Raw genomic sequence first — 182,081 nt, forward strand, 5'->3', positions numbered from 1 at the left:
CCGACCGTGAGGCCGATCTCCAGAACGTCCACCGGTTCGGCCAGAACCCGGTGCTGCAGGGTCACACGCCCCAGATCCTGGCTCTCGTCGTACTGGTTGCCGGGCTGCCCGGTCTGCCGGTTCAGCACGAGCTGCGAGCGAGCCTGGTCCGGAATGGTGAACAGCGTGTAGCGCCCCTTCGGCACGTCGAGATCACCGATGCGCAGGTCGCGGTCGGTCTCCAGGTGCGTGGCCAGGTTCGCACCGGTACGCCACACCTCGCCGTAGGGAACCAGCCCACCCCAGATCACCCGGCCGCGACGGGCGGGAGTGCCGTAGTCGATGCGAACGGCCGCGCGCCCCGTGCGCACCACCGTCTCGGCCCTACCCGCCAGCGGCCCCAGGCCCCGGCCGGCCTCCTCCAGCGTCGCGAAATGATCCGCGAGCGAATCCAGCGCCACCCAGGGCTGCCGTTGGACCGTCAACCCCGTCGAGGCGGGCAGCGAGCTCAGTCCCCGAAGGCGACCGCGCGCGTCGATGCGGGCTGCTTGTCGCCCTCCGTCCGGCTGCAACACCTGGACGCTGTCGTCCGGCGTGCGCACGAAGGTCCACTCGGAGATTCCGTCCTCGGTGAGCACCCGGGTCACGACGGAATCCCCCTCGCCCCGCATCGCGGTCCGCAGCGCCAGGTCGAGCGGCCAGTACAGGTAGTCTTCCAGGCGAACGGCGCCCGCCGCTCCCGGCAGGGTCTCCCGTCCCACGGTCCCGTCCGAGTTGGACTCGATTCGGATGGAGTCGCCTTCGAAGGTCACGGTCTCGGTTCGCAGCGGAGGTCCGCCACGGGCCCCGGCGGGCCAGACCTGGACCTCCAGACGAGCAGGTTCGCCTCCCGCGCCTCGCTCCAGCACGTAGCGGCGGTACGTCGCCCGGGGGGTACGGATCACGGCCTCGGCCTCCACGCGTTCGGGGGTCGTCACGAAGCGCTCGACGGCGACCGTATCGACCCCCAGCGTGGTGACCAGCGCCGCGCTGTCCGGCCTTGCCTCCAAGGCGCCCCGGTCGCCCCCACAGGCCACACTTCCGACCACCGCGGCCGCCGCTGCTGCGGCCGCGGACACCCTGAACCGGTCCATTCTGCCCCCTGCCTGACGACAATCCCCGCCGTGCACGGGTAGCACCCGCCGCCACGGACGTCCAGCGGAAAGAGACCTCCGGAGGGCTGGATCGGTCACTCAGCAGCCCAACCGGCCCATCTCGGCGCGGATCGTGCTGGCATCTGGCCCGGGCGAAGCCGCGGCCGAGCCGGAGGGCGCCCGTGGGGCGGATCTGGCCTGGAACCGCGCCTCCCCCCATTATCCAAGGATACTGCGCTCCCCGGGGGACGCCCCGAGGCTGCGGGTTGTTGGACGACCGTCAGGAGCCATCCGACCATGCACTTCCTCACCGGCAAGCGACTCGAGCGCCGCACGTTCCTCAAAGGTGTAGGCGCCACCATCTCGCTTCCCTTCCTCGACGCCATGGTGCCGGCGGGCCGACTGCGGGCGGCCACGCCCGCCGAGGTGGACAAGCTCCGCTTCGTGGGCATCGAGATGGTGCACGGCGCCGCAGGCTCGAACGAGTGGGGTGCGTCGCAGAACCTGTGGGCTCCGGCCGACGTCGGGCGTACTTTCGACCTGAGCCCGAGCGTGCTCAAGCCGCTCGAGCCGTTCCGCGACAAGCTGACCATCATCAGCAACACGGACGTCGAAGGCGCTGAGGCGCGTCGTCCCGAGGAGATCGGCGGCGACCACTTCCGCTCCAGCGCGGTCTTCCTCACACAAGCCCATCCCAAGCAGACCCAGGGATCGGATGTGTACGTGGGGACGTCGCTCGATCAGTTCTACGCGCAGCGCTACGGGCAGGACACGCCCATCCCCTCCATGCAGCTCTGCATCGAGAACGTGGATCAGGCGGGTGGGTGCGCGTACGGCTACGCCTGCGTCTACACGGACACGGTGAGTTGGGCATCGGAGACCGAGCCCCTCCCCATGATTCGCGATCCTCGGGTGGTGTTCGACCAGCTCTTCGGGGCGGGCGGCACGCCGGAGCAGCGGGCGCGTCGGCGCCGTGAGCAGCGGAGCATCCTGGACTGGGTGGCCCGCGAGGTCGCGTCCATGAAGCGGCAGCTGGGAACCGCCGATCAGGTCCGCATGGACCGCTATCTCGACAACATCCGCGAGATCGAACGGCGCATCCAGCGCATCGAAGAGCGGAACTCCAGTGGTGAGGAGCGTGAGCTGATGGGCGCGCCCGCCGGCGTGCCGGACAACTTCGGCGAGCACGTACGCCTGATGTTCGACCTGCAGGCCGTGGCCTTCGCGTCCGACATCACCCGCGTCTTCACGTTCAAGCTGGGCCGGGACGGCTCCGGCCGTGTCTATCCCGACAGCGGCATCGACGCCGGCTTCCATCCGTCGTCGCACCACGGCGGGCAGGAGAAGCGGGTGCTCGACTTCGCCAAGATCAACGAGTACCACGTCAGCATGGTGCCCTACTTCCTGGAGAAGCTGCAGGCCCTCGAGGAAGGGGACGGCACGCTGCTGGACAAGACACTGGTGGTCTACGGATCGCCCATGGGCGACTCCAACCTGCACAACCACAAGCGCTGCCCGCTCTTCCTGGCGGGCGGAGCCAACGGCCGCCTGCCGATGGGCCAGCACATCAAGGCCCCCGACGGAACGCCCATGGCCAACGCCCTGCTTACCGTGGCCCACGCGATGGGCCTCGACGACATGGAGAGCTTCGGCGACAGCACGGGCGCGCTGTCCTTCGGCACGCAGGACGCCGTGGGGATGCCGTAAGGGCGATCGGCACTTCGGCGAGAAACTCTACGGGGGCGGCAGGGTCATCCTGCCGCCCCCGCTTTCGTTTCAGGGAGTGTGCGCGCTTCCGGCAGAAGGGCTCTCCCCCCTGCCGCCGCTGACTCCTCGCTCCCTACCGCAATCCGCCCGCAACCGTCGTGTTGAACTGGTAGAGTCTGGATCCGCACGGATACGCGGGTACACCTATGGACGAAGACGGCGCCGCCATGGCCGGTCCGGCCACGGGCGCCCACACCAGGGAGATGAGGATTGGGTAGGTTAGCCGCATACCCCCCCCCCTTTGGCAATGTCTGGATGGGACAGGTTTCGGGACCCCGCAGCTTGGGCGCCCTACAATCAGTATCGGTGCAAGGGCTGGACCGTTCCCTCAAGGGGTCTCGGCGGGACGCTCCCACAGTTCGGATGCGACCGATCGGATCCCGGGACGCTCCCACGGTTCGGAGGCGACCGACCGGATCCCAAGCCTCTCCACCACCAGCGCCACCTCCTTCCGTGTGCGTCGCTTCAGTGGCGGCACGTTGGGAAGCACCCGTCCGGTAGGGCCGTAGAACGTCGCTCGACCGTCCGAGGTTAGCTCGACACGGTACCCGACCTCGTGCAGCATGCGGTGATGCTGCCGGCAGGTCAGGATCAGGTTGTGGAGCGCCGTGTGACCCCCATCGGCCCAGTGTTGGATGTGATGTGCGTCCGTGAACCGCCTCCCGCAGCCGGGGAACCGACAGCCTCGGTCGCGGGCCTCGAGCGCACGCCGGATCGCCGGCGGGATCGTGCGGGTCTTGCGGCCCACGTCGAGCACGCGGCCGTTTGCGTTCCTCGCGATCCGTACCAAGCTGGCGTCGCAGGACAGACGCCGTGACGTTGCCGCGGCAACGCGAGTGCCGTCCTCCAGCTCCGACATCCCGGGCTCCGCGTCTGCCGCGAGCGTGTCCGCCTCCACATGCAGGACCACCTGGTAGCGCTCCGCCCGTGCGGCGCTCACCGGAGCGTCCGGACCGCCCCCCTCCTGATCCAGCCCCGCGGCCAGCGCCCGCTCGGCAAGCAGCCCGATCGCGTCCGCACGCCTCTGTTCCGGCTTGAGTTCGTCGGAGCCCTCGACCTCCGGGCCCTTCCAGAACAACGCCTGGCTCGCGGCCTCCAGCGCGCGCTGCAGCAGTGCGCCCACCTCGGGATCCAAGCGGCCCTTCACCACGTACATGCCGTCCTCATCCGGGAAGACCGAGAGCGACCGGCTCTGGTGGCGCAGCCGCTCTCGTTCCTGCTCGTCCACCCGGTTGTGGCGCTTCCAGCCGCGGACCACCCGTTCAAGCTGGTGGGCCGTGGACGTGAGCGCGATCTCCAGCAGGTCGATCTCGTTGTCGGCGTCTGCCACGCGGGTGAGGGCCCGCACCTTGGAGAACGACAGATCGCCCTGCTGCAGAGCGGAGCTGATCTGAGGCAAGGCGGTGAGCGCGCGGGCGGCGCGCACTTTCTCACGGGCCGAGCCCAGATCGATGCCCGTGCGCCAGGCCAGCCAGTGCGCGCAGGTGATGTGGCCGGACAGCTCCCGGCCGCGGCGTCGGTCGAACTCGGCGATCAGCGTGAGCTGACGATGGGTGGCCGAGCTGATCTCTGCGGCGAGCGATGCGATCTCGTCGCTGAGGTCTTCGAGTGCATCCAGTTCGGAGGTGGAGAGCTCGAAGGGCGAGGAAGGCGATTCTCCTCGGTGGGGGGAGGACGGGGGAGCGGGGACGGAGGCTGAGTGCGGAGCGACGGACGGAGCCGACGCAGGCGAAGACCTCAACGCGGCGGCGGAGGTGGCGCCAGAACCAGACGGGGAGACAGACGCAGGAGCGAAACCCATGATGAAACACCTGTGAAGCCGGGGGAGACGACACGCCGCGCGACCGGCGATCGTCAAAGATACGAGGGGGTTGCGCGGCCTCTCAGGCGGCCGCAGGAGGCAGAAACGCGAGGCAGGAGGAACTGGAAGAGTGCGACAGGCGGTGGGACTCCGCAGGGCGGTCGGGACCACTGCTCAACAACGCGAATGAAGCGCCCCCCGGTCACCCCAATCGCGCACGCCCCAAAGTCGTCCATAGCAGAATGGGACCGGAGTCCGGGCTGGTCAGGCGAGCGCGGGTCGTCCGTGCGAGGGAGGCTCGGCATGGCGGCGCAGGTCAGCCACGCCAGTGCGCTATGGCCGGGAAATGCCGATCTGCCACGCCAGTGCGCTATGGCCGGGAAATGCCGATCAGCCACGCCAGTGCGCGATAGCCGGGAAATGCCGATCAGCCTCGCCAGCACGCGGTAGCCACGCGAGCGCCGCTCACCGTGCGAGTGCGGACCCAGCTGCGTAGGCAAGGTTCACCCGCTGCAACCCGGGCCCCGTACGAGCGCGCGGTCAACGGTCGGCACCGCCCCTCAACCCTGTGGAGCGCCCACGAACTCCACGATCTCCTCCACCAATCGCATGGTGGTCCCGGGCGACAGAGCGTCCCCCGCCAGCACGTGATGCGCCGGATCCCCACTGTCGTCCACGACCACCTCACGCCGCATCGGTGACCCCAAGCGCGCGAACATATCCTGCATGGCCGGAACCGACACCACCTGATCGTCTGAGCTGTGCACCACGAGAACCGGCACGCGGACGCGCTCCAGAGGCAACGCGCGGACGAAGTCCACCAGCGCCATCATCGGCAACAACACACGGCTCGGATACCGCGTGGTCCAGTAGCGCGCCTGCGCCTCGTTCACGGGCTCCCACTCCCGCTCCCCACCCACCACCGCCCGCAGGATCACATTCCCCCAGGGCCAGAGCAGCAGCTCCGCCGCGGGATCGGCAGGCGCCAGATTGGGAGAGATCAGCACCAGCGCGTCGATCCGCTCCGACCATTCCGGTCGGGACGCCGCCCAGAGCGCCAGCGTTGCGCCGGTGGACGTGCCGATCAACACCACCCGCCGGCCCAGCCGCTCCGCCACCGCCATGGCCTCCCCCACGTCGTCCAGCCAGTCACCAGCCTCGACCTGCGCCATCGCTTCGCCCGGCCGGCCATGCCCGGCCAACCGCGCATAGAACAGGTTGGCGTCCAGCCGGGCAGCCACCGAGTCGGCGAGCGGGCGCGTCTCCTGCCGCGTCGCCGAGAACCCGTGCAGGTAGAGCACCACGCGCTCCGTGGGCGCCGGGGCTTCCGGATGCGCCCACACCACCGTCTTGGTGGCGTGTGGGTAGACGTCTCCCAGCGCGGACTCCCTGGCCGCCAACCAGTCGTTCAACTCGACGAGCTCCGCCGGCACGCCGTGCGAGGCAGCCGTCGGCACCGATTCCGGCTCGCGCACGCGGGCCCGTGGACCCAGCCCTACCAGCGCCGCCACCCCAGCGGCGCCCGCGATCAGCGGACGGCGCATGGCATGATCGCTTGGCTAGCCTCCGATGGCGGCGCGGATGGCCTTCACCGTCTCATCCACCCTGAACTGCATCAGCCGCTGACCGATCTCGATGGTCTTTTCCTGGGGCTCGATGCTCAGGCCGTTGATCGTGGCCTTTCCTGCCCGTACGCGTTCGTCGTAGCGGACGGTGGTGGGGTCGGTGATCATCATCAACGATGTGATGACGTAGTCGTCATGGATGCCGTCGCTGGTCGGCTCCTTGATGCCCAACTCCTTCTCCATCCACGTGAAGACGTCGGCATAGCGGTAGAACTCGGGAATAAAGTGGGAGACCGGCTTGCCCCAACGCGCGTTCTGGGCCTCCGCCACCGCCTTCATGCCCGTCTGATTCCCGCCGCTGTCGCCGATGTAGATGATGTGCTCGAAGCCGTGGGCCTTCAGACTGCTGCCGATGTCGTCCAACATGCGCTCGAACGTCTCTTCGCGGAGGCTGATCGTGCCGGGATAGCGCATGTGTCCGCTGGGCTGGTCGATGTCTCCCTCGGGCACGTACTTCACGATGGGCGCGCACAGCGCGTTGCCCAGGGACTCGGCGATTCCCTCACAGGCGCCCTGCAGCACGTAATTGTGCTTGCCCAGCGCCAGGTAGGGGCCGTTCTGCTCGATCCCACCCGTGGCGATGATCACGGTGTTCACGCCGGCCGCCATGGCGTCACGCACCTCCATCCAGGTCAGCTCCTCCAGCCAGACCGAGCGGTGGGCCTCGATGGGCCGGGGGGCGCGCATCTCCTCCTGGAGCTGGCGGGCGAGATCGGCGGCGGGCTGTTGCGCTGACGCAACAGTCGGGGCAGCGACCGTGACGGCGAAAGCGGCGGCAAGCAGGGATCGAACGGACATGATCGGCGCTCCTGGACCAGGGCGATGGACCCCCCGGGCGAGCCCGTTCGCCCCCCGGTGGAACGGGCCTACCTTAGCCGTCGCCAGTGTCAGCCACCAGCACCGGCAGCCCCTTCCCGGCCCACCCGGCCGAGAGGAGGTCTCGGGTGAACGGGGGTCGAGCGAGGCACTCGGCCTCCGGGACCGCCCCCGTGGCCGAACCCCGAGGTCCGCCCGAGGGGCCCCGGCCGCGCTCCGGCGAAGCCTCCGGCACCGGTCCTGCTGGAAGCCCCCCAACTGGCTTGACCCGCCCAAAACCCATATTCTCAAAGGGTCTTAGCCCGTCATACCGACCCCTTCCGGCCACCCATCCGGGGCCCGGACGAGGTCGCCGTGCGCCAGCTCGATCTGGCACTCCGTGAGGAGCGAATGCGCAGACTCGCTTCCGCCGCCGCCGTCACCCTGCTCCTGCTCGTGACCCTGGCGTTCGGCGTGTATCCCACGATCTCCGGCCCGTCCCCCGCGCGCGCGTCGATCTCGGCGGTCGACACACTGGCGGTGGAGGACGCGAACGAGACGGTCCAGACCTACTGCCAGCGCTGTCACAACGATCGTGCGCTACGGGGCAACCTCTCGCTGGCGAGCTTCGACGCGGCGGCCATCGCGTCGGATCCCGACGTGGGCGAGAAGATGATCCGGAAGCTGCGCGCCGGCATGATGCCCCCGGCATCGGCGCGCCGCCCCGAGGAAGCCACCATCGCCGCCCTGGCCGCCACGCTGGAGACGCAGCTGGACCGCGCGGCCCTGGCGGCGCCCGATCCCGGCTACCGTCCCTTCCAGCGGCTGAACCGGGCCGAGTACGAGCACTCGGTGCACGATCTCCTGGGCCTCGAGATCGACGCGAACGCGTATCTGCCGCCCGAGACCATGAGCTCGGGCTTCGACAACATCGCGGACGCCCAGATCCTGTCGCCCACCCTGATCGAGGCCTACCTGACCGCTGCCGGCGAGATCGCACGCATGGCGGTCGGGGACCCCCTGGCAACGCCGAGTGAAGCCACCTACGACGTGCCTCGCTACGCCGAGCAGCGCGAGCACGTGCCGGGCACGCCCTTTGGCACGCGAGGCGGCGTCTCCGTGATGCACACCTTCCCCGCGGACGGCGAATACACCTTCCGCATGTCGTTCATCACCGAGTCCACGGGGAACTTCTTCGGACAGACCTCGCCGTTCGAGGAGCAGATCGAGATCTCGATCGACGGCGAGCGCAAGGCGCTGCTCGACATCGATCGCTTCATGCACGTACAGGACCCCAACGGCGCCAATCTCCAGTCCGAGCCCATCCAGGTGAGCGCCGGTCCGCACAATGTCTCGGCCGCCTTCCTGCGCAGGGCGGAGGGCCCGGTAGACGACGTGCTGCGCCCGCACGAGTGGAGTGTGGCCGATCACAAGATCGGGTACTCCTACGGGATCACCAGCCTGCCCCATCTGCAGGATCTGGCGATCACCGGTCCGTTCGACGTGACGGGCGTCTCTGAGAATCCGGTCCGCGAGCGGATCTTCACCTGTCGTCCCTCCGGCGCGAGCCAGGAAGAGCCCTGCGCGCGTGAGATCCTCACCCGCCTGGCCACGCAGGCCTACCGGCGTCCGGTCACCGCGTCCGACGTCGACCCCATCATGGACATCTACCGGGACGGCGCCGCGCAGCGCGGCTTCGAGTTCGGCGTGCGCACCGGTCTGCAGGCGGTGCTGGCGAGCCCCGACTTCGTCTTCCGCTTCGAGGAGCCCACGCGGGCGGTGGAAGCAGGGGACGTCTACGAGCTGAGTGGCGTCGACCTGGCCGCCCGCCTGTCGTTCTTCCTCTGGGGAACGGCCCCGGACGACGAGCTCATGGAGCTCGGCCACTCGGGACGGTTGAACGATGCCGAGGTCCTGCGCCAGCAGACGCAGCGCATGCTGGACGACCCGCGCGCGGACGCGCTCGGCGAGCGCTTCGCCTATCAGTGGCTGCGGTTGTTCGACCTGGACAAGGTACACCCCGATCCGCTGACCTTCCCCGACTATCACGAGCAGCTCGCGCAGGCCATGGCCACCGAGACCGTGATGTTCTTCAACTACGCGCGTCGCCAGGGACTGTCGCTGTTCGACCTGCTGACCGCGGACTTCACCTTCGTCAACGAGCGGTTGGCCCGGCACTACGGGATCCCCGGCGTCTCGGGAGATCACTTCCGCAAGGTCTCCTACCCGAACGACGAACGCCGCGGTCTGTTGGGACACGGCAGCGTGCTCACGCTGACCTCGCACGCGGATCGCACGTCACCGGTGCTCCGGGGCAAATGGGTCATGGAGGTGTTGCTGGGCAGCCCGCCACCGCCACCGCCCCCGAACGTGCCTCCGCTGGAGGCTACCGAGGGTGCGGAGGAAGGTCGAATCCTGACGGTGCGGGAGCGCATGGAGCAGCATCGAGCGAATCCGACCTGCAACTCCTGCCACATCATGATGGATCCGATCGGGCTGGCGCTCGAGAACTACGACGTCACGGGTCGTTGGCGGATCAAGGACGCCGGCGCACCTGTCGACGCCGCGGGTACGCTTTACGATGGCGCGACGGTGGAGGGTGTGGCGGGGCTGCGCACTGCGCTGCTGCGCCGGCCCGAGTCGCTGTCTCGCACCTTTACCGAGAATCTCATGGCCTATGCCCTGGGCCGGCGGATCGAGGCGAGAGACATGCCGATGATCCGCGCCATCGTGGCCGAAGCCGCCCACGATGATTACCGACTGAGCACGTTGATCGAGGGCGTGGTGCAGACCGATGCCTTCCGCTTCAAGCGGGCCGCCGCCGTGAACGCGGTGGACCCTGCCGGAAACTGACCCTCTACGCGACCTGGAGAACCCAGCGATGAACATCCTCACCGGCAAGCACATCCCCCGCCGCACCTTCCTGCAGGGAATGGGGGTTTCGGTGTCGCTGCCCTTCCTGGACGCGATGCTTCCCTCGGGCCGCCTCTTCGGCCGCACGGCGGCCGAATTCGACAAGACGCGACTGGTCGCCATCGAGATGGTGCACGGGGCCGCGGGAGCCAGCGAGTACGGCGCCGCCCAGAACTTCTGGTCGCCGGCCGCCACGGGAAGCGGCTTCGATCTCACGCCCACGGCCCTCAGCTCACTCGAGCCGTGGCGGAACTACCTGACCATTGTGTCAGACACCGACGTACGGAACGCCGAGGCGTTCGAGACGCCGGAGATCGGAGGGGACCACTTTCGCTCCAGCGCGGTGTTCCTGACCCAGTCCCACCCGCATCAAACGGTGGGCTCGGACATCTACGCGGGCACGTCGATGGACCAGCTGTTCGCCCAGAAGTTCGGGCAGGACACACCCATCCCCTCGCTCCAACTCTGCATCGAGAACATCGATCAGTCGGGCGGATGCGCCTACGGCTATGCCTGCGTGTACACGGACACCATCAGCTGGGCCTCGCCCACCGAGCCCTTGCCGATGATCCGCGACCCGCGCGTGGCCTTCGACATGCTGTTCGGTGCCGGGGGCACGCCCGCCGAGCGTGCCAGCCGCAGGCGTACCAACAAGTCGATCCTGGACTTCATCGCCACGCGCGTGAGCCAACTGAACCGCGAGTTGGGTGCTGGTGACCGGGCCCGCATGGAGCGCTACATCGAGAACATCCGGGAATTGGAGCGCCGCATCCAGATGGTCGAGGCCTACAACACGAGTGGTGAGCTGCGGGATCTACCCGAAGCCCCGGCCGGTGTACCCGATTCGTTCGAAGAGCACGTCAAGCTGATGTTCGACCTGCAGGCCTTGGCCTTCGCGTCGGACATGACGCGCACGTTCTCGTTCAAGATGGGCCGTGACTCCTCGGCCCGCGTCTTCCCCGAGAGCGGCATCGACAAGCCCTTCCATCCGGCGTCGCACCACGGCAACAATCCCAAGGCCATCGAGGACTTCGCCGAGATCAACCGCTACCACGTCAGCATGCTTCCCTATTTCATGCAGAAGCTGGCGGACCTCGAGGAGGGCGACTCTTCGCTCCTCGACAAGACCATGATCGTGTACGGGTCCCCCATGGGCGATCCGAACGTCCACAACCACAAGCGGTGCCCACTCCTGATCGCCGGCGGTGCCAACGGTCAGATGCAGGGCAACCTGCACGTCAAGGCGGCGCCCGGCACGCCGATGGCCAACGTGATGCTGAGCCTGCTGCACAAGTTGGGCGTCGACGAGGAGTCCTTCGGAGACAGCACGGGCGAGTTCCAGTTCCGGGACGTGATCGTCGATGACGGCTCCAGCAGCAAGGGGTCGGATCGATGAACGCCCGTTCGGGTGTGCGGAGGCGGAGCGGAGCGCTGAGCGCGTTGTTGGCGTCCACGCTGCTCCTGGCCGCGACGGGTCCTGAGTCCCCGGTCGCCGATGCCGCGATGCGGGGAGAGCGCGAGGCCGTGCGGGCACTCCTGTCCCGAGGCGCCGACGTCAATGCCGCACAGGGTGACGGAATGACGGCGCTGCACTGGGCGGCGGAGCGTGGCGACGCGGAGCTCGCCCGCCTGCTGTTGGAGGCCGGCGCGGAGGTGGGCACCGCCACACGCAATGGCGCCTACACCCCTCTGCACCTGGCGGCCCGCGTCGGAGATGCGGCCACGGTGCGCGCGCTCCTGGACGCCGGAGCCGACGTACGGGCGGCCACCACGACCGGCGGCGCACTGCCCCTGCACCTCGCAGCGGCCTCGGCCAGCGCAGAAGCGGTGGAGGCCCTGCTGGCGGCCGGAGCGGACGCGGACGCGCCGGACGAGGTGTACGGACAGACGGCGCTGATGTACGCCGCCGCCGCAGGCCGCCTCGGCTCCGTCCAGAGTCTCCTGGCCGCCGGCGCCGATGTGTCGCTCACCTCCAAGGTGGTCGACGTGGCCGAGCGTGCCCAGCGCGATCGCGGGGCCCAGGTGGAGCGCAACCGCCGCGTGCGTGCTGCCCGCTCCGCCGCCATGGGCAATTCGAACGCGGGGACTGCCCAGGGCCGTGGCGGACAGGGCGCCGCCGCGGGTCAGCGGCCCGGCCAAGGCCGGCGGGACGACGCCGAGTACCTCCCGCAGCGCATGCAGGAAGACGTAGAGCCGCTGTCCTACGGACAACTGGTCGGCGGTCAGGGCGGCCTGGCGGCGCTTCACTACGCGGTTCGCCAAGGGCATGGGGACGTGGCCCACGCGCTCCTGGCTGCCGGGGCCGACATCGATCAAGTCACGGGCGGTGATCACACCTCACCGCTGCTCATGGCCTGCATCAACGGCTACTTCGACCTGGCCCTCGAGCTCCTGGACGGCGGTGCGGACGTGAACCTGGCCAGCGACGCGGGCGCCACGCCCTTGTTCGCGGTCATCAACACGCACTGGGCACCCAAGTCGCGCTATCCCCAGCAGATGGCCTACCAGAACCAGCGCGCCGGGTACATGGAGATGATGGAGACGTTCCTGAAGGCGGGGGCTGATCCCAATGCTCGCTTGACCAAGCATCTCTGGTATCTCGGGTACAACTTCGACCTGCTTCAGGTCGACGTCGCGGGCGCCACCCCGTTCTGGCGAGCCGCCTACGCCACCGACGTGCCGGCCATGCGTCTGCTGGTGGCCAATGGCGCCGATCCCAACATCCCGACCAAGAAGGTCCCCGCCCGCCGTGGCGGTGAGTCGGACCAGGGAGACATCAGCGACGATCCGTCGGGACTGCCCCCGGTTCCCATCGGAGGCCCGGCCGTGTACCCGATCCACGCGGCGTCCGGTGTCGGATACGGCGAAGGTTTCGCCGGCAACGCCCACCGACACGTTCCGGACGGCTGGGTCCCGGCGGTCCGCTATCTGGTCGAGGAGCAGCATGCGGACGTGAATGCTCGTGATGCCAACGGCTACAGCGCTCTGCATCACGCTGCCGCCCGCGGAGACGTGGAGCTGATCCAGTACCTGGTGGATCACGGGGCCGATGTGACCGTGGTGAGCCGCCGGGGTCAGACGGCGGCGGACATGGCCAACGGGCCGGTCCAGCGCGTCCAGCCGTGGCCGGAAGCGCTGGCGCTGCTCGAACGGCTGGGCTCCAAGAACAACAACCGCTGCGTGTCGTGCGAGTAGCCCGGAGTCGGCGGAGCCGTGCGACCCGCACGCTCCGCCGACCGCGCCTCCCGCGCACGGCCTTCCTCAGCGCCCTCGCCAGCATCCTGCTCCCCGTCTCGCTGTCGGCGACCTGGTCGGTCATCGCGGTAGACTCCCGCACCGGGCAGGTCATCATCGCCTCGGCCACCTGCGTGCCGCAGGAGCGCCTGTACGGGTTCCCCTCGGAAGGCCTGATGGACGTGCAGGCCATCGTGGTGCCGGGCGTCGGAGTGGCCGCCGCCCAGGCGGGTGTGGACCGGACGCGCCGCAATCAGTCGCTGATCTACCGCGAGCTCAAGCGCGGCACCGCGCCCGAACAGATCATCGAGATGCTGAGCGCCGATTCCGCGTTCCAGTCGCGGCAGTTCGGCATCGTGGACATGCAGGGGCGCTGCGCGGGTCACTCCGGAAGCCGCAACGGACAGGCGTCGCTCTGGCAGGCGGACAGCATCCCGGAGTTGGGGATCTATTTCTCGGTGCAAGGCAACATCCTGACGTCCGACGACGTGGTGCATGAAGCCGTGACGGCCTTCAAGGCCGAGGGCGGCACGATGGCCGATCGCGTGATGGCTGCAATGGAAGCGGCCGACGCCGCCGGTGGAGATTCCCGCTGCAGCTGCAGCACCGACCCCGTGCTGGAGGCACCCTGCACGCACAAGACGGCACACGTGGCCTACATCCGGGGGGCCGAGCCCACCGGAGTGGACGGTGCCTCGCGCGAATTCTTCATCAACGTCACGGACCAGGACATTCGTCCGGGAGAGAACGCCAATCCGGTGACCACGCTCCGGATGCGCTACGAGCGCTGGAAGGCGGAGGGCGGTGGCCGGGAGTAGCTGCTGTCCGTGATCGATCGGTTCCTCCGCCTTGTTCTCCCGCCCGTCACGCTTGGGGTCCTGCTCGGCCTTCCCGCATCCGCCCTCGCCCAGGAGGCGCCGCTGCGGGCTCGGGAGCGCTCCGGCTCGGTGGTCATGCACGGAGGCTCGGAGGCCAGCGGCGTCATCGACCTCCCACGACTGCGTGGCGTCGTCACGTTGGACGGAGTCAGCGACGAGGACGCCTGGGCCGACGTCCCCACGCTCGACCTCACCATGTACGAGCCCACCTACCGGGGCTCGAGCGACCGCCAGATCGAGCTGCTGGTCGCCTACGACGACGAGGCCGTCTACGTCGCGGGCCGCTTCTATCACGCGGATCCCTCCGCCATTCGCGCCTTCTCGCTGACCCGGGATCGCTGGAGCGGAGACGACAGCTTCGGGATCCTGCTGGACACCTTCAACGACAACGAGAACGCGCTCCGCTTCGTGGGGATGCCCTTGGGCGCCCGCATGGACATGTCGATCACCGGCGATGGGCAGAACGCCGATGGGGGTGGCGGAGGGGGCGGCGGCGGATTGGGGCCCCGCAACAACGCCTGGAACACGTTCTGGGATCTGGAGACGCGGATCACCGAAGACGGCTGGTTCGGGGAGATGCGCATTCCCTTCTCCAGCCTGCGCTTCGAGAGCCTGCCCGACGGCTCGGTCGTGATGGGGATGATGGTCTACGCCTACGAGCCGGGGCAGGGCAACCGCTGGACGTTTCCCGCCATTCCGCGGCAGTTCCCCTACACGCAGGTCTCCGTGTGGCAGGACGTGCGGCTCCGGGACGTAGCCCCGCGCAATCCCGTCTACATCAGTCCCTACGCGCTCACCAGCACGGCCTATGCGGCGTCGCTCGCTCCGGACGAGAGCGGTTACGTGGGTGCGTCGGATCGCAGCGTGGAGGTAGGCGCCGACCTGAAGCTCAACCCCACCCCGAATCTGACGCTGGACCTGACGGCCAACACGGACTTCGCTGCCGTGGAGGCCGATCAGCAACAGGTCAATCTCACGCGCTTCTCACTGTTCTTCGAGGAAAAGCGGCCGTTCTTCCAGGAGCGCGCCGGTATCTTCCAGTTCGAGACCGGCGCCGATCAAGGCACGCTGTTCTACTCGCGTCGGATCGGCTTGGCGGAGGGCCAGCCCGTCCGCATCCTGGGCGGCGCTCGGCTCGTGGGCCGGGTGGGCAGTTGGGACCTCGGGTTCATCGAGATGCAGACGGCCGGTCAGGACAGCGTGTCCGCGGAGAACTTCGGGGTGCTCCGCCTGCGGCGACGGGTCCTCAACGCCAATTCGTTCGTGGGGGCGATGGCCACCAGCCGCATCGATGCCGAGGGCGCCTACAACGCGACCTACGGCGTGGACGGGCTCGTGCGCGTGGCCGGAAACGAGTACCTCACGGTGAAGTGGCTGCAGACGCTGCAGGGGGGCGACCCGGAGCACGAGCTCCTGCCCGGGGGCGTCGACGCGGGACGCATGGTGGTGGACTGGACGCGGAGGCAGGTGCAGGGGCTCAGCTATCAGCATGCCTTCACCTGGTCCGGTCCGGGCTACGATCCCGGAGTAGGTTTCGAACCCCGCTCGGACTTCATGCGCGCCCAGAGCGACTGGAACTACCAGTGGTTTCCCTCGCAGTCGTCACGGTTCCGGCGTGTCTGGGTGGGCTCCAAGAGCAACCTGTGGATCCGCAACGCGGACGATGAGGTCGACAGCGGCCTGTTCAACCCCTTCCTCCAGATCGAGACCAAGCCCGGCGCCTCGGTACAAGTCTCCACGACCACGACCTACGAGGATGTCCTCGAGCCCTTCTCGCTCTCCGACGAGGCCGAGATCCTGGCGGGGTCGTACTGGGCCACCGAAGCCGCCTTGGAACTGCGGGCGGCGCGGGGGTGGACCGTTCGCCCCAACCTCACGGCCCGCTTCGGTCGCTTCTACGACGGGTCGCGGCTCGGGTTCGAATCCAACTTCAACTGGGCCGTGAACCAGTACCTGGAGTTGGGCGGAGGGTGGGACTGGAACCGGATCCGCTTCGACGAGCGCGCGCAAGCATTCGACTCGAACCTGATTCGCCTCCGAGCCCAGGGCGCGCTCAACACCGAGATCTCGCTCAACGCGTTCGTGCAGTACAACTCGCTGTCCGGACAGGTGAGCACCAACGCGCGGCTTCGCTACAACTTCCGCGAAGGTCAGGACCTCTGGCTGGTGTGGAACGAGGGTCTGAACCTTGAACGTGACGTGTTGGGGCTCCCGAGACGGCCCTTCGAGGACGCCCGGACCCTGACGCTGAAATACACGCACACCTTGATCCACTAGGCGGCGCGCCGCGCCGCCCATCGCTTTTCCGCTGGAGACCCGATGCAGACACAAACGCGCCTTCCGCTCTTGGCTCTGATGCTTCTCGCGTGGACTCCAGTCCCGAGCCTGGCCCAGAGCGGGCCTGAGGTCGCACGCTCCTTCCGCGAAGCCAACGAGGCAGCCATCCTACGCGACTTCGCGGAATTGCTCTCGCACCCCAATCGCGCGTCGGACGCCGAAGACATTCGCGCGGCGGGGGAGGCCGTGCGGAACGCCTTGCAGGACGTCGGCGTGGATTCCCGTCTCCTCGAGATCGAGGGCGCCGCGCCGTTGGTCTACGGCACGCTTCGCGTTCCGGGAGCGACACGCACGCTGGGGATGTACATCCATTACGATGGGCAACCCGTCAATCCCGCCGAGTGGACCCATCCTCCCTTCGAGCCCACGCTCTACACCGCCTCCCTGGAGGCGGGCGGGGCGCCGCGGCCTCTCCCTGAGGTGGGTCAGCGCGTGGACCCCGAGTGGCGCCTCTACGCGCGCTCGGCCGGCGACGACAAGGCGCCGATCGCGGCAATCCTTCCCGTGCTGCGCGCGTTCCGCGAAGGCGGGGTGACGCCGACCTCCAACCTCGTCTTCTTCCTGGACGGTGAAGAGGAGGCGGGCTCCGTCCACCTCGGAGACTACATGGAGATGATGAAGGACGAGCTGGACGACATCGACGTATGGCTGTTCTTCGACGGTCCGGCTCACCAGAGCGGTCGACCTCAGCTCACGTTCGGTGTGCGCGGCGCCATGGGGATGGAGGTGACGGTCTACGGCGCCACCCGCAACCTGCACTCCGGCCACTACGGCAATTGGGCCCCCGACACCGGGAACATCCTCGCGCACCTCCTGGCATCCATGAAGGACACCGAGGGCCGCGTGCTCGTCGAGGGCTGGTACGACAGTGCCGCGCCCCTGGGAGCCGAAGAGCGTGCGGCTCTGGAGAGCATGCCCGACTACGACAGCGAGCTCAAGCGCGAGCTGGGGCTGGTCTGGACGGAGGGACAGCCGGAGAGCCTCCCGGAGCGTCTGCTGGTGCCCGCCCTCAACGTGCGGGGCATCACCAGCGCCAACACGGGGGCTCTGGCCAGCAACGTGATCCCCAACACGGCCGTGGCCTCGCTGGGCATTCGGCTCGTCAAGGGCAACGACCCCGCGCATATGCGGGACCTCATCGTCCGCCACATCGAGAAGCAGGGGTTCCACGTCGTGACCGAGGATCCAGACATGGAGACGCGGCTGCGCTACCCACGGATCGCCAAGGTAACCGGAGGCGGAGGAGCCGCCCCCGCGGCGCGGACCGAAATGGCCGATCCCTACGTGCAACAGGTGATCGGCGCGGCCACCCAGGCCGCCGACCGCGCCTTCGGGGAGGGCTCGCTGATCCTCTCCCCGGGCATGGGAGGAACGCTCCCCCTCTACCTCTTCACCGATGTCGCGGGCAAGCCGGCCATCAACGTGCCGATCGCCAACCACGACAACAATCAGCACGCACCCGACGAGAACCTGCGTATCGCCAATCTGTGGTACGCGATCGACCTGTACGCCGCGCTGCTCACCATGCCGCGACCGGTGTCCTGAACGGAGTGCCGTTCGCGGCGCTACGGCCGCTGCACATCCGCTACCACGTAGGCGGTGGACCGTCCGATCACCGTGGGCCGGTACCAGACGCCGGCATACACGTAGTAGTCCACTCCGTCGATGCGCTCACGCGCGGCGCCCTCGGGGAGTCGGTCCACCTGGGCACCGACCGGCGGCCGTACCACTTCCCACCCCCGGCGAGGATCCTCTTTGTAGAAGATGCCCCGATAGTAGGCGTAGGGCACCTCGCGTACATGGACGATCCGGTACCCCCTGGGCAACAGCGGCACGAACACGCCGAGCGGGGGACGAACCACCACGTACCGGGGCCCTCGGGTCCGGTAGAAGAAGCCGTCGTAGAAGTACAGGTGTCCCGTGCCCACGGAGATGGTCAGGAATCCGTGCGGCAGCGCCGTCACGACCGTACCGATCACGAGGCCGCCGTGCGCACAACTGGACGCCCCCGCGGAAAGAAGGGGCAGCGCTAGAAGCAGTCCCGCGGTCCGCAGGAGCCGTCGGGCCCTCGCCGTTCTCGTCTTGCTCATGGTCTCACCCTCGGGAAGCGACACGTGTCGACCCATCCGACACGCCCGCCCCCACACCTTCTGAGACCCCGGAGCCCCGCTCGTTGTTAAGGATGGATCGTAGGGGATCCTCCTCGACCGAGCGCCCGGAGTGTCGCCGGACCGGCTGTGAGCCTGCCGGGGCGGCGCCGGCTCTTGGCCGTGGGGCCGCCCACCCCCCATGTTGGGACCCGCCCTCCGGGTCGGTGACCTCGTGCGGGCCGACCCACATTCCCTGGAGTCGTCGAATGCGCTTCCGTCACGCGTGCACCGCGATGCTCACGCTGCTCACCGCCTGCGCGGCGGAGTCCGGCCCCCCGCAGGTCGTCGCCGCAGACGTGCTGCGCACCGGAGATCCGTACGCCCGGGGCCTGAGCGACGCGGACTTCCCGCGCATCAAGGAGCTGGCCCCCGGCGTCTACTCCTACGAACAGCTCCGTTCAGCAGGAGACGAGCGCTTCACCACCGTGAGCCTCTTCGTGGTGACCGATGAGGGCGTACTGGTTGCGGACGGTCAGGGCAACCTGGAGGAGACCCAGCGGCTCGTCGACACGATCGCCGGGCTCACCGACGAGCCCATCCGTCATGTCGTGATCTGTTCCGATCACGGAGATCACACCGCCGGCAACGCCGCCTTCCCGGCCGGAGCCGAGTTCATCGCGCATCCCACCTCCGACGCGGCGTTGCGCGCCAGCGCGGCCCAGACCGCCCAGCGCCCCGAGTCGGCGCCCGTCGTGCTGCCCACCTCGCTGGTCTCGGACGCCCGCACGCTCATGCTCGGGGACCGGGAGATCCAGATCCTGCACCTGGGCCGCGCCCATACCGGTGGGGACCTGGTGGTCTACCTCCCGCGCGAGAAGATCCTCTTCATGAGCGAGACCTACTTGAATCGCATCTTCCCCGCCATGCGCTCGGCCTACCCGTCCGAATGGGTCGCGATGCTCGAGCGGGCGCGAGCGCTGGACGTCGACGTCTTCGTGCCCGGTCACGGGTTCGTCGACCCTCCCGCCGTGCTGAGCGAAGAGCTGGACCGCTACACCGAGGCCGTCCGGCAGGTCATCGCTGAAGCGACACGCCTGCACGAGGCTGGCCTCCCGGTGGACGAGGCGGTCAATCAAGCGCAATTCGGAGACCTCGAGAGCTGGACGTTGCGCTCCAGCCAGGGCGCCACGGCAGTACGGCGCGTGTACATGGAGCTCGCCGGTGAGCTCCCTGGAGGTCCTGGGCGGTGAGTGCGAGCGGCATTTCCACGGTCGGCGCCCTCGCGGCGCACGCGGCCCAGCGCCCCGCCAATGATCCCATCTTCGCGCTGAACGCCGAGGCCACCCGCCGGGCCGCCGCGGGTGAGTCCATCCTGAACTCCACGTTGGGCGCCCTGATGCTCGACGACGGGCGGCTCGCCACCATGCGCACGGTCACCGAGGCGCTGGGCCGCGTGCCGCCCGAGCGCGCCGCCGGCTACGCTCCGATCGGAGGGGACCCACCTTTCCTGAAGGCCGTCATCGAGGACCTGCTGGGCAGCGGGGCCCTCTCGGAGCAGGCCGTAGCGGTGGCAACCCCGGGTGGCACGGGAGCGCTGCATCACGCCGTGATGAACTTCCTCGACCCCGGTCAGGCGCTGCTCACCACCAGCTATTTCTGGGGCCCCTACCGCGTCATCGCCGAACACGCCGGGCGCCGGGTCGAGACCTTCGAGATGCTTGGCGCGGACCTGCGCTTGAACGTGGAGGCCTTCGCGCGCGCGTTGGACGAACAGATCGCGCGTCAGGGCCGCGCCTTGGTGGTGTTCAACTTCCCCTGCCACAACCCCACGGGCTACTCGCTCGATGCCGAGGAATGGGCGGCCGTCGCTTCCGTGGTGGCGGAGTCGGGGCGCAGGGCGCCGGTGGCGTTCCTGCTGGACCACGCCTATGCGCGCTTCGGGCCGGAGCACGCCGGAGGCTGGGCAGCGCAGGTCCCGCGTCTGCTGGAGGCCGCCACCGTCCTCTTCGCCTGGACGGCGTCGAAGTCGTTCTGCCAGTACGGCGCCCGCGTGGGTGCTTTGGTGGCCGTGCACACGGATCCGGAAATGCGGGCCCGCATCTCCAACGCGCTCAACTATTCATGTCGGGCCACCTTCTCCAACTGCAACCACCTCGGGATCCTGGCCGTCACCGAGCTGCTGACCGACCCCGTCCTGGCGCGGCGCTCGACCGAGGAACGAAGCGGCCTCGTGGAACTCCTCGATGAGCGTGTGCGCGCCTTCAACGACGCGGCGGCTGCGACGACCTTGCGCTACCCGCGCTACGAGGGAGGCTTCTTCGTGTCGGTCTTCACGGACGATGGCGAAGGCGCGGCCGCGCGCATGCGGGAGGAGGGCGTGTACGTCGTGCCGGGACCCAAGGCCCTACGGGTCGCGCTCTGCGCCACACCGGCTGGAGCCATCCCGCGCCTGGTCGGCGCGCTGCACCGTGCTGTGCCGCTGAGCGGAGGCTGAGCTCCCCCGCGTTCCGGCGGGAGGGGCACGCGGGCGGCCTGCATCAGCGACCGCGCCCCGGCGGGCCGTGTCAGCGACCCGCGGCCGAGCGGCCCTGGCGGATGATGTCCTCCGCGGTGGGACCTTGCAGCAACAGCGCCAGGAAGCCCTCGCGAATGCGCCCTTCGATGCTCTCGGCGTTCGCGGTGATCATGTCCGCGAGCCCGGCGCGGCGCGCTTCGGCCAGCACACGCTGGTTGCCGGCCTCGGCCGCCTCACGGTCTCCTCCCAAGGCGCGGGTCAAGCTACCGATCCCGCAGGCCAGTACCGAGTAGCCCCCCAGATCGGCGATGGCCGGCGCGTCCGCGACCGCATCCGCGTCCTCCAGCATCAGCATCGCGATGACCTGTCCCTCCGGATGGGTGGGGCTCCAGACGTCGGCCTCGGCAAAGAAACCGATCGCGGTGCGCGCTTCGTCCACGCCGCGGATGTGCGGCAGGACCACTCCGTCGGCGCCAGCATCCAGGATCTCGCGCACACGGGCCCGGGCGATCTCCTCTCCTTCCGCCGAGATCGGAGGAATGCGCACGAGCAGCGTCGGCCGCGGGCCGATGGGTGCGTCGGCGACTCCGGCGGAGATCTCCCTCACGGCCTCGGGGTCGTAGGCGCCCTCGAGATTCAGGAACAGGAAGTCATAGAGGGGATTGGCAGCCAGCGCCGCGCCACCCGCACGGGTGTAGACGGGCGCGGGACGCGGCCCCTCGCCTCTGGCCCCATCGCCCGCCGCTCGCTCGTCCGGCACGTAGATCCCGAAGGCGGGAAGCCCCCGGTTCCACAGGGCGACGACTCCCGCCCCTGCCGGCTCCTCGGTCGCTGTCGAGGCACCCCGGGCGCTGCCCTCGCCGCCGCAACCCGCGAGGGTCAGTACAGCGAGCAGCGCAAGAACGCGACCGCTCACGACGCGGGTCGGGCACCACCAGAGGTGCGCTCCAGGAAGGACACCAGTGTGTCTCGCCACTGGGGGAGGAGGCTCTCCTCGACGTACATCATGTGCCCCGCAGTGAAGTCGGCCCGTTGGATGTTGTCCCGCAAATGAGCGGGCAACCCCATGTGATCCATGGTCCACACGGCCGCAAAGTACGGTGTGGCCAGGTCGTAGATTCCGTTGACCAGCAGCACCTCCAGCCGGGGATTGCGTTCGATGGCGCCTGCCAGATCGGGAGCCACGTTGGGGATCCCGCCGAGGCCGAACCCGATGTTGTTGCCGCGGTTCCAGTTCCAAGGGCCGATCCCACCCGAGGGTGTGTATTCGCGATCGCCGCCGTAGCCCAACTCGCCGCGGAGGTAGCTGTTGAACGCGGAGGTGTAGGCGGAGCTGATGGCGGTCGATTGCGGATCGTGGCTGGGACGCGTGCCCAGCCGGTCGCCGGTGGGACCGGTGAAGCGTGCGTCCAGACGACCGACCACCAGTCCTTTGTCGCGCAGCAACTCCTGCTCGAAGGCCGGCGCGCTCACCCGGAGGTCCGCCTTGTCCAGGTAGTCGGTACTCAGACCGGTGTACCGGTGCATCTGCTCCAGCACGCGCGCACGCTGGGCCGGGTCCACCGTGCCGCCCGCCAACAACGTTGTCGCATAGTCAGTCAGCGCCCATTGCTCGACCTCGCGCTTGAACGCCTCCAGGTCCGCCGGCTCGCCTCCCGGGAGGGCGCCGAGATAGGCAGCGATGACGGCGTACGAAGGCAGGTTGACGATGTAGGGGAGGTCCGCGCCGTCGGGGAACAGGATGGTGTTGAAGTCGAGCACGGCCGATACCAGCACGATCCCGTTGAGATCGATGTTGGCGTTCTGCAGGTGGCGTGACAGCACCGCCGAGCGGGTGGTCCCGTAGCTCTCCCCCAGAAGGTAGCGGGGCGAGTTCCAGCGCTCGTACTGGGAAAGGAAACGGCGGACGAACTGCGTGATGGAGCGAGCGTCCTCGTCGAGTCCCCAGAACTCCTCGCCTTTGGTGTCTCCGAGCGTACGCGAAAACCCGGTCCCGATCGGGTCGATCATCACGATGTCGGCCCGATCGAGCAACGTGTACTCGTTGTCGACCAGTTCATAGGGCGGCGGCGCCTGCTGGCCCACCTCGGGCGTGCGGACGCGGCGCGGACCCATGATGCCCATATGCAACCAGAAGGACGCCGAGCCGGGCCCGCCATTGTAGGAGAAGACAACGGGACGTGGCTGACCGGCGGGGACGTTCGTGCGGAAGTAGGCTGTGTAGAACATCTCCCCGGTCGGCGTTTCCGTCCGGTCCCGCAGGATGATGCTCCCCACCACGGCGTCGTACTCCACCACCTGGCCCGCCACCGTGATCCGGTGGTGACTCTCCCAGCGAGCCGGCTCCGGCGCCGCCTCCTGGGCCGGGAGGGGGGCCACGGCCCACAGGGCCAGCAGCAGGGGCGTCGCGCAGTTCCGCAGGGTCATGCGAGTCTCCTCGTGGTCCGTGCTTGTCCAGGGGAGGGTAATGTGCCACCCTCGCCTCTCCCGGCAAGCGCTCCCCGGCGCCTCCGCCCATCCTGCAGCCACCCTGCCCGGCTCGCTCATGGACGTCTACCTCATCGATGGCACCTACGAGCTTTTCCGGCACTACTTCGGCGCCCCTTCCGTCCTCGACCGTGAGGGCCACGAGCGTGGCGCGGTCGTGGGCGTCCTGGCCTCCGTGCTCGGCCTGATCGAGTCAGGCGCGACCCATCTGGGTGTCGCCACCGACCATGTGGTGGAGTCGTTCCGCAACGACCTCTGGAGCGGCTACAAGACGGGCGAAGGCCTCGAGCCGGTGCTGTGGGAGCAGTTCCATCCGTTGGAAGAGGCCCTGAGCGACATGGGGGTGGTGGTCTGGCCCATGGTCGAATTGGAGGCCGACGACGCGCTTGCCTCCGCCGCCGCGCGGGCGGCGGCCGACCCCGACGCCCAACGGATCTTCATCTGCACCCCGGACAAGGACCTGGCCCAGTGCGTGTTCGGAACGCGGGTCGTGCAACTCGATCGCCGCAAGCGCGAGGTGCGGGACGAGGCAGGGGTCGTTGCCAAGTTCGGCGTCATGCCCGCCTCCATCCCCGACTGGCTGGCCCTGGTGGGCGACGCAGCGGACGGCTTTCCCGGGGTCCCCGGCTGGGGTTCCAAGTCCGCCTCCACCGTGCTGGCCCGCTACCACCACCTGGAGGGGATTCCCCCCGACCCCGAGACCTGGGAGGTGCAGGTGCGAGGGGCGCGCCGGCTCGCGGACAGTCTCCGCGAACATTGGGAACACGCGCTGCTCTTCCGCCACCTGGCGACGTTGCGGACGGACGAGGCGCTCTTCGAACACGTCTCGGAGCTGCGCTGGAGGGGTCCCAGCGAGCGATTCGCCGAACACGCGCGCCGGCTCGGGGCTCCTCAACTGGCCGAGCGGGCGGGCCGCGCCGCCGAACGCGCTGTTTAGCGCTTGGCGGGGGTGATCGGCGTCAGGATCCGACGGCGCCGGACGCAGGCGCGGGCACCGGTGCCGTCGCAGCCGGCTCTTGCCGCGGTCCGGCGACCAATCCCAACTCGGCGGGCCGCGCGAACAGATACCCCTGCCCGGAGCCGCAACGCATGGCGCGCAGCATGCGCGCCTGTTCGTCGGTCTCGATGCCTTCCGCGACCACGCCCAGACCCAGGCTGTCCGCCATGCGCACGATGGTGCGCACCAACTCCTCGCCCTCGCGCTGCGCCGTCATGGTCGAGATGAAGGAGCGGTCGATCTTGAGCGTGTCGATGGGGAGCTTCTGCAGGTAGGCCAGGGAGGATTGCCCGGTCCCGAAGTCGTCCATCAGCACACGCACGCCCAGGAGCTTGAGCTGCCCCAAAGCCGCAGCCGCGCGGCGAGGGCTTTCGATGATGGCGCTTTCGGTGATCTCGATTCTCAGGCGATGCGGGGGGAACCCGGTCTCGGCCAGGACCTCCTCCACCACCGCCGCGGGATTGTCCTGCGCCAGATGCTTTCCCGACAGGTTGACGCTCAGGTAGGGCATGTCGTCGGGTCGCATGTGGGCGAACCACTCGACCATCTGGCGGCAGGCCTGTCGCAAGACGACCGCCCCGAGCGGGATCACCAGCCCGGTATCTTCCATGACGCCGATGAACTCGCCCGGAAGGAGCAGGCCCCGCCGTGGGTGCTGCCAGCGGACCAGCGCTTCCAGGCCTTCGACCTCCCCCGACGCCAACGACACGATGGTCTGGTAGTGGACCACGAACTCCTCACGGGCCAGCGCACCCCGCAATTCGGTTTCCAGGCGCAGCCGCTCGGTCAGACGCTCGCGCATGGTTGCGTCGAAGATGGCGAACTCGGGATGCGAGTCCTTGGCGCGATACATGGCGGTGTCGGCGTCGCGCAGGATCTCATCCGGATTCGTGTAGGCGTGCGTGTCCATCACCACGCCGATCGAGGGGCGGATGTAGAGCTCGCGCCCGTCGAGGAAGAACGGCTGGCCCAGTTTGGCCACGATGCGGTCGATGGTGATCTGCACGCCTTCGGGGACCTGGACCTTCTCCAGCAGCACCACGAACTCGTCGCCGCCCAGGCGCGCCACCATGTCGCTCCCCCGCACGCAGCTCTGCAGCCGTTTGGCCACTTCGCATAGCAGGTCGTCGCCCGTCTTATGTCCGAGAGAGTCGTTGACGACCTTGAAGTCGTCCAGGTCCAGGAACAGGACCACAAACGACTCGTCGGACTCCGGCAGGCGAGGACGGCTCGCCAGCCTGGCCAGCCGGTCGAGGAGCAGGCGGCGATTGGGCAGGCCGGTCAATGCGTCGAACACCCCTCGGCGGCTCATGTCCGTCAGCGAACCTGCCAACCGCTCCACCCGACCCTGGGGAGTCCGCGTGCAGGCCCCCCGCACCAGCAGCCAGCGAAACGTGCCATCGGCATAGCGGACGCGGAATTCGTCCTCGAACTGCAGCCCCTCGGAGTGCAGGAAGACGCGGAACTGCTCCCGGACGCGCTCGACGTCCTCGGGGTGGATGCGCCGGACCAACTCGCCGACCCGCCCGCCGAACTCACCGTCTCCGTCGGCGAGAAGGGCCCGGACGCGGTCGGACCAGAGGACCTCTCCGGTGTCCAGGTCCCAGTCGTAGAGGCCGTCGTTGGAGCCGGCCATGGCCAGGCGCATCCGCTGCTCACTGGTGAGCAGCTCCCGCGAGCGGGCGTCCGACTCCTCGCGCAACTGCGTGAGCCGTCCGTACAGGCGGCGGCGCAGCCAGGTCGAAACCAGCGCAGCGCTGATGGCCCCGCCGATCATCAGGCCGTAGCGCATGATCGGGAAGCCGGGGATGGCCAGAGCCGTCGCCCACCACGCCCCCACCAACAGAGCCAGGCCGATCAGCAGCCACTGCAGGGAGACCCCGAACAGTCCGAGCGCCACGGCCAGAATGGCGAAATTGACCGACGCCTGGGGATCGGCGGTCAGGTACATGTGCGCGGCGCAATTCAGGATCATCGCCGCCATGAGAACGATGCCCACGGCGTTGCCGCTGAGGGGCAGGCGGCGGCGCCGACCGGCGATGCCTACGGCGAGAAACAGGATGGAGGTGGCGAAGGCCACCGTGGCCATCAGGGAGGCCGCGTTCTCCGGCAGCAGCTTGAGGTGACCGACCCCGAACGCCAGGTACAACAAGGACAACCCCAGTGCGCCTACCGGGAGCGAGTCCCTGAGCACGTCGTCCTGGGCTTCCTTGGCATTGAAGCTGGCTGATTGGCGGCTCGCGCCAGGGCCTTGCACCACGCTGTCCTACCGGGTCCTGACCTGGATTCCAATTGGATCAGGGGCAGTGGTGCAAGAGATGTGCTCGCCCTGCTACAGGGCAAAACCCGCCTATTCGCGGGCTTCCCGGGCTCCGATCGATACTCCGGTTCCCACACCCAGGCCCACGGCTCCCCCGACCACCAGGCCCACACCGGCGCCGATGAACGGCAGCATGGTCACGAGGGGTGCCGCCACCACGGCGGTGGCTACGCCAGCGAACAGCCCCGCACCGGGAGTATCCACGAGCTTGGTGTAGCGTAAGCGATTGCGCACGAACGACTTCGACTTGATATGACTGGCCAGGCCGGCCGCCCCTGCGAGGCCGAGGCCGATGAGCTCGAACATAGGGCCCTCCAACGTTGCCGGGCTTCGGATCTGCACCGCTCTACGGGCGGTCGGGTCTGCCGGTTTCCGGGGCACTGCCCTCGACCAGGGTCGCGTCCAGGATCCGATCCCCTTCCAGGATGGCGTCGACCACGTCCAACCCGAGCTCGACCTCCGCGAACACTGTGTAGGCATGATCGAGCCGGACGTTGTCGACCAGATTGAAGAAGATCTGGCCATCTCCGGTGTCCCGCCCGCGAGTGGAGATCCCCACGGTACCCCGCCAGTGCGACACCCTTCCCACCTCGTCCCGGGTGTAGGCCCCGTGGCCCGCGTACTCGTTGGCGCCGGGACTGGCACCCTGGACCACAAAGTTGGGCTCGACACGGTGGAACGTCAGGCCGCGCAGTCGACCACTCCGGACCAGGTCCACGAAGCGCGCGACGTTGGTAGGCGCCAGGGCTGGGAGCAGGCGCAGTCCGATCCGGCCGCCTCGCTCCATGTCCAGGAGGACGCGCGTGCGTGCCCAGCGATCCAACTCGGCGTCGATCGGTAGGGGCCCGGGGGCCCGCGGCCGAGGCGCCGCACTGGTTTCGACACCCGTGCGCCGGGTCAGCGCCGCCGCTGCCGCCGCGGCCACCACTGGGTCCCGGTCGGTGCTGTAGCGCTCGAGAGCGCGGATCAAGGACGAGTCGGCGAACTCCTCCACGCGCTGCAACAGCGCCATGCGCGGATCCCTCAACGTCTCCATGTCCTTCGCCGACAGCCGCTCCAGAGCGGCGAGCAGGGCACCGACCCTCTCTGCCCCATCCGGGCTGCCCTCGAGGGCCTGCGCCGCGGTCAGCACCAGCTGCGGGTCGTCGGCGCCCAGCGCTTCAGTGAGCGCGTCGTCGACCGCATGACCGGCCAGGGACACCCGACCACTCAGTGCGGCCGTGCGTACATTGGCGTCCGGGTCGGCGCTGAGCCGTTCGAGGACCTCCGTACGGGAGGCCAGCGTGGCCGCGCGCGCAGCATAAGCGCGTACAAACGGGTTCTGGTGTCGCTCGAACGGACCGATGAGGCCCGCGATCCTATCCGGTGACGTGCTGGCCAACGCCACGAGCGCTCGTGCCGGCGCGTGCCACGTGGGCGCGGTCGACAACTCGCCCGCGAGGGACATGAGGGTGGTCCGTTGCCGCGCCGCCTCCGGACAGGGGCGCCCCAGCAGCTCCAGCGCCACGTTGACCACCTGCGGATCTCCCTCGCGCACGGCGAAGAGCAGCGGCTCGCATCCGCGAGAGGCCTTGAGCGTACGTTCCCAGGTCCGCAGGGCCTCGATGCGGACGCGGGGTTCGGGGTCGGAGATCGCCAGAGGCAGGCGGTCCCGCAGCAACGCGGGTGCGCCGCTGGCCAGTCCGGCGATCGCCACCCGGCGGACATCGGCATCCGGGTCGCCCAAAGCGGCTTCCAGGAGCGGACCGGACTGCGCCTCCGGCAGACGGGGGAGCAGTGAGGTCGCCAGGCGTCGCACCCGCGCCGCCTCCAGGGAGGACTCGGCCCGTCCCCAGTCGGCCAGGCGGGCGATCGACCGTTGGGCCGCCCCCGAGGGACGGCGCTGCCCCACCCGGTAGAACGCGGACAGGCCCAGGGTCGCTTCGACCAGGGCCTGCGGCTGAGAGGCCTCCAGCAGTCCGTCGACGATCCCGACCACCAGCGTCTCGGCCGAGTCGGCGCGGGCAGTGGCGCCGTAGGGCAGGCGGCCCAACGCCGCCGCCAGGGCGCCCTGAACGCCAGGGTCAGACTCGTCGACGACGCGCCCGGCCAGGCGGCCGTAGATCGTCGGAACGACGTCCGGACCCACCGCCGCCTGGGCCAGCGCGTTGGCCGCCTCGGCGCGCACGGCAGCGGACGGGTCGTAGAGACCGGAGCGCAGGGTGTCGACCAGGTCGGCGCGCTCCAGTCGGCCGAGCGCCCGCGCGGCCAGCACCCGCCGGGCCGGATCGGCGTCCCGGAGGCCCGACAGGATCGGGGCCAGCCCTTCGGGTCCCGTTCCCCGGAGATCCTCAGCTACCCGCAGCGGGTCTGGGGTCGCCACGACGTCCGGTACCGCTTCCGCCACGGGCTCGCGGGCGCAGGCCGACAACAGGGTCAGGGCAGCGGCGGCCACCCGAATGAGCCCGGCCTTCTGCCTCCACAGGGTCATCGCGGTCCTCCCTCGCTCGGTTTCCCCCAACCTATCGCTCGCCCGCGCCCGCGCACCCCCAGCACCCCGGCGCGAACGGCCTTCAGGCGTCACCCGGGTCGGCGGTCGCGTCGATGGGAAGGTCCTCGGCACTGGCTCGTGCACGCATGCGGAAGGCCTCTCCGGTCAGCGGCCCCGCGTAGTGGTAGCCCTGCACATGATCGCACCCGAGGTGGCGCAGACGCTCGGCCTGTTCGCGCGTCTCCACTCCCTCGGCCGTGACCGACAGGCCGAGCGCATGCGCGAGCCGTACGACCGCCTCGACGATGGCAGTGTCCCCCTGTCGCTCGCCGAGTCCGGCCACGAACGTCCGATCGATCTTCAGGAACGAGACCGGCAAGTCGCGAAGATAGGTGAGCGACGAGTAGCCCGTCCCGAAATCGTCGATCCCCACCGCGGTGCCCCGCTCCAGGATGCGCTCCAGTCCGGCCCGTGTCTGGGCCGAGGCGCGGATGAAGGTCGTCTCCGTCATCTCCAACCACAGCCGCTCCGCGTCGAGGCCATGCCGGTTCAGGGCGCGCTCCACCATGCCGGTCAGGTCGTCGTGGTCGATCAGTCGCGCCGACACGTTGCACGAGACGAACAGGCGCGACTCAGGCCACTCGTCCGCCCAGAGACGGGCGTGTGCGCACGCTTGATCCAGCATCCACTCGTCGATGTGCGTCACCAAGCCCATACTCTCGGCCACCGGGATGAACTCGGAGGGAGCCACCAACCCCAGATCCGGATCGAGGCAGCGCACGAGCGCCTCGGCACCGACCAGCGAGCCCGTGTGTACGTCGATGATGGGCTGGAAGAGGATGCGCAGGGCATCGTTCTCCAGCGCCCGCACCAGCAGCGTCTCCGCTTCCATCCGTCGGACGGCCCGTTGCCGCAGCTGCTCGTCGAAGACGGCGTGGCGGTTCCGTCCCGCCTCCTTGGCCACATACATGGCGGTGTCCGCGTCGCGGAGCAGGGTCTCCGGGGTGTCGGCCGCCGAGGCCCAGGCGATCCCCACGCTGACGGTCGGATGCACCTCGTTCCCGTCGATCAGCACCGGGCTGGACAGCACGGCGCGCAGGCGGGACACGATGCCTTCGACCTCGTCGAGGTCCTGCACGCTCTCGCAGAGGACCACGAACTCGTCGCCTCCGAGCCGGGCCACGGTATCACCGACTCGTAGGAACTCTTCGAGCCGAGCGGCCAGGGTCACCAGCAGCCGGTCACCGACCGAATGTCCCAGCCCGTCGTTGACCACCTTGAAGTTGTCGAGATCCAGGAACAGCAGGGCGATGTTGTCCTGATTGCGACGGGCGCGCGCCAAGGCATTCCCCAGGCGGTCCAACAAGAGCGCCCGGTTGGGCAAGCCGGTCAGCGGGTCATGCAGCGCCTGCCTGCGTAGGGCTTCCTCCGCGCGGCGTTGATCGGTGATGTCGTGCAGCGCGACCACTGCCCCCAGGACCTGGCCGGTCCCGTCGCGCAGCTGGGTGCCGTTGGCACGGCGATAGCGCAGCTCCCCGCCCTTCCCCAGCACGGTGTACTCGTAGTTCCGCACCGAGTCGCCCCGGAAGGCGCGTGCAAGGGGGGCTTGCTCGGCGGGAAGTGGAGTGACGCCATCGACATCGTAAAAGGTGAACGAGTGGATCCACTCCTCGGCATGGCGGCCCAGAGGAATCTCGTGCTGCTCCTCGAAGGCACCGTTGTAGAACGCGATCGTTCCGTCCGCGTCGCAGGCGACGATGCCCACCTCGATCTGCTCGACCAGCGAGCGGAGGTAGTTGCGTTCGCGGCGCAATTCGGCGTGCACGTCCTCGCGGCCGCGCATGTCCCGAACCACGAACGCCAAGGAAGAGGACCCATCGGGCAGCGAGATGGGGCGTGCATGGATCTCCGCTCGGATCCAACCCTCGCGCGCGGTGGCGATGCGCACTTCGAACGGACGGAGCGCCGTGCCCTGTCGCGTGGCGTCCAGGCGCTTCTGCGCCTCCGCGCGGTCGTCGGGGTGCACCAGGCCGGGCGCGACCCGCCCCCGCAACTGCTCGGGATGCCAACCGGTCAGTCGCTCGATGGCGGGTGTGGCAAAGACGACCGCGTTGCCCGAATCGAGCACCACGACTGCGTCGCCCAGCGAACGGAGCAGATCCCGGGGGTCCGGCGCGCATACCGGGGGGGATACAGGCATGGGGGCGCGGAGCGGCAATAGCCACGCCAAACGGAAGGGGGGTGTCTCACCCGTGCAGCAGCCCAAACATGGCGTCCTACCAGGACCTTCGGCCCCGAGCCGCGCCCTGCGCTCGGAACGCGAGTCCCACCCCTGTTCATCCGTGCCCGCTACGCTGTTCCGTGTGTAGGAAACACGTCACACCTGCGACCGGGGCGAGTGGGCCCTCAGCTCACGCCCGGTTCACTCAGGCGACGGACGAGGCGGTACAAGAACTCGAGGCCCTCGTAGAAGGACTGCACGGGGATGGTCTCGTTCATCCCATGCGAGTTGGGATCTTCATAGAACAGCCCAGACACGCCATAGACCGGGATTCCGGCAGTGCGCAGATAGAGAGCGTCGGTGGCGCCGGTGCTCATGATCGGAACTACCGGTACACCGGGCCACATCTCCTCCGTCACCTGTTCGATGGTCCCCAGGAGCTCGGGTGTGAGCGGCGACGGTGGGCTGTTGCGTGCCCGTCCGTCCATCGTGATCGTCACCGTGGCATCGGCTGCGGCCGCCTGCAGGCGCGCGAGCACCGCTTCCGGTTCCTCGTCCGGCAGGATCCGGCAGTTGACATTGGCGGTCGCGCGCTGCGGCAGCGCGTTGGGCGCGTGCCCGCCCGACAGCAGCGTCGCCACGCAACTCGTGCGCATGCGCGAGTTGTATCCGGGGTCCCTGGCCAACAAGCGCACGGCCTCCGCATCGGCCGGGTCGGCCAGCAGCCGTCGCATCATGGCCCCGGTCTCGGCATCCACCAGATCGGCGGTACGACCGAAATACGCCCGCGTCACCTCGTTCAGTCGCACGGGGTGGGCGTAGGCTCCGATGCCCAACAACGCCTTGGACAATTCGTAGATGGCGTTGTCCGGCCTCGGTAGCGAGGAATGCCCTCCAGGATTCGTCGCTTCCACCGTGTAGTTCTGATACTTCTTCTCGCTCGCCTGCACGTTGTTGGAGACGCGCTCGTCCCCCTTCAGCGTGCCCCCTCCCCCTTCGTTGAAGGCGTATTCCGCATCGATCAGCTCAGGGCGATTCTGGATGAGCCACTCCACGCCGTTATGCTCCCCGCCCTCCTCGTCCGCGGTGAGCGCGACGATGATGTCGCGATCCGGCACGAATCCCTCTCGCTTCATCCGGATCAGATTCGTCACGTAGATGGCGGCTTCGTCCTTGTCGTCGGCGACGCCTCGCCCGAAGAAGTACCCGTCCTGCTCGATGAACTGGAAGGGAGGAAGAGTCCAGTCCTCCGGATTGGCCTCGACCACATCGATGTGGGCGAGCAACAGGATCGGCTTCTTGCCCGTGGCGCGGCCCCGGAGCCGCGCGACCACGTTGCCCTCGCCGGGCGCCACTTCGGTGACGACGACGTCGGACGCGGCAAAGCCCTCGGCGAGGAAGCGGCGGGCCATCGCCTCCGATGCCTCGAGCGTCCCGCCGACCGAGTGGGCGGTGTTGATCTCGATCAGCTCCTGGAACACCTCGCGGGCCAGTCTCTCCCAGGGACTGGAGGGTTCCTGGGAGGCGAGCGACCCGGAAGAGAGAGCGAGGGCAGCGACAGCGAGGAGGGCACTGCGGCGCATGGGCGAGCGGACTCCTGTGGAAAACCAAGAAACCAGCGGCTTGCTGACGAGGGGACGGCCCCCCTGAGCGGAGCGCCAACGACCCTCTGGGACGGCGCTATGGTAGCGCCTGGCCCTCCCCTGAGCCATCCGAGACCAGAATGACCGCGATCTGGCTCATCCCCGGCAACTGCAATGGTGTGGGTGCGCTGGACGGTCGCTGGCAGGACATGACCACCACGTCGGGAATCAGGTCCGCCAGGGCGGCGCTCAAGTGTCCGGCCACCGGCCCGGCATGCACCAGCGGGCGGGCCCCCAGCCGGTCCAAGCCCGCCCGCTCCAACGCGAGGTCGAGTGTTCGTTCGGCCGATTCCAGAGCCGGTGGGCTGCCGTCAGGGGAGTCGACCCCCAGGAGGACCCACACTTGCGAGCCCAGGGCTTCGGCGACCCTCTCGGTCCAGGCGAACAGCCTCGAACAGGACGCGGGATCGTCGACGACCACCAGGATCCTGCGAAAATCAACCGCCGCGGCTACTGCCACCGGGGCTCCTGACCCTCCTATCCTCCGTTGCCTCGAGCCGGCACCACCAACACGGGAATCTCCGACCCGCGGACTACCTTGTCCGCCACGCTTCCGAGCAACAGGCGCTCCAGCCCTCCCCGTCCATGGGACGCCATGGCGATCCAATCGGCCTGCGTGTCCTTGGCATGGTCGAGGACGGCATGCGCGATGAACTCAGCCATCACCACTGCGGCTTCGGTCTTGAGTCCGCGCTCGTTCAGCTTCCTGGCGTATGTCTCGATGTATGACTCGGCACGCTTCTTTTCCTCTTCCACGATCTGCCGGTTCTCGACGATCGTGTGCGGCAAGTAGGGGGAAGCCACCGAGTGTGGGAATCCGACCGCCCGCACCAACAGGAGCGTCGCTCCGTCGGTCAGCCCCCAGGACTCCAGGAGACCGACGGTGCGCTCGGCGAGCTCGGAACCGTCGAGGGGTACCACGATGCGCTTGGGTAGGGGTGCGGGGGCCAGGTCGGCCTTGTCGGTTTCGTGGGGTCGGATCAGGAGAACTGGAACCGCGGCGTGACGCAGCACACCGTCCGCCACGCTCCCCAGCCAGGCCCGGCTGAATGGCCCACGCCCATGCGTTGCCAGCACCACCATCTCGGAGCCCTTGTCCTGCACGTGTTCGAGAATGCGCTTGGCGGCAGCGCCGGACAGCACCGTTTCCTCCGCTTCCGCGCGGGCGTCCGCCAACCGGGAGCGGAGCGCCTCGTAGTACTCCTCCAGCATGCGGGCGGCCACTTCCTCATAGCCCGGGAACCCCACTGCGGAGGGGGCTTCGATCACGGAGACGAGATCGAGCTTCGCCCCCGCCCCTCCGAGGGCCCGTGCGTGGGAAAGGGCGAACTCGGCGAATCGCGAGCCGTCCAGCGGAACCGTCACACGCCTTGGCATGGGTCCTCCTTTTCGCGCCCACCGGGACACGGCAACCAGTCCTGTTGAACGAGGTTAGCGGGGCCATAAGTGACGGTCTGTACTGGCTGGATCATCGAGCCCCGTCCGGCTTCGGACGCGACATCTGTGGGGAATTGCCCGACCGTTGCCGATCCGCCATTGCCCCTCGGGGGCAGAACCCTGACTCTAGATGCATGCACTCAAGGTCCAATCACCTGGCCCCTCCGGCCGCCGAGCGCGAGGTCTCCTGGTACGAGCGGGTATTCACCGCGTCGCCGGATGGGATCGTGATCGTGCGCAGCGACGGGACCATCGCCGCCCTGAACTCCCGCGCCGCCGAGCAGTTCGGGTACGCGGTCGAGGAGTTGGTGGACACGTCGATCGAGCGACTGGTCCCGGACGACTACCGGTCTGCCCACCTGGGCCAACGCATGCACTTCGTCGAGCACCCGGGCTGGCGACCCATGGGCGTGGGCTTGGAGCTGCGCGGACGCAAGAAGGACGGGACCGTCTTCCCGGTCGAGATCGCGCTCTCGCCCGTCCATGCGGGAGGCTTGGGCTACGTCATCGCGATGGTCCGTGACCTCACCGAGTGGGCGCGTCAGCGCCACGTCCGTGCCGCGACCGTGCGGGCCATGGAGCGGGAGCGTCAGCGCATCGCCTATGAGCTGCACGACGACGCCTTGCAGCGCCTGGCTGCGACCATCATCCACCTGCGCCTCGCCTCCCGGAGCGCCGACCCGGAGCTGGCCGCGGAGTTGTTGTCCATCCGGGACTCGCTGGGGGAAGCCGCGGACGGGATCCGCCGCATCGCCAGCGGGCTTCGGCCTCCCGAGATCGAGCAGGTGGGTCTGGCCGCCGCGGTCAACGCCTGGATCGGCATGCACGACGAAGAGGACGGCACACCGGCGTTCGATCTCGTGGCGGAGCCCGTGGACGAATTCGTGGACGAGGAAGAGCGACTGGTGCTCTACCGGATCCTACAGGAAGCGATCACCAACGCGGTCCGGCACGCACGCGCGCGCAGCGTGCGGGTAGAGATCGGCATGGAAGAAGCACTGGTCTGGGGGCTGGTGCGCGACGACGGCGTGGGCTTCAACGTACAGGAAGTGACGCGTGAGACCGGAGGCCTCGGCCTGGCCGGGATGAGTGAGCGAGCTCATGTGGTGGGGGCACGCCTGACCATCGAATCGCACGCGGATGGTGGAACCGAGGTCAAGGTGGTCCTGCGCAAGCGGGATCCGTCCGCCTCGATCCAACACACGGAGGCTGAGGCATGATCAAGGTGCTGCTGGCGGACGACCATGCGCTGTTCCGTGCCGGCCTGAAAGCGCTGCTCGAAGCCGAGTCGGGCATCGAGGTGGTGGGGGAGGCCCCCGACGGGGACGCCGCCATCGAAGAGGTGCGGCGCCTGCGGCCAGACGTCGTGGTGATGGACCTGGCCATGCCCGGCACCAGCGGTCTGGACGCGACCCGCCGCATCGCGGCCCTGGGCTACGGGACCCGCATCCTGGTGCTCACTGCCCACGCGGAGGAGGAGTATCTGGTTCCCGTCATCGAGGCCGGAGCCAGTGGCTACCTCACCAAGACCAGCGCCGACCGCACCCTGGTCGACGCATTGCGGGTGGTGGCGCGGGGCGAAGTCTACCTGCCCCCACGAGCCACGACCCTGCTGCTCAAACGCTACCGAGCGGAGGACGAGGAGCAGGACGGGGGCCTCAACGTGTTGAGCGCCCGGGAGCGCGAGGTACTGGCCCTGACCGCCGAGGGCTTCAGCTCCCGGGAGATCGGTGAACGGCTGTTCATCTCACCCAAGACCGTCGACACCTACCGCTCGCGCATCATGGAGAAGCTGGGGCTGAACCACCGCTCCGAGCTCGTGCGCTTCGCGCTCCACGTGGGGCTGTTGCGCGACGTCTGAGGCCGCCGGGTGGCGGAGCGTTCCGTCGGGGGCCTTCCCTGACGACGGTCGCTCCCCCTTCCCGACGCGCCCTTGATCTCAGGCTCCGGCAGACGCCAGGAGCACCTCCGTCCACCGTTCTAGTGTCGGTGGCGGATGGGCAGACGGCTCGACCGCCGGCGATGAGCACCAGGCTTCTGCAGGAGGAGATCGATGACCATCCGGAAGATCCGACCCGGTGAGTGGTCCGCGTACTTCGACGGGATCTCCCACCAGATGGCGGAAGGGGACGAGGGTTGGTCCGCCGACATCGAGGTGTTCTTGAGCGAGAGTGGCGACCAGCAGGAGGCGACCCACATCCCGCTCCAGGGCATCACCTATGACCGGAGAGACAACCGGCTCGAGATCGCCAGCGACGACCTTCGTCACATGATCGTGCACCCCCGGGAGATCTGGGCAGATCCAGGGGACCGTTCGCCACCGGACCTCCTGCTCGTGGTGCGCGAGGACGGCACCCGGGAGAGCGTGGTCCTGAAGCGCCAATGAACGAGCCTCCCCGCCCCCGCTTCCTGGAACTGGCGCCGGAGCGTGCGCTGGAGATCCTGAGCCGGAATCACGTGGGCCGCGTGGCGGTGGCGCGTGATCAGCGGGTCGACATCGAGCCGCTGCACTACGTCTATGACGATGGCTGGCTCTACGGTCGGACCTCCGAGGGCACCAAGATCCACATGACTGGCAGGGAGTGGTGGCCGGTCGCCTTCGAGGTCGACGAGATCGACGGCGTCTTCGACTGGCGAAGCGTCGTCGTGCATGGGGGCTTCTACGTGCTGAAGGAAGACGACCCCCACAACGCCGAGGCGCGCGACCACGCGATCGCGCTCCTCCGCACCCTGATTCCGGACACCCTGACCGAGGACGATCCCACGCCGGCGCGGACCGTTCTGTTCCGGATCTCCGTCCAGGAGATGCGCGGGCGGGAGGCTCGCAGCTACTGAGGAGCCCCCGCTCTCGGAAGAGGCTGGCGAAGCAGGCCGCCAAGGCTTCCATTGATCCCGGAGGCCGGCACGAGACCTGTGCCGGGCCTCCAGCGACCGCCTTTCCGATCCGAGGACCATGAACGCTCCCGCCGCCACCTCCGCCTCCGCCGAGATCCTGCACGCGCACCGGACCCATCTGTTTCCGTGTGTCACGCCGCTGTACGAGGAGCCCATCGTCATGAGCGAGGGCCAGGGCGTCTGGGTGCGTGACGCGGACGGCACCGAGTATCTCGATCTGTTTTCGGGCATCCTCTCGACGTCGATCGGCCACTGTCACCCCCGCCTGGTGGGGGCGGTCCAGCAACAGGCCGCCCGCCTCGGTCACACCTCGACGCTGTACGTGAGCGAGCCCCAGGTCGAGGCGGCCCGGCGCCTGACGGCCATCACCCCCGGCCGTCTGAGCCGCACCTTCTTCACGAACTCGGGAACGGAAGCGATCGAGACCGCGCTGGCACTCGCCTGTATCCACACGGGCCGCTCGGAGATCGTGGCGCTGCGGATGAGCTACCACGGACGCAGCTCGCTGGCAGCCAACGTCACCGCGCACGCATCCTGGCGGCCGCTGGCCACGCAGGTCGCTGGGATCCATCACGCGATCGCGCCCGACCGCTATCGTTGCGCGCTACCGACCGACGACGAAGACGCGCTGGCCGAGTACTTCGCCCGCGATCTCGACGAGGTGATCCGCACGACGACGAATGGGCGTCCCGCCGCGTTCATCGCCGAGACCATCCAGGGCGTGGCCGGCTACACCGTCCCTCCGCAGCGCTATTTCAAGCTGGCTGCTGACATCATCCATGGCTACGGCGGACTGCTCATCGTCGATGAGGTGCAGGCGGGCTTCGGGCGTTGCGGGACGCACTGGTTCGGGATCGAGCATTGGGGCGTGGAGCCGGACATCATGGTGATGGCCAAGGGCATCGCCGGCGGATATCCGGCGGCCGCCACCATGACCCGCCCCGAGATCGCGGAATCCTGGAAGGGCAAGACCATCTCCACCTTCGGTGGCAATCCGATCTCCATGGCCGCCGCGGTGGCAACGCTGGACGTGATGCGGGAGGAGGACGTGCCTACGCGCGCGGCCGAGAGGGGCGCCCAGTTGCGCACGGCTCTGGAAGGCCTCTCCGCCGAATACGAGTGGATCGGCGACGTGCGCGGTCTGGGACTGATGCAGGCGATGGACCTCGTCCAGGACCGCGACACCAAGGCGGCAGACACCACCCGTGCCAAGGCCCTCCTCGAAGCGGCCAAGGCCGAGGGCCTGTTGATCGGGCTGGGTGGACATTGGGGTCAGGTCATCCGCATCGGTCCCTCCCTCCTGGTGAGCGAGGACGAGATGGCCGAGGGGATCCGCAGGCTGGAGCGGGCCTGCGCGCGCGTGGGCCGCTAGGCGGCCGGCCTGCGGCCCCGGAGCCGATGTCCCGAGCCTTCGTCAACGAGGACGCCGGAGGGGAGGCGGAACCGAGATACTCCCTGCCGGAACGGAGTTCGCCCTACTACGACGAGGCGGCGGCCTGGGCCCTCCTGGAGGGCGCCAACGTGGGGAATTCGTCGAGCGCCGAACGCGCCACGGGCTACCGATGGGGTGAGCCCGCCCTCATCGGCCCCATGGAGGCGATTCTGGCGGAGGCGGAGGAAGGCGGTCGGGACCGGGTCGCACAGCTGGCGCGCCGCTTTCTGAGAGCTGCCCGGGCCGGAGGCCGTTAACCCCCTCGCAGTGCACGAGATGGCACGTTTTCTGCCCTTTCCCCGGCGGTTTACGGCTCCGGACCAAGGAAGGACAGGACGTGCCCCCTCAGACCCAAGGCCCTCTTGTGGCGCTGCTCTTCGGCAGCGTCTTCTACAGCGTCATGGCCTGGGTGCTGCTCCGGCACCGACGAGCCCACGGGGCCGGTCCCACGGCCTTCGCCATGGGGACCTGCTTCACCTGGGTGGCGGGGGCGCTGGCCTCCGCGCTGGCCACGACGTTCCGGGGCCAGCTCCTGGCGATCAACGTCGCCTACCTGGGGGCCTGCTTCACGCCCCTGGCCATCCTGGTGTTCGTGGCCTTCTACACGCGGGCCCGACCCATCCCCGTCGGGACGGTCGCCCGCCTGGCCATCGTGCCGCTCATCTCCGCCCTCTTGATCTGGACCAACCCCTGGCACGAGCTGATGTGGGCTCATCCCCCGATGGGTCCCGACGGCAACCTCACCATCCGGGCCGACTGGGGACCTTGGTTCACGTGGATGCACGTGCCCTACCACTGGGGGCTGGTCACGGTAGCCGAGGTCTTTCTGCTGCGGGCGGCTCTGTTCGGAACCCAGGTACCCACCGACAGTGGGCCACGCTTGGGACGACTGCACGCCGCAGCGCTGCTCCTGGCACTCACCGGGACGTTCGTCATCAACATCGTGACGGTCGTGGGGGACGACACGTTCCGGGTCAGCCCCACGGCCATCGCCATCGCGCTCTCCAGCGTGCTCTTCCTCTGGGTGTTCGCACAGATGGAGTTGGTGCCGTTCCGCCACGTGGCCCAGCGTCGCATCCTGAACGCGATGTCGGACGGCGTGTTCGTTGCGGATGAGCGCGACGTCATCCTGGAGTTGAACCCGGCCGCATGCGCATTGGTGGCCGATCCGAAGCACGCGCGCATCGGGGCCCGACTCTCCTCGGTCTTCGGGGACGAGCCCGCCATCCAGGAGCTGTTCCAGCTCCCCGGCGAGATCGTGGAGGAGGTCTCCACCCGTGAGGGCCGGCGGTACGAGTTCCACCTCTCGCCCGTGCACGACGCCAGTGGCAATCATCGCGGGCGCACAGTGCTGGTCCGCGACGTAACCGACCGCAGACGTCAGGAGGCCACGCTCAAGAGCATCGTCGACGTCTCTCCGAACGGCATCCTGCGCATCCGCCCCGTGCGCGATGCGTCGGGCATCGTCGACTTCGAGTGCACCTTCGCCAATCCGGCCGCCGCCGCCTACCTCGGCATCGACCAGGATGCGCTGGCGGGGGCCCGGGCGCTGGAGGCGCTCCCCGCCGTTGGACCCCAGGTGCTGCCCATCCTTCGTCGCGCGGTGGAACTCGGCGCAGCGGAGCAGCTCGAGGTTCCGGTGCAGGGAGAGGCGGAGGATCCACTCTGGTTCCGGATCTTCGTGTCTCCGGTCGGGAACGAACTCACCGTGACCTTCGTGGAGATCACCGAGGAGCGGCGGCGGCAGCAGGAGATGGAAGAGGTGGCCTTCTACGACCCGTTGACGCGGCTCCTCAACCGGCGGGGTCTGGAGCGCGAGTTCGGGGGCATCCCGCTGCCTTCGCGACGTGCGGGCGGCGTGCACACGCTCCTCTACATGGACCTCGATCGCTTCAAGCCGGTCAACGACACCTACGGTCATTCCGCAGGCGACCGCCTCCTCAAGGAGTTCGCGGCCCGGCTCCGGTCGGCGACCCGGCAGGGAGATCTGCTGGCCCGCATCGGCGGAGACGAGTTCGTGGTGCTGCTTGTGGACGTCGACAGTGCCGCCGGCAGGGCTACGCTGGCGCGCGTCCAGGAGGTGACCGATGCGCCCTACTGGCTGGGAGGCGTCACCGTGTCCTGCCGACCCAGCATCGGCATCGCCCAGCTGAGCGAGCGCGGCTCCACCCTGGCCGACGCCTTGATCGCGGCGGACCACGCGATGTACCTGGCCAAAGCGGCCGGGGGTGGCGCGAAGACGGCGGCGGGAGCCCAGCTGGAACCCGTATGAGCGAGGAGGCTGCTCCGGTTCAATCCTCCAGCTCGGCCTCCGCCTCCATCTCGACCCGATAGCCGTCCCCGATCACGCCGGCCGCGATCAGCGTGTTGGCCGGCTGCACGTGGCCGAGGCGCTCCCCATGGGCACGCGAGATCGCCTCCCAGTCCGATTCGTGGCGGATGTAGACGCGGGTGCGCACGAGGTCGTCCAGGCTCGCGCCCAGGGACTGCAGAGCTCCCTCGATCTTGTCGATGACGAAGTGCATCTGTGCAGCGGGGTCGTCGCCGCCGATGCGTCGATTCCCATGGGTCGCCGTCGTGCCCGAAATCCAGATCCGCGGCCCCTTACGCACGGCCCGGCTGAATCCAGCCAGATCCTCCCAGACCGTGCCTGTCAACGCCCGCGTACGCGATCCCGGACCCTCACGCACCGGAAACGGCGCGGGGAGTGCTTCCAGGTGGTGGCTGAGATCGCCTGAGGCGGTCAGGAACGGCGGCCGGCGATACTCGTCGCCCGGCTCGCCCGGAATCGGTGCGAGCGTCGCCCGCGCCTCGCTCAGCAGGTCCAGATCGGCTGCGTCCAACTCGAATCCGAAGACGCGCAGGTTCTCTTCGATGTGTTCCGACTCCCCGAGACGGGCGCCCACGATGATCCCCGCGACCGCGGGCTGCTGCAACACCCACCGACACGCCACATTGGCGACGGAGACGCCGTGCCGGCGCGCAACCTCCTGCGCGGCCGCCAGCAACCGCTGCAGGCCCTGCCAGCCACCCGCGGCGCGCAGAAAGCGTCCGTACTTCATCTGCGACCAGGTCCCCGACCGCTCCCAGTCCGGTTCGGCCACACCCAACCAGCGCTCGCTGAGGAAACCACCGGCCACCGTCCCGTAGCAGAGCAACCCCACGCCGTTCTCTGCACACCAGGGCGCCAGTCGCCGTGACGGTCGGTTGTCCAGCAGCGACCAGCATACCTGGTCGGAGACGATCTCCACTCCGCTGGCGCGAACGACGCGCAGATGTGCCGCGTCGACATTGGTGAGCCCCAGATGGGCGATCAGGCCCTCGTCACGCAGCTCCTGCAGCCAGAAGAGGTCGTCCAGGTAGCGCGGGTCCGCGTAGTTCCAGGCGTGATACTGCAGCAGGTCCAATTGGTCGGTTCGCAGACGGCGGCATGCGCGCTCCACGGCCTCCCGAACGGTGTGCCGCGAGCCGCTCCCGGGCGCCGGTACCCATTTCGTGAGCAGTTGCAGGGTCGGGCCGCCCGCGAGAGCGAGCAGGTGGCCCGCCACCACCTCGGCGGAGCCGTAGTGGTCCGCCATGTCGAAGGTGGTCAGGCCTTTGGCGGCATAGGCGCGCATGGCCGCGGCAGCGCGAGCGGTGTCCACGGGCGCGCCCCCACGCTCCATATCGGCGATCTGCCACAGCCCGGTGATCAGGCGCGTGACGGAAAGCCCGGGCCCGAGCTCGGTGCGAGGAACGGATAGCATGCCTGCGGTCTCCATGCTGGGGCGAAGGCCGTCATATGGGGTGCCCGCCGACTCCCACACAAGGGAGGGCAGGACGCGTTGCGGCTGGCCTGGCGCCGCGCCCCCGCCGAAGATCATCCCTGGCAACGATCCGAATCCGAGGCTGCCCATGGTCCGCCCACGTCCACGTTCCCTTCTGGCGCTCGGCGCTTTCCTGCCCCTCGCGGCCAGCGCGCCCCTGGGTGCGCAGAGACCAGGACGCTTCGCGGGTCCAGAACGGTTGGTGGTCGGCCTCGAGTACGCAGTGCTCGACAACGCCCGCTTGGTGCGCTCGATGGCGGCGACCTTCGCCGAGACCGGCCTTCCCGGCATGAAGCACTACGTGGAAGCGGTCTCGTGGGGCGAGATGCAGAAGGGCCCCGATCGACCGATCGACTTCCGTACCATGGACCTGTTCGTACGCGAGTACCAGGCGCAGGGCTTCACTGAGCTGACGTTGTCGTTGAAGCCCCACAGTCCTTGGGGCTCGAGGGACGTCTCGCGACTGCGGAGCACCAATGCCAGCCCCAAGCCGGAGTACCGAGAGCATTTCCGGGCCTGGGTACACGACGTGGTCGAGCGCTACGATGGCGACGGCCAGAGAGACATGCCCGGGTTGCGCTGGCCGGTTCGCTTCGTCGAGATCGGAAACGAGTTCTCCAGTTACGAGCCGGAACCGGTCGAGGAGTATCTGGAGACGCTGGCCATCGCCTACCAGGCCGCGCACGCCGCCTTCGCCGACGTCCGCGTAGGCCATGCCGCGTTCCTGATCACACCGGTCGACTTGGCCCATCGTGATCCGGACGGCTACGCGCAGGTGTGGGAGGAGACCCGGCGAGTGGACACGCACCACGGCCTCGACGACCTGCGGGCGGTGCTCGATCGACCCGACCTCTTCGACTTCGTGAACCTGCACAACCTGGGCAGTCCCTACGAGATCGAGCACATGATGCGCTGGGTGCACTACGAGATGGACCTGCGGGGTTGGGTCAAACCGGTGGTCATCAGCGACACCACGCCCACGTCCTACATCGCCTGGGGACCGGCCACTACCTGCGAAGGCCCCAATCTGGGCCTGATCACATCCCCGGCCACCGAAGCCGATCGCTGCCGGATCGCGGCGTTCTTTCGCCGCCTCGTGGACCGCGACCCCGAGGCCCTGGCCTGGGCACGAGGGTTCGTGGCCGCCGATCACGTGCAGCGCGCCATCATCGCCGCCGAACAGGGCGTCCGTCTCATCAACCTGGCGTTCGTCGACGACCTGGGCTTCGCCACCTTCAAGGCGTTCCAGGCAGGCGCCGGGTTGGCGGCGTGGGGCGGCGCGCTGCGCATCAGCCACTTCACCGGCCGCGTGCAGGAGCGCTATCCCGCCTACTACGCCCTGGGTCAACTCATGGCGGTGTTGGGAGACTACCGCTCGGTGGAGCGGGTGGACGGCGCCGCGGCAGCGGCACGCGTCTACCGGGTCGACGGGGAAGCCGGCCCGGTCTGGGTGGCCTGGCTCGAACCGGGGCGGGCGCTCCTACCCGAGGACGACGCCCCGAGCGAGGTCGTTCGTCTCCAGATCGACGCTCCGGAGGTCCAGATCGAAGCCACGATCACACGGCTGGGTCAGAGCGAGCCCCAGATCTCCACGAAGGCCACCCAAGGGGGCTGGATCGAAATGGTGCTCACCCCCACGCCGGTCTTCCTGCGGCCCGTGAACCGGGAGTAGCCGCCCGCCGCCCCTACACGCGACCGTTTGGTCAGTGCGCGCCTTCCACCCGGATCGTGACCGCGTAGGACGCCGGGTCGATCGGCGTGCGCTCGTGCGGTGCCGGCTCCACCGAAACGATCGTGACGCGCACGCCGTTCCACTCGGCGATGCGGGGATCGACCGCGGTGTTGAGCTGGAAGGGCACCGTCGGACCACTGCCCGCAGCGATTCCGAAGCCGGCCCTCAGATTCCCCTGCCACACGCAGGTGACGTCCACCGGGCAGCGGGAATCCTCGAGGACCTCGTCCAGCACCACGCGCAACACGCTCTCGGGCACCCTTTGCTCCTGTCCCACGCGCAACTGCAGCTCGGCGGGCGCCCCCAGGCGAACGTCGCTGGCGTCGACCGGCGATGGCAGCGGTCCGCTGCAGGCCCACGCTCCCACGAGCAGCACGATTCCCACGATTCGTTCGCGCACGTCTCCGCCTCCTCCCCGTTCCCCACGGTGCCGGACCCGCTCATCCCGGGAGCGGCGTCCCAGCGTTAGAACGATCCGCACACTCCGGTCCGGACGCCCCTTCCCCCTTGCTACCCCGGGTAGGCGGCCAGAAGCTCCAGAACGTGGTCGATGTCCGCCTCGGTGTGGTCTGCGTTGACCTGAGCGCGAATCTCCTCATCTCCCTTGGGCACAACGGGATAGGCAAGACCGGTCACCAGCACCCCCTGCTCGAAGAGGTAGCGGACCAGGTCCCGCGTGCGGCCGGTGTCGCGGATCATGAGGGGCACCACAGGGTGCTCGCCCGGGATGGTTTCGATGCCGATGCGAGTCAGGCCCTCCTCGAAGCGCCGCGTGAGTGCCCGCAGCCGCTTCAGCAGCTCCAAGCCCTCGGCGCTGTCCACGATCTCCAGGGAACGGAGCGCCGCCCGTGCCTCCCCGGGCGTGATCGGGTTGGAGTAGATGTACATCTGGGAGCTCTCGCGCAGAAAGCGGACGAGCGCCTCGTTGGACGCGACGTATCCGCCGTTGACGCCGAACGCCTTGCCCAGCGTCCCGACCAGCACGTCGGCCGGGGGCGACCCGGTATACTCCTCGGTCCCCCGCCCCGTTCGGCCAAAGGCCCCGACGCCGTGCGAGTCGTCGACGACCACGACGACGTTCTCCTCGTACGCAGCATCGTGGCGGGCGCAGATCTCCATGATCCGGTCCAGAGGCGCGTGATCCCCGCGCATGCTGAAGATGCCGTCCGTGACCACCAGGGCTCGCCGGGCCGTTGCGGCGAACCGGGCCAGCGCGTGCTCGAGCGCTCCCACGTCGTTGTGACCGTAGACGGCCTTGTCGAGGGGCCGCGCCAGTCGCATGGCGTTGATGATGCAGTTGTGGTTGAGCGCGTCGCTGATCAGCACCGTCTGGTCGGTCACGAGCGGCGTGATGGTCGAGACGACGGTGGCGTACGCGGAGGAGAAGATCATGGCCGCGTCGCGCCCGTGGAACGAGGCCAGCCGCCTCTCCAGCTCGACGTGCGGGGTGTAGGTGCCGCTGATGAAACGCACGGCGCCCGGCCCCGCACCGAACTGGCGCGCGGCCTCCTCTTCCGCAGCGATCACGTCGGCCCGCAGTCCCAGCCCCAGATAGGAGTTGGAGTTCATGCGGATGAACTCCTTGTCCCCCTGGCCCTCCAGGAGAAAGCGTGGACCTCGCTCGCCCGCCGCGGGCAGCACTGCCCGGACCACCGCTTCGGCCCCCTTGGCCGTACCTGCGGATTCCAGACTTTGAACGTGAGCAGCGAGAACGGGAGACAGTCGGTCCGTTGGCATACCGGGGTCGTCCTGGTTGGAGCGGGTCAGAGACCGAGCTTGGCCCGGAGCTTCTCGATCATGTCCGCAGTCATGCGGGGAAGGTCGTACTCCGCCTTCCAACCCCATTCAGCGGCGGCGGCGGAGTCGTCGATGCGGCGGGGCCAGGAATCGGCGATCGCCTGGCGCACGGGGTCCACGGCGTAGTCGATGCGGAAGCCGGGGACGTGCTTGCGGATCTCCTCGGCCAGGCGTTCGGGCGTGAACTGCATGGCGGCCACGTTGAACGCATTGCGATGCGTCAGCCCTGCTGGATCCGCCTCCATCACCTCGATCGCAGCGCGGATGCCATCCGGCATGTACATCATGTCCAACTGCGTATCGGGGCCCAGGAAGCAGGTGTAGTGCCCCTTCTCCAGGGCGTGATAGAAGATGTCGACGGCGTAGTCGGTGGTCCCCCCGCCGGGAGGAGCCACGTAGGAGATCAGGCCAGGAAAGCGCACACCGCGAGTATCCAGCCCGAAGCGGCTGTGGTAGTAGTCGCACAGCAACTCACCGGCGACCTTGGTCACGCCGTACATGGTGACTGGACGCTGGATGGTGTCCTGGGGCGTCGGATCGCGCGGCGTCCCGGGGCCGAAGGCACCGATGGAGCTGGGGGTGAACACGGCGCACTCGTGCGTGCGCGCCACCTCCAGCACGCTCAGCAGCGTTCCCATGTTGACGCGGTAGGCCAGCTGCGGGTCCCGCTCCCCCACCGCCGAGAGGATCGCGGCCAGGTGGTAGATCGCATCGGCCCGGTGCCGCATCACGGCACCCGCCACTGCATCCGCGTCGGAGCAGTCCAACACCTGGAAGAGGCCATCACCGGAAGGCTCGGCGGGTGGCCGGATGTCGGTGGCGAGCACGGCGTTCTCGCCGTAACGGGCACGTAGGGCGGGGACCAGCTCCGAGCCGATCTGCCCGCCGGCCCCCGTGACCAGAATCCGCTTCATCTCATCCTCGCAGGTGGACTCCCGCCCCGGGCGGGGCGGCCCGCAAGGTAGGGAGGGCGCCGGGGGCCCGCATCCCCTTGATCGGTGGGCCCTTCAGCTCCTCCTCAGATCGCCACCTCCGGCTCTGCGTAGGTCTGGTTCTGGCCCTGCCAGCGCCGCCACAACGTGACCACCCAGGCGCCAGAGCCCAGCGCACCCGCGAGCGGGGCCACGAACTGGCCGAAGATCGGGATCAGAGCCGCCACCAGCAGGACGGCGATGCCGAGCGCTGCCCCCGCGAACGGCCGGGTCCCCGTACGCCGATCCACCGCGTGCAGGATGGCTTCTCCCAGGGCGGTGCCGGCCAGCAGGTAGCCCACGAAGCCCAGCGCCGGCAACACCACCAGGAAGACCCCGAGCCCCGCCGGGAGGCCCACGACCGTGGGCATCACCGCGACGCCCAGGATCGGGAGGACCAGCCACACCAAGGCGGTCGCCACCAGCGTGGCCTTCAGGTTTCCGACCAATGTGGTACCCACGGAGCGCACGCCTTCGGGCGCCAGCCCGGCCAGAAGCAGGCCGGCGACCAACGCCAGGGCAGCCATACCCAAGACAACGAAGAGACCGAAGAACCAGGCGCCGGTCATGGCCTGGCGCTCCACTCCGCTGCGGACCCGCCCCAGCACCTCGGTGCCCTCTTCCTGCGTCAGGGTCGAGCGCACGAGCTCGACATCCTCACGCACGGTGGCACCGTCCTCGAGCCGCACGTCCGACGCGCCCGCGAAGACGTGGCCGATGTCGGCACCGCGCAGCAGCGCGTGTCCGCGGACCACGACCACCAACTCGGCGCTCCCCTCGACGGTAGCCGTTCCGTCCACCACGACGAGCGCGCCCACGCGTGTGCCTTCCGCGACCGTGGCGTCCCCTCCGATGCGGATGAGCACCCCGCCGCTGTCGGGAGCTTGCGCGTGCAGGGCGGCCAGTGGCACCAGGAGAAGGGTCAGCGCGGCCAGCACAGACTTCACCCCTCGCGTTCCACCTCGATCGAGCAGTCGGCGACCAGCGCTGCGATGGCCCCGATGGCTGCCCAGACCGGTGCCACCAGCGCACCCACCACACCAACGGTGAGCGGCACCTCGATCAGAACCTTGTCCTGTTCGTTGCGGATGATGAGGCGACGCACATTTCCCTGGTGCAGCAACTCCTTCACCTTGGCCACGACGCGGTCACCGCTGACCCGGTGCTTCTCCCTCGTTTCCTCCTCCATCTCCACGGTCGGAATCTCTACGGTTTCCATAACGCCTCCTTGGCACCGGAGCAGGACGCGCCGATGCTTTCCTTTGCGCAATCGGGACACACGGATTGTAGGAACGTCAGGAAGAGCCGTCCGTCGGGGGGGGTGCGGCGCTCCGTGCCAGGAGAACCCCCCACCGCGTCAAGCGCGTCGCCCGGGGAACCTCCCCGGCCCCTTCCACAGGGGCGCGTAGCCCCCGCTCTGGGGCGTTTTCCCGACAGACTGCACCACCGATTTGCGTGATGGTCAAGCAGCCCAACAGGAGGAGCGACATGTCCCGCACGGCCGTAGGCATCTATCACGACCCGGCGGCGGCCTCGGAGGCGATCCACGCCCTGGTCGACGCGGGGGTGCCCGTCGATGAGATCAGCGTCGTGATGCAGGAAGCAGCCGGGACCCACGACGTCCCGGTGGAGGATCACACCAAGGGGACACGCGGGGCGGTTCTGGGCGGAGCCATCGGTGCAGCCCTCGGAGCCGTGGGGGGTGTATTGGTGTCGACCGGCGTCATCGCGGCGCCCGGTCTGGCGCTGTTGGCCGCTGGTCCGCTAACGGCCGCGTTCAAAGGCGCGTGGGTCGGCGGCGCGTTCGGAGAGGTTTCCGGCCTCCTCGAAGGTCTCGGTCGGCTGGAAAGCGACGTGGACCTGAGCCAGGAAGACCTGGTGAACGGCGCGGCCTTGATCGCCATCCACAGCGACGACCTGCACGACGTGGCCATGAACGTGCTTACGCGCACCGGGGCGGAACGTCTGGACGAGAACGACACGGTGTAGGCGCCGCCGTCCTCGCCGCCCGCGTTCAGAGGCCGAGACGGCTCAAGAGCCACAGCGCCCCGAGCCCGATCACGAACGCGGCCAGCGTTTCCAGGGAACGAGGTGTCTCCCCGGCTTCCTTGATCTCCGGGACGAGATCTGCCGCCCCGATGTAGAGAAAGTTCCCCGCCGCGAAGGGGACCAGCGCGGAGACGTCCGTGTGTCGGGCGGCGAAGTAGGCCACCAAGCCGCCGACCAGGAAGGTCAGGCCCGAGGCGAGATTCCACAGCAGCGCCGAGCGCCGGGGCCACCCTCCGTGGATCAGGACGCCGAAGTCACCCAGCTCCTGAGGCACCTCATGCGCGGCCGCCGCCAGCCACGTCATCACTCCCAGGCGAACGTCGAGGATGAAGGTTCCCGCCACGGCCAAGCCGCCGATGAAGTTGTGGAGCGCGTCGCCCAGCAGGATCAGGTAGGTGAGCGGCCGTCGTCGGGACGGACGGCGGCAGTGGTGGAAGTGGAGCGCCTGCTCCAGCACCAGGAACGAGACGAATCCCAGGGCGAGCCAGGTCATGGCCCCCGCCAGGTCGCCTGTCGCAACCAGCGCGGCCGGAACGAGATGGAAGAGCGCACCTCCGATCAGCGATCCGGCCGCCAGCGCCACCAGCGGCAGGATCAGCCGATCGAGGGTACGTTCCTCCAAGCGCGCGGTGAGTCCACCGACGAGCGCGATCGCGCTCATCAGCAGACCTCCGCCCACAATCCAGAGGAGGACCACGTCCCCCGCTCCGCGACTCAGTGCGTCCCCGAGGCCGGTTTCACCGTGAGATCCGGTGGTGGCGTCTCCGCGGTCGAAGGCGGCAGCACCGGGTAGCGGATCTCCGGCTGGATGCCCGTCAGCGTCCTCAGGAAGGCGGTGATTCGGAAGATCTCAGGTTCAGCCAGCTCCGCACCGAGTTGAGCACTGCTCATGACGCGAACCGCGTCCTCCAGGTGGGAGACACTCCCCGAGTGGAAGTACGGGGGCGTCAGCTCCACGTTCCGCAGGGACGGCGCGCGGAAGACGTAGTTGTCCGCCTCCGTGTTGGTGACCTGTGCACGCCCTCGATCGGCGGGCGGGCGGATCTCGTCTCCGGGGCTCCGCATCACCCCGAACGGGAAGTAGGCCTGGCCGCCCACGTTCACACCGTTGTGGCAGGAGACACACCCCTTGGACAGGAAGAGTTGGAGCCCTTCCTTCTCCTCGGCACTCAACGCCTCGGCGTCACCGCCCAGATAGCGATCGAACGGCGAATCCGGGGTGCGGAGCGTCGCCTCGAAGGACTCGATGGCCCGCGCCATGTTGTCGAAGGTCACCGGGTCGGAATCGGCGGGAAACGCCTGCGCGAAGCGCTCCCCGTACTCGGGAATGCTCCGCAGCGTCCGCACGACGCGGTCCGGATCGCTGCTCATCTCGACGGCGGCCTGCACCGGACCCTTCGCCTGTTCTTCGAGGTCTCGCGCGCGACCATCCCAGAACTGGGCCACGTTGTAGACAGCATTGAACACGGTGGGCGCGTTACGGGGGCCCTTCTGCCATCCGTGCCCGACCGAGGTCGGGAGCAGGTCGACACCGGCCAGGCCCACGTTGTGGCAGGTGTTGCAGCTGATCAACCAGCTGGCCGAGAGGCGGGGTTCGAAGTACAGCATCTTGCCCAGCTCGACCTTGGCGGGCGTGGCCGGGTTGTCCGCGAGCACGGGATCCGCCTCGCCGATGCGCGCAAACATGCCGGCAGGAACCCCGGGGGGAGCAGCGATCTCCGCAGCCGGGGCCGCCGCTTCCGCCGATTCCTCTTCGAGGGGCGCCGCGCGAGGCTCACACGCTGACAGAGCGAGGACGAGGGGGGCAAGACCGAGTCCGATCATTCGGCGACACATGGGACCCTCCAGAATGCACGAACCGCGGGGGGATTCCCCGCGGGAGGCACGTTCGACTCGAGCTTCTGGACGATAATCCCTGCGCACCCGGATCTCTGTCGGGCGCCGGACCACGCCGCCTGTGGGGAGTCCTTGGCGGGCGGCGCCCGGAAGCTCCGGGTGGGGCGGACTACTCCGGCGGAAGCACGCGGAAGCGCGCCCTGAGGTCGACGCCCTCGGCGCGCCTGGCCGCGCGCTCGCGCAGATAGATCGCCGTCCCTACCGCCATCACGGCCAGCCACAGCGGCGTGGAGTGGAAGTACCAGACATCCAGGTCGGCGTTGAGGTCCTTCCAGACGTGCACGAGCAGGAACGTCCCCAACAACAGAATGCCGAGCACTGCGAGCGGCACCTGCACGCTCCGTGCGGAGAACACGGTGACCTGGCTCGCCAGCTCCGGGTTGCGTTTGGGCAGCGTGAGCACCGAGACGCACATGAGCAGGAAGTTCACCAGCATCGACGTGACCAGAATGTCCACACCGAGGAAGAAGTCGCCCGCGAGGTGACTGCCCACCACCCCGCCCGTCGCCATGATCCCACTGGCCACGAGCGCGACGTGCGGTGTATGCCAGCGGGCATGGACGGCAGAGACGGACTTGGGGAATACCCCGTCTTCCGCCCACGCGAACATGAGTCGCGACACGGCGAGCAACATCGCCGGCAGGTCGTTGATCAGGGCCACCGCTGCACCCGCGACGATCAACACGGTCCACCCGGCAGGGAGGAGATAGCCCAACAGGCCGGGAGCCGTGAGGTCGCGCACCTGGGCCTCGGTCACCACGAACGTCCAGGGGACAGCGTGATAGACCGCCGCGGTGAACAGGAAGTAGAACGAGCCCACGGTGACGACTGCGATGCCGATGGCCAGCGGGAGGTTCCGTCCTGGGTTCTTCGCCTCACCCCCCGCCTGCGCGATGGAGTCGAACCCGATGAAGCTGGAGAACAGCAGCGCCGACGCGGCCATGAACGGGCCGAGCCGGAAGGGCACCGCGGGAGTGTCCGGCAGGCCGCGCCCTTCCCGGGCCTGCAGGGCCGCGACGAAGTCGTTTCCGTCGAAGAGGAATCCCGCCACGATGACCACGGCTCCCAAAGCGAACATCAAGAACATCAGCGGAACCAGCGTACGTTCGTAGAGTCGAACGCCGCGCAGGTTCACCGCCACGAACGTCCACAGGAAGGCCAGCGCGACGCCGACGCGTACCGGGCCGCTGTCGAGCGCGTCAGCCACACCGGACCACGACAGCGCGGTCGCCACGTCGCGCAGGAACGGCACCAGCACGTAGGACACCACGCCGATGGCGATGCAGAGCCCGAACCACTGGGAAAAGCTGGCCACGAATCCCAGGTAGGGGGTGGTGGCGCGACTCGCGTACACGTAGCTGCCGCCGGCGCGCGGCATGGCAGAGGCCAGAATCGCGTAGGCCAGCGCCGCCAGCACGGCCGGCAGCGCCGCGAACAGGTAGGCGGGCAACACCCACGGTCCGATCCCGGGCACGCTGCGCTGGATCATGAAGGGGATGACGTTGATCGCCGCGCCCAGCATCGAACAGATGCCGGTGGCCGCGAGGCCCACCAGTCCGAGCTGTCGTGTGAGCCCGGTGCCCGGGCCAGGCCCGGGCGCGCTTGTGTGCGATGTCATGGCGGTGCCTCGCGCTCGCGGTCCAAGAAGGCCGTTACCTTGGGCCTCTGGCGTCCGGGCCACAAGACGGATCGGCGCTCGCTGGTCGGGAGGCGGCGGTGTCCCTAGCTTCCGCCGCGTTCCCTTCCTCGGTCGCCTCGCTCCCATCCGCTGCGAATGATCTGGTCCGTCCTCGCGCTCTCGCTCGCCACTTCCCCGGGGGGCGCTTCGGCCGCCGACACGGTGTTCTACAGCGGTCGGGACGGCCGCCTGGCCGTGGACCCGCCACGGATCGAGGCTCCTTCCATCTCAGTGGACGGACGGTTGGATGAACCCGAGTGGGCCGAGGCCGCCGTCCTGGGTGGCTTCACGCAGTACACCCCCGTCGAGGGGATCCCGGCCACGCAGGACACCGAGGTGCGGGTGTTCTATTCGGCGGACGCCATCTACTTCGGGTTCCATGTCTTCGACGACGACCCCGACGGGATCCTGGCCTTCCTCACCGAGCGTGACCGTTCCTCGTTCGGCAACGACTGGGTCCGCGTCATGCTCGACACCTTCGACGACCAGCGCCAAGCCTACTCCTTCTTCGTCAACCCCTACGGCATCCAGACGGACGGACTCTGGTTGGAGAGCCTCCCGCCTGCGGGAGGTGTGCCCACCAATCCGAAGGTGGACTTCAACGTCGACTTCATCTGGGACTCGCAGGGCCGGATCGTGGAGGACGGGTGGATCGTGGAGCTGCGCATCCCCTACGTGTCCATCCGCTTTCCGGACCGACCGGTGCAGGATTGGGGGCTGCAGATCGCTCGTGGCGTCACGCGGACGGATTTCAAGTCGTCCTGGGCCCCGCTCACCCTGGACATCTCCAGCGTGCTGGCTCAAAGCGGGAAGCTGGTGGGCCTGCACGACATCCATCCCAAGCGCCTGGTTCAGCTCAACCCCGAGATGACCGGCAGCGTCCGCGGCGACCGCGCCTCCGGCACGTTCCAGCGTGGTGACTTCGACCCCGAGGTCGGCCTGAACGCGCGCTACGGTCTGACGCCCAATCTGGTCCTGGACGCCACGCTCTACCCGGATTTCTCCCAGGTGGAGGCGGACGCGGACCAGATCCAGGTCAACGAGCGTTTCGCGCTCTTCTTCCCCGAGAAGCGCCCGTTCTTCCTGGACGGCACGGAGATCTTCCTGACCCCGCAGCGGCTCGTGCACACGCGGCGCGTCGCGGATCCCATCGGAGGAGCCAAGCTGACAGGCAAGTTGGGTGACTTCAGCGTCGCCTACATGGGCGCCGTGGACGAAAGCCCTACCTCGGTGTTCGGCGGCTCCGATAACGCCATCTTCAACATGCTGCGTCTGCGGCGGGACGTGGGTAGTGGCTCGACCCTGGGGCTCCTGTACACGGATCGCACGCTGACCTCTGACGTCTACAATCGCGTGCTGTCGACCGACGTGCGCCTGTTGTTCGGCGGCCGCTACGCACTGCAGACCCAGTTGACCGGAAGCTGGACCGCCACGGGTACCACCGGGACCGCGCCTGCGCTGAAGCCGATGGTAACGCTGGACCTCAGTCGCAGCTCACGCTTCAGTACATTCCAGTTCAAGCTGGAGGATACGCACCCCGAGTTCCGTGCCCTCTCGGGGTTCATCCCCCGGGTCGGCGACACCGAGCTCACGGCGGTGGGAGGTTTCACACGCTACGGGGCACCGGGCGCCGTGTTGGAGCGCTGGGGCAGCCAGATCCGCTGGAACAGCTTCTACCGGCACGACGATTTCTGGGATGGCGTGCGGCCGTTCGAGTGGGAGGTCGAGTTCTGGCCCTCCCTCGCGTTGCGCGGTGCGCGCTCCGTGACGGCGGTCCTGCGGGTCGGAGGGTTCGACTTTCCACCCGAAGCCTTCGAGGGCTATCAGGTGCTGGATTCGAACGGCCAGGCTCAGCCGTTCGCCCCGCCTCCTGCCGTCTCGCCCATCTTCGGCGTCGCGATCATCCCCAACGTCCGCGTCACAGACCGCATCCGACTGACCGGGCGCTCCTTCTTCCGGGAGGTACCGCTCTACGACGAGGGGTCGCAGGGGTGGGAGATCCAACTCGCGCCCTCCCTGCAGCTCACGCCCAACGACGCGTGGCGCTTCGACCTCAGCCATACCTGGTCCCATTTGACCCGCAGCGCCGACGGCAGCGACTTCAGCACGGTGCACATCTCGCGGGTGGGCGTGCAGTACCAGTTCGGGCGCGCGGTCTTTCTGCGCTTGATCGCACAGTACGACCTGGAACGACGCACCGCTCTCCGTCACCCCGTCACCGGACAGCCGCTCCTCATCGACGGAGACGTGCAGGACGCGGAGGAACGGGGGGACTTCCAGGGCCAGGCCTTGTTGTCGTACGAGCCGTCTCCGGGCACCATCTTCTTCGTCGGCTACAGCCGACTGATGGACGGTCCCTACGGCTACCGGCTCGCGCGCAAGAACCCGGTCACGGACGGGTTCTTCATCAAGCTCTCCTACCTTCTGCGTTTGTAGGCTCGGCGAGCGCACGGCACCCCCACGCCCCAGCCGCGGCGCGCTCACGACGGGGTCACGAGCCCCCCACGGGTCGGAGCACGCCTCTGACCAATGGCAGGAGGGATCACCGCCGGCAGCCAGCGGCGCCGTACCGGCAGGGAATGCACCTTCCGTCCAACGGGTGCCGATCGAGCGTTCGAGCCCATTCCGGCTCAACGGACGGCGATCGCCCCCGGATCCGAACGACCTGAGGATACTCGTCACCTGCGAATCGGGAGGTCCCTCGATGCAGGAGTTGCTGCTTCTCGCACTGCTCTCCGGAGTAGTCCCCGCGTCTGCCGCGCCTTCGCCCGGCGCGGCGTCCGCGGACACCGTTCCCCTCTTCGAGGGGTTGGGCGACCATCACCACAGCATCAGCACCACGAACACGGAGGCGCAGGCGTACTTCGATCAGGGCCTCCGACTCGTGTACGGCTTCAACCACGCGGAGGCGATCCGTTCGTTCGAAGAGGCGCTGCGCATGGAGGGCGGCTGTGCCATGTGCTGGTGGGGCATCGCCTTGGCGGCGGGGCCCAACATCAATGCCGCCATGGACTCGGCCGGAGGCGCTCTCGCCTGGAAGGCGATCCAGGCCGCTCGCAAACGGGGCACCGGCGCCTCCGCAAAGGAAGAGGCCTACATCGAGGCCCTCTCCCGCCGCTACGGCCCCGATCCGCTGGCGGATCGTGCGCAACGCGACTCCGCCTACGCGATCGCGATGGCAGAGGTGGCACGCCGCTTCCCGGCGGATGACGACGCCCAGGTCCTCTATGCGGACGCGCTCATGAACCTGGCACCCTGGGACTACTGGGAGGCCGACCTGACGCCGCGCCCCGGTACGTCCGAGCTGCTCTCCACGCTGGCCCGGGTGGTCGAGCGCGCCCCCGCTCACGCCGGCGCTTGCCACCTCTTCATCCACGCCGTGGAGAAGGGCGATCCCCAGCGCGCCGTGCCCTGCGCCGAGCGGCTCCCCGATCTCATGCCGTCGGCAGGGCACATCGTGCACATGCCCGCGCACATCTTCATCCGCGTGGGTCGCTACATCGACGCGATCGAGCGCAACCACCACGCCACGCACGCGGACGAGCGCTATATCCACGCCGAGCGGCCGCGCGGGATCTACCCGATGGCATACTACCCGCACAACTACGACTTCCTGGCCTTCGCCGCGGCGATGGCTGGGCGTCGTGGGGAAGCGTTGGAGGCTGCGCGGGCGGCAGTCGCAGCCGTCGATCGGGAGATGGCGACGGTCCCGGAGCTGGGCGGCTTGCAGAACTACCAGGTCCTCCCCCTCCGCATGATGGTTCGATTCGGGCTCTGGGCCGAGGTGCTCGCCGAGCCGGCCCCCCCGCCCGACCAGCGCTTCGCGGTGGGCTTCCATCACTTCGCGCGCGGCCTGTCGCTGCTCCGTACCGGCCGCGTAGCGGACGCGGTCGCCGAACTGCAGCGCCTGCGCACGTTGAGCGGCGAACCGGAGGTCCAGCCCGTGGTCATCTGGTGGAATCCAGCGGCCAAGGTGCTACGCCTGGCGGAGCTGGTGCTCGAGGCAGAGATCGCCCAGGAGGGGGGCCGTTCCGACCAGGCCGTGGCGCTCCTGGAAGATGCGGTGGCCCTGGAAGACGGACTGGTCTACGACGAGCCGCCCGCGTGGTCCGTGCCCCCCCGCCAGGTGCTGGGCCGCGTGCTGCTGGAGTGTGGGCGCCCGGCCGCTGCGGAACAGGTCTTCCGGGCGGATCTGGAGCGGCACCCCGAGAACGGCTGGAGCCTTCTGGGGCTGACGCAGGCCCTGGCCGCCCAGGGCCGGGATGCCGAGGCCAAGGCCGCACGGGCGAGGCTGGAACGCGCCTGGCGGACCGCCGACGGGGAGGTGAAGACCTCGGCCTATTGAGGGCGAGGCGGATCTCTTCGTCGCCGGCGTCACTCCGCCACGCCCGCCCGCTGGGCGAGCGCGACCTCCGCCCCTGCGGTAGATTGGCCCCATCGGTCGGTCCACCGCCGGGGCGTCGCCGTGTCCGGCCCCTCCACCCCGTTGCGCCTCTCCCGGCAGGTCGGACCGACGCGGGGTGCCCACCTTCTTCAGCGACCTGCTAGGCCCCAGGAGAGTCGAAGCATGGCCAACGGCGAGCTCACGCACTGGTTGTCGCGCCTCAAGAGTGGGGAGACGGACGCGCTGGATCAGCTCCTTCCCCGCGTCTATGACGAGTTGCGCTCCCTGGCCAAGGCCCAGCTGCGCAAAGAGGATACCGGCCACACCCTGGGAGCCACCGCGCTCGTGCACGAAGCGTATCTGCGCCTGGCCGATCGCCACCAGCTCGACCCGCAGGATCGCCACCACTTCTTCGCCATCGCCGCGCAGGCCATGCGACGGGTGCTGATCGACCACGCGCGCACACGCAAGCGCAAGAAGCGGGGCTCGGGCAAAGTGGCCCTTTCCCTGGAGCACGCCGGCGCCCTGCTGGCCGACGACGGCGCCGAGGAGCTTCTCGCCCTGGACCGAGCGCTGGATCGCCTCGCCGCTGCCAATCCGCGGGCGGCTCAGGTGGTGGAGCGGCGCTTCTTCGCCGGGCTGACGCTGGAAGAGACGGCCACATCGCTCGGCGTCTCCCTGAAGACGGTGCAGCGGGACTGGCTGCTGGCCCGCGCCTGGCTCCAGAACGAGATCGGAGTCGAACGCGCGGACGACACGACCGTCGACTAGGACGGTCGGATGACTCGCTCTTCTGTCACCACGGCCGCCAGCTGAACGTCGTGCGGCTCCACGGGGAGCTCAGGGAGGATCTGAGCCTCGTAGGCGAGCCCCACTGCCGGAAAGGGCCGACCTTCCAGGAAGCGATCGAAGTAGCCCGCCCCGTATCCGAGACGGTAGGCGCGCTCATCGAAGCTCACTCCCACCAGGATGGCCACGTCGATGCGGCCATCGATCTCCCCCTCGGTGATCGCGGCGGCTGCCCCAGCGGGCTGCTCCAACCCGAACGACAGCGTCTCGGTGACGCAGGGCCAGCGATGGACGGTGAGTCGCGTGGTGCCCGGAACGGCACGGGGCACAAAGACGGTGCGTCCCTCCGCCGCCAGGCGTCCGATGAGCGCGCGCGTGTCGATCTCGTGACCGAACGAAAGGCACACGAGGAGTGAGCGGGCGTGGGCGACCTCTGGCAGATGCAGCAGACGAGCGCAGGCGCGCACCGACAGGGACTCGGCCTTGGCGCCGGACAGGGCAGCCACCCGGCGACGCAGCTCATGACGCAGCTGCGCCTTGGTGCCCCCAGCCGCACCGGTCATCACAGCCCCCAGGTCATGGTCAGGCGAAGCTGACGTGGCTCGGCCGGATGGAAATGAAGGTCCTCCACACCGCCCGGCGGCTCACCACTCAAGCGGGAGCCGTACCAATACTGGATGTCGGAGTCTTCGGCGTCGAGCACGTTCAAGACCGTCAACCCCAAGCGCGCGGCTCCGCGCTGCCACCCCATGCTGAGGTTCAGCAGCGATGTGGCCCGGGCGAGCTGCTCGCCGCCTTCGGTCAAGGGATAGGCTCCGAAGCGACGCATCCGTACGCTGGCGAACGGGCCTCGCTCGGAGGATTCCCAGGCCACTCCCGCCGCCACCACATTCTCGAGCGCCCCTGGAATCCGGTCGAAGCCCTCGCGGACGCCCGAGAATCGCGCCCGAGTGAACGACAGATCGAGATCAGCGCTCAGACGGGGGGTGACGCGGTAGAAGGTCGTGAGCGTAGCACCCACCCGACGGCTGGCATCACTCGGTTCCGTAGTGCCTGCGTCTCCCACGAACAGCAGCTCGCTGTCCAAGGCGATGGCCCATAGTGCCACGGTCGTGCGCACGCCACCGACGGGCGTCGCTCGGAGCCCGATCTCGGCACCGTAGGAGCGGATCAGAGGATCGACCGGGTCGGCCCTCTCGTCGGTCAGCGGATCGATGGTGGTGACCGTGCCCCGGGCATCGTTGCTGTGGAAGCCAAGCCCGGCGCTGGCATAGACCTCGGTGCCGGCGAAAGGACCGAAGGCGAGAGACGCCTTGGGACTCAGGATGCGATCGTCGACGCGCCCGCTGTTGGCCGCGCGGTCGCTGCGCACATCGAACCGGTAGTGGTCGCCCCGAAGTCCCAGTGTCGTGCGGAAGATCGGCGACCAGTCACTTTCCACCTGCGCGAACAACCCCGTTCCCCACTGCCTGGCCTGATCGGCGCGAATCGCTCTGACCTCCGTGCGCCGCGCGGTCCGTGAGAGCGTGACGTCCGCGTCGTCGTAACGCATCTGGGCGCCCACCGTCAACTCATGTGCTCGCCCTCCGAGGTAGAGGCGCTGGACGTGCGCCAGGTTGAGCCCGAGCGTCCGACGCTCGCGGTCGCGCTGGCGGATCTGGTCCCCGCTGGTCGGGTCGTCCAGCGCGTACGTGAAGTTGCTGAACAGATCCAGGTCGTAGCGGATGGCGTAGAGATCGAGCCTTTGACTGCCTCGCCCACCGCTGCGCATCCAGGTCCCGGACACGCTGTAGCGCGCGCTCGCGCCTCCCAGCGTCGGATCGACCTGCCCGAAGCGCCCGATCAATCCGGAATCCACCGCCCGGCGAGGGACCTGATCGGAAGATTGCCAGCGGTTGTCGTAGGCGAGGGCGAGAAGCGACAGCACGCTTCCTGGGCGCTCGCGGGTCCAACGCGCCAGCGCGCTCACTTTCCGCAGATCCTCCGGCTTCTCCCAGGGGCCGTCGTACACCTTCAGCTCCGCCCCGACGAGAAGTGTCCCGCCCGCGGCGGGCGCGGAACCGGCTGCCACGACACGCGCGAAGCCATCCTGACCCAGACCCGCCGAAAACAGAGGCCGGTCGAGGGCCCGACGCAGTCTGAGGTGAGCTCCGCCTGCACTGCCGAAGTCCCCGATCTCGGCGTAGTAGTTGCCGAGCGCGTACTCGACGTGGTCCACCAGCTCGGGAATGATGAAGTTCAGATCCGTGTAGCCTTGGCCGTGGGCGTGGGTGGGGATGTTGACGGGCATGCCTTCGATGCGTGTGGAGAAGTCGGTGCCATGATCGAGGTTGAAGCCACGCACGAACATCTGATTCGACTTTCCATCCCCGCTGTGTTGGGTGAGGATCATCCCCGGCACGGTCTCCAGCAGCTCCGCTTCCCGCCCCAGGGGCCGCAAGCGTAGGTCCTGGAAGCCCACATAGCCGACGGACGCTGTGGCAGCCAGGCCGGTCAGGTCATCGATACGCCCCTGCACCAGAAGTGGCTCGAGGACATAAACGACCGTGTCCGGAGGGGTGGGCTTAGGGGGTGCTTGGCCCCACAACGGCGCTGCCAGGATCGCCAGCAGCGGGGTAAGCACAGGAATGATCCACATGATGCCTCATTCGATTCCGAGAGAAGCGCGATCGAACCCGCGGCCGTCCCGCCACCGTCGGAAACACGCAGCAACGTGCTCCGAGGTGCCGGGATCGAACGCGGCTCCAGTGTGATGATGGAGTGAGGATCAGGCGCGCGGCGGAGGTCCAGGCGGGGCTGGGCGAACGGCCGACGGTGTGCCGGCGACGAGCGCGGTCCACACCAACGCAGGTGGCGGCGACGCGAGTCGGGTCGCGGAGGAAGGCAGGTGTGCGTTGAGACCGTCGACGTCCGGAGCACGAGAGGAGAGGCCGTCCCCTTCGGTCTCGGCCGCTTCGAGGAGCGCGCCCACTGGCCCGCCGTGAGCGTGGGGCACCCCGCTCCCGTGCTGATGCACGAAGCCGATCTGAGGCCCCGGCAGGGACTCGGCCGACTCGTGGCTGAGCCCCATGCGGGCCGCCACGCGCCGTTGTTCCCCGGCGGTAGCCACCAGGTGGGAGGCCCCGTGCCCCACGCCGGCCAACACCCGGGTCCCGGCAGGCGCCGCATAGACGAACAGGGCGACCGCCGCGACTGCGGCACGTAGATGGGAGCGACGAAGAAGCATGGTCGGACCGAGCACGGGGACGACCCGGAGACTAGTCCGCCCTGCTACGGCGGGCAAGGGTGTCGGGGCTTCGCCGCCCAGCCCAACTCAGGCCAACGCCTTGAGCCCGAGCATCTGGGCCGAGGCACCCTCGCCGGTCACCATGCGACGGTGGTAGTCCACTTGACCCAGATGGTAGCCCAGGTGTACGGCCAGGTGGACGAGGAATCGTCCAAACGGCGCCGAGGCACCATTGGGCATCGCGAACGGGTCGTCGAGCACGTCGGGACTCATGCGGTCCAGCGCACCCAGCACCTCGGTTCGCGCCGCGTCGATGCGGGTGATCAGCTCACTGCGCGGAAGGTCACGGTCGCCGAACTCGGCTTCCCGATCGCGTACGTAGCCGGAGCCTCCGAGGAGGGCGCCAATGAAATGACGCAGGTTGCCCACCAGGTGGAGCGCCAGCGTTCCTGCGCTGTTGGGCACTCCCTCCGGCAGCACCCACACCGACGCGTCGTCCGGATACAGCTCCAGCTCTCGCTGCAGGCCGTCCAGGTCCCGGCCGATGATCACTCGGAGGTCGTCCAGAAGGGCTCGGTCGCTCACGAGACCACCTTCTTCTTCTGGCGGCTCTTGAGATGGTCTTCCATCTGGAGGCGTGGCACGCCGTTCTCCCACCAGTCGGGTGCAGGGGCGCCCCGCAGGTAGTGATCGAAGAACTCCATCATACGGACGGTATAGTCCTTCTGGTTCGTTGGCTCCCTGAGTCCGTGGTTCTCCCCTACGTACTGCAACAGCACCACGTCCTTCTGCAGCTCACGCAGCGTGTTGAAGAAGGTGATGCCCTGATTGAAGTCCACCGCCCCGTCCTTCTCGTTGTGCAGCAACACCACGGGAGTGGTGGCCTGGTCCGCGTGGAACGCCGGCGAGTTCCGGATGTAGGCGTCGTAGTTCTCGATGAAGCTGCCCTTGAAGCGCCCCTGGCTGGACTCGAAGATCGCCATATCGGCGCTCCCCGTGTTCCAGTAGATGGAGCTGTACATGCTGACCATGTCGGTGAGCGGCGCCCCGGAGACGATGCTGGCGAAGATGTCCGTTTGCGTGAGCAAGAACGCCGACTGATAGCCGCCCCAGGAGTGCCCGTGCAGCCCCACGTGTTCCTCATCCACGATGCCGGTGGCGATCGCCGCCTTGACGGCCGGGATGACGCACCATACCGCGGACATGCCTGGATCGTTGATCGTGTACACGATGTCCGGCATCAGCACGGCATACCCGCGGCTCGTGTATACGCTGGGGTTGAACGCCCGCGTTTCGTTGGGCACCGAGTAGCTGTGCAGATTCTGTGACAGCTTCTCGTAGATGTAGACCACGGTCGGATAGGACTGCCCCGGCTGATAGTCCGCCGGCAGGAAGAGCGCGGCCTGCAGCGAATCCCCCTTGTCGCTCACGTAGTCGACCAGTTGCGCGCCCGCCGACCACGCGTATTCCGCCTGCTGCGGGTTCGCATCCGTCAGTCGGACGGGTTGGGCGAACGTCCCGCGAGCCGCCCACCAGTCCGGGAACTCCACGAACGTCTCACGGGAGTAGACGAAGGTCTCGGTGTCGACCGCACGCTGCACCGTGAAGGAAGCATCGTCCCAAAGAAGACGCTCTGTACGGCGTTGCCCCGGACGCAGGCGCTCCAGGCCTCCCTTCTTGGTGCGCTCTCCATAGGCCGTGAAGTAGACGGGTTTGCTGAAGTCGATCCCCTCCATGTCCGGATCGTAGGCGATGCGTCGGGGATGCCGGACGCCGGTCTCCCGCCCATCCATCGTGAGGTTCACGGCCGTGCCGCCGTCGACCGGCACCCGCCACACGTCCCAATCGTCGTTCAGTACCACGCTCCGGGAGTCCGAGGCCCACCCCATGGGCGCGAGTGGGGGGTCCACCACGTTGTGGTCGTCTTCGACGTCGACGAACGATGTGGGCAGGCCCTCGGTGATGGTGCGCGTGGTGCCCTTCGTGAAGTCGTAGACGTGGTAGTGCTTGTCCGCGTAGTAGAGCAGCTTGCTGCCGTCCGGCGATGGCAGCACCGGCCAGCGATGGGCCGTGAGGATCTGGGTGGCGGCGCCGGTCCGCGTGTCGATCGCATAGACGTCCCGGCGATTGCCGCCGTCGATCGCGTCACGCAGCTGATAGTCGCGCTCATCGTACCCCACCGCGTAGTGCTGCCCGGGTGCGAGCGTCACGTCCCTGAGCTCGTCGGTGGCCAGCCGGACGAAGCCGCCGTCCGCAACCCGCATCCCCGCCAGGTACGCGTAGCGCTTGTCGCGGCTCTCTTCGACCTGTTGCTGCGACTGCAGTCGAGGATCGCGCCCGTGCCACAGCACCAACGTGGGTAGATCGTCCTCCCCGAGGCTGGGTGGGGGCGATTGCATTGCGCCCGGCGTCCCCGCGGCGGGCCGCACGTCCGGTCGCTCCTTCCCGGAGTCGGCCTCCGCCCGCTTGGGGGCCAGCCCGAAGAAGAGCATCGACCGATCGTCCGCCCACTCGGGAGCGCGCGCCTGACTGATCCGCAGGTCGGCCGGGAAACCCGGCAGCTCGGCCGGATCGGCGGTGATCCGCTGCGGGCTGCCTCGCTCCAGACCAGTGAAGCCCAGGGCCACGAAGGCGGTATCGGACGTGGTCGTATCCACGCTGCCGATCAGCACCGCGAGCGAGCGCCCCTCCTCGGACCACGCCAACTGCTTGTACACCTTGGTCTGGCTGTCCAGCGTGCGCACCACGTCCGTGGCGAGGTCCCGCACGGCCACGGTGTTGCCCACGCGGTCCTTCGTCTCGGTGGTCCAGGCGATCCACGTGCCGGAGTCGTCGAGGGCGTAGTCGGCCACGCTGCCCACGGTGGTCACCAGTCCCGTCGAAAGCTCCAGGAGCAGCAGATCCGCGCCGGACCCCGCCCCTTCACCTTCGTCGAGGGCACGCTGCATGACCAGAAAGCGCGGCAGGTCCCCTGCGAACTCGTGACCTCGCACCCGTTCGAACGAGCGGGACTCGCCCGTGGAGAGCTCCACCACCGTCACACCGTTCTGCAGCGTCTTCTTGTCCTTCTTCGCTTTCTTGGCGGCTTCCGCCGTCGGATAGCTGGTGAAGGCCAACCACTTTCCGTCCGCAGAGAAGGACAGAGGTCCGCGCGGGGCCGGCCCGAACGGGTTGAACCCGGCCGGTCCGGTGGGCTCACCGATCGGGAAGCGCTGCTCCTCGCCCTCTCCCGTGGGCCGCACCACGACCTCCGCATCGCCCTCGTTGGGCACCAGCTGATACGCGAACCAGGTGCCGTCGTTGGAGATCTGCTGCCAGCGGATCGACTTCCAGAACGCGAGGTTCGTGGGGTCGAGGGGCGGAAGCGCGGCGGGCGGGGCACCCGCTGCCACGCGCATGGACGCCGCTTCCTGTGCGAGCAACGGACCCGCGGACGCGGCCGCCAAGACCATGAACAGGACGATGAGTGATCCCGACACCACGGGCTGCCAGCTACCGGTGAGCGGGAGCGACCGATCGGACAGCGGGGGACGAGCGAGGGCGCGGCGTGCCATGGGGTCTCCTTGGGCCAGGTGCTGAGGCAAACTCCACCCGAGGCAGCCGGACCGCAACCGGTCTGGCAGAGGCGCCCGTTCCGCGGGGGCCCGCCGCCTTGGGACAGACCTCGCGACCCCTTCCGTATGTTCGGAGTCCCGCCTTCTGGAGCCATGTCATGCACGCACTCGTCCCGTACCTGGTCTTTCCCGGATCGTGCCGCGAGGCGCTCGGCGCCTACCGGGCCGCCCTTGGTGGAGAGATCGTCACGCTGCAGACGTTCGCCGAATCCCCGCTCGACGTGCCGCCGGAACTCTCCGAGCGCGTGTTCAATGCGGAACTCCGAGCGGGCCAGTTGGTCCTCAAGGCGTCCGACGATCTTCCATCCCACCCGGTCCAGGTGGGAGGAAACGTCTCGCTCTTCCTGACCTTCGCCGAACGCTCCCAGCGGGACCGGGTCTTCGGGCAGCTCGTCGAGGGCGGCGCCACGCTGTTCGCACCGGATGGCGAGTTCTCGATGCTGCGCGACCGCTTCGGGATCCAGTGGATGCTGGTAGGCTGAGTCGCGGCGCCGCCCTTGAGTCCGCGGCGGCGCGATCGCGCTGGGCAGTCCCGGGGTCTGCTCTACCCCTCCACCTTCACCCCACGCCAAAAGGCGACGCGATCCTTGATTTGCTGCGCTGCCGGCTTGGGATCGGGATAGTACCAGGCCGCGTCACGATTCACCTGATCGCCCACGACCACATGGTAGTAGCTCGCCTGACCCTTCCACGGACACGTGGTATGCGTGTCGCTGGGGAGCAGGTGGGATCGATCCACGGCTTCGGGAGGGAAGTACGCGTTCCCCTCCACGATTTCGATATCGTCGCTCTCGGCGATGAGCGCGTTCTTCCAGGTGGCTTTGGCCATTTCTCGCTCGCTTCCGCTTCGGGACCTTCTCGTCGCGCATCCAATCCACGAGAGATGGGGCGTGTTCCCGGTTCGCTCGGTCTATCCCGAAGCGCGGCCCTCCCCGGCCCCGCCACCTCTGGGCCGGGGCGTCCCCGGTGGCCTCGTCACTCAGGCACCAGGGCCAATCCACCCGCTTGCTTCCCCACCTCGGCCTTGGCTACGGGCTGCAGGCGCTCCAGGTCGATCACCTCCACCAGGCCCGGCTGCCCGCCGATGCCCTCCACGGTCACGAACGCGTAGCGGCTGTCCGGCGTGACGACCACCCCGTGGGTGACCTTCTGAGCGCTGGGAAGGCGTGCCAGCTCCTCCCCGCTGGACCGGTCGAAGACCGCCAGTTGCGCGCCCCCCTTGAGCGTGGCCAGCAGGCGAGTCCCATCCGGTGTGAGGGCGAGATTGTAGGGCGCCCCCTGTGCGGGAATGCGCCGCACCACGGACCAGCGCTCCAGATCCACTTCTACGATCTCGTGAGACTTGTTGCAGGCGACGTAGAGTCTCTCGCCCCGCTCGCTGGGGGCGGTCCAGGTGGGCGAGCACGTTTGCTGCGCGGCCATCCCGGCGCCGCTCCCACCGGACATGTCGTGTCCCTCGTGTCCGGCGTGCGCCGTCACCGCGGCACCCGTCACCAGATTCAGGCGGCGCGTGACCTCGAGTGAAACGGTAGACGTCTCCACGAGTTGATCGTCCATCATGCAGGCCGAGTAGTTGAACCTGCCGTCTGCGGACATGCGGGACCCGTGGGGCATGGTGCAGGTCTCCGTCTGCGCCACTTCATCCATCGTCTGCGTATCGACGATGGAGACGGTGCTGGGCACGTGATCGCCGTAGAAGTTGGAGTTGACGATGAACGCCAACGCTCCCTCGGGCGTCAGCGAGACCGTGGCGGGAAACAACCCCAACTCGGCCGTCCCCACCACCGTGTCCGCCCCCACTTCGTACTTCAGCAGTGTCCCGTTGGGATAGCCGTGGCCCAACGTGAGGTACCAATACTCTCCGGTCGGGTCGAAGAAAATGCCGTGCGGACCCTCGATCTCCGCCGGCCAACGGCCCACGCGGATCACTTTCTCGACGGACAGATCGCCCCCGGCGTCGTAGCGGAGCACGGTGACCTCGTCCTCCGATTCGGAGGCCACGTAGACGCGGTAGCTCTGCGCGGCGACGCTTCCCGGCGGGAGCGCAGCCACCCATCCCAGGGCGAGGAGCACGCACCCCACGGCGCTCCTCACGGAATCAGCCCTCGCCGCGGCTGCAGCTTGATGGCCCAGAGCCCGGAGTGGTGTTCCGCGATGAAGAGATTGCCCTTGTGCATCTGGGGGCCCCAGGAGAACGGCGCGTTGGGAACGAAGCTGTCCGGGTCGTTGGCCATATAGTGGGCAATCTCACGGCCCTGGATGCCCAGGTTGCCTTTGAGCTCGCCCGAGATATCGATCACCCGCGTGCCGCCGTTGTAGAAAGCCGCGTACAGGCGGTCCTCTTCGATCCACATGTTGTGGGATCCGGCCTCCGGCACTTCGTAGCGCGCCACCTCTTCCGGGTTCATGGGGTCGGTGAAGTCCACCACGTGGATGTAGCCCGCCATGCGCGGGGGGGTCCGGTTGGCGTCGAGATCGTTGAAGCCGGGGCGGCCGATCTCGTCGCCCATGAAGATGTAGAACTTGCCCGTGGGGCTCTTGTACGGGAAAGCGGCGTGTGTGGCACCGCCGACGTCCGCGAATCGGTACATCAACACCGGGTTGGAAGGGCTCCCACCTTTGTTGCCACCCCCGACATCGATGACCGCCACGCCATCGCCCCAGTTGGACGAATAAGCGATTCCGTCCACCACCCAGACGTCGTGGATGGCGTGCCCCGGCGTGTCCAGCTCGAATCGCCCCACCCGGTGCGGGTTTCGTGGGTCCGCGATGTTGATCACGTCGAAGCGGATGCCGTTGTTCACCGCATAGACATGGTCCTGGTAGATGAAGAGATTGTGCACGCCTCCGGTCAGCTCGTCGTCGAAGGTCGACAGGATCTCCACGTTGCGAGGATCGCTGCAGTCCAGGATGACGATGCCGTTCCGGCGATTGGACGCGCCTTCCCTCGAGATCACGCAGATGCGCCCGTCTTCGGAGACCTTCACGTCGTTCGTGGTGCGCGCGTCCACGACGATCGAATCGGTCATCATGGGGCTGGACGGGTTGGTCACGTCCCAGAAGTACGCGGCGCCGAACGCGCCCCAGGTCCCGGTGATCGCGTAGTCGCGGCCGTCCACGCCCTCCCACACCCACAGGTCGGAGGTGGGTACTGCGCGCACGGCACCCTGCCCCACGAACGTCACCTCCTCACTCACGTGACGGGGCTCGATCTGGAGCGTCTGGTGGGCACTGTGCCCGGGCACGGAAGCCATCACGGTGTAGATGCCCGGTTTGTAGGCCACGAAGCGGCCCTCTTGGTCGATCTCCGCAGCGGGGACATCCGCAGTGGCCTCGGGAGCCGGGTAGGAGACCACCGCGTAGGAGACGGGAATGTCCGTGACCGGCGTGCTTCCGGCCTGAGCCGTTGCCGTGAAGTGGATCACGTCCCCGGTCCGACCCACGGTCTGGGACCCCGTGAGGGCGAGCTCGGTCACGGGATTGGCCTGGACGGCGTAGGCGACCCGCCCTTCCACGCCGGCCGCGGTGGCGGTGAGCGTCACTCGACCCGGTCGGTGCGCGGTCAGTACTCCGAAGCGATCCACCGTGGCAATCGACGCGTCACTGGAGCTCCAGGTCACAGGGGTGTCGCCCCGAACGTCGCCAGCCTCGTCGAACACCGTGGACAGGTGCCGCACCGTGGCGCCGACGTAGAAGCGGCCGCCTGCTCCGGGTTCCACCACCACCCGTTCGATCGGCGGGTATTCTACGAGAATCGTCAGGTCCGCTCGAACGTTGCGGTCGCTCGCCACCATCACGATCACCGGATACTCACCCCCGTAGACGGCCTCCACGGCACCGGTGGTGCGGTTGACGTCCAGTCGGCCCCGACCACTGCGGGCCAGGTACATGAGGGGCTCGTCCAGGACGTTGCCGTTGGCATCGAGCACGCGGGCCTGGATCTGGGCGGTCTGGCCCGGGCGCAGCACCAGACGCTCCTGGGCCAGCTCCACCCGCAGCGGCGCGGTTTGGCCGCCGAGGCCAGGGGCGGTCAGCCCGAGAAGGACTGCGAGGGACGCGAAGATCGGGAACGCTCTCATGGGCACTCCGGGCGGAACGGGCCGGTCGGGGATGGGGACGGAGGAGGGACTGCCTCGAAAGTCGGGTCTGGGGAGCGCTCAGGCAACGATCACGGCTCCAGCCGATAGCCGATCTTACGCACGGTCACGATCCAGCGCGGCCGGGAGGGGTCCGGTTCCACCTTGGCCCGCACCGTTGCGATGTGCGTGTCGATGGTGCGTGTCCGGATACGATCGGGCTCCGGGAAGCCCCACACTTCCGCGAGCAACGTCTCGCGGGAGACCGCCCGGCCACGGTGGCGAATCAGACACGCCAGCAAGTCGAACTCCAGGGGGGCCATCTCCAGCTCCGCGCCCTCCCGGGTCACGGTGCGGGCGGCCAGATCGACCATGACCTCTCCCACGCGGTGGTGGCCGCCCGGGCGAGCGAGGGCGTCAGGGACAGCGCGCCGCAAGATCGCCCGGATGCGCAGCAACAGCTCGATCAAGCCCACCGGCTTGACGACATAGTCGTCTGCGCCGAAGCGGAACCCCTGCACCTTGTCCACATCCTCGCCTCGCGCCGAGAGGATGAGCACCGGCGTCGCTTGGTCGCGCTCCCGCAGGCGGCGCAGCACGGTCAGACCGTCGACTCCGGGCAGCATCAGGTCCAGCACGATGAGCTCGGGTTCCCAACCCATGGCGTGCTCGAGCGCTGCCTGTCCGTCGTGCACGACAGCAACGGTATGCCCGTCGCTCTCCAGACTCTGTCGAAGTGCGAGCGCCAACGTGGGGTTGTCCTCGACGACCAGGATCCGGCTCACCTTCACCCCGCCCGCTGCGGAGGATGCTGTGCTCGCGGAACCCGTACCGAGAAGCGCGCGCCTCCCTGCGCGCCACGCCCGACCTCGACACGCCCGCCCATGCCGCCGACGATCTGTCGCACGATGGAGAGCCCGATCCCGCTTCCCGCAGTCCCGCTCGTGCCCTCGCGCTCCAGGCGCACGAATGGATCCCAGATCCGGGAGCGCTGTGCCTCGGGAATGCCTGGCCCCCCGTCGCTGACCGCGACCTCGGCCCACCCGTCCACGTCCCTCACCTCCACCGCGATCGTCTGGCCCTCGGGACCGTACTTCAGGGCATTGTCCAGCAGATTGATCAAGACGCGCTTGAGCCCGTCCGCGTGCACTCGCGCGTACACGGGACCGTCGCTGGAGACCCGGATCTCGTCTTGTCGTCCGGCGGCGAGCGGTCGAAACGCCTCGACCGTCTCCTGGGTGAGCGCCGTCACATCGAGGTCGCCGGCAGGCGCCGGGGGAGGCTGGCGACTGGAGAACTGGAGCAGGTTCTCGGTGAGCGCGATGAGTCGCTGGGTCTCCGAATGCATGATGTCGAGGGCCTGTCGCGTCTGCGCGTCGCCCTGCAGCCGCCCCGTGCGCAACAGGTCCGAGAAGAGGAGGATCTGCTGCAAAGGCGTGCGTAGCTCATGCGAGGCGCTTTGAACGAAGCGGGCGCGCATGCTGATGAGCTCGTGACCTCGCCTGAGTTGCCGCAGCGCGATCCACAACAGAGCAGCGGTGAGCAGCAGAAGGCCCAGCGCCAGCGGCAGCCGTGATCGGGGGAGTCCCCCGCGGATGAGGCGCTCCGCAACGCGTGGAAGCAGCGAGACGCGCAGCTCCAACCCTGGATAGACCCGGGCAGGCTGCACCCGCACCGTGCCGTAGAAGGCCGTGCCGTCGTAGAGCTCCGCCGGGGGCCGTGCCCAGCTCTCGCCGAACACCAGCACGCTGTCGGCGCCCCGCACCGACAGACGGAACAGCGAGTCGCTGGGAGTGCTCCCCACCAAGCGGGGCGGCAACGCTTGGGTCGTGGCCAACGCCCGCTCGAACACGTTGCCCTGCCGGGTGCGCCAACAGCTCTCGAACCCATAGACCACCCGCTCGGCGCCGTCTCCCCAGGCGCGGTAGGTGATCAGCGTGCGCCGATCGCCGACCAGGCCGCTGCGGTGTCGTACGGTGCGGTCATCCAGCTCGGAGGAACCAGCGGGGCTCTCGTCTTCGGGGCGCGCGAGAAGGGACCGGATCCATCCCTCGAACTCCGGACTGGCGGGACCGGTCACCAGCAGTGCACCGCTCGCCGGCTGGAAACGGAAGTAGCGCCGCGAGGCGCCAGCACTCTCGGGCTCGCAACGCGATCGCTCGGGATCGACGCGAAGCACATCGGGATCCGGCAACGCGCCTCCTGCGCGGGCACGCGCCAGCTCGACCGGATAGAAGGTGTAGAGCAACTCCTCCTGCATGAGCCGGTGCACGGACGTGGCCAGCAGGTACGCGGCGAACTCCGCCTGCTCGCGGGCCGAGGAGCGAGCGGAAACCCGATGCTCGCGCCCGGCGTCCCAAGCCTGATAGGCCAGCGCCAGAGCCATCACGAATCCCAGGCCGAGCGGCACCAGGATGGACACCCAGCCGAAGCCCAGGGTGCCCGAGTCCTCCGGAGGAGGCCGGCGCCATCCCTCGGACGCAGTCCGCGACAAGAACGGTCTGTTCCAGGCCATGGACGGAAGTGAAGCCCACCTCGCTCCAAGGACCAGTCCCGGGCGCTCGGCACCCCACTGCGCTGCGGGGACTTTGCAGCTTCCTGACATACCCTTTGCCAGACGCCCACGCCGCCCGCTGTCCGCGCCCCAAGCCTGCCTCCACCTTCAAGAGATCCCGCGGCGCGCGCGGGAGGTCCCCACCGACGGAGGCCGGTCCGTGCATTCGACGCGAGTTCGTCCTGGAGTATGGAGCGCCGTCCCCATCACCGCCGTTTTGCTCGGTATGGGGGCCTCGGGGCTCGGCGCCCAGATCCCGCAGCGGTTCACCAACCTGCACTACTATCCCGAGGACATCTCACGCGGGGAACTGGTGGGCGCGATGCGGCAGTTCTCCTTCGCGTTGGGTGTCCGCTGTCAGTATTGCCACGTCGGGGGAGACGGAGAATCGTTCGACGGCGTCGACTTCGCCTCCGACGACAAGCTCGCCAAGCGTCGCGCCCGGGCCATGCTGGAGATGGCGGAGACCATCAACACCACGCTGCTGTCCGATCTCCCGGAACGGGCCACTCCCGCCGTGGACGTACAGTGTCGGACGTGCCACCGGGGCCTGGCGCGACCGCGAATGATCGACGATCTCCTGCGGGAGCGCATCACCGCCGAGGGCGTCGACGCTGCCGTGGCCTACTACCGGGAGCTGCGCGAACGCGAGTACGGCGGGTGGAGCTACGATTTCAGTGAGTGGGTGATCACAGATCTGGCGAACGACTACGTCCGCGCGGACGACCCACAGACCGCCGCCGCCCTCATGCGCATGAACGCAGAGTTCCACGCGGAATCGTTCAGCGTCTGGGCCGCACTGGGCGGGACGGAGGCGGCAGCGGGGAATCGCGACGCTGCCATTGCCGCCTATCGGCGCGGACTCGAACTCTCCCCCGACGATCCCCAGATCCTCCGCCTGCTGGAGCGGCTGGGCGTGTCGCGGTGAAGACGGCACCCACGGAAGACCGCGCGGTTGCGCCGACACGACCGGCGCCGACGGTGTGGACACGCCTCCGTCTGCTCCTGGCCTGGGTGGTGGGGCTCTATCTGCTCACGGTTTTCGTGCCGCAGGGCTGGCGCAAGTTCGACCCCGAAGGCTTCTGGAGCGCGCCCTTCCAGCGCTGGGGCTATCCCCCCTGGTTCCGCGTCCTGGTGGGAATCCTGGAGACCGGTGGCGGGATCGCACTCGTGGTCCCTTGGCTGGCGACCTACGGAGGTACCGCGCTGGCCCTGGTCATGGGCGGCGCGTTCTACACCCGGTGGGGCTCCGGCTATCCGATGGATCTGGCGTGGATCGCGGCCTGGGGCGCGGCGGCCCTGTGGGTGGCGTACGAATGGCGCAGCTGGCGCTGGCGACCCCGGAGCCCCCTCGGAACCAACGCCACAACCGACTCCACCACAGTGGGTTAGAGGGCCTCTCTCCCTGCGGGCCCTCGCGCCCTGTGACGCGATCCGCCCCCGGCTCGTCTTCGAGATGAACGTCGCTCGCACGACGGCCAAGCATCTCAACCGCCGGAGACGGAATCATGAACAGCAACCAACGACTTCTGACCCTCACGCTGGCGCTGGGCGCGCTGGCGCTCAGCGCCTGCGACCGGACGCCGTCCGATCCGGGGCTGGACGATGTGCTCTCTCCCGCCGGAGAACCGACGCTCGACGCGGAGCTGGTCCTCGCGGTCGATCCCGCGCTGGCCGAGGTGGCCCTGGAGAGCGCGGAAGCCCGCGTGCAGCGGGTGCGCTCCCCGCAGGTGGAAGAGCGACTGCGCCGGGCGCGGGAACACTTCGAGACGGCACGCCGCCGCTACGCTGCGGGTGACCACAGCGACGCCCGTCGCCGCGGCCAGCAGGCCCGCGAATCGATCGCCGATGCGCTCATCGCGGGGCTCGGTGCCACCTCCGTGGAGGGGATGATCCAGGAGACCGAGTCGCTGGTGGCCTCATTGGACGTGGACGGCAGCGCCTACGACGAGCCCGCGCAGCTCGGTGCCATGTTGGCGCAGCTCGTGGCCGCCGCCCAGGTGGACAAGGCCCAGGGCAACGACCGCGGCGCCGGCGAGAAGATGGTGCGCGCCCGCCAGCACGTGGACCAGGCCGGACGCCGGAAGGACCCGTCCGACCGCCGGCCCCACGACCTGTTCGGCCGTGACGACCGCGTACGACTGCAGGTGGCGATGGGGGGTGAGGCGGTGGCCACCGCGGGCCGGCTGATCCTCACGCCGACGGAGACGCAAACGCGGCTGTTGGACACCGCCGCCGAGTTGCAGCGGCTGGCCGAGGCCGCGCTGGCCCAGGGTGAATGGGGACGCGCGAACACGCTCTCTCGGGAAGCCGAGATCACCGCGCTACGCGCCGTGATCGACGTCGACGGTGTCGATCATGCGGAGGCCAACCAGATCGCGGACCTGGCCGAACAACTCCTCGCGGAGGCCCGTGAGGTGGTGGAGCGTGGCGCCGCCGCCGTGGATCCCGCGGAGGCGATCCTGGAGTTGGCGGAGCGACTCTTCACCGAGGGCTCTGCCCAGTTGGGCTCGGGCGAGGTGCGGGGTCTGGCGCTCTTGTGGCACTCGGCCGCGGCCTCCTCGGTGCTGATCCCCTGAGGACCTCTGGGGGCCCGGTTCCGGGACGCTGGTGTCGGGCCCCGCGGGGCCCGGCGCCACGTCCGCGATCCGGTCCCCGGCCCGAAGCTTGCGACCCCAGCCCTCTATGAGCACCAAGAGGCCAACGCCCAGCACCGCGACGCCCAGCGACGGCGCCGTGGTGCGCGCCGTCCTGGCCGGCCAGCACGAGTTCTACCGACTGCTGGTACGACGCCATCAGGACGCGCTCTACCGGCATGCAGACCGCATGCTCGGCAGTGCGGACGAGGCGGCCGATGTGGTGCAGCGCGCGTTTGTGAACGGGTACCAGAAGCTGCCGCGCTGTGCGGAGCCCGAGAAGGTAGGTGGGTGGCTGTTTCGCATCTGCGCGAACCTGTGCAAGGATGTGCTTAAGAGTCGTCACCGCAAGGTGCTCTCCCTGGAAGCCGCCGAGGTCGTGGTGTCCGAGGACGAGAGCGCGTGGGAACGAGCCGAGCGCGCGCAGGTGCGGGCGCGGGTCAAAGACGCCCTGGTGCGATTGCCTCCCGACCAACGAGAGGCCTTCCTGCTCAAACACGTGGAAGGACACTCATACGACGAGATGGCCGAACTCCTGGGAGCCTCGGTCTCGGCGCTGAAGATGCGGGTGCTGCGCGCCCGCGAGGAGTTGCAGGAGATCCTGCGGGTATGCCGATGAATGAGAACGTGAGGAAGGTCCTGGACGGTGAGCTGCCCCGCAGCGCGCTGGACGATGCCGCACTGGAAGATCTCGCCCTTTGGGAACAGGCGCTGGATGAGCTGAAGGCAGACGCCCCCGCGCACGCACCGCTGGGTCTCGAGGACCGCATCATGGCCGAGGTCGGGTCGCTCGCGGAGGGCACAGCCTTGCCCGACCGTCAGCGGACTTGGCTGCTCAGGCCCCGCACGCTGCGAGTCACGCCCCTCACGGGACTCCTGGCCGCCGCCGCAGTGGCGGGCCTCATCCTCTGGCCACAAGAGCGGCCCGCTTCGTCACCGAGCACGGAGGTCTTCGTGCAGTTCTCGCTGGAGGCCCCGGGTGCCACCTCGGTCGCGGTGGCGGGTGACTTCAGCGAATGGGAAGGCCTCAATGCATTGACGGATGTGGACGGAGATGGCGTATGGACCGGCCGGATCCGGCTCGAGCCGGGCGTCCATCAGTACATGTTCGTGATCGACGGTTCCGACTGGGTGACCGATCCCCGGGCCGAGCGCTACAGCGACGACGGCTTCGGGAATCGCAATGCGGTGATCGCCGTGGAAGCGCCGACTCCGGACGCCATCGGCTGATGCCGAGCCCGACCTTTCCCGGCCGCGCTTTGTTGCTGGCGCTCCTGGTGTCACTGCCGAGCAGTGGCACCGCGCAGGAGGGCCGCATCGGATTCGAAGCGGGATGGGCGCGCCGCTTCCCGCCTTCGGGCACGGACGCGGTACAGGCCAGCTACGCGCTGGCGGGCCTCTCGGCGGACTACCGAACGGCCTTGGGAAGCGGGGCGTGGCTGTCCGTGGTGGGAGGCCGCGCTCTGGACGATGTGGGCAGCGATTGGGGTTCGGTCTCGTTCGGGAGCGAGGGGTGGTGGACGCCGGTAGGGCGGTTGGATCTGGGCACGACGCTCGACGGCTACGGGTTCGCAGTGGACGAGCCCTATACCTACCGCGCGTGGGCCGGCACCGTGCGACCGCGTCTTCGTGTGCGGGCAGGCCGCCTCCACCTGCTCGCGCACGTCGAGGCCGGCGGCGGTCACTCGCGGATCGAAGCGCGCATCACCGATACGGATCGCATCACGCGCAACCGCCTGGACCGCGCGGGCGACACGCCGCTCATCCGGCGTGCCGAGAACGATCTCTGGCACCGCGCCTGGGGCGGCGAGGTACGGCTGCTCAGCGGACCGGTGCTGTGGTCGGCGGGCGCGACCGGGTACGACACCAGAGCCGGGCGCTGGCGGCGGGCATCCGGGTCGGTCGCTGGCGCCCTGTTGGGAACGGTCTGGCAGGCGTTCGTGTCCTCTTGGTCCGGACCCGCGGGCGACGAGCTCACCGGTGGCTTGCTGTTCCAGGTGCCGCTCGGTGGCTCCTGGAGCGCGCGTGCCAGTGGCCTTCGGACCGAGCCGGATCCGTTGGTGCACACCAGCGGGGCGCCTCAGGGCGGACTCATCCTGCGCTGGGACGGCCTTCGCTTCGCGGCGCCGGCCACCCCGATCTACGCCGTAGAAGGCGAGCCGCACGGAGAACGCGCCGCCACCTTCCGGCTGGAAGCCGACGACGCTGCGACGGTGGAGCTGGTGGGTGACTTCAGCGACTGGTCGCCGGTCCCCATGCAGCGCGACGGAGACACCTGGACCGCGCGCGTTGGGGTGCGGCCGGGGTTGTACCACTTCGGATTCTTGGTGGATGGTGAGTGGTACCTGCCGGAGAAAGGCGTGCCCGGACGGGTATCGGACGAATGGGGTCGGGAGAACGGCACGCTGGTGGTGCCCGGTCGCGACGACGAGACGATGGAAGACGATGTGACGGACCGGGCCGCCCGGTCGTCTTCAGGACAGGAGAAGGGGCTGCCCGGTGCGGGCTGCCCGGGAGCGGACGCACGATGAGACGCACATACGCAACCCTCGGCACCTTGATCCTGGCCCTGCCCTGTGCGTTGGCCGGGCAGGATGCGGAGGCTCGCCTCGCCCAGGTGCTGCCCGCCGAGGCGGTGGCTCGGATCCAGGCGCTGGTGGCGGACGCCACACGAGCCGGAGCCCCCGCCGAGCCGCTCTACGACAAGGCATTGGAGGGAGCGGCCAAGCGGGTGCCCGCGGAGCGCATCCTGGCCGCGCTCCAGGCCTATTCCGGTCGACTGCAGGAGTCCCGCAGCCTGCTGGGTGGGGAGGCCACCGGGCCGGCCGTAGTGGCGGGCGCCGACGCACTGCAGCGCGGAGTGCCCGGAGAGGCGCTGCGCGCCGTGGGCCGGGAAGCGGGGGAGCGAACGCCAGTGGCGCTGGTCGTGCTCGGCGATCTGGCGGAGACGGGTGTGCCGGTGGACGGCGCCCTGGAGGTGGTGCGGCAGGCGCTGTCCCAGCGGGAGAACCCGGACGCGCTGCTCCACGTTCCGGCGGCGGTGCGCCGCTTACTGCGCGACGGCGTGGCTCCCGATCGCGCCGTGCGTGACGTGACGCGCCTCATGCGGGACGGCGTGCCACCGGACCGGATCCGGGGAAGGCGACCGGGCGGGTAGGGCTCCGCCGCGAGGGCGGGGTAGGCGCAGGATCGGATCTTGACAGGCCGCCGCACCCAATCTCATGGTGAAGCGAGCGTGACACCACGCGGTTGGGCTGCACCCCTTCCCCTGAGGAAACACCTTCCATGTGGCTGGCTCGCGCGTTCGTCGCCGGGGCAGTGACAGGGCTCCTCTTCTCCGCTTGCTCGAGCCCAAGCAATCCACCGAGCTGCACGGTGACCGGCGTAGCGGTTGCAGCGAATCCAGGAACCATCAACGTCGGCGGGACCTCGACCCTGACGGCCACGGTCGTCGGCACGGCATCTTGCCCGACGGGCGTCGTCTGGACCGGCTCACCGGGTGGAACGCTCTCGCCCAGCGGCAACACTGCCACCTTCACGTCGAACACTCCGGGCGTGTACAACGTCTTTGCGACCCATGTCGCCAGTCAATTCAGTGGCGGCGCCACGGTCACGGTGAACGCGCCGGCGGGGGTCGCCTGCGGCCAACCCAACGGTACGGTCGTGACCCACTCGGCCGACGTCACGGCGAACGAAAGCTGGGCAGGCAACGGCGTCACACACCGCGTGCCGAACAGCATCTCGATCAGGGGGACTGCGACGGTGACCGTCGAACCCTGCGCGATCGTGGCCTTGGGGCAGGGCGTATCCATCACGGTCCGGGACAATGCGAAGTTGGTGTCCGCCGGCACGAGCGCCACGAGCTCCGTCGTCTTCCGTCGCGACAACGCCAACCAGCCTTGGGGGGCGCTCCGGGGATTCACGCCGACGTCGCTCATCGACCTGACCTGGACTCGGCTGGAGGGTGGCGGAGCCTTTGGGGGGCTGAACGATCCCACGATCGCGGTCATCGGGGTCGGGTACGGGTCACCGACGGCGGCGGTGCTCCGGACGGACAACGTGACGATCCAGGGGTCGCAAGGCGTCGGCGTCAATCTCGATGCCAACGCCGCGTTCACGGCCGACTCCAGGCAACTGCAGATCACAGCTTCGGGCGGCCGGCCGGTCCACACGACCATGATGGCGCTCGGCTCGCTTCCTACTGGCAGCTACACCGGCAACGCGACCGACGAGATCCTCATCCACGGACCGAACGCCAATGTCTTCGCAGACATGACCGTGCAGGAAGTCGGGGTCCCCATTCGCATCCCCTTCACCAGTCTCTACATCGGGCCCACGCCACCCGCGACGGCACCGGTGACCCTCACGGTGCGCCCGGGTGTCACGTTCAGGTTCCCGCGGGTGGGTGGACAACCTGGAGCACGCATGACATTCGGCAGCAACGGGAACGCCCCCAACAACCTCGTCGGCGTGCTCAACGCCGTGGGGACCGCGGCGAAGCCGATCGTGTTCACTTCGGGCGAGGCCAACCCCGCCCCCGGGGATTGGGTGGGGATCTGGCTCAACACGGCCAACGGATCTCGCCTCGACTATGTGCAGATCACCTATGCCGGCGCACCCAACGGCATCCAGTCCAACAACTGCCGCCCCGCCAATACACAGGACCAAGCGGCTCTGCTCGTCGGTAGCTTCTCCAACCAGTACGTGCCACCGAGCAACCTGATCACGAACAGCCTCATCGCGAACAGCGCGTATTGCGGAATCAACGCCATGTGGCTGGCGGCGACACACAACGCGCCAGACCTGACCGCCACCAACCTCTTCCAGAACAACGCGCGCTGCAGGCAGACGTTCAACGGGCTGAACCCTCCTGGTGTCTGTCCAGCGGGCGGGGGATGCACGGCGAATTGATGGAATGACCCGTCTAATCGGAGACGGCGTGCCACCGGACCGGATCCGGGGAAGGCGACCGGGCGGGTGAGTGGGCGATGCGGGCGGGGAGCGTGTTCCCCGCCCGCCGGCGCTCTACCCTCCGAGCCTCGTGCGGAAGCTCAAGCCGAGCGTCACCATCAGGTCATTCTCCCACGCGTTGTCCACGGACTGGACACCCGACTCGAAGCGGGCGAAGCAGTCACGTGCCTCCAACCGGAGCCCGACCATGTCGGTCACCGACGCGTACAGGCCTCCCACGACGTTGCCCATGAGGTCGGTATGACCTTCGAGGCCCGACCGGTTGTAGGCGTAGGTCTCCGCGCCCGCGCCCAGGCCCACGAAGGGCTGGATGCGCCAGTCGACCGGGAGATAGTACAGCCCGGTCAGACCGTACATGTACGCGTTCAGGTCCTCGACTCCGGTCAGTCCACTGGTCGCCGAGAGGTTGGTCGGTAGCCAGGCGAACATGCCCTCGAGGGCCCATGCCTCACGGATCCGGAAGCCGGCGTTCAGGCCCAGCGTCCAGGCGTCGCCGAACTTGCCGTCGTGAACGATGAGGTCGCTCGCGCTCCCCCGGTGCAGCGAGAACTGATTGGGGAGGTCGGCCAGGTAGAAGGTGCCACCCGCGAAGGGCGTCACCTCGAACTCCACCTGAGCTCCCGCCGGCAGGGCCATGACACCAGCCACAACGGCGGCAAGGGTGAATAGACGTAGGATCTTCATGATCCCTCCTCGGACGTACCCGTCCTTTCGAGCAGGCCCGGCGCCCCGCTGGAGGCAGCGCCACGGATTTGGGACCGAAGAACACAATACCCGCCCCAACGGGGCGCGGGCCATCGATGAAGCTTCACCCCGCACGGCGCCGGGCCGCTGTCGGGAGTTCTCTGTCACGAGGTTAAGGGTCTCGACCCCACCGCGGGTCCCTCCCTGCCGCTCGCGGCAGGCTCCTGACGATCAGGGTCCGTCACTCGTGGTCCATCACGTTCCGACCGGTGGGGCTGCGACTCATCAGCGCATTGAACAGCAGCTTGAAGGTCCCGTGGGTCTGGGCCCGGTGCTGGGCGCGGAAACCGATCAGGATCACCTCTCCCTGGCCGTGCTTCACACCCACCATGGCGGCCTTGTCGGCGATCACGTCCTCACCCCAGAGCTGGCCGCTCTGCAACACGTCGCGGTCGGCGTAGGACGCGATGCGCCGGACGTCGGCGCTCCCGGCACCCGCCTCCACCTCGTAGACCTGGCTTGCGCCGAAGAACACCGCCAACGTCTCGTTCGGCATGCCGTAGGTGAGCGGATCGTCCGCCATGCGCACGCGCAGCGTGGAGCCCGGGGCCCAGAACTCCTTGCCGGGCAAACCGTCGACGATATCCCGCACCGGCAGATCGAACTTGTCGATGGCCAGCGCGCCCGCCTCGGCGAACGTCACCAGCGTGCCGCCACCACGCACGAACTGGTGGAGTGCCTCAGCGCCCTCCTCCCCGAACCCGCTGCGGAATTCGGGTGGGTATTCGTCGGCACGCTCGGCTGTGGCCTCTCCGGTCATCATGCCGGGACTGTCGTCGGGCAGGAGGATCACGTCGAAGCGCCGATTCAGGTTTCCGGCGCGGATGTCCGCGTCCATGACGGTCTCGTACGGAAACTCGAAGTCCTCGAGCAGCCAACGCGTCCATCCTTCGTCGATGTTGCCCCCGTAGTAGCGCTGGTACATGGCCACCCGTTGGCGTCGCAGCGGGTCAGTCACGGAGCCCGGATCCTGTTGCTGCGGAAGGAAGTCCACCCCGGTCGCCGCCGCGACACGGCGTGCGACGTCGGCGGAAAGGTTGGCCGGCACCACGAAGTCGCCGGATCGCAGCCCCTGTCCGCTCTCCCGGGCACGCCGCACCTCCACTCCTTCGTTCCAGAGAAGGTTGACGGCCTTGAAGCTGGCGTTGAGGGCACCGGCCAGCACGTAGCCGTACGGACCCACCTGCACCGCTCCCACCGGAGTGGGCGCTTCAGAGAGCACGGTGGTGGGAGCGCTCACCGCCGTCTCCACCGGATCCACTCGCACGCCCATGAACTCGGCCATCACGTCGCCCGACATATCGTACGGCCGGATGGGATTGCCCTCAGGGTCGATGGTATACGAGTTCTGTGGATAGAACGTGCGTCCCAGCAGCCAACGGATCACGCCGCGCTTGGGCTGGGACATGGTGACCACGTAGGTCCCCGCCTCGTACACCCGGCCTTCGTGCGTGAACCCCTGATCGGCACGCCGGACCTCGATGCCTTGCAGCATCAGCTTCTTCACCATGAGCTGCATGGTGAGCGGATCGTGCTGATCCGCCGGGATCACGTACGCGGCGGGAGTGCCCTCACTGCCACGCTCGATCTGGCGGCTGGCCTTCAGGTAGGCGTTGCGCAGAACGGTTTCCCGGTTGCGGGCCGCCATGTCCAGCGTGGCCATGAACGCCACCTTCTGACGGTCCACGATGTCGCGCACGCGCCACCACCCGCCCTTCCAGGGACTCGGGAAGGTGGTCTGCGCTTCGTACTCGGGGAGTTGGCGCGATCCGCCCAGCTGTTCGGGGTGCACGTACAGCGGGCTGGCCATGCGCGGGCTGGCCGATTCGGTCAGCATGCCGGCGATGTTGTGGAAAGGCGTGATCCAGTGGAAGCCGAAATGGCCCCACCCCGAATAGATGGCCGCATTGACGGCGCCATCCAACCCCGCCTCGTCCATCTTGTACGCCATGTGGGCGCCGTACCATGCCATCTCACGCCACACCAGCGGATCGCCCTCGGGCCGGATGGGCTCGGCGTAGGGCGGTAGGTAGATGCGCGCGGTGTAGCCACCCATCTGGTGGTGGTCCACGTAGGCCTGTGGAATCCACTCGCGGAAGAGGATCTGTGCGCCGTATCGCGACTCGGCCGTGTTCTGCATGAACGCGTCACGGTTGTTGTCGTGTCCGATGTAGTGGTGATAGAGGTTGGGAAGTCCCACGCCCTCGTATTCGGTGCCGGTGGTCCGGGTCACCCAATCCGCCACCATGATCTGCCCGTCTGGATTGAAGCAGGGGATCATGATGCCGATGGTCTCGTCCAGGATGCGTCGCATCTCGTCGTCTTCGCGCGTGACGAGGTCGTAGGCCAGCTCCACTGCGGTCTGCCCGGCCGCCACTTCGGTCGAGTGCAGGCAAAGCGACTGCACCACGACCGCCCTCCCCGTCCGAATGGCAGCCTCGATCTGGGCCTCGGACGCTGCCCGTGGATCCGCCAGCAGCGCGTTCAGACGCTGGTACTCGTCCAAGCGGGCATGGTTGGCCGGTGAAGTGACGATCAGCGCCAGGAAGGGATTCCCCAGCGTGGTGGGCCCCATCTCCCACACCGCCATGCGGTCGGACGCCTCGCCCAACATCCGGTAGTACTCCACCATCTTGTCCCAGCGCGCCAACCTGCCGTCGCTACCCATGCGGAAGCCGAAGTAGGCTTCGGGCGTGGGTACCTGAGCGGCCTGCGCGGACAACCCGGCGGGCGTCAGCACGCCGACCGCGGTGAGCAGGGCAAACACGGTCGAACGGATGGACCTGGGGCGGTTCATGGCGGACTCCTGCGGCACGGCGGTACACAGCGACGAACGGCCACCGGGGGCCATCAGGGCCCACTGGCGTGCCTCCCGCAGTGTCCGGCGTGCAACGGGCTCGGTCAAGTCGAGGGGAGGCGGCCAGCGCGCAGGGCGGGCGCTCCCGCTGATCCCTTGCTCTCTTCAAGTGGGCTCCGGACCTTGAGGCGGTGCCCCGACCCGTCGAGCGGGTCCGCGGGTCGCCTCGGCCACGAACCCGACGGAGCGAATCGCATGACTGCCGTTGCTCGTCTCGGTCTCCTGCTCGGGCTGCTCGCAGCGGCCTGCGGCTCGCCCTCCACCCTTCCCCCTACCCCACCTCCGGACATGGGGCGCCGCATCATCGCCGAGCATGGCGCGGTGTCGTCGGCGAGCCCGTTCGCGAGTGAGGCCGGCGTGTCGATGCTGCGCGCCGGAGGCAACGCGGTCGACGCTGCCGTAGCCGCAGCGTTCGCGGTGGGAGTAGCCGAGCCGCAGATGTCGGGCGTCGGTGGGAGCGGCGCCATGACGCTTTGGCTGCAGCACGAGGGTCGCGCCGAGTACCTCGACTTCTACGCTGCGCAGAACGCGGACACCTGGGCGGCAGCCTTCGCGTCCGGGCGCGTTCCCGCCGAACGACAGGGCCCCGCGGATCTACGGGTGGTGGGGATTCCAGGAGATGTGGCCGGGCTCCTCGCGGTCCACCAGCGCTTCGGACGGCTTTCGCGTCAACAGGTGTTGGAGCCGGCGATCCGACTCGCCGAGGAGGGCTTTCCGGTAAATCAGGTGCTGGCCGAGTTCATTCTCTCCTCCGAGGAGAAGATCAGCCGCTTCGAAGCCTCCAAGGCTCTACTGATGCCAGGCGGGAAGGCGCTCGCACCTGGAGACCGCTTCCGGAACCCGGAGCTGGCCGCCGTCCTCCGGCGCATCGCCGAGGCGGGCGTCGACGGATTCTATCGAGGTGAGACAGCGCGCCGGATCGTGGAGGCCTTGAACGCGCACGGGAATCCGGCGACGCTGGACGACCTGGCCAGCTACCCGGTCCAATGGGAGCGGCCGGTGTGCGCCACCTACCGGGGCCGAGTGCTGCTCTCGGCACCGCCGCCCCAAAGCGGGGCCAACGTCCTTGAGGTCCTCAAACTGGTGGAGCCCTACGACCTTCCGACCCTGGGGCTCCCCACCCACTCGGCGCCGGCGCTGGACGTGCTCGCCTCCGCGTTGCGGGTGGGAACGGCGGACAACCGCGGCAACGGCGACCCCAATTGGTCACCGATGTCCGCGGCAGGCCGGGTTTCCGAGGCCTACACGCGCGAGCGCGCGGACCTGGTGGGCAAGGGCCGGGTGGTGTCGCCGGTGCCGGACGGCGACGCCCTACGCTATGAGGCGTCGGCACCGCCCGCGGCCTGCGCGGCCTTCGACCCGTATGGACCGACACCCGCGCTCCCTGGAGTGACCGGGCCCGGAGAAGCAGAGGACGATGCCGCACACGGTGAGACGACGCACCTGTCCGTCGTCGACGCCGAGGGCAACGCGGTCTCGCTCACCCAGACCAACAGCACCGTGTTCGGCTCTGGCGCGAGCGTGCTCGGGTTCTTTCTCAACGACTCGGGGTTCCAGTTCACACCCGAGACGGCCAGCGCGTCCTCGCTCTCCCGCTGGCGCACGCGCTCCACAACCATCTCGCCGACGGTGGTTCTGCGCGACGGTCGGGTCGAGATGGTGGTCGGTGCGCCGGGAGGCGGGCTCATCCAGCCGACCATCGCCCAGACGATGGTCTACGTGCTGGACTACGGCATGGACCCGTTGGATGCCGTGCGCATGCCGCGGCTCTTCGCGAACCCGGGTTCCGCAGAGGTCCAGATGGAGACCGGGTTCACCGCCGGCGCGCTCGAGGGAGCCCGCGCGATGGGCTGGGAGCCCACTGCGCTGCCCCCGGGCTACGCTCGGATCTACATGATCGTGCGGCGCGGGGATCGGTGGGTCGCCGTCGCGGATCCGCGCCACAATGGGGAACCGAGGGGCTACTGAGCGCGCCGCTCAATCCGCCGACGGGCGCGCCGGCTTGAGGTACGTCTCCCACCACTCCAACTCGCTCATCGCACGGTGCACTTCATTCCAGTGCCCCCGGATCGCGTGCGCCATGCCCTCATAGATGAGCAGCTTCGCCGGCACGCGCTGCTTCTTGAGTGACGTGTAGAGCTGGATGGCGCCTTCCAGCGGAACCCGGTAGTCCTGGTCCCCGTGCACGAACAACGTGGGGGTGCGCACGCCGGCCGAGTTGAGGAAGGCGGACTGGCGGATCATGATCTCCCGCGCTCGCGGCTCCCAGGGCCGCCCGAAGAACTCGGTTTCCTTGGTGCGGGCCACGTCCGAGTGGGCATAGTTGCTGGTCCAGTTCGATGCGCCCGCTCCACTCACGGCCGCGGCGAAGCGGTCCGGATAGCGCGTGATGAGCCAGTTGGTGAGGATGCCCCCGTAGGAATGTCCGGTGGTGCCGACTCGTGAGCGGTCGATCGGGTACCGCTCGATCAGGTGGTCGACGCCGGAGAGGACGTCCTCTCCATCGCGCGTGCCCCAGGCGCCCCAGGTGGCCCACTTGAAGGCGTCCCCGTAGCCCGTCGAGCTCCGGAAGTTGGGCAGGAAGACGAAGTAGCCGCTGGCGGCGAAGAGCTGGCTCTTGAAGTCGAAGCCATAGCCGGACGCCGAGTGCGGCCCCCCGTGGTTGACCACGATCAGCGGGTAGGGTCCACCCTCCGGATCGTACCCGAACGGGGACAGCAGGAAGCCCTCGATCTCGGTGCCGTCGTAGCTCTGCCAGGTGATCCGTTCGCCGGGACTGGTCGCCACCCCATCCAGGAAGTCCCGGTGAACGTCGGTGAGCTTCCGCTCGTCGCTCCCATCGATGTCGGCACTCCACACGTCGTCGGGTCGGTCGAAGGTGCCCACCGTGTAGGTCATGCGCCGGAAAGCGGCATCGATGTCGAGATCTCGGATGCGGCGCTCTCCCGTGGTGACCTGCTCCACCGGTCCACCGGTGGGCGCGACCCGGAAGAGGTGGGTCGCGCCGCCGATGCCGGCTGTGAAGTAGAGCCAGCGGCCGTCGGGCGACCACATCGGCCGGCCGGCGTCCAGATCCCACTCCGCCGTCAGGTTGAGCGGCTCACCGCCGTCGGCCGGGCGCACATACAGATCGGTAGGCCCCCCGTGGTCGAGCGCGCGGTCGATGATGAAGTCGGTCCCGTAGGCGCGCACGTAGGAGATCCAGCGCCCATCCGGCGAGTAGCCCACGCCGGAATAGGTGTAGCCGTCGTCGGTGAGGCGGGTCAGCGCTCCGTCGGTCGTCACAAGGAAGAGATCGGGCCGCCCATACGCCAGTTCGTCAAGCACCGATTCGTCCGCAGTGAACAACAGCGTGCGCCCGTCCGCCCGCCACGACAGTTGCTCCGGCTGCAGCCCGAGGCGGGTAAGCTGAACGGCCGGCCCACCGCCTACCGGCTCCAGGAAGATCTCCCTGGGCGCGTCGTCGCGGCGATCCGGTAGCGGAAACGGCTGACCGTCGCGCACGAAGGGATACCAGTCCACCTGAGCGCCTTTGAATCGCGCCTCATGGCGTCGTTCGAACTCAGACCCTTCGGCCTCGGCGGGCGAGGGCATGGGCAGGGCTCGCACCACTGCGCGCCAGCGGCCGTCCGGGCTGGGTAGCCCTTCCGGATCCGACTCGAAGGCCTGGGCCGCCCCATCGGGCGCGCTGGGGTCCACGGTCCAGAGGGCCCCCTCGTCCGTGGTGAAGCGCAGGCGCCCTGCGCGCGTCCAGGTGGGGTCACGCACGTCCGCGCCCGCATGTGTGATCCGCAAAGGAGCGCGTGCTCCGTCGGCGCGGACCAGCCAGGTGGCCACATCGTCCGTGTTGGTCTCCTCCACCGGAGTCGAGACGGTATAGGTGACCCAGCGTCCGTCGGGAGAGATGCGCGGTGCCCCCACGTCGAGCAGGCGGTAGTGGTCTTCGAGGCGGAGCGGGCGAGGCTCGTCCGTGCGAGCGACCGTCTGCCCGACGGCGGGACGCGTCGCATGGAGAAGCAGGACCGTGACGAGCGCGAGGGCACGGCGCATCGGATACCTCCCAGGAAGCGGGCCGGAACGGCCAACCTACGGGAGGAGCCGAGCGATTCACAACGCAGGGCCGACGTGGCGTTGAGCAGGGGCGCGCCGCACCTTTCGCTGAGCGCCCCGAGGCGCGGCGGAGGAGGCCGGGTCATGGCCTCCCCCGCACTCGCGTCCGGGGGACACCTCGTCCCGTTGCGGAACTAGGCCCGATTCGGCGGCGGCTGCACCAACACCGGCCGAGCGCTGCCGCGGATCACCTTGTCCGCCACGCTGCCCAGGATGAAGCGGTTGACCGCACCATACCCGTGCGTTCCCAACGCGATCAGGTCGGCATCCAATTTTTCGGCAGCTGCGAGGATCGTCGCGGCCACCGGATGCCCGATCTCCACGCGCGTGCCCACCTCGTAGCCCGCTCGCCTCAGCTCATCCGCCACACCCTCGAGGTACTCCTTGGCGTCCTCGACGGCGTCGACCCCGTTCTCCTTCGGGATCAGGGTGGTCCAGGGGCCGAAGGTGACTTCGGAAGCCAGAACGTGCAGCAGCGTGATCCGCGCGCCCATGGTACGCGCCAGCTTGGTGACGGGGAGGAGCGCGTGCTCTCCCACGTCACCGCGATCGAGGGCCACCAGGATGTGCTGGAGACGAGTCGGCTCTGGCCGGGTCTCCCCTTCCTTCCCCGGCACGAGCAGCATGGGGTGATACGTGTGCCGAAGCAGGGCTTCGGCGCGACTCCCCAGCCAGAGTCGACTCAAGCCGGTGCGCCCGTGGGTCGTCAGGACGATGAGGTCGGTGTGCTCCTCTTCCGCATGCGCGTCGATCGCGTTGGGAACGTCCCCTTCCAGCAGCGTCCAACGGGCAGGCGCCATCAGATCGGACCGCACGTGGCGCGCCACGTTGCCGAGGTAGTCGGCTTCCTTGGCGCGGTCATGGCGATCGTACTCATCCAGGTCGATGCCCTGGAACTGATACTGTGTGCCCCCCAGGAGGTCGATCGGCGGATGAGGCACATGCACGTGCACGACCTCCACCCCATCCGGGTCCGAGGCAGCGATCGCCGCCCCCAACGGCAGAGCCCGCTCACTCAGCTTGGACCCATCCAACGGAATCATCACCCGGACTGACATGGCTCCCCCCTCCTTCCGGACGGGGCCGCGGCCAAGGGATGCACCGGACGCCGATCCGGCTCGCGCAAACCACACCCACTCTGATCCAAGCTGGCCGGGTGGGCTCGGCCGGCGCAGCCGGGAGGGGAGCCCGATCCCCCGTCGGGAAGATCCCGCGACGGGCACCCGGCCGGTCGAGGCCGGGTCCGAGGTCCCCGTGAGGGTGACACCCCCCCGACGGCGCCCTCCAGGATGAGCCACCGACACGTGGAATCGAGAAAACCCTGGAGGATACCATGTTCGCACCCCGCACCCGCACCGCCCCGCAAGGACGGGCCCGGCGTCTGCTGCCTGGCCTCCTCGCGGTGGGCGTGGCCCTGAGCGCCTGCGCCGACGACCTCGACCCGCTCGGGCCGTCGATCTCGGAGCCCAGCGTCACGACTCCCCCGACGCAGCCGCCGCCACCCCCTCCCCCTCCGCCCACCACCAGCACAGGCGCGGGCTCCAGCCAGAACAGCTTCGGCAAGGAAGGCGTGAAGGCGACGGGCGACGTCACCGAGACGGCGGAGGGTCTCTCGGTCAACGGTGGACTCTCGCTGACCACCCAAGGCCACACGGTCGAGTTCGTCGACGCCAGCATGAGCCTGCGCTACGACGAGGCCGGTCGGGTGGTCGCCGTCTCGGGAACGGCCAAGGTCCCGCCGCCCAGCGACCGGATCGAGTTCGCCGAGCCACTGGAGGCGGACATCGGGCTCTTCTCGGGCGCCTTCCTCAACCAGAATCGCGAGCTCCCCATCCGACTCAAGGACGACACCGACTACTTCGTCTACCGGATCAAGGCCGCCTTCGAGATGCGGATCGCGACGGGCGAGACCGGTGCCAACGCCACCAAGCCGCTGGTGGTGCGGGCGCCCATCGGCGGTGAGATCCTGATGATCGTCGACTACACCGACCCGATGTACTACGTGTACGGCGCCCAGGACCTGATCGGTAACGCCGGCATCGGTCGTTCCTTCAACGGCCGCATCCCCTTCGTGCCTGACCTGCCGGTCAACGGTTTGGGGACGTTCGACGGCCAGAACACGCGCACCGGCAGCTTCACCATCTACAAGGTGATCGCGGTGTCGGGGCAGATGGTCGACAACGAGACCAACGAAGTCCACCTGTCGCTGACCGATCCGTTCGCGACCGACGTGAGCCACAGCTATCAGGCGGGCTACAACGGAGAAGCCCAGCTGGACCTGTTCTTCAAGGACTTCGTCGGCATGGAGATCCCGCTGGCCCGGGCCAGTGGCGGCGTGTTCGGCTCGGCCAGCCTGCAGAACGGTCTGGGGGCCCACGCCTACGTCCGCGGCGAGACGGCCGACTTCTCCTGGTGGCCCACGTTCCTGCCGGTCAAGCCGGCCAGCCGCCTGGACGTCGAGGGGTTCGTGCAGTCGACCGGCGCCTTCGGGCTCAGCCTGGAGGGTCAGTACGGGTGGGAGTTCCCCTTCGGTACGGCAGCCTACACGGGACGCTTCAGCATGTCGCCGGATTCGATCGGGCTGACCGGGGGCCTGGTGGCCGGCAGTCAGAGCTTCGAGGTCTCGGGTGGCATCACCAACCGGGCCACCTCGCTGGACATCAAGCCGCCGACGGCGCTGGTGGACCTGGTGACGGCTGACGTGCAGGCCCGCATCTCGGACGAGATCGCGAGCGCCGAGAAGGCCTGGAACGACCTGCAGAAGGCCACCGGCGACTACGAGGTCGAGCTCAGCCTGCGCGGCCTACGTACGCAGATCCCTGGCATGATCGATTACGCCAAGGCGGAGATCAATCGCCAGATCTCCAGCCGCCTGGCATCGCACCGCGGCACGGTCTACTACTCGACGCTCAGCAGCGCTGTGTACGCGGAGCGCAACAAGTACTTCCGCGAGCTGGATGCGCTCAAGGCCGCGGCCCAGCAGATCCAGGACAACGACGCCACCCGCAAGGCCATCGAGAACACCCTGCGCCGCGTGGCGGCGCGCAAGATCATGACCTTCACCTACCGCTACAAGGTGCTGGGCATCACGGTCAAGACCGTCACGGTGTCGGTGCGCGTGCTCACCGACGCGCAGGCCGCCCAACTGGTGTGGGCCGCGGACCATGTGAAGTACATCAAGGAGACGTCGGATCTGAAGCTCAAGATGCAGCAGATCTACGACACGGTCCCTGGCAAGGAGCTCTTCGAGAAGGCGAAGGCCGGGCTGGTGAACGCTCCCTTGGTGCAGTCCGTCGGAATGGAGATCCTGCACCAGAGCGGGAACTTCTCGGTCTACGTGATCATGGGGGGGCAGCGCCACAGCCTGGGTCAGGTCAACCCCTTCGACCTGCCGACCATGGCGGCGAATTTGGCAGAGCTGGCCTGGAACCAGATCTTCTGATCGGAAGCAGATCGGACAGGCAGGGTCAACAACGAGCGGGGGCCGGTGCCACGTGGTGGCCCGGCCCCCGTTTCACGTCAGGCGGGCCGAGCCCCTGCCCTTACGCGCACTTCGCGCAGACCGTCGTGGTGGGCAGGACATCCAGGCGCTCGGGCTCGATGGGCCCTCCGCACCTGGCGCAGGTCATATAGATGCCCTCGTCGATGCGCTCGATGGCCCGGGCCATGGCGTCGACGCGCTCCCGCGTGCGCTCTTCCAGCGCCTCCAATACCTCGTCGTTCTCCATGAACTGGGCCATCTCGGTCCAGTCGGACGGGATGTCCCGGTCCTCGTTACGCAGGTGGCTGGTCAACCGCGTGTGGCGGGACAGGAGACCCCGGAGGTCTGTTTCCAGGCGCTTGCGCACGGCGTCGAGGTCCATCGGGGGCCACTGGAATGAGGATGAGGCTCGCGAGTCCCCGGCCTCCGGGGCGAGCGAGAGGAGGGCCACCATACCCCACAGGCTCGGTCGGGGTCAACGGAACTCCCACGGACGGGGGAGGTTGGAGCCGCGGCCCGCGGGCACGACCCGCCCCTTGACTAACTTAACGTCGTTAGGTACGATATTGTCGTTAGGATAAGGAGGACTCGATGGGAAGTGCCGAACGGAGACAGCGAGAGGCGGCGGAAACCCGGCAACGCATCCTCGATGCGGCGCGGGATCTGTTCGTCCGCGACGGCTACGAGGCGACCTCGATGCGAGCCATCGCGGACCGCATCGAGTACACGCCCACGGCGATCTACCACCACTTCCAGAACAAGGAAGCCCTGCTCAACGAGCTATGCCAGCAGGACTTCCGGGCCCTGGCCGCGGCGTTCCAGCGCATTGGGCGGGTGGAGGATCCGGTGGAGCGCCTGGAGCGGATCGGAGCCGCCTACGTGGACTTCGCGCTCGACCATCCCATGCACTACCAGCTCATGTTCATGACTCCTCGCCCCGGCCCCGACCACCCCAAGGGTATCGAGAAGGGAGATCCCAGCGAGGACGCCTACGCGTTCCTGTTGGGGACGGTGCGGGAGGCCATGGAGCAGGGTCGGTTCCGCGAGGAGCTCACGGACGCGGAGGAGGTGGCCCAGGTCCTCTGGGGGATGTGCCACGGACTCGTGTCGCTGCGCATTGCCAAGGCACACGACCCGTGGGTGGAATTCCGGGACATGCGGGAGACCGCGACGCACGGACGACAGGCCCTGCTGAGGGGTCTGCTGCGCTGACCGGCGGCGGGGAATCCGCTTTTTTTTTCACTCTAAACTTAACGGTGTTACATATGCTGACGCAGTTAAGATCACCGACGGAGCCTGGTCGGGGGGAACGCATCCGAAGACCAGCTGTGCTGATCGCCACGCTGCTGCTCGCGTGGGCGCGTCCGGCGGAAGGTCAGTGGCACGGCACGCTCGAGCCCGATCGCTCCGCACTCGATCGCGTGGTCGAGGACGCGCTGGCGAACAACCTGGGGCTCGCCCAGGCGAGCGCCTCGCTGGCCCGCGCCGAAGCAGAGGTGCGCGAGGCTCGTGCTCGCTACTTCCCCGCCCTCACGCTCAGCAGCCGCTACAGCGAGCAGTCGGGCACGCTCAATCTCGGCGACCTGGTCAACCCGGTGTACGGCACGCTCAACCAGCTGACCGGCACCACGCAGTTTCCGACCGACCTGGACCTGAGGTTCCCCTTCAACCACGAGTCGCGGCTGCGGCTGGTACAACCGGTCTTCAACGCCCAGATCCGCGCCGCCCACGCCGCCAGCACGCATGGCTACGCCGCTCGGACGGCCGAGCGGCGGGCTAGCGCGCGAACGTTGGCAGCCGGGGCACAGACTGCCTTCCTGCAGGTGGGGGCAGCACGGGCCGTCGCGCACATCTGGGCCAACACGCTCCCGCTCGTCACCGAAGCAGAGCGGGTGGCGCAGCGTCTGGTCGACGCCGGGAGCGCCACTCCGGATGCAGTGCTCCGGGCCCGGGCCGAACGATCCGATGTGGAGCAGAGCCTGCAGGAGGCTGAGGCGCAGGCGGACGCCGCCGAGCGCGCCTTCAATCGGTTGCTCGACCGCGCGCTCGACACTCCAGTCGACTCGATCGCGGAGCTGGCGCTGCGAATCCCGGTTGCGCTGTCGCTCGACGAGACGGTGGCGCACGCCCTGGCGCATCGGGAGGAGCTCAGCGCCCTGGACGAAGGCGTGGGAGCAGCGGAGGCGAGCGTGCGGCTGGCGACCTCGTCCCTGCTGCCCGATCTGGCCGTGGCAGTCGACTATGGCTTCCAAGGTCGGGACCTGCGTTTCAAAGGCGACAACGACTTCTGGGTCGCGTCGCTGGCGCTGTCCTGGAACGTCTTCAGTGGAGGCCAGACGCTGGCACGCCGCGACGCCGCCCAGGCCGACGTGCGGCGCGCGCGCCTGCGGCGCGAGGAGGTCGAGGGTCTGATCCGGCTGGAGGCCCATCAAGCCTGGGAGGCTGCCACCGTCGCCTTCGCAGCGATCACCACGGCCGAAGACCGTCTCGAGGCCGCCGCGCGCACCTTCCGCTTGGTCCGCCGCCGTTACGACGAGGGCCTCGCCACCCCCATCGAGTTCCTGGATGCCCGCACGGCCTTCACCACTGCGGAGCTGAACAAGGTCCTCACCGTCTACCGCTACGCCATTCACTGCATCGAGCTCGAGCGCGCCGCCGCGCTGCGCGACATCGCACCTCTGGGAGATTCGTCATGGAACTGAGGAATGCATTCCGAGCCCTGCGCCAGGCGCGGGGTCCGCTGGGGGCCCTGGCTCCCCTCGTGATCGCGAGCGCGTGTCACGCCGGCTCGGCGCAGGAGCCCGTTGTGCAGCAGGCAGCGGTCTCGGTGGGCACCGCGCCGGTGGAGCGACGCACGCTCGAGCGGCCCATCGTGGCCACGGGGACCTACGGACCCAAGGACGCGGTGGCGCTGAGCTTCAAGGTGGGGGGCGTCATCGCTTCCATCGCCGTCGACGAGGGCGCCCGGGTCGCCGCCGGCCAGGTGCTGGCCCGCCTGGAGCAGCGGGAAGTGGAGGCCGGCCTTCAGAAAGCCCGCGGCGTGCTGACCAAGGCGGAGCGCGATCTGGAACGGGCGCGCCGCCTGTACGAGGACAGCGTCGCCACCCTCTCGCAGCTGCAGGACGCGGAGACGGCTGCCCAGATCGCCCGTGCCGACGTCGACGCTGCGGAGTTCAACCGCCGCTACGCCACCATCGTCGCTCCGGCTGGCGGCGGCGTGCTGCGCCGCGACGCCGAAGCGGGCGAGACGGTGAGCCCGGGAACCGTGGTCCTCACGCTGGGAAGCGCGCAGCGCGGCGCCGTGGTGCGCGTGGGGCTCGCGGACCGGGACGTCCTGCGCGTCGAGCGTGGTGATTCGGCCACCATCACCTTCAGCGCTCTTCCGGGACGCAAGTTCACGGGACGCGTCACCGAAGTGGCCGGTGCCGCCACCCCCGGAACGGGCACGTTCGCCGTCGAGGTAACCCTGGACGGAGCGCCCCGGCTGGTCGCCGGCATGGTGGGGCGCGTGTCGATCCGACCTGCCGAGGCGTTGGTGCGTGACGTGGTTCCGCTGGAGGCGGTGCTGGAGGCGGACGGTCACTCTGCCGCAGTGTTCACGCTCAGCGCGGACGGCCAACGGGCCGAGCGGCGCACGGTGACGGTCGGGTTCATCGACGGAGCGCACGTGGCCATCGATGGAGGCTTGGATGGTGTGCGTACGGTGATCACGGAAGGCGCGTCCTGGTTGAGCGATGGAGCGTTGGTGAGGGTGAGCCGATGAAGATCCTCGAATTCCCGATCCGGAACTATCAGTTCACGGTGATCCTGTTCGCGATGCTGGCCGCGCTCGGACTCAGCTCCTGGAGTGCCATCCCGCGCGGGGAAGATCCTCCCCTGGACTTTCCCACGTACACCGTGGTGGCGGTGCTGCCGGGGGCGAGCCCCAAGGACCTGGAACGGCTCGTCATCCGTGAGGTGGAGGAGCGGCTGGATGCGCTCGAGAAGGTCGATCGCATCACCTCGCTGGTGAAGGACGGAGTGGCAACCGTGGTGGTCGAGTTCGAAGAGACGGAGGACCCGGAGAAGCGCTACGAAGAGGTGCTGCGCGAGATGAACGCCTTGAGGCCGGAGCTGCCGGCCGAGCTGGTGCGCTTCTCGGTGGAGAAGGCCACCACGCTGAACGTGGCCATCGCCCAACTGGCACTCGTGAGCGAGGACGCGCCCTACAGCGAGCTCGATCGCCTGTCGGAGGCGCTGGAAGATCGGTTGAGCGCGGTCGCCGGCGTGCGGACCGTGGACCGCTGGGGCGTGCCCGAGCGGCGCGTAGAGGTCACCCTGGACCTGGGGCGGCTCGCCCGACTCGAGGTGCCGCCCAGTCAGGTGCTGCAAGCCATCGGCAGCGAGAGCGCCGATCTGCCCGCCGGGACGGTGGAGGCCGGAGCGCGCTCGTTCAACGTGCGCGGAAGCGGCTCCTACGAGACGCTGGAGCAGATCCGCAGCACCGTGGTCAGGAGCGCGGACGGACAACTGCTGACCGTGGGCGACCTGGGCGAGGTGACCTGGGGCTACGCGGACTCGACCTACCAGGCCCGTCACAACGGCACGCGCGCCGTCTTCGTCACCGTCACTCAACAGGACGGGCAGAACATCGCCGCCGTGCGCGACCGGATCTGGGACGCCCTCGACGCCTTCGAGCAGGGCTACCTTCCCGACGGCGTGCGCCTGGAGCGCGGGTTCGATCAGTCTGCCAACGTGTCGCACCGCCTGTCGCGCTTGGGAGAGGACTTCCTGATCGCCATCGGGTTGGTGCTGGTCACCTTGCTGCCCCTGGGACTGCGGGCTGCAGGCATCGTGATGATCGCCATCCCGCTGTCGCTGGCCATGGGCGTGAGCCTGCTCTACTTCACGGGCTTCACCATCAATCAGCTCTCCATCGTAGGAGCCGTCATCGCGTTGGGACTGCTGGTGGACGACTCCATCGTGGTGGTGGAGAACATCACCCGCTTCCTCCGGGAAGGCCGTACGCGCACCGAGGCAGCCATCGAGGCCACTCGGCAGATCGCCGTCGCCGTGATCGGATCGACGGCTACGTTGGTGTTCGCGTTCGTCCCGCTTCTGTTCCTTCCCGGTGGCGCCGGGATGTACATCCGCTCGCTCCCGTTGGCCGTGGTCTACACCGTGGTGGCATCCCTGCTGGTGTCACTCACCATCATCCCCTGGCTGGCCAGCCGCGTGCTGAGGCAATCGGAGCCCGAGGGTGGCAACCGAGTGCTGCAGCTGTTCGAGCGTGTGATCCACCGGACCTACGCGCCGGTGCTGGAGCGGGCTCTGCGACGCCCCGGCCTCGCCCTGGGCGCCACGGCGGTGTTCGTGGTGGCCGTGTTGGCGCTCATCCCCGCCGTGGGATTCTCCCTCTTCCCCAAGGCGGAGACTCCGCAATTCTACGTCAACGTGACCTCGGCCAACGGCGCGTCGCTGGAAGCGACCGAACAGGCGGCCCGGTTCGCGGAAGGGGTGCTGCTGGAGCGCCCCGAGATCCGCTCCGTGTTCACCTCCGTGGGCCGCGACAACCCCACCGTCTACTACAACATCTTCCCCAGGAGGGAGAACCCGGCGGTCGGCCAGCTGTTCGTGGTGATGGACGAGTACTCTCCCGGGCGTACGCCGGCCTTGCTCGATTCGCTGCGGACGCGGCTAGCGGCGTATCCGGGCGCGCGCCTGGAGCTACGGGAGTTCGAGAACGGCCCCCCTATCGACGCGCCCATCGCGCTCCGCGTTCAGGGCCCGTCCCTGGATACCCTGCGGACCATTGCCGCGGAGGTGGAACAGGTGCTCACGGCCACTCCGGGCACCCAGTACGTGAACAATCCGCTCCGTCTGCAGCGCACCGATCTGCGCGTGGAGGTGGATCGCGAGAAGGCCGGGCTACTGGGCATCCCCACCGTGGAAGTGGACCGCATGCTGAGGCTGGGCCTGGAGGGCCTGCAGGCAGGTGTGTTGCGCGAGCCGTCCGGCGACGCGCGCCCGGTGGTGGTGCGGTTGGACCGCGAGCATCGCGCCCAGCCCACCGATCTGGACCGCATCCATGTGGCCTCGCTCGCCGGCCTGCTCACGCCCCTCCGGCAGATCGCCGACGTGCGCTTCGAGGCGGACGTTCCGGAGATCCAGCGCGTGGATCGAGAGCGCTCGGTCACGGTGACCAGCTTCGTCCGCACCGGTTTCGTGACGGACCGCGTGACGCGGGGCGCGCTCGAACAGCTGGAGTCCCTGGCTCTGCCGGCCGGATACCGCCTGGTCGCGGCCGGGGAGATCGAGAGCCGCGAGGAGAGCTTCGGCGGCGTGGGCAGCGCGATCATCGTCGCGACGTTCGCGATCCTGGCCATTCTGGTGTTGGAGTTCGGCACGTTCCGCAGCACGCTGATCGTGGCCTCCGTCATCCCGCTCGGCGCGGTGGGCGGCATCCTGGCGCTCTTCCTGGTGGGGCAGACGCTGTCGTTCACGGCGACCATCGGCTTCGTGGCCTTGATCGGCATCGAGATCAAGACGTCGATTCTGTTGGTCGATCTCACCAACCAGCTGCGTCGCGAAGGGATGGACCTGGAGGAGGCGATCCGACGGGCGGGCGAAATCCGCTTTCTGCCGATCCTGCTGACCGCCATGACGGCGATCGGCGGCCTGCTGCCGCTGGCACTCCAGGGTCAGGGGCTCTACGCCCCGCTCGCCTGGGTGATCATCGGCGGGCTGATCACGTCCACGCTGCTGGGCCGGGTGCTCACGCCTGTGTTGTACAAGCTCCTTCCGCCTGCGCTCGACGTCGCCGCTCAGCGCGCCTGAGCGCTGGCCTGCCCCACCACCAAAGCGGAGCGAGAAGCCATGTCCCGGTAGTAGCGGACGAAGCGTTGGGTCTCGAAGGTCTCGTAGTCGGCCAGGTTCATGGCCCAGCGGTAGGCAACGGGCTGGAACCACAGCTCAGCCTCGACCGTGAACGGTCCCCGCGCGGGATCCACGTCCAGCGTATAGCGCACGCGGTCACCACCGGCGCCGAAGTCGGCGTCTTCGACCGCCGCGCCGCGGGTGGCCACGCGCGAACCGCCCGCCGCCGCATCGAAGCCTTCCGGCTGCAGCCGGTTGTCCTTCAGCCAGCGCTCGGCGCTCATCAGGCCCGTGGTGACCGCCCCCGATCCATCCGCCATCACCGCCTCGTAGATCTGTACCTGCTCCGGTGTCGTGATCTGCGTGTAGTGCGGCTCGTAGCGCGCCGGGTCCGCGTCGTTGTCATTGCCGTCAATGCGACCGTCCGCCTGGAAGGCCCCCGACTCGAAGGCCAGCGAGCCGCCGCGATCGCGCACCGTCAAATGGATCCAGGCCCGCCGCGATGGATAGGCCGTGGGGAACTTGTGTCCGGCCAGGTTGTGGATGCGCACGTCCGCGTGGAGCTGCTGCCCCAACACCATCGCGTTCTCCACCGCGACTTCGACGGTGCTGGTGCGCAGATGTGCCTCCGTCCGGTCCGCAGACAGCGCCAGTTCCTGGGGGAGTGCCGTCACACCCAATTCCGCCCGGTAGCGACCCAGCATCCTCAGCATGAAGAAGTTGCCACCGCGGAAGACGTGTCTGGACACGTTGGGGCGTGCCCGCCCCAAGACCGCCGTCACCGGAACGTCCTGGCCCACCTCGGGCATGTGGCAGTCCTGACAACTCTGCCCGTCCTCGGCGTAGCGGCTGACCTTCCATTCCAGGTACGGCGCCTGCTCCGGGAACTCGGGTCCCGTGACCTGGCCGCCCTGCACTGCATGCGTGAACAGCGTGTGACAGCTCGCGCACAATTCCGAGGACTGGATGTGCCGCCCCTCGGTAGGCCGGAATCCTGTGGCCGAATGCATGATGCCGACGCCGCCCGCGTCGGGTTCGAAGGGACCGTACATCGGCCGGCCTTCGGCCGGCGTCGCCTCCGTGATCCGAAAGCCTCCCGTGAAGCTGGCGTCGGTACCGAGACCGTCCGGGACGATCTGGTGACAGGCGCTGCAGGAGACACCATCGGCAGCCAGCACCGCGGTGGGGCTGTCCGAGCCACCGATCGGCAGGTTCTCGAACACGCCGGGCGAACGACCCGCGCGGGTGGCCACTTCGTTGGCCATGGGCATGTGGCAGCGGCTGCACTTGGCTTCGATGGCCTCCTGTGCTTCGGGGTAGTCCGTGATCTCCCGGCGCACGGCCGCCTGCCAATACGGGTCGCGCCCGCTGTTGGCCATCATGGAGGCGCGCCAATCGTAGCCGATGGAGACGTCGACGCCTTCGGTGGTGGACACACCCTTGTGACAGGCCAGGCAGCGGTCGGACGTCTTGAAGATCTCGGGATCGTCGAACAGGGGTGCAGGCAGCAGCGCCGCATCGCTCGCGCCATTGTCGGCCGCACCCGCAGGCCGGCCCGAAACCGCCGCCACCCCGTCCGGACGCTGCGCGGCGGACGTGGCCGCTACCACCATGACCGCACCCACCAGGCTCGAACCCACCAGAAGCCAGCGCGTCATCTCGTTCACCATCCTTCGAAGAAGCCGCCGTCGAACCAGTCGAGCAGCAGGTAGACCAACAGCTGCATCGAACGGCCGCTGGTGTTGGTGGCCGGCACGCGCAGCCCCACGTTGGCCAGCACATGCTGACGCGTGTTCAAGGAGGCTTGGATCTGTGGGATCACGTCCAGATCGGTGGAGACGCCGCCTTCCAGCTCACGGACCGCAGCCACCTCCACCATCGGGGTCCAAGCGCGACCCCAAGGTCCCGACGTCCAGGTCCGCCCCAGCGCCAGCCGACCGAAGCCCTCGGTCTCGCCCCCGTCGTAGAACGGCACTTCCGCACCGACCTGCGCCTGGAGGAACGCATCTCCGAAGGCCTGTCCGAACGACGCGTACGCTTCCCCCTTGGCGCCGTCCGCGCCGAGCCCTTTGGTCTCCTCACCAGTGGGGAGCGCCACCTCGGCACCCAGCGAGAAGATGCGCCCTGCTTCGAAGCTGTGATAAGCAGCGTGCTTGACGCCCAGCACCACGTCGCCCAACCCACCAACCCAGTCGAGCTCAGCGCTTCCCTCCACCGGCATCTGCCGCCATCCGTAGGGGATCACCACCTCGACCATGCTGCGCGCACCGAAGCGCTTCTCATAGACGAACGCGCTGGAGATGTCGCCGTCCCCCTCGAGCGCGCCGTCCGCCTCGATGACCCATTCGTCCTCGGGAAAGGCCTTCTCGGTCACGAGGGCCCTCGGGAGGTTCAGCTCACCGCGAGGCCACTCGTCGTCGCCACACAGCGTGCGGATGTAGGTGACCACGCGGCCGAGTTGCTCGGGGTCGAGGGCGCCCTTGAAGGCCGGCATCATCTGGCTGAAGCCGCGCACCGGCCCTCCTTCATGCGCGATGGCGACCCAGTCGGCATCGGGCTCGCGCGACGCGAAGCGGCAGTCGGTGAAGTCGGGAAGCTCCTCTTCGAACCCAAGGAGCGAGCGGTCCAGACCCGTGCCCAGGGGGCCGTGGCAATTCGCGCACGACGCCTGGTAGATGGCTTCCCCGGAGGCGGCGGCCAGATCCGTGGGGGTCTGCCCGGTGACGAAGCCGGGTCCGAGGAGCCAAAGGACCGCGGAGCCCGTGAGGGCACGAGCGAAGGGGTGGCCTGCCTGCATGGAGATCCTGCTCGGGGATTCGTGGATGCGCCCGGCGAACGTACGGGTGACGGCATCCATCTGTCACGAGCGGACTTGCAGGCGAGGGGCCCGGGGCGACCCGCCGGCCGCGGGCGTGGCCCATTACTCTTGTGTAGATATATCTTGATAAGATATAATGATCGCGTCGGCCCCTGCGTAGTCCGTCCAGGCCCGGATATGAGGCAACGAATGACAGCCCAACGCACCCGCACAGGACTAACCCCCCTGACCTATCAGATCCTGCTGGCCCTCTCCGCTGGGGAGCGCCACGGATACGCCATCTTGAAGGAGATGGAGGATCGAGGCGGCGCGGAGGCAGTTCCAAGCACCGGCGCGCTCTACATGGCCATCTCCCGGCTCGAAGACGAGGGCCTGGTGGAGGCCGCTCGCGCACCGGCCGAGGAGGCCGATTCGCGGCGTCGCTACTACCGCATCACCCGCAACGGGCGTGCGGTGGCCGCCGCCGAATCCCAGCGCCTCGCAGACCTGCTCGCGGACGCCCGCGCGCGGCACCTGCTTCCCGGTGCGGTCACGGAGGGTGCCGAGCCGTGAGCAGGGCGCGCCCCTCCCTCGCGGCCCTCTCCACCTCGGTCTTCACCGCCATCCTCCGACGCCTTCCCACCGGCTTCGCCGATCGCTATGCGGCCGAGTTGCTGGACGTCCACCACCGACGGATGGACGAGGCCAGCGCGAGGGGCCGCGCCCGGCTGGTGCGGCTGGCGGTCCGGGAAATCGGCGGCGTCACGCTGCTCCTGCTGCGGCTGCACGCGCGCCGTGCCTCCCGCTTCCTCACCTCGGCCTGGAGACTGTCCACCATGTTCGCCACGCTGTCCACCGACACACGACAGGCGATCCGCTCGCTGCGCCGCAACCCCCTCTTCGCAGCGACCGTCGTCACGGTAGTAGCGCTGGGCGTCGGCGCGGTGACGGCGATCTTCTCCGCGGTCAACGCGTACTTCTTCCGGCCGCTGCCGTTTCAGGACGAGGCCCGCGTGGTGGCGCTTTATGAGACCAATCCCGAATTCAACTGGGACGACGCGCAGTCGGCACCCGCCAACGCGATGGACTGGCGAGAGCAAGTCGCGGCCTTCGAAGACCTGGCGATGTACTCCGACTTCATCAACCGGGTCACCTACATCGAGGACGGCGAACCGCGCCTCCTCAATGCCTCGGCCGTCACCGGCAACTTCTTCTCCGTGCTGGGCGTCGAGCCTCTGCTCGGTCGGCAGCTGACCTGGGAGGACACCTGGGAAGGAGCCGAGGAGGTGGTGGCGCTGAGCCATCGCCTCTGGTCCACCGTGTTCGGCGCCGACGAGACGCTGGTGGGTGGGACCATCGAATTGTCCGGCCGTACGTTCCGCCTGGCAGCGGTGATGCCGGAGGGCTTCCGCTTCCCGTCCGACGACACGGAGCTGTGGGGCACGATGGGGTGGTCCCCCGAGAACCGGCAGGAGGTCTGGTTCCGGCGCGCCCACTTCGTGCGGCCCCTCGCCCGTGTGGCAGCGGGCGTCACGGTAGCCGAGGCCGCCGCAGAGCTGCAGGTGGTGGTAGAGCGGCTCCAGCGCGACTTCCCCGAGACGAATCGCGTCATGGGCGCCGGACTGATGCCCGCACGGGACTTCTTCATCCGCGAAGTGCGGGTCCCGCTGCTCATCCTGAGCGCGGCGGTGCTGCTTCTGCTCGCACTCGCTTCCGTCAACGTGGCCAATCTGATGTTCGTGCGGGCCGGGGAGCGCGCGCGTGACGTCGCGGTGCGGGTGGCACTGGGAGCCGGCCGGGGGCGGGTGGTACGCCAGGCCCTCACCGAGAGCGGTCTCCTGGCGCTCGCGGGCGGCGCCGTGGGATTGGTGCTGGGCTGGGCGGGCATCCGCGGGTTGGCCCGCGTCAATCCGCTGGGCATCAGCGGCGCCACCGAGCTGGCGCTCGACCACCGTGTGGTCCTGCTGACACTCATCGCAGCGTGTCTGGCGGGGCTGCTCTTCGGGCTGGCTCCTGCGCTGCGCAGTGCGAGCACCATGGTGGGCGAGACGCTGAAGGACGGAGGGCGCGGCACCTCGGTGGGCCGCCGCGGGCTGCGTGCGGCCAATGTGATGGTGGGCACCGAGGTGGCCCTGGCCCTCCTGCTGGTCCTGGGCGCTGGCCTGGTGCTGCGCAGCTTCCTGTTGTTGCGCTCCGTCGACCCGGGTTTCCAGGTGGACGGCGTGCTCGGCGTGCAGATCACAGTGCCCGGTGCACGCTATCCTGAACGGGACGACGTACTCGCATTCTGGGATCGTCTGGAAGCATCGCTGGAAGGCCGACCGGGCATCGAGCGCGCTGGCGTAGTGGGCAGGCTTCCCCTCGATGGCACAAGCTGGTCCAGCCAGGCCAAAGGCGAAGGGTGGCCCGAGGAGCGCGTGGCGCTCGAGGTCCTGCATCGGCGAGCCGACCGAGGCTACTTCGAAGCCCTGCAGATCCCGCTGATCCGGGGGAGGCTCTTCGAGCCGTCCGACGGCCCTGACTCGCCCCCCGTGGTGGTCATCAACGAGCAGTTCGCTCGGGAGCACTTCCCTGGAGAGGACCCGATCGGCCAGCGTATGGCGTATGACCGCGTGCCCGATGAGAACTCCATCTGGTACGAGATCGTGGGCATCGTGGGCGATCAGAATCAGGTCAGCCCTGGACAGCCCGCACGCGCGGAGGCCTTCGAACACCGCGACCAGGACTGGGCCCGTACGGTGGAAGTGGTGCTCCGCACGTCCGGTGAGCCCTTGGACGCGCTTCCCACCGTTCGCTCGGTGCTGTCGGAATTGGATCCTTTGATTCCCTTGGGCAGCGCACGCCCGCTACGTCAGGTCTGGCGACACTCCATCGCGCAGGAAGAGCGCCTGCTCACACTGCTCGGGATCTTCGGAGTGGTGGCGCTGTTGCTCGCTACGGTAGGCGTCTACGGCGTCACGGCGCAGGCAGCTCGCCTGCGCACCCACGAGATCGGCGTCCGCATGGCGTTGGGCGCCACGTCCTCCGATATCCTGAGACTCATCCTGAGGCAGGGATTGGTCGTGGTGGCGGTCGGCGTCGGGTTGGGGCTGGCCGCCGCGGTTCTGACCACGCGTGGCCTCAGGTCTCAACTCTACGGCGTCACGCCCACCGATCCGGCGACCTTGATCGCCGTGGTGACCCTGCTCGGGAGCGCGGCGCTGCTGGCCAGCTATCTGCCGGCCCGCCGCTCCACCCGCGTCGACCCGCGGGAATCCCTGCAAGCGGAGTGACCTCTCAGATCCGGAACTCGCCCAGCAGCCGCGTCTCGGTATCCCCCTCGATCCCGGCCACCACCTCGACATAGGACTCGAGGCCGCTACCGCTCAGCTTGTCGCGGAGCAGCTTGTCGAGCTGGAAGACGCCCGCCGAGTTGAGAAGGTCGATGCGGATACACACCGGCTTGTCGGTGCCGGGCTCGATCGAGACACGGTCCACCGCGGCGGCCGAGATGGAATGGATGCTGACCGAGCCCGCCTCGAAGGGGACGCGCGACCTACCCTTGGCCATGTCCAGCGCGTCGGCCAGGCGCACGACGCCCGCCTCCAGCGTCAGCGGCGAACCGCCCGAGCGATGCGCGATGATCGCGTGCAGCACCTCGGAGCGCATGAGCGTCGCCACCGGCGCCGGATAGAGGAGCGGCAGCACCTCACGCAGCTTGTCCTGCGCGATGAAGAGGGAGAAGCTCTCGTGGTCGGCCCGGTGCACCGACATGCCCAGGTCGTGGAACAGCGACGCCAGGGCCACGACGACCTCCGCATCGTCCCGATCGAGGCGGTACGTACCCACCACGGACGGCTCCACGCCGTGGTCCATCAGCAGGCGCAGAAGGCGCACCGCGATGTTCATCACGATCTTCACGTGCACGGGGCCGTGGTCCGTCATGCCCAGGCGCTCCATGGCGGTCACGTTCGAGGCCGTCCACAGCGCGTAGAGGTCGTCGTCCTGGTTGGCCCACTCGATCACGCGACGCAGCTTCGCGTTGTGGCGATCGGGCACGGTCATCGTCACCCGCCGCTCGAAGCGGGCCTCGACCGTCCGCGCCTCCTCGGTGGAGCCGGCCTCCTCGGCGTGGGGCATGGACCCCGGTTCTTCGAACGTCACTTCGGGCACCTCCCTTTTCGACCGAATGTCGTCGTGTGCCTCGGGCCCCGGAAGGTGGCCCATACCCCGGCCAGGCGCGGCTTTTCCTGACACGCGTGGCTGCTGCCTCCCTACATTTCTTACCTTGTCATGAGATTATCGTAATTGCTGAAGGCGGCCGGGACCTCCCTCCGGCCCGACGAGCGACCTGCCGCGTCGGAACCCGGCCCACCCCCCCACGCGGAGGAGGACCATGGCGCAGCACCGCCCCTTCTTCACCCTCTTGGCACTGGCCGCCCTTGGCCTGGTCACGCTGTCCTGCGCGCGAGCGGAGGCCCCGGCCGCGCAGGCCGAGACCTTCGACGCAGCCTCCAACCGAGGCCAGGCGTACGTGGTGGACAAGTCGTCCAAACCCAACATCCTGCAGATCGCAGTGGGCTCGCCGGACCACACCACCCTCGTCGCCGCAGTCCAGGCTGCCCAGCTCGAGAACGTCCTGGTCAACGCCGGGCCACTCACGGTGTTCGCACCCAACAATGCCGCCTTTGCGGGATTGCCGGCCGGTGTCCTCGATGACCTGCTCAAGCCCGAGAACAAGCAGACCTTGGCCAACATCGTGACCTCGCACGCGGCGCCAGGGAAGTTCATGCCCGAGCAACTGGCTCGGGAAACGCAACTCTACATGGCGACGGGGCACTACGTGAGCGTGGAGCAGAAGGACGGTGCCACCTACGTGAACGGGGCCCGTATTCTCGGCACCGTGGAGGCCACCAACGGCGTCGTGCACGTGGTGGACAAGGTCTTCCTGATCGCGGCTCCCGCGGCGAACTAGGCGGGTCGCTGGCTCGCGACCAGGGACGGGTGAGGACCCTGCCGCCCAGACACACGAACGCCCGAGCCGAGATCGTAGAGAAGCTCGATCCCGGCCCGGGCGCCCCGCGCTTGCGCTACGGAAGGATCTCGAGCAACTCCACCTCGAAGATCAGCGTGGCGTTGGGCCCGATGTCGGCGCCGGCGCCACCCGGACCGTAGGCGATGTCACCCGGCAGCACGAAGCGATACTGACTGCCGGTCTCCATCAACTGCAGCCCCTCGGCGAAGCCCGGGATCACCTGGCCGACCGCGAACACCGCCGGCTCGCCCCGTGCGTACGAGCTGTCGAACTCCTTGCCGTCGAGCAGCGTACCGCGGTAGTGGACGCGAACCTGATTCTCGGGCCCCGGCTTGGGGCCGCTGCCCGCGCGGAGGACCTCGTATTGGAGGCCGCTGGCCGTGATGAGCACGCCCTCCTTCTGTCCGTTCTCGGCGAGGTACGCTTGCCCCTCTTCCTGGTTCTTCGTCGCAGCCGTTTCGCGCTTGCTGGCTTCGGCCTCATCCACCTCGCGACCGAACTGCTCCATCACGCCCTGGATGTCGGCATCTGCGATCGCCGGATCCAACTCGCCGATGCCGTCCCGGATCCCGGCTCGGAGGGACGCCAGGTCGATCTTGTCCGAGACCTGAAGGAGCTGCCGGCCCCAGTTGAGGCCGATGGCGTAGCTGGCCTTCTGGTCGTTGGTCTGGAGGGAAGGCGTCCCTTCGTCACCGCCGCTCTGGCACGCCGCCACGGCTAGGGCCAGCCCAAGGGCAGCACCCGAAAGTCGAATCCGCATGGTCCATCCTGTCTGAGGGAAGGCCAGCGGTACACCGCTCCGGAAACGGAGTGCCTCGCGGTACCGGACCGGAAGCCTCGCCGGGGCGGCTCGCGGCGCCGCCCGCACGGTGAGCGTTCGGTCCTCGAAACGAGCAAGCCCGGCCCCCTTTCGGAGACCGGGCTTGAGACTGCGCGTCGGGGCCGGGCGTCGGGACCCGGACCCGGACCCGTTACGAGCGGCTGCTGCCGCCCGAGCTGCCCCCCTTCGGGGGACGGGTGGGCCACCACCACCAATGCAGGTGATGCCCCCCGGTTTGGGTCAGCTCACGGAAGGATCCAAGGACCCTCACGCGCGGAGCCTCGTACTGCATGACTCCTCCTGAGCACAGCCACGCGCCACTGGCTCCGGGATGTCCGGGCGAACGGGGCGCGCAGCACCGCAGCGCTGCAAATCCCGCCGCAGGAGGTACGCGAGATCTCGCGCGGGCGAAGATGGCGGATCGGCGCCACCGGACCCGTCCCCTCCCCTGAGGGCTGTGGCACCCCCGCCTCCACGAACGCTGCACAGGGGCCGCAGCGGGCAGCCCATCCCGGCGCCCAGCAGCACCCCTGGCACGCGCCCCCCCCCGAGCGCCCGGGCCACCACGCCCCATCCCCAAACCAATCCGCTCCGCCTCCCGTCCAACCGGGAAACAGATCGCCAAGGAGGTCGCCGTGCTCACGGCCCTGCTTGCCGGCTTGGTCTTCTGGCAGACGCCGGCGCCGCCACCCCGCTACACGCTCGAGGATCTGGTCCTGGAGGCCACCCCGGACTTCGAGTCCGGGCGATTGGAGGCGAGCGCCACCCTCACGCTCCGCCTGGAGGAGCCCACGCCTTCCACGCGCGTCCCGCTGGACGTGAATCGGTGGCTACGGGTCCGACAGGTTCGCGATGAGCAGGGACGCGAGCTTTCCTTTCTGCAGGAGGTCACCGGGCTGCCGGAGTTCGAGAAGCTGCAGCTCAATCGGATCGAGGTCTCTCTGCCCACCCCGCTGCCGCCGGGCGGCACGATTCGGCTGAGTGTGGACTACGAAGGGTGGATCGCACCGTACACGGAGACCGGCATGTTGTACGTGCGCGACCACGTCGATGAGGAGTTCACCGTGCTGCGCGCGGATGCCTGGGCCTTCCCCCTGCCCCCGGGTCGCGGAGGCGCGTTCACCTTCCAGACGCGCGTCTGGGTGCCGCCCACCTGGGTGGTCGCCACCGGAGGTCGCCCGACCGGCACGCAGCAGGAGGGTCCGCGCGTCCGCTGGGACTCGGAATCGCTGGGACCGGCACCGTTCCTGTTGGTGACCATCGCGCGCTACCACGTCGAGGAGCGCGAATCCGTGCGCGTCTACGCGTTTCCAGCGGACACCGCAGGAGCGCGCCACCTGTCCGATCGGGTGGAGGCCGCGATGGCCACGCTGCGGGCATGGTACGGTCCGCTGCCCAGTCGGCAGACCCTTTCGATCATGGAGATCCCCGACGGATGGGGGTCACAGGCCAGCTTGACGGGGGGCATCGTCCAGACGGCCGCCGCCTTCCGGGACACGAGTCGCTTGGTCGAGGTCTACCACGAGCTCACCCACCTGTGGAACGCCACCGACGCGGAGTCACCCTCTCCTCGTTGGAACGAAGGCTTCGCAACCTACCAGCAATACCGCATGGCGGCGGAGCTGGACGGAATGGACCTCGCGGCCGCGCGCGAGTCGTTGCTGGAGCGACTCCGCCAGACGGTTCAGGGGACGCCCTCCCTGCGGGAGACGCCGTTTCGCGACTACGGATCCGCCCGGCTGACGGACGCGTCCTATCGGGTGGGAGGAGTCATGTTCGCGCTCCTGCACGCCCACCTCGGGTCGGATGCGTTCGACGCCGCCTATCGACGGCTCTGGTCCGAGCATGCGACGACCGCCGTCACGGTGGAGGACCTTCAGGGCGCGTTTCAGGATGCCGATCCCCACGGCGACCTGGGGCCATTCCTGCGGGAGTGGATCGACACGGCGGAATGGTCCGCACGCCTGGAGGCGGCCTCCGACTTCCAGGGTCTGCTCGACGCGAGCTTCCCGGCCGTCTAGCACCCTCGAAGAGGCCGCCTGGCGCCGGCCGCACGTCGGGCGCCCGGCCCGCGAGCGGTTGCCTCAACCACCCGGGCCGCGGGCCCGACACTCCAGGGTGGATCCCTCCGGCCGGAGGGGCGCATCCTCCTATTGTCCTGGAGTGCGGGTCGCGTGAGTAGGACGCTTCGGAGAGAACGCGGTGGGCGCCAGTTCGGCGCCTGGTTGCTTCCCGTGGGCCGCACCCACCCCAGGTCCCCGTGATGCAGACCCACGCGGAGGACGCCCACCTGGAGGGCGGGACCCCCGGGGCCGGGCGCCCGCTGGTCCGGGAAGCAGTAGTGGTGGCTCCCCTGGCGCTGGTCCTGCTCGTGCTGGCCACCCAGGTGGGCCTCTTCGACCGGCTCGTGGAGTTCACTCGGAGGCACGAGGCCTGGGGACTGGCCGAAGCGTTCTCCGCGCTGATCGTCGCCTCCGTCTTCCTGCTCGGTTTCCTGGTGCGCCGGACCCTGCAGCTGCATCGCGCTCTGCAGGCGCAGCGGAGCGCCGAGGAGCGGATCCGCGACCTCGCGTTCTTCGACCCGCTCACGGGCCTTCCCAACCGGGTGCTGGCAAGCAGCCGCTTGCAGGAGCGCATGGCCGAGTCGCGGCGCAGCGGCACAGCCATGGCGGTGCTCTATCTCGATCTCGACGACTTCAAGCTCGTCAACGACTCCCTGGGTCATCACGCGGGGGATCAGTTGCTGGCGGAGGTGGGGAGACGCCTGCGGGTGGTCACGAGGGAGACGGACACCCTCGCCCGCCTGGGCGGGGACGAGTTCGTGGTGGTGCTCGCTCACTTGACCAACCCCGAGCAAGCCATGCTGGCGGCAGAACGCATCGTGGAGCACTTGGCCGAGCCCCTGCTGCTGGGAGACCAACAGCTCTACCTGAGCGCCAGCATCGGCATCGCTACCTTCCCCGACAACGGGGACGATGCGGAAGCGCTCCTGCAGCACGCCGATCAGGCCATGTACCACGTGAAGCAGACGGGCAAGGGCGGATTCCAGTTCTTCTCTCCGGAGATCAACGCGACCGCGCATCGTCGGCTGGCGGTTCGCAGCGGGCTGCGTCACGCGATCGAGCGCGACGAGCTCACTCTCCACTACCAGCTTCAACGCAACGCGGCTTCCAAGGGACTCGATGGCGTCGAAGCGCTGCTGCGGTGGAACTCGGCCGAGCTGGGGGCGGTGAGCCCCTTGGAGTTCATCCCGATCGCGGAGGAAACCGGACTGATCGTTCCCATCGGCGACTGGGTGCTCACCACCGCCTGCCGACAGGCCCGCGCATGGCAGTCGGCTGGATTCCCCGCCTTCCGCATCGCAGTCAACGTCTCCAATCGACAGCTCTGGGACGAGGCGTTCGTGCAGCGCGTGGAGCAGATCCTGGAGGAGGCGCAGCTGGAGCCGCGTTACCTGGAGCTGGAGATCACCGAGAGCGCGGTCATCGGCGACGTTGATCGCGCCACCCGTCGGGTTCGCTCGCTGCAGCAGCTCGGCGTGTCGATCTCCCTGGACGATTTCGGCACCGGCTACTCGTCGATGGGCTACCTGCGGCGCTTGGGGGTGGACGCCCTCAAGATCGATCGGAGCTTCGTGCGAGGGCTGCCCAGCCGCTCGGAGGACGCGGCCATCGCCCAGGCGATCATTGCCGTGGCCCGAGCCCTCGAGCTCTCCGTGATCGCGGAGGGGGTGGAGACCCAGGAGCAGGCCGATTTCCTGGTGGCCAACGCCTGCGACGGGCTCCAAGGGTTCCTGCTGGGACATCCGGTCCCGGCGGAGGAGTTCACCCGCCTGCTGCAGGCGGAGGGCGTCCGCGTCGGCTAGACGAGCCCTCTCCCGACAGATACCCGTGGCGGGACGGCGCCCTGAGCGGGCTCCCGCTCCGCGGTCGCGCGACCCGAGGCGTCCCCCCTACCTTCCCGGGGCCCGCCAGGCCACGGCGGGCGCGATCGGTCCACCCGCCCGGAGCCCACGCATGTCCAACGTCACCCGTGGTGAGTTCCTCGGTCTCGGCGCCGCCTTCGCGGCGGCCCTGGGCACCAATGCGTGTGCCCCCGGGGAGGACGCCTCCGCCCATCCCGGGCGACCGGAGCTCATCGTCGTGAATGGAACCGTCTACACGGTCGACGATGCCCAGCCGGTGGCCGAAGCATTCGCAGTGCGGGGCGGCCGCGTTCTGGCCGTGGGCTCCAGCGCCGACGTCCGGGCTCTCGCCGGCCCCGACACCGAGGTGATCGACGCGGCCGGGATGACCGTCACGCCCGGATTCATCGACGCACACTCGCATCCGTCGGGGGGTGGCCTCTCTGCACTCAAGAACGTCGACACGAATGTGGGCAGCATCGCCAGGATCAAGGACGCCCTCCGCGCCCGCGCGGCTCAGACGCCACCGGGAGAGTGGATCAACGGCTACATGTACGACGACACGAAGCTGGAAGAGGGGCGGCCCCTCAGTCGTCGGGACATCGACGAGGCGGTCCCGGACCATCCCGTCCGCGTAGGTCACCGGGGCGGGCACACCTCCGTCTACAATTCCGCCGCCTTCCGACTGGCTGGGATCACGGCCAGCACGCCCGACCCGTTCGGCGGGCACTTCTACCGCGAAGACGGCCAGCTTACGGGAAAGGTGGCGGAGCGTGCCAACGCGATGATCACGAGGCTCATCCCTTCCGGCTCCACTCGCGAGGAGCGACAGGCAGGGGTGAAGAAGATCGGTGAGATGATGAACGCCGCTGGCCTCACGTCTGTACACCAGACCGGGACCAGCGTCGACGACTATATCGCGTACCAGGACGCACGTGCCGCGGGCGAGTTGACCTACCGCGCCTACCTGCTGGCTCGTGGCGACGCCTACACGCACTTGTTGGCCTCGGGCCTCCGCACCGGGGTGGGCGATGAGCTTCTGCGGATCGGCGCCGTCAAGTTCGCCGCGGACGGCTCGGCCTCGGAGCGCACCATGCGCATGAGCACACCGTACGTAGGCCGCCCCAACGATTTCGGCATCCTCACCATGACGCAGGAAGAGATCCACGAGGCCGTTGAGCAAGCACACCGCAACGGGTGGCAGATCGGGATCCACGCAAACGGCGACGTGACCATCGAGTATGTGCTCAACGCGTACGAGCGTGTGCAGAAGTCATGGCCACGGGCGGACGTGCGGCACCGGATCGAGCACTGCACGCTGGTCAACCCCGATCTGGTGCGTCGGATCGCGGAGGGCGGTTTCATCCCCACGCCCTTCTACACCTACGTGCACTACCATGGAGAGAAGTGGGACGAGTACGGTGAGGAGAAGATGCGCACCATGTTCGCCCACCGGTCTTTTCTGGACGCCGGCATCCCGGTGCCCGGTGCATCCGACTACACCCCGGGCCCCTTCGAGCCCCTGATGGCCATCCAGTCGATGGTGACCCGCAAGGACTTCCGCGGGCGGGTCTGGGGGGAGAACCAGAAGGTCACCGTGGATGAGGCCCTGCGCATCTGCACGCGGAACGGTGCCTACGCGTCCTTCGAGGAAGACCTGAAGGGCACCATCACCCCGGGCAAGCTCGCCGACTTCGTGATCCTGGCCGAGGATCCGCACACTGCGGATCCGGATCGCATCAAGGAAATCCGCGTCGCCCGGACGGTCCTGGGCGGACGCACCGTGTACGAAAGCTGAGGCGATGCCTGTTCCGCTCGACGACGTGCGCGCCGTGATCGAAAGCGCCAAGGCCCGGGAGACCGGTGGCTTCCTCGCGCTCATCCGCTCTCGTTTCCCCGATGCCTCCGACGCTCACCAGCAGGAGCTGGCCGAGCGTGCCCTCGGCATCATCGAGGAGATCCCGCTCCTGATGGAGCAGGCGCACCGGACCGCCCGGGGTCGGGACGTGGAGGCGCTGGTGGAGCCGGTGCTGGCCCACGCGGCTCGGTACTTCCTGGCGCCCATCGATGCGATTCCGGAGATGACGCAGGGGCTCGCCGGTCTGATCGACGATGCCTACTTCGTGCTGCACATCCTGGAGCTGATCGACGGCGGACCGACCCGCCTTTCCGCGGTCGACCTGGCCGGTCGCGCCGCCTTCTTGCGCGAGCTTCTGGGCCCGCGCATGACCGAGCAACTGAACCGCACCACCGAGCACGCCGTGGAGGCCGTCTCCGAGAGCGTGACCCAGGTATGGAACGCGCTGGCCCGTCCGGCGTAGGGAACCCACTCCACACGCGTGTTCCGCCTTTCCCGGGTTCCATGATGAAGACTGCCCCGTACCTCCTGCTGGCGGCTTTGCCCCTGGCGCTGGCCTCGACCCTGTCCGCGCAGAGCCCCAGGGAGATCATCGAGCGCTCGCTGGAGTTGCAGGACGCCCGCATGCGAGGCGTCGAGAACTTCACGATCGTCCAGGAGCTGAACGGCCAGGAGATGCAGCAGTACTACGAACCACGCGACGTGGGGAGCCACCGCGTCTTCATTCCTACCCGCACCCTGCTGGGGGGACGCACGCTCGACCTCCCCGAAGAACAGAGCAACGACCCCTTCTACAACTACGAGCAGTGGGTCGGGAATGCGCGCGTGATCCGCAGCGAGAGCGTAGAGGGGCACGAGGCCTGGGTCATCGAAACCGATGCCCTCGAAGCGATGGGAGGCGCCGCCATGCCTCCCGAGGCCCAGCTCCGTGAGGGTCGCGTGCGGATGTTCGTGGACAAGGAGGAGTACGTGGTGCGGCGGATGGAGTTCGAAGGGACCGCCGACATCCAGGGCCAGCCGCGTGAGATGTCCATGACCGCCGAACTCGGCGACTTCCGCAACGTCGAGGGCGTGCTGCAGCCCTTCACGGTATTGATGACCGTCCATGGAGCCATGAGCGACGACGAGAGCGCTCAGATGCGGGACGCGCTGGCCGAGATGGAGAAGCGGCTCGCGGAGCTGCCCGAGTCGGTGCGCGCCCAGGTCGAGGGCCAGATGCGCGCCCAGATCGAGGCGATGCGCGGCGCCTCGGGGGGAGAGGGCATGCAGATCCGCATGCAGACCAAGGAGATCCGCGTAAACCAGGGACCCCCGGGCGCCTGAGCCTCGAAGCCGGATCGCTGGGGCCTTCGCGCTCGCTCAGCGGGGCGGCCTGGGGCCGATGCGGATGAACCGCCCCTGCCCGGCAGGGACCCGCACCTGGGAGAGGGCCACCTCCGCCTCATCCTGTAGTCCCAGGACCGCGGGCGCCCAGCTCGGCTGGGCCCCGAAGCGCGCGGACAGATCCCGATCGAGGGACAGCGCGACGTCCACATCGCGGTCCGCCCAGGACGCCAGCACCACCAGGAGTCCCTCCGGACGCTCGTAGGTGGTGGCCAGCACACGCGGGTGGTCCGTCCGCACCGGTGCGTCCTCCATCCAGTAGCCGCGCATGCGGCTGCCGTCGATGCCGAAGTCGTCCATCATGCGCCAGACCGGACGTGGATCCACGTCCCCGTAGAGCCGCGCCGTCATCCCGTAGAGGAGTCCCCGATAGGGGTGCCCACCGTCCTGCAGCATCTCCCCCATCAGCCCGAACGGCAGGCCGGAGACCTCGGTGATCCAGTAGTCCTCGTCGCGCTCGTACTCGAAGTACTCGCCGAACCAGAGCCGCGAGATGTAGGGGAAGTGCTCCATGTAGAGCATGGCGCTGTTGATCCAGCCGTCGCGCGGGTTGAACTGGTTGGCCGAGTGCAGATCGATGATGACCGTGTCCCGCTCCGCGTGGAGCACCGAGACGATGCGCTTGACCGTCTCACGGCTGAAGGCGATGTCGTCCAGGTAGAGCCCGTCGATCTGCTGGTTGGCCGCCAGCCAGGACAGGCCTTCGATGTAGTAGTTGGTCCAGCGCGACGTGCCTTTGTCCAGCACGGCAGCGTCGTCGACGCTCCACGCGTGCCAACCGGCATGGTAGTCGTCCTCCAGGTGCTCCTGCAGCCAGGAATGCCCGCCGCCCTCGCCGTCGTTCAGGATCTCGTCTCCCAGGCTGCGCAGGGCGAACAGCTCCCAGGCCTTGTACGTGAGCTCGCGGATGGTGTCGTACAACTTGACGCGAATCCCCTTGGCGTGCGCCTCTTCGATATAGGCGCTCTGCGCCGCCAGATTGAAGAAGGGATAGTTGATGTACGGGTTGATCTCGTTGGCGTGGTGGATGTTGACCACCGTTCCCCCCCAGGCGCGCACCGAGTCCACGGGAACGTACTTGTGGACGAAGCGCGTCCGAAAATGCCGGGCCGGGTCCAAGGGCTTGAACGGGGTGAGCAGGAAGCGGACGTTGAACTGGAGGGAGTCCCCCGCCACCAGGTGACGCGCACCCGACGTGTTGTCCACGCGCACGACGCCGGGCTCGGTGCGGAGGTGGATCCCCCCCTTCCCCCCGTTCACCCACGATTCGGGGAGGCGCAGCGGCTGGTTCTGGTAAAAGTTCGTGTTCAGCGGCCGCACGTAGTGGTCATCGCGGAGCACGTACTGCAGCCCCTTCTGCATCCCTCCCAACCACAGCCCTTCCTGGTGGTTCTCCACCGCCCAGCGCCAATCCAGTCGCTCGGGGCGCCGACCCCCCCGGCGCCCCAGGCCGAGCATCCAGGTGGCCGCATCCGGCTGGAGCGCCAGCGGCAGGTGGATGTCCTCCACATCCAGGTCGGCGCGGGCACGAACCGTGATGCGGTAGTCGAGCATCCCGTCGTACTCGAGCGCTCCCTCTACCCGCATCTCCATCGCCTCGGATCGGCTGGTGGCGGCCCAGGTAGCGCGCCCGCGAGCGACCTGCGAGACCTCGAAGGGCTCGGGGTCGAGCCTGAGGGGCGCACCCGCAACACGGACCTCGAGGCGCACGGGCTCGACCAGGACCGGAGACGGAGTCTCCACCAACGAGGTGAGGTCGGGGCCGAAGAAGCTGAGGAGCTGCTCGGGCAGACCATCGGCCCCCAGCTCCACCGCACGCCCCAGGATCGAGAGTCGCCGGCCCGTGACGGCAACCGGCTCGAACGGAGCGATGATGAAGTCCGGATCGGTGCCGGCGGTGGAGTTGAGCCAAGCCAGGCGCCCCATGCGCTCGGGGTGCGCATCGCCGTGATCGGCCAACTGGCCGTCGCGCACGTCGATGGCCACCGCGATCTCCTTGCCGCGTCCTCCAGCTGCGGATACACGCACGCGCCCGCTGACGCGTCCTGGAGGGGTGTCGTCGGGCACCCGCAGTCCCAACCACAGGGGCTGTACTTCCCCGGCAGGGACGTCGACGCTCTTCGAGAAGGGCCGTCCGTTCTCGTCCACACCGCCACAGTTGAAGCAGGTCAGCCGCTCCATCCATGCGGGCGGGAATCCAGCGAACTCCACCTGGACCCCGGTCAGGGCGTCCTCGCCCGCCACCAGGCCGAGTTGGAAGACGAACGACTCGTTCCTCAGCGCCGCGCTCGCGAAGGTCTCCGCAGGGCCTTGCCGCACCCAATGCAGAGGGAGGAAGCGACGCATGCGGATCGGGCGATCCCGGTGCTCGGGCACCACCGCCCACCCCCCCTGAGCGGCCAGGAAGGCCGCCGCCTCGCCGGGCGTGGCGATGACCTCCATCGGGAAGAACGAATGGAATTCGTCGACCGACTGGAGGGCGGTGACCTGCGCACGCGGAAGCTCGTCGGCTTCGGCGCGCGCACGTCGCTCCCACGCCGGATCCGGCTCCCCCCAACGCTGCAGATAGGTCACGCGGGGGTAGTAGCCGCCATTCGTCTCCCACGGCAGGTAGTAGACGTGGTAGGTCGTCGCGCCCGGCGTGGCCTCGAAGACTACATCGCCGGCCGCGTTGTCCGCGGAGAGGAGCACCGCGTGCGCCACCGGCGTCCCATCGGTCGCGTTCACCACGGCGACGCCTTTGCGCTCCGGGTCGGCATCGCGCCGGCGCCAGGGGATGCGCACTCGAACCAGCCCGCCCGGAGCGGAGTCGACGACGACCACCGCTCGGTGGTTCCCACGCGAACGTCCGGCCTGCCCGGCCGGAAGATCCGGCTCCCAGGCTCCCACCTCGAAACGCACGCCATCGACCGTGTCCGGTAGGGCGGGTGCGGCGTAGGGCTGCGCCGCGGGCGCGGAGGGTTCGCACGACACCAGCGCCCAGACGAGCGCAGGCCAACCGCGGGTCCACCGTTTCATCGGCTCTCCATCAACGCCCACAAGACCAGGCGGCCCTCCAGATCGCCAAACAACGGATCGGACCCGGCCTGTCCATCAAGCAGGGTCCGATCCAGCGACACGCCCCGCGCCAGCGCCGCCAGAAGGCGACCCGCCCAGCGTCCGGCTGTCGTATCGGTGTCGTTTTGAACGGCGGCCGGGCCGGGCGGCTCACCCAGCGCCCGACGTGCCGGAATAGCCAGCAGATCGAGGCGCCCCATGCGCGAGCCCGCGCCCGTGGACGCGTCCACGACGGCCTGGAAGGCGGCGCGCGCCGCGGAGCGGTTGCCCGCGCGCGCCTCGGCTACGCCGAGGACGTAGCGAGCGAGCCGCTCCTCCGGCAGATACGGCCGCCCCTGCCCCAGGTGCTCCGGCCACTCCAATGCCCGCACCGCATGATCGCGCGCGTCGCGCGCCCGCCCCTCCTCGAGAGCGCCGAGCGCCTCCAGCAGGTGGGCCTGTTCGAAGAGCGCGTGGCTTTCACGCGCGTTCTCCGAAGGCAGCACCTGCACATGATCCAGCACCTCCACCGACTTGGCACTCTGCCCCAACTCGTTCAGGGACCTCGCCTGCAACAACTGGAGGTTGAAGTCGGAGGGAAAGCGCGGCCGCGCCGCTTCCGCCGCGGCCAGCGCCTCGGGCCACCGCCCGCGCCCCAGCAGATACCGGACGAGCTGCACGTGGAACACGCGTTCAGCCGGAGCCAGCTCGAGCGCGCGGCGCAGGTCCGCTTCCTCCCCGGCAGCGGCACGCCCAGGCAGGTGGGCCCGGGCCACGTAGAAGGGAGCGAAGTCCGGACGCTCGCCCAGGCTCATCCACACCGAGCCGGCCTCGGCCGTCCGGTCCCGAGCCCAGAGGTTCAGCCCGTACAGGTAGTCCCAGCCCCAGTGCGCACGCTGTTCGGCTGCCCAACGCAGCACCTCCAGCGTCTCCGTACGGAAGGGGAACACGAACGCCAGGTCGGGTGGCACGTCCAGCGCCGACGCATCCTGCAGCAGCCAGGCTGTCCATGCGCGCAGGAGCGTGCCTCGGGGGAGATCCGCTCCCTGAGCGAGCAGATCGAGCGCTTCCTCGGCGAAGCCGCGCCGATGGTAGGAGAGTGCCACCTCCAGCAAGGTCTGCTCCGGGTACTCTCCGCGCAGCACGTCCTCGAGCGCGACACCGGCGTCCGCGCCAGCAAGCAGCCGGCGCTCGTTCCGAGCGAGCGCGCTCAGTGGATCGAGGCGCAGCAACTCTTCGATCCGCACCTGCGCTTCGGCCCGGTCCTGACGCCGACGCGCCACCAGCACCTGCAGTTCCAACGCCCCCAAGTTGCCGCGGTCGTAGTCGCGGGCAAGCGCAGCGTAGCGCTCGGCCTCGGTGAGGTCGCGATCGCGCAAGGCCAGTTCCGCCAATTGCAGGTTGGCCACGGATCGGTAGGTCATGGAGCGTGCCGCCCACCCGAACGCGTCCCGTGCGTCCGCTACCCGCCTCAGGGAGCGATGGAGGGTCCCCGCGACGAAGTTGGCCTTCGCATCGTAGGCGTCCAGCTCCAGCGCACGCCGCGCCAATGCGAGGCCCTCCTCCGCGCGACCACGCCGCCCCTCCAGCTCCGCCTGCCCCAGCAGCGCTTCGCGGTTCCAGGGCTCGCGCACGAGCGCCGAATCGTAGACCATGCGGGCCTCGCGGAGTCGACGCTCCCGCGCCAATGCTCGTCCCTCCGCTACCCAACGATCCGCCACGGGAAGGGCGGGCCGCGCGCTCGCATCGGTCACGAAGGGGCGGTCCAGCACGCGCTCCCCGCCCTCCGACTCCCACGACAGACCCAACCCGGCGCTGGACACCCGAATGCGGCGCATCCCGGTGGACAGCGGAACGGACAGCTCGCGTGCCACCAGTGCCGGCAGATCCAGGGCGACCCTCCGCAGCTCCCGGTCATCGGCCCACACGACCAGGGTGTCCTGGGTGTCACGGAACGCGTGCAAGCGCACGCGCAGCGCGCCGTCGCTGCGCTCGACGTGCAGGGCACCCTCGCTGGAGGCGTCGCTCAGTCCTCCGAGCTCTTCCACCGGGAACCACACCTCCGTCCAGCGATCGGTGACTCCCGGGTCGAAACCCACCTCGGCGATGGGATTGACGTCGGCGCCCCGCGAATACTGCACGAACAGCCGGCCCGCCTGGTACTCGACGTACTGGCCGTCCGTATCGGTGAGGAGGTCCTCCCAGATGCCGCCTTCCCGTGACAGAGCCCACAACCACAGCTTCTGGCCGGGCATCTCCTCGTAGCGGGCCCAGTGTCCGAACCCGTAGTCGTCGTCCCGGTAATATCCGCCGAAGTAGTCGTTCAGCTCACCCACCACATGGTAGGACTTGTGGCCGGCGAAGGTGTTCTGCGCATAGGCCGGGAGCCAGCGCCCGGCGGCGTTCAGCGGCCAACTGCGCACGGTGCCGGAATGCTCGAGGAACGCGTTGCCGGGGATGCTCATCTCGAGATCCGGGCGTGCGAACGCGGCTGCGGTCATCCAGTTGTAGTACGGCTGCTCCCAGGGCGTCGGATTGGTCCAGGTCGCTCGGGTCTCGAAGGCCGCCCGACCCGGCTCCAGGCGGATCTCCACGCGCCAGGCGGTGCGGGAGGGAAGGTCCAGAGCCCCCACCACGCAGCTCACGCTGCCGTCTTCGTGTTCGAGCAACCTGTAGTCGACGGGCGTCGCCGTGGAGGGTGTATGGCCGATGACGCCGAAGTTGAACTCGATGCCCCCCGACGTCCACGGGCCGCGCAAGGCGATGTTCCGAAACTTCAGGACCTCGTTGCGATAGATGAACTCGTGCCCGTTCTTCTTCACGACGGCGCCCCACACCTTGCCGCCCACCTCCGGCAGCACGAACACCTCCACCAGGTCGTTCTCCAGCGTCACCACCGTCCATTCGCGCGGCTCCGCTGTGTGCGCGTAGCCCTCGAAGGTGTGGTAGGGATAGAGCCGCTCGTCACGCACCAGCAGCGGGGTGGGGTCGGGCTCGGAGAACGGATAGGTGGGAATGACCCTCCGTTCCTCGTGGATGCGCGCGCGTTGCGCAGAGAGCGCCCCTGGAGCCCAGAGCAGACCCAGGGCGAGACCGACCAGAATGCCGCGAGGTCCCAGCATGACCGACCCTGTGGAAGGAGCCGCCGCCCCGGCCCCGGGACGGACGGCCCAACCTAGCAGGTCGACACCTGGCGTGCTGGCCGACTCAGCGGGTGGGCTGGAAGCAGGCCAGCGCGGCAGCGGGGTCGGTCACGACGGCTGCCGGTTCGCCTCTCCGGGTGGTGATGACCAGCACGCCGTTGCCCGCCCGCGGGCCGTAGCGAGCGCTGGCCGCGGCACCGCGTACCACCTCGAGCCGATCGATGTCGGCCGGGTTCAGGTCGGCAAGACGAGAGAGCACGTCCAGCTCGGCCTCCGTTCCGCCCGTCACGGCGTCCGCACCCCCACCGATCCGCACCGTCGACAGCACCACTCCATCGAGGACCACCAGGGGCTCGGAGCTTCCCAACAGACTGTGCACACCACGGAGGTCGATAGCGACGCTGCCCCCGGGGGCTCCGGACGTGCTACGCACCCCCCCGACCCGCCCCTGCAGCGCCTGGGGGAGTGTGGCCGGAGCCCGGGCAAGGTCGGCGCCGTCTGTTCGGCTCACGGCCCACGCCTCGCCCGTGGAGGGGCGAAGCGCCATCCCCACCACGGTCAGGCCGTCCAACTCCACCAAGTGGTCGCCGAGCGGTAGGCTCACAGTGTCCGCGCCGATTCGAACCGTCAGCTCGTACGGCGAGAACCCGAGCGGTTCGATGCGAACGGTAACGTCCTGGTCAGCGGGGAGCGCGAGCGCGAAGCGGCCCGCAGGCGTGGCGCACACGATCTGACCCAGTTCCGGCAGGTGCACGGCAGCCCCTGCGAAGGGGACGCCGGCGCGGACGGGACGCACCCGCCCCTGCGCGCGCGTGGTCTGCGAAAGCAGGGACGCCGGCTGCCCGAAGGCAGCGAATCCAGACATCAACAGGAGAAGCGCGGCGGCGCGACCCATGGAACCCCCTCGATCCGCCGACGCGTAGGCGGTCGGACCGGATCACCACGTGGAAAGGGGAGGAACCCGCCTCGGGCCCCTCCCCTCTCTACCTACGGACCGCTGGTGTCGATCCTTGCAGCAGCCCCTCCCCTACTGGGCGAAGAACGTGGCACACTCCGGCTGGCCCATGATGTCCCGGGCCAGACACTCGTTCTGCGGATAGGGGAAGCCTGGGTACACACCGTGGTTGGGACGAGCCCGCGGCAGCTCGTCGAGCCTCCCGTACTGACGCATGTCGAGGTAGTGGAACCCGCCCTCCCACAGCAAGGACAGGAGCCTGTTGTAGAGGATCTCATCCAAGGGATCCCCCGCGAAGGCGCTCAGGTCCGCCAGGCCACCCGAGCCCGAGCGAACGGCATTGACGTCTGCCAGCGCATCCGCCGTGTTGCCGAGCGCTACGTTGGCCTCGGCCCGCATCAGGAGCAGCTCGTCGTTGGTGATCCAGGGGAAGGACGACGTCAGGCTCTTGTAGACGTCCATGTCCTCGGTCACGGTGATCTCGTAGAGCGTGAAGGCCGGAATCACCCTGGTCTTGTCGAGCACCCGCTGATCCAGATCCCCGTTGGGCTGCTGCTGCGCGTCCGCCCGCAGCCTGGGGTGGGCGAAGTGCGACACCGTCGAGAAGAAGCCGTTGGGCGCATCGCCCGAGATCGTGCTGTGGTTGAAGTACACGCCAGCCTTCATGTTCCCGTTCCGATCTATGAAGGACTGGCCCAGCGCGCTCAACACGTCGTTCCACTGACCCTGATACTTGAGCGCCCGCGCCTTGAGGGCGCGGTTGACCGCGACGAACGACGACGGCGTGTTGAAGCCATCGAAGCCGGAGGGCAGCTGGAAGGGGAAGGCCCCGCCGCCGCTCTGCAGATCGCTCAGCGCCTCGTCATAGAGGCTGTAGATGTACTGATGGACCTCGGCGGCACCCGAGATCGGCGTCAACTCTCCGCTCGGATCCGGGTTGGGATCCAGAGGAATGCCCAGTCCGATGGGGCGGTTGATGATCATCTGCCAGAAGGCATCCGCCTTGATCGTTTTCACGAAGCCCCGGATCGCGTTCTTCTCCGCGTCCGTGAGCACGCTGGCATTGTCCACCGCTGTCAGTACCGTGTTGATGCCGGCGATCTGCGTGTACTGCCCGCCGAAGAAGAGACCGCCGTTGACTGGATCGATCGGATCTACCAGCGCGTCGGTCGTGGTGCGAGGCTCTTCGGGCCGGAGGTCGTATCCCTCGCGACCCCAGACGCCCAGGCGGCCCACCATTCCTTCCTTGAGTCCGCGATGGGTGGCGACGATGCCTTGGACCGCCGCCGCCAAGGTGCCTCGCGTGGGGGTACCGGTGAGGTCCTCCCGCGCCGGGTTGTTGAAGTTGGGCACCGTCAGGTCTTCGGTGCACCCGGTTGCCCAGGCGAGCGCGAGGAAAGCCGCCCCGACGCCCAGTCCTCTACGTATGGCGTTCATGGTTGCCTCCTCAGAACGAAAGGTCCACCGAGAACCAGAAACTCCGGCTCGGTGGGTAGGGGGCGACGTCGATGTTCCGCGCGATGGCTTGCGCACCGAAGTTCGACACTTCGGGATCGAGCCCGCTGTAGCTGGTGAAGCGCAGGAGGTTCCGGCCCGAGAGGCTGATGCGCATGCTCTCCACGCCGTCCCAGAACCGCAACGCGTTGCCAGCCGGCACGTCGTAGGTGAGCGTGAGCTCACGGAGCTTCACGAAGGAGCCGTCCTCGACCCAGATCTTGGACGTGCGCCCGGGATAGAGGCGCAGGCGCTGCTCGCCCAGCGTCTCGCTGCCGACGCAGTCGGTGACACAGGGATCGTTGAAATCCCCAGACGTGCGGCTCAGGTCGAACAGCCAGGCGGTCAGGTTGACCACGTCGCCACCGTGCTGCCAGTCCCAGAGCGAGTACAGGTTGAAGTTTCCGAAGCTGAAGTCGTTCGAGAAGCCCATGCGGAAGTCTGGGTTGGCATCCCCGATGCCCGTCACGATGCGCGTCCCCACCGCCGTGCCCGGATCGCAGGGGCCACCCGTCACGCAGCGCGGGTCGTTGGCCACCACGGTGTCACGTCCCACGATCTGGGTGGGCGACTTGCCCTCCTCGATCTGGAATCCGCCCAGGGCGGTTCCGAATCCGCCGGCCGCGAAGGGCGGAACCGGCAGCTCCTTCACCTCGGACCGGTCCGTGGAGAAGGTCGTGGTCGAGGACCACTGGAAGTTGTCCGTCTGTACGGGGACGACTCTCAGCGAGGACTCGATGCCGCGCGTCTCCAGCACGCCGCCGTTGAAGATGGCGGTGGCGTATCCGGTGGACGGAGGCAGCGCCCGCCGGAGCAGCAGCTCCGTGATCCGGCGCTCGTAGGCGGTGAACTCCCACTGTGCCACCCGGTCCAGCAGGGTGGCGTCGAAGCCCAGCTCCACCTCACGCTGGCGCTCGGGGTGCAGGTCTTCAGAGACCGTCGTGGTGGAGATGTTGAGCGTCTGCAAGCCAGCGATGTTGCCCGAGTTCAGCACGGAGAACTTGTCCCCATAGCGCGGCTGGTTGCCGGTCTGGCCCCAGGCGCCGCGCAGCTTGAACTCGTCGACCAGGCCGGGCGCCAGGTCCACGAAGCGGTAGGCCGCCGCGAACTTCGGATAATAGAAGAACTCACCGGGGTCGGCGTTGTTCGAGCTCTTGTCGGCGCGGATGCCCGCGACCAGCGTCAGGCGCTCGTCCAACAGCAGCAACTCTTCCTGCCCGAAGAACCCGAGGTCCTTCGTGCGCTGCCGGCGCTGGAACACGCCCGGGTTGGTGCCCTGATCGATGTTGGACTGACCCACGATCAGGTCCTCGTTCAGGATGCGGGCGATATCCAGATCGACGTCCTCGTACTGGATGCCCAGTGAGGTGGTCGCCGAGAGGCCCGACCCGAGTCCGTAGCGATGCACCAGGTTGGTGCTGAGGTTCAGGTTGCGATTGGTGGTGTTCCCCAGGAAGGTGGTGCCCGCCTTGCCGTCATCCAGCTCGTATTGCAGGTCAGGCGGCGAGAACACGTTGTTCTTGAGGCTGAAGAAGTCCACGCCGCCGGTGGCGATCAACTGCATGGACTGGTTCTCACGGCTCCAGAGGTCGGCCGTGAGATCCGCCGAGGCGATCATGCGCCACACCTCTTCGTCGTTGAGAGCCCTGCTGGCGGTCTCCAGCGGATTGGAGTTGGCGAAGGGATTGTCCGGAAACTCTCCGTCCGCCCCGGCCTGGATGTCCACGAAGGTGGGCGTTTGCGGGAACGTCATCCAGTAGCTGATGGACCGGTTGTCGTTGTTCGTGAAGCCCCGGCCCGTCTTGGAGCGCACCAGATTGGTGTTCAGGCCCAGTGTGGCGAACGAGCCCAGGTTCTGGTCCAGGTTCAGACGGAGGGACTGCTTGTCGTAGTAGGTGCCGGTGATGATGCCTCCGTCATGCTTCACCAGACCGGACGCGAAGTAGCGCGTGTTGGCGCTGCCACCACTTACGCTGGCAGCGGTCTCGAACGACAGCGGGTTGTTCCCCGCGATCTCCTCCTCGTGGTCGTAGACCCGTCCGGCCACGAAGTAGTCGGCGGCGCGGGGGCCGAAGGCCTCCACCGCCTCATCGAGGTTCTCGAAGACGCGTAGGCCCAACTTGTTGGCCAGATCGAACGTGCCGAAGCGCTGCGTGAAGCTGTAGCGAGGCGCGCCTTCGCGACCCTGCTTGGTGGTGATGATGATCACGCCGTTGGACGCTTTGGAGCCGTAGATGGCCGCCGCCGATCCGCCCTTCAAGACCTCGATGCTCTCGATGTCGTTGGGGTTCAGGTCGGCGATGCGGTTGGGCGCGTTGTCCTGGTTGCTGGCGAACCCGTTGTTGAAGGAGCCGCCGCTGGCACGGGTGATCACGTTGGTACCGCCGTCGACGGACACGTCGGAGACGATGACGCCGTCGATGACGTAGAGCGGGGTGGCCGCTCCGATGATCGAGGTGACCCCACGCAGGTTGATCTGCATGCCACCACCGGGAGCGCCGGAGTTGGCCTGGATGTCCGCGCCCGCGATCTTACCCGCAAGCTGCTGCTCCACGGTGGCGGCGGGCACCTGCGTCAGCTCCGCCGCGTTCACCGTGGCAACGGCATTCGCCAGGTTGCGACGGGCCACGCTGGTGACCTGCCCGGTGACCACCAGCTCGTCGAGACGCAGCACGTCCTGGGTGAGCTGGACCATGACGCTGGACTGGTTCTCGCCCACCTCGACGACCTCGGTGCGCCAGCCCAGCAGACTCACCTGCAGGCGGACGGGACCAGTGGGCACGGCGAGGACGAAACGGCCTTCACGGTCGGTGAAGGTGCCGACGCGCGTTCCCACCAACTGGATCGCGACGTCGTTCAGGGGTTGGGCTCCGGACTCGGCGACGACCTGACCCCTCACCTCCCGCTGCTGTGCGACCAGCGGCATCGGTAGGGCCAACGCCAAGAGGAGTCCCAGGCGGACAGGGACTCGCAACATTGTGACCTCCAGAAAAGAGGGCGTCGGGGAAGGGAACCCCGACCTGGGGGATACATGGACATTCTGGGTGGGCGTCGGCCGCTCGAACAAGAGCACGCGGCGTGGGCGGGGCGTCTTGCGGCGAACGGATCGGGCCGAGGCTGACGCTCAGAGGCGCTTCGCTCGCACCCGCCGGGCGCAGGCCGAGCGTTCCTATCTCGTCCGCAGCGACGACTGCGCCAGGTTGTTCTGCAGGGTCCAGACGATGACGATTCCCGCTTCGATGCGTACGGAGGGACTGCGATAGACCTCCGAGCTACCCACCGGATCGGCCAGCAGCGCGATGGTCTCGCCCGCCGGGGCAACCTCGGCGGGAATGCGGAAGCGACGCTCGGAAAGCGCCGACGACAGACCCAACCGGTGGCGCACGCCCCCCCGCTCCACCAGAACAGTGATGTCGGTCCAGCCTTTGTTCGAGACCTCGAGCACGACGGCGGATGGGCTCCCGCCGAACCGGGGCCGTACACAACCCTCGGCACCGGCCAGGAGCAGCACCAGTGCGAGAAGCGCCCGGCACAAGGCCGGCCCGAAGAGGCGTATGGCCACGTTGGAAGGTACGGGAGCAACGAGAGACTCCGCCATCGGGACGGCGGCGATTGCCTCAAGTGCGGTCGGCGTCTCATTGTGGGTCGCGGCAGGACCGTCCCGGCCCGCTCGCCGGGCCCGCCCCTCGCTGGAGTGCGCATGTCCGACTTCCCCCCGGGCTCCTCGTACGGCCCGCTCGGCTCAGCGGCGGAGCTGGAGGCCTTCGAACGGCTCAAGCTGCGCCTGCCCGACACCGCCCGGGCCATCCTGCACCAGCCGGGGTTCCAGCACACCACGGTCGTGGTCCCGTCCATCAGCGTGAACCAGGAGGAGCTCCGGAAGATCAGCGGAGCCGCGTTCTACGAGGAGCGTCTGCTCTTCACGCTGATCCGCCTGGCCAACCCCGCGGCCCGCCTGGTGTATGTGACCAGCCAGCCCGTACACCCCGACATCCTGGAGTACTATCTCCAGCATCTTCCCGGGGTCCCGATGCGGCACGCCCTGCGGCGGCTTCTGATCCTCCGACTCTACGACGCCTCTCCCCGCCCGCTGACCGAGAAGATCCTGGAGCGGCCGCGCGTGATCCGCCGGATCCGCGACTGGGTGGGAGATGTGGACCGCGCCTACCTCACCGTCTTCAACTCGACGCCGCTGGAGCGCAGGCTCGCGGTCGAATTGGGGGTCCCGCTCAACGCCGTGGACCCTGCCCTGCTGTGGCTCGGGACCAAGTCCGGCGCCAAGCTCGTGTTCGAGGAGGCCGGGGTGCCCTTCCCGGCGGGTCGGACCGGTGTACGCTCCGAGACCGACGTGACGCAGGCCCTGGTCGAGCTGGCCGGCAAGCGACCCGGTCTTCGCCAGGCGATTGTCAAACTCAACGACAGCTTCGCAGGCGAGGGCAACGCCATCTATACGTACCCGGACGCGTTGCCCGAGGCACCGGAGCAGCGCAGCACCGAGATCCAGGGCGCCTTGCCCTCCCTCGCCTTCGCGGGTCAAGGCGAGCAGTACGGCCCGTTCATGCGGAAGCTCACCGAAATGGGAGGGATCGTCGAAGAACGGATCGAGGGAAAGGAGTTCTTCTCGCCCAGTGTGCAGCTCCGCATCCACCCCGACGGCGAGCTGGCGCTGGTCTCCACGCACGACCAGGTCCTGGGCGGCGAATCCGCGCAAGCATACGTCGGGTGCCGGTTTCCAGCCGCCGACGGCTACCGGGCCCTCATCCAGGAAGCCGGACTGAAGATCGGCCGGGTGCTCGCGGAGCGAGGCGTGCTGGGTCGCTTCGGGATCGACTTCGTGTTGTCCCGTGATCCCGGTGGGCCGTGGCAGGCCCACGCGATCGAGATCAACCTGCGCATGGGGGGCACCACCCCACCGTTCATGGCCCTCGAGTTCCTGACGGGTGGAAAGCTGGACCTCGATACGGGCCTGTATCACACCGCCAACGGGGCACGGAAGTACTACACGGCCACGGATCACCTGCGCTCGCCGGCCTATCGCGGGCTGCTCCCGGAGGACCTGGTCGAGCTTCTGGTGTCGCACCGCCTCCACTTCAATCACAGCACCAACTCCGGCGTCCTCTTCTACATGATCGGAGCCCTGTCCCAGTACGGGAAGCTCGGCCTGACCTCCATCGGAAACAGCCACGACGAGGCGGACGAGCTCTACCGGACCACGGTGGGCATCCTGGACCGGGAGACCGGGGCGGAAGGCCCCGTTGGAATCGACCTGCCGCGGGCTCTCTTCTCGGAGGCCTCACCGACCCGGCTGGAGTAGCGCCCGGCGGCGAGCCGCGCGCGTGGGGCTCCATAGGTGGCGGGACGAGGGGGGTTTGCGGGCCGCCCCGCTCTCGGGGCTTCACCCGCGGGGGGTCGTCGACCAGATTTCCGGGCTTGTTTCCTGCACCGATCGGTACCCAGGGACCGCCCGGTGGCCCCACAGAGTTGTTTTGAGCGCATGACCGACCAATCCAAGATCCCCTACCTGCCGGAGCCCATCCGGGGCCTGTCCGACCTCGCCATGAACCTGTGGTGGTCCTGGCACCGCGAGGCTCGGGATCTGTTCGCCTCGATCGACCCCACGCTCTGGAGCCAGTGCCGCCACAACCCGATCGCCCTGCTGCGGCAGGCCGACCCGGCCCGGCTGGCCGAGTGCGCCCACGATCCCCGGTTCCTGGAGCGCTACGCGGAGGTCATGACGGCGATGCGGGCGGACCTGGAGGGCCCGGACACCTGGTTCTCCACACGCCACCCGGACCTCGGGCAAGGCCGCCCTATCGCATACTTCTGTGCAGAGTTCGCGCTGCACAACTCGGTGCCGATCTATTCGGGAGGCCTGGGCGTCCTCGCGGGAGACCATTGCAAGGCCGTCTCCGACCTGGGCGTGCCGTTGGTGGGCGTGGGCCTGCTTTACCGGAAGGGCTACTTCGACCAGAAGCTCACGCCGGACGGCTGGCAGGTGGACGCAGACGAGCCGTTCGACACCGACGTCATGCCGCTCAGGCGGCTGCGGGCCGGTGACGGCTCCTATGTGCTCGCCTCGGTCAAGACCGGAGAGCGCACCGTGCAGCTGGGTGCCTGGGAGATCCACGTGGGCCGGACTCGGCTCATCCTCCTCGATGCGGACCTGGAAGGCAATGCCAACGAGGACCGCGAGCTGACCAGCAAGCTCTACGGGGGTGGACGCGAGCTCCGCTTGAAGCAGGAGTGGATCCTGGGCGTGGGCGGTGTGCGCGTCCTACGCGCGCTCGGGATCGCGCCCGGCGCCTGGCACGCCAACGAAGGCCACGCCGCCTTCATGCTCGTGGAACGGATCCGCGAGCACGTGGCCAAGGGCCGGCCACTCGACGAGGCCGTGGCGCGCGTCCGTGCCCACAGTGTCTTCACCACGCACACGCCGGTCCCGGCTGGGCACGACAGCTTCACGCCCGAGCAGATCGAGGCGTGCGTCGGCAACGCGTGGGAGGACCTCGGGATTTCCGAAGAGGCGTTCCAGGGGCTGGGGCGCCATCCCGAGATCGATCACGGCACCTTCCACATGACGGCCGCCGCGATCCGCTTGAGCCACGGCGTCAACGGAGTCTCGGCTCGGCACGGTCAGGAAACCCGGAAGATCTGGCAGTCTCTTTGGCCGGGCCGGACACCTGAGCAGATCCCGATCGGGCACGTGACCAACGGAGTGCACCGCCCCACCTGGATGGCTGCCGAGATCCGCCATCTCCTGGACCGACATCTGGGTGTCGCCTGGCGCCAGCCCGGAGCGGCACCGGATACGTGGGAAGCGGTCCACGGCATCGATGACGGTGCGCTGTGGGAGACGCACGTGCGGCTCAAGGAGCGCCTCTTCCACTTCATCCGCGAGCAGTCGCGACATCGCTGGACGGAGCACTGGCAGGCGCCAGCCCACCTGGCGGCGTCCGGCACGCTTCTCGATCCCGAAGCCCTTACGCTGGGGTTCGCACGCCGCTTCGCCACCTACAAGCGCGCCGACCTGCTGCTGCGCAACGAAGGGCGGCTGCTGCGTCTGCTGACCAACGCCAAGCGACCGGTGCAGATCGTCTTCGCGGGGAAGGCCCACCCCGCTGATGACGAAGGGAAGCGGGTGCTGCAGCGCGTGTTCCAATTGGCGCTCGACGCGCGCCTGGAGGGGCGTATCGCGTTCCTGGAGGACTACGAGATGCACCTCGCGCACCGACTGTACGAGGGCGTGGACGTCTGGCTCAACCTGCCCCGGGTACCGCTGGAGGCCTGCGGCACCAGTGGGATGAAAGCCGCGCTCAACGGCGTGCCGCAGCTCGCCACCCTGGACGGCTGGTGGGCGGAAGGGTTCAACGGCAGCAACGGTTGGGCGGTGCCCCTCACGCTCGAAGGGGAGGACATCGACCACGCCGACTGGGATCACTTGTTCACGCTGCTCGAAGACGAGGTGGTGCCCCTCTACCACGAGCGCGGTGCGGACGGCGTCCCCCACGGTTGGGTGGCGCGGATGAAGCACGCCATCGTGGAGGCTGGCCGTCACTTCACGGCCGGGAGCATGATCGAACGATACGTGGCCCAGTACTACGCCAACGCGTGTCGCGGAATCGCCGAGGGAGACATCCCACCCAGCGTCTGACGCCCGGGGCCGTACTCACCGGTGCTCGGTCCGGCTCAGGGCACGACCAGGCGTCGGTACGGTTGCCCCAGGAAGCCACCCAGATTGTCGGCGGCCTCGGCGCCAGCCAACGTCGAGAAGACCTCATCCTTCAAGGCGCTGCGTGGGAAGTGCCGGGACGGGTTGAACGAGTTCGCCGCGACGAGCGCGGGGAAATCCAGGTCCACCAGACTGCCGTTGAAGACCTCGAAGGCGCGCACGACCCGTTGGTCGCGCAGGAGGGCCTTCGCCAGCGCGGCGGCGGTCTCGTGGGAGCCGAGCTCGCCCAGCGGAAACCAGGGTGCCACGATGTCCATCTCGGCGAGCAGGTCATCGGGCAGACTCGTCACCCGACCCGTCAAGCGCTTGGTCCAGTAGCCGATGGCATGGCTGTGGGTCCAACCCATGGCCATCTCGATCCGCAACGTCTCCGCAAAGCGGAACATGGAAGAGGGTTGCGTGCCCAAGGTGCAGCCGTCGAACACGATGCTGGAGAACTTGCCGCGGACGCGCAGCAGATCCTGAGCGAGATCGTCCAAGGGGACCGTTTCTCCCGACTCCGGGAAGCTGATCTGATCTCCCTGTGAGTGTACCATCAGGATCAGCCGCTTCGCCGGCGCAGCCGCCAGGATCATCGCCACCAAGCCCTTGCGCGAGTTGATGAACCGAACCGAGGTGCGCGGCACGAAGTAGACCTGTTCGAAGTACCACCCCGAGTAGTCCATCGTCGACTTGTCTGCAATGCAGGCGATGTCGGGTGGCGCCCCGTTGAGGGCCGACTCCTGGAGCACGCGCGGATCCTGCGCGGTGGCATCCTCTCTGGCCGGGGCGCTGGACGTCGCCGGAACCTGCGTCGGGGTCGTCGGTGTGGCCGGCTCCGGGCTCATGCGGTCCCGGCCTCGACGTCGTTGACGACGAACAGCTGCGCGTACAAAGCCGCCGCGTCCACGTCCCGGTCCGCGACAATGCGTTGCGCCAACGCTTCCCGTTCGTTCGCGAGCTGCTTCTCGCGGATCGCCTCGTCCTGCAGGTCCTTCGAGTAGCCATCCAACGCGTCGCTTTGCCCCAACAGCGCTTCGACGACGACGCTGTCGGTCGCCATCACCACGCTACGTTCCTTGAGCAGCACCCCATCCACAGGATGCTCCTCTTCCGGGGCCTGCCCCAGGGGACCCCGCCGGAAACGGTAGTAGAGCGTCCCGTCCGCCGTGGGGGCCTTGTACGCGCAATCGGCGTCGGGCACGGCGACCCGTACCTGCGTGCGGCCACCACAGCCGTCGAGCTCGACCCGCTCCAGTACGTGCACGGGGTCCCCGTGAAGATCGAACACCACGGAGATCGCACGAACGAGGTCCTGACACACCTCGTCCACGTGCGCCGGCTTGATCACCTCGGCCACCAGCTTGCGTAGGGAGGAGATGGGCTCCTCTCGCCAGCTGCCGCTTTGGCCGTTGCTGAAGGCGACACGCACCTCCTTGAGGTGGGTCTTCGTCAGATAGACCTGGTTGAGCTCCCGGAACGTGAAATTCAAGACCCTGCCTACGTTGATGTTCGAGATCGTGCGCTCCACCACCTCCTCGTCCTCGGTGGACGCCGAGCGCTCCGAGTTGGAGGTCACCGTGTTCTCGCGGTGCGAGGACGATTCAGCCGCATGCTCGCTCACGGCTTCGTCGACGGCCTTCGCGAACTCCTCCGTGGAAGACGAGTATTCGCCTCCCCCACCCCCCGAGACGGAAGCGGAGCCGAAACCGAAGGAACCCTTCACCTCGGCCTCTGCGTGCCAGTTCTCGGTCTTTTCCTGCGTGGCGGAGTCGGTCGTCTCGGTCATGACCGTCTCCGCGAAGCGATCGCTCGCGCTGTCTGTGTAGGAGTCGATGATGGAGGACGCCGCCGCCACGGTTTCCTCGGTGGCACGCCAGGTGCGGGTGCTGATGGTGGCCGTCTCGCCCGGAAGTAGGGTGAAGGTCTTCACCGTTCGTCCCAATCCGTAGTCTCCCAGGTAGGAGCTGATCCCTAGCACCTGAATGAGGAACAGCATCGGTTGCGGAGGCTCTTCCACATCCACCGGCACGGTCGTGACTCCGCCACCCCATGTCGAAGAGGGAAGATGGACGACGCCCTCGTCCATACTGGAGATCGAGTTCACGAAGTCGGGAACCAGGCCGTCGTCCCCGCCGCCCCCTGCGCCCGAGTCGTGCCCGCCGCCTCCCGACCCCGAGGGAGGTGTGATGTCGGGCCCGCTCTGGTCGGGGGTGGTGCTGCCGGTGTCGTCGTCGACCTCGAACATGCGGGCTGCAGTGGACCCGCGCCCCCAGTTACGCAGTGATCCCTGTTGCTGCAGGACTTCCTGCGCGTCCAGGTTGACGCGAGTCTGCACAAGCGACAGCCCACGGCGTGATCCGCCACGCGGGACGCGGAGGCGTCGCGTGAACCACACGTCCGTGAGTCGCTCGGGCTTGACCACTTCCCACAGCCCCGGCGTCTTGCTTTCCAGGCCCAGCACGTCCGCCCAGGGCACGCCCGCCTGGCTCGCTTCCGTCTTCCACCAGGTCTTGGGCGTGTCGGTGATCTGGATGATGCGTCGACCGGTGTATTGACCCGGCTGCGGCAGGTATTGGTTGATGACAGCGCCGGGACCGGTCTCCCCGACGAATTCCACAGCGGTCGGCTGCGACGGCATGGCACCTCCAGCGTAGAAGAGAGGGTCTGTCTACGTGGCGGCAAAGGCGCCTCGGCCTGGACATGCCCCTCGGGGAGGCGCCGCTGTCGCTAGATCCCTCCCACCAAGCGCCATACCTGGGCAACCAGGAAGCACACCACGAACCCCATGACGAGGGGGAGCAGCGTGGCCACGGCCGTCCATTTGGTGCTGCCCGTCTCCTTGTAGATCGTGTAGATCGTGGTGGAGCAGGGGTTGTGCAGCAGGCTGAACAGCATCAGACACAGCGCGGTCAGCAGCGTCCAGCCACCGGCACGCAGCACCTCTCCCATCGCGTCCGCCGATTCCATCTCGAACATCACGCCGGCGCCGGCGCCCACACCGACCAGCCCCGTGGTCAGAACGGTCAACATCAGCACCGTGGGGATCACGATCTCGTTGGCCGGAATGGCGACCACATAGGCGAGCAGGATCACTCCGTTCAGTCCCAGCAGCACACCGAACGGGTTCAACCATCCGATCAGGTGTTCCGCCACACTGACCCCACTGACGTGGATGTTCGAGACCAACCAGATGACGGCTCCCGCCGGAAGCGCGAACACCACCGCTCGCCACAGCACGATGAGGGTGCGATCGATGAGCGACGTGTACAGCGTCTGGAGCACGCGCGGGGGCCGGTACGGGGGCAGCTCGAGGCTGAACGCGGTCGCCTCTCCGCGCAGCACAGTGCGAGAGAGCCCCCAGGAGGCCAGCAGCATGGAGGCGATGCCCAGCATCGCCACCCCGACCACGGCCGCTGCCGCTACCAGCCCGGCGAGGGCCGGGGGGGCCAAGGCACCGATGAACAGAGACGCGATCAGGATCTGTGTGGGCCAGCGCCCGTTGCACAGCGAGAAGTTGTTGGTCAGGATGGCGATCAGGCGCTCGCGCGGGCTGTCGATGATGCGTGTGGCCACCACGCCGGCGGCGTTGCAGCCGAAGCCCATGCTCATGGTCAAGGCCTGTTTCCCGTGGGCGCCCACCCGGCGAAACAGACCGTCCAGGTTGAACGCCACCCGTGGCAGATAGCCGAAGTCCTCGAGCAGCGTGAACAACGGGAAGAAGATGGCCATCGGAGGCAGCATCACGCTGACGACCCACGCGGTCGACAGGTACATGCCGTCGAACAGGAGGCCACTTGCCCACCATGGCATGCCCACATTGGCGCCGATGCCCTTCAGCCAGGGGTGCACACCGTCGATGAGAACGCGCGACAGGAATGCCGAGGGAACGTTTGCGCCCGCCACGGTCAACCAGAAGACAGCAGCCAACATGGCCAACATGGTGGGAAAGCCCAGCCAGCGGCTCGTGAGCAGTCGGTCCAGCGTGCGATCGAGGTCGAAGCCAACCTTCTTGAGGCCGCGTGTCTGCGCCCGATTGGCGATCTCCTGCGCAGCGCCGTAGATGCGCTCCATGAGCGCGTCATGGAAGTCATGTGGCAGCTCCCAACGCAGCTCGCGGGCCCGTTCCAGAACCGCGGACCGGTCCTCCTCCGAGGCGGGCGCGCCGACCGGAGCGTCCTGGAAGAGGCGAGCCAGCTCGCCCGATCGGACGGCCTCCTCCACGGCCTCGTCGGCGTTGAGAAGGCGCAGCGCGACCCAGCGCGTGTTGGGAAGCGACGGAAAGGCGCGCTTCAGGGTGTCGGCCAGCGAGGAGATGGCGTTCTCGACCACAGGCTGATGGCGTGCGATCCGGTAGGGCGTCGTCTGGATGGTGCCGCGAGCCACGTTGACCGCAGTAGCGATCACATCGTCGATGCCTCGGTTCTCGCGCGCCACCGCCTCCACCACCGGCACACCCAGCGCGTCGGACAAGCGCTGCACGTCGATGGCGATGCCGTGCCGGCGCGCCTCGTCCATGAGGTTGAGGCAGACCACGACCCGGTCCGTGATCTCCAGGATCTGGAGCACGAGGTTGAGATTGCGCTCGAGGCGGGTCGCGTCGACCACCACGACCGTGACATCCGGCCGACCGAAGAGGATGAAGTCGCGCGCGACCTCTTCGTCCACGCTGCCCGCCTGTAGCGAGTAGGTCCCGGGCAGATCGACCACCTTGACGCGCTGGCCATCGTGCAGGAAGGCACCTTCTGCGCGCACCACCGTCTTGCCCGGCCAGTTGCCGGTATGCTGACGAAGACCCGTCAGCGCATTGAAGACGGTGGTCTTGCCCGTGTTGGGGTTGCCGGCCAGCGCCACCAGGACGTCCCAGCGGTCCGGCTTCAACCCGAGCCGCACCAGGCTGCGCTCGCGATGCGGGTCGTGGCGCACCGGCAGGTCGGGGACCAAGACGCTCACGCGGCACCTCGTCCAGCGGCGCCGGCAGCTGCGGGCGTGTCCTCCACCTCGATCCAGGCGGCCTGATCCCGACGGAGCGCGATGAGGGCACCGCGGATGCGGTAGGCTACGGGATCCCCACCGGCACTCTCCAACTCCGGCAGGATCTCGGTGCCCGCCACCACCCCCAGGTCCAGGAGGCGACGACGCTGCGTCCCCTGACAGAGGGGAGAGATCCCCACCACTCGGGCGACCTCACCGCGGGGAACCTCCGCCAGCGTGCGGAGCGAGCGCCGGACGCCTTCCCCCTCGACCAATGGACGCACGGTGACCTGACCGGCCGCCACCCGTGGCACCACCCGCTCCTGACCGTCCAGGCGGACCTTCACACCATGGGTGCCGCGCGCCAGAACCTCCACACGGGCGGAAGGCACCAGGCCCATCGCCGTCAACGTGCGGAACACTTCGGGCGGCTCGTCCTCGATGTGCGTGATCGCCACCGAGCTTCCTTCAGGCGCGCTGTTCAGGGTGGTGGCCCGGAACGGAGGCAGCGACCCGTCACCCCGGGGGATCGGGTCGCCGTGGGGGTCGTACAGAGGATGCCCCAGACGCTGGGAAAGGGTCTCCACCTCCCGGTGGGACAGGGTGTGCTCCGCCTCCTCCGCCTCCGCGTGCCATTCCTCGGGTCGGACGCCCGTGCGATCCGCCAGATACCGTTCCCAGAGGCGGTGCGTGCGGACGACCCGCAGCGCGTATTCGCGCCCGTCGGCCGTCAACGCGGGCGCGGGATCATCCAACGAGACCAGATCACGCTCGGAGAGGTGCTGAAGCGTGTTCGCCGCCAGCGCGCGCGAGATGCCCAGGGCGCCCGCCAGGCCGTCGACGGTGAGGCGGGTATCGCGACGCTCCGCCGCCAGCAGTTGCTTGAGCGCGTCCTCCATGCGGACGCGCTCGGAGGAGCGGAAGGCTCGGCGCAGCCGGGCCACGACTCCCTTGCCCGGCCAGAACAGCACGGCCAAGAGCAGCGCCCCGGCCGTGAACCAGAGAAGGGCTTCGCCAGGGGAAACCGGTGGATGTGACTGCATGCTGGTGCTACACCCTTTCTTCAGGCGGACCCCGCGCGCGCGAATGCTCCCGTGGGATCCGATATATTTAGGATAACCTAAATATAGAGCAGGTCAACTCCGCCTTCGTCCGCCTTCGGTCAGGCACAACGGGCGGCCTCGCCGGCCCGGACGGTCACGACGGCGATGTATTGACCAGCGCAGCGGTTACCGCAATTACCAGGGCAAAGCCCACCCACCACTCCAGCACCATGGAACGCCGCGCCGCCCTGGCGTCTGCGGCCGTGCCCCCAAGACGCGGCGTCGCGCACCGCCAGTTCCACCAGCCCAGGCTCATGGTCAGGGCGACGAGGGTGAGCTTGAGGATCAGCCACCGTCCGTACGGCGACCTTGGTAGGGCACTCAAATCCGCTACGTGAAGCCAGACGGCGAACCCGCCTGTCACCACCAACACAAGCGCGCCAGCTCGGGCCCAGGGAGAGAACGCGCGAACGAGCGTTACAGCCCTCGGCGCCGGTTCGTGGAGCGCGCGCGTCCGCCACAGCACCCACGCGAGGCCACCCATCCACACCCCAGCGGCCAGAACATGGAGCCCATCGGCTGTCACCGCGATCCATTGTAGGTCTTCGGACGCCACCGCATGACCGGAGAGGGCCGGGAACGCAGCGAGCGGGACGACACTCGCGGCTCCGATGAACCACGCGCGCGAGCGGCCGGCCGATGCCATCCAGAAGGAAGCGCAGGCCACCCCCGCACCAACACCCGCGGCCAGCCAGGTTCGGCCCCAGGAGGTGCCGAGGAGGATCCTGGCTTCGCCAGCCAGCGGAGCCAGAGGATCCCTGAACTCGAGTAGCTGGCTCGCAAAGAGAGCGGCCAGGCCGAGGAGTAGGACCCCCGCGCCCAGCCGGCCCAGGCGCTCGCCCGAGCGGCTGTCCGGGTCCTCATCCGTTCCGAGGCGCGAAGGCAGGAGCCGTCCGAACACGGCTCCCACGCACAGGACGATGCCATAGAACACCACGGTCCGTCCCAGGAGCGTCGCGTCCACGGCGCGCGCTCCGACCGTTCAGCGCGCCGCGGCGACGCTGAATCCGTATTCTCCCCGCACCACGTGTCCGTCCGCCGACATGGTGCGCCAGGCCACCGTGTAGGTACCCGCGGGCACCGCCGCGTCGGCCGTGGCCACTTGCACCTTGCCGTCCGTCGCGTCGGCGGCCACCTCCCCCAGCGGAATCACGCTGCCCGCCCCATCCAGGAGTCGAATCGACGTGGCCTTTTTCTGAGGAACCTGGCTGAAGACGAGGCGGATCTCCGAGACGGACTCGACGCGGGCGTCCTTCTCGGGAACGGACTTGACCAGCGCCAGATGCCAGGTGGACTCCATGGGCCGAATGGCGCCCACGTTGGCTACGGCGACCACTCCGCAGAACGCGAGGGCGCCGAAGATCCGATTCCCTTTCATTGGTCAACTCCGGTGGTGTGCTCCGCGTCGGACACGGCGATCGCCGAGGCCGTTGCAGCAGCGGTCAATGGGTTCCAACCCGCACGCGTGCGCTGAGGCTGCGCGGGGCGCCCGGGGTCACGAAGCCAGAGGAGCGGAGCTCCACGTAGCGCACGTCGGCCACGTTTGAGAGTTCCATCTCCAACGTCACGCCAGGGCGCCACTCCCACTCAGTGCCGACGTCCAGCAGCGAGTAGGCCCGCGTCTCCACCTCGGGCTCCCCCACCGGCGTGTGCGGTCCGACCAAGCGCCACGACATGCGCATCGGCAGCCCCCACGGCAGAGGCAGTTGGGCACCGGCGCGCATCAGATAGCGCGAGACCCCCGGCACCGGATCGTCACCGGTGTTGGGGCCGTCGGCCGGCGCCTCCTCATGGCCGTGGTCCTCGTGGGGATCGACGTACCCGCCGTGCAGGTGGGCGTCGTTCAACGTCACGCCCAGATCGAGCCGCACCTCTTCGGAAAGGCTCCAGCCCACCTGTGCCTCGATCCCCTGCCGGGTGCTGCCGCCCGAGTCCGTGACCTCCAGGGTCACCGGGTCGAGGAGCCGCTCGTTGCTCACGTCGATGCGGAAGAGGGACATACCCGCGTCGAAGCGGTCTCCTCGCAGCTCGGCGCCCACTTCATGGGACCAGGCGATGTAGGGCTCCCGAGCCGGGTCGCCGATGATGCCCACCGGGCTGCGGAAGCCCCGGCTGCTGCCCGCTTTCAACGTGAGTTGCGGAGTCCAGGCCCAGCGGAGCCCCAGCTTGGGACTCACGATCGCTCGTGTGGAGGACTCCAGAGCGGCGGCGGCATCGAGGTTGGAGCGCGACGTGTGGGTGAAGCGATCCACGCGCGCCCCCAGGTCCACGCCCAGCCGCTGGGCGATCGTGCGCCGCCACCTCGTGTAAAGCGCGGCGGTACGGTACGTGGCGTCCAGGTCCGTCTCGGTCAGGGCGATGGCCCGCTGGACCGTGGACGCATGACGGTACCCTACCGACTCCGCCCGGCCCGACGCACCCACCACCAGATCGCCCCTCGCACCGGTCCAACCCAGCTCTACCTGTCCTCCGCCGCCCACGCGCTCGTCGAACTCGCCCGACTGCAGCACAGTCCCGGCGTCTCCGCCGTGATCGTGGCCGGGAATGTGGAGATACAGTGAGTAGTCCGAAGCCTGGGCCCAGGCCGTGGCCTGCATCACCCGCGCTCCCCCCACGGGGCGGGACCAGCGACCGTGGAGGATGATCCGTCGCGAATCACCACCATCGCTGGGATCGACGGCGGAGCGAACGTCCTCGGCGTTATAGGCGGGGACGGTCACGAATCCCGGAGAGTTCCAGGTGGTCCCGTAGAGAGAAAGCCCGCCCTCCAAGCGGCCCGTACCCAGCGCCCGCCAGCCACGCGCCAAGGCGTTCGCCAACCGGTAGTCCATGTTCGCGCGCCAGCCGTCTTCCCGTTGGACGCTTCCTCCCACCAGGAACCCCCCGTCCTCGTGGCGACGGCCCACCAGAGCGCTCCCCTGGACGTCACCGAACGACGTGGTCTCGAGCGACGCCTCCGTCCCCTCCGCATCCGCGCGGGTGAACACCTCCACCACGCCGGCCAATGCGAAGTCCCCATATAAGGGGCTCGCTCCGCCGTGGATCAACCGCATCGAGCTGACCGCCTGGGGGAAGAGCAGGTTCCAGTCGGCAAACCCCTCCACGTGTCCATGCGCGGGCAGGTTGATCGGTACCCCGTCGACGACCAACAACACGTCGGACGAGTGATCCGAGGTGAACCCCCGGAGGACGACGTTCGAAGCGAACCCGGGTCCCTGCCCCTGGTCGTGGACATCCACGCTGGAGATGCGACGCAGCAACTGATAGGGGTTGCGGGCCAGCGTGCCCCGCACGCGCTCAGGAGCGATCACCGTCGCCGCCACCGGAGGCGGTGCGGAACGCTCCCTTTCCACGGTCACCCGGAGGGGATCGATCAGGTAGACGGTCGTGTCTCGGGTGGCGGCGGTGTCCGGTACCTGACCCGTGAGCCCGGTCGGGCAGAGCACCGCCACTCCCAAGCCACACAGGAGCACGCGCCAGGGCACGCCGGTTCGGGTCCTGCTCATCGCCCCACCCCTCCCCGCGCCGCCCACGGATCCGAGAACCGGGGATCGCTCACGAAGTCCTCATCCGTGAGCGCCCGCAGATACGCCTTGAGGCCCGCCCGCTCCTCCGGCGTTAGCGTGAACCCGTTGACGAAGCCGCTCTTGTGCGGGTTGGCGCTTCCCACCCCCACGTAGGGACCGGACGAGATCGTGCGCCCGCCCGCCGCATAGTGATCGATCACCTCGTCCAGTGTGGCGATGCTCCCGTCGTGCATGTAGGGCGCGGTCAGCTCGACGTTGCGCAGCGAAGGAGCCTTGAAGCGTCCCATGTCCTCGGGACGCCCCGTGAAGTTGAAGAGCCCGGTATTGGGCTCGGGGTAGGCTCCGTTGCCGTCCAGGTTGTAGAGGCCAGTGTTGTGGAACTCGATCTCCGGCGAGCTCTTTCCCTCGAAATCCGAGGTTCCCGTGAAGAACAGTCCCCCATGGCAGTGAAAGCACTCCAGCCGCTCACTGAAGAACAGCGCCTGTCCCACCTGGGCCTCGGCGGATAGGGCAGTGGCGTCGCCGCGCCGGGCTCGATCCACGGGCGCGTTCCCCGAGATGAGCGTCCGTTGGAACGACGCGATCGCACGCGTGATCGCGGCCAGTGTGAACGGATCCGCGTCTTCCGGATAGGAGGCCGCAAACAGCCGTTGGTAGACGGTGTCGGCGCGCAATCGAGCGAACAGCTCGGCCTCCCGCCCGCTCATCCCCAACTCGACCGGATCGTCGCCGAACATCGGCACGAGGGCCTGGGCGGCCAGGTCGTGCAGCAGGGGATTGGCCCAGGTGAGTACGGGCTGATACCCGACATTCCCCAGTGCCATCGAATTCCGTGGATGCGCCTGCCCAGTGGACCCGAGCGCTACCGAGCGGGGATCGGCGAACGCCCGTGCCTGCTCGTGGCACGACGCGCAGCTCTGGGTCTGGTTCCCGGACAGGCGTGTGTCGTAGAAGAGGTGGCGACCCAGCTCGACCTTGCCGGCGGACATGGGATTGTCCGCCGGCACCCGCGGGGCCGGAAACCCCTCCGGCAGATCCCACTCGAACGCAACGTCCGGACCAGGCTCCGCGAACAGCGGCCCCAGCGTCTCGTCGCCCCCGCACGCTCCGAAGGCGGCGGACGCGAGGGCCGCAGTCAAGGCCACGACCCTCCCGCTCCGCTCGCACTTCAGGGCGTGAAAGGCGCTAGCGGACACTGAACAGACGCTGCGGCTGCGCCGCCGTGCCCTCATAGGCGAGTCCCAGTGCAGGAAGAACCGCATGGCACTCCGGATCTCCGGGGAAGGACATGCACCCCTTGGCCGCGCTGTTCTGGGTCAGGTCACTCTGCGACAGGATCGCGCCCAAGTCAGCAACGACCTGGTTGCTGGTCCAGTCGAACCCGTTGAAGGTCACCGTGAGGCGATGCTCGTTGCTGCAGGCCGTCGCCGGGGTGGTGGGTGTCCCCGCTGGCGAGCAGCCGGTGCTGCCCAGGTGCACGAACCAGCCATCCGGCTGGGCCGCGGAGGTGTGATCCATGCGCGCGAACTTGTATCCGCCGTTCCATGACCAGAACAGCGCGGTCAGATCGAGGGGCGCCTGGGCTGTGGTCTGGTCCTGGTGGTTCATGGAGAAAGGAACGCCGAGCGTGAACCGCACGCCGCTGTAATCACCGGCAGGTACCTCGCCGCGCACAGTGGTGTTGGTGGCTGCCGTGCCGTTCACGCAGGGTCCGCTCCCGTTCTCGAAGTCCAGCAAAGCGAGGTTCTCGCGCTGCCAGAGTCCATCCTGCTCCAGGGTGAGGGGCACGGCTGCCCCGTTGCTGTCCAGCAGGGCCACGTCATGCACGTAGAAGCGGAAGTCGACGGGCGTGATGGTGGTCTGGGAGGCACCCACGTTGGTAAAGCTGGCCCCGCAGTTGAACGATTGGCCGTTGACCGCCGCGGCGAACTGCAGCGAAACGTCGATCGGTCCGGCGGGAGTGGAAGGCTCGTCGGAGCATGCGGCTACCACGGCGAAGGCCGCGAAAAGCGTGGCGGGGAGCAGGCGCGCCCGGGTTCGGATCATCATCGTATCAGGTCTCTAGGGATTGTTGTTCACGTGCCGGGAGGGGCCCCCCGGGTGTCTGAGTGCATGCGAGGGCGCCGGGGTGCAACGAGGATGCAAGTCGACCCGGACACGCCCTGGGGCGCGCCGGCAAGCCGCATTGCTCAGGAGCTGTGGGCGCCGCGACTCAGGCGGGAGGAGCGGTCGCGAACGGGAGACCGAGGTGGTCGAGGCGAGAGACGTCTGCGCGCCGAGGCGCCGACACCGCCCACGCGGTGGCCACACGCTGGGATACACCCAGCTGCGTGGCTTGAGCGGGCATCCCCGTGGCAAGGTCGCAGCAGCACAGGCCGGAACAGCACCCGGACTGGCCTTCGTCTTCGGTGCCCATGCCCGCGTGGAGCGCATGTCCGGACGCTTCGGTCGGAGGCAGGTGTCCGCCGTGGGCGGACGCCGGAGCCTCCGCCGGCATGGGCGCACCCTGCATGGCACGACCCGCTGCCGAGTGCCCCAGGCACTCGGGGAAGAGGCCGGGTCCCAGCGGGCCGAACTGAGCCAGCAAGCCCAGCATCACCCAGGCCAACCAACGGCGAAGCGTCAGATCTCGCACATGGAAACGCTACCACCCCGCCCGGTGGCCCGGCAAGCGCCCTACGCCTGTCCGGCGGAAGGAACCGCCGGGATCAGCTCGTCCACGTAGCGGCGCAGCATGTTGCGCCAGGTGGGCCAATCGTGGTCCCACTCGGCCCCCCAGGAGTCCACGCGGTTGGGGACCCCCTTCTGGCCCAACGCGTCGGCCACGCGCCAGGACTCCCCGATGTCTTCCGCTTTGCCTTCGCCGGAGGCCAGCAGCACGAAGCGGGAGCGGAGCCGCTCCAGGATGGGGCCCTCCAGGCCCGGCAGATAATGCAGCGGCGAGGCGTAGTAGAAATTCTCGTTGGGTCGTCCGTCGAGGAAACGGCGAAGATCATAGGTCCCGCTCATGCAGAGCGCCGAGCGAAAGACCTCGGGAAACCGGCACACCGTGGCCAAGGCGTTGAACGCTCCGATCGAGGCGCCGGTGGCAACCACCTCGATCTCGGGATCCTGACAATCGGCGCGGATGGCGGGCACCAGTTCCCAGCGCACGAACTGCTGGAACAGGTCGAGCGCACGCATCTGGTCGGACGGGCTCCCTTCCCTTCCCAGCATCATGCGGCCGGCCACGCTGTCGCAGGAGTAGATCTTGATGCGGCCCTCGGCCAGGAAGTCGGCCAAAGTGTCGATGATCAGAAAGCGTTCGATCTCCTCCGCGTCCCCACCCGCGGTCGGGAACACCAGCAGCGGCGTGCCCACCGCTCCCCAGCGCGTCACCGCGACCTTCTGCCGCAGCCGGTCTGAGATCCACTCGGTCTTGAGCTTCATGGGTCAGCCAGGCTCAGGCGCGGCCAGGAACGGGGTTGTCGCTCCGCCACCGCTGGATGCGGGCGAAGAACAACTCGGTGAACTCTTCGACTTCATGCTCGGGGAACAGGGCCCGCACCTTCTTGCGCACCGCCTCTTTCGCCACGTCCGTGCCGAAGAAACCGTGCAGAACCTCGTCGAGGTGGCTCAGGTGCCGGGCGCAGAACTCGGCGAACCGGTCGGTGTCGAACCGCTGATGGGCCAGCGCGACGTAGCGATCGAGCTTCTCGCGGAAGGTCATCTCCGGCTCCGCTGCGATCGTGAACCTCTCCCAGGTGAGTGGCTTGAGTCGTCGCGCAGTGGTGGCGGCGAAGATCGACCAGCGGATGTTGGCACCGATCAGCCAGGGGAAGTGGTAGTGCAGGGACGTCACCTGGGAGTCGGGACACGGGTTGGCGAAGTCGATCGGGAACCACTGGCCGTCTTTGCGGAGCACTTCGCAGGAGTTGAAGTCCCAGCCGAAATAGGCATTGATGACCAGGGTCATGTCCTGGATGAGGCTGGCTTCCTCCTCGGAGACGAACCCCTGCTCGCTGGTGTAGCGGTCGTGCAGGGGCGCCGCGGGATCATACAGGATGAGCCGGGTCTGCGGCCCCAGCCCCACACAACGCACGAACCGGTCGAAGGGTTCGATGGCCTCCTGGAGGTTCATGACCAGCGTGCCGCTCTCCTCGTAGGCGGCGCGCAGGGCCTCCTCGTCGTCGATCTTGGAAACCCCCCGCCAGGCGCCGCCATCGTACGGCTTCATGAAGAGCGGATAGCCCAGGTCCTCCCCGATCGAGCCCAGGTCGAAATAGCGGGCATACCGTTCCAGGGTGACCTGGAGGTCGTCCGCGTGCTCGTACGACTTGGGCGGCACCAACCAGGTCTTGGGGATGGGGAACCCGAGGCGGATCATGGCGCAATACGTGGTCAACTTCTCCATGGATTGCACACTCCACGGATTGTTGAACACGTAGACATCGTCGAGGAGGATCGCCTTCTTGATCCACTCGCGCCGGACCCGGTACCAGTGGGTCAGTCGGTCGATCACGACGTCGTAGGGCGCCGGTTGCCGCAGATCGAAGGGCTCGATGGTCATGCGCTCGACCTCGAAGCGCACGGTGTCGCCGTGATAAGGGATCGCGAGCTGGAGCTGCTTCACGATCTCCTGGTAGGCGATCGGCCAACAGATGTCGGCCCCGAGGGAAAGTCCGATGCGGCGCACTACCTCGGCCATCGTTTCCTCGTCTTCCGGCGTCTCGAAGGCGCAGCCGCCTTCCCCGCTCCGTCACTCATAGACCAGCCACAGGGGCCCAGGAAAGAGGACCGAGAGGCCCTCGCGCAGACGATCCCGCCAGTTCTCCCAGTTGTGCCCGTCCCGCGCCTCGGCCCAACGGACATCCATGCCGCTGCGCTGCAGAACAGGAACCAGCGAACGGTTCTCGTAGATCAGCGACTCGTAGATTCCGCAGGTCATGTACACCTTCTCGGCCACGGGCTGCGGATCCGCGCGGTAGGCGTTCACGAAGTCGGCGATGGGGTCGAACACCGGCCCCCGGTCGTGCTCGCCGATGTCCGAGAAGGCGAAGGAACCGGATTGCAGCAGAAGACGGCTGAATACCCCCGGGAACGCCGCCGCGGTCGAGAGCGTCGCCACCGCACCCAGGCTGGCGCCCATCAAGCCCCTGCCTTCCGGCGTTCCGATCAAGGGCAGGTCGGCCTCCAGCTGTGGCACCAGCTCATCGGCGATGAAACGGCTCTGGCGCTCGTCGGCGCGGTATTCCGCCATACGGTCCCCAGGGTCGGTGAGCGCCACGATCAGCGCGGGGATCTCGAGCCGGTGGATGAGATTGTCGAGCACCACCTTCAGCGACGCGAACCGCACATAGTCCGATCCGTCGTGCACCACCAACAAGGGATAGCGCCGCGAACGGCGAAAGCTGGCGGGATAGTACACGGTCACCGCCCGCTCTCCGCCGAGGGAGTGGCTGAGGAAGCGGCGCTCCTCCAAGGTCCCCGCCGGTGCGGACGGGTCCAATTGGGTCCACTCGGGCACCTCGTAGCCCTGCGCCTGGCAGACGGAGTTCGCTCCGAACGGATCGTGGGCCAGATTCGGGTTGAGGGGATCGCGGATGAGATGCGTGCGCCCGTGCTCCGTGACCTCGAGCTTGTACTCGACGCGCGAGCCGGCCGGTAGTTCCAACGTATAGAACCACAGGTCGCTGCCTGGGACCCGTGCGAACGGCTGCGAGGTCGGCAGCCCGAAGATCCAGTGGCGGAGGCGCACGTCCTCGGCCGCTCCCCGGTAGACGAAGGTGCAGTAGGCTCCCTCCACCAGCGGGAACTCCCGACCTGCCAGGAAACCGTCCACATCGGGACGCCCATGGCGAGCCGCGTCCACCAGCCCGGTGATGGCCAGTCCGGGAATGGGAGCGATGCGGCTCACGTCCGCTCCTCCCAGTTCTGCACGCTGCCGTCCTCCAGCAGGCGTCGCGCGCCGTTGGGAGCCCACCAGCGGCCGTCCCACTCCGCGTGCGTGTCCTCGTCCAGCAGCACACACACCGACGGCGCGAAGCGGCGCGCGATGCGCTGCACCCGGTCGGCATCCCCGAGGCGGATGCGCCGGCCTGCGTGCGGCAGGGCCACCACGCCGGGAAACAGCCCCAGTCCGGCTTCGGAGAGTTCCGGATGGCCCAGCCCCTGCGGCGGCGAATCGTGGAAGAGCACGATCTCCGAAGACAGCGCCATGGCGCCGCCCGAGGCGGCCAGGATCAGCTTCCCCGCGAGCAGTTCCTCCATCCCGAACAAGCGCAGGCGATTGAGCAGGATGGGAACGTGACCGCCTTCGACCAGGACGGCTCCCACGCCATCCAGGATGCGGGCCAGATCCGCCACCTCGCGCCGCACGCTCACGCGATGGAGCGGCTGGAAGCGCGCATTGTACTCCGCGCGGATCTCCGCGACCCTGTCCGCGTTGTGACGGTCCAACTCGCGCACCTGCGCCAGGGCGTGATCGCGTTCCCCAGCCAGCACCACTTCGTCCCCGGTGAGAGTGCGGATCTGGATCCAGGCATCCATGACCCGGGCCAGGCGCACGTTGTAGGCGCGGCGCAGGAAGCGCACGCGGAACTGCATCTCGCGATGAGCCTCGGCCAGGTCAGGCTCGCGTTCCCACACGCGCAGGGCGCGTTGATAGAGCCTCAGGTCACGGGCCCGGTCCCCCAGCCGGGTTCGCAGTCGGGCTCCGTCGGCCTCGCCCTCCTGCCACCCGGCGGTCACGGTGGCCACCTCTCCCCGCACCCCGAAGGCGTCGAGCCAACGGCCCAGGCTGGGCCGCTCGTCCTGCGGGCCCAGCAACACGACGTGGGCGGCTTTGGGTCTCAACGCGCACGCACCTTCACGGTCTCCCCGACCGTGTTCAACATGGAGCGCAGCTCGTCGTAGTCGGGATGACGCATGCGGATCCAGGCATTGGCCATGTATCCCGCGGAGACGGGCTGCGTGGGCGTCCCCTCCGGCGGCAGGTGTACATCGAGGATCCACTCCCCGAATCGGCGCTCGATCTCGTTCAGTCCGTCGTAGCCGGCGATGGTGCCGTCCCGCTCCGGGCGGAGCGCGATCATGCCCGCGGCGTACCGCCTGGAAGCGCGACTGAGCGTACGGCCGTGCGTCACGGCCATCGCCCACTCCTTGTAGATGTCGAGGTCGTTGGCAGCCGCGTAGAGGTCCCAGGCGCGCACCCCGGGGGGACGGCATCCGATCTCCGAGAACACCAGGCCCTTCGAGCCAGCGAACCACTCCATGTGTGTGGCGGAGGTTTCGATCCCCAACAGCCGGATCACCTTGCGCCCCATCTCCAGGATCTCCTGATAGGCCGGAGCGGTCTCGACGCGGTTGGTGGTCACGAACTGCGGAGAGATCCAGCGCGTGCGCATGGCTTCGAGCACGTTCGGGTAGTAGTGGGTGATGAACTCGTGTGCGACCGAGCCCCCGATCGTGATCGTGTCGTAGAAGCCTTCGTGTCCGTCGATGAACTCCTCCACGGCCACGTCCGCGCCCCTCCCCACCCCGGTCTCCTCCAGCACCCGCTCCAGGCCTTCGGCGTCGTCGGCGCGGTAGGTACCGGATGCTCCCGCCGCGGCGCGGGGCTTGAGGATCAGGGGAAACCCGACCTCTTCGGCGAAGGCACGCACTTCGTCCGCCGAGGTCGTCCCGATGGAGGCCGCACAGCGGACCCCACCCTCGCGCAGCACCTCCTTCATGGCGGGCTTGTCCCGACACAACCAAGCCGTGCGCACCGAGGTCCCAGGGATCCCACACGCTTCGCGGACCTGTGCCGCAGCCAGCACGTGTGCCTCCACGGTCGTCTCCAGCCGGTCCACCGGGAGCCGCCCCTGGATCCATTGGACGACCTGCAGAAGGCGCCCCTGGTCCACGACCGAGGGAACCTGCTCGTAGTGGATCATCCAGCGCCGGAGCTCGTCGTCCAGCGCCTCTTTGGGAGACTCGCCCACACCGGTGACCATCGCCCCCACGGCATGGAGCGCGCGGACGAATTCCCGTTGGTTCTTCGGGAAGGAGGGTTCGATGAAGACGACGTGCATAGGGAGGCCAGTATAGGCTACCAAGCCTCGGCGCGGCAGGCTTCAGGGAGAAAGGGCCGCTTCCCGGAGGGCGGCCCGCATGCGCCGGAGGACCGGGAGGTGCTCCGGATCGGCGGCCAGGTTCCGCTCCTGTTCCGGATCCGCGACCGTATCGAACAGCTCCTCCACCGCGTCGCCGTTCCGGATGTAGTGCCAACGCCCCTGGACCACCGCCCGCAGAGGTCCCCGGGCCAGGGGGCCCGGGTGCTCCTGGAAGCCGGAGATGTCCACCTGGGCGAAGGCCGTCGCCCGCTCGAACGGCGTCGGTCCTTCCGCGTCCGGCGCGGCGGGCTCCCAAAGGGGCCGCAGGGAGGGGGCCGGGAACGGGTGGCGATCCCCCACGCCGGCCAGCTCGATCAGCGTGCTCGGCAGGGAACGGAGCGACGCCGCCGCCGGCGTGCGCTGGCCCTCGGGGACCCGGCCGGGCCAGGAGATCAGCAGCGGCACGCGCACCAGCTCGGAGTAGAGGCTGTTGGAGTGGCCGCTCAACCCGTGCTCCGAGAACTGCTCGCCGTGGTCGGAGGTGATCACCACGATCGTGTTCTCCAGCGCTCCGCGGGCCTCGAGCTCGTTCAGCAGCCGTCCGATCTGCCCGTCCATGTAGGCGATGCCGCTCTCGTACGCGTCGATGGCCCTCCAGGCCGCCGGCGAGGGACTGACCCGGCGGTCGGGCCGTCGGCCAGCGACGGTCTCATACGGGCGCTCCGGGGGGAAGGTCTCGCCCTCCGGAAAGTTCTCGTACGCGGAATGGGCATCCTAGTAGTTCAAGAAAGCGAACCAGGGGCGACCCTCCAGATCGTCCACCCAGTCCAGGAGCTCTCCGTTGACGGAAGCTGCGAATTTGCGGCTCGGGGACACCCAGCGACGGCGGATGGGCAGCACCTGTCCCAGCCGACGCAGCGCCACCGATGCCCGCAGCATGCGCGCCGGCTTCAACTCGTAGTCCCGGTAGGTGCCGAAGCCTCGGTCGAGTCCGGACGCACGGGTCGTGTAGGCATAGTTGGCCACGAACCCACCCGTGGCCCACCCCCGCTCGGAGAGGTATTCCGCCAGCGTGGGAAACCGGGCGTCCAGCGGCGTCTCCCAGTTGGCGGAGAGCTCGAACGGCGTGCGGCCGGTGAAGAGGCTCGCGTGCGAAGGCAGCGTCCAGGGCGCGGACGCGATCGCCTGGTCGAACACCAGCGAGCGCCTGGCCAACCCCTCGAGGTGCGGCGTGGTGGGGCGCGCGTAGCCGTAGAGGCTGAGGCTGCGCTGCCGGACCGTATCCAGCACGATCAGGAGGATGTTGGGAGCGCCCGCCGGCGCGGCGGGCAGGGCCGCCAGCGACGCCGCCATCCGACGCTCCTGCAGCGTGTGCTGGACGACGAACGCGGTGAGCACGGTTGCGACCACGAAGGGCCAGGACCGCCGCACCAGGCTCCGGAAGCCCGGGTGATCCCGTGCGGCGATGCGCCCCAGTTGGGCCCCGAAGCCCAGGCACAGCACGAAGGTGGCGAGGGGGTGCAGGCCCAGCCGCAGTCGCGAGAGTGCCGACCAGATGCCGATGGTCGCGGTCATCACGATCACGGTGCGAAGCGACAGCCGGCGGGGCCGTCCACCGACCAGAAGCAGCAACAGCCCCACGCAGACGGCGAAGAAGCCCGCCTGGATGGTCGGGGACAGCCAAAGTGTGTCCGAGTCGGAGCCGGAGGAAAAGACCCCGTCCGCCCGGATGCGAACCCACCAGAGCCCGGCCTCCAGGAGCCCCAGCACCGCCCCCATCCAGAGCGCGTTCGCGAGCGCCGAGGCGCTGCTGAGCGCCGGCTCGGCCCGGAAGACGCGGTCCCGCGCCTCGCGCGCCCGCTGGGGATGCAGCCAGGCCCACCAGGCCGACACGACCACGCTCGTCCCCAGCACGGCGGCGCCGATCGCGAATCGGAGCCACAGGGAGAGGTAGTGCTCGACCGGGAACTCGGCCTGACCGCTGATGAGGCCATTCAGCACGGGGAGGCTCTCGCCGGCGTACGCCTGCCGGATGAGCCAGGGAACGAGGCCGAACAAGGCCCCCGCCCACCCCGACAGGAGGGCCAAGACAAGCCCCGGCCGGCCACGCCGGGTCGCAGCCGGAGGTGGCGGTTCGCCGTGACCTGGCGGACCAGAAGGGGCAAAGGGCGGGCGAAGCGGACCCCGTACGGAGGTACGCCTATGGGACCGCGAGCGGGGCAGGACCATGAAACCGAACTCGTAGGACCCCGACGGTCCTCCCTGGAAGGTGGGGCCCTCCCCTCGGGGCCACAAGCTGGCGGCCTCCGGAACCGGCTTGGCCCGGACCGGCGGGACGGCGATACTCCTTGCGCCATGCGGAACGTCATCTTCGTAGCCCCCTTCTTCGCGGAGACCACTCTCCGCTTCCTGGACGCCGTCGCCGCCCTCCCGGGGGTGCGTACGGGGCTGGTTTCCCAGGATCCCCTGGACCGGGTCCCGGAGGGGCTGCGCGCGCGCCTGGACGCGCACTACCGGGTGAGCGATGGCCTCGTTGCCTCATCCATCCTCGAGGGGGTCGACGCCATCCGGGGACGTTGGGGCTCCCTGGACCGGGTGGTGGGGGCCCTGGAGGAGCTGCAGGTGCCGTTGGCCGAGATCCGCGATCACCTGGAGCTTCCGGGCATGCGGGCGGAGGCCGCGCGCAACTTCAGGGACAAGGCGCGCATGAAAGAGGTGCTGCGCGCGGCCGGACTGCCCTGCGCTCGCCACGGACTCGCCCACACCGCCGATCAGGCCCGCGAAGAGGCCCGCCACCTGGGGTTCCCTCTGATCGTCAAGCCACCGGCGGGGTCCGGGGCGCGCAGCACGTTCCGGATCGAGACACCCACCGACCTCGACGCCTGCCTGCGGGCGATGCCGCCCTCGCCCGAGAGACCCGCCCTACTGGAGGAGTTCGTGGTGGGCGAGGAGCACTCCTTCGACAGTGTCGCGGTCGGGGGCCACATCGTGTGGCATTCGATCAACCACTACCTGCCCTCGCCGTTGGAGGTGCTGCGCGAGCCCTGGATCCAATGGAGCGTGCTTCTTCCCCGCGAAGTCGACGACGCGCGCTACGACGGCATCCGCCAGGTGGCGGGAGGCGCGCTGGCCGCGCTCGGCATGGATACGGGGATGAGCCACATGGAGTGGTTCCGACGCCCCGACGGAAGCGTCGCCATCTCGGAGGTCGGTGCCCGCCCCCCCGGCGCCCGGTTCGTGAACCTGATCTCGCACGCGCACGACTTCGATCTGTTCGCCGCCTGGGCGCGGCTCGTGGTCTTCGGCCAGTTCCAGCCCCCCGAACGCAAGTACGCGGCCGGGGTCGCCTACCTGCGCGCCCAGGGCTCGGGCGTGCGCATCGCGCGGGTGCGAGGCCTCGACCGGATCCAGGACGCAATCGGGCCGATCATCCGCGAGGCTCGCCTGCCGCAACCAGGCCAGAAGGCCTCAGGCACCTACGAGGGCGAAGGCTACATCCTCGTCCGGCACCCGGAGACCCAGGTGGTCAAAGACGCGCTCTCCCGGATCATCTCCCAGGTCCGGGTCGAGGTGGAGGCCGCATGAACGTCCTCATGATCTCCCCGGGGTTCCCCAACGAGATGCAGTTCTTCACGCGCGGGCTGGCGCGTGTGGGCGCCCAGGTCATCGGTCTCGGGGACCAGTCCGAGTCCGCCCTGCCCGAGAACGCGCGCGCGAGTCTGGCGGCCTATGTGCAGGTCCGCTCGTTCACCGACGAGGCCGCGGTCCTGGATCAGGTGGCCGAGATCGCCCGCCGTGCCCGCATCGATCGGGTGGAGTGTCTCTGGGAACCGTACCTGATCCTCGCTGCACGCATCCGCGAGATGCTCGGACTGCCGGGGCTCACGGTCGAACAGACCATCCCTTTCCGCGACAAAGAGATCATGAAGCGCGTGCTGGACCAGGCCGGGATCCGCACGCCACACCATTTCTCGGCGACCACCATCGCCGAAGTGCGCGACGCAGCCGAGCGCATCGGCTACCCGCTCATCGTGAAGCCCATCGCCGGGGCCGGTTCGGAGGCCACCTACCGCGTCGAGTCGGACGCAGAGCTGCAACGGGTGCTGCCCGCGCTGCGGTCGGTGACGGAAGTGAGCGTGGAGGAGTTCATCGAAGGCGAGGACATGACCTTCGACACCGTGTGCGTGGACGGGAAGATCCAGCACTACAACATCGGTACCTACCGTCCACGCGCGCTCCTCATGAAGGAGAACGAGTGGATCAGCCCGCAAACGATCGCGCTTCGCGACGTGGAGGCCCCGGAGCTGGAGCCGGGGCGGATCATGGGTCATGCCGTGCTGGAGGCTCTGGGCTTTCAGACCGGGTATACGCACATGGAGTGGTACAAGACGCCCAGCGGCGAGGCGATCTTCGGGGAAATCGGCGCCCGCTCCCCCGGCGCCCACCTGGTGGACCTGATCAACTTCGCGTCCGATACCGACACCTATACCGGGTGGGCGGAAGCGATCGTGCACGGGCGCTGGACGCAGCCGGTCGAGCGTCGCTACAACGCGGCCTGGATCTTCAAGCGGGCGGTGGGCCAGGGACGCATCCAACGCTACGAGGGACTGGAGCCCCTCATGGCCGAGATCGGACAGCATGTCTGTGTGCTGGACCTCAACCCCATCGGTCAGCCGCGCAACGACTGGCGCAAGGTGCTCAAAGGCGACGGCATGGTGATCCTGCGCCATCCCGACCTGGAGACCACCCTTCACATGGCCGATATGGTGGGCACGCGGCTCCAGATCGTGGCGGGCTAGCGGCCACGTTCCGCGAGAGGTGCGATGCACTGGACGAGGCGACACCGAGGAGGCCGCACCACCTGGACCTTCGTACGTGCCGCCACTGCGACCGCGCTGGTCGTGCTGTCGATCTTGCCGCGCACCACGGACGGACTCCTGGCGCAGGCGCCCACCTCTGGATCCTGCTTCGACGTGGAGCTGGGTGACTGGGCGCCAGTCGAGCAGGTGCCCAGCGATCCGCGTCTGCCGACCCGCCGCCCCGACCTGACCGGCGACTCCGTCATCTACAGCGTGCCCAGGCGCGTGCGCTTCGATGCGGACTCGTTTGCCTGGGGAGAGCCCGGGGGCCGCCGGCTGCGCACTCCCGAGCACGTGTTGCCGGTTCCGCATAGATGGACGGGCTGGTGGGTCCGTGGGGACACGCTCCAGCTGACCGTCTCCACCGGCTTTGCTGGAACCAGCGCGACGCTGCTGGGCGACGGGTCAGACTGGACGGGTACGCTGAGGACGTTCAGTGACGTGGGCAACCTCCAACGTTGGACGCGCGCCCTGCGTCTGGCACCTGTGGGGTGCGACGCACCGACCGACCAACCTGCGGCGCTGGAGGCGCCGCTGCCTCGTGAGATCCTGCTCGAGGATGGAACGGTGCTACAGCTGGGCGCGCCCATCCCGGAGGGGCTAGCGACCAGCGAGCGCCGCGACGGCCGCTCCTTTCTGGTGCACGCCGCCGTGATCGGTCCCTTCGCGGGTGCGGACTCGGTGGTCGTGGAGCGATCCCACTCCGACGACGTCGTGGCGAGCATCCGTCTCGAGTACACCGAGGGGCCTGGTTCCGACGCGCTCGTGGAGATCGTCACCCGCTTGTCGGACGGGCGGGGGCCGTTGTCCCGCGCGTACGGATCGGCGTTCTGGTATGGACGCAGCGGGCACGTAATGGTGTCGGAGGGTCGAAACGGTGCGGTCCGCGTGATCCTGCGCGATCCGCGGTCGACCCGCTGACGCAACGCCTCGACGGCCCACAGTTCGCGCCTCCATCGCCTCGGTGGCGGCGGGTCGCCCGGGGCCGCTACGCCGGACGGCCACTCGCGGGACTTTCCCGACTGGCCCTCGCTGCGGCTCCGTGGTCTCGTCCAACGTGGTGCATCCCCTTGGACGGAGAACCCCGATGCCCCAGTCACGCCGACCCATCCGGCTCCTGTCCCCCGCGTTTCTCCTGCTCGCCCTGCTCGTCCCCGGCTTGGCGCTGGCTCAAACGCCACCCCAGGAAGACGTTCGCGCGCTCCTCGAGGCCAACGCCATCATCCAGCAGAAGGTGATGGTCCCGATGCGCGACGGCACGCACATGGCGGCGGACGTCTACCGCCCCAAGACCGGCGGACCGTTCCCGATCATCTTCTCGCGCACGCCCTACAACTTCAATTCCTGGCGGGACGGGGAGTTCAGCGCGGGCACCTACCGGGGGGCCTGGAACGCGGTGCAACGCGGCTACGCCTACGTCGTCATGAACGAGCGTGGTCGCTTCTTCTCCGAGGGAAACTGGGACATCCTGGGGCCGCCCCTGACGGATGGCTACGACGCCTTCGAATGGATGGCCGCCCAGCCGTGGTCCAGCGGGAAGGTCGCGACGCTGGGGTGTTCCTCCACCGCCGAGTGGCAGATGGCCGTGGCCTCGCTCGACCATCCCGCCCACACCACGCTGGTGGCGCAGGGCTTCGGTGCGGGCGTGGGGCGCATCGGAGACTGGTACGAGCAGGGAAACTGGTATCGGGGGGGCGCCGAGCAGATGCTGTTCTTCGCGTGGCTCTACGGCGTTCAGACCGGCATTCGCCCGATGTTCCCCGACAACCTCACGCAGGAACAGCTGGCGCAGGTTTCCCGCTACTGGGATCTCGCACCCGAGATGCCGCCGGTGGATTGGGCAGAGGGACTCAGGCACCTACCACCCGTGGACATCCTGCGCAACGTCGAAGGCAACACCGGGCCGTTCGAGGACATGATCAAGCGCACGCCCAACGACCCCAAGTGGTATCAGGGCGGGCTTTACCACGACGACATGCCCTTCGACAAGCCGGCCATCTGGTTCATGTCGTGGTACGACGTCTCCACCGGCCCGAACCTGGCGTTGTTCAATCACGTCCGGGAGAACGCCGAAAGCGCTGAGGCCCGCGACAACCAGTACGCCGTGATCGCCCCCACCCTTCACTGTGCCTACACGCGGGCCACGGAAAACACCGTCGTGGGCGAGCGCTCCGTGGGCGACGCCCGCTGGGACTACGACGCCCTCGTCTACGGCTGGTTCGATCACTTCCTCAAAGGCGAAGCCAACTCGATCCCCGATACGTTGCCGCGGGTGCGCTACTACACCATGGGCTCGAACCAATGGCACAGCGCGCCCTCCTGGCCACCTCCCGAGGCCGAGGTGGTGACCTACTACTTCGACAGCGGCGGCAACGCCAACACGCGGAACGGCGACGGCCGCCTGAGTCGCGAACGTCCTCGCAGCGACCGACCGGACCGCTTCACCTACGATCCCATGAATCCCCTCCCCTCCCACGGCGGCAACGTCTGCTGCACGGGGAACGCGGTGCAGGGTGGGGCGCTGGACCAGCAGGAGATGGAGCTGCGCGACGACATCCTGGTCTATACGACCGATGCCTTCCCGAACGGTGTGGAAGTCACCGGCACCATCGACATCACGCTGTTCGTGTCGTCCGACGTCAAGGATACGGACTTCACAGTCAAGCTCATCGACGTCTACCCCGACGGGCGCGCCTACAACCTGGACGAGACCATTCAGCGGGTGCGGTACCGGGAAGGATACGACAAGGAAGTTTTCATGGAGCCGGGCCAGACCTACGAGGTCACGATGAGCCCGCTGTCTACGAGCAACTGGTTCGCACCCGGACATCGCATCCGCGTCGAGATCTCCAGCTCCAACTTCCCGCGCTTCATGCGCAACATGAACACGGGCGGGAATACCTGGAGCGAGTCCACGGGCGTGATCGCGCACAACGTGATCCATCACTCCCGGGAGCACCCTTCGCAGATCCGTCTGCCGATCGTGCGCAGGCCCGCCAGCTAGGCCGGTACCGGCTCGGGTCGGCCCGAAGGCTCCCCTTCGAGCCCGGGTCGGCCCGCCGGACCCGCCTCCGGGCCCGACTCGGCCCGCCAAGCCCCCTTCGAGCCCGCGCTGCCCCGCGGGGTCGCTCCAGCCCGCGCCGGGATGCCCGCAGCGCCGGGCTTGTCCAGGTCCACTGCGGATCATCGCCGTGGTCTCCGAGCGGGAGGAGGTTCTCTTGGCCCGCAGGCGGCGATGAAAGGGGGACCCGATGGGCGCGGTGCGCATTCTGTGGGTGGCCATCACCGGAGTGGCCCTGGCTTCCTGCGCGGACCTGGTCACCGACGTACGGGAGGCCGAGCCCGCCCTGATCGCGGCTGCGGCCCCCTATCCCCCGGGGTGCACGCATCGCTGGGCCAACGGTGTGGACGGCGACTTCCACGATGCCTCGAAGTGGTCGCCCAAGAACGTCCCCAACGACACGACCGAGCACGCCTGCATCACCGCACCCGGAACCTACACGGTCACGGACACGGGGTATGTCTATCTGCGCGGGCTCACCGTAGGGGGAACCGGCGCCCATGCCACGCTGGACGTGGTGGAGCAGACGCTGCGCACCAACCACGAGTACCTGGTGGCGGCGGAAGGGCGGATCGTGACGAGGATGCTCGCCAACAATCGCCGGGTCTACCTGATCGCGCGCGACACGATCCGAAACTACGGAACCATCGAGATCGTGAACGACGGCGGCACCAGCGTATACGCGGCGGAGGTGATCGGCCGCATCGCCAACCACGGCACCCTCCTCGTCCCCGGGGGAGCCTACTTCGCCTTGGGAGTCGTCAATCGCGGGTCTTTCGTTGAGGACAGTCCATACGGAAGCCTCGTGCACCACGGATTCCGACAGGAAAGCGGATCGGTCTCTGGAACCAGCAAGGTGCAGGTGGATGATACGATCCGCTGGGAGGGGGGCACCCTGGAGGCGAACCCCGGCGGAGATCCGGTGCTCCGCACCCATGCCTGGTCGAGGCCTTGGCCACCTCCCACGCTCATCCTCGCCGCCTCGGCCTTGACGGGAGAGGTCGGCGCCGGAGGAGAGGACGACACCGAGAGCATCGTCGAGGGTGACATCGGCCCCGACGTCGCGCTCCATCTCCTCGGCTCCGAGCGGCAAACCTTCGTGTTCGACACGACCGCCGGGACGCCGGTGCGGAACCAGGGCCGGCTGCGGATGCATATGCCCGGACCCACGCAGCCGCCCGACGCACCTCGGGTGATCTTCCCGGTGCTGCACAACGAGGCCACCTTCGAGTTGACGGGCGCGGGAGCGTTCAGGCTGCAAGCCGACAGCGTGGTCAATGCGGGGACCGTCACCATCGACGGGGCCCTGATCGTCGAGGGATACGGCGCCGCTTTCCAGAACGACGGCACCATCGCCGCCACCAGCGGCTCGGTGCTGCAAATGTCCAAGAGCACGCTGATCAGCGGTCCGGCCGGCGTGATGACGGGGCTCCTATGGCTTCAGGGAGGCCAGCTGGAAGGCGAAGGCAGCGTCGGAGACGTGTTGTCGATCAACGGCAACGTCCGGCCTGGTCACCCCATCGGAACGCTTAGGGCCGGGTCCGTTGTCATGGACACGAAGAGTGCGCTGTTCATCCAGGTGGCTGATACCGCCACCGGTGGGTACGACCGCTTGGTCACGACCGGTTCGCTGGACTATGCAGGCACGCTCAACGTGGTGACCGACCCCACCTTCACGGGGGCTCGCTGCGGCGACCTGCTCGCGTTCGTCGAGGCCGGCTCGATCACGCCCCGCAGCGCGTTCGGCAAGCTCACCGGGCTCGGGTTCCTGGGGGTCAACCGAGCCTGGCGACTGCACGAAGATCCCACCGAGCTTCTCCTGGTGGGCCACGCTCCCCGCACGGGCGTCGTGACCGATCCCCTCTATCCCACGGTCACGGAGGGGGGCCCGGACGCCCCCTATCACGTCTGCCTCGGAGTGACCCGCCCGACGGCGGCCGTAACCGTCACTCCGACCGTGGCCCAGGGCCAGGTGAGCGGGCCCGCACCTGTCACCTTCGATCTGTCCACCTGGGATCTGCCCCGCACAGTAGACCTTCGTGCAGTGGACGACGCACTGGTCGAAGGGGTGCACTCGGACACGATCACACACGCGGTGAGCAGCGCCGATCCGGGCTACGGAGGTACGTTCGTCCCGCCCATGCGCGTGACCGTCATCGACAACGACGACGCCACGGACCTCGCCCTCACCTGGGTCAGCCAGGAGGACAATCAGTTCGTGGGCGACACCATGAACACGGTCGTGCGCGTCACGAACCTGGGGCCGGCCCGCTCGAGCGGATCCACCGTGAGCGCAGCGCCGCTCGTCGGGCTCGAGCTGGTGGCCGCGTCCGGCGCGACCTGCACGGTCGATGGCGCCGGCGCCCTGACCTGCCGTCTGGCGGCCATCGACGTCGGCGCGGCGATCGATCTGACGCTGACCCTGCGGGGCGCAACCGCGGGACTGCACAGCAATGTGCTGACTGTGACGGGCGACGCACCGGACCCCAATGCCGCCAACGACACACTGGTCTATACGCAACGTGTGAATTGAGCCGTCGGTCGAGACGGCACCGGGCCCCGACGCTGCCGAGGAACGTCGGGGCCCTGGAACCCATCCCGAACGCGGGATGGAGCGACTGCCTCAGGCGCCGGCCAGGTCCCTCACGGCAGAGGCCAGCATCCGCACCTTGCCCGCGTCGGACGAGCCACGCGCATCGCCATCCAGCTCGGCCGCCAACGCATTCAGGGTGCTGGCCCGACCCGTGCCCGACATGCGCTCGGCACCACTGAGCGCCTCGCGCACGGCCGCGACCCGGCTGGAGGACAGCCCCCCCGAGCGCACGAGTTGATCGACGTAGGCCCGGGCCAGCGGGAAGCTGGCCGGCCACTCCAGGTGCGGCTGCTCCTGAGCGTTCAGTTCGCGGAACACCACCGTCTTGGCTGCGTCGATCTCATTCTGCGTGATCCAGGGGCTCGCGGTGAGCTCGAAGATGTCCAGCCCGCGCGCGATCTCGGAACTCACGATCAGTCCGTTGTACCAGTACACGGACCACGATCCACCCATGGTCATGCGCTCGGCGTTGACGGGACCACGGTCATGGAACGCGATCTCCACCGGATGGCTCGGATCCGTCCAATCGAACACCGAGATGCCACCCTGATACCAGCCCTGCACCATCACTTCACGGCCGGGGATGGGGATGAGCGACCCGTTGTGCGCCACGCAGTTCTCCAGCGGCGTCTGCGGGGCAGGCATCTTGTAGTAGCTCTTGAACTGCATCTTGTTGTTCTCGAGCGTGAAGATCGCGTTCGCGCCCCACTCGTACTTGTCGGTCGGGCGGCAACGCGGCTGGCTCCCGCCTCCCCACTCGTCCGTGAAGAGGATCTTGGAGCCGTCGTTCGAAAACGTGGCCGAGTGCCAGAACGAGAAGTTCGAGTCGGCCACCGCGTCGATCCTGCGCGGGTTGGCCACATCCGTGATGTCGAGGAGGAGACCGTAGCCGCCGCAGGCCCCACCGGCACGCCCGATGGCCGGATAGACGGTGATGTCATGGCATTGTGTGGGCCCGGTGCGCGGACGCGCCGGCCCCGGCCGCTGCGGGCGCTGCGCCCGCCGTGCCTCGGCCTCCGGATCCGGCGGCTCCGCGTGCCGCGGGGGCGCGTCCAGGTCGTTGAAGATGCGGGGCGAGCTGACGATGGCCGCCGCGGCCGGATTGGCCAGGGGCACGCGGATCACCTCGATGCGGAACAGTGCCGAGTTGGGGTCCTCGTCCGGAGTCAGAGCGGAGCAGCCCGGCAACTCACTGGGTGAGCGCACACCGGCCGACCCGGAGATGTAGATGTAGACATTGTTGCGGTCTTTGGGGTCCGACACCACGGTGTGCGTGTGTGAGCCGCGGCAGGTCTGCACGTTGGTCAGGTACCTGGGACTCCGGATGTCGCTGATGTCGAAGATGCGGATCCCGCGCACGCGATCGTGGCTGACCGTGTCCGGCACGCCGCCGGTGCCGCAGTCCAGGCGACCCGTCAGACCCTCCGCAGACACGAACAGAAGGTTGCCGTACACGGAGACGTCACTCTGGGACGCCGGACAAAGGTAGTCCTTCACGAGGGTGGGACGCTGCGGGTTGGAGATGTCCCACACCATGACGCCGTTGTAGTTGCCCTGGATGGCGTAGTTGCCTTTGAAGGCCAGGTCGGAGTTGGTGACCCCGAAGAAGCCTTCGGGGGAGGGCGTGGTGGAGATCAACTCCAGGTTCCACGCCGCCTGGGCTGCATCCAGCAGACCGGCCTCCAACCCGACGCGCGGATCGGGGCTGGGTGGACGGACCGACGTCATGGCCATGGGCGCGGGACCCGAGCCTGCCATCGACGACATCGAGGGCGACGTGGCGCAGGCAGCCACATACAGCAGCCCGGCCGCCAGCGTAGCGGCCAGGAGTGGGAGGCGCGCAGACGATGCCCCCCTGGAGTCGAGCGTTGGGTCAGGATTCACGAGTGTGGTCCGGTGAAGGTGTGTACTGTCCAGCGTCAGGACGGGGGTCTGCGGGATCAGGGCATCGCGTCCAGCATGGTGTGCATGCGTTCGATCTCGGTGGTCTGGTCCGCGTAGATGTCGGAAGCCAATCGAAACACGGTCTCGTCCTGTCCGCCCCCGTAGGAGGCGAAGAGGTCGTCCACCATCACGATCGCGCCTTCGTGGTGTTGGATCATGTAGGTGAGGAACAACCGGTCGAACTCCCCACCGCGCGCGGCGTCCAGCTTCTGCAGTTGCGCCTCATCCAGCATGCCGGGCATCTGCATGGATGGATCCATCGCATGCATCATGTGCTCGGGTGAGACGTCGGGCACGGGCTGACCACGGTCTGCCAGCCAGTTCGACATCACGCGGATTTCGTCCTGCTGTCCCACCACGATACGTTCGCAGAAGCGTTGCAGCGCGTCGGAGGCCTGATGCGAAGGTGCCCAACCGGCGATCAGCACCGCTTGCGCGTGATGGTGGATCATGCCGGACATGAAGCGCACGTCCGCATCGTTGACGGGTGGCCTGGGAGCGCGGGCCATTCGTGCTTCGGCCTCCGCAGCAGACATCGGCGGCCGCACCCCACCACCACCGGCGCAGGCGGTAGCCAGCAGCCCCATGGCCACCCCCGTCCACGCCAACCATGGACTTCGCATGACGTCCCCCCTGCGTGCAAGCTCGATCGCCGGAGAGAGTAGTCACCTCCGCGCGCCCCGGCCACGATCTTACGGGCCCCTGGCCGGCCTTGGAAAGCGACCCCCGCAAGGCCCTGCGCGAAAACGCTCCGCCGGCGCTACCTTGGTGAGCCCGCGCCGAGGGCGTCGATGCGAACCCACTCACAGGATCTACGATGCGGCATCCCTACCTCCTGGCGGCCCTGGCCACCGTCGCGCTGCTGCCCGCGGGAGCGTCCGCCCAGCACATGGACCACGCCGCCCACGCCCAGACCATGGGGCGGCTGAATCCGATGATCACCCTGATGGAGCAGGGCAAGCCCGTGTTCGGTCTGTACGCGCCAGCCGCGCGGCCCCGCGGCGCCTCCCCGGACACGCCGGGCAAGTCACCCGCCGAGCTGGCAGCCGAGACGCTGGGCTTCCCGCGCAGCGACTTCGTATTCGACGGCTCGATGGAGTACGGAGTCGAACAGGGTCTGCCCCCGTTCAAGGCGTTCGTGGCGGCTCTGCAGGCAGCCGGAGCCACGACGCGAACGAGCCCACTCGTGGTCAAGATGACCGAGATCGCGCCGGATCCTGCGGCTGCGCAGCGCTACATCGCCCAGCAGCTCAACACCGGAGTCTCGACCATCATGTTCGTGGGAGTCGAGAGCGCTGACGAAGTCCGAACCGGACTGGCGGCGATGCGCTTCCGCTCGCACGGGGGTACGCGCCCGGACGACATCGGCGCTGCACCCGCCTACTGGGGCGTCAGCGAGAGCGAGTATCGGGCAAAGGCGGACCTGTGGCCGCTGAACCCCGAGGGCGAGCTGGTCAACTGGACGATCGTGGAGAGCAAGGAAGGGCTCGCGCACGTGCGGGAGATCGCAGCCGTGGAAGGCATCGGCGTGTTGTGGCCGGGTGCGGGCACACTCCGGCAGGTGTTCTCCTCGACCGATGCCAACGGACAACGCGTGCTCGACGCCGAAGCCTGGGAGAACGCGATCCAGACGGTGCTGGCCGCCTGCAAGGAGTTCGAGGTCCCCTGCGGGTACCCGGCCAATGCTGATGACATCGAGATGCGCATGGCTCAAGGCTTCAGCGTGTTCGTGATGGGGTGGGGCGAGCGCGGCTTCGAGACCATCGACATCGGCCGGCGCGCCTCCGGTCGGTAGCGGTCGGGGACGGCCGATGCCTCCCCGCCCTCACGAGGGCGCGCCGAGCCACCGGCGCGTCCTCGTTCTCGTTCTGGCGCTCGTGGCCCTCACCGCACTGGCGGCCTCCGACCGCGCTCACACCTTGGCCCTGGACGCCGTCCGCATCGGCGAAGGGCTGATCGGGCGCCATCCCTCGGCGGGCATCGTCGCTTTCGTGGTGCTTTCAGCGGCGTCGGCCATGCTGGCCTTCTTCTCCACCGTACCACTGGTACCGGTCGCGGTCGCGGCCTGGGGAGAATGGCCCACCGCGGTGCTGCTGTGGGGCGCGTGGTGGCTGGGCGGTCTGGCAACCTACGGATTGGGCCGGATCCTGGGTGAACGCGTGGCCCGCCTCGCGGTGCCGAGCGAAACCCTGGAGCGCTACACGCGCGTCCTGCGCGATCGAGCCGGCTTCGGCACGATCCTCGTCTTCCAGCTGGCCCTTCCGTCCGAGGTGCCGGGCTATGTGCTGGGGACGCTGCGCTACCGGATGGGCGTCTACCTCGTGGCCCTCGCATTGGCCGAGCTTCCCTACGCGCTGGCCGGCGTGTTCCTGAGCGAAGGGTTCCTGCAGCGTCGCTTCTGGTTGTTGCTACTGGTCGGCGTGGCGCTGGTGACGCTCAGTGCGTTGTCCCTGTCGCGCCTGCGGCGCACGTTGCGCCGTGCGGCAGGGGAATGATCGCACCGCGCACCGCCAGTGCCCCGGGGTGCGCGATCCCAGGAGGCGTCGCTCGCTTCCCTAGGCGTCGCTCCCTTCCGTAGCTCGGGATCCGGGCGACCGCGGGCGGTCGAAGACGTCGAGAACGGGAGCCGTGGCGAGCCCGACACAGGCACCGGTGATGGCGCCCACGATGATGGACGAGAGCGCCGGCGCCGTTCCCATGGAGGGCATCAGCGCTCGGAACACCGGTTGGAAGAACCAATACGAGACCGTCCATCCCGCCAGGCTGGCGCCCGTCCAAAGGATGCGTCCCGACCCGGTGGCCCTGCCGCCGATCGACTGAGCCTGCCCTACGAGCAACCCGTCCATCAGGCCACGCAGCGTGGTGGCGATGAACCCCGCGTTCGGAAAACCGACCAGGGGGATCTGCCAGCGGATCACCACGGCGCCCAACGTCCACCTGAACCAACGGCCCGGCTCCACCGCCAAGCCCAGGCGCTTGAGTCCGTAGGCCTGGGCGCCTCCGAGCAGCACACCCTCGATGACACCCGCGATCAACCGCGACGTGAAGCTGTTCACGAAGAGCCGCAGAATGCCGCCGATCACGATGCCCGCCCCCACGAACCCGAGGCCCGTCGCCAGGGACCACTGCACCGTCCGTGATTGACGGCCGGCCCAGGCGTCGGCGTCCTTCAGCGCCGAGCCCACCGCTTCCCGAACCTGCGGGAGGACGTCCGGCGCGGCTGGCACCGCATCGGACGTGGCGGTCGCACGAATGCGCGGAGCGTCGAGCGGCAACGTGGGCTCCGGAAACGGCTGGGCGGGATCGCCGTGGGTGGGATTGCGCGCCAGAACCAGGCTGCCTTCCTGGCTGAACACCCACTTTCGTGGCGTCTGCCCCCGCCCATGGGAGACCACCTGCGCGTAGGCATAGTCGTAGAGCGCGTCCAGGGTGACGAAGGGCTGACCCGCGGCCGCACGACCGCTCCGCAGGCCCTCGAGCAGGTAGTGGGTAAACAGCGAAAGCTCCGCGCGCTCCACCACTTGATCCCCTTCCAGGGCGTACTGCGTGGCGTCCGACGCAGTGAGCACCACGCGCCCGAACCCGTTCCCGGCGAAGGTGTCGGCGGTCATGGCCGTCGGATCGCCCTTGGAGCCGCGGACGAACGCTCCGCTGTTGCAGCAGTCGAGGATCAAGATCTGCCGCTTGGAACGACAGTCGTCCATCTGTTCGACGACGTAGCTGGACGGAATCGCCGTCGCTCTCAGGCGCGCATAGTGCGTATCGGACAGCGCCAGGTGGAGACGTCCCCGATCGTCCTTCACCCCGTGTCCGGAGAAGTACAGCAGCAGAAGATCCTGCGGGTGGCGGCGGGCGAAGAAATCGTGGATGGCTCGCCGCGCCTCCACCTCCGTGGCGTCGAGCAGCGTCTGCACCTCGTCGAAGCCACCGATGGCGGGATCACGCAGGGTATCCGCCAGCGCCCGAGCGTCCGCGGAGGGAGCCTTCAGCCGCGTCAAGGTGGTGTCTTCGTACGTGCTGGTCCCGATGATCAGCGCCAAGCGGCGAGGCATGGGTGGTGCCTCAGCCGTCGGTGGCAGCGCCACCCAACGTCGTCAACAACGTGGCGAACGCGTCCGGCGCGCCCTCGAACTTCACGCGCTGCCCGCCCACCCGTCCTTCGAACTTCACCGTGGCCGGCGTGTGCTTCAGCTTCTTGTGGATGAGGGCAGCCACGATCGACAGGAGCGCCGGGGCCGTCTCCACGATGAGCGCCGCCAGATCCGCGCCCTTGGTCCCCGGAGGGCCGGCCGCCTGCTCCAGTTCGGCCGATTCCACATCCTGGGCCCGAAGCTCGAACAGCAGGTCGCGCAGGTTCGATTCTGCGACCTCGGCGTCCTCCTGGTCGGATTCCAGGCGGACGGACACGCGAAGGGACTCGTCCATGGCTCGGGGGTGAAGAAGGGTCGAGAACCCACTGGACCGCGCATTGTGGGGCGGCGGCCCGCCCTCCGTCCAGCCCGGGCCCGCCGCCGTCAGTCGCAGCCCAGCACCTGGAGGGGGTCCACGCGCGCGGCGGCACGGGCCGGGAGCCAAGCCGCCGCCAGTGCCACCACCACCAGGACCGGACCGGCCCCCAGCAACGTGACGGGGTCATCGGCGCGGATCTGGAAGAGGAGGCTCTCCATCACGCGGGAGAGCGCCCAGGCAACCGTGATCCCCAGCAGCGCTCCCGCGCCGGCCAGGCCGGCCGTCTGGAGAAGCACCGCTCGTTGTACCGAGCCTGCGGTGGCCCCCAGCGCTACGCGAATGCCGATCTCCCGCTTCCGAAGACCGATCTGGTAGGATACGACGCCGAAGACGCCCAGGGACGCGAGGAGCAGGCCGAACAGTGCGAATGCGCTCACCAAGGTCATCAGGAACCGGCGGGAGGCCGTGGAGTCATCGACGATCTGGCGCACCGGCCGGAGGTCGGTGAGCGGCAGCGACCGATCGTAGTCCTGCAGCGCCGCTCGCAGGAGCGCCGGCATGTCTCCAGCCCCCCGGGCCACCAGGTGCATGGCGTTGAAATCGGCGTTCTGCCGGATCGGCAGAAAGATCTCCGGCCCAGGCTCCTGGTCCGCGGACAGGTGCCTGGTGCCCTGCACCATGCCGATCACCTCCCAGCTCGGACCCCATCCCGTCTCCACGTACGCGCCGAGCGTCGAGCCGCTGGGCCGGAGGATGCCGGCCAGGACGTCATTGATCACAGCCACCGGTGGAGCCGTCGTATCGTCCCGGGCCGCCAGGTCCCGACCCTCGAGCAGAGAGAGGCCCATGGCCTCCAGATATCCCTCGCTCACCACGCGAATGAAGACATCGAGGGTAGCCCTGCCCCCATCGGTTGCCGGTCCGGCCACCTCGGCCGGCAGTCGGATCGACCATCGTCGGTTGAACGCCATGGGCAGCACATCCGTCAGACCCGCGGCCGCGACCCCCGCGGACGCACGGACGTGCTCGACGGCGCCGGTCAGATACGCAACCTCCTCCGCGCGACCGGCGAAGCTGCGAGCCGGGTCGATGCGCACCACCGCTGCACGCTCCGGTTGGTAGCCCAGGTCCACGCTGAGGAGCCGGACGACGCTCTGGGCCAGCAACGTGCTCCCCACCAGCAACACGCTCGCGAGCGCGATCTCGGAGAGAACGAGGGCGCTGCGCAGGCTCCCCACCCGACCGCTGGCGGAAGCGGAGCGGCCACTCTCGCGCAGTGCCAGCTCCAGCGAAGGGGCTCCGAACCGAAGCGCGGGCAGGAGTCCGACGAGTGCGCCCGTCAGGGCCGCCACCGCGACGGCGCCTGCCACCACGCTCCAGTCCGGCCGCAGCATCGCCAGGAGCGGCACTTCCAGGTCGAGGTTCGCCAACATCCGGGTTCCCAGCAGGGCCAGCACCGCTCCCAGCAGACCACCGATCGAGGCGAGCACGAGGCTCTCCGACAGCAGCTGGCGAGACAGACGCCCGCGCCCTGCCCCCAACGCGGCTCGCACCGCCAACTCGCGCGAGCGCTGGCTCGCTCGGGCGAGGAGCAAGTTCGACAGGTTGGCGCACACGATCAGCATCACGAGCACCACGCCACCCGTCAGCATCAGTCCCGCGGCCCGGAAGCCCCCGCTCACGCGTTCTCGCAGCGGGACCACCGAGGGAACGAACGCATTCCGGTGCTCCTCAGCGTGACGCTTGCCGATGAGCTCGATCTCCGCCTGCGCAGTGGCAAGCGTCGCCCCGGACGCCAGCCGCCCGACCAGGGCCAGCGTGTTGCCGGTCCGGTCGTTGCGCTCGCTCAGCGCCCAGGGCGCGACGTAGTCGACCGCAGAGCCGGGAGCGAACATGGCGGGGAAGTCGAACGACGCCGGCAGCACGCCCACCACCACCACCGGTTCGCCATCCAGTCCGATGGTGCTCCCGATCACGGAGGGGTCCTTCCCGAACCGCCGGACCCAGAGCGCGTGCGTGAGCAGGATGGCCGGGGGCCCACCCTCGCTGGCCTCTTCCGGGGTGAACAGCCGGCCCACGTCCGGGCGGACACCCAGCATGGCCAGAAAACCACCGGTGACACGTAGACGCGTCACGCGCTCGGGCGAATCCGTGCTCGTCAGCGTGTGGTCGCCGGGAAAGTCGAACAGGTGGTATCCCTCCACCTGCGAGAGGGTGCGACTCTCCGTCTGCAGGTCGACGAGGTGTCCCACCTGGACCGTCAACTCCGAGAGCTGTTGTCCTCGACCCCAGGGCCCGTTGGAGACGAAGACCAGGCGCGCCGGGTCGGCGAAGGGAAGCGGCTTCAGGAAGAGCGTGTTCGCCACACCGAACACCGTGGCGCTCACCCCCACGCCCAGTGCCACCGTCGCGACAACGAAGAAGGCCATCCTCGGAGCGGCGGCTACGCCGCGGAAGGCATGCCGCACATCCAAGGACAGCTCGTCCAGAAGGGAGGCCGTGGCCCGGGGAGCGCGCGTGCGCACCGAGGTTCTCCGCCCGAGACGCATCCTCAGGCCGACCGCCCCCAGGTCGAGAGCAGAGCGCGTCCAATACCAGAAGCGGCGGCGCCAACCGGGAATCTGGGCGTAGGCGGCCAGCTGGGCCTCGAGGTCGGCGCCATGTCGCTCCCGGAACTCCGCGGGTAATCCGCGCAGGAGCCAACGATGGAGTCGCGGGATGCGGTCCATCAGACCTCCCGCAACCGGCGGCGTGCCGTTCCCACCCACGCAGCCATGCGATCCACGGCGGCGGCCAGAGCGGCACGACCGGCCGCGGTCAGGCGGTAGTACTGACGGCGAGCGCTCTCACCTTCGGGAGCCTGCGAGGAGGAGAGCCGCTCGATCAGACCCTCCTCGACCAGCTCGTCGAGGGTGCGGTACAGCGTGGCGGGCCAGAGGTGGACCTGGCCCTCGGTCTGCTCCTCCACGTCCCGCGCGATACCGGATCCATGGAGATCCTCCCGCGCCAGCGCGCTGAGGATGTGGAACCAATGGGGGCGCAGCCGCCCAACCAGGTCATCGCTCATGCATGCTATCATACGATATTATATCATATGATGCAATACACGACCGGTGGGCGGGGTGGGGGCTCGGAGCCGTGGCGGTCCGAACGCGGGGGGCCCCACCTGTGCCCTGCTTTCCTAGGGGTTGACCGCCACCCGGTCCCAGTGGAATCGCGCCCCGTTTCCGATCTCGCCCAACCGCCAGGTCCAACTGGCCAGGTACACGTACACCTCGCCGTTGACGATTGCGTCGGGAAGCTGCTTTCCGGCGGGCAACCCGGCGTGCTCGGAGTAGAGCACATCGTTGACGAAGATGCGGACCGCGTCCCGCTCGAGCTCCAGGCGGAAGCGGTCGCGACAGGCAATGTCGGGATCATCGGAGCCGCACACCCGCCACGCCTGGTCCCGCTGGCCCCCGTGCGGGCCGGGTTCCCCCCCATAGACGCGCGCGGCACCTTCGTGCTGAAAGAAGCTCAACTCGAACACTCGACCCGCGGTGCCGCGGCCGGAGTCGTCGAACAGGGCGCACACCGGGGTGCGCGCGTTCTCGAGCCGGCAACCGAACGACCAGCTGCCTGGGAATTGCGCGTAGGCGTAGAGGTCGCCGTTGCTCGTGGCGGTGGGAGCGGGCGCGGTCGTCACCACGAGCTCGGGCCAGACGTGACTGGCGTATTCCTCGATCCCGGCGGCCACGGTGGCCTCCACCACCAGGCGGCCGTCCTCGAAGCGGAAGCTGCGATCCGGCCGCAGCAACACTCCGTCACACCCGTCCGTGCCGACATCCGCCATCCAATGGTCGTTGTGCCGGAAGTGGCGCACCGAACAGCTCGTCGAGAACGCGGGTGCATGTTCGAAGATCCGATAGGCCTCGTCCACAGTGGCAAAGGAAAGATGATGATCGAAGTCGTCGACCCATCGGTTGCCCGTCGAACGCGCCGTGCCGGGGCCGTCCACGAGAATGCGACACCACGCTGGGGCCACGGGATTGGGGGCGCCGAGGAGGCGTGTCTCGGCGCAGCCCTCTTGCACCCCTCCAGGAGTAGGCTCCTGGTCGGTACCCTCCGTGGCGGAAGGCGAATCGCACGACGCTGCCGTGCCGAGCACCAGGGTCACGAGAGACGCTACCACGAAAGCGGGTCGCATGCGTACGCTCCCTCACGGATCGGTGGTCGAAGACCGCGGACGAATCCCCAGGGGCGCTGCAACTCCATGGCCATGCGGCACGGTCGCCGCACCGCGGAGGACTTCAGGGAAAAGCGCCGACGTCGCGAGCGTGCCCCGGAACCGCCTGACTCGTTTCGCGTCAGCTCTCGACCCGCCCCAGGCGGAGCGCATTGAGCGTCACGGCCAGGGACACGCCCAAGTCGCCCAGCACGACCGCGGCGATCAGGGAGACCCAGCCGAGCGGTACGCCCACCACGAGAACCGCCTTGACCAGGATCGCGGTGGCTACGTTCTGACGAATCACACGCCGGGCGCGGCGCGAGAGCTGGAGCAGATAGGGGAGGCGCTCCAGATCGTCCCCCATGAGCGCGACGTCGGCGGTCTCCAGCGCAGTGTCGCTACCGGCCACGCCCATGGCGATGCCCACGGTGGCGCGGGCCAGGGCCGGCGCGTCGTTGACACCGTCGCCCACCATCGCCACCACGCCGAAGCGCTCCTCGAGCGCAGCGATGGCGTGGAGCTTGTCCTCGGGAAGAAGGCCCGCCTGTACTTCGTCCACACCCAGCTTGCGGGCCAGCTCGGTGGCCGCGCCCTGGTGGTCCCCGGTGAGCAGCGCGATGTGCTCGACCCCGGCACTGCGCAGCTCGGAGAGCGCATGCGCAGCGGCTCCCCGGGTGCGGTCGGCGACGCGGATCCAACCCAACAGTCCTTCCTCACGCATCACCGCCACGGCCGTCCCGTCGCCGTTCTCGGCAAGGTGCGCTTGCACGCGCCCGCGGCCCACGCTGTACTGCACGCCGTCCAGTCGTCCGCGGACGCCCACCCCCGGCACGGTCTCGAAGTCCGTGACGTTCCACGGACGTCCCAGGTGGCGCTCCGCAGCCGCCTCCACGATGGCGCGCGCGATGGGATGGCGGGCCCGGGCCTCCAGAGCAGCCGCCCGAGCCAGCACCTCGTCTTCGCTCACGCCGTCGGTGGCGACCACCGCGGACACGGCCGGATGCCCCAAGGTCAACGTGCCCGTCTTGTCGAAGGCAAGCGCCCTTACCGCCCCCACGGCCTCCAGATAGGCGCCCCCTTTGATCAGCACGCCATTGCGAGCCGCCGCGGTGATGCCGCTCACCACGGCCACCGGCGTGGAGATGACGAGCGCGCAGGGGCATGCGATCACCAGCAGCGTCAGACCCCGCAAGAACCACGTGCTGAAGGCACCGTCCAGCAGCAACACGGGAATAGCCACGATGAGGACGGCCGTCAGTGTCACGAAAGGCGTGTACACGCGGGCGAAACGCTCCACGAAGCGCTCGCTCCTGGCCTTCTTGCGAGACGCGCTCTCGACCAGCTCCACGATGCGGGCCAACGTGCTCTTGTCCGCAGGCCCCTCGGCCCGGATGCGCAGGAAGCCGTCCCCGTTGATGGTGCCGGCGTAGACCTCGTCTCCTCGTCCCTTGTCCACCGGTAGAGGCTCACCGGTGATCGGGCTTTGATTCACGGCGGAGGCACCGTCCAGGACCCGTCCGTCCACCGGGATGCGCTCACCGGGACCCACCAGCACGTCGTCACCGGCCAGCACGCCCTCCGCCGCGATCACGCTCTCGACGCCGTCTCGCTCCACGCGTGCCGTTTGCGGAGAGAGTTGCATGAGGGCCTCGACGGACGCGCGGGCACGGTCCAAGGAGTGGCGCTCCAGCAACTCGGCCAACGAGAACAGGAAGGCGATGGCGGCGGCCTCGCTGAACTCGCCGATCCCGACCGCGCCGAAGATGGCCACGGTCATGAGGAAGTTCATATCCAGCGAAAGCGTGCGCAGCGAGCCCAACCCCTTGCCGAAGAAGGCGGAGCCGCCCACCAGCGCCGAAGCGATCCAGATCACCTCCGCCAGACCGTCGCGCTCGCCCATCCAGGTGAAGAGCTCCGGGCCACCGCCCACGGCCTTCACGATCCATCCCAGGGCGAACAGAACCATGGCGACGTAGGCCACGCGCGCCGTCCCGCTCGTCCAGGTGGACTCGTGCGGTTGCACACCCTCGCCGACCGGCTGCGCCAGATAGCCCAGCTTGCCGATCTCGTCGGCCACGCGCTCGCGATCGGTCCGCTCGGCGTCCAGCTCGACCACCAGTGAACGCGCGACCACATCTCCCTGGACGGAGACGACTCCCTCGAGCTTGCACAGGTGCGACTCGATCTTTGCCACACAGCTCGGGCAATCCATGTCCTGGATGCGGAAGCGGACGGGCTCGGCGACGGCAGCGCCTCGGGGCTCACTCGCTGGCATGGTCCAGTCCGATGCGGAAGAGATCGCGGATATGGTCGTCGGCCAGGCGATAGAACGCCAAGCGGCCCTCCTTCCGGTAGCGCACGACGCGCAGCTGACGCATCTGGCGCAGATGGTGGCTGACGGCGGATTCGCTCACGCCGACCACGGCCGCCAGGTCGCACACGCAGAGTTCCCGCGCGGCCAAAGCCTCCACGATGCGAAGTCTTGCGGGGCTGGCCAGCATCTGGAAGATGTCGGCCAGGTCGGCCACGCTGCGCTCGGGGGCCTGGGCGTTCCGCACCGCCCGCACCGCAGGGAGGTCCACCGAGCGGACGTCACACGCGCCGGATTCCGGTGCGCCGGTGGGCGCGGGGGCAGGCTTCATGCGCTAACATATGAATATCTACTCAGACGTGCAATCATTTCGGCCCGGGCCTTGCCCCTGCCCCACGCGGGCTGGGCCGGGGCCCATGGCGAGTGGCCGGGCTGGCCGGGCGCGAACGGAACCGCCCCGCCGGTTTTAACGGTCGAGCCAGGGGCCGCATCGAAGGGAGTGACGCACCGATTCAACCCGCACGCGGCCGCCTTGCCGCAGAGGACGATCATGAGCACGAAGACCCTGACGGCAGCGGCGCTGGCCACGGCCCTGCTTTCCGCCTGCAGCGACAGCACCACCGACCCCTCGGCGACACTGGCCCTCGACGAGGCCGAGTTCCTGGCAATCGAGAGCGACGCACTGCTGGCTGGCCTGATCGGTCTGCAGTTCGCCGCGCTGGAGCAGTCGGCCCTGGCCACTGCCGCGGACCTGGTGCTCGGCACGGCCGCTGAGCCCGTCGTCACCTCATTCGACTTCACGCGAACCGCTCCCTGCCGCGCCGGCGGTCAGACGGTTGTGGTGGGAAGCGGCACCCGCACGTTCGATCGGGACACGCGGCTGATGGAGATGGATGCCAGCGGTACGCGCTCCATCGAGGATTGTGCGCGCGTCCGCGGCGACGTCACGTTCAGCACGAACGGCAGCGGCAGATGGGACGCCCACCGCCGCCGGATCAACGGCGTTCCCGATGGTCTGCAGACGCTGGACCAGAGCGGAGGGTTCACCGTCACGGCCTCGGACGGTCGGAGTGAGGAATGCGACTACGAGCTGCACCGCTCCTTCGATCCGTCGTCGGGTCAGGTCACCCTCAGCGGCACCGTGTGCGGACGTGAGATCGATCGGGTCTTCCCCCACGACGGGAACGGCTGAGCGGAACCGGCGTCCCCTCCGTTCAGCATGGACACGATGACCCTCCCGGGCGCACCGAGCGCGGTGAAGGACGAGGCGGAGCTGGTCGAGCGCGCCCGCGGAGGAGACGCCGGGGCCCTCGATCAGCTCACCAGCCGTCATGTGGGCGCGGTGTACCGGCTGACCCTGGGTATCCTCGGCGACGTCGCGGCAGCGCAGGACGCCACCCAGGAGGCGTGCCTCAAAGCAGTGCGCGCCCTGACCTCGTTTCGCGGTGACTCCAGCTTCCGCACCTGGCTGCTGCGGATCGCGGCGAACGAGGCTCGCGCCCTGCTTCGGCGACACAAGCGTCACCCCGAGCACGCGCTGGACGAAATCGGCTCCGTCCCGGCACCCGGTGTGGACGTGGCCGAGCAGGTCGTGGCCCGTGACGAGTGTGCGCGCATGCGGGCGGCGCTGGCCACCTTGCCGGAGAAGCAGCGGATGGCCGTGTCTCTACGTGTCTACGACGGTTTGAGCTTTCGTGAGATCGGGGTGCTGATCGAGTCGAGTGAGGGTGCCGCTCGGGTGAACTACCACCACGGAGTCCGACGGCTCCGGGAGATGCTGCGATGAACGAGTTCGACGACGTACGCGATCTCCTTCCGGAGTGGCTGGAAGGGTCCCTGTCCGACGCCGCGCGCCTCCGCGTCGAAGCAGCGCTGGCTGACGATCCCGACCTGCGGGCCGAGGCAGAGTTGCTCGGGAGCCTGCGGGCGGCCCGGCCCGAGCCTCCGGAGGAGCTGGTGGCCCGGGTGCGCGCTGGACTGCGTCAGCCCTCTGTGAGCCGCGCATCGCGCGGACGCTGGCCTACATGGCAATTGAGCGCCGCGGCCGGGGTCGTCGTGGCCGCCGGCACCGCCCTGCTCTGGCAGCAACGAACCGCGCCGCTCCCGGATCTGGAACCTCTCCCGAGAAGCTGGATGATGGACGACGCCGTCGTCGCTGGAGGGCTCGTGCTCGACGGGCTCAGCGAGGACGCGCTGGAGACGCTGGTCACGGAGTTGGAACGATGAGACGATTCCCCTTGCTCGTCCTGGCCCTGGGACTCGCCGCACCAGCCGGGCTGGCGGCCCAACAGGAGGCACCCCGAGCCCAACTCGAACAGCGCGTGCGCAGGGCGTTCGCCGAGCGCCTGCGGCGGGAGTTGGACCTGGACGCCGAGCAGGCCGGGCGCCTGCGCGACGTCATGCAGTGGTCCGAGGAGCAGCGCCGCGCCATCGCGCTGGAGAACCGGCAGATCCGTCTGGATACGGAGCGTTTCCAGCAGCAGCAGGAGGGCGAACGCGAAGCCTCCGCCATCCTGGAGGCACGCCTGCGTTTGCAGGAGCGTGAGGCCACGCTCTTCCGGGAGGAGCAACAGCGGCTGCTGGAGGTGATGTCCCCGGGCCAGGTGGTCCGTTTCTACGAGCTACGCGAGCAGTTCGTGCGCCGCGTTCTGCAGCTCCGGCAGAGCCGTACCGGAGCGGCGCGCCCAGGGCGGGGCTGACCCGACCGGACGTCCTGCGCGCGATGCCCGCGGAGCGCCCCTAGCGAACGGGATGGGCCTCCGCGTAGCGGTATGCGGTCCAGGCAGACGCAATGTGACACACCCAGCCCAGTAGTCCGCCGGTCCCGATCCAGAAGCCCGGCGTCACGACGAGCCAGAAGAGCGCACGCAGGATGGTGCCGTTGTAGATCTGGCCGATGCCCGGAATGAGCAGGCTGAGCACGGCGGCGATGCCTGGGTTGCGCATGATCCTCTCCTCGCCCGGTGAACAGGGTCGCCTTTCGAGGAGGCCCTACGGAGTGGATGGGGGGTGGGTTTCGAGGGTCGGCCGGCAGCGGCTACGCCGGACAATGGTCGCCACTCCGTCTCAGCAACGCCTGGGGGCCGTCACAGCGGATCCGATTGCGGCTCCCTTCCGGCCTCGGCCCGCGCGAAGAAGGCCAGGAGCACCATCCCACCCACCATCGACACGAACACCCCCAGCGAACCGTAGCCGCTCGCGCCGAACACGTCGGTGACGAACAGGATGGCGGAGACGGGCATGAGGAGGACGCCCCAGCGCATCAGCGATGTCACGAGCCCGCGGTCAGGGAGGGTGAACGCGAACGCGACGAGCGCGAACGCCGCCGCGTGAAGCTTGAGCCCCGAGATCAGCACATGGAGCGCAATGCGTTCCCCCGTGATCTGCACGCCCGCTGCAGCCATCCCCAGGGAGCCGAGCATCAACAGGTTCTCGGTGACATCGAGTCCCATCGTGACCAGGATGCCGAGTCCGCTGGCCCAGGCAGCGGGTGGGCAGCGGGCGGCCAGACCGATGGCCGCGAAGCCGACCGTGCCCGCATAGGCGATGGCGAACAGGCCGTCGAAGAAGAGCGCGAGTCGTAGCGCCGGGTCCGCGGCGAGCAGGATCGCCGTGAAGGTGGCTGGATCCGAGAACCTCTCCAGGGGATCCTGAGCGCCGGTCCCGGAGGACGCCACCATCACGACCACGCCCAGCATCATCAGCCCCAGCGCCAGGATGCTGAAGCCAGCGGCGGTGCGAAGCGATGCGGCTCGGGTCATGGCACGATCTCCTGTCTTGGCTCCGTCGGATCTCAGCCGCCCTGCCCCACCCGCTGCACCAGCTCACGGAACGCGGGCAGATCGCGCAGGTCCCGCAGCTGAGGGTCCACGGCCAGGAACACCATGGAGTGGGACCGTTGCTCGAAAGCGCGCTCCAGCCACGCCAGGGCACCGGCCCGATCTCCGAGGCCCGAGTGGACCTTCGCGATCTCGTACGAAGGCGCGTATCCGGCGCTCGCTTCCTGCTCCAGCGCACCCAGGAGCCCCCGCGCTTCGCGCTCCTCGCCCGCCAGCGCCAACCCTCGTGCCAGTGCCGCCCTCGTGATCGCCGAGCTCGAGAAGGACACCGCGCGCCGGAGCTCATTGAGCGACTCCTCTGTCCGACCGATCTCCTCCAAGGTGAGACCCGTCCAGAGGTAGTCGAGCTCGAAACCGGCGTCGAGCTGGCGCGCGTGGTCGAGCTGGTCCAGCGCGGCTTCGTAGTCGCCCTGGTGGTAGTACACCCAGCCCAGGGCGGTGTTGGCGATCAGTGAAAGGGGATCGAGCTCGGTGGCGAGCCGCATTTCTCGGACGGCTTCCGGGAATCGACCCTCGGCAGTGAGGAGATTGGCGTACCACTGGTGCGCCGTGGAGTAGCCGGGTGCCAGCTCGATGGCTCGTTTGAATTCGAGTTCGGCCTCACCAACGTTCCAGTCGTAGTAGAGGGCTACGTATCCGAGCGTCGCGTGCGGTTCTGCAAGCTCAGGATCGAGCTCGATGGCGCGGCGCGCAGCGGTGCGGGCCCTTGGGAACGCCTCTGCCGGAGACACGTAGTCGTAGAAGCCGAGGACGGCGTACGCGTCCCCGAGGCCCACATGGGCCCGCGCGTAGTCGGGAGCTCGGTCCACGGACTGCTCGAAGTAGTCGGCGGCAGCCAACAGGCTGGCCTTGGTGCGCTTGTGCCACTCGTAACGTCCGTTCAGGTAGAGGTTGTACGCCTCCAGGTCCTCGACCGGAACACCTGCTCCCTTGCTCACGGCCGCCCCGCGTCCGCGAAGCCGGGTCACCAGCGCTTGCGCGATCTCGTCCTGAACGTTGAAGACGTCCGCGGAGCTGCGCTCGTAGATCTCCGACCAGAGCTCGAACCCGCTCTTCGCGTCGATGAGTTGCGCGTGGATCCGGAGGCGCGCTCCGGATCGCCGCACGCTTCCGTCGAGGACGGCGCCTACGCCGAGCGCTGCGCCGATCTGCCGTGCATCCATCGCCCGGTCCTTGAAGGCGAACGCCGACGTGCGTCCGATGACGCTGAGCCCGGGCGTGTTCGACAGTCGTGTGATCAACTCCTCGGCGATCCCGTCCGCCAGCGGCGCCCCACTCCCGTCACCGCTGAGGTCGGCGAAGGGCAACACCACCAGAGACGCGATCGCAGTCGCATTGCCGTCCTCACGGCGCGCCTCTCTCCAGGTCAGGCCCAACACCAGGAGGGCGATGCCCACGACGGCGGCGCGCGTCGCGGCTCTGCGTCTGTGTCGGGCCGGCGCCGGCGCCGGCGAAACGTGCACCATGGGCAGGGGCGGAGCCGAGGACGATTCCGCCGTCACCGACCCTGGTGCCTGGGGCGACGGCGTCCGCCGCGCAGCGCCCTTTTCTGCGGCGCTCTCCCGCGGCGGAACGGGCTCGGGATCCCTCCCCCGAAGCTCCGCTGCGTACCGTGGCACCTCGGGGTCCGGCTCCAGGCTCAGGTCGCCTCGCACGAGTGAGGCGTGCAGGTCCGCGTGCCGCACGGCGCCCGCCGGGTCACCCGCGCGCTCGAGGCAGCGCATCAGCAGGAGCGCTACGCGGGAACTGTAGGGGTCGGCTGCGGACAGCAGATACCACCAGCGGCTGGCTGCAACCGGATCGTGCTCCTCGGTCCGTGTGGCCAGGGCCTCCAGGGCCCGCGCGCGCTCTCGGGCCAACCTCTGTCGCTCGCGTTCCACCCAGCGCTCGAAGTCGCCAGCCCCCGGCACATAGAAGCCGTCGAGGAACGGCGCAGGCTGCAACAGCACCGCCGTCTCCCACTCCTCCGCTGCGAGCGCATCGGCGAACTCTGCCACATCGCTCTGGATCCGGGTCTCGTCGATCCGCAACCCATCGCCAAGGGCAACGACGCCCTCCCCACCGACCGCCTGGTTGATCCGATAGACCGAGTCCGACAGGAGGCGGCGGCCCTTGTCCGGCTCCGCCTCCGGCCAGAGAAGGGCGATGATCCGCTCGCGGGTCATGCCGCGGTCGCGGGCCACGCCCAGCAGTGCGAGCAGCGCCAGGCGGTGGCGCTGGCTGGCCCGACCCGCCACGGGACCCTCGGGCCCGTGCAGGGAGACACCTCCGAACGCTTTGATACGAAAGGAGTTGGCCATTGGCGACAGAGAGGCGAGCGGCCGTCGATGGTTCGGCGACGGGGTCACGCCAATGTCCGGCCCGTTGCAGGGACCAGCAAGCGGCCGGCCCTGCCGAGACCTTGTTGCCACTCTGGAGGTGTCATGAACTCGCCTGGACGAAACGTGCTCAGTCTGGTGCCGCTGCTGCTGGCGACCCTGATGGCTGCCTGTACCGAAACCTCGGTCGCGCCGGATACCGGCGCGTCCCCCGATAGAGCGGCGGAAATCTCAGACGGGGCCGGTCGGGTGTCCCCGTCAGCGATCCCGAGATCCACCCTGCGCGCCTGGATCGGCGGGCTGCGGCAGGCCACCCTCCCATACCGCAGCCTGGCCGCGGCTCGGGCAGCTGGGTTCGACGCGCGCTTGACCGACTGCATGGAGTCGTCCAGCGGGGGGATGGGTGTGCACTGGGGGGACCTGTCCCGCTTCGACGGCGTCGTGGAGGAGTTGCGGCCCGAGATCCTGCTCTACGAGCCCCAACCGTCGGGAGCCAAACGGCTGGTCGCGGTGGAGTACGCCGTCCCCTTCACCGCCTGGACGGCGGACGCGCCGCCTGAGCTCAACGGCGTCGCCTTCCACCGCAACAACACCTTCGGCTTGTGGATCCTGCATGTCTGGGCCTGGAAGGAGAATCCGAGCGGCGCGCTCCAGGACTGGAACCCGCGTGTCACCTGCCGCTGGGCCGACTGACCCCCCACCATCCAAGGAGATACCCATGCCACGCTACGTGATCGAACGCGATCTCCCGGGTGCGGGCGATCTGGGACCGGAGCAGCTTGCCGGAATCTCGCGGAAGTCCTGTGAGGTCCTGAGCGATCTCGGCCCCTCCATCCAGTGGGTTCACAGCTATGTGACCGCAGATCGCATCTACTGCGTCTACGTCGCTCCGGACGCCGACGCCGTTCGTACCCACGCCGAACGGGGAGGCTTCCCAGCGAACCGGATCAGCGAAGTGACCGCGGTGATCGATCCGGTCACCGCCGAGTAGAGGCGCGGGGCCGGGGCGCCCACGCGCCCCGGTCCCGACCGCATCGATGGCACGGTCGACAAGTCCGGCGGACGACGCCGGTCTGACACCGACTCCACCGGCGTCCGTATGACCGGGTGAAGCCCGCTCCGCCGGAGGTATTCCATGCCATTCGCCAACGTGCTCGCGACCGACACGTTCACCGCCCCGTCCCCGTACACCACCTGCACGTCCGACCGCAGGCGCGACCCCTTCGCTCGCGTCCGGGCGATGCTCGCGCGACGGCTCCCGGCTGCGCTCGTCACACGGACCCGCTCCCGCTCGGTGGCGCGGGCCCGCTTCCCGCTCTCCGTGTCCGTGTTCTGGTCGCTGGTGGTGGGTCTGGACTTCGTCAACGATTGGATCATCGAAGGCCTCACAACCACGTTCCGCCCGGTGGGGGCCGCGCTGACGGACATGATCGTCTGGTGGACGCCGTGGATCGCCGTCACGCCTCTCCTCGCCGTGTTGATCGACCGGCTCGATCCCGCGCGCATCGGTTGGCGGCGAAGCATGGTCCTGCACGCGCCGCTCCTCTTCACCGCCATCGGGCTCCACGCACTGCTCGCGGCCTGGGCCTTCTCCGCGATGGGAGGTGGCACCGTGGCGAACAACTTCGCGCACTTCGCCCGTGCCTTCACGCTCTCCGAGGCGCTGCTGTACGTGGGTCTGGCCACTGCCCTACACGTGGGGTGGGTCTCGGGTCCTGCACCCGCGCAGGCACCCGACACGGAACCCGGGCACGGCCCCCGCCCCACCTGGGTCCGGCGTTTCGCCGTGCGCGAAGGGGAGGTGACCCGTTTCGTTGGGGTCGAGGACGTTTCACACATCGAAGCCGCAGGCAACTACGTCCGTCTTCACGCCGCCGACGGGGAGCACTTGATCCGGGCGACGCTCGCGGCGGTCGAGGAGCGGCTCGATCCGAGCCGGTTCCGTCGCATCCATCGCTCGACGATCGTCAACGTCGACCAGGTGGCTCGCGTCGACGCGTGGTTCAACGGCGACTGCCTCGCCACGCTCACCGACGGCCGCGAGCTGCGTGTCAGTCGGACCTACCGCGCGGCCCTCCTCGACCCCCTCGGCTGAGCGGGCCCCCGCTCGGCTCGTCCCGACCATTCCCGGGCCGTCCCGCTTCGGCGCGGCTCGTCCCGCATCTCTTGGGCAGACGCCGCGGGGGCGGGACCTTCTCCGGCAGGCAGGCGAAGGTCCAACGAGGAGGCGGGGCCGATGGGTCGGGACGTTGGGGTAAGACGAGGAGGGGGTGGAGGCGGCGGGCATGCGCTGACCGGCATGCGGGCTCCCGGCGCGTGGACGTCGGCAGCGCTGACGGTGCTGGCCCTGGCCGCGTGCGGCGACACTCCAGCCGAACCGGTCGTGGACCCGGGGCCCCAGCCGGTGACCTCCTTCGACTTCCTCGCCGGCTCGTGGAGTGTCGCGAGCCGGGACACCGACGCCGGCGGGGGTGTGACCCAGGGCCAGGCGACGGCCGTGGTCCGCTCGTCCCTCACCGGCAGGGCCCGCAAAGAAGCCTGGGTGGGCACCCGCAACGGCGCCGACGTCGAGATGGCCACGCTGATCATCGCCGGCGAGCAACCCGGCGAGTGGATCCTCGCGAGAGGGGACGGGGGTGCCGGCACCTTCGACGTGCTGGAGGGGCGCTTCACGTCCGGCCAGATCACGCTCGTCTCCCGCTCGGGCACCCGACCGGACGGTGGCCTCAACCGGGAGACGTTCGAATCGATCACCGACTCGAGCTTCGTCCGTCGCGCCGAGCGCAGCGGCGACGGCGGCGGCTCCTGGACCGAGTTCTGGAAGGCCGAGTACAGACGCATTCCTTCGGTGGGTGCGCCCGCGGGACCGACGCTGGCTGCCGGGTGCCAGGCTTCCGAGCATCGACAGTTCGACTTCTGGGAAGGCGCCTGGGCGGTCGGAGGCTCGACCAACGACCTCATCTCGCTGCTCGGCGGCTGTATCCTCGAGGAGAACTGGAGTAGCGCCAGCGAGCGCGGCACGAGCTTCAACATGTACGACGCGCGCAGCGGGCTGTGGAATCAGGTGTGGGTAGACACCAACGATCTCACGCTCGTGACCGTCGGCGGCCTCGTCGACACCCGCATGGTCCTCGCCGGCCGCTATCGCGGAACCTCGCAGCGCATCACCTGGACGCCTCTGAATGGCAACGTCCGCCAGCACGGCGAGAACTCGGTGAACGGCGGGGCGAGCTGGACGACCTCCTACGACCTTACGTACACACGCCGCTGAGCGGTGCTTCCAGGCTCCTCACCCCCGCCACCCGAAGGTGCGGGTGCGTCGCTCCAGGCTGCGGCGCGGGAGCCCCAGGGCGCGCACGAAGAGCCCTCGCACACCCCGGGTGAGCGTGCCCTCGTCGTCTGGATCCGGCCCGTCGTCAGGGGCGGCACTTCCCCGCAGCCATTCCTCCAGCGCGTGCAGATCGGAGGTCGACAGGCACTCGACGTCCAATGCGACGTCGTAGAAGTAGCGACCGGGCTCCGGGGGTCGCAGCGGAACCGCGAAGCGCCGTGACAACGCTGAGCGCAGTGTCTCGAGGTCGTCCACCGCTCGCGCGGGCTCCCCGGCGATCTGCACCTGGAAGCGTCCCCCCTCGGGGCGAACGGAAGCACGCCACTCAAAGGCGTCCACGCGCCGGTCCAGAAACCCGTCGCGCCAGAGCGTGACCACCAGCTGCGCCCGCAGCGGGAACCCCTCTTGTAGCGCATCGCGGATCTCTTCGTCGAAGAGATCGCCGATCTCGATCGCCAGAGTGCCTTCGGTCTCCGACAGGCGGCTGCGCAGCGGCCCCTCCTGCGCGTCGACTGCGACGGGAAGAGCCAGCAGCAACAAGCCGGTGAGCCGAAGACGCCGACGCGGAATCACGGTCAGAAGCGTTGCTCGAGGCGGATCAGGAAGCGCACCGGATGTTCTTCCGAATCGAGAGGTACGGCGGCCAACACGCCCAGACCTCCGAACCACACTCCTGCGCCGGCGTCCATCAGTGTGTCGGTCCCCGCGCGCCCCGGTGCCTCGGAGTCGGGGGCCAACCACCCACGCGCCACATCGAAGAACAGGGACCACTCGAACGAGGCATCGAACCCGTGGCGGCCATCGTCCCAGTCCTCCCAGTTGCCCCAGTTGTCGGGATCCTCGTCCCGGCCGTCGCTGAACTGGAAGTCGAAGCTCAGGCCCCCGCGATACTCCACCTGGAGCGCCGCGAAGCGGTCGCACCCGTAGTCCAGGAACACCGGCTCGGACGAGCCCGCGCTCGCCGCTCGGATGGCTGTACCCGACGTACGCGCCCCACAGTCGCCTGCGAACAGGCGGTACCCGGGCAGGCTCCCGGCGCCGCCGAACGCGTGCTGGAACTGCGCGGGTAGACTGCGGTCGTTCAGGCTGCCCCCCGCCAGAACGCGCACGTCCAGACGGGCATCCGGACCGAGCGGTGCGTACCGGCGGAGATCGACGAACCCGACGGCGAGGTCCTCGGCCGCGAAGGAGCGCGGTGCACCCACCGAGCCGCTCGCCTGCGTGTAGACCGGTCGCACCAGCGTGCCGTCCACACCCTTGCGGGCCTCGGCGCGCACGAACCATCCACCGTGGCGGCGATCCCGATCGTCGGTGTCACCGGCGACGACCTCCGCCCCGACCGTCGAGATCCGCCCCTCCGCGACGAGTGGCTGGGCTCTCCACAGCTCGTCGTCGTCGCCCAGGGTCCACGGGTCGGCGACGGAGGCGAAGCCGTGGTCCTCGCGTCGGTAGTCCAGCGTCAAACGGAGGCGCTGGTCCCAGGCGCGCATGCCCACGTAGCCCGACCACCCTTCCGCGGCGTAGTAGTCGCGGAAGTCGTCGCGCAGGAGCAGGGTCGCCAGAGACGCTTCGGCGTCGCTCAGACTCCAATCCTCGACGCCGTTCACCACCGAATAGACGCGCGCACCGACGAAGGGCCCGGAACGGCGACCAAACCGTTGCTCCAGCCGGAGCCAATACCCCAATTCGTCCTCGCGGGCGTCGAAGCCGGTGGCAGTGCGCCAGATGCCGAGTGCCTCCAACAGGAGGGGCGCAGGGCCGGAGGTCCGAACCATCGGACCGATCCACACGGGGAGCCCCTCCACTCGGTTGTAGGTGGGTCCGATTCTGCCCGTGACCGACGCGTGCGCTCGCGTACGGCCCTCGTCCCATTCACTGCCCCGATACGCTGCCGAACGTGAGCGCGCGGACGAGCGCGTCCGCGCATCGGAGCGCAGGTCACTCCGGGTGCGCTGTTCGGTGAGGGTGCCCCCGACGTGTTCGTAGGCGTCGGCGGCGGCGCGGCCATCGACCACGGTGGCGTTCCCTTCGACGCGACCGTCGGGTCCGAAATGGAGATCGCCACCGAGGACGAGAACGTCGCCACCGATCACACCATCGACACGAAGATCACCGTCGATGACGGCGACATGACCGAGGGTACGCACGCCGGTGTGGATGCGCGTGTCCCCCTCGAAGTGGTC

General features: G+C 68.5%; 139 protein-coding genes and 1 pseudogene (1 of these 140 running past the window's edge). 62 read left to right on the top strand and 78 right to left on the bottom strand.

Annotated features, from left to right (window positions below):
- Positions 1 to 1,112, bottom strand: partial view of a DUF2911 domain-containing protein gene (locus R3E10_18060; GenBank protein ID MEZ4417666.1) — the 5' portion only. It extends 70 nt beyond the left edge of the window; the window shows 1,112 of its 1,182 coding nt (coding positions 1-1,112); it begins with the start codon at positions 1,110 to 1,112; its stop codon lies beyond the left edge, outside the window.
- Between the two features lie 297 nt (positions 1,113 to 1,409).
- Between R3E10_18060 and R3E10_18065 the strand changes: the two genes are divergently transcribed.
- The gene (locus R3E10_18065) at positions 1,410 to 2,819 is read left to right on the top strand and encodes a DUF1552 domain-containing protein (GenBank protein ID MEZ4417667.1); all 1,410 of its coding nucleotides are present in this window, start codon (positions 1,410 to 1,412) and stop codon (positions 2,817 to 2,819) included.
- Between the two features lie 388 nt (positions 2,820 to 3,207).
- On the opposite strand, the gene R3E10_18070 is transcribed toward R3E10_18065, so the two are convergent.
- The 3 genes from R3E10_18070 to R3E10_18080 all read right to left on the bottom strand — a co-directional run bounded on the left by R3E10_18070 (position 3,208) and on the right by R3E10_18080 (position 7,103).
- The gene (locus tag R3E10_18070; protein ID MEZ4417668.1) at positions 3,208 to 4,680 is read right to left on the bottom strand and encodes a DUF222 domain-containing protein; all 1,473 of its coding nucleotides are present in this window, start codon (positions 4,678 to 4,680) and stop codon (positions 3,208 to 3,210) included.
- Positions 4,681 to 5,240: 560 nt separating this feature from the next.
- Positions 5,241 to 6,224 carry an alpha/beta fold hydrolase gene (locus R3E10_18075; GenBank protein ID MEZ4417669.1) on the bottom strand — a complete coding sequence of 328 codons (984 nt, stop codon included), beginning with the start codon at positions 6,222 to 6,224 and terminating at the stop codon, positions 5,241 to 5,243.
- 15 nt (positions 6,225 to 6,239) lie between these two features.
- Positions 6,240 to 7,103 carry a creatininase family protein gene (locus R3E10_18080; GenBank protein ID MEZ4417670.1) on the bottom strand — a complete coding sequence of 288 codons (864 nt, stop codon included), beginning with the start codon at positions 7,101 to 7,103 and terminating at the stop codon, positions 6,240 to 6,242.
- Between the two features lie 372 nt (positions 7,104 to 7,475).
- Between R3E10_18080 and R3E10_18085 the strand changes: the two genes are divergently transcribed.
- Genes R3E10_18085 through R3E10_18110 form a run of 6 tightly spaced genes read left to right on the top strand, consistent with a single transcriptional unit; the run spans position 7,476 to position 18,007 of the window.
- Positions 7,476 to 9,953, top strand: coding sequence for a DUF1592 domain-containing protein (locus tag R3E10_18085; GenBank protein ID MEZ4417671.1), 2,478 nt, complete (start codon positions 7,476 to 7,478; stop codon positions 9,951 to 9,953).
- A 28-nt stretch (positions 9,954 to 9,981) separates the two neighbouring features.
- Positions 9,982 to 11,409, top strand: coding sequence for a DUF1552 domain-containing protein (locus R3E10_18090; GenBank protein ID MEZ4417672.1), 1,428 nt, complete (start codon positions 9,982 to 9,984; stop codon positions 11,407 to 11,409).
- A complete protein-coding gene (locus tag R3E10_18095) occupies positions 11,406 to 13,208 on the top strand; it encodes an ankyrin repeat domain-containing protein (protein ID MEZ4417673.1) in 1,803 nt (600 codons plus the stop codon). The genes R3E10_18090 and R3E10_18095 overlap by 4 nt, the downstream gene beginning before the upstream one ends.
- Positions 13,199 to 14,065 carry a DUF1028 domain-containing protein gene (locus R3E10_18100; protein MEZ4417674.1) on the top strand — a complete coding sequence of 289 codons (867 nt, stop codon included), beginning with the start codon at positions 13,199 to 13,201 and terminating at the stop codon, positions 14,063 to 14,065. The genes R3E10_18095 and R3E10_18100 overlap by 10 nt, the downstream gene beginning before the upstream one ends.
- A 9-nt stretch (positions 14,066 to 14,074) precedes the next feature.
- Positions 14,075 to 16,402, top strand: coding sequence for a DUF5916 domain-containing protein (locus R3E10_18105; protein MEZ4417675.1), 2,328 nt, complete (start codon positions 14,075 to 14,077; stop codon positions 16,400 to 16,402).
- 42 nt (positions 16,403 to 16,444) lie between these two features.
- Positions 16,445 to 18,007, top strand: a complete 1,563-nt coding sequence (locus tag R3E10_18110) for a M20/M25/M40 family metallo-hydrolase (protein MEZ4417676.1) — start codon at positions 16,445 to 16,447, stop codon at positions 18,005 to 18,007.
- Between the two features lie 20 nt (positions 18,008 to 18,027).
- Here the strand turns inward: R3E10_18110 and R3E10_18115 are convergent, their stop codons facing one another.
- The gene (locus R3E10_18115; GenBank protein MEZ4417677.1) at positions 18,028 to 18,552 is read right to left on the bottom strand and encodes a DUF6515 family protein; all 525 of its coding nucleotides are present in this window, start codon (positions 18,550 to 18,552) and stop codon (positions 18,028 to 18,030) included.
- Between the two features lie 266 nt (positions 18,553 to 18,818).
- Here R3E10_18115 and R3E10_18120 point away from each other — a divergent pair, with 266 nt between their 5' ends.
- Positions 18,819 to 19,802 (top strand): MBL fold metallo-hydrolase, encoded by a 984-nt coding sequence (locus tag R3E10_18120; protein ID MEZ4417678.1) that lies wholly within the window; start codon positions 18,819 to 18,821, stop codon positions 19,800 to 19,802.
- On the top strand, positions 19,799 to 21,046 hold the full coding sequence (locus tag R3E10_18125; protein MEZ4417679.1) for an aminotransferase class I/II-fold pyridoxal phosphate-dependent enzyme: 1,248 nt from the start codon (positions 19,799 to 19,801) through the stop codon (positions 21,044 to 21,046). The genes R3E10_18120 and R3E10_18125 overlap by 4 nt, the downstream gene beginning before the upstream one ends.
- A gap of 70 nt (positions 21,047 to 21,116) precedes the next feature.
- On the opposite strand, the gene R3E10_18130 is transcribed toward R3E10_18125, so the two are convergent.
- The gene (locus R3E10_18130; protein ID MEZ4417680.1) at positions 21,117 to 21,983 is read right to left on the bottom strand and encodes an aldolase/citrate lyase family protein; all 867 of its coding nucleotides are present in this window, start codon (positions 21,981 to 21,983) and stop codon (positions 21,117 to 21,119) included.
- A complete protein-coding gene (locus R3E10_18135) occupies positions 21,980 to 23,494 on the bottom strand; it encodes a peptidase S10 (protein MEZ4417681.1) in 1,515 nt (504 codons plus the stop codon). Before R3E10_18135 ends, R3E10_18130 begins: the two co-directional genes overlap by 4 nt.
- Positions 23,495 to 23,534: 40 nt before the next feature.
- Between R3E10_18135 and R3E10_18140 the strand changes: the two genes are divergently transcribed.
- A complete protein-coding gene (locus tag R3E10_18140; GenBank protein ID MEZ4417682.1) occupies positions 23,535 to 24,491 on the top strand; it encodes a 5'-3' exonuclease H3TH domain-containing protein in 957 nt (318 codons plus the stop codon).
- A gap of 22 nt (positions 24,492 to 24,513) precedes the next feature.
- Here the strand turns inward: R3E10_18140 and R3E10_18145 are convergent, their stop codons facing one another.
- From R3E10_18145 to R3E10_18175, 7 genes are all read right to left on the bottom strand, one after another.
- Positions 24,514 to 26,808 carry an EAL domain-containing protein gene (locus R3E10_18145; GenBank protein MEZ4417683.1) on the bottom strand — a complete coding sequence of 765 codons (2,295 nt, stop codon included), beginning with the start codon at positions 26,806 to 26,808 and terminating at the stop codon, positions 24,514 to 24,516.
- 93 nt (positions 26,809 to 26,901) lie between these two features.
- The gene (locus R3E10_18150) at positions 26,902 to 27,177 is read right to left on the bottom strand and encodes a hypothetical protein (GenBank protein MEZ4417684.1); all 276 of its coding nucleotides are present in this window, start codon (positions 27,175 to 27,177) and stop codon (positions 26,902 to 26,904) included.
- A gap of 40 nt (positions 27,178 to 27,217) precedes the next feature.
- On the bottom strand, positions 27,218 to 29,341 hold the full coding sequence (locus R3E10_18155; GenBank protein MEZ4417685.1) for a peptidylprolyl isomerase: 2,124 nt from the start codon (positions 29,339 to 29,341) through the stop codon (positions 27,218 to 27,220).
- An 82-nt stretch (positions 29,342 to 29,423) separates the two neighbouring features.
- On the bottom strand, positions 29,424 to 31,541 hold the full coding sequence (locus R3E10_18160) for an EAL domain-containing protein (GenBank protein MEZ4417686.1): 2,118 nt from the start codon (positions 31,539 to 31,541) through the stop codon (positions 29,424 to 29,426).
- Between the two features lie 206 nt (positions 31,542 to 31,747).
- The gene (locus R3E10_18165; protein MEZ4417687.1) at positions 31,748 to 33,145 is read right to left on the bottom strand and encodes a M20/M25/M40 family metallo-hydrolase; all 1,398 of its coding nucleotides are present in this window, start codon (positions 33,143 to 33,145) and stop codon (positions 31,748 to 31,750) included.
- A gap of 97 nt (positions 33,146 to 33,242) precedes the next feature.
- Positions 33,243 to 33,665 carry a universal stress protein gene (locus tag R3E10_18170; GenBank protein MEZ4417688.1) on the bottom strand — a complete coding sequence of 141 codons (423 nt, stop codon included), beginning with the start codon at positions 33,663 to 33,665 and terminating at the stop codon, positions 33,243 to 33,245.
- Positions 33,666 to 33,682: 17 nt separating this feature from the next.
- Positions 33,683 to 34,582 carry a universal stress protein gene (locus R3E10_18175; GenBank protein ID MEZ4417689.1) on the bottom strand — a complete coding sequence of 300 codons (900 nt, stop codon included), beginning with the start codon at positions 34,580 to 34,582 and terminating at the stop codon, positions 33,683 to 33,685.
- Positions 34,583 to 34,776: 194 nt separating this feature from the next.
- Between R3E10_18175 and R3E10_18180 the strand changes: the two genes are divergently transcribed.
- From R3E10_18180 to R3E10_18210, 7 genes are all read left to right on the top strand, one after another.
- Positions 34,777 to 35,862 (top strand): PAS domain-containing sensor histidine kinase, encoded by a 1,086-nt coding sequence (locus R3E10_18180; protein MEZ4417690.1) that lies wholly within the window; start codon positions 34,777 to 34,779, stop codon positions 35,860 to 35,862.
- Positions 35,859 to 36,503, top strand: a complete 645-nt coding sequence (locus tag R3E10_18185) for a response regulator transcription factor (GenBank protein ID MEZ4417691.1) — start codon at positions 35,859 to 35,861, stop codon at positions 36,501 to 36,503. The genes R3E10_18180 and R3E10_18185 overlap by 4 nt, the downstream gene beginning before the upstream one ends.
- A 192-nt stretch (positions 36,504 to 36,695) precedes the next feature.
- Entirely contained in the window at positions 36,696 to 37,028 is a 333-nt protein-coding gene (locus R3E10_18190) for a DUF5335 family protein (GenBank protein ID MEZ4417692.1), read from the top strand.
- The gene (locus tag R3E10_18195) at positions 37,025 to 37,477 is read left to right on the top strand and encodes a pyridoxamine 5'-phosphate oxidase family protein (GenBank protein ID MEZ4417693.1); all 453 of its coding nucleotides are present in this window, start codon (positions 37,025 to 37,027) and stop codon (positions 37,475 to 37,477) included. The genes R3E10_18190 and R3E10_18195 overlap by 4 nt, the downstream gene beginning before the upstream one ends.
- Positions 37,478 to 37,595: 118 nt before the next feature.
- On the top strand, positions 37,596 to 38,909 hold the full coding sequence (locus R3E10_18200; protein MEZ4417694.1) for an aspartate aminotransferase family protein: 1,314 nt from the start codon (positions 37,596 to 37,598) through the stop codon (positions 38,907 to 38,909).
- 26 nt (positions 38,910 to 38,935) lie between these two features.
- The gene (locus R3E10_18205; protein ID MEZ4417695.1) at positions 38,936 to 39,226 is read left to right on the top strand and encodes a hypothetical protein; all 291 of its coding nucleotides are present in this window, start codon (positions 38,936 to 38,938) and stop codon (positions 39,224 to 39,226) included.
- An 80-nt stretch (positions 39,227 to 39,306) separates the two neighbouring features.
- A complete protein-coding gene (locus tag R3E10_18210) occupies positions 39,307 to 41,241 on the top strand; it encodes a diguanylate cyclase (GenBank protein MEZ4417696.1) in 1,935 nt (644 codons plus the stop codon).
- A 19-nt stretch (positions 41,242 to 41,260) separates the two neighbouring features.
- Here the strand turns inward: R3E10_18210 and R3E10_18215 are convergent, their stop codons facing one another.
- The gene (locus R3E10_18215; protein MEZ4417697.1) at positions 41,261 to 42,715 is read right to left on the bottom strand and encodes an aldo/keto reductase; all 1,455 of its coding nucleotides are present in this window, start codon (positions 42,713 to 42,715) and stop codon (positions 41,261 to 41,263) included.
- Between the two features lie 148 nt (positions 42,716 to 42,863).
- Here R3E10_18215 and R3E10_18220 point away from each other — a divergent pair, with 148 nt between their 5' ends.
- Entirely contained in the window at positions 42,864 to 44,447 is a 1,584-nt protein-coding gene (locus R3E10_18220; GenBank protein MEZ4417698.1) for a hypothetical protein, read from the top strand.
- Positions 44,448 to 44,478: 31 nt separating this feature from the next.
- Here R3E10_18220 and R3E10_18225 read toward each other — a convergent pair whose 3' ends face one another.
- From R3E10_18225 to R3E10_18245, 5 genes are all read right to left on the bottom strand, one after another.
- Entirely contained in the window at positions 44,479 to 44,907 is a 429-nt protein-coding gene (locus R3E10_18225; protein ID MEZ4417699.1) for a hypothetical protein, read from the bottom strand.
- A gap of 110 nt (positions 44,908 to 45,017) precedes the next feature.
- Entirely contained in the window at positions 45,018 to 46,244 is a 1,227-nt protein-coding gene (locus R3E10_18230; protein MEZ4417700.1) for an aminotransferase class I/II-fold pyridoxal phosphate-dependent enzyme, read from the bottom strand.
- A gap of 26 nt (positions 46,245 to 46,270) precedes the next feature.
- The gene (locus tag R3E10_18235; protein ID MEZ4417701.1) at positions 46,271 to 47,218 is read right to left on the bottom strand and encodes an L-threonine 3-dehydrogenase; all 948 of its coding nucleotides are present in this window, start codon (positions 47,216 to 47,218) and stop codon (positions 46,271 to 46,273) included.
- A gap of 104 nt (positions 47,219 to 47,322) precedes the next feature.
- On the bottom strand, positions 47,323 to 48,222 hold the full coding sequence (locus R3E10_18240) for a hypothetical protein (GenBank protein MEZ4417702.1): 900 nt from the start codon (positions 48,220 to 48,222) through the stop codon (positions 47,323 to 47,325).
- Positions 48,219 to 48,494 carry a DUF4342 domain-containing protein gene (locus R3E10_18245; protein ID MEZ4417703.1) on the bottom strand — a complete coding sequence of 92 codons (276 nt, stop codon included), beginning with the start codon at positions 48,492 to 48,494 and terminating at the stop codon, positions 48,219 to 48,221. Before R3E10_18245 ends, R3E10_18240 begins: the two co-directional genes overlap by 4 nt.
- A 269-nt stretch (positions 48,495 to 48,763) precedes the next feature.
- Here R3E10_18245 and R3E10_18250 point away from each other — a divergent pair, with 269 nt between their 5' ends.
- The gene (locus R3E10_18250) at positions 48,764 to 49,264 is read left to right on the top strand and encodes a general stress protein (GenBank protein ID MEZ4417704.1); all 501 of its coding nucleotides are present in this window, start codon (positions 48,764 to 48,766) and stop codon (positions 49,262 to 49,264) included.
- Positions 49,265 to 49,289: 25 nt separating this feature from the next.
- On the opposite strand, the gene R3E10_18255 is transcribed toward R3E10_18250, so the two are convergent.
- The 3 genes from R3E10_18255 to R3E10_18265 form a co-directional block, all read right to left on the bottom strand.
- Positions 49,290 to 49,985 carry a ZIP family metal transporter gene (locus R3E10_18255; GenBank protein ID MEZ4417705.1) on the bottom strand — a complete coding sequence of 232 codons (696 nt, stop codon included), beginning with the start codon at positions 49,983 to 49,985 and terminating at the stop codon, positions 49,290 to 49,292.
- Positions 49,986 to 50,038: 53 nt separating this feature from the next.
- Positions 50,039 to 51,160, bottom strand: a complete 1,122-nt coding sequence (locus R3E10_18260; GenBank protein MEZ4417706.1) for a cytochrome-c peroxidase — start codon at positions 51,158 to 51,160, stop codon at positions 50,039 to 50,041.
- Between the two features lie 169 nt (positions 51,161 to 51,329).
- Positions 51,330 to 52,838 (bottom strand): APC family permease, encoded by a 1,509-nt coding sequence (locus tag R3E10_18265; GenBank protein MEZ4417707.1) that lies wholly within the window; start codon positions 52,836 to 52,838, stop codon positions 51,330 to 51,332.
- A 156-nt stretch (positions 52,839 to 52,994) separates the two neighbouring features.
- On the opposite strand from R3E10_18265, the gene R3E10_18270 reads away from it, so the two are divergent.
- The 3 genes from R3E10_18270 to R3E10_18280 all read left to right on the top strand — a co-directional run bounded on the left by R3E10_18270 (position 52,995) and on the right by R3E10_18280 (position 58,053).
- Positions 52,995 to 55,334, top strand: a complete 2,340-nt coding sequence (locus R3E10_18270; GenBank protein MEZ4417708.1) for a DUF5916 domain-containing protein — start codon at positions 52,995 to 52,997, stop codon at positions 55,332 to 55,334.
- 268 nt (positions 55,335 to 55,602) lie between these two features.
- On the top strand, positions 55,603 to 57,243 hold the full coding sequence (locus tag R3E10_18275; protein ID MEZ4417709.1) for a hypothetical protein: 1,641 nt from the start codon (positions 55,603 to 55,605) through the stop codon (positions 57,241 to 57,243).
- Positions 57,244 to 57,465: 222 nt separating this feature from the next.
- Complete coding sequence (locus R3E10_18280; protein ID MEZ4417710.1) at positions 57,466 to 58,053, top strand: ECF-type sigma factor; 588 nt, start codon at positions 57,466 to 57,468, stop codon at positions 58,051 to 58,053.
- On the opposite strand, the gene R3E10_18285 is transcribed toward R3E10_18280, so the two are convergent.
- The 5 genes from R3E10_18285 to R3E10_18305 form a co-directional block, all read right to left on the bottom strand.
- Positions 58,050 to 58,634 (bottom strand): 5-formyltetrahydrofolate cyclo-ligase, encoded by a 585-nt coding sequence (locus R3E10_18285; GenBank protein MEZ4417711.1) that lies wholly within the window; start codon positions 58,632 to 58,634, stop codon positions 58,050 to 58,052. The genes R3E10_18280 and R3E10_18285 overlap by 4 nt on opposite strands.
- The gene (locus R3E10_18290) at positions 58,634 to 60,709 is read right to left on the bottom strand and encodes a TonB-dependent receptor (GenBank protein MEZ4417712.1); all 2,076 of its coding nucleotides are present in this window, start codon (positions 60,707 to 60,709) and stop codon (positions 58,634 to 58,636) included. The genes R3E10_18285 and R3E10_18290 overlap by 1 nt, the downstream gene beginning before the upstream one ends.
- 129 nt (positions 60,710 to 60,838) lie before the next feature.
- Positions 60,839 to 61,297: a hypothetical protein gene (locus R3E10_18295; GenBank protein MEZ4417713.1), complete on the bottom strand. Its 459-nt coding sequence runs from the start codon at positions 61,295 to 61,297 to the stop codon at positions 60,839 to 60,841.
- 87 nt (positions 61,298 to 61,384) lie between these two features.
- Complete coding sequence (locus tag R3E10_18300; GenBank protein MEZ4417714.1) at positions 61,385 to 61,882, bottom strand: DinB family protein; 498 nt, start codon at positions 61,880 to 61,882, stop codon at positions 61,385 to 61,387.
- Entirely contained in the window at positions 61,879 to 64,851 is a 2,973-nt protein-coding gene (locus tag R3E10_18305) for a prolyl oligopeptidase family serine peptidase (protein ID MEZ4417715.1), read from the bottom strand. The genes R3E10_18300 and R3E10_18305 overlap by 4 nt, the downstream gene beginning before the upstream one ends.
- Before the next feature lie 158 nt (positions 64,852 to 65,009).
- On the opposite strand from R3E10_18305, the gene R3E10_18310 reads away from it, so the two are divergent.
- Entirely contained in the window at positions 65,010 to 65,393 is a 384-nt protein-coding gene (locus tag R3E10_18310; protein MEZ4417716.1) for a VOC family protein, read from the top strand.
- A gap of 62 nt (positions 65,394 to 65,455) precedes the next feature.
- Here the strand turns inward: R3E10_18310 and R3E10_18315 are convergent, their stop codons facing one another.
- From R3E10_18315 to R3E10_18335, 5 genes are all read right to left on the bottom strand, one after another.
- Positions 65,456 to 65,740, bottom strand: a complete 285-nt coding sequence (locus R3E10_18315; protein ID MEZ4417717.1) for a DUF427 domain-containing protein — start codon at positions 65,738 to 65,740, stop codon at positions 65,456 to 65,458.
- A 146-nt stretch (positions 65,741 to 65,886) separates the two neighbouring features.
- Positions 65,887 to 66,984: a YncE family protein gene (locus tag R3E10_18320; protein ID MEZ4417718.1), complete on the bottom strand. Its 1,098-nt coding sequence runs from the start codon at positions 66,982 to 66,984 to the stop codon at positions 65,887 to 65,889.
- 17 nt (positions 66,985 to 67,001) lie between these two features.
- Complete coding sequence (locus R3E10_18325) at positions 67,002 to 68,990, bottom strand: Ig-like domain-containing protein (GenBank protein MEZ4417719.1); 1,989 nt, start codon at positions 68,988 to 68,990, stop codon at positions 67,002 to 67,004.
- Positions 68,991 to 69,079: 89 nt separating this feature from the next.
- The gene (locus R3E10_18330) at positions 69,080 to 69,772 is read right to left on the bottom strand and encodes a response regulator transcription factor (protein ID MEZ4417720.1); all 693 of its coding nucleotides are present in this window, start codon (positions 69,770 to 69,772) and stop codon (positions 69,080 to 69,082) included.
- 2 nt (positions 69,773 to 69,774) lie between these two features.
- Positions 69,775 to 71,481 carry a HAMP domain-containing sensor histidine kinase gene (locus R3E10_18335; GenBank protein MEZ4417721.1) on the bottom strand — a complete coding sequence of 569 codons (1,707 nt, stop codon included), beginning with the start codon at positions 71,479 to 71,481 and terminating at the stop codon, positions 69,775 to 69,777.
- Positions 71,482 to 71,701: 220 nt separating this feature from the next.
- Here R3E10_18335 and R3E10_18340 point away from each other — a divergent pair, with 220 nt between their 5' ends.
- The 8 genes from R3E10_18340 (at position 71,702) to R3E10_18375 (ending at position 79,088) form a co-directional block, all read left to right on the top strand.
- The gene (locus R3E10_18340) at positions 71,702 to 72,469 is read left to right on the top strand and encodes a c-type cytochrome (GenBank protein MEZ4417722.1); all 768 of its coding nucleotides are present in this window, start codon (positions 71,702 to 71,704) and stop codon (positions 72,467 to 72,469) included.
- Positions 72,470 to 72,522: 53 nt separating this feature from the next.
- On the top strand, positions 72,523 to 72,933 hold the full coding sequence (locus tag R3E10_18345; protein MEZ4417723.1) for a DoxX family protein: 411 nt from the start codon (positions 72,523 to 72,525) through the stop codon (positions 72,931 to 72,933).
- Positions 72,934 to 73,049: 116 nt separating this feature from the next.
- Positions 73,050 to 74,120, top strand: a complete 1,071-nt coding sequence (locus R3E10_18350; GenBank protein MEZ4417724.1) for a hypothetical protein — start codon at positions 73,050 to 73,052, stop codon at positions 74,118 to 74,120.
- A gap of 106 nt (positions 74,121 to 74,226) precedes the next feature.
- Positions 74,227 to 74,796 (top strand): RNA polymerase sigma factor, encoded by a 570-nt coding sequence (locus R3E10_18355; GenBank protein MEZ4417725.1) that lies wholly within the window; start codon positions 74,227 to 74,229, stop codon positions 74,794 to 74,796.
- The gene (locus tag R3E10_18360; protein MEZ4417726.1) at positions 74,787 to 75,407 is read left to right on the top strand and encodes a glycogen-binding domain-containing protein; all 621 of its coding nucleotides are present in this window, start codon (positions 74,787 to 74,789) and stop codon (positions 75,405 to 75,407) included. Before R3E10_18355 ends, R3E10_18360 begins: the two co-directional genes overlap by 10 nt.
- Positions 75,407 to 76,708, top strand: a complete 1,302-nt coding sequence (locus R3E10_18365) for a glycogen-binding domain-containing protein (GenBank protein ID MEZ4417727.1) — start codon at positions 75,407 to 75,409, stop codon at positions 76,706 to 76,708. The genes R3E10_18360 and R3E10_18365 overlap by 1 nt, the downstream gene beginning before the upstream one ends.
- A complete protein-coding gene (locus R3E10_18370) occupies positions 76,705 to 77,334 on the top strand; it encodes a hypothetical protein (protein MEZ4417728.1) in 630 nt (209 codons plus the stop codon). Before R3E10_18365 ends, R3E10_18370 begins: the two co-directional genes overlap by 4 nt.
- Positions 77,335 to 77,552: 218 nt before the next feature.
- Entirely contained in the window at positions 77,553 to 79,088 is a 1,536-nt protein-coding gene (locus R3E10_18375; protein MEZ4417729.1) for a hypothetical protein, read from the top strand.
- Positions 79,089 to 79,202: 114 nt separating this feature from the next.
- Here the strand turns inward: R3E10_18375 and R3E10_18380 are convergent, their stop codons facing one another.
- Together R3E10_18380 and R3E10_18385 are read right to left on the bottom strand one after the other, a co-directional pair.
- On the bottom strand, positions 79,203 to 79,832 hold the full coding sequence (locus tag R3E10_18380; protein ID MEZ4417730.1) for an outer membrane beta-barrel protein: 630 nt from the start codon (positions 79,830 to 79,832) through the stop codon (positions 79,203 to 79,205).
- Between the two features lie 241 nt (positions 79,833 to 80,073).
- Positions 80,074 to 82,689, bottom strand: coding sequence for a M14 family metallopeptidase (locus tag R3E10_18385; protein MEZ4417731.1), 2,616 nt, complete (start codon positions 82,687 to 82,689; stop codon positions 80,074 to 80,076).
- Positions 82,690 to 82,944: 255 nt separating this feature from the next.
- Here R3E10_18385 and R3E10_18390 point away from each other — a divergent pair, with 255 nt between their 5' ends.
- Positions 82,945 to 84,717, top strand: coding sequence for a gamma-glutamyltransferase family protein (locus R3E10_18390; GenBank protein MEZ4417732.1), 1,773 nt, complete (start codon positions 82,945 to 82,947; stop codon positions 84,715 to 84,717).
- A gap of 9 nt (positions 84,718 to 84,726) precedes the next feature.
- Here R3E10_18390 and R3E10_18395 read toward each other — a convergent pair whose 3' ends face one another.
- Complete coding sequence (locus tag R3E10_18395; protein ID MEZ4417733.1) at positions 84,727 to 86,799, bottom strand: prolyl oligopeptidase family serine peptidase; 2,073 nt, start codon at positions 86,797 to 86,799, stop codon at positions 84,727 to 84,729.
- A gap of 194 nt (positions 86,800 to 86,993) precedes the next feature.
- Positions 86,994 to 87,917 (bottom strand): universal stress protein, encoded by a 924-nt coding sequence (locus tag R3E10_18400; protein MEZ4417734.1) that lies wholly within the window; start codon positions 87,915 to 87,917, stop codon positions 86,994 to 86,996.
- A gap of 275 nt (positions 87,918 to 88,192) precedes the next feature.
- Between R3E10_18400 and R3E10_18405 the strand changes: the two genes are divergently transcribed.
- Positions 88,193 to 90,301 (top strand): hypothetical protein, encoded by a 2,109-nt coding sequence (locus R3E10_18405; GenBank protein ID MEZ4417735.1) that lies wholly within the window; start codon positions 88,193 to 88,195, stop codon positions 90,299 to 90,301.
- 100 nt (positions 90,302 to 90,401) lie between these two features.
- Here R3E10_18405 and R3E10_18410 read toward each other — a convergent pair whose 3' ends face one another.
- Positions 90,402 to 90,722, bottom strand: a complete 321-nt coding sequence (locus R3E10_18410) for a TraR/DksA C4-type zinc finger protein (protein ID MEZ4417736.1) — start codon at positions 90,720 to 90,722, stop codon at positions 90,402 to 90,404.
- A 209-nt stretch (positions 90,723 to 90,931) separates the two neighbouring features.
- Here R3E10_18410 and R3E10_18415 point away from each other — a divergent pair, with 209 nt between their 5' ends.
- The 4 genes from R3E10_18415 (at position 90,932) to R3E10_18430 (ending at position 97,156) form a co-directional block, all read left to right on the top strand.
- Positions 90,932 to 91,552 carry a TetR/AcrR family transcriptional regulator gene (locus tag R3E10_18415; GenBank protein MEZ4417737.1) on the top strand — a complete coding sequence of 207 codons (621 nt, stop codon included), beginning with the start codon at positions 90,932 to 90,934 and terminating at the stop codon, positions 91,550 to 91,552.
- Positions 91,553 to 91,668: 116 nt separating this feature from the next.
- Positions 91,669 to 93,042, top strand: a complete 1,374-nt coding sequence (locus tag R3E10_18420) for a TolC family protein (GenBank protein MEZ4417738.1) — start codon at positions 91,669 to 91,671, stop codon at positions 93,040 to 93,042.
- A complete protein-coding gene (locus R3E10_18425) occupies positions 93,033 to 94,103 on the top strand; it encodes an efflux RND transporter periplasmic adaptor subunit (GenBank protein MEZ4417739.1) in 1,071 nt (356 codons plus the stop codon). Before R3E10_18420 ends, R3E10_18425 begins: the two co-directional genes overlap by 10 nt.
- Positions 94,100 to 97,156, top strand: coding sequence for an efflux RND transporter permease subunit (locus tag R3E10_18430; protein MEZ4417740.1), 3,057 nt, complete (start codon positions 94,100 to 94,102; stop codon positions 97,154 to 97,156). The genes R3E10_18425 and R3E10_18430 overlap by 4 nt, the downstream gene beginning before the upstream one ends.
- Here R3E10_18430 and R3E10_18435 read toward each other — a convergent pair.
- Both R3E10_18435 and R3E10_18440 read right to left on the bottom strand, forming a co-directional pair.
- Entirely contained in the window at positions 97,144 to 98,853 is a 1,710-nt protein-coding gene (locus R3E10_18435; protein ID MEZ4417741.1) for a hypothetical protein, read from the bottom strand. The genes R3E10_18430 and R3E10_18435 overlap by 13 nt on opposite strands.
- A 5-nt stretch (positions 98,854 to 98,858) precedes the next feature.
- Positions 98,859 to 99,992, bottom strand: a complete 1,134-nt coding sequence (locus R3E10_18440; protein MEZ4417742.1) for a c-type cytochrome — start codon at positions 99,990 to 99,992, stop codon at positions 98,859 to 98,861.
- A 210-nt stretch (positions 99,993 to 100,202) separates the two neighbouring features.
- Here R3E10_18440 and R3E10_18445 point away from each other — a divergent pair, with 210 nt between their 5' ends.
- Both R3E10_18445 and R3E10_18450 read left to right on the top strand, forming a co-directional pair.
- Complete coding sequence (locus R3E10_18445) at positions 100,203 to 100,565, top strand: PadR family transcriptional regulator (GenBank protein ID MEZ4417743.1); 363 nt, start codon at positions 100,203 to 100,205, stop codon at positions 100,563 to 100,565.
- Complete coding sequence (locus R3E10_18450) at positions 100,562 to 103,264, top strand: ABC transporter permease (protein ID MEZ4417744.1); 2,703 nt, start codon at positions 100,562 to 100,564, stop codon at positions 103,262 to 103,264. Before R3E10_18445 ends, R3E10_18450 begins: the two co-directional genes overlap by 4 nt.
- Positions 103,265 to 103,268: 4 nt before the next feature.
- Here the strand turns inward: R3E10_18450 and R3E10_18455 are convergent, their stop codons facing one another.
- Complete coding sequence (locus R3E10_18455; protein ID MEZ4417745.1) at positions 103,269 to 104,135, bottom strand: HD domain-containing protein; 867 nt, start codon at positions 104,133 to 104,135, stop codon at positions 103,269 to 103,271.
- A 232-nt stretch (positions 104,136 to 104,367) separates the two neighbouring features.
- On the opposite strand from R3E10_18455, the gene R3E10_18460 reads away from it, so the two are divergent.
- Complete coding sequence (locus tag R3E10_18460) at positions 104,368 to 104,946, top strand: fasciclin domain-containing protein (protein MEZ4417746.1); 579 nt, start codon at positions 104,368 to 104,370, stop codon at positions 104,944 to 104,946.
- Positions 104,947 to 105,061: 115 nt separating this feature from the next.
- Here R3E10_18460 and R3E10_18465 read toward each other — a convergent pair whose 3' ends face one another.
- On the bottom strand, positions 105,062 to 105,766 hold the full coding sequence (locus R3E10_18465; GenBank protein ID MEZ4417747.1) for an FKBP-type peptidyl-prolyl cis-trans isomerase: 705 nt from the start codon (positions 105,764 to 105,766) through the stop codon (positions 105,062 to 105,064).
- Between the two features lie 695 nt (positions 105,767 to 106,461).
- Here R3E10_18465 and R3E10_18470 point away from each other — a divergent pair.
- The 5 genes from R3E10_18470 to R3E10_18490 all read left to right on the top strand — a co-directional run bounded on the left by R3E10_18470 (position 106,462) and on the right by R3E10_18490 (position 112,911).
- Complete coding sequence (locus R3E10_18470) at positions 106,462 to 107,847, top strand: hypothetical protein (GenBank protein MEZ4417748.1); 1,386 nt, start codon at positions 106,462 to 106,464, stop codon at positions 107,845 to 107,847.
- 242 nt (positions 107,848 to 108,089) lie between these two features.
- On the top strand, positions 108,090 to 109,691 hold the full coding sequence (locus tag R3E10_18475; protein MEZ4417749.1) for an EAL domain-containing protein: 1,602 nt from the start codon (positions 108,090 to 108,092) through the stop codon (positions 109,689 to 109,691).
- Positions 109,692 to 109,842: 151 nt separating this feature from the next.
- On the top strand, positions 109,843 to 111,528 hold the full coding sequence (locus R3E10_18480; GenBank protein MEZ4417750.1) for an amidohydrolase: 1,686 nt from the start codon (positions 109,843 to 109,845) through the stop codon (positions 111,526 to 111,528).
- A 4-nt stretch (positions 111,529 to 111,532) separates the two neighbouring features.
- Positions 111,533 to 112,051: a DUF1232 domain-containing protein gene (locus tag R3E10_18485; GenBank protein ID MEZ4417751.1), complete on the top strand. Its 519-nt coding sequence runs from the start codon at positions 111,533 to 111,535 to the stop codon at positions 112,049 to 112,051.
- A gap of 41 nt (positions 112,052 to 112,092) precedes the next feature.
- Positions 112,093 to 112,911, top strand: coding sequence for a hypothetical protein (locus R3E10_18490; GenBank protein ID MEZ4417752.1), 819 nt, complete (start codon positions 112,093 to 112,095; stop codon positions 112,909 to 112,911).
- 36 nt (positions 112,912 to 112,947) lie between these two features.
- Here the strand turns inward: R3E10_18490 and R3E10_18495 are convergent, their stop codons facing one another.
- The 6 genes from R3E10_18495 to R3E10_18520 form a co-directional block, all read right to left on the bottom strand.
- Positions 112,948 to 115,989 (bottom strand): DUF6067 family protein, encoded by a 3,042-nt coding sequence (locus R3E10_18495; GenBank protein ID MEZ4417753.1) that lies wholly within the window; start codon positions 115,987 to 115,989, stop codon positions 112,948 to 112,950.
- Positions 115,986 to 119,129 (bottom strand): DUF5107 domain-containing protein, encoded by a 3,144-nt coding sequence (locus R3E10_18500; GenBank protein MEZ4417754.1) that lies wholly within the window; start codon positions 119,127 to 119,129, stop codon positions 115,986 to 115,988. The genes R3E10_18495 and R3E10_18500 overlap by 4 nt, the downstream gene beginning before the upstream one ends.
- A gap of 85 nt (positions 119,130 to 119,214) precedes the next feature.
- On the bottom strand, positions 119,215 to 120,045 hold the full coding sequence (locus R3E10_18505) for a TonB-dependent receptor plug domain-containing protein (protein MEZ4417755.1): 831 nt from the start codon (positions 120,043 to 120,045) through the stop codon (positions 119,215 to 119,217).
- A gap of 132 nt (positions 120,046 to 120,177) precedes the next feature.
- The gene (locus R3E10_18510) at positions 120,178 to 121,542 is read right to left on the bottom strand and encodes a RagB/SusD family nutrient uptake outer membrane protein (protein MEZ4417756.1); all 1,365 of its coding nucleotides are present in this window, start codon (positions 121,540 to 121,542) and stop codon (positions 120,178 to 120,180) included.
- A gap of 10 nt (positions 121,543 to 121,552) precedes the next feature.
- On the bottom strand, positions 121,553 to 124,576 hold the full coding sequence (locus R3E10_18515; GenBank protein ID MEZ4417757.1) for a SusC/RagA family TonB-linked outer membrane protein: 3,024 nt from the start codon (positions 124,574 to 124,576) through the stop codon (positions 121,553 to 121,555).
- A gap of 192 nt (positions 124,577 to 124,768) precedes the next feature.
- Positions 124,769 to 125,161 carry a hypothetical protein gene (locus tag R3E10_18520; GenBank protein MEZ4417758.1) on the bottom strand — a complete coding sequence of 131 codons (393 nt, stop codon included), beginning with the start codon at positions 125,159 to 125,161 and terminating at the stop codon, positions 124,769 to 124,771.
- A gap of 138 nt (positions 125,162 to 125,299) precedes the next feature.
- On the opposite strand from R3E10_18520, the gene R3E10_18525 reads away from it, so the two are divergent.
- The gene (locus R3E10_18525) at positions 125,300 to 126,913 is read left to right on the top strand and encodes a peptide ligase PGM1-related protein (protein ID MEZ4417759.1); all 1,614 of its coding nucleotides are present in this window, start codon (positions 125,300 to 125,302) and stop codon (positions 126,911 to 126,913) included.
- 180 nt (positions 126,914 to 127,093) lie between these two features.
- Complete coding sequence (gene glgP, locus R3E10_18530; GenBank protein ID MEZ4417760.1) at positions 127,094 to 129,250, top strand: alpha-glucan family phosphorylase; 2,157 nt, start codon at positions 127,094 to 127,096, stop codon at positions 129,248 to 129,250.
- Between the two features lie 35 nt (positions 129,251 to 129,285).
- Here the strand turns inward: glgP and R3E10_18535 are convergent, their stop codons facing one another.
- From R3E10_18535 to R3E10_18610, 16 genes and pseudogenes are all read right to left on the bottom strand, one after another.
- On the bottom strand, positions 129,286 to 130,155 hold the full coding sequence (locus R3E10_18535; protein MEZ4417761.1) for a hypothetical protein: 870 nt from the start codon (positions 130,153 to 130,155) through the stop codon (positions 129,286 to 129,288).
- Complete coding sequence (locus R3E10_18540) at positions 130,152 to 131,948, bottom strand: hypothetical protein (protein MEZ4417762.1); 1,797 nt, start codon at positions 131,946 to 131,948, stop codon at positions 130,152 to 130,154. The genes R3E10_18535 and R3E10_18540 overlap by 4 nt, the downstream gene beginning before the upstream one ends.
- Before the next feature lie 89 nt (positions 131,949 to 132,037).
- Positions 132,038 to 134,200 carry a ferrous iron transport protein B gene (gene feoB, locus R3E10_18545; protein MEZ4417763.1) on the bottom strand — a complete coding sequence of 721 codons (2,163 nt, stop codon included), beginning with the start codon at positions 134,198 to 134,200 and terminating at the stop codon, positions 132,038 to 132,040.
- Positions 134,201 to 134,256: 56 nt separating this feature from the next.
- Positions 134,257 to 135,324, bottom strand: a complete 1,068-nt coding sequence (locus R3E10_18550; protein ID MEZ4417764.1) for a metal-dependent transcriptional regulator — start codon at positions 135,322 to 135,324, stop codon at positions 134,257 to 134,259.
- Between the two features lie 154 nt (positions 135,325 to 135,478).
- A complete protein-coding gene (locus tag R3E10_18555) occupies positions 135,479 to 136,348 on the bottom strand; it encodes a CopD family protein (GenBank protein MEZ4417765.1) in 870 nt (289 codons plus the stop codon).
- An 18-nt stretch (positions 136,349 to 136,366) separates the two neighbouring features.
- Entirely contained in the window at positions 136,367 to 136,762 is a 396-nt protein-coding gene (locus tag R3E10_18560) for a copper resistance protein CopC (protein MEZ4417766.1), read from the bottom strand.
- A gap of 64 nt (positions 136,763 to 136,826) precedes the next feature.
- Positions 136,827 to 138,890 (bottom strand): TonB-dependent receptor, encoded by a 2,064-nt coding sequence (locus tag R3E10_18565; protein ID MEZ4417767.1) that lies wholly within the window; start codon positions 138,888 to 138,890, stop codon positions 136,827 to 136,829.
- The gene (locus tag R3E10_18570) at positions 138,887 to 140,056 is read right to left on the bottom strand and encodes a di-heme enzyme (GenBank protein MEZ4417768.1); all 1,170 of its coding nucleotides are present in this window, start codon (positions 140,054 to 140,056) and stop codon (positions 138,887 to 138,889) included. The genes R3E10_18565 and R3E10_18570 overlap by 4 nt, the downstream gene beginning before the upstream one ends.
- A gap of 40 nt (positions 140,057 to 140,096) precedes the next feature.
- Positions 140,097 to 140,960, bottom strand: a complete 864-nt coding sequence (locus tag R3E10_18575) for a metallo-mystery pair system four-Cys motif protein (GenBank protein MEZ4417769.1) — start codon at positions 140,958 to 140,960, stop codon at positions 140,097 to 140,099.
- A 163-nt stretch (positions 140,961 to 141,123) separates the two neighbouring features.
- Positions 141,124 to 141,546, bottom strand: a complete 423-nt coding sequence (locus R3E10_18580) for a hypothetical protein (protein ID MEZ4417770.1) — start codon at positions 141,544 to 141,546, stop codon at positions 141,124 to 141,126.
- Between the two features lie 41 nt (positions 141,547 to 141,587).
- On the bottom strand, positions 141,588 to 142,340 hold the full coding sequence (locus tag R3E10_18585; GenBank protein MEZ4417771.1) for an alpha/beta hydrolase-fold protein: 753 nt from the start codon (positions 142,338 to 142,340) through the stop codon (positions 141,588 to 141,590).
- Positions 142,341 to 142,353: 13 nt separating this feature from the next.
- On the bottom strand, positions 142,354 to 143,598 hold the full coding sequence (locus R3E10_18590; GenBank protein MEZ4417772.1) for a hypothetical protein: 1,245 nt from the start codon (positions 143,596 to 143,598) through the stop codon (positions 142,354 to 142,356).
- Positions 143,599 to 143,649: 51 nt separating this feature from the next.
- The gene (locus R3E10_18595; GenBank protein ID MEZ4417773.1) at positions 143,650 to 144,807 is read right to left on the bottom strand and encodes an alpha/beta hydrolase-fold protein; all 1,158 of its coding nucleotides are present in this window, start codon (positions 144,805 to 144,807) and stop codon (positions 143,650 to 143,652) included.
- The gene (locus tag R3E10_18600) at positions 144,804 to 145,745 is read right to left on the bottom strand and encodes a hypothetical protein (GenBank protein ID MEZ4417774.1); all 942 of its coding nucleotides are present in this window, start codon (positions 145,743 to 145,745) and stop codon (positions 144,804 to 144,806) included. Before R3E10_18600 ends, R3E10_18595 begins: the two co-directional genes overlap by 4 nt.
- On the bottom strand, positions 145,742 to 146,965 hold the full coding sequence (locus R3E10_18605; GenBank protein MEZ4417775.1) for an ATPase: 1,224 nt from the start codon (positions 146,963 to 146,965) through the stop codon (positions 145,742 to 145,744). The genes R3E10_18600 and R3E10_18605 overlap by 4 nt, the downstream gene beginning before the upstream one ends.
- Positions 146,966 to 147,007: 42 nt before the next feature.
- Positions 147,008 to 149,215, bottom strand: a pseudogene (locus tag R3E10_18610) (sulfatase).
- A 126-nt stretch (positions 149,216 to 149,341) separates the two neighbouring features.
- Here R3E10_18610 and R3E10_18615 point away from each other — a divergent pair.
- The 5 genes from R3E10_18615 to R3E10_18635 all read left to right on the top strand — a co-directional run bounded on the left by R3E10_18615 (position 149,342) and on the right by R3E10_18635 (position 157,439).
- The gene (locus R3E10_18615) at positions 149,342 to 150,571 is read left to right on the top strand and encodes an ATP-grasp domain-containing protein (GenBank protein MEZ4417776.1); all 1,230 of its coding nucleotides are present in this window, start codon (positions 149,342 to 149,344) and stop codon (positions 150,569 to 150,571) included.
- A complete protein-coding gene (locus R3E10_18620; GenBank protein MEZ4417777.1) occupies positions 150,568 to 151,785 on the top strand; it encodes an ATP-grasp domain-containing protein in 1,218 nt (405 codons plus the stop codon). The genes R3E10_18615 and R3E10_18620 overlap by 4 nt, the downstream gene beginning before the upstream one ends.
- Before the next feature lie 24 nt (positions 151,786 to 151,809).
- Positions 151,810 to 152,766, top strand: coding sequence for a hypothetical protein (locus tag R3E10_18625; GenBank protein ID MEZ4417778.1), 957 nt, complete (start codon positions 151,810 to 151,812; stop codon positions 152,764 to 152,766).
- A gap of 166 nt (positions 152,767 to 152,932) precedes the next feature.
- Entirely contained in the window at positions 152,933 to 154,849 is a 1,917-nt protein-coding gene (locus R3E10_18630; GenBank protein ID MEZ4417779.1) for a CocE/NonD family hydrolase, read from the top strand.
- A 247-nt stretch (positions 154,850 to 155,096) separates the two neighbouring features.
- The gene (locus tag R3E10_18635; protein MEZ4417780.1) at positions 155,097 to 157,439 is read left to right on the top strand and encodes a DUF11 domain-containing protein; all 2,343 of its coding nucleotides are present in this window, start codon (positions 155,097 to 155,099) and stop codon (positions 157,437 to 157,439) included.
- 90 nt (positions 157,440 to 157,529) lie between these two features.
- Here the strand turns inward: R3E10_18635 and R3E10_18640 are convergent, their stop codons facing one another.
- The gene (locus R3E10_18640) at positions 157,530 to 159,383 is read right to left on the bottom strand and encodes a hypothetical protein (GenBank protein ID MEZ4417781.1); all 1,854 of its coding nucleotides are present in this window, start codon (positions 159,381 to 159,383) and stop codon (positions 157,530 to 157,532) included.
- Positions 159,384 to 159,439: 56 nt separating this feature from the next.
- On the bottom strand, positions 159,440 to 160,066 hold the full coding sequence (locus R3E10_18645; protein ID MEZ4417782.1) for a DUF305 domain-containing protein: 627 nt from the start codon (positions 160,064 to 160,066) through the stop codon (positions 159,440 to 159,442).
- Positions 160,067 to 160,260: 194 nt separating this feature from the next.
- Between R3E10_18645 and R3E10_18650 the strand changes: the two genes are divergently transcribed.
- Both R3E10_18650 and R3E10_18655 read left to right on the top strand, forming a co-directional pair.
- A complete protein-coding gene (locus R3E10_18650) occupies positions 160,261 to 161,238 on the top strand; it encodes an aldolase/citrate lyase family protein (protein MEZ4417783.1) in 978 nt (325 codons plus the stop codon).
- Between the two features lie 16 nt (positions 161,239 to 161,254).
- Positions 161,255 to 161,938, top strand: a complete 684-nt coding sequence (locus R3E10_18655; protein MEZ4417784.1) for a VTT domain-containing protein — start codon at positions 161,255 to 161,257, stop codon at positions 161,936 to 161,938.
- A gap of 60 nt (positions 161,939 to 161,998) precedes the next feature.
- Here R3E10_18655 and R3E10_18660 read toward each other — a convergent pair whose 3' ends face one another.
- The 7 genes from R3E10_18660 to R3E10_18690 form a co-directional block, all read right to left on the bottom strand.
- Positions 161,999 to 163,495 carry a caspase family protein gene (locus R3E10_18660; GenBank protein ID MEZ4417785.1) on the bottom strand — a complete coding sequence of 499 codons (1,497 nt, stop codon included), beginning with the start codon at positions 163,493 to 163,495 and terminating at the stop codon, positions 161,999 to 162,001.
- A gap of 10 nt (positions 163,496 to 163,505) precedes the next feature.
- Entirely contained in the window at positions 163,506 to 163,868 is a 363-nt protein-coding gene (locus R3E10_18665) for a hypothetical protein (GenBank protein MEZ4417786.1), read from the bottom strand.
- A gap of 89 nt (positions 163,869 to 163,957) precedes the next feature.
- Positions 163,958 to 166,621 carry an ADOP family duplicated permease gene (locus R3E10_18670; GenBank protein MEZ4417787.1) on the bottom strand — a complete coding sequence of 888 codons (2,664 nt, stop codon included), beginning with the start codon at positions 166,619 to 166,621 and terminating at the stop codon, positions 163,958 to 163,960.
- A complete protein-coding gene (locus R3E10_18675) occupies positions 166,621 to 166,959 on the bottom strand; it encodes a helix-turn-helix transcriptional regulator (GenBank protein MEZ4417788.1) in 339 nt (112 codons plus the stop codon). Before R3E10_18675 ends, R3E10_18670 begins: the two co-directional genes overlap by 1 nt.
- Before the next feature lie 114 nt (positions 166,960 to 167,073).
- Positions 167,074 to 168,078 (bottom strand): hypothetical protein, encoded by a 1,005-nt coding sequence (locus R3E10_18680; GenBank protein MEZ4417789.1) that lies wholly within the window; start codon positions 168,076 to 168,078, stop codon positions 167,074 to 167,076.
- A 160-nt stretch (positions 168,079 to 168,238) separates the two neighbouring features.
- Positions 168,239 to 170,374 (bottom strand): cation-translocating P-type ATPase, encoded by a 2,136-nt coding sequence (locus R3E10_18685; protein ID MEZ4417790.1) that lies wholly within the window; start codon positions 170,372 to 170,374, stop codon positions 168,239 to 168,241.
- On the bottom strand, positions 170,361 to 170,741 hold the full coding sequence (locus R3E10_18690) for a metalloregulator ArsR/SmtB family transcription factor (protein ID MEZ4417791.1): 381 nt from the start codon (positions 170,739 to 170,741) through the stop codon (positions 170,361 to 170,363). The genes R3E10_18685 and R3E10_18690 overlap by 14 nt, the downstream gene beginning before the upstream one ends.
- Before the next feature lie 219 nt (positions 170,742 to 170,960).
- On the opposite strand from R3E10_18690, the gene R3E10_18695 reads away from it, so the two are divergent.
- From R3E10_18695 to R3E10_18710, 4 genes are read left to right on the top strand one after another with little or no spacing between them, the layout of a single operon-like run.
- Positions 170,961 to 171,602 carry a hypothetical protein gene (locus tag R3E10_18695; GenBank protein MEZ4417792.1) on the top strand — a complete coding sequence of 214 codons (642 nt, stop codon included), beginning with the start codon at positions 170,961 to 170,963 and terminating at the stop codon, positions 171,600 to 171,602.
- A 36-nt stretch (positions 171,603 to 171,638) separates the two neighbouring features.
- Complete coding sequence (locus tag R3E10_18700; GenBank protein ID MEZ4417793.1) at positions 171,639 to 172,196, top strand: sigma-70 family RNA polymerase sigma factor; 558 nt, start codon at positions 171,639 to 171,641, stop codon at positions 172,194 to 172,196.
- Positions 172,193 to 172,636, top strand: a complete 444-nt coding sequence (locus R3E10_18705) for a hypothetical protein (GenBank protein ID MEZ4417794.1) — start codon at positions 172,193 to 172,195, stop codon at positions 172,634 to 172,636. Before R3E10_18700 ends, R3E10_18705 begins: the two co-directional genes overlap by 4 nt.
- The gene (locus tag R3E10_18710) at positions 172,633 to 173,109 is read left to right on the top strand and encodes a hypothetical protein (protein MEZ4417795.1); all 477 of its coding nucleotides are present in this window, start codon (positions 172,633 to 172,635) and stop codon (positions 173,107 to 173,109) included. Before R3E10_18705 ends, R3E10_18710 begins: the two co-directional genes overlap by 4 nt.
- Before the next feature lie 40 nt (positions 173,110 to 173,149).
- On the opposite strand, the gene R3E10_18715 is transcribed toward R3E10_18710, so the two are convergent.
- The 3 genes from R3E10_18715 to R3E10_18725 form a co-directional block, all read right to left on the bottom strand.
- Entirely contained in the window at positions 173,150 to 173,356 is a 207-nt protein-coding gene (locus R3E10_18715; protein ID MEZ4417796.1) for a hypothetical protein, read from the bottom strand.
- 140 nt (positions 173,357 to 173,496) lie between these two features.
- Positions 173,497 to 174,171: a hypothetical protein gene (locus R3E10_18720; GenBank protein MEZ4417797.1), complete on the bottom strand. Its 675-nt coding sequence runs from the start codon at positions 174,169 to 174,171 to the stop codon at positions 173,497 to 173,499.
- A gap of 32 nt (positions 174,172 to 174,203) precedes the next feature.
- Positions 174,204 to 176,597, bottom strand: coding sequence for a BTAD domain-containing putative transcriptional regulator (locus R3E10_18725; GenBank protein ID MEZ4417798.1), 2,394 nt, complete (start codon positions 176,595 to 176,597; stop codon positions 174,204 to 174,206).
- A gap of 75 nt (positions 176,598 to 176,672) precedes the next feature.
- Here R3E10_18725 and R3E10_18730 point away from each other — a divergent pair, with 75 nt between their 5' ends.
- The 4 genes from R3E10_18730 to R3E10_18745 all read left to right on the top strand — a co-directional run bounded on the left by R3E10_18730 (position 176,673) and on the right by R3E10_18745 (position 179,838).
- On the top strand, positions 176,673 to 177,260 hold the full coding sequence (locus tag R3E10_18730) for a hypothetical protein (protein ID MEZ4417799.1): 588 nt from the start codon (positions 176,673 to 176,675) through the stop codon (positions 177,258 to 177,260).
- Between the two features lie 25 nt (positions 177,261 to 177,285).
- Positions 177,286 to 177,558, top strand: coding sequence for a DUF4242 domain-containing protein (locus R3E10_18735; GenBank protein MEZ4417800.1), 273 nt, complete (start codon positions 177,286 to 177,288; stop codon positions 177,556 to 177,558).
- Between the two features lie 144 nt (positions 177,559 to 177,702).
- A complete protein-coding gene (locus tag R3E10_18740; protein ID MEZ4417801.1) occupies positions 177,703 to 178,662 on the top strand; it encodes a LytTR family DNA-binding domain-containing protein in 960 nt (319 codons plus the stop codon).
- A gap of 141 nt (positions 178,663 to 178,803) precedes the next feature.
- A complete protein-coding gene (locus tag R3E10_18745; protein MEZ4417802.1) occupies positions 178,804 to 179,838 on the top strand; it encodes a hypothetical protein in 1,035 nt (344 codons plus the stop codon).
- Between the two features lie 18 nt (positions 179,839 to 179,856).
- On the opposite strand, the gene R3E10_18750 is transcribed toward R3E10_18745, so the two are convergent.
- Positions 179,857 to 180,471 carry a hypothetical protein gene (locus R3E10_18750; protein MEZ4417803.1) on the bottom strand — a complete coding sequence of 205 codons (615 nt, stop codon included), beginning with the start codon at positions 180,469 to 180,471 and terminating at the stop codon, positions 179,857 to 179,859.
- Positions 180,472 to 180,473: 2 nt separating this feature from the next.
- A partial coding sequence (locus R3E10_18755) for a polymer-forming cytoskeletal protein (GenBank protein MEZ4417804.1) occupies positions 180,474 to 182,081 on the bottom strand: 1,608 nt, incomplete at its 5' end.

Source organism: Gemmatimonadota bacterium (genome assembly GCA_041390105.1).
Taxonomy (GTDB): Bacteria; Gemmatimonadota; Gemmatimonadetes; order Longimicrobiales; family Gaopeijiaceae; genus JAGQIF01.

Excerpts from the sequence above, each read along its gene's own strand:
- R3E10_18645 (MEZ4417782.1), bottom strand. The coding sequence starts at position 160,066 with ATGCGAAGTCCATGGTTGGCGTGGACGGGGGTGGCCATGGGGCTGCTG.
- R3E10_18650 (MEZ4417783.1), top strand. The coding sequence starts at position 160,261 with ATGCGGCATCCCTACCTCCTGGCGGCCCTGGCCACCGTCGCGCTGCTG.
- R3E10_18380 (MEZ4417730.1), bottom strand. The coding sequence starts at position 79,832 with ATGAAGATCCTACGTCTATTCACCCTTGCCGCCGTTGTGGCTGGTGTC.
- R3E10_18730 (MEZ4417799.1), top strand. The coding sequence starts at position 176,673 with ATGAACTCGCCTGGACGAAACGTGCTCAGTCTGGTGCCGCTGCTGCTG.
- R3E10_18290 (MEZ4417712.1), bottom strand. The coding sequence starts at position 60,709 with ATGTGGATCATTCCTGTGCTTACCCCGCTGCTGGCGATCCTGGCAGCG.
- R3E10_18425 (MEZ4417739.1), top strand. The coding sequence starts at position 93,033 with ATGGAACTGAGGAATGCATTCCGAGCCCTGCGCCAGGCGCGGGGTCCG.
- R3E10_18605 (MEZ4417775.1), bottom strand. The coding sequence starts at position 146,965 with ATGCACGTCGTCTTCATCGAACCCTCCTTCCCGAAGAACCAACGGGAA.
- R3E10_18585 (MEZ4417771.1), bottom strand. The coding sequence starts at position 142,340 with ATGAAGCTCAAGACCGAGTGGATCTCAGACCGGCTGCGGCAGAAGGTC.
- R3E10_18505 (MEZ4417755.1), bottom strand. The coding sequence starts at position 120,045 with ATGGGTCGCGCCGCCGCGCTTCTCCTGTTGATGTCTGGATTCGCTGCC.
- R3E10_18705 (MEZ4417794.1), top strand. The coding sequence starts at position 172,193 with ATGAACGAGTTCGACGACGTACGCGATCTCCTTCCGGAGTGGCTGGAA.
- R3E10_18410 (MEZ4417736.1), bottom strand. The coding sequence starts at position 90,722 with ATGGACCTCGACGCCGTGCGCAAGCGCCTGGAAACAGACCTCCGGGGT.
- R3E10_18095 (MEZ4417673.1), top strand. The coding sequence starts at position 11,406 with ATGAACGCCCGTTCGGGTGTGCGGAGGCGGAGCGGAGCGCTGAGCGCG.
- R3E10_18250 (MEZ4417704.1), top strand. The coding sequence starts at position 48,764 with ATGTCCCGCACGGCCGTAGGCATCTATCACGACCCGGCGGCGGCCTCG.
- R3E10_18715 (MEZ4417796.1), bottom strand. The coding sequence starts at position 173,356 with ATGCGCAACCCAGGCATCGCCGCCGTGCTCAGCCTGCTCATTCCGGGC.
- R3E10_18080 (MEZ4417670.1), bottom strand. The coding sequence starts at position 7,103 with ATGTCCGTTCGATCCCTGCTTGCCGCCGCTTTCGCCGTCACGGTCGCT.
- R3E10_18720 (MEZ4417797.1), bottom strand. The coding sequence starts at position 174,171 with ATGACCCGAGCCGCATCGCTTCGCACCGCCGCTGGCTTCAGCATCCTG.
- R3E10_18630 (MEZ4417779.1), top strand. The coding sequence starts at position 152,933 with ATGCCCCAGTCACGCCGACCCATCCGGCTCCTGTCCCCCGCGTTTCTC.
- R3E10_18745 (MEZ4417802.1), top strand. The coding sequence starts at position 178,804 with ATGGGTCGGGACGTTGGGGTAAGACGAGGAGGGGGTGGAGGCGGCGGG.
- R3E10_18390 (MEZ4417732.1), top strand. The coding sequence starts at position 82,945 with ATGACTGCCGTTGCTCGTCTCGGTCTCCTGCTCGGGCTGCTCGCAGCG.
- R3E10_18510 (MEZ4417756.1), bottom strand. The coding sequence starts at position 121,542 with ATGAACGCCATACGTAGAGGACTGGGCGTCGGGGCGGCTTTCCTCGCG.
- R3E10_18265 (MEZ4417707.1), bottom strand. The coding sequence starts at position 52,838 with ATGACATCGCACACAAGCGCGCCCGGGCCTGGCCCGGGCACCGGGCTC.
- R3E10_18440 (MEZ4417742.1), bottom strand. The coding sequence starts at position 99,992 with ATGCAGGCAGGCCACCCCTTCGCTCGTGCCCTCACGGGCTCCGCGGTC.
- R3E10_18465 (MEZ4417747.1), bottom strand. The coding sequence starts at position 105,766 with ATGCGGATTCGACTTTCGGGTGCTGCCCTTGGGCTGGCCCTAGCCGTG.
- R3E10_18635 (MEZ4417780.1), top strand. The coding sequence starts at position 155,097 with ATGGGCGCGGTGCGCATTCTGTGGGTGGCCATCACCGGAGTGGCCCTG.
- R3E10_18685 (MEZ4417790.1), bottom strand. The coding sequence starts at position 170,374 with ATGCCAGCGAGTGAGCCCCGAGGCGCTGCCGTCGCCGAGCCCGTCCGC.
- R3E10_18575 (MEZ4417769.1), bottom strand. The coding sequence starts at position 140,960 with ATGATGATCCGAACCCGGGCGCGCCTGCTCCCCGCCACGCTTTTCGCG.
- R3E10_18310 (MEZ4417716.1), top strand. The coding sequence starts at position 65,010 with ATGCACGCACTCGTCCCGTACCTGGTCTTTCCCGGATCGTGCCGCGAG.
- R3E10_18235 (MEZ4417701.1), bottom strand. The coding sequence starts at position 47,218 with ATGAAGCGGATTCTGGTCACGGGGGCCGGCGGGCAGATCGGCTCGGAG.
- R3E10_18175 (MEZ4417689.1), bottom strand. The coding sequence starts at position 34,582 with ATGCCAAGGCGTGTGACGGTTCCGCTGGACGGCTCGCGATTCGCCGAG.
- R3E10_18255 (MEZ4417705.1), bottom strand. The coding sequence starts at position 49,985 with ATGAGCGCGATCGCGCTCGTCGGTGGACTCACCGCGCGCTTGGAGGAA.
- R3E10_18515 (MEZ4417757.1), bottom strand. The coding sequence starts at position 124,576 with ATGTTGCGAGTCCCTGTCCGCCTGGGACTCCTCTTGGCGTTGGCCCTA.
- R3E10_18740 (MEZ4417801.1), top strand. The coding sequence starts at position 177,703 with ATGCCATTCGCCAACGTGCTCGCGACCGACACGTTCACCGCCCCGTCC.
- R3E10_18500 (MEZ4417754.1), bottom strand. The coding sequence starts at position 119,129 with ATGCTGGGACCTCGCGGCATTCTGGTCGGTCTCGCCCTGGGTCTGCTC.
- R3E10_18260 (MEZ4417706.1), bottom strand. The coding sequence starts at position 51,160 with ATGTGTCGCCGAATGATCGGACTCGGTCTTGCCCCCCTCGTCCTCGCT.
- R3E10_18245 (MEZ4417703.1), bottom strand. The coding sequence starts at position 48,494 with ATGGAAACCGTAGAGATTCCGACCGTGGAGATGGAGGAGGAAACGAGG.
- R3E10_18680 (MEZ4417789.1), bottom strand. The coding sequence starts at position 168,078 with ATGCGACCCGCTTTCGTGGTAGCGTCTCTCGTGACCCTGGTGCTCGGC.
- R3E10_18220 (MEZ4417698.1), top strand. The coding sequence starts at position 42,864 with ATGGTCCGCCCACGTCCACGTTCCCTTCTGGCGCTCGGCGCTTTCCTG.
- R3E10_18540 (MEZ4417762.1), bottom strand. The coding sequence starts at position 131,948 with ATGCCGTCGCAGCCGACCGCTGTGGAATTCGTCGGGGAGACCGGTCCC.
- R3E10_18135 (MEZ4417681.1), bottom strand. The coding sequence starts at position 23,494 with ATGACCCTGCGGAACTGCGCGACGCCCCTGCTGCTGGCCCTGTGGGCC.
- R3E10_18365 (MEZ4417727.1), top strand. The coding sequence starts at position 75,407 with ATGCCGAGCCCGACCTTTCCCGGCCGCGCTTTGTTGCTGGCGCTCCTG.
- R3E10_18370 (MEZ4417728.1), top strand. The coding sequence starts at position 76,705 with ATGAGACGCACATACGCAACCCTCGGCACCTTGATCCTGGCCCTGCCC.
- R3E10_18495 (MEZ4417753.1), bottom strand. The coding sequence starts at position 115,989 with ATGAAACGGTGGACCCGCGGTTGGCCTGCGCTCGTCTGGGCGCTGGTG.
- R3E10_18430 (MEZ4417740.1), top strand. The coding sequence starts at position 94,100 with ATGAAGATCCTCGAATTCCCGATCCGGAACTATCAGTTCACGGTGATC.
- R3E10_18180 (MEZ4417690.1), top strand. The coding sequence starts at position 34,777 with ATGCACTCAAGGTCCAATCACCTGGCCCCTCCGGCCGCCGAGCGCGAG.
- R3E10_18150 (MEZ4417684.1), bottom strand. The coding sequence starts at position 27,177 with ATGTTCGAGCTCATCGGCCTCGGCCTCGCAGGGGCGGCCGGCCTGGCC.
- R3E10_18155 (MEZ4417685.1), bottom strand. The coding sequence starts at position 29,341 with ATGACCCTGTGGAGGCAGAAGGCCGGGCTCATTCGGGTGGCCGCCGCT.
- R3E10_18285 (MEZ4417711.1), bottom strand. The coding sequence starts at position 58,634 with ATGACCGGTGCGGCTGGGGGCACCAAGGCGCAGCTGCGTCATGAGCTG.
- R3E10_18195 (MEZ4417693.1), top strand. The coding sequence starts at position 37,025 with ATGAACGAGCCTCCCCGCCCCCGCTTCCTGGAACTGGCGCCGGAGCGT.
- R3E10_18560 (MEZ4417766.1), bottom strand. The coding sequence starts at position 136,762 with ATGAAAGGGAATCGGATCTTCGGCGCCCTCGCGTTCTGCGGAGTGGTC.
- R3E10_18295 (MEZ4417713.1), bottom strand. The coding sequence starts at position 61,297 with ATGCTTCTTCGTCGCTCCCATCTACGTGCCGCAGTCGCGGCGGTCGCC.
- R3E10_18435 (MEZ4417741.1), bottom strand. The coding sequence starts at position 98,853 with ATGACGCGCTGGCTTCTGGTGGGTTCGAGCCTGGTGGGTGCGGTCATG.
- R3E10_18205 (MEZ4417695.1), top strand. The coding sequence starts at position 38,936 with ATGTCCCGAGCCTTCGTCAACGAGGACGCCGGAGGGGAGGCGGAACCG.
- R3E10_18625 (MEZ4417778.1), top strand. The coding sequence starts at position 151,810 with ATGCACTGGACGAGGCGACACCGAGGAGGCCGCACCACCTGGACCTTC.
- glgP (MEZ4417760.1), top strand. The coding sequence starts at position 127,094 with ATGACCGACCAATCCAAGATCCCCTACCTGCCGGAGCCCATCCGGGGC.
- R3E10_18660 (MEZ4417785.1), bottom strand. The coding sequence starts at position 163,495 with ATGCCTCGCCGCTTGGCGCTGATCATCGGGACCAGCACGTACGAAGAC.
- R3E10_18480 (MEZ4417750.1), top strand. The coding sequence starts at position 109,843 with ATGTCCAACGTCACCCGTGGTGAGTTCCTCGGTCTCGGCGCCGCCTTC.
- R3E10_18655 (MEZ4417784.1), top strand. The coding sequence starts at position 161,255 with ATGCCTCCCCGCCCTCACGAGGGCGCGCCGAGCCACCGGCGCGTCCTC.
- R3E10_18325 (MEZ4417719.1), bottom strand. The coding sequence starts at position 68,990 with ATGAGAGCGTTCCCGATCTTCGCGTCCCTCGCAGTCCTTCTCGGGCTG.
- R3E10_18690 (MEZ4417791.1), bottom strand. The coding sequence starts at position 170,741 with ATGAAGCCTGCCCCCGCGCCCACCGGCGCACCGGAATCCGGCGCGTGT.
- R3E10_18140 (MEZ4417682.1), top strand. The coding sequence starts at position 23,535 with ATGTGCCACCCTCGCCTCTCCCGGCAAGCGCTCCCCGGCGCCTCCGCC.
- R3E10_18675 (MEZ4417788.1), bottom strand. The coding sequence starts at position 166,959 with ATGAGCGATGACCTGGTTGGGCGGCTGCGCCCCCATTGGTTCCACATC.
- R3E10_18395 (MEZ4417733.1), bottom strand. The coding sequence starts at position 86,799 with ATGCGCCGTGCCCTCGCGCTCGTCACGGTCCTGCTTCTCCATGCGACG.
- R3E10_18355 (MEZ4417725.1), top strand. The coding sequence starts at position 74,227 with ATGAGCACCAAGAGGCCAACGCCCAGCACCGCGACGCCCAGCGACGGC.
- R3E10_18735 (MEZ4417800.1), top strand. The coding sequence starts at position 177,286 with ATGCCACGCTACGTGATCGAACGCGATCTCCCGGGTGCGGGCGATCTG.
- R3E10_18075 (MEZ4417669.1), bottom strand. The coding sequence starts at position 6,224 with ATGCGCCGTCCGCTGATCGCGGGCGCCGCTGGGGTGGCGGCGCTGGTA.
- R3E10_18460 (MEZ4417746.1), top strand. The coding sequence starts at position 104,368 with ATGGCGCAGCACCGCCCCTTCTTCACCCTCTTGGCACTGGCCGCCCTT.
- R3E10_18160 (MEZ4417686.1), bottom strand. The coding sequence starts at position 31,541 with ATGCCTGTATCCCCCCCGGTATGCGCGCCGGACCCCCGGGATCTGCTC.
- R3E10_18200 (MEZ4417694.1), top strand. The coding sequence starts at position 37,596 with ATGAACGCTCCCGCCGCCACCTCCGCCTCCGCCGAGATCCTGCACGCG.
- R3E10_18550 (MEZ4417764.1), bottom strand. The coding sequence starts at position 135,324 with ATGCAGTCACATCCACCGGTTTCCCCTGGCGAAGCCCTTCTCTGGTTC.
- R3E10_18090 (MEZ4417672.1), top strand. The coding sequence starts at position 9,982 with ATGAACATCCTCACCGGCAAGCACATCCCCCGCCGCACCTTCCTGCAG.
- R3E10_18620 (MEZ4417777.1), top strand. The coding sequence starts at position 150,568 with ATGAACGTCCTCATGATCTCCCCGGGGTTCCCCAACGAGATGCAGTTC.
- R3E10_18535 (MEZ4417761.1), bottom strand. The coding sequence starts at position 130,155 with ATGAGCCCGGAGCCGGCCACACCGACGACCCCGACGCAGGTTCCGGCG.
- R3E10_18215 (MEZ4417697.1), bottom strand. The coding sequence starts at position 42,715 with ATGCTATCCGTTCCTCGCACCGAGCTCGGGCCCGGGCTTTCCGTCACG.
- R3E10_18525 (MEZ4417759.1), top strand. The coding sequence starts at position 125,300 with ATGTCCGACTTCCCCCCGGGCTCCTCGTACGGCCCGCTCGGCTCAGCG.
- R3E10_18315 (MEZ4417717.1), bottom strand. The coding sequence starts at position 65,740 with ATGGCCAAAGCCACCTGGAAGAACGCGCTCATCGCCGAGAGCGACGAT.
- R3E10_18120 (MEZ4417678.1), top strand. The coding sequence starts at position 18,819 with ATGCGCTTCCGTCACGCGTGCACCGCGATGCTCACGCTGCTCACCGCC.
- R3E10_18590 (MEZ4417772.1), bottom strand. The coding sequence starts at position 143,598 with ATGGCCGAGGTAGTGCGCCGCATCGGACTTTCCCTCGGGGCCGACATC.
- R3E10_18565 (MEZ4417767.1), bottom strand. The coding sequence starts at position 138,890 with ATGAGCAGGACCCGAACCGGCGTGCCCTGGCGCGTGCTCCTGTGTGGC.
- R3E10_18275 (MEZ4417709.1), top strand. The coding sequence starts at position 55,603 with ATGCAGGAGTTGCTGCTTCTCGCACTGCTCTCCGGAGTAGTCCCCGCG.
- R3E10_18490 (MEZ4417752.1), top strand. The coding sequence starts at position 112,093 with ATGATGAAGACTGCCCCGTACCTCCTGCTGGCGGCTTTGCCCCTGGCG.
- R3E10_18360 (MEZ4417726.1), top strand. The coding sequence starts at position 74,787 with ATGCCGATGAATGAGAACGTGAGGAAGGTCCTGGACGGTGAGCTGCCC.
- R3E10_18695 (MEZ4417792.1), top strand. The coding sequence starts at position 170,961 with ATGAGCACGAAGACCCTGACGGCAGCGGCGCTGGCCACGGCCCTGCTT.
- R3E10_18280 (MEZ4417710.1), top strand. The coding sequence starts at position 57,466 with ATGGCCAACGGCGAGCTCACGCACTGGTTGTCGCGCCTCAAGAGTGGG.
- R3E10_18615 (MEZ4417776.1), top strand. The coding sequence starts at position 149,342 with ATGCGGAACGTCATCTTCGTAGCCCCCTTCTTCGCGGAGACCACTCTC.
- R3E10_18115 (MEZ4417677.1), bottom strand. The coding sequence starts at position 18,552 with ATGAGCAAGACGAGAACGGCGAGGGCCCGACGGCTCCTGCGGACCGCG.
- R3E10_18065 (MEZ4417667.1), top strand. The coding sequence starts at position 1,410 with ATGCACTTCCTCACCGGCAAGCGACTCGAGCGCCGCACGTTCCTCAAA.
- R3E10_18445 (MEZ4417743.1), top strand. The coding sequence starts at position 100,203 with ATGACAGCCCAACGCACCCGCACAGGACTAACCCCCCTGACCTATCAG.
- R3E10_18385 (MEZ4417731.1), bottom strand. The coding sequence starts at position 82,689 with ATGAACCGCCCCAGGTCCATCCGTTCGACCGTGTTTGCCCTGCTCACC.
- R3E10_18070 (MEZ4417668.1), bottom strand. The coding sequence starts at position 4,680 with ATGGGTTTCGCTCCTGCGTCTGTCTCCCCGTCTGGTTCTGGCGCCACC.
- R3E10_18405 (MEZ4417735.1), top strand. The coding sequence starts at position 88,193 with ATGTTCGCACCCCGCACCCGCACCGCCCCGCAAGGACGGGCCCGGCGT.
- R3E10_18400 (MEZ4417734.1), bottom strand. The coding sequence starts at position 87,917 with ATGTCAGTCCGGGTGATGATTCCGTTGGATGGGTCCAAGCTGAGTGAG.
- R3E10_18185 (MEZ4417691.1), top strand. The coding sequence starts at position 35,859 with ATGATCAAGGTGCTGCTGGCGGACGACCATGCGCTGTTCCGTGCCGGC.
- R3E10_18305 (MEZ4417715.1), bottom strand. The coding sequence starts at position 64,851 with ATGGCACGCCGCGCCCTCGCTCGTCCCCCGCTGTCCGATCGGTCGCTC.
- R3E10_18110 (MEZ4417676.1), top strand. The coding sequence starts at position 16,445 with ATGCAGACACAAACGCGCCTTCCGCTCTTGGCTCTGATGCTTCTCGCG.
- R3E10_18350 (MEZ4417724.1), top strand. The coding sequence starts at position 73,050 with ATGAACAGCAACCAACGACTTCTGACCCTCACGCTGGCGCTGGGCGCG.
- R3E10_18415 (MEZ4417737.1), top strand. The coding sequence starts at position 90,932 with ATGGGAAGTGCCGAACGGAGACAGCGAGAGGCGGCGGAAACCCGGCAA.
- R3E10_18230 (MEZ4417700.1), bottom strand. The coding sequence starts at position 46,244 with ATGCCAACGGACCGACTGTCTCCCGTTCTCGCTGCTCACGTTCAAAGT.
- R3E10_18165 (MEZ4417687.1), bottom strand. The coding sequence starts at position 33,145 with ATGCGCCGCAGTGCCCTCCTCGCTGTCGCTGCCCTCGCTCTCTCTTCC.
- R3E10_18190 (MEZ4417692.1), top strand. The coding sequence starts at position 36,696 with ATGACCATCCGGAAGATCCGACCCGGTGAGTGGTCCGCGTACTTCGAC.
- R3E10_18485 (MEZ4417751.1), top strand. The coding sequence starts at position 111,533 with ATGCCTGTTCCGCTCGACGACGTGCGCGCCGTGATCGAAAGCGCCAAG.
- R3E10_18670 (MEZ4417787.1), bottom strand. The coding sequence starts at position 166,621 with ATGGACCGCATCCCGCGACTCCATCGTTGGCTCCTGCGCGGATTACCC.
- R3E10_18475 (MEZ4417749.1), top strand. The coding sequence starts at position 108,090 with ATGCAGACCCACGCGGAGGACGCCCACCTGGAGGGCGGGACCCCCGGG.
- R3E10_18710 (MEZ4417795.1), top strand. The coding sequence starts at position 172,633 with ATGAGACGATTCCCCTTGCTCGTCCTGGCCCTGGGACTCGCCGCACCA.
- R3E10_18700 (MEZ4417793.1), top strand. The coding sequence starts at position 171,639 with ATGACCCTCCCGGGCGCACCGAGCGCGGTGAAGGACGAGGCGGAGCTG.
- R3E10_18665 (MEZ4417786.1), bottom strand. The coding sequence starts at position 163,868 with ATGGACGAGTCCCTTCGCGTGTCCGTCCGCCTGGAATCCGACCAGGAG.
- R3E10_18270 (MEZ4417708.1), top strand. The coding sequence starts at position 52,995 with ATGATCTGGTCCGTCCTCGCGCTCTCGCTCGCCACTTCCCCGGGGGGC.